Below are 230686 nucleotides of genomic sequence, written 5' to 3' on the forward strand. Positions count from 1 at the left end.
AACGGCGGGAAATCTTTTCGAATTCCGGATCAAAACGCAGCGTCAGGTCGGTGACCAGCATGGTCGGCTTGCGTTTTTTCGACGGGTCGAACGGATCGGGCATGATTTCCGGCGCATCAACGGCTTCAAACTGAATCGCCCCTGCCGGGCTGCGGGTCTGCACCCATTCGTATTTGAATAGGTTCTCGAAGAAGTAGTTGCTCCACTGCGTCGGGGTTTGTGACCAGATGACTTCCAGACCGGAGGTAATGGCATCAGCGCCCACGCCCGTGCCGAGCGTGCTCGCCCAGCCCAGGCCCTGCGCTTCAATTGGTGAGGCTTCCGGGTCGGTACCCACGTGGGTGGCTTCACCCGCGCCGTGAGTCTTGCCGAGGGTGTGGCCGCCTGCAATCAGCGCCACGGTCTCTTCATCGTTCATGCCCATGTTGCCGAAGGTCGCGCGAATCGCTGCCGCCGCTGACAGTGGTTCACCGCTGGCGTTTGGCCCTTCCGGGTTCACGTAGATCAGGCCCATTTCGGTGGCGGCCAGAGGACGCTTCGCCAGCGCTTCCGGATCGCGGTGGGTCAGCCAGGCTTTTTCATCACCCCAGTTCACGTCCAGATCCGGTTCCCAGACGTCTTCACGCCCGGCACCGAAACCAAAGGTGCGGAAGCCCGAATTCTCCAGCGCCACGTTACCCGCGAGGATAAACAGGTCAGCCCAGGAGATTTTTTGTCCGTATTTTTTCTTGATGGGCCACAGCAGACGGCGCGCTTTATCCAGGCTCACGTTATCCGGCCAGGAGTTCAGCGGCGCAAAGCGCTGTTGACCGCGTCCAGCCCCACCGCGCCCGTCAACGGAGCGATAGGTACCCGCGCCGTGCCACGCCATGCGGATAAACAGACCCGCGTAGCTGCCCCAGTCGGCTGGCCACCACGGCTGAGAGTCGGTTAAGAGCGCTTTAAGGTCGCCTTTAAGGGCAGAGTAATCAAGTTTGCTGAATTCTTTGCGGTAGTCGAAGTCTTCACCCAGCGGGTTCGAACGATTGGAATGTTGGTTAAGAAGATCGATGCGGAGTTGTTTTGGCCACCAGTCGCGGCTGCCTGTACCTGCGCCCGCGCTGTGATCGACGCCGCCCTGATGGAACGGGCATTTGCCGACTGATGCCGCTTTATTGGTCTCGTCTGACGTGCTCATCGCTATGCTCCCTTTTACAGTGTTACCGTTACGATATACGCCCTTATTGATAAGGTATAGTTGAGATAACCCACAGATTCGATAGTTAAATCCGTTTAATTTCCCATGGAAAATACATGAGTTTTGTACGTCAAAGGCAGCATTGCTGATATGGCAGGAAAATAAAACCCTTATAAATCAAAAAACCCTCCGAAGAGGGCTCTTTTTTGTTACACGCCTGGTCTAACGCCGAGCGTGTGGCATATGGCGTAACTCATCTCAGCACGGTTCAGCGTGTAGAAGTGGAAATCCTTCACCCCTTCACGACTTAAGATCTTCACCATGTCCATCGCGATGTTTGCGCCCACCAGCTTGCGTGTTTCCGGGTCATCGTCCAGCCCCTCGTACATTTTAGACATCCAAAGCGGAATACGCACATTGGTCATATCAGCAAATTTCTTCGCCTGTTTGAAGTTAGAGACCGGCAAAATACCCGGGATAATTTCAACGTCGATGCCCGCGGAAACGCAGCGGTCACGGAAGCGCAGATAGCTTTCTACATCAAAGAAGAACTGGGTAATGGCGCGGTTCGCGCCGGCATCCACCTTACGCTTGAGGTTAAGCAGATCCGCCTGGGCGCTTTTCGCTTCCGGATGAACTTCAGGATAAGCGGCAACGGAAATATCAAAGTCAGCCACGCCCTTCAACAGCCCGACCAGATCGGCGGCATACATGTCCGGCTTACCGCTGCCCGGCGGCAGATCGCCGCGCAGCGCAACAATATGCCGAATGCCGTTATTCCAGTAATCCTGGGCGATGGCACGCAGCTCGTCGCGGGTGGCGTCGATACAGGTGAGATGCGGCGCCGCTTCCAGACCGGTACGATCTTTGATGCCTTTAATGATGCTGTGGGTACGGTCACGCTCGCCGGAGTTCGCACCGTAGGTCACGGAGACAAACTTCGGTTTCAGGCTGCTGAGACGATCGATAGAACTCCACAGGGTTTGCTCCATTTCACTGGTGCGCGGCGGGAAAAATTCAAAAGAGACGTTAATCTGGCCGTTTACTTCGGCCAGGCTCTGGTTCAGTGCTTCCCGCTGGTTGGCGTGAAAAAAGCTCATACCCTACCCCTATCAATCGCGTGTCATTGTCTGTTGTGTTGTGAACTTCTATACGTTTAGACGTCCAGATGTAAAAATGACGGAAAAGCGGAGGGACGTCAATAGAAATAATCAACAATAACGGTGAGGTTTGCTCAGGGAAGATGAGGGAAATTCATGATAGGGGTGAGTGCATCAGACTGCACTCACCCTAACCCTCTCCCACAGGGAGAGGGAAATTGAGTTTTTACAGCAGCTTAGCCAGACGGTTGATGTCGGACTGGATGGCACCGGCAGTAACGTCGCGCCCGGCGCCCGGGCCGCGGATCACCAGCGGGTTATCGCGGTACCAGCGGCTTTCGATGGCGAAGACGTTATCGCACGGCAGCAGCGCCGCCAGCGGATGTTCAGGACGCACCGCCTCGACACCGACTCGCGCTTTTCCGTTGGCCTCGAAACGCGCCACGTAGCGCAGCACCAGCCCCATCTCGTTTGCGGCTTCCAGACGCTGCACCATCTGCTCGTTAAGTTCTTCGCCATTTTCAAAGAAATGGTCCACAGAACCTTCTTCACAGCCGGCAGGCACCAGCGACTCGACGCGGACGGAATCCGGTTCGATGTCATAACCGGCTTCCCGCGCCAGGATCACCAGCTTGCGCATCACGTCTTTACCGGAGAGGTCAACGCGCGGATCGGGTTCCGTTAAGCCCTGCTGCCACGCCTGATCCACCAGGTCGGTGAACGGTACGGTGCCGTCAAACTGCAGGAACAGCCAGGAGAGCGTGCCGGAGAAGATACCGCTCAGCGCCAGAATGCTGTCGCCGCTTTCAATCAGGTCGCGCACGGTGTGGTTTACCGGCAGGCCCGCACCCACGGTGGCGTTATACAGCCAGTGACGACCGGTTTTTTCAAACGCGTCGTGGATCTGGCGGTATTTGTCGGTGCTGCTTGCCCCCGCCAGCTTGTTGGCGCTGATGACGTGGAAACCATGGCTGGCGAAATCAAGATACTGATCGGCAAGCTGTTCGCTGGCGGTAACGTCCAGCACCACCAGATCGTCATACGGGTGCGCACGCATCCACAGGAACAGCGACTCTTCATCCTGCTCGACGGCTTCATCATTAAAGAAGGCAAGCGCGCGGCTGGCATCGAGTCCTTCGTAGTTCAGCAGGCTGCGGCGGCTATCCACCACGCCTGCGAGAATGAATTCGAACCCGGTACGCGCCGAAAGCGTGACCTGTTCGCGGGCAAACAGCTCCAGCCAGCGGGAACCGATGTTGCCTTTACCAAACAGCACCAGGCCGATGCGTTTTTCCGCGCGGAACAGGGAGGTATGCAGACCCTGAATCAGGCTTTCGGTTGGCCCTTTGCGCAGAACGGCCACCAGGCTAATGCCCTCTTCCGATTGCCAGGTAAATTCCACCGGCTGGCCTTTCAGCTGCTGCCAGAAGCGGTGGCAGTGCAGCGGGTTACGGGTGACGCCCGCGCCCACCATCGCCACCAGCGCCAGCCCCTGACGCAGGCGAAGCTCGCCCGGCAGACCGGCTTCATCCAGAATTTTCAGGGCGCTGTCCGCCACTTCTGCGGTATAGCAGAACTGCAGCAGCTGACGGTCATTGTGAACACCCACGGCCAGCGGACGCACCTGGGCGCGTTTCAGGATCGTGTCGATCTCTTTATGCGCCAGCCTGAAGTCCTGGCCCGCAGGAACCTGGAATTCAATCAGGCAGATGTCGTCGTGGCTGGTAACAATACGCGCCCCGGTACCGGACGCCAGCACGCGCTCAATGCGCGTGGAGCCTTGATCCGGGGTGTAGCTGCAGCGCAGCTGGAGGTCGATATCGCTGCCGGAAACCGGCTGCAGGGTGCGCGCGTGCAGCACCGGTGCGGCCAGACGCGCCAGTTCGCTGGCTTCATCCAGGCGCAGCAGCGGCAGCAGGCAGGCATCTTTTACTTTGCGCGGGTCCGCGCTGTAAACACCGGCCACGTCGCTCCAGATGGTGACGCGGGACACGCCCGCCAGCGCACCGATTTGCGTTGCCGAGTAGTCGGAGCCGTTACGGCCCAGCAGCACGGTTTCACCCGCGTTGCTGCGGCTGATAAAGCCGGTAACCACAATGCGTTTGCCCGGATGCTGCACCAGCAGCTGTTGCAGCAGCGGGTAGGACAGGCCTTCATCCACCTGTGGCTGCGCGGCACGTTCGGCGCGCAGGAAATCACGCGCGTCGAGCCAGGCGGCGTCCACACCCAGGTGTTGCAGAACCGCAGCCATCAGGCGCGCGGACCACACTTCACCGTGCCCCACCACTTCGGCATACACCGCATCGGTAATGCCGCTATCCAGCAGGGCGGCCAGACGCTCAAGGTCATGCGTGAAGGCGCTGATCAGCCCGTCCGCTACGTCCGCAGGCAGCAAGCCAGCAATCAGCTCGCTCTGGTAACGACGTAAGGACTGTTGCACCTGATGCGCAGAAAGGCGATCGGTCTGGCTCAGTTTCAGCCAGCTAATCAACTGGTTGGTGGTGCTGCCCGCCGCCGAGACAACCATCATGTCACCCGGCTGTGAATATTCCGTCATGATCCCTGCGACACGCAGGTAACATTTCACATCAGCAAGACTACTACCACCAAACTTGTGCAGTTGACGACCCTTCGCCCCTGCCTGCGCTATCACACTCATGATTACCCCTTGGCTGCGATCCGGAAGCCATTTTCCAGATCGGCAATTAAATCTTCAGAATCTTCAATACCGGTTGAGATCCGCAGCAGCGTCTCAGAAATACCGGCGGCGGCACGTGCTTCGGGTGCCATTCCTGCGTGCGTCATGGTCGCGGCGTGGGAGATCAAGCTTTCAACCCCACCTAAGGATTCCGCCAGCGTAAACAATGACAGCCCGCTCAGGAAGCGACGCAGCGTTTGCTCGTCACCGTCCAGTTCAAAACTTAACATCGCGCCAAACCCTTTCTGCTGGCGCGCGGCAATCTCGTGCCCCTGATTTTCCGGCAGCGACGGGTGATACAGTTTCTTCACCAGCGGCTGGGTTTTCAGGAAGTCGACAATCGCCTGAGCATTGCGCTGCGCCACGTCCATGCGCGGCGACAGCGTGCGGATGCCGCGCAACAGCAGGTAGCTGTCGAAGGCGCCTGCGGTGACGCCAATATTATTGGCCCACCATGCCAGTTCGGTGACAACATCCGGATCTTTAGCAATCACCACGCCTGCTACCACGTCAGAATGGCCGTTCAGATATTTAGTGCATGAATGCAATACCAGATCGGCACCCAGTGCGAGTGGGTTCTGAAGGGCCGGACTGAGGAACGTATTATCCACTACACTTATCGCTCCCGCATCCCTTGCGAGCTGACAAATTTTCGCAATATCGACAACGCGCAACAATGGATTGCTTGGACTTTCTACCAGAACCAGCTTCGGTTTCTCTGCCAGCGCCTGTTTCAACGCCTGTTCGTCGTTTTGATCGACAAACAATACGCGATAACAGCCGCGTTTCGCCAGGCTATCGAACAGGCGATAGCTGCCGCCGTAGCAATCGTGCGGCGCAACCAGCAGGTCACCTGGTTTCAGGAACACGGTGGTTACCAGGTGAATGGCGGACATCCCCGTGTTGGTTAACACAGCACCTGCGCCACCTTCCAGTTCGGCCAGCGCGCGCTGGGTCACGTCACGCGTAGGGTTGCCACGACGCGAGTAATCATGCGCGCGGGGTTCATTAAATCCGGTGAAGTTGTAAGTACTGGAAAGATGAATGGGCGGGACAACGCAGCCGTACTGCTCGTCATCATTTAATCCGCTACGCACTGCGATAGTGGCCTGTTTACGCGTCATGGTGAGGGCTTCCTGGCGAATGAGGTGAAAAGTCAGGCACCAGAGTAAACACTGAAAGTATGGACGTCAATACATCTGGACATCTAAACTTCTTTGCGTATAGATTGAGCAATGCGCAAATAGCCGTTAAAATTATATGCTTTAGTGCACGCTGCAGCGGCAATATCCGTGCCACGGTATCGTCTCTACGGTAAACTAGGCAAGATTGCGGTTCAAAACGGGTGGTTACCGGTTTTGCACCTTTAAATAAATGACTGAGAGGATTAAAGGTATCTCATGGCTGAATGGAGCGGCGAATATATCAGCCCATACGCTGAGCACGGTAAGAAGAGTGAGCAAGTAAAGAAAATTACGGTTTCCATTCCTCTGAAGGTGTTGAAGATCCTCACCGATGAACGTACGCGTCGTCAGGTGAATAACCTGCGCCACGCAACCAACAGCGAACTGCTGTGCGAAGCGTTTCTGCATGCGTTTACCGGTCAACCGTTGCCGAACGATGACGATCTGCGCAAAGAGCGTAGTGACGAAATCCCGGAAGAGGCGAAAGTAATCATGCGTGAACTGGGTATTGACCCGGAGACGTGGGAATACTAACTGCGGTGTGATCCCGCTGAGGTGACTCAGCGGGATAGTTTTTAGAAGTTGTAGCCTAAACCCACGCGCAGACGCGTCTGGCGATCGTCGCTGGTGGCGGTGTTATAGCCGGAAGGGACATTGCCCACTTCGATAAACGGGATCCACGAGTCGATGTTATACGCCACGCGGAAGTTATATTCGTAATCTTCTTTTTTATTGTTATACAGGTCTTCGTTGTCGGCGAATTTATAAATGCCGTTTAACTCGAACATCCAGCTATCAATATTATAACCCAGCCACACTTCCGGACGATAAACCATACGATCATCTTTACCGTCAGCATTACGGCGAGTGTACTCCGTACGATAACGAAATGCCGTCCACCAACTGTCATTAATATTATACTGTACGCGCAGATAAGGCTTATAGATGGCCATATCATCACCCATTTCAACGGCGACGCCCGGCTGCCAGATAAAACCTTGCCAGGTAAATTGATAGCTTGCGGTATATTCGTTGCTGTTACTTTCCATATTATTAAGCGCGTCGTTAGACTGCTTGTTATCGGAGCGCGATACCGCCTCAACCGCTACGCCAAAGCCTGTGCCAAAGCGGTGTGACATGTATACACGGTCATAGTTACGCCCATCGTCGTAATACTCGTGTCGGTAATCCACATATCCCGCCTGCGCCGCGCACGATATTAACGGAAGCACAAATAAGACTTGCTTCAATTTCATAACAGTTCCCTCGAAGTAAATGCGCCCTGAAAGCCACCTTGTCGTAATGGCGAATAAGAATGTATGACGGGCGAAGTGTAATTTTACGAAACGAGAGAAACCTTTTAATTTTTGACACACTCATTAAAAGGTGGCAAAGAATTAAAGAAATGAGAGATGCAGTTCACTATCCGTTAAAGAATACATCAGACAAATATTTTAATACAATGATGCGTAATTAATTATTTTGGATAGAAATATCCAGGTGTGATTTATTCAGAAGGGATATAACAGGCACAAAAAAACCGCCCGTAGGCGGTTTTTTCTGGATGCTTATTTAGCGCCCGGGATGCTGAAACGCTTGTTGAAGCGGTCAACACGGCCACCGGTTGCAACATCACGCTGCTTACCAGTGTAGAACGGGTGGCATTTGCCGCACACGTCCAGGTTCAGATCGTGACCCACGGTAGAGCGGATCTGGATAGAGTTACCGCAAGAACAGTTTGCAGTAATCATTTCGTATTTCGGGTGAATATCTTTTTTCATGGGAGAACCTCAGTTAAGGCCGCGTCGCTCTTCCAGCCCTAACGCCAGACACCACGCGATGTTGATTGTAAGTTCTTTGGCGTAAAGTACACCAAAGGCGGCGAATCATACAGAATTTGACCAACGTATGCAAACTGATCCGCACGCCACTTTTACTAATGTGTATACTAACGCGCCACTTTTCAAGTCAGGAAGATTCGATGCCCGTCGCTCACGTTGCCCTGCCCGTTCCGCTTCCCCGCACCTTTGACTATCTGCTGCCCGACTGCATGAACGCCAAAGCGGGCTGCCGCGTGAGCGTGCCATTTGGCAAACAGCAGCGCGTGGGGATCGTTGTCTCCGTCAGCGATAAAAGCGAACTGCCGCTTAACGAACTGAAATCGGTCGTTGAGGTGCTGGACAGCGAGCCTGTTTACTCCACCAGCACCTGGCGACTGCTGCTGTGGGCGGCAGATTATTATCATCACCCGATTGGCGACGTCCTGTTCCACGCCCTGCCAATGATGCTGCGTCAGGGCAAAAGCGCCAGCCACGCGCCGATGTGGTACTGGTTTGCCACAGAGGAAGGCCAGGCCGTCGACATCAACAGCCTGAAGCGCTCGCAGAAACAGCAGCAGGCGCTGGCGGCGCTGCGTCAGGGGAAAATCTGGCGGCATCAGGTCGACGAGCTTGAGGTCAGCGAAACGGCGCTACAGGCATTAAGAAAGAAAGGGCTGAGCGACCTGGCAAGCGAAGCGCCTGCCCTTTACGACTGGCGGGAAAATTTCTCCGTGTCAGGGGATCGCCTGCGTCTGAATACCGAGCAGGCCACCGCGGTAGGCGCGATTCATAGCGCCTCCGATCATTTCTCTGCCTGGCTGCTGGCGGGCGTCACCGGTTCCGGCAAGACCGAAGTTTACCTGAGCGTGCTGGAAAACGTGCTCGCTCAGGGCAAACAGGCGCTGGTGATGGTGCCGGAAATTGGCCTGACGCCGCAAACCATCGCCCGATTCCGCGAGCGCTTTAACGCGCCGGTTGAGGTGCTGCACTCCGGCCTGAACGACAGCGAGCGCCTCAGTGCCTGGTTGAAAGCGAAAAACGGCGAAGCGGCGATTGTGATTGGTACCCGTTCGTCGCTGTTCACGCCGTTTAAAAATCTTGGCGTAATCGTGATCGACGAAGAGCACGACAGCTCCTATAAACAGCAGGAAGGCTGGCGCTATCACGCCCGCGATCTGGCCGTCTACCGCGCGCACAGCGAGCAAATTCCTATTGTTTTGGGATCCGCCACGCCTGCGCTGGAAACGCTGCACAACGTGCGCCAGCGTAAATACCACATGCTGCGCCTGACGCGCCGGGCGGGGAATGCCCGTCCGGCCATTCAGCACGTGCTGGATCTGAAAGGCCAGCAGGTCCAGGCGGGGCTAGCGCCTGCGCTGATTACCCGCATGCGCCAGCATTTGCAGGCGGGGAATCAGGTCATTCTGTTCCTCAACCGTCGTGGATTTGCCCCCGCCCTGCTGTGCCACGACTGCGGCTGGATTGCCGAGTGCCCGCGCTGTGATCACTACTACACCTTCCATCAGGCCCAGCGGCATTTGCGCTGCCACCACTGCGACAGCCAGCGTCCGGTGCCGCGCCAGTGCCCGTCATGTGGTTCAACGCATATTGTGCCGGTCGGTCTGGGGACGGAACAGCTGGAACAGGCGCTTGGGCCCTTCTTCCCGGACGTGCCGATTTCGCGTATCGACCGTGACACCACCAGCCGCAAAGGCGCGCTGGAACAACAGCTGGCGGAAGTGCATCGCGGTGGCGCACGCATCCTGATTGGCACCCAGATGCTGGCCAAGGGCCACCACTTCCCGGACGTGACGCTGGTCGCCCTGCTGGACGTGGACGGCGCGCTGTTCTCGGCAGATTTCCGCTCCGCCGAGCGCTTCGCACAGCTTTACACCCAGGTAGCCGGACGCGCAGGACGCGCCGGTAAACAGGGCGAAGTAGTGCTGCAAACACACCACCCGGAGCACCCGCTGCTGCAAACCCTGCTGCACAAAGGCTATGACGCCTTTGCCGAGCAGGCGCTGGCCGAACGCCAGACCATGCAACTGCCGCCGTGGACCAGCCACGTCATCATCCGCGCGGAAGATCATAACAACCAGCAGGCGCCACTTTTCCTGCAACAGTTGAGAAACCTCCTGCAGGCCAGCCCGCTGGTGGATAACCAGCTGTGGATTTTGGGCCCGGTGCCTGCCCTCGCGCCAAAACGCGGCGGCCGTTTCCGCTGGCAGATTTTGCTCCAGCACCCCTCGCGTATTCGTCTTCAGCATATCGTCAGCGGCGCGCTGGTACTGATAAACACCCTGCCCGAAGCGCGAAAAGTGAAGTGGGTCCTGGACGTCGACCCTATCGAAGGCTGAAGCTGGATCGAAAAATTTAACGCTCCTCACACTTTTTATGAAAATTCTGTAACCGATTCCATTAACTATCTGTAAAAATGGTGATGTCAGAAGTTCGGTGTTCAGGCGAGGAGAAGACGTTGAAGTCCAGGAAAGAGGTTGCGACTGCGACCATGAAAGACGTTGCCCAGAAAGCACAGGTCTCTACGGCAACAGTATCCCGCGCATTAATGAACCCGGATAAAGTCTCCCAGGCGACCCGTAACCGGGTGGAGCAGGCTGCGCTTGAAGTGGGCTATTTTCCGCAGGCAATGGGGCGTAACGTCAAACGCAACGAGTCACGCACCATCCTGGTGATTGTGCCGGACATCTGTGACCCTTTCTTTAGCGAGATTATCCGCGGCATTGAAGTCACCGCCGCGGAACAGGGGTATCTGGTGCTGATTGGCGACTGCGCCCACCAGAACCAGCAGGAAAAAACCTTCATCGACCTCATTATCACCAAGCAGATCGACGGCATGCTGCTGCTTGGCTCTCGCCTGCCGTTTGATGCCAGCATCGAAGAGCAGCGTAATTTACCGCCGATGGTCATGGCCAACGAGTTTGCGCCAGAGCTGGAGCTGCCGACGGTCCATATCGATAACCTTACCGCCGCGTTCAACGCCGTAAACTATCTCCAGGAGCTGGGGCATAAGCGTATTGGCTGCATCGCCGGGCCGGAAGAGATGCCGCTGTGTCACTACCGTTTGCAGGGCTACGTTCAGGCGCTGCGCCGGACCGGCGTTACCGTCGATCCGCACTACATTGCGCGCGGTGATTTTACCTTCGCAGCCGGTGGACAGGCGCTGGAGAAACTTCTGGACCTGCCTGAGCCGCCAACCGCCGTATTTTGTCACAGCGACGTGATGGCGCTGGGCGCATTATCGTATGCCAAACGCCGCGGTCTTCGCATACCGAAAGATTTATCCATCATCGGTTTCGATAATATTTCGCTTTCGGAATTTTGCGATCCGCCGCTCTCAACGGTCGCTCAGCCGCGCTACCAAATCGGCCGCGAAGCGATGCTGCTTCTGCTGGATCAGCTTCACGGTCAAACAGTTAGCAGCGGATCACGGTTGCTGGACTGCGAACTGATCGTCCGCGGCACGACCCAGGCATTGACTTAAAGTAAACGTCTTTCGGATACCCTTATCTGGTCAAAGCCCCGCCGCTTAAGTAACATGGCGGACTGACGAACGAATAAATACAGCGAAACGATAGTGGCACAACGAGATTATGTACGTCGCGGCCAGCCGGCACCTTCGCGACGCAAAAAGAGTAGCTCAAGAAAAAAGCAACGTAACCTGCCTGCTGTCTCGCCAGCAATGGTCGCTATTGCTGCGGCTGTAGTCGTCGCCTTTATTGGTGGCCTGTACTTTATCACGCACCATAAAAAAGAAGAGTCCGAGGCGCTTCAGGCCAGTAAAGTCGCCGGAAATGGCCTCCCTCCGAAGCCTGAAGAGCGCTGGCGCTATATCAAAGAGCTGGAGAGCCGTCAGCCTGGGGTGCGTGCGCCAACCGAACCTTCTGCGGGTGGTGAAGTGCAGAATGCGAATCAGCTGACGGATGAACAGCGTCAACTGCTGGCACAAATGCAGGCCGATATGCGCCAGCAGCCTACGCAGCTGAACGAAGTGCCGTGGAATGAGCAGACGCCGGAACAGCGTCAGCAAACGCTGCAGCGTCGCCAGGCACAACAGCAGATTCAGCAGCAACAGCAGTGGGCGCAAACTCAGCCGGTACAGCAGCCTAAGGCACAGCCGCGGGTCACGGAACAGCCGTATCAGCAGCCGACGCGTACGGTGCAGTCTCAACCTGTCCAGCAGCAGCCTAAAACGCAGCCGCAGAAGCAGGCGGCTCAGCCGTATCAGGATCTGCTCCAGACGCCAGCGCATACCACCGCCCAGCAGCCGAAAACGCAGCAGGCCGCGCCGGTAACGAAAGAGACCGAAGCGCCGAAGCAGACGGCGGAGAAAAAAGACGAACGTCGCTGGATGGTACAGTGCGGTTCGTTCAAAGGTGCGGAGCAGGCGGAAACGGTGCGCGCGCAGCTGGCCTTTGAAGGGTTTGATTCGCGTATTACCACCAATAACGGCTGGAATCGCGTGGTGATTGGTCCGGTCAAAGGCAAAGAAAATGCCGATGGCACCCTTTCTCGTTTGAAAATCGCCGGTCACACAAACTGCATTCGACTCGCCTCCGGGGGTTGAAACCCCCAAATTCCCCCCCATCTATCATTTAATTCAGCCCTGAGCACAGGCTCAGGGCTTCTGTTTCCCGATTCTGTAACCAGGGGGTCTGCTCGTGACAACAATAGTAAGTGTACGCCGTAACGGCCATGTGGTAATCGCCGGTGATGGCCAGGCCACGCTGGGTAATACCGTCATGAAAGGCAACGTGAAGAAAGTGCGTCGTCTCTACAACGACAAAGTGATCGCCGGCTTTGCAGGCGGCACGGCGGATGCTTTCACGCTGTTTGAACTGTTTGAACGTAAACTGGAAATGCACCAGGGTCATCTGGTGAAAGCCGCCGTTGAGCTGGCGAAAGACTGGCGTACCGACCGCATGCTGCGCAAGCTCGAAGCGCTGCTGGCGGTCGCCGATGAGACCGCATCGCTTATCATCACCGGTAACGGTGACGTGATTCAGCCGGAAAATGACCTGATTGCCATCGGCTCTGGCGGCCCTTATGCCCAGGCTGCTGCCCGCGCGCTGTTGGAAAATACCGACATGAACGCGCGTGATATCGCGGTGAAGGCGTTGGATATTGCAGGTGATATCTGCATCTATACCAACCACAACCACACCATCGAAGAATTGACCTCCAAAGCGTAAGGATCTCCCATGTCTGAAATGACCCCACGCGAAATTGTCAGCGAACTGAACAAACACATTATCGGCCAGGATAACGCCAAGCGCTCCGTGGCTATCGCCCTGCGTAACCGCTGGCGTCGTATGCAGCTTGACGAAGAGCTGCGCCACGAAGTTACGCCGAAAAACATTCTGATGATCGGCCCGACCGGCGTCGGTAAAACCGAAATCGCCCGTCGTCTGGCGAAGCTGGCTAACGCGCCGTTCATCAAAGTTGAAGCCACCAAGTTCACCGAAGTGGGCTATGTGGGTAAAGAAGTGGACTCCATCATCCGCGATCTGACCGACTCGGCGATCAAAATGGTGCGCGTCCAGGCGATTGAGAAAAACCGCTATCGCGCGGAAGAGATGGCCGAAGAGCGCATTCTCGACGTGCTGATCCCGCCGGCAAAAAACAACTGGGGTCAGGCTGAACAGCAGGCGGAACCGTCTGCTGCACGTCAGGCGTTCCGCAAAAAACTGCGTGAAGGCCAGCTGGATGACAAAGAGATTGAGATCGATCTCGCTGCCGCGCCAATGGGTGTGGAAATCATGGCGCCTCCGGGCATGGAAGAGATGACCAGCCAGCTGCAGTCCATGTTCCAGAACCTGGGCGGTCAGAAGCAAAAAGCGCGTAAGCTGAAAATCAAAGACGCGATGAAGCTGCTGATTGAAGAAGAAGCGGCGAAGCTGGTGAACCCGGAAGAGCTGAAGCAGGACGCTATCGACGCGGTTGAGCAGCACGGTATCGTGTTTATCGACGAAATCGACAAAATTTGTAAGCGCGGCGGCAACAGCTCCGGCCCGGACGTGTCCCGCGAAGGCGTTCAGCGCGACCTGCTGCCGCTGGTTGAAGGCTGTACCGTCTCCACCAAGCACGGCATGGTGAAAACGGACCACATCCTGTTTATCGCATCAGGTGCCTTCCAGGTTGCCAGCCCGTCGGATCTGATCCCGGAACTGCAGGGCCGTCTGCCTATCCGCGTTGAGCTGCAGGCGCTGACCACCGAAGATTTCGAGCGTATCCTGACCGAGCCAAACGCCTCTGCCACCGTACAGTACAAAGCGCTGATGGCGACCGAAGGCGTGAACCTCGAGTTCACCGAAGACGGTATCAAACGTATTGCCCAGGCTGCATGGCAGGTGAACGAAACCACCGAAAACATCGGTGCGCGCCGTCTGCATACCGTGCTGGAACGCCTGGTGGAAGATATCTCTTACGACGCGAGCGACCTGAACGGTCAAACCGTTACCATTGACGCAGAATATGTGAGTAAACATCTGGATGCGTTAGTGGCAGATGAAGATCTGAGCCGTTTTATCCTATAATCGCGGTTACTGGATTCTCATCACGTTTAATGGGGGCTAATGCCCCCATTTTTATTGGCTAAATACTTATGACTGACATCAGCCGTACGCAGGCGTGGCTCGAAAGTCTGCGCCCTAAAACACTCCCTCTGGCCTTCGCCGCGATTATCGTCGGTACGGCGCTTGCATGGTGGCAGGGTTATTTCGATCCGCTGGTCGCCGCGCTGGCATTGATTACCGCCGGCCTGCTGCAAATTCTCTCCAACCTCGCCAACGACTACGGCGACGCGGTGAAAGGCAGCGACAAACCTGACCGTATCGGGCCGCTGCGTGGAATGCAAAAAGGGGTGATTACCCAGGCGCAGATGAAGCGCGCGTTAATCATCACCGTGGTGCTGATCTGTTTATCGGGTCTGGCGCTGGTGACGGTGGCATCTAAGACTCCCAGCGATTTCATTGGTTTTCTGGTGCTGGGCTTATTGGCCATTATCGCGGCCATCACCTACACCGTCGGCACGCGACCTTACGGTTATATTGGGCTCGGTGATATCTCCGTCCTGGTTTTCTTCGGCTGGCTGAGCGTCATGGGAAGCTGGTACTTACAGGCGCATACGGTAATCCCTGCCCTGTTCCTGCCTGCGACCGCCTGCGGCCTGCTGGCGACAGCGGTGCTCAACATCAACAACCTGCGCGACATCGACAGCGATCGCGAGAACGGTAAAAACACCCTGGCGGTCCGTCTGGGGCCAGTGAATGCGCGTCGCTACCATGCCTGCCTGCTGATGGGGGCCCTGGTCTGCCTGGCGTTGTTTAACCTGATTTCCCTGCACAGTCTGTGGGGCTGGCTGTTTGTGCTTGCCGCGCCGCTGCTGATTAAGCAGGCCCGTTTTGTGATGCGTGAACGTAGCCCGGCCGCCATGCCGCCGATGCTGGAGCGCACGGTAAAAGGCGCGCTGCTGACTAACCTGTTGTTCGTCATCGGGATTGTCTTAAGCCAGACGCTCAGTTAGCTGACAAATATCAATTAACAATTGATGATTTTGCCAACAACGCATTTCGCACGATATACTGAACACATTCGCAGCAACTGAGCGTTAAACCTATGAAATACGATACCTCCGAGCTTTGTGACATCTACCAGGAAGATGTCAACGTCGTTGAACCGCTGTTCTCCAACTTTGGTGGGCGGTCGTCGTTTGGCGGACAGATCGTCACGGTGAAATGTTTCGAGGATAACGGGTTGTTGTACGATCTGCTCGAACAGAACGGCCGCGGCCGCGTACTGGTGGTCGATGGCGGCGGTTCCGTGCGGCGCGCATTGATTGATGCTGAGCTGGCCGGTATTGCCGTGCAGAACGAGTGGGAAGGCCTTGTGGTGTACGGTTCCGTGCGTCAGGTGGATGATCTGGAAGACCTCGATATCGGGATTCAGGCCATCGCGGCCATACCGGTAGGAGCAGCGGGTGACGGTATCGGCGAAAGCGACGTGCGCGTCAATTTCGGCGGCGTGACCTTCTTCTCCGGCGACCATCTCTACGCCGATAATACCGGCATTATCCTTTCCGAAGATCCGCTGGATATCGAGTAATAAAACCGTAAGCGTGGACCATAAAAAAAACCGCCAACAGCAATGTGGCGGTTTTTTTGTCCCTCGGGATTCGCGGTCCGTTGGGAAGGTTTGCAACCTTTAACCAGGATTTTTATCTTACCCTGGTTCAAATCTCAGGTAACCCCATCGACCCTTTATAAATTCCTAATTAACTATTAAAACCTTAACTACGCTGCTGCTGCTCATTATGATGCATCGTCCCTTTCCGCCATCTCGCACATGGGCATCGGTCCAGGGAAAGGTGTATTCACAACCGTAAAGCAACCTTTAACCGGGCTTGTGTCCACCGACTTATCACCGGTGGTGAACGGTGGAGCGGTTAGCAGCAGGGACCGCATAATGAAACGCTATTTATGTATCGCGTTCATTGTCGCCAGCGTACTCGTTGTAAAGAGTGATGAACCGAATGTGTTCGTTGCTTTTGCTATGACAGCGCAGGACAAGTAGCGTTAAGGCCGCCTCTGGCGGCCTTTTTAATAACTGGCATAAAAAAAGCCGGGTAGCGGCATCGCCTTACCCGGCCTGTTCAGTTCACCCCAATGGGAATCAGACTTCTTCCATACGTCCCAGCAGCGCCTGCAGGCGATCCTGCCAGCCGTTCTGCTGTTCGCGCAGCTGGTTGTTTTCGCGCTCCAGTTCTTCGCGGCCGTGCTGCGCGTTCTGTACTTCCTGCGCCAGGCTGTTGTTCTTCTCTTTCAGCTCTTCAATTTCCATCTGCAGCAGGGTGATGGTGTCAATCGCCTGCTGTACTTTCGATTCCAGTTTCTCAAACACTTCTAAAGACATGATGCTACCTCTCCTGAATTGCAAGGCGACGCTTTAACATAAACGCGCACGACATATACCGTCGATTGTATGGAGCGCGGCGCTCTGTGTCCAGCGACACACCGCGCAGATCGCGGTTTGCAACACTTTTAGGTCTGGTCCTGGTGCGTTCGCGTCATATCCCCCTAAATTGTTAACTCATTCGTTAATGAAATGATTCAGCTCTCATTCCTGTACCGATCCTGTACTGCTGTAAAAATGTGCTTTATGGCGCGAAAACGCTCATTTTATTGACACAGACCACACATTTTGATTTCGATATTTCTCGTTTTTGCTCGTTAACGATAAATTAACACTATGTCTACAGGGCATCGTGGCTGTCACGGGCGGCCATGCTAACAATAAACATCAATTTCTTCAGGATTCCGATTATGAGTCAGACATCAACCTTAAAAGGCCAGTGCATTGCCGAGTTCCTTGGTACCGGGTTGTTGATATTCTTCGGAGTGGGCTGTGTCGCTGCACTGAAAGTGGCGGGTGCCAGTTTTGGTCAGTGGGAAATCAGTATCATCTGGGGTCTGGGCGTGGCGATGGCCATCTACCTGACTGCAGGGGTTTCTGGTGCACATCTTAACCCGGCGGTGACTATCGCACTGTGGCTGTTCGCGTGCTTCGACGGACGCAAAGTTGTTCCTTTCATTCTTTCTCAGTTTGCCGGCGCGTTTTGCGCAGCGGCGTTAGTTTACGGGCTTTATTACAATCTTTTCATCGACTTCGAACAGACGCATCATATGGTGCGCGGCAGCGTCGAAAGTCTGGATCTGGCAGGCATCTTCTCAACCTATCCAAACCCGCATATCAATTTTGTGCAGGCGTTCGCAGTTGAAATGGTGATTACCGCTATTCTGATGGGCGTTATCCTGGCGCTGACCGACGACGGAAACGGCATTCCGCGCGGCCCGCTGGCCCCACTGCTGATTGGCCTGCTGATCGCGGTGATTGGCGCTTCCATGGGCCCGCTGACCGGCTTCGCGATGAACCCGGCACGTGATATCGGACCTAAAGCGTTCGCCTTTATCGCAGGCTGGGGCGACGTCGCCTTCACCGGCGGCAAAGACATTCCTTACTTCCTGGTACCGCTGTTTGCGCCAGTTGTCGGGGCTGCGTTGGGTGCGTTTAGCTACCGCAAATTAATTGGTCGCCATTTACCGTGCGACACCTGTGTGGAAGAGGAGAAGGAAACGACTTCTACCGCACAACAAAAAGCTTCGCTGTAATCTGACTACGGGACACATACCATGACCGAAAAAAAATATATCGTTGCGCTCGACCAGGGCACTACCAGCTCCCGCGCTGTCGTAATGGATCATGACGCGAACATCGTCAGCGTGTCACAGCGCGAATTTGAGCAAATTTACCCTCGTCCAGGCTGGGTAGAACACGACCCAATGGAGATCTGGGCGTCACAAAGCTCCACGCTGGTCGAAGTGCTGGCGAAAGCCGATATCAGTTCCGACGAGATTGCCGCGATTGGTATCACTAACCAGCGTGAAACGACGATTGTCTGGGAACGTGAAACCGGTAAGCCTATTTACAACGCCATCGTCTGGCAGTGCCGCCGTACCTCTGAGATTTGCGAACAGCTGAAGCGCGACGGCATGGAAGAGTACGTGCGCAGCGCCACCGGCCTGGTGGTTGACCCGTATTTCTCCGGCACCAAAGTGAAATGGATCCTCGACCATGTGGAAGGTTCACGTGAGCGTGCAAAGCGCGGCGAGCTGCTGTTCGGTACCGTTGACACCTGGCTTATCTGGAAGATGACCCAGGGACGCGTTCACGTCACCGACTACACCAACGCCTCGCGTACCATGCTGTTCAACATCAACACCCTGGAGTGGGATGACAAGATGCTGGACGCGCTGGATATCCCACGCGCGATGCTGCCTGAAGTGCGCAAATCTTCTGAGGTATATGGCCAGACCAACATCGGCGGTAAAGGCGGCACCCGTATTCCTATCGCCGGTATCGCCGGTGACCAGCAGGCGGCGCTGTTCGGCCAGCTGTGCGTCAAGGAAGGGATGGCGAAGAACACCTACGGCACCGGCTGCTTTATGCTGATGAACACCGGCGAGAAAGCGGTGAAATCAGAAAACGGCCTGCTGACCACCATTGCCTGCGGCCCGCGCGGCGAAGTGAACTATGCCCTGGAAGGTGCGGTGTTCATGGCCGGCGCGTCTATCCAGTGGCTGCGTGACGAGATGAAGCTGATCAGCGATGCGTTCGACTCCGAGTACTTCGCGACCAAAGTGAAAGACACCAACGGCGTGTACGTGGTGCCTGCGTTCACCGGTCTGGGCGCACCGTACTGGGACCCGTATGCACGCGGCGCGATTTTCGGTCTGACGCGTGGCGTGAATTCTAACCACATTATTCGCGCCACCCTGGAATCCATCGCCTACCAGACGCGCGACGTGCTGGAAGCGATGCAGGCGGACTCTGGCATTCGTCTGCACGCCCTGCGCGTGGACGGCGGTGCGGTCGCGAATAACTTCCTGATGCAGTTCCAGTCCGACATTCTGGGCACCCGCGTTGAGCGTCCTGAAGTGCGTGAAGTGACGGCGCTGGGCGCGGCGTACCTTGCCGGTCTGGCAGTCGGCTTCTGGCAGAACCTGGACGAGCTGCAGGAAAAAGCGGTGATCGAACGCGAATTCCGCCCGGGCATCGAAACCACCGAGCGTAACTTCCGCTATAGCGGCTGGAAGAAAGCGGTCAAACGCGCCCTGGCGTGGGAAGAGCACGACGAATAAGACAAACTTATCCCTCTCCCCTTTGGGGAGAGGGGACTTAAAACCCCCCTCCCCACTCTGTGATAAACTTCGTGCAATTCCTTTTGATTGCACGAGTACCTCATGAAACGTGAACTTGCTATCGAGTTTTCCCGCGTCACCGAAGCGGCCGCCCTTGCAGGCTATAAATGGCTGGGTCGTGGTGACAAAAATACCGCCGACGGCGCAGCCGTCCATGCCATGCGCATTGTGCTTAACCAGGTCAACATCGACGGCACTATCGTGATCGGCGAAGGCGAGATCGACGAAGCGCCAATGCTCTATATCGGTGAAAAAGTCGGTACCGGCAAAGGTGATGCTGTGGATATCGCCGTCGACCCGATCGAAGGTACGCGCATGACGGCGATGGGTCAGGCCAACGCCCTGGCGGTGCTGGCCGTAGGCGATAAGGGCTGCTTCCTTAACGCGCCGGATATGTACATGGAAAAGCTGATTGTCGGTCCTGGCGCAAAAGGCGCAATCGACCTCAGCCTGCCGCTGGAAGAGAACCTGCGTAACGTCGCCAGCGCGCTGAACAAACCGCTGAGCGAACTCACCGTCACCATTCTGGCCAAACCGCGCCACGACGCCACTATCGCGCAGATGCAAAAGCTCGGCGTGCGCGTGTTTGCCATTCCGGATGGTGACGTTGCCGCCTCGATCCTGACCTGCATGCCGGACAGCGAAGTGGACGTACTGTACGGCATCGGCGGCGCACCGGAAGGCGTAGTCTCTGCGGCAGTGATCCGCGCGCTGGACGGCGATATGCAGGCTCGTCTGCTGCCCCGCCACGAGGTGAAAGGCGACAGCGAAGAGAACCGCCGTATCGGGGAAAACGAGCTGGCACGCTGCGAAGCGATGGGTATCGAGGCCAACAAAGTGCTGGCGCTACATGATATGGCCCGAAGCGATAACGTGGTCTTCTCGGCGACCGGTATCACCAAAGGGGATCTGCTGGACGGCATCAGCCGCAAGGGCAATATGGCGACCACCGAAACGCTGCTGATCCGCGGCAAATCGCGCACCATTCGCCGCATCCAGTCTATCCACTATCTCGACCGCAAAGACCCGGACGTACAGACGCACATTCTGTAAAACCGTTTGATCGATAGAGCTTTCCGGCCCAAATGGGCTGGAAATCTCACCGTTAAGTACGGAAGATAGAACAGAGAAACAGCACAGGAGAAGATCATGGCGGACTGGGTAACAGGTAAAGTCACAAAGGTACAGTTCTGGACCGATGCGCTATTTAGTCTCACCGTGCATGCTCCCGTCCACCCGTTTAAAGCCGGGCAATTTGCGAAGCTGGGGCTGGATGTCGACGGCGAGCGCGTGCAGCGCGCCTACTCTTACGTTAACGCGCCTGATAACCCGGATCTCGAGTTCTATCTGGTCACCGTTCCTGACGGTAAACTCAGCCCGCGCCTTGCCGCCCTTAAGCCCGGCGACGAGGTGCAGATCGTGAGTGAAGCAGCAGGCTTCTTTGTGCTCGAAGAGATCCCGGATTGTGACACGCTCTGGATGCTGGCAACCGGCACGGCCATCGGTCCTTATCTCTCTATTTTGCAGTACGGCAAAGACCTCGAGCGCTTTAAAAACATCGTGCTGGTGCATGCCGCGCGCTACGCTGCAGATCTGAGCTACCTGCCGCAGATGCAGGCGCTGGAGCAGCAGTACGGCGGAAAGTTAAAGATTCAGACGGTGGTCAGCCGTGAAACCGTAGCAGGAACGCTGACCGGCCGCGTGCCGGCGCTTATTGAGAGTGGTGCCCTGGAAGAGGCGGTGGGTTTGCCGCTGAACGCTGAAACCAGCCACGTCATGCTGTGTGGCAACCCGCAGATGGTACGGGACACGCAGCAGCTTCTGAAGGATACCCGGCAGATGACGAAACATCTTCGCCGCCGGCCAGGCCATATGACCGCCGAACACTACTGGTGATCAGCGGTATTTCACCTCAACGGTGTCTTTACCGTATTTGTTTTCGCTCTGGGTGCCAATAAATGCGCCCAGATCGACAATCATCATCACGAAGATGACCGACGGCAGCAGCCTGCCCACAACCCACGGCAGGATGGACGGCAGCATCGCCCAGTTTCCCGCCACCAGCATCCACGCCAGAATAATCAGAAATGCCCACGCGCCGGAACGACCGCGATCGTGCAGGCGTTTCACGACGACAGCCGCCGTTGGCCAGAGCAGGCAGACCAGCGCGAAGGCCGCCGTTTGCGTGCTTAGCCATGCGTTATAGGCAACGAAAAACAGAAGCAGCATGGCGACAACCCACGTCACCATCCAGATCCAGAAATCACGGCGTCCAATACGCCCTTTGAATGAAAACAGCCACTGCTGTATGGTCATGTAAGGTTCCTTATTATCATATCGCGCGCATTTTACCCTGGAGTTGTGACCTTTTGACAAGCCGACCAGATATCGTTTTAATCATGAGCACTTACGGCCAGGGGCAATGTTGATGAAAAGTTCGACACATTCTCTTTTCCTGTGTTTAGCGCTGCTCAGCGCGGGCTTTACCCTGCACGCCGCCGAAACCACAGCCCCGACCACCGCACCGTATCTGCTGGCGGGCGCACCGTCGTTCGATCAGTCCATCAGCCAGTTTCGTGAAGCCTTCAATCAGGCCAACCCCACGCTACCGCTGGATGAGTTTCGTGCCATTGATGGCCCCCGCGACACGCCTACCCTGACCCGTGCGGCAAGCAAGATTAACGAGAATTTGTATGCCTCCACGGCGCTCGAACGCGGGACGTTAAAAATCAAAAGCATGCAAATCACCTGGCTGCCAATACAGGGGCCAGAGCAGAAAGCCGCAAAGGCAAAAGCCCTGGAGTACATGAGTGCGGTCCTGCAGGCGTTTACCCCTGCGCTGACGAAAAAGCAAAGCCAGCAAAAGCTGCAAAAACTCCTCACCGCCGGTAAAAACAAGCGTTACTACGCCGATACCGAAGGCGCGATCCGCTATGTTGTGGCGGACAACGGCGAAAAAGGACTGACCTTCGCTGTTGAACCGATTAAGCTGGCACTATCTGACACCCTTGGCGGGGCGAATTAATGACAAAAAGCAAAGCCTTTCGAGGGAAAATCTCTATACTGATTCACAGACCATGCTGCCCGACAGGGTGGCCATATTCCTTAATTCGCTTATTGAGCGTGGAGAATTGAAATGCGACATCCTTTAGTGATGGGTAACTGGAAACTGAACGGCAGCCGCCACATGGTAAACGAACTGGTTGCGAACCTGCGTAAAGAGCTGGCTGGCGTGACCGGCTGCGCGGTTGCTATCGCTCCGCCGGATATGTACCTGGATCTGGCTAAACGTGCCGCAGACGGCAGCCACATCATTCTGGGCGCGCAGAACGTTGACGTTAACCTGTCTGGCGCGTTCACCGGTGAAACCTCCGCTGAAATGCTGAAAGATATCGGCGCGAAATACATCATCATCGGCCACTCCGAGCGTCGCACCTATCACAAAGAATCCGACGAGTTCATCGCGAAGAAATTCGCCGTGCTGAAAGAGCAGGGTCTGATCCCGGTTCTGTGCATCGGTGAAACTGAAGCAGAAAACGAAGCGGGCAAAACTGAAGAAGTGTGCGCACGTCAGATCGACGCAGTGCTGAAAACGCAGGGCGCAGCAGCGTTCGAAGGCGCGGTTATCGCTTACGAGCCAGTCTGGGCGATCGGTACCGGCAAATCAGCCACTCCTGCGCAGGCTCAGGCGGTTCACAAATTCATCCGTGACCACATTGCGAAAGCTGACGCCAAAGTGGCTGAGCAAGTGATCATCCAGTACGGCGGTTCCGTTAACGCGTCTAACGCTGCTGAGCTGTTCACCCAGCCAGACATCGATGGCGCGCTGGTTGGCGGTGCATCCCTGAAAGCGGACGCTTTCGCGGTAATCGTTAAAGCGGCAGAAGCGGCTAAACAGGCGTAATTGCCTTTGTGGCGGGTGGCGCTTGCGCTAACCCGTCCTACAGTTCTGTAGGCCCGGTAAGCGTCAGCGCCACCGGGCTTTTTTACAGCCGTCCCAGCAGGCTAAACCACAGGTAATCCAGCGGCAGCAGCACCAGATACGTCGCTATCGCCAGCGCCAGACAGAGCACCATCCCCGCCCTGGCAGGCACCTTTCCTAGCCCCATCGCCACCACGATCGGCGACGCCTGATACGGCAGCAGCGGCGTGGAATAGCCGAGCACCTGAATCATGATTACCGACAGCAGCGGGAAGCCGGTCGCATCCGAGAAGCTTTGCGCCAGGGTGGTATACAGCGCAGGAACGCCGTTGGCGGTCATAATGAAGTTGAGTGCGGTGGTAATACCGGTCAGCGCCAGGAAACTGGTGAACGGTTGGTCTGCATCCAGCGGCATAATGCGGAGCAACGCCTCGCCCACCACCGTTCCGATACCGGTTTGCGTCACGACGATCGCCAGCCCAAGAATGCCCGCGACGTAAATGCAGGTACGCATATTCACCCCCGCAGAAAACTCCTCCCCGGTGATAAAACCGATACGCGGCAGCATAACGATGACCGACGCCGCCAGCCCGGTCCAGGCGGGCCCAACGCCGTGCCAGCTCTCCGTCACCCACATCCCCAGCACCACCGCCAGCAGCCAGGCAAGACGCTTTTCGTCCCGCCCCATAGGCTCAGACGGCGCCTGTTCCTTCGGCGGTTTTGGGCTGCCGGGAAAAAGCCAGCAGATCAGGCCAATCAGAATCAGGCCTTTGAGAATGCCCAGCACCGGCGTGTGCAGCAGCAGATACGGGACATAGTTCAGATGGATGCCGTACGAGCCTTCCGCCGCACCGCTCATCACAAGGTTAGGCACGTTAGCGGGCAGAATCGTCGCCGAAAGCTGGAACGTCCCAAACCCTACCGCCAGCGCCAGACCAAACCAGGCGCGGGAGCCGTCGGCGATACCGGCGCGTTTCGCCATGGCGGCGACAATCGGCATCAGCAGCGCAATACGTCCCATATTCGACGGCATCACAAACGCCAGCGCATAGCTCAGCAGCACCACGCTTGCCACCATCAACACCCAGGAGTCGGTGAGCTTTGCCGACAGCGCCCGGGCGGCCCGGTCTGCCAGTCCGGTTTTACGGATCGCCACGCCGAGCACGAATCCGCTGAAGACCAGCCAGAAGGCCGACGAAGCAAAACCGCCGAAAATCACCTCCGGCGGGGCAATCTTCGCGGTCATTGCCGCCGTAAAGAACAGCAGTGCGGTGATGAATTCCGGCAACAGCGACGTCGCCCATAGCACGATAGTGACGCCAACGATCAGTGAGGGTACCAGCAGAGGATACGTTGACCAGAGCGACATACCTGTCTCCTGTAGAATTTTTCAGCAAGTCTACGGCGACAGGCAGGGCGAGTAAACGCTATTTATGGTGGGGTCAATTCAGAATAGCGCATTGATGATCCTGCAGTTCCTCAGCGGACGCGCGGTTAAGCATCAGCAAGTTACGTTCGGTTGCCAGCAACACAAACGAACCATCGGACTGCTGCGCCATCGCCAGGGCGAAGCGCCCCATATGGTCGCGCGCTTCCGGCAGCTCTTCAGCCAGCATTATGAACGGGCTGCGCTGCACCAGTTCATTCTCCGTCACCCGACGAGCAAGATACTCATGCCCTTCCAGCCCGCCAGGAAGGGGCAACCACTGGGTGCTGATTTCTCCCTGCGCGGCGTTGAGTTTCTCGCGCACGTCCGGGCGCAGACAGGAGATATGAATATGAAAATGGTTCTGCGTGCGCCCTGTCGGCGAGTTAATCGTCAGCGAAATGGCGCTATCGGGCACCTCGGATCCGCGCTTCAGGGTCATAAAGCTGCGCGACTGCCAGGCCAGCCAGAAAAAGTTCGGCGTGTGCGCTTCGGTCAATAGCGGGCTCTCGGTGCCGTTGATGCGATATGTCGGCATCAGCAGATATTGCAGCGGCCCGTTGCGGTCTTTAAAGACCACATAGCCTGCATCCGTTTTCACCTGCGCACACGGTGCCGGGTTACGATTCTGGATCTGATTCGGCACGCACTGGTCGAGAACGATATGTCGCAACGCATTCGGATTACCCGCTTTCATCCAGTACACGCCGCCAGCGACAAGGGCGATGACAATGAGGATCAATAAGATAATTTTTTTCACAACGCGTTCCCTGTTTTCAATAGAGGCAAAAGAGTAACGCAAAATGATGACCAAATAAAAAACCCGGCGGATTTCTCACGCCGGGTTACCGTGTCATTGGCTAATGGTTAGCGCTGGCTGATCTGGTCGAACGTGCCGCCGTTAGAGAAGTGCTCTTTCTGCGCTTTCGTCCAGCCACCGAACTCGTCATCAATGGTGAAGAGTTTCAGTTTAGGGAAGACGCTTTCGTATTTCTTCGCCACCGCCGGATCGCGTGGACGATAGAAGTTTTTCGCCGCAATTTCCTGGCCTTCTGGCGAGTAGAGATACTTCAGGTAGGCTTCTGCCACCGCTTTGGTGTCTTTCTTCTCAACCACTTTATCGACAACAGAGACGGTCGGCTCTGCCAGAATCGATTCGCTTGGGGTCACAATTTCGAACTTGTCTTTACCCAGCTCGTTAGTGGCCAGCAGGGCTTCGTTTTCCCATGCGATCAGCACGTCGCCAATCCCGCGCTCGACGAAGGTGTTGGTGGCGCCACGCGCGCCGGAGTCCAGCACCTCAACGTTTTTATACAGCGCTTTCACGAATTCCTGCGCTTTGGCCTGGTCGCCATTGTTGTGGTGCAGCGCGTAGCCCCACGCACCCAGGTAGTTCCAGCGAGCGCCGCCAGAGCTTTTCGGGTTAGGGGTGATGACGGACACGCCTGGCTTAATCAGGTCATTCCAGTCATGGATCTGTTTCGGGTTGCCTTTACGGACCAGGAAAACGATGGTTGAGGTGTATGGCGCGGAGTTATCCGGCAGGCGTTTGATCCAGTTTTTGTCGATACGGCCACGCTCGGCGATCGCGTCGACATCGTAGGCCAGCGCCAGGGTCACCACGTCAGCTTCGATACCGTTGATGACGGAGGTCGCCTGCTTGCCAGAACCGCCGTGAGACTGGCGAACCACGACATTGTCGCCGGTTTCCTGTTTCCAGTGTGCCGCAAACGCTTTGTTGTATTGCTCGTACAGTTCACGCGTCGGGTCGTATGACACGTTCAGTAACTGGATGTCCTTAGCCAGAACGCTGGTCGATGCCAGCAATAATGTTAAACCCACGCCCCATTTATTCATCGCCCAGCTCTCTTGTGTAGTGTTTTGATGAATGCAGCGTGCCAGAAAGCGAATCGAGGATTAAAGAATAAAAAAAGATTGGCTATAACGTAGTGGAATAAAAAAGCGTGCACGCATAAAAAAGCCGGGTGGCGGCTACGCCTTACCCGGCCTACGAGTCGTGCTTTTGTAGGCCCGGTAAGCGCAGCGCCACCGGGCAACAGAGCCAATCAGTACAGTTTTTTCGCGCAGTCCAGCCAGTCACCTTTGAACGGACGCTTCATGTTTTCAATCGCGTCGATGATGTCATGGTGAACCAGTTTCTCGTTCTGAATACCGACGCAGCGGCCGCCGTGGCCCTGCAGCAGCAGTTCGATTGCGTACGCGCCCATACGGGACGCCAGAATACGGTCGTACGGGCCAGGGGAACCGCCACGCTGGATGTGCCCCAGTACGGTGGCACGGGTTTCACGTTTGGTTTCGGTTTCGATGTACTTCGCCAGCTCGTCTACGTCACAGATGTGCTCGGTGATAGCCACGATCGCGTGTTTCTTGCCTTTCGCGATGCCCGCTTTGATTTCAGCCACCAGATCTTCACGGCTGAATTCCACTTCCGGAACCACGACAAACTCACAGCCACCCGCAATCGCCGCAGCCAGGGTCAGGTCACCGCAGTAACGTCCCATCACTTCAACGATAGAGATACGCTGGTGAGAAGAAGAGGTGTCACGCAGGCGGTCAATCGCTTCAACAACGGTTCCCAGCGCGGTGAAGTAACCGATGGTGTAGTCGGTGCCTTTGATATCGTTGTCGATAGTGCCTGGCAGACCGATGCACGGGAAGCCCATTTCAGTCAGACGTTTTGCACCCATGTACGAGCCGTCACCACCGATAACCACCAGGGCGTCCAGGCCACGTTTTTTCATGTTCTCGATAGCCACTTCACGAACGTGTTCATCACGGAATTCCGGGAAGCGTGCAGACCCAAGGAAGGTACCGCCACGGTTGATCATGTCAGACACGCTGTAACGGTCGAGCTGAACCATACGGTCTTCATACAGACCCAGGTAACCATCATAGATACCAAAAACTTCCAGACCTTCCGTCAGCGCCGCGCGAACAACCCCACGAATTGCCGCGTTCATGCCCGGCGCATCACCGCCGCTTGTCAACACACCGATTTTCTTAATCATGACTACCTCTGAACTTAGGAATGCAAAATTGAAATCTGTTGCCGGAAGAAACTTATCGACCAACGAATACTGCAAATAGTATATCAATCCCTTCCAGCTGAATTGATTCAGGTCAGACCAAATGGCGGTAATTTATACACAAAATGCTGGCCTGGCTCACTTTTTTACAACGAATTACGAAAGCCCAACATGTCCGGGTACAACCGAGCAGGGATCCTGGTGAATGATGACGTCTGAACCAGGAAAACGCTGCAAAATCGCCTGCTCAACCTGCTCAGCAATCACGTGAGCCTGAACCAGTGGCAGGTTGTCTTCCATTTCAATATGAATCTGAATAAAGCGGGTCGGCCCTGACTGCCGCGTTCGAAGATCGTGCGCACCGCTGACGCCGGGCCAGGCGGTCACGATAGAAAAAATTTCATTGCGTTCTGAGTCCGGGAGGGCGCGGTCAAGCAGTGATTGCACCGCTTCATACCCCATCCGCAGGGCGCTATATAAAATATAGATACCAATCCCTAACGCAAACAACGCATCGGCCCGATGCCAGCCATACCAGGCCAGACCGAGCGCAATAAGAATAGCCCCATTCATCATAACATCAGATTGATAATGAAGCATATCCGCCCGTACGGCCTGACTTTGCGTTTTGCGAACGACCCAGCGCTGGAACGTTACCAGAACAAGTGTGCATATAAGCGCGACAATCGTCACAACGACGCCGACGCCGGGATCGTTCATCGGTGTCGGCGAGACGAGATGCTGAATGCCGGTGAGAAACAGGAACAGCGCAGAACCGGATATAAACATGCTCTGCGCCAGCGCGGCCAGCGACTCCGCTTTGCCGTGCCCAAACGTGTGCTCTTCATCCGCTGGCTGCAGCGAGTAACGCACCACCAGCAGGTTGGTCAGCGAGGCGGCAATATCGACCAGCGAGTCCACCAGCGCCGCCAGAATACTGACCGATCCGGTATACCACCACGCAAAAACCTTAATGACCAGCAAACACGACGCCATGATGGTCGCGGCCATGGCGGCCCGGTTTACCAGTCTTCCATAGGATTGATTCATAAACGCTCCTGTCATGTCATGCCGCTAGTATAACGGAAGCATGTGGAGTCGAAGGATGAATAAACGGTTAACAAATCAGAATGCGGGGCAAAAAAAACCCCCACATCATGTGGGGGAAGACAGGGATGGTGTCTATGGCAAGGAAAACAGGGTTTACTGGTTACTACGGGTACTGCTATTGCTACTGAAAAACGTCGTTTCTGAGCTTCGCTGCATCCGTGCAACCTCACGCAGCTGATCCATACGCTGCTGATGTCTGGTGTTCAAAACCGCTTGCTGCTCGGGCGTTAGCAGGTGGAACATCTGGTTGCGGACCTTCGCCATTTCAACCTGGCGAGCAACCTGTTCCTGTGCCATTTTTTCGGCCTGAGCGCGCACAGCGCTTTCGTCAAAATTTTCTGCGGTGACAAGGCGATGCATTGTCTCCATTTCGCTAACATTAACAGGGGGCTGGTCGTGTCTCGCCCTCTGCATCAGATCTCGCATCTGTTGACGCTGATGTTCGGTTAAACTTATGCCGTCAAACATATGGCTTTGGCTACTGTGCTGCGTTGTGTCCTCTTGTGAGGAACCGTTATCGCTGATGATAGCTACAGCAGCCTGGCTAAACGCACTGAACGCCAGCGTTGAGGCCATGACGGCAGCGGTAACTTTGCGCATCACTTGCTCCCAAAATCTTTCGTGTCGCGATTCAACGAGAGACAGTCTACGATTCAGGCTGCAAACATGCGTCAGGGGGTGTAAAACAACGTAAAGTCATGGATTAGACAGCCTTGATGTCGTAATTTCTGCCTCGGAGGTATTTAAACAATGAATAAAATCCTGTTAGTTGATGATGACCGAGAGCTCACATCCCTTTTAAAGGAGTTGCTCGACATGGAAGGTTTCAACGTCCTGGTTGCCCATGATGGCGAGCAGGCGCTGAGTCTCCTTGACGACAGCATCGATTTACTTTTGCTCGACGTGATGATGCCGAAGAAAAACGGTATTGATACGTTGAAAGAGCTTCGCCAGACACACCAGACTCCCGTTATCATGCTGACCGCTCGCGGCAGCGAACTCGATCGCGTACTCGGCCTTGAACTGGGCGCGGATGACTATTTACCGAAGCCGTTTAACGACCGCGAACTGGTCGCCCGTATTCGCGCGATCCTGCGTCGTTCCCACTGGAGCGAGCAGCAGCAGAATACCGACAACAGCTCGCCTACCCTTGAAGTCGACTCCCTGAGCCTGAACCCGGGCCGTCAGGAAGCGAGCTTTGATGGCCAGACGCTGGAACTGACCGGCACGGAGTTCACCCTGCTGTATCTGCTGGCGCAGCACCTCGGCCAGGTGGTTTCGCGTGAACATTTAAGCCAGGAAGTGCTGGGCAAACGTCTGACCCCGTTTGACCGCGCCATCGACATGCACATCTCTAACCTGCGCCGTAAGCTGCCGGAGCGTAAAGACGGTCATCCATGGTTTAAAACCCTGCGTGGTCGCGGTTATCTGATGGTTTCCGCTTCATGATAGGAAGCTTAACCGCCCGCATCTTCGCCATCTTCTGGCTGACGCTGGCACTGGTTTTAATGCTCGTACTGATGTTGCCAAAACTCGACTCACGCCAGATGACGGAGCTTCTCGACAGCGAGCAACGTCAGGGCGTGATGATCGAGCAGCACGTGGAAGCCGAGCTGGCAAACGATCCGCCAAACGATTTAATGTGGTGGCGCAGGCTGTTTCGCGCTATCGACAAGTGGGCGCCGCCCGGACAACGCCTGCTGCTGGTGACCAGCGAAGGCCGCGTGATTGGCGCCGATCGCAATGAAATGCAGATCATCCGCAACTTCATTGGCCAGGCAGATAACGCCGATCACCCCCAGAAGAAAAAATATGGCCGCGTAGAAATGGTGGGGCCGTTCTCCGTCAGAGATGGCGAGGATAACTATCAGCTCTACCTGATTCGCCCCGCGAGCAGCTCCCAGTCCGACTTCATCAACCTGCTGTTTGACCGCCCTCTCCTGCTGCTGATTGTTACTATGCTGGTCAGCTCGCCGCTGCTGTTATGGCTGGCGTGGAGCCTGGCAAAACCGGCGCGTAAGCTGAAAAATGCGGCTGATGAAGTGGCCCAGGGTAACCTGCGACAACATCCTGAACTGGAAGCCGGACCGCAGGAGTTCCTTGCCGCCGGGACCAGTTTTAACCAGATGGTGAGCGCTCTCGATCGCATGATGACGGCACAACAGCGTCTGCTGTCGGATATCTCGCACGAACTGCGCACCCCGCTTACGCGCTTACAGCTTGGCACCGCGCTGCTGCGCCGCCGCAGCGGGGAGAGCAAAGAGCTGGAGCGTATCGAAACCGAAGCGCATCGTCTGGACAGCATGATCAACGATCTGCTGGTCATGTCGCGCAATCAGCAGAAAAACGCGCTGGTGAGCGAAACGGTGAAAGCCAATCATCTGTGGCATGAAGTGCTGGATAACGCGGCGTTCGAAGCGGAGCAGATGGGCAAATCCTTCACCGTCAACTTCCCGCCGGGTCCATGGCCGCTGTACGGTAACCCCAACACGCTGGAAAGCGCGCTGGAGAATATCGTGCGTAACGCCCTGCGCTACTCGCACACGAAGATTGAGGTGGCGTTCTCGGTGGATAAAGACGGGATCACCGTCATTGTCGACGACGACGGTCCTGGCGTCAGCCCGGAAGACCGCGAGCAGATTTTCCGTCCGTTCTACCGCACCGACGAAGCGCGCGACCGGGAATCGGGCGGTACGGGACTGGGTCTGGCGATTGTGGAAACCGCCATGCAGCAGCACCGTGGATGGGTGAAAGCCGATGACAGTCCGCTGGGTGGGCTGCGGTTAACGCTGTGGCTACCGTTGTATAAGCGTTCGTAGCTGTTAGTGCCGGGTGGCGGCTTCGCCTTACCCGGCCTACTCTTTACGGAGGACTATTTACCCCACAACCTCCGCGAATTATCCTCGATCTTGCTGCTTAAACGCCGCTTCTGCATCGTTCTTGTCCAGCTGGTCGATAACCCCGCCGCCGACAGCAGGCGATGATACTGCTCGTCATCAAACGGCATATGCCAGGCAATGGCGCAGGCGTCGTAAACAGACACTTCACTCAGGCGTGATGCCAGCTCAAGCGGCGCATCCGCTGACACCTGCCCAGCCAGCACCACACGGTACAGCCAGCCGGTTTTACCCGCGCTTTGCATCTGAGCCGACATGTCATGAATACCGAAATGGAAGTTGAGCTTGAAGCACGGCGAGCGCGGCTGCGTCACCTGAATCAGGGCATCGCCCCAGCGGTAGATATCACCTATAAACACGTTCTTTTCGGTGAGCCCTTCGGTTGAGAGATTCTCGCCAAACGCGGGGGCGACGAAGAGGTCCGCCTGCTCGGGGAACTCGGTTTTCCAGTGCTGATAGTGCTCGCGAGGGTAGTGGCACAGTGCGCGCTCGGGCCCACCGTGGATCTTCTTTTCGGCCTGCTCGTCGCCCGCAAGCCCAAGGTCGGTTAACGTCAGCTCACCGTCGACCTGAATTTTGGCGATGGCGCTCGGGCGGCTGCCGTCGTACTCCCTTACCTTGCCTGTAAATACATTCACCGGGTAATGCATCGCTGCCTCCATTACGCAGATACAAAAAAAGCGAGCCATCAGACTCGCTTCTCACAGGCGTCAATGCAACCTTATTTTTTAGCGGCGAAACGCGCTGCTGCTTCGTCCCAGTTCACCACGTCCCAGAACGCTTTGATGTAGTCCGGGCGACGGTTCTGGAATTTCAGGTAGTAAGCGTGTTCCCACACGTCCAGACCCAGGATTGGGAAGCCGGATGCGCCAGAGATCGCTTCACCCATCAGCGGGGAGTCCTGGTTCGCGGTAGAAACCACCGCCAGTTTGTCACCTTTCAGAACCAGCCACGCCCAGCCGGAGCCGAAGCGGGTTGCAGCGGCTTTTTCGAATTCTGCTTTGAAGTTGTCAACAGAACCGAAGTCGCGCTCGATAGCCGCTTTCAGGTCGCCCTGCAGGGTGGTACCAGTTTTCAGGCCTTTCCAGAACAGGCTGTGGTTTGCGTGACCGCCCGCGTTGTTACGCAGCACGGTTTTCTTGTCCGCTGGCAGCTGGTCCAGCTTGGTGATCAGCTCTTCAACAGGCAGGTTAGCGAATTCTGGCAGGCTTTCCAGCGCGGCGTTCGCGTTGTTCACGTAAGTCTGGTGGTGTTTAGTGTGATGGATTTCCATCGTCTGCTTGTCGAAATGCGGTTCCAGTGCGTCGTAGGCATACGGCAGGGATGGCAGTGTATAACTCATAATCCTCTCCATTATTGTCGGGCGGCACAGCTGTTAATGCCGCGTAAGCAGTTGGTTCATTATAGTTAATTAAATGATATTGAAAATGATTATCAATGCCGTAGTTTTTATAAGGTTATTCAGTTTTCGATTAATAGCGGAAATGTGAGTCTGCTCACGCGGTTAACGTGCTGATTGCCATCCAGAACACCTGTGCGGCAACCTTCTGAAGGTTCCCGGGCTGCCTAATTTTTACACTCCTCAAGTCGAAGAGAAGCCACTGACGATAAAAACGATGAGGGTGTAAAAATGAATCATGCGATTACGATGGGTATCTTCTGGCATTTGATAGGCGCTGCCAGTGCAGCCTGTTTCTATGCTCCGTTTAAAAAGGTGAGAGGCTGGTCATGGGAAACCATGTGGTCCGTTGGCGGGGTCGTGTCCTGGCTGATTTTACCCTGGACCATTAGCGCCATGCTGCTGCCCGATTTCTGGGGCTACTTCTCCTCCTTCAGCGCCTCCACTCTGCTGCCGGTGTTCCTGTTCGGCGCGATGTGGGGCGTCGGTAACATCAACTATGGCCTCACCATGCGCTATCTCGGCATGTCGATGGGCATTGGTATCGCGATTGGCATTACGCTGATCGTCGGAACTCTGATGACGCCAGTTCTCAACGGCAACATCGAGGTGCTTATTAATACTCAGGGTGGGCGGATGACGCTCCTGGGCGTGCTGGTGGCGGTCGTTGGCGTAGGAATAGTGACTCGCGCGGGGCAGCTGAAAGAGCGCAAGATGGGCATTAAAGCTGAAGATTTTAACCTGAAGAAAGGTCTGCTGCTGGCGGTGATGTGCGGCATCTTCTCGGCCGGTATGTCGTTCGCGATGAATGCTGCCAGGCCTATGCATGAAGCCGCCGCCGCGCTGGGCGTCGATCCGCTGTATGTTGCGCTGCCAAGCTATGTCGTGATTATGGGTGGCGGCGCGATGGTTAACCTGGGCTTCTGCTTCATTCGTCTCGCAAAAGTGAAAAACCTGTCGATAAAAACCGACTTCTCGCTGGCAACATCGCTTATCATCACCAACGTGTTACTCTCCGCGCTCGGCGGGCTGATGTGGTATTTACAGTTTTTCTTCTACGCCTGGGGCCATGCCAGCATTCCGGTGCAATACGACTACGTAAGCTGGATGCTGCACATGAGTTTCTACGTACTGTGTGGCGGGCTGGTCGGTCTGGCGCTGAAAGAGTGGAAAAACGCCGGACATCGTCCGGTTGGCGTATTGAGCCTCGGCTGCGTGGTGATCATTATCGCTGCCAATATCGTTGGGCTCGGCATGGCAAACTGATCACGACCCCTTTCGACTGCGATGACGCCACTGTACCGGCGTCATCCCCACCTCGCGATTAAACACCACTGAAAAGTAGTTACTGTCTTCAAAGCCGCAGCACATCGCCACATCACTGACCATCCACTCCGTATGCTGCAGGAGATATTGTGCATGGCAGATGCGCAGCTGGCGCAGATAGTGGTTCACCGTCATCCCGGTCAGGGTGCGGAACTGCTGGCGCAACGCGCGCTCGCTGCACTGCTCCTGCTCGCAGAATTTCTCCAGTATAAAGTTTTTATTCAGGCTGCCCGCAAGCGTGGTGATGAGCTTATCCAGCAGCGCTTCCTGCGTCGTGGCGGAGGGGTTATCAGTGGCGTAACGATGACGCTTTAACGTCACCACCAGCTGGGCGAAAAGCAACTCCGCTAGCTGGTTAGAAACGGGGTCGTTCTTCTGGCTCTCCTGCTCCAGTTGAGAAATAACCTGCCGTACCTGAGCCATGCCGTTACTGCTTAAGCGCCAGTGCGGAGAACCCTTAGCATCAAGAAAACCCGGAATGCTTGCGGCCCAGTCTACGTTAAGCCTGAGCCTGTCCGGACAGTAAATAACGTTCTGCAGTACCAGGTCATTAACCGAGGCGTAGGAGTGTTTATCCTCCGCGCGAATATAGAACAGATCTCCGCGCGTGATGCGGTAGGGACGGTCGTTGAGGATGTGCAGGCCGTTACCGCGCCATACCAGCACCAGTTCGCAAAACTCGTGGGTATGTTCGGCAAAGACGTCTTGCGGGTAGCGGTCGGCCACCGTCACGGCCTGGCTCGCGGAGGCATAAAAATCATCTTTGCGAAGGATTAACTGAGCAGCCACACCACGACCTCTACGCCGAATAACCTGACACTATTAGCTTTTTTGCGGAAATAAAACGGTGACTGCCCTCGCGTTACTGAAGCATCGCGTCTTTCCCCTGACGAATATCACGCGGCGACCAGTTAAATTCCCGGCGAAACAGCGTTGAAAAGTGATTGCTGTCGCCAAAACCGCAGCAGTAGGCGATATCCGTGACGCTTTCGTCGGTATGACGTAAAAGATGACGCGCTTTGATCAGGCGCAGACGGTTGAGATATCGCTGCGGCGTCATACCGGTATGCTGCTTAAGCTGGCGATGCAGGGTGCGCAGCGACAGTGAAAAATCATCCGCAAGCGTTTCCCAGCAGACATCCTCAGCGAAATGATCTTCCAGCCAGGCCATCAGATGGTTCAGGCGCGCGTTGTTATCTTCCAGCCCTTCCACCAGGCTGCTGCGGCGCAGCAGCACCAGAAGCTGCATAAACAGCAGTTCGCGCGTGGCAATGGCGTGCGTCTCCCGCCCGTCCTCGCTCTGCTCCATTTGGCCCACCAGCTGACGCACCTGCTGCAGGGTGGACTGATTCACGCGCCAGTGCGACGGATAGTGTCCGTCTTGCTCCTGGGGCAACAGCTGATTCAGGCGCGAAAGAAACTGGAACGCATCCGGGGAACGGTAGAGCACATTCGTCAGATACAGGTTGTCGGTATGCTCATACAGGTGCCGATCGTGGTCGCGCACGAAGCACACCGTACCGCCGCTGATGGTATATGGCTGGCCATTGAAGACATGAATACCTGTCCCGCGCTCAACAATCACAATTTCATGAAAATCATGGTGATGCTCCGGGAACGCGGCCTGAGGAAGCCGTGGCTCAATCGCGACAGGCGCCCCTCCTGAAGGAAAAAAATCCACGCTGTGCAGTACGGTCATAACGGCCTCCACCAATGAAAAATGTTCTCAAAATAGTAATTAAGGCCTTCCGCACTCACCTTCAATTTTTGGCAGTAAACCTCGCAAAAGCTGTCCATTTTTCAAGAAACAGGGGGAAAGATCGGGAAATGCGGTCAGCGTCACACTGCCTGAAAATCCCGCCACCACTGGAAACTGTGAACTCCCTCACATTCACCTTTGCTTTCTTGCCAGCGCGAGATTTGGCCTGTCAGTGGTGAGAAGGTGACTTTTTCTTCCCTTTTTTACACTCACCGCTAATGACTTAAGAAAGGACCCGACTATGACTTTTCGCCATTGTGTGGCTGTCGATTTAGGCGCATCCAGCGGGCGCGTAATGCTCGCGAGCTGGGACCGTGAGCAGCACACGCTTGCGCTTCGCGAAATGCACCGTTTCGCCAACTGCCTGCAAAAGCAGGACGGTTTTGTTGCCTGGGATATCGATGCCCTGGAGGCGGAGATCCGTATCGGACTGAACAACGTCTGCAACGATGGTATTCGCATCGACAGCATCGGCATTGATACCTGGGGCGTGGACTACGTTCTGCTTGATAGCCATGGCGAACGCGTCGGCTTGCCAGTTTCTTATCGCGACAACCGCACCGACGGCCTGATGGCGCACGCTATCGCCCAGCTTGGCAAGGACAACATCTACAGACGCAGCGGCATTCAGTTTCTGCCGTTTAACACGCTTTATCAGCTGCGCGCTTTGGTCGAGCAACAGCCAGAGCTGGTGGCGGACGTGGCCCATGCGCTGCTGATCCCGGACTACCTGAGCTATCGCCTGACCGGCAACATGAACTGGGAATATACCAACGCCACCACCACGCAGTTGGTCAACATCAACTCGGATAACTGGGATGAACATCTGCTGGCCTGGACGGGAGCGTCGCCTTCCTGGTTCGGTACACCAACCCACCCGGGTAATGTGATCGGTCACTGGATTTGCCCACAGGGGAACGCAATTCCTGTCGTTGCCGTCGCCAGCCACGATACCGCCAGCGCGGTGATTGCTTCCCCACTTGCGAGCAAAGACGCGGCTTACCTCTCTTCCGGTACCTGGTCGCTGATGGGCTTTGAGAGCAAAACCCCGTACGCCAGCGATGCTGCCATGGCCGCAAACATTACCAACGAAGGGGGTGCCGAAGGCCGCTACCGCGTACTGAAAAACATCATGGGGCTGTGGCTGCTCCAGCGGGTACTGAAAGAGCAGAACATTACCGACCTGCCTGGGCTTATCGCCGAAACCGAGAAGCTGAAGGCTTGCACGTTCCTGATCAACCCGAACGATGAGCGCTTTATCAATCCGGCGCACATGAGCGCCGAAATTCAGGCCGCCTGCGTCGAGGTCGGGCAGCCTGTGCCGTCCAGCCCTCCCGAACTGGCGCGCTGCATTTTTGACAGCCTCGCCCTGCTGTATGCCGACATCCTCAGCGAGCTGGCGAGCCTTCGAGGAAAACCCTTCAGCCAGCTGCATATCGTGGGCGGCGGCTGCCAGAACCAGCTGCTGAACCAGCTCTGCGCCGATGCCTGCGACGTCACCGTGGTGGCAGGTCCCGTGGAGGCCTCCACGCTCGGCAATATCGGCATTCAGCTGATGACTCTGGACGAACTTTCCAACGTTGACGACTTCCGTTCGGTGGTGACGGCGAACGCCAGTCTGACCACCTTCACACCCAATCCCTGCCATGAAATTGCTCGCTTTCGCGCGCAGTTTCAGCAAAACCGACTGACTAAGGAGCTTTGTGCATGACAACTCAATTAGAACAAGCCTGGGATCTGGCTAAACAGCGTTTCGCCGCCGTCGGCGTGGATGTCGAAGAGGCGCTGCGCCAGCTCGACCGTCTGCCCGTCTCCATGCACTGCTGGCAGGGCGATGACGTCGCTGGCTTCGAGAACCCAGGCGGTTCCCTGACAGGGGGTATTCAGGCCACGGGTAACTATCCAGGCAAAGCGCGCAACGCGACCGAACTGCGCGCCGACCTTGAACTGGCGCTGAGCCTGATCCCGGGGCCAAAGCGCCTGAATCTGCATGCAATCTATCTCGAATCCGATGAGCCGGTGGCGCGCAACGAAATCAAACCGGAACACTTTAAGAACTGGGTAGAGTGGGCCAAAACCAACAGGCTGGGCCTGGACTTTAACCCGTCCTGCTTCTCACATCCGCTGAGTGCGGACGGTTTTACTCTCGCCCACGCGGACAACGACATCCGCCAGTTCTGGATCGATCACGTGAAGGCCAGCCGCCGCGTTTCGGCGTATTTCGGCGAGCAGCTCGGCACGCCGTCGGTGATGAACATCTGGATCCCGGACGGCATGAAGGATATCACCGTCGATCGTCTGGCTCCGCGCCAGCGCCTGCTGGCCGCGCTGGATGAGGCTCTCAGCGAGAAGCTGGACCCGGCGCACCACATCGACGCCGTCGAGAGCAAGCTGTTCGGTATAGGCGCCGAGAGCTATACCGTGGGCTCGAACGAGTTCTATATGGGTTACGCCACCAGCCGCCAGACCGCGCTGTGTCTGGATGCTGGCCACTTCCACCCGACCGAGGTGATCTCCGACAAAATCTCCGCCGCCATGCTCTACGTGCCGCGTCTGCTGCTGCACGTCAGCCGTCCGGTGCGCTGGGACAGCGACCACGTGGTGCTGCTGGATGACGAAACCCAGGCGATTGCCAGCGAAATCATCCGCCACGACCTCTTTGACCGCGTACACATCGGCCTCGACTTCTTCGATGCCTCCATCAACCGCATCGCGGCGTGGGTTATCGGCACCCGCAATATGAAGAAAGCCCTGCTGCGCGCGTTGCTGGAGCCAGTCGCCACGCTGAAGCAGCTGGAGGCTAACGGTGACTACACCGCACGTCTGGCGCTGCTGGAAGAGCAGAAATCCCTGCCGTGGCAGGCAGTGTGGGAGATGTACTGCCAGCGTAACGATGCCCCGGCGGGCAGCCAGTGGCTGAACAACGTGCGGGCGTATGAGAAAGACGTTCTCGCCGCTCGTCAGTAAAAACATCGCCCGGCAGCACGTTGCCTGCCGGGTCTACGGGTAAGAGCAGGCCGGGTAAGCGTAGCGCCACCCGGCATTTTCAAAGGAACCACAGTATGCAGACTATCACCCACTCCTGGTTCGTCCAGGGCATGATCAAAGCCACCTCCGACGCCTGGCTGAAAGGCTGGGACGAGCGCAACGGCGGCAACCTGACGCTGCGCCTGGACGACGCGGATATCGAACCTTTCGCGGCCGATTTCCACGCGAAGCCGCGCTATATCGCGCTGAGCCAGCCGATGCCGCTGCTCGCCAACACGCCGTTTATCGTCACCGGTTCCGGCAAGTTTTTCCGTAACGTCCAGCTCGACCCGGAGGCCAACCTCGGCGTGGTGAAAGTGGACAGCGACGGCGCGGGTTACCACATTCTGTGGGGGCTGACGGATGAAGCGGTGCCCACCTCCGAACTGCCGGCGCACTTCCTCTCCCACTGCGAGCGCATCAAAGCGACCAATGGCAAGGACCGCGTGATCATGCACTGCCACGCCACGAACCTGATCGCCCTGACCTACGTGCTGGAAAACAGCGCCGATGTCATCACCCGCAAGCTCTGGGAAGGCAGTACCGAGTGTCTGGTGGTATTCCCGGATGGCGTGGGCATTCTGCCGTGGATGGTACCGGGTACCGACGAAATCGGCCAGGCAACCGCCGTTGATATGCAAAAACATTCTCTGGTGCTATGGCCGTTCCACGGCGTGTTCGGCAGCGGTCCAACGCTGGATGAAACCTTTGGCCTGATCGACACCGCCGAGAAATCAGCGGAAGTGCTGGTGAAGGTGTACGCCATGGGCGGCATGAAGCAGACCATTCCCCGGGAAGCGCTCATCGCCCTCGGCAAGCGCTTTGGCGTGAGCCCGCTGCAATCCGCGCTGGATTTATACGCATAAGGCCTTTGCAGGACAAACATTGATCGTTAAGGAGAATTATCATGAGCTTTATGTTGGCGCTTCCAAAAATCAGCCTTCACGGCGCGGGCGCAATCGGCGATATGGTCAATCTGGTAGCGAACAAGCAGTGGGGAAAAGCGCTGATTGTCACCGACGGCCAACTGGTGAAGCTGGGTCTGCTCGACAGCCTGTTTACCGCGCTGGACGCCCATCAGATGTCGTATCACCTGTTCGATGAGGTGTTCCCGAACCCAACAGAAGCGCTGGTGCAAAAAGGATTTTCGGCTTACCGGGACGCAGAGTGTGATTACGTCATTGCCTTTGGCGGCGGCAGCCCGATTGATACCGCCAAGGCGATTAAAATCCTCACCGCTAACCCCGGCCCGTCAACCGATTATTCCGGCGTCGGCAAGGTGAAAAATGCGGGGGTGCCGCTGGTAGCGATCAACACCACCGCAGGGACGGCGGCGGAGATGACCAGTAATGCGGTGATCATCGACTCCGCGCGTCAGGTGAAAGAGGTGATCATCGACCCGAACATCATCCCGGATATCGCCGTGGACGATGCCAGCGTCATGCTGGATATTCCGGCCTCCGTGACCGCCGCAACCGGTATGGACGCATTAACCCACGCCATTGAAGCCTATGTGTCCGTTGGCGCGCACCCGCTGACCGATGCCAACGCTCTGGAGGCGATTCGCCTGATCGGCCTCTGGCTGCCGGAAGCGGTTGATAACGGTCATAACCTTGAGGCGCGCGAGCAGATGGCGTTTGGCCAGTATCTGGCGGGTATGGCGTTTAACAGTGCGGGTCTGGGTCTGGTACACGCCCTGGCGCACCAGCCGGGCGCGACGCATAACCTGCCGCACGGCGTGTGCAACGCCATTCTGCTGCCGATCGTCGAAAGCTTTAACCGCCCGAACGCAATCACCCGCTTCGCCCGCGTGGCGCAGGCGATGGGCGTCGATACCCGCGGCATGAGTGATGAAGCCGCCAGCATGTCCGCCATTCAGGCAATTCGCGACCTCAGCGCTCGCGTCGGCATTCCTGCGGGCTTCAGCCAGCTCGGCGTCACTCAAGCCGATATCGAAGGCTGGCTGGATAAAGCCCTCGCGGATCCGTGTGCGCCATGCAATCCGCGCACCGCCAGCCGCGATGAAGTCCGCGAGCTCTATCTGGAGGCATTATGATCCGCAAAGCGTTTGTGATGCAGGTGAACCCGGACGCGCACGAGGAGTACGCGCGTCGCCACAATCCAATTTGGCCCGAGCTTGAAGCGGTGCTGAAAGACCACGGCGCTCACCACTACGCCATTTATCTCGACAAAGCACGTAACCTGCTGTTTGCGACCGTGGAGATTGAATCGGAGGAGCGCTGGAGCGCGGTAGCGAATACCGACGTCTGCCAGCGCTGGTGGAAACATATGGGCGACGTCATGCCGTCGAACCCGGATAACAGCCCGGTGAGTGCGGAGCTTAAAGAGGTCTTTTACCTGGACTGATGTGTTAGCGCTGCCGCCCCCGCGGCGGCGGCAATCTCCTGCCTGCTGCTCAGCGTAAACGCCGACACCACCGTAATCGCCAGCACGAAACAGCCCAGCATCAGATACGTCTCCTGGAAGCCGATCCGGTCATACATATTCCCGGCAAAAGCGGAGAGAATAATCGCCGCCGACTGTTTGGCAAACTGGAAGCCGATCAGATAGATAGTCGCCGACAGTCGGGTATCAAACACCCCGGTGATGTACTTGAAGGCGCCCACCAGCAGGAACGGGACTTCCAGCGCGTGCAGCATCTTGAGGGCAATCACCTCCACGGCAGTGGTGGCGAACGACGAGCCGATAATGCGTGTCGCCATAATCACCCCGGCGATCAGCAGCGTGTTCTTCGCGCCGATGCGGTTAATGATCCACGGCGAACAGAACATAATGATGGCATTACAAATCTCCCCGGCAGTCGTTGCGAAACCAAAGGCGCGGGTCCCCTCCTGCGGCGTGGCGAAGAAGGTTTTAAAGAAGGTGGCAAACTGCTGATCGAAAACGTCATACACGCAGGCCACGCCAATCACGTAGAGGATAAACATCCACATTCTGCGCTGGCGGAACAGGTTGAACACGGTTTTTGCGGTGATTTGCGGCTGGTTCGCGCCCAGGGCATTCATGACCTGCGCCGTCTGGTTGGGCTTCGGCTTCGCGACCACCAGCAGCAGCATCAGCAGCAATGCCGCTCCCGATCCCATCCAGAAAACATACGATGGATCGATGCCGAACAGGATGCCGCCCGTGGAGGCGCACAAGCCCCAGCCGAGACAGCCAAACATCCGCGCCTTGCCGTATTCAAAGAAGCTGTTGCGGCTCACGCGTTCGATGTAGGCCTCAATCGCCCCCGATCCGGCCGAAAATACAAAACCGATATACAGCCCGCCGCTCAGCGCGCCCAGCCAGATATTGGCTTTCAGCAGCGGCGCGAAGACGTACAGGAAGAACGGTGCGAACAGAACCAGCAGCACCGCGATGATCCACAGAAGGTGTTTTTTCAGCCCCAGCTTGTCCGAAATAACGCCCAGTAGCGGCTGGAACGCGATGGCCGACAGCGAGATGCAGGAGAAGACAATCCCGGTATGGGTTTTATTCAGGCCGATGATGTCCGACAGCCAAATCGGCAGGAACGGAAAGCAGGTGGCCATGATGAAGAAGTAGAGAAAGAAGAACAGCCCGAAGATCCAGAAGTTAGGGTTGTCTTTGTGGGTACAGGTTGTTGTGTTCATTATTTTTATCCTCAACGGAGGGCCGGCTGCCCGGCCCGTCACCTTTACACGCGTTCAACGCCAATCAGAACGGCGGTTTCCGGATCCAGAATCGGCAGCGCAATGCCCGCCTGCATCAGCCACTCGCCGCTCACCGTTTGCGGCGTTTCCATCCACGCTGGCAGCTTGCGCATGGTGTGCCCTCCCTCGCCCGTAATCTGAATATTCGGGTGATCGAGCAGCATGACGCGGTACCGCGCGCTAGCCTCCAGCCCCGCCATGCGCAGCGGCATCATCAGGCTGTAATCCGGCATCGCGAGCTGGCTGACCATAAACAGCCCCTGCGCCTTATCTTCGCTCACAATCCCCTGCGCCAGCGTGGTGGCATCCGGCATATCAATACGCCACTGGGTACCATGGTGGATCACCTCTCGCCACTGCTTGTGCAGCGCGGCGTAATGGCGATAGCCTTCGCGCTCCTGTGCGTCCACGGTGAGCGGATCCAGCTCCAGCCCCATATGGCCAAACAGGGCCGTCAAGCCGCGAAACTGGATGCTATGCTGGCGGAAGGTGGCGTGGCATTTATGATGACCGATATGCGCGCCCATCACCTCCGGCGGGAAGAAGTAGCTCATGCCGCGCTGGATGGTGCTGCGCTCCAGCGCGTCGTTGTTGTCAGACGCCCAGAAGCGGTGGCTGCGGGTCAGTACCGCATAATCAATGCGCCCACCGCCGGAGGAGCACGATTCAAACTCAATGTGCGGGAAGCGCTCGCCCAGCACGTCCAGCAGGCGGTAAAACTGGCGGGTCTGCGCGTCGGCAGCGGCTTTACCGTTGTGTCCCGGCTGCACCAGTTCGCGGTTCATGTCCCACTTCACGTAGTCGACCGCATGCTCGCCCAGCAGCCAGCTCATGCGCTCCACCAGGTAATCAAAGGCCTCCGGGATGTTGAGATTGAGCACCAGCTGGTGTCGTCCGGTCGCCTGGGGATAGCCCGGCAGCGCCAGTACCCAGTCAGGATGCGCGCGGTACAAATCGGAATCCGGATTGATCATCTCCGGCTCTACCCAGATGCCAAACTCCATGCCGAGCCGCTTGACGTGGTCGATCACCGGCGTCAGGCCGTTCGGGTATTTCTTCTCATCCAGATACCAGTCGCCCAGCGCGGCATGGTCGTCATTACGGCCTTTGAACCAGCCATCATCAATGATGAAGCGCTCCACGCCCAGCGCGGCAGCCTCGTCGGCCATGCGCATGATGTAGTCCGGATCGTGGTTGAAGTAGATCCCTTCCCAGGTATTGAGGTGCACCGGGCGCGGTTTGTTTTCCGGGAAGCGGATGACGTTGTTGCGCAGGTAGCGATGGAACGGCTGGCTCATGCCGTTCAGGCCCTGCGTGGAGTAGCTGGCATACAGGCGCGGCGTCCAGAGCGTATCGCCCTCCTCAACCGCCATTTCACCCGGCAGGTAGAGCGCTTCGGCCTGCAGGTAGCGACGACCATCGGTTTTCGCTTCCGCGCGCAGGCGGTGATTACCGCTCCAGCCCAGATGCACGCCCCAGACGTCACCCTGCATTTCGCTGAACGACGGCGTACCGGCAATCAGCGCCGGGAAGTGCTCGTGGGAGGTTTTACCCCGGCGGTTTTCAATCACGAAGCTGTCGTGTTCAAGCTTTACGCGGTGCGGCTGGAATTCACGGATCCAGCGTCCGTGGAAGGCCATCACTTCCTGCGCGCGCTCGGCCACCGGCAGCGTGACGGCGAAACGGTCCACCTGCCAGGGGATCGCTTTCAGATTCGTTAAACCGTGACGAACCACCAGCACGCCGCTGGCATCCAGCGCCAGCTCGCTGGTCAGGCGCAGTCCCGCATGCTCATCTTCGGCGGTTATCGTCAGGGTATTTACCCCCTGCTGCACCTGGGTGGTTTTGAACACCGGGGAACCGTCCAGCCCCTGGCGATGCCCCTCAATGCCCGGCGAGCCAAACAGGCCGTGCCCCAGCTCGGCCATCAGCGTGACCGGGGAGTCGACGTCAAGCCTGCCGTTGGCAACAGGACGCGCGAGCAGAGCAACATCTTGCGGCGAAAAGTGCCGAAGGTGAGGCCCCCAGTAGAGAATTTCGGCGAACGGATGGGTTTTAATCACCACGTCTACCGTCGTGGTTTCGAGACGTAAAACGGAATCTTGCATCAGACATCTCCTGTCATCGGGATGATCTGAGTGTTGATCCGAAACGTTTCGGATACAAACCAAAACGTTTCGGTTCTGTGATCGGCTTTAAAATTTTGCGCTATTTAAGCCGTCTGGCCCGGAGAGAATTCTGGCTGCCAGAGCACCTGAAGCTGTTCAATATCGTCGCCGTTAATCAGCTGGCGCACCATATCGGCAATCTGTTTCCCGACGCCCTGGCGGGTAGACTGGATCACCGACGCCACGTCAATATCGACAATGCTGTCCTGGGGTAGTCCGTCATAGACCACCAGTGAGACGGCGTTGTCGCCGGATAAACGCCCCATCTGCGCCAGCGCCATCGCCGCGCCGTCGCCGTGGGTGTTGCAGTCGGTGATGATGGCCGTGGGCGGCTGCGGCAGGGCAAGCAGTTCTTTCGTGGTGGCATACCCAACGCGGCGCGAAGGCGGCATAGCGCGCAGCCATTCGCTGGAAAGCCCGGCTTCCCGCAACGCGTCCAGATAGCCCTGACGGCGCTGGGTGATAAACGCCTGATTGTTGCTTTCGCCAAGTAGCGCGATACGCTGATGGCCTTTCTCGATCAGCCAGCGGGTAGCCTGATGCGTACCGGCGTAGTTGTCGAAATCAAACCACGCGTACGGCTGCGGGAGATGGCTGCGCCCGAGCGCCAGGAATGGAAAACCGGCCGCCTGCAGCTGCTCAAGACGGGGATCGTGATCCAGCGTGTGTGCCACGATCAGCGCATCCACGCGGCGGCTTTGCACCATGCGCATGTAGCTGTGTTTATCGGCCAGATCGTCATCGGCAATCAGCAACAAATCGATTTCATGTCGCGCCAGTTCGTGGCTAATTTCGCCGACCATGTCCATAAATACGCTGTTATTGAGCGGAACAGGATGGACCGGGAACACCAGCCCAACGGCGTCAATTTTGCCCATCTTCAGGCGGCGAGCGAAGGTGTTCGGTCGGTAACCACGGCGCTGGGCCTCTGCTTCCACGCGTGCGCGCGTCTCGGCGGAGACGTCGTCATATCCGTTGAGGGCGCGGCTGACGGTGGTGACTGACAGCCCCAGTTCTTTGGCAATGGCTTTAAGCGACATGAGTTTCCGTATCTCTGTTAGTTTTGTTCCGCCACCAGCAGCGCGTAAGTGTCTGGCTCCAGGGCCTTGAAGATATGCGGCTGGTCGGCGGGATAACAAATGTAATCCCCTGCGCCGAGCTCTTCCGCCGCGTCGAGCAGACCGACCAGCGCCCGCCCCTGCGTCACAATAATATGTTCAACCGAGCCAGGTGGATGCGGCTGTGAAATACGGTCTGCTCCCGGTTGGGTCATCAGAAGATAGACATCGCGGCGCGCGCCTGGGGGGCATGCCGCCAGTAAAATGGCTTCATAGTTAGCCTGTCCAGCCACCACTTTTGTCCCTTCACCACGGCGGATCACCTGCGTGGTCGGCAACTGTGGCTCAAGCAAACGGGCGAAAGGAATATCCAGCGCCACGCAGAGCGACCACAGCGTTTCCAGGCTAGGGTTACCGTTGCCGGACTCCAGCTGGGAAAGCGTGGATTTTGCGATCCCGGCACGGCGAGCAATTTCCGCCAGTGAAAGCCCGGTTCGCAGGCGTTCTCGCACCAGACTTTTGGCGATCAGGCTGATCGGCTGCGTCATATAACGGCCTCGCGTTCTATAAAACGAACAATTCGTTCGTCTTGAAAATCAGTTTCGTTGCGTTCATTATAATGGATACACGTTCGATATGGCTAAAATTGTATGAAGCATCATCTCTCTTGTCTGAAAGGCGACACCATAAAAGCAATCATTCTGGTCTGCCTCGCGGTGGGCGTGGTCGGAATGTCCTACGGCTCGCTGGCGATGGCCTACGGTTTCCCGGTCTGGGTGCCGTTTGTGCTCTCTATTACCGTGCTGGCGGGCGCGTCTGAATTTATGTTTATCGGCATCGTGGCGAGCGGCGGCAATCCGCTGGCAGCTGCGGCGGCAGGTTTGCTGGTCAACGCGCGGCATGTGCCGTTTGGCGTGACGGTGCGTGAGCTGGTGGGCAAGCGCGGTCTGAGCCTGCTGGGCTGCCACATCATGAACGATGAAAGCGTGGTGTTTGGCCTGTCGCAAAAAACCGCCGAACAGCGTAAAGCCGCCTACTGGCTATGCGGCTTAGGCGTTGCCATCATCTGGCCGCTGGGCGCGCTGCTGGGTGCCATGGTGGGCAAACTGTTGCCCGACCCGGAAACCATCGGGCTGGATGCGGTATTTCCGGCCATTCTGCTGGCATTAGTGGTTCCCGCATTTAAAAACCGTACCACGCTGATCCGCGCCTGCAGCGGCGCCGTGTTATCGCTGGCCGCCGTGCCGTTTGCCCCGGTGGGATTACCGGTACTGCTCTCTTTACTTGGTCTTGCCGCGAGGAAAAAATAATGGAAAACATGACGGTCTTTATTCTCGGCATCGCCATTCTTTCTGCCGGAACCTATTTAATGCGCCTTGGCGGCGCCAAACTCGGCAACCGGCTGGCGTTGTCGGAGCGTTCTCAGGCGCTGCTGTCAGATGCGGCAACGGTATTGCTGTTCTCCGTCGCGCTGGCGACCACCTTTTATGAGGGAGAACACTTCGCAGGCATGGCGCGCGTGCTGGGCGTGGCGTTTGCGGTGTTTTTGGCCTGGCGGAAAATGCCGTTAATCGTGGTCATTGTGGCCGCGGCGGTGGTGACGGCATTGCTGCGCGTGGCGGGCATAAACTAAAAAAGCGCCCCGGGGGCGCTCTTTCGACGGTGTGACTCGCTTATTTATTCAGTTCAGCAGTCATGTGTACGCGGTTACCGGAGAATGCCTGGGTAATTTTGTACGATGACGCGCCCGCTTCCTGAGCCTGAGCCGCGATTTTCGCTTCTGCACCATCAATGGTAGAGGCGGTTGCGGTCACAGTCTGCGCAGCGAAAGAACCGAAAGAAGCAGCCAGAGCGATTACAGCGACAAAAGTTTTGATGCTTTTCATGATTTAAACCCTTTCATTAAGTTGTTTAGGTAAGGCACCGTGCCTTGATGAGATAAATACTAGACCTCATCGCGAACAACTAAAAGCGGAAGGATTTGCTAATATCATTCAAAATTACTGATCAACTATTAATCGCTGAGGATGGGTATAAATCGTCGCCCTTCCCGGCTTGCAGAAGCCCACCAGCGTCAGGTTACAGCGCTCCGCTACCTCTACCGCCAGCGTGGTCGCCGCCGACACCGCAAACAAAATTTCCACACCGCACATGGCGGACTTTTGCACCATCTCGTAGCTGGCCCGGCTGGAAACGAGCGCCGCGCCCTGCTGCCAGACCTGACTTTCACGCGCACGACGACCGAGCAGCTTATCCAGCGCCACGTGGCGACCCACGTCTTCATGCCCACCGGCAATTTCTCCCGACGGCAATACCCACGCCGCCGCGTGCGTGCAGCCGCTCAGCTGGCCGATGGGCTGTACGTCGTTGAGATGCTCAAGGGCGGGGTCGAGGTGCGCCAGATTAAAGGTCTGAGTAAACGGCAGTGGCGCAACGGGCTTGCCAATATCATTAAGCTGCTCAACGCCGCACACGCCGCAGCCGGTACGCCCGGCCAGCGCGCGACGACGCTCCTTAAGCCCCATAAAGCGGCGGCTGGAGAGTTCGATTTGCACTTCAAGACCGTTGCAGGCCTGGACCACGTCCATGCCGTAGATCTCTTGCGGATGCTCGATGATGCCTTCCGAGAGGGAAAAACCGATGGCGAACAGCTCAAGATCTTTCGGAGATGCCATCATCACCACATGCGAGATGCCGTTGTAAACGAGCGCAACGGGCACTTCTTCCGCCAGAAAATCGGGCGTGGCATGGGTTATGCGGGGCGGTCGGTGTACCGACAGTTCCACAATGCCGGCAGGCAGGGGTGACGAGTGGGGATCACGGTTTTGTTTAGACACAGCGGTATTCCTGAACAACCACGGAAGCGAGCGTGCTATTGCAGCATAAACCACAGGCTGTACGCATAGTATGGATCAACTTTTCGACAACCATTCTCCTACTCATTTAGCAGGGGTGCAACCTGCCACCGGCTACATCGCTTTAACATGCAGAGCTGTTAATGTGATCGATATCACACTTTATAATCAACATGGTGATAATACGTTCACTTTGTATTAACGCCATTAGAACAGCGGTACCGACAATGTGGTATTCTGATGATATCCCTCGTGGAATTGAGGGATTAACGCAAATTTTTCTCCTTTGCGGTCATTCTTCAACCGCGAAGTCAAAACTACATATGTAAGCAATGTCGAAACAAGGAGTGACCCATGCAGGTCAGCAGAAGGCAGTTCTTTAAGATCTGCGCTGGCGGTATGGCAGGCACCACGGCAGCGGCACTGGGCTTTGCGCCCGGCGTAGCGCTGGCGGAAACGCGGCAGTATAAACTGCTGCGCACCCGTGAAACCCGTAATACCTGTACGTACTGCTCTGTCGGTTGCGGGCTGTTGATGTATAGCCTCGGCGACGGTGCTAAAAACGCCAAAGCGTCTATTTTCCATATCGAAGGCGACCCGGATCACCCGGTTAACCGCGGCGCATTGTGCCCGAAAGGGGCCGGTTTGGTGGACTTTATCCACTCCGAAAGCCGCCTGAAATTCCCTGAATATCGCGCGCCGGGTTCCGACAAATGGCAGCAAATCAGCTGGGAAGAGGCGTTTGACCGCATCGCTAAACTGATTAAAGAAGACCGCGATGCCAACTTTGTTGAGAAGAACGCCGACGGCGTCACGGTCAACCGCTGGCTCTCCACCGGGATGCTGTGTGCCTCTGCTTCCAGCAACGAAACCGGTTATTTAACCCAGAAATTTACGCGTGCACTCGGTATGCTCGCGGTCGACAACCAGGCGCGTGTCTGACACGGACCAACGGTAGCAAGTCTTGCTCCAACATTTGGTCGCGGTGCGATGACCAACCACTGGGTCGACATCAAGAACGCCAACCTCATTGTGGTGATGGGCGGTAACGCCGCTGAAGCGCACCCGGTCGGGTTCCGCTGGGCGATGGAAGCCAAAATCCACAACGGTGCGAAACTGATTGTGATCGATCCCCGCTTTACGCGTACTGCGTCAGTGGCGGATTTCTACACCCCTATTCGTTCAGGTACTGACATCACTTTCCTGTCAGGCGTACTGCTGTACCTGATGACCAACGAAAAATACAACCGCGAATACACCGAAGCCTATACCAACGCCAGCCTGATCGTGCGTGAGGATTACCACTTCGAAGATGGTCTGTTCAGCGGTTACGACGCTGAAAAACGCAAGTACGACAAAACCAGCTGGAACTACGAGCTGGATGAAAAAGGCTTTGCGAAGCGCGACACCACTCTGCAACACCCGCGCTGCGTGTGGAACCTGCTGAAAGAGCACGTCTCCCGCTACACGCCGGACGTTGTCGAAAACATCTGTGGTACACCGAAGGCGGACTTCCTGAAGGTGTGCGAGCTGATCGCCGAAACCAGCGCGAAAGACAAAACCGCGTCGTTCCTGTATGCCCTCGGCTGGACGCAACACTCCATCGGCGCGCAGAACATCCGCACCATGGCGATGGTTCAGCTCCTGCTCGGCAACATGGGAATGGCAGGCGGCGGCGTGAACGCCCTGCGCGGTCACTCCAACATTCAGGGTCTGACCGACCTCGGCCTGCTGTCTCAGAGCCTGCCGGGCTATATGAACCTGCCAAGCGAGAAACAGACCGACCTGCAAACCTACCTGACGGCCAGCACGCCTAAACCGCTGCTTGAAGGCCAGGTGAACTACTGGGGCAACTATCCGAAGTTCTTCGTCTCGATGATGAAAGCGTTCTTCGGGGATAAAGCGACGGCGGAAAACAGCTGGGGCTTTGACTGGCTGCCGAAGTGGGACAAAGGTTACGACGTTCTGCAGTATTTCGAGATGATGCACCAGGGCAAAGTGAACGGCTATCTTTGCCAGGGCTTTAACCCGGTTGCCTCGTTCCCGAACAAGAACAAGGTTGTTGAGTCGCTGTCGAAACTGAAGTTCCTGGTGACAATTGACCCGCTCAATACCGAGACCTCGACCTTCTGGCAGAACCACGGCGAATCGAACGACGTCGATCCGTCGAAGATTCAGACCGAAGTGTTCCGTCTGCCTTCGACCTGCTTTGCGGAAGAGAACGGGTCTATCGTCAACTCCGGACGCTGGCTGCAGTGGCACTGGAAAGGCGCTGACGCCCCGGGCATCGCCATGAACGACGGCGAGATCCTGGCCGGTATCTTCTTGCGCCTGCGTAAGATGTACGCGGCAGAAGGCGGCGCGAACCCGGAACCGGTCCTGAACATGACCTGGAACTACTCGACGCCGGAAAACCCTGCGCCAGAAGAAGTGGCGATGGAGAGCAACGGTAAGGCGCTGGCGGACGTTATCGACCCGGCCACCGGCACCGTGCTGGCGAAGAAAGGCGATCAGCTCAGTACCTTCGCCCACCTGCGCGATGACGGCACCACCTCCAGCGGCTGCTGGATCTTTGCCGGTAGCTGGACGCCGAAAGGCAACCAGATGGCCAACCGCGATAACGCCGACCCGTCAGGCCTTGGCAATACGCTGGGCTGGGCATGGGCGTGGCCGCTCAACCGCCGCATTCTCTATAACCGTGCGTCCGCTGACCCGCAGGGCAACCCGTGGGATCCGAAGCGTCAGCTGCTGAAGTGGGACGGCGCGAAATGGGGCGGCGTGGATATTCCGGACTACAGCACTGCCGCACCGGGCAGCGACGTTGGGCCGTTTATCATGCAGCCTGAAGGGATGGGGCGTCTGTTCGCTATCGATAAGATGGCGGAAGGTCCGTTCCCGGAACATTACGAGCCGTTTGAGACGCCGCTGGGCACCAACCCGCTGCACCCGAACGTGGTCTCTAACCCGGCTGCCCGTATCTTCAAGGGCGACTTTGAAGCGCTGGGTAAAAAAGACAAGTTCCCGTACGTGGGTACCACCTACCGTCTGACCGAGCACTTCCACTACTGGACCAAGCACGCGCTGCTTAACGCCATCGCGCAGCCGGAACAGTTTGTGGAGATCGGCGAGAAGCTGGCGAACAAGCTCGGCATTGCCCATGGCGATACCGTGAAGGTCTCCTCTAACCGCGGCTACATTAAGGCCAAGGCGGTGGTGACCAAGCGTATTCGCACGCTGAACGTTCACGGTCAGCAGGTGGATACCATCGGTATTCCGATTCACTGGGGTTATGAGGGCGTGGCGAAGAAAGGGTTCATTGCGAACACCCTGACGCCGTTCGTCGGTGATGCGAACACGCAGACGCCGGAGTTTAAGGCCTTCCTCGTGAACGTGGAAAAGGTGTAACGGAGACGACTTATGGCTTATCAATCTCAAGACATTATCCGTCGTTCCGCGACTAACGGTTTCACGCCCGCGCCTCAGGCGCGGGACCACCAGCAGGAAGTGGCGAAGCTTATCGACGTGACGACCTGTATCGGCTGTAAAGCTTGTCAGGTGGCCTGCTCTGAGTGGAACGACCTGCGTGACGAAGTGGGTCACAACGTCGGGGTGTACGACAACCCGGCAGACCTGACCGCCAAGTCCTGGACGGTGATGCGTTTCTCGGAAGTGGAGCAGAACGACAAACTGGAATGGCTTATCCGCAAAGACGGCTGTATGCACTGTGCGGATCCTGGCTGCCTGAAGGCATGTCCGTCAGAAGGGGCTATCATTCAGTATGCCAACGGCATCGTCGACTTCCAGTCCGAACAGTGCATCGGCTGCGGCTACTGCATCGCGGGCTGTCCGTTCGACGTACCGCGCCTGAACCCGGAAGACAACCGCGTCTACAAATGCACCCTGTGCGTGGACCGCGTTACCGTCGGCCAGGAGCCTGCATGCGTGAAGACCTGCCCAACCGGCGCAATTCACTTTGGCTCCAAAGAGGATATGAAAACGCTGGCGGCAGAACGCGTGGGCGAGCTGAAAACCCGTGGTTACGACAACGCGGGCCTGTACGATCCGGCCGGGGTTGGCGGTACGCACGTGATGTACGTGCTGCACCACGCCGACAAGCCGAATCTGTATCACGGCCTGCCGGAGAACCCGGAAATCAGCGCCACCGTGAAGTTCTGGAAAGGCATCTGGAAACCGCTGGCAGCGGTGGGCTTTGCTGCCACCTTCGCAGCGAGCATCTTCCACTACGTCGGCGTCGGTCCGAACCGCGCGGAAGAGGAAGACGACAACCTGCATGAAGAGAAAGACGAGGTGCGCAAATGAGAAAACGTGACACCATCGTGCGCTACACCGCGCCGGAACGCATCAACCACTGGGTCACCGCCTTCTGCTTCATGCTGGCGGCGATAAGCGGGCTGGGGTTCTTCTTCCCGTCCTTCAACTGGCTGATGCAGATCATGGGGACACCACAGCTGGCGCGCATCCTGCACCCGTTTGTGGGCGTCATCATGTTCGCGTCGTTCATCATTATGTTTTTCCGCTACTGGCACCATAACCTAATCAATCGGGATGATATCTTTTGGGCGAAGAATATTCGTAAGATCGTCGTCAACGAGGAAGTGGGTGACACCGGGCGTTATAACTTCGGCCAGAAATGCGTATTCTGGGCGGCGATTATCTTCCTGGTCCTGTTGCTGGTGAGCGGCGTGATCATCTGGCGTCCGTACTTTGCGCCTGCTTTCTCAATCCCGGTGATCCGATTCGCGCTGATGCTGCATTCATTTGCCGCAGTGGCGTTAATTGTGGTTATCATGGTGCATATCTACGCCGCCCTTTGGGTGAAAGGCACCATTACCGCGATGGTGGAAGGATGGGTAACCAGTACGTGGGCGAAGAAGCATCACCCGCGCTGGTACCGTGAAGTCCGCCAGAAACAGGAAAAGTCATCTGAATGAGTATTCGCATAATCCCGCAAGATGAGCTGGGGTCGAGCGAGAAACGCACGGCGGATTATATTCCGCCGTTGTTATTCCCCAGACTCAAGAACCTCTATAACCGCCGCGCAGAGCGTCTGCGCGAGCTGGCAGAGAACAACCCGCTGGGCGATTTTCTGCGTTTTGCCGCGCTGGTCGCCCACGCGCAGGAAGTGGTGCTGTACGATCACCCGCTGCAAATGGATCTGACCGCGCGCATCAAAGAAGCCAACACGCAGGGCAAGCCACCGCTGGACATTCACGTCCTGCCGCGCGACAAGCACTGGCAAAAGCTGCTGCATTCGCTCATTGCCGAGCTGAAGCCGGAGATGAGCGGTACCGCGCTGGCGGTCATTGAAAATCTGGAAAAAGCGTCCGAACAAGAGCTGGAAGAGATGGCGAGCGCGCTGTTTGCCTCTGACTTCTCGCTGGTCAGTAGCGATAAAGCGCCGTTTATCTGGGCTGCGCTGTCGCTTTACTGGGCGCAAATGGCGAGCCTGATCCCGGGTAAAGCGCGCGCCGAATACGGCGAGGCGCGCCAGTTCTGCCCGGTCTGCGGCTCTATGCCGGTCTCCAGCATGGTGCAAATCGGCACCACTCAGGGGCTGCGCTACCTGCACTGCAACCTGTGTGAAACCGAGTGGCACGTGGTGCGCATCAAGTGCAGCAACTGCGAACAGACCCGCGATCTGAACTACTGGTCGCTGGAAAATGAAGACGCGGCGGTGAAAGCCGAAAGCTGCGGCGACTGCGGCACTTACCTGAAGATTCTGTATCAGGAAAAAGACCCGAAAGTCGAAGCGGTGGCCGACGATCTCGCCTCGCTGATTCTGGACGCGAAGATGGAGCAGGAGGGCTTTGCCCGTAGCTCGATCAACCCGTTCCTGTTCCCGGGTGAAGGGGAGTAATTCCCTGTGACAGTGCCGGGCGGCGCGTGCTTGCCCGGCCTACAATTGATAAGGTAAAACCACCCCGGCAATCCCCTGAAAGTCTTTGGTATTCCGGGTGATTAACGGGCAATTTCTGCTTTGGGCAGTCGCTAAAATAATGGCATCCGGCAGTTTCATGCCATGCTTCTCACGGAGCACGACGCTTCTTTCTGCGATCTCTCGGGTTACATCGATAACCTCAAATGCGCCCATTACCGCCGCGGTTTTCGCTTCGTGGCCATGTTTGCGCGCCCCTACCATGACTTCCATCCATGTGATTAGACTGATTGACCGGTGCGATGCTGTGTTTTCGATCGTATTTGCTGCCTCGACGCGATTGTTGAAAAGGTCGATCAGGATATTGGTATCAAAAACCGCCATGTGTTCCATCACTACCACTCCTCACGCAGCTTGCGCTCATACTCTAAACCATCTTCTTGCTGGTTCCCCCAAAGACCAAGCGCATCACGGATAACGGACGAGCTTTGCTGATCGAGATACTGCTCAATTGCTTCACGCAGTAATTCGGCACGAGGTTGGTTACGCAACTGTTTGAGGTTATCGAGACGTTGAATAACGTCATCCGACAAATCGATCAGAATTCTGCCCATGCTAAGCTCCGCCAGTAAACTCATATATCACCTCAGTATATCACCATTGTCTATTTTCAAGGCAACATACGCTTTCTCTCAGTAGGGTTAAAGTCCCTGGCAATAGTTATCCTTCCATTTGCGAGGCGCTTTCCAGATTGTTGCCCTCAACACTATTCTTGTTTTCTTTTGAATCAAACCAGGCTATAAAACTGTTCATACATACAGTAAAAGGGAATTTTCATGGCGCTGGAACAAGGTATTGCACAGCTGGTTCAGGGGTTTATCGCTGCAGGTCGGCCCTCGTCACGTCGCCAGAGCATTGAGGTGCGACGAGCAGGCTATATTGCCAGCACAGGGCTTGCCGGGGAGACCGAAACGCGCGTTCAGGTGGAGACGCTTGTTCTTGAGGGTCTTACCATTCGGGTATTTTCACCTCTCAATGCACCTGAACTATTGCCTGCTGCCATCTACTACCACGGCGGATGCTTTATCAGCGGCGGCTTTGATACCCATGACAACCAACTCCGTCAGTTAGCCTGCTACGGCAACTGCCGGGTGATTGCGATTCAGTACAGACTGGCGCCGGAGCATACTTTCCCCGCCGCACATGACGATGCGGAAAGAGGTGCAGATCTGGTCTGGCACTATGCGGACAAACTGGGCGTGGATAAAAACCGGATCACCCTTTGCGGAGACAGCGCAGGGGGACATCTTGCGCTGGTAACGGCGCTGCGGCTTAAGGTTAAAGGGCTGTGGCAACCTGCGCAGCTCATTCTCATCTACCCCATGCTCGACGCCACGGCCAGTTTTGAAAGCTATGCCCTCAATGGCACGGATTACATCATCACCCGCGATACCCTGCTCAGTGGGTATGAAATGTACCTCGCTGACACCGACCGCCAGCACCCCGAAGCAAGTCCGCTGTGGCGCGATGATTTTTACGGTCTTCCGCCTGTGCACATTATTACCGCAGAGTACGATCCGCTCTGCGATGAGGGCGAAATGTTGTTCCAGCATCTGACGGAGCAGGGTGTGAAGTGTACCGCTCAGCGCTGGCTGGGCGTCATCCATGGCTTCTTTCAGCTTGGCGGCGTTAGCCAGTCAGCGCGAGACGTTATGCGGGATGTCGCCGGGCGGATTCAGCACGCCCGGGAAGCGTGAACAGGAGATTACTCCTCCTCGTTCCCACCCTCTTCATACGCGCCAAAAGGCTTCGCCGGAAGAACGATATAGGTGCCTTCAAACACCGCGCCCGGTGTTTTATCGCCAAACAGTTCAACCTGCATTTGTACGCGAGCCTTGCGGCCACGAGCCAGACGGTCCAGATCGCCGCCCAGCGACCCCAGATCGGCCACCGCACTCGGCTTGCCGCTGATTGGTGCGCTATAGCGGATATGAGCATCAGCAAGAATGATGGTGCCACCCAGATGGCGCTCGCGCAGCATCAGCCAGATCAGTCCCCAGCCGGTGAGCGTGGCCAGTGAGAACAGGCTGCCGGCAAACAGCGTGTGGTGCGGGTTCTGATTGCCGGTTTCCGGCATGGTGGTAATAAATTTTTGTCCGGTGTACTGCTGAATGCGCACGCCCATTTTTTCACTGAGCGGGATGTGCTGATACCAGGCCTGCTGGAGCTGTCCGCACCAGTCGGCGCGATGCAGAATATCGTCCAGGGTGGCGATGGGTTTGATCATCAAAAAATGACGAATCGGCGTGGTTTGCGGGGTCGTGATCTCCCCCTGATTCACAAAGCCGAGTTTAGCGAAGAACTCAACGGCATCTTCGCGGGCGCTACAGGTGACACGCTTAACGCCTTCCTGACGGGCGACGGATTCCAGGGTCATCGCCATTAGCGTTCCCAGACCTTTGTCCTGCACGGAGGGATGAACCGCCATAAAGCGAATAGACGCTTCGTTATCGGCGTTGATATACAAACGCCCGACGGCCACGAGGTTGCCCTCTTCGTCCATCACCATCTGATGGTGGGCCATCGCGTCCCAGGCGTCGCGTTCAGAGCCTTTTGGCTGATGCAGTGGCTTGCGCAGCATTTCCCAGCGGAACTGGTAATAAGCGTCTAACTCTTCTTCCGTTTGCGGTACTCGAAGGTGATACATAGCTGTACTCTCTCTTGTTACCCGCGGCCATGCCGTAAGTATGCTCATACCTGGAGCCAGAATGTGACGGGGCCATCGTTCACCAGCGATACCTGCATATCTGCAGCGAATCGTCCGGTTTGCGTATTCATTTCCTGCTGGCGACAACGCTCAACAAAGTACTCGTAAAGTGCTTCTGCACGATCCGGCGCGGCCCCTTTGGAGAAACTCGGGCGCATACCGCGCTCGGTATCCGCTGCCAGCGTAAACTGGGAAACCACCAGCACGCTGCCGCCTGCCTGCTGGACGTTCAGGTTCATTTTGCCTTCCGCATCGCTGAAAATACGGTAGCCCAGCACGCGCTCACACAAGCGGTTGGCTTTTTGTTCGTCATCATCCTTTTCGACACCTAACAACACCAAAAGTCCTGGGCCAATTTCACCCGTCACCTCTCCCTCCACGGTGACGCTGGCACGGGTTACGCGCTGTATCAATGCAATCATGGTTGGTCTGCTTCTTGTTGTTTTTCAGCTGCTGCTGCTTTTTTAAGTTCGCGGTATACACCGAGAGTGACAGTTATTTCAGCACCAAGCAAGACGATACACCAGGTCCAGTAGACCCAGACAAACAAAATGGGGATCACCGCCAGCACGCCGTAAATCAGCTGATAGGACGGAAACATGGTGATGTAGAGGGCAAACCCTTTCTTACCGAGCTCAAAGAGCAATGCCGCCACCAGCGCCCCCACGACCGCATCTCGGTTAGGCACGCGCGTGGTCGGCACGACGCTATAGAGCAGCCAGAACGAGAGCCACGACAGGATCAACGGAAAGATGCGAAGCACATTATCAATAGCGCCGTTTAAATCACTCGCCCAGCGCAGGGAGAGCAGATAAGAACTGATTGCAAGGCTCGCCCCGGCCAGCAGCGGCCCCAGCGTGAGGATCATCCAGTACACGGCAAAGGAATAGACCTTTGGCCGCGCTTTTTTACTCCGCCAGATCGTGTTTAGCGCGTTATCGATGGCATACATCAACAGCAGCGCGGTGACGATAAGACCGCACGCCCCCACTGCCGTCATCTTGCTGGAATTGGCAACAAACTGCTCAATGTAGTTCTGGATAACATCCCCGGTTGCCGGAATGAAATTCGCGAAGACAAAATGACGAAGCTGCACGCTGACGTCCGCAAACATCGGAAAGGCGGAGAACAGGGCAAAGATGACCGCCACCAGCGGCACTAACGAGAGCAATGACACGTAGGCGAGGTTACCCGCCAGCGTGGTCATATTGTCCTCATCAATCCGGTGCCAGAGCAGTTTCAGCCAGGCCCGCAGCGGGCGAGTATGGTGCGTGGCTTTTTGATGAACGGTTTTTAGCATAGCTGCTTCGCAAAGTAGTCAGGTATCGTCTCTTTTCCGGTCACCAGAATTGACGTAATACCCAACTGGTTAGCTCCCTCTATATTATCGGCGTTGTCATCGAAAAAGACCGCATCGGCCGCGGTGAATCCCTCTGCCTGCAGAACAGCCTGATAAATTCGCGCTTCAGGTTTACGCATCCCCATCTCCTGCGAGAGATAGATCTTATCCGCCGCCGCCTTAACTTCAGGGTACTCCTCAGGCCAGAACGTGGTGTGCAGACGGTTGGTGTTTGACAGCACAACGACCCGATGTCCCTGCTCGCGAAGCTTATGCATGATGTCGATCACCTCAGGCCGGATGGCGACAAATACGGCCTGCCAGCCGTGTGAAAACTGCTCGTAGCTTAACGGTAGATCCATCTCCTGACAGAAACGCTCAGCGAATTCTTCATCGCTGATCTCGCCGCGTTCATGCTGATGGAAGGTCTCACCCATCGCGAAATTTTGCTTTAACGTTGCCAGCGGCACGCGGCTAAAGTCGCTCCATGCACCCAACACGCGATTAAAATCGATATCGACGATGACGTTTCCTAAATCAAAGATATAAAGCATGTTTATCTCCTGCTCGCCGTGGAGAAGTAACTGTAGCGGGAATAAAGAGATTTGACTATGCGTGCGCTCTAAGGTGTGCGATCGATTTTTACGGCGCGTTTTTACGACAGTAAAGTGAAGGGACGTTTGACGCGGCAAAAAGCCAGGCCCCCCGGTACTCATCAATCATCAGGCTCAGGTCCCGACCCGGCGTACGGTAAAAGCCCGGTAGCGTTGCGTTGATATCAGCCTCATCCGCATTATCGGCGAAGGTTTTAACAATACGATCGTTATTTAACACGCGCGCATTCTGATGGTAACTGTAGTGAAAATAGATGGTCCGGTTAACTTCAGACACCGTCTGACCAAATAATTTACCGTTAATGATGGTCGCGCCCTCCCGATGCTGCATTCGCCAGGAAACCGTACCCACAAATCGGTTTTTACCAATCGTCCATTCCACATTTCCCGTGCAGCGTATCGGCGTACTCGACAAATTCGAGTAAGCTAGCCAGCCGCTGGTAATAGCCGCCACCAAAATCGCCGCCAGTAAAATAATACGGTTTCGAAGAGTCATCATTGCTCGTGTGCCCAAAAATAATGGGTGGTACAAAACGCTGCCGCGTCGCGACGCGGATCCTTATTACAGGCAAACGCCGCGATTCGCTCCGTTTTACTGTAGCCGATGAGAAAAACATATCGCTTTTCGGCACACAGGCCAGGGTTATTGTTTAACAAGCGCAAGTAATGGTCCTGCATAGGTTCGTTAGGCGCATAAAAAAGCTGGCAGGCACTGCTGCCCGTAGAAAGTGGAATGTAGTGACTAAACGGCATGTTCTGGTGCTGTTTGTATAATATCCCCCCGTTGATAAGCGCGATCAGCAAAAGCGTTGCGGTCGTTATTATCAGCCAGGCCGGACTCTTCACCGCGGTGCTATCGGCAACGACTGCGTCTTTATTGGCTATTATCGGCTCAGCGCCTGGGATAAATCGTTCAACCTGGGTGGCTTCGGAAAGCATAAGCCCACGACGCGAAATCGTTTTTACCGTATCGCGCGGTAACCCCACCTCAGCCAGGGCGTTGCGTAATGTCAAAATAGCCTGATAAAAGGTATTCGGTGTGGTGACGTCATTGCGCTCACCCCATCCCACTATCATTAATTGATTTTGCGAAATTATTTCTCCGGGATGGGTGACGAGATAGAGAAAACAGAGGTTGGCAGGAAGCTGCAATTGTATCGAGCGCCCGGAAATATGATTTACCAGGGTTTTGTTTTCTGGATCATACTCGACCAATTTGTTAATGAGATACAATTTTCCTTTCCTCAGCAATAACAATACTTAACCATACACACCAAAAAGATATACGTATATTTAACAAGAGTATAGGTCAGAAGGATCAGGACGCGATACCATTCCAACTAAGATTAAAAATAACACATTTATTTTCAATAGGTTAAGAGGTGTTTTTCTTAGGTTTTTCTCATCTAAAACGACATAATGAGATTTCATTACACTTCGCCAGACCAAATAATTATATTGAGCCACAACAAGAGAAAAGACGGTCGTTGCGGCAGAGTAAAGAAACGAATCTTTAGCTTTTAGTGCTATTTCGTGAATCTTCCCCTGGGATTTTTTTTGTCGAATAATCTTAAGGGACTGATGAATATTCCTGGAATACGTCGACCTACGTATGTCCTTTCGCGATGGCTATGGCTTGACAGAATAGACATCACCAGGAATTTATATTCTTTATCACTATTTTTCATAAACAAGAGAGGGCCACTGGATATGTTTCAAGATTGACACATTTGCATGGCAGTGAAATATTGACGGTGAAAATAAGACAGGAGTGGACTGGATGATACCATCGTCGCATAAGGTTGTCCGCTGTATAAGCTGTGAATTGTCCTGTCAGTTATATCCAGATAACGCAGTACGTTCACAATATTGTGGAAACGCCTCGTTCGCAGTTTGGCCAGGTGATAACCATTTCCTGCAGATTGCAGTAGAAAATAAAATAGTGCGAGGAAACAAGAATCACTTATTACGCGGATTTATATTTGTAGACTTTTCGATGTACAACCTGCGCGCACTTGCCGATCCGCAATGGATTGAACGTCTGGCGAGAACTAACATGAACATTGTGATTATCTCAGACCGCAAGCTGGAAGCATTGGCCAATTATTTTCTCACTCACCGCAGTGAAATAAAGGGAGTTATTTATTCGGATGACAGTGACATTATATTAAAAGAAAAAATTAGCCATCTATTCACCGGGAGACGAGTGAATAGCAGACGCGGCAGTATCTTAAATGCTGTTGAATTCACGTTGCTTAACAGATTTTTGTCAGGAGCGTGCCTTCAGGAGATTATAAAAACAGACGGTATTGATGTTAAAAAAATTTACGTCCATAAAATACGACTTGAGAGGAAGTTAGGTACCAGCATTCATAAAATTCTCGTTTCTATTTTGTAATTTCAACCTGTTTACCTACCCACATTTAATGGTGTGGAGGATGTTCTACGCCTGAAAGAAAGGGGGCAGTCATGCCATATTTAATGAAACACTCACCAGTCGCCGCTGCGATTTCGCTGGCGTTATCGTCAGCGCTATTTACCGCACATGCAGCGGTAATAGATTTTGCTAATTTACCCGCTTCCGGAGCGGTAACGGATTTGCCTGCAGAAATACAGGCGATGATACCTGCAACGGCAAACACGAACTTTAGCAAAAATACCGGCGATCCTAACTATGTCTACCAGTACAGCGCCGGTAATATCCCGATCTACGGAGATGGGATCACCCTCGAAGGGCCTGGGGCGGAAGCCTTTGAGCATTCCGTTACCGTTATTCAGAACTCCACGTCCGGCAGTCCGGGGGTGATATTTGGTGACGATTTGACGATTCGCACCCAGTCAAAAGTGGCTGCCAATAATGGTAAAGACGTCGACGGTATTCGTACCCACGGTATGAACACGCCGGACAACCCGGTATTTATCATTACCGGCGATCGCACCCACATTTACGTTAATGGCCAAAGCGGTGACGGCATCAATGCCGGCTACAGCTCCTTCAGCCAGGGATCGCTTGGCTCCGCCAATATTTATGTGGGGGACGATCTCTATATCGAAACCACGGGCAGCACAGGACGCGGGATTAGCGCCTATGCATTGAATGATGCGTCGAAGGCAAAAAATAACGTTATCGTCGGCGATCGTGCCCATATTGTGACGCGCGGTACCTACGCCGAAGGGATCCGAACCAACCAGAGCGGCTCTTACGTTCGTCTGGGAGATGAGGCGACCATCGAAACGTACGGCACATCGGCCTATGGCCTGTATGCGGGCTCTGCGTCAAAAATTGAGCTAGGCAAAAGCGCGACGATTACCACCGACGCGGCCAGTGCCTCCGGGGTTTATTCTACCGGCTCGTCAACTATCACCCTTGATGAAGGTGCCACCATCACGACCAACGGTGCCAGCGCGCATGGCGTCTATGCTTACACCGGTGCGGTGAATCTGGGAGATAACGTCACCATTGCGGTAAACAGCAGCGAGAAAACCAGCAGCTCTGCGCAAGCGCCGCACGGGATGTATGCCTGGTCACGCGGCGTGATAGCCCTCGCGGGTGGTGCAACCATTACCACCGCAGGCCATCGCGACAACGGTAGCTATGCCCTGAACGCCAGTAACGGCGGGGTAATTGACGCGTCCGCTGGAGGCAAATTCATCCTCAACGGCGATGTCCTTTCCGCGGGCGGCGTCGCGGCCACCAGCACGCTTCCGGCACAAAACAGTACCATTACGTTGACGATGGATGACAACTCCCTGTGGAATGGGGCGTCCTTCATTGAGGGCAACGCCGCGGGTACCGGTACTATCGCACTGACGATGAATGATGCCGTCTGGAATCTGCGCGACAGCTCCACGCTGACCAGCCTGACGCTGAATGCGGGCGGCACGATTAATTTTCAGCATGCAGAGGACGCGGCGTGGCAAACGCTGACCATCAAGGATGATTTTATCGGCAACGGCGGCAAGCTGGTTTTCAATACCGTGCTGTTTGACGACACTTCGGAAACGGACAAACTGATTGTTGAAGGCAACACGTCCGGTCATACCGGGGTGGAAGTGAACAACATTGGCGGTACTGGCGCGCAAACCGTAGAAGGGATTGAAATTGTCAGCGTTGGTGGCAACTCTGACGGGACGTTTGAGAAGGCCAGCCGTATCGTGGCGGGCGGTTATGACTATAACGTGGTGCAAAAAGGTAAAAACTGGTTTCTGACCAGCCTGGCGGAGCCCGTTGATCCAGTTGACCCACCGGTCGACCCCGTAGACCCGCCTGTTGACCCCGTGGACCCACCAGTCGACCCGGTAGATCCGCCCGTTGACCCGGTGATTCCGCCGCAAGAGCCGGTCCCACCGCCTGCACCACCGAAAAGCGAGCATCAGTATCGCCCGGAATTTGGTAGCTATCTGGCAAACAGCTATGCGGCAAATACGCTGTTTATGACCCGCCTGCACGATCGTCTGGGTGAAACGCAGTACACCGACATGCTCACTGGCGAGCAGAAAGTGACGAGCCTGTGGATGCGTAACGTCGGCGGTCATACGCGTTTCAGAGACGGCAGCGGCCAGTTAAAAACCACCGCCAATCGCTACGTGCTGCAGCTGGGTGGCGATGTCGCTCAGTGGAGCACCGACGGTCTGGACCGTTGGCATCTTGGCCTGATGGCGGGCTACGGCAACAGTCAGAGCCGGAGCGCTTCCAGCCTGACCGGCTACCACTCACGCGGTGAAGTGAATGGCTATAGCGTCGGTCTGTACGGTACCTGGTACGCAAACGACGCGGATAAAAGTGGCACTTATGTTGATAGCTGGGTGCTGTATAACTGGTTCGACAATAAGGTGATGGGACAGGATCAGGCCACTGAAAACTATCGCTCCAGCGGCGTGACCGCCTCTGTAGAAGCAGGCTATAGCGTTAAGGTGGGCGAAAGCGGCCGCAACAGCTACTGGCTCCAGCCGAAAGCGCAGGCCGTTTGGATGGACGTGCAGGCTGACGACCATCGTGAGCGCAACGGCACGCGGGTGAAAGACGAAACCCAGGGGAACCTGATGACGCGCCTCGGCGTGAAGGCCTACATCAGCGGACATAACGCGATTGACGACGGTAAATCACGGACCTTCCAGCCGTTTATCGAAGCGAACTGGATCCACAACACCCAGACCACGCGTATCCGCATGGATGACGTTAGCAATGAGATGCGTGGTACGCGCAATATCGGTGAACTCAAGACAGGCGTAGAGGGGCAGATTACGCCGCAGCTTAGCGTATGGGGCAACGTGGCTCAGCAGATAGGCGACAAAGGCTACAGCGATACGCAGGGGATGCTGGGGGTGAAATACAGCTTTAAATAAAAACAAAAAAGCCGCTGAGAAATCAGCGGCTTTTTTTATTACGGATTAACCGTATTAGTCTTCTTTCGCACCGCGCATTGCACGTTTACGATCGTTCTCGGTCAGGTGACGCTTACGGATACGAATTGACTGTGGAGTCACTTCGACCAGTTCGTCATCATCGATGAATTCCAGAGCCTGCTCCAGAGTCATCTTGATCGGTGGAACCAGAACCGTTGCTTCGTCAGTACCGGACGCACGCATGTTGGTCAGTTTCTTACCGGTCAGGCAGTTTACGGTCAGGTCGTTAGAACGACTGTGAATACCGATGATCTGGCCTTCATAAACCTCAGCACCGTGACCCAGGAACAGTTTACCGCGATCCTGCAGACCGAACAGCGCAAACGCAACCGCTTTACCCTGACCGTTGGAGATCAGCACGCCGTTGTTACGCTGGCCCACTTCACCCGGACGCACGTCGTCGTAGTGGCTGAAGGTGGAGTACAGCAGACCAGTACCTGAAGTCATGGTCATGAACTCAGAACGGAAGCCGATCAGGCCACGGCTTGGGATCACGTAGTCGAGACGTACGCGGCCTTTGCCATCTGGATTCATGTTTTTCAGGTCGCCTTTACGCTCACCCAGCGCCTGCATCACAGAACCCTGGTGCTGCTCTTCAACGTCCAGCGTCACGTTTTCGAACGGCTCTTGTTTACGGCCATCGATTTCGCGGAAGATAACTTTCGGACGGGAAACCGCCATTTCGAAACCTTCACGACGCATGTTTTCGATCAGAACAGACAGGTGCAGCTCACCACGACCCGAAACGCGGAATGCATCAGCGTCTTCGGTTTCTTCAACGCGCAGCGCAACGTTGTGCACCAGCTCTTTGTTCAGGCGGTCAAGGATCTGACGAGAGGTAACGAACTTACCTTCTTTACCACAGAACGGAGAGGTGTTGACGTTGAAGAACATGGATACGGTTGGTTCATCAACGGACAGGGCTGGCAGCGCTTCGACGTTCTGCGGATCGCAGATGGTGTCGGAGATGTTCAGTTCACCCAGACCGGTGATAGCGATGATATCGCCCGCTTCAGCGATGTCGCTCTCGATACGCTCAAGACCCAGGTGAGTCAGTACTTTACCAACTTTACCGTTACGGGTTTTGCCTTCGCTATCGATGATAGTGACCTGCTGGTTCGGCTTCACTTTACCGCGCTTGATACGACCAATGCCGATAACGCCAACGTAGTTGTTGTAATCGAGCTGAGAGATCTGCATCTGCAGGGTACCGTCGAGATCGACGTTTGGCGCAGGAACACGGTCAACAATCGCCTGATACAGCGGGGTCATGTCTTCAGCCATGTCTTCGTGGTCCAGACCTGCGATACCGTTCAGCGCAGAGGCGTAAACGATAGGGAAGTCCAGCTGCTCGTCGGTCGCGTCGAGGTTAACGAACAGGTCGAATACCTGGTCAACAACCCAGTCAGGACGCGCGCCAGGGCGGTCAACTTTGTTGATAACAACGATTGGCTTCAGACCATGGGCAAATGCTTTTTTGGTCACGAAGCGCGTCTGTGGCATTGGGCCATCCATTGCGTCAACGACCAGCAGAACGGAGTCTACCATGGACATTACACGTTCAACTTCACCACCGAAGTCGGCGTGCCCTGGGGTATCAACGATGTTGATACGGTAGTCATTCCATTTAATCGCGGTGTTTTTCGCGAGGATGGTAATCCCACGCTCTTTCTCCAAATCGTTGGAGTCCATCACGCGTTCTTGGGTTTCGGCACGCGCATCAAACGTACCGGATTGCTGCAGCAGCTTATCGACCAGGGTAGTTTTACCATGGTCAACGTGCGCGATGATGGCGATGTTACGCAAATTTTCGATCACAACTTTGCCTCAGGCATTTAGAAATAGCGCGTTATTGTACACGGATTAATCGCACTACAAAACAGGATCACAAACATCCCCCGCAAACAAGTATTGCAGAGATGCTTTGTGATCGCTTTCACGGAGCGGTAAAAGGGCACTTTAACGTAAATTGCACCAATATGGTGCTCAATGTTCACATTGAAGCACTATACTGGTGCAACAAATCCATCGTGGTGCAGCCCTTTTGCACTATGGTGCGCATGATAACGCCTTTTTGGGGTGTTTTAAAAGTTGGCACAGATTTCGCTTTATAAAAAATACATGGCACCAGCCAGTACAAACAGAAATTGAAGACCTCGTTACCACGACGACAATGACCAATCTGGAGAGTTAAGTATGTCCGCTGAACACGTTTTGACGATGCTGAACGAACATGAAGTGAAGTTTGTTGATCTGCGCTTCACCGATACCAAAGGTAAAGAACAGCACGTCACAATCCCTGCTCATCAGGTGAACGCCGAATTCTTTGAAGAAGGCAAAATGTTTGACGGCTCCTCCATTGGTGGCTGGAAAGGCATTAACGAATCCGACATGGTTCTGATGCCAGATGCGACCACTGCGGTCATTGATCCGTTCTTCGAAGAACCTACCCTGATCATCCGTTGCGACATCCTCGAGCCAGGCACGCTGCAGGGCTACGACCGCGACCCACGTTCTATCGCGAAACGCGCTGAAGAGTACCTGCGTTCTACTGGCATCGCAGACACCGTTCTGTTCGGGCCAGAGCCAGAGTTCTTCCTGTTCGATGACATCCGTTTCGGTGCGTCTATTTCTGGCTCCCACGTGGCTATCGACGACATCGAAGGCGCATGGAACTCCTCCACCAAATACGAAGGTGGTAACAAAGGTCACCGTCCAGGCGTGAAAGGCGGTTACTTCCCGGTTCCTCCGGTCGACTCTGCACAGGACATTCGTTCCACCATGTGTCTGGTGATGGAAGAGATGGGCCTGGTTGTTGAAGCGCACCACCACGAAGTGGCGACGGCGGGTCAGAACGAAGTGGCTACCCGCTTCAACACCATGACCAAAAAAGCGGACGAAATTCAGATCTACAAATACGTTGTGCACAACGTTGCGCACCGTTTCGGTAAAACCGCGACCTTCATGCCAAAACCAATGTTTGGCGACAACGGTTCCGGTATGCACTGCCACATGTCTCTGTCCAAGAACGGTACCAACCTGTTCTCTGGTGACAAATATGCCGGTCTGTCCGAGCAGGCACTGTATTACATTGGCGGCGTAATCAAACACGCTAAAGCGATCAACGCCCTGGCGAACCCAACCACCAACTCCTACAAGCGTCTGGTCCCGGGCTACGAAGCGCCAGTGATGCTGGCCTACTCTGCGCGTAACCGTTCTGCTTCTATCCGTATCCCGGTGGTGGCATCTCCTAAAGCGCGTCGTATCGAAGTGCGCTTCCCGGATCCAGCGGCTAACCCATACCTGTGCTTCGCAGCACTGCTGATGGCCGGTCTGGACGGTATCAAGAACAAGATCCACCCAGGCGAAGCGATGGACAAAAACCTGTACGACCTGCCGCCAGAAGAAGCGAAAGAGATCCCACAGGTTGCTGGCTCTCTGGAAGAAGCCCTGCAGGCGCTGGACGCAGACCGCGAGTTCCTGACTGCAGGTGGCGTATTCACTGACGACGCTATCGATGCTTACATCGCGCTGCGCACTGAAGAGAACGACCGCGTGCGTATGACTCCGCATCCGGTTGAGTTCGAACTGTACTACAGCGTTTAATTAAGTTGTTTTACCCGGCGTGACAAGCGCCGGGAGTAGTTGCCGTGGAAACTTTTAGCCCATCTCCGGATGGGCTTTTTTCTCCACCAACAATCTGATCTCACGCGCTTTTGACGCCGAAAACGCTATACTGCACTAAATTAGTGCAAATGACTCCAGGAGACTGCTGAATGGCAACTGGCACGCTGCCCGATGCTGGGCAGATCCTCAATTCTTTGATTAACAGCATTTTGCTGGTCGATGACGAGCTGGCCGTTCATTACGCCAACCCGGCGGCACAGCAGCTGCTCGCCCAAAGCGCACGTAAACTGTTCGGCACCCCACTTCCGGAACTCCTGAGCTATTTTTCGCTGAATATTGGCCTGATGCAGGAAAGTTTACAGGCAGGCCAGGGCTTCACCGATAACGAAGTGACGCTGGTGATCGACGGGCGTTCGCACATTCTGTCGCTGACCGCGCAACGTCTTCCCGAAGGCCTGATCCTGCTGGAAATGGCGCCGATGGATAATCAGCGCCGACTGAGCCAGGAACAGCTTCAGCATGCACAGCAAATTGCCGCCCGAGACCTGGTGCGCGGTCTGGCGCATGAAATCAAAAACCCGCTGGGCGGATTACGCGGTGCGGCGCAGCTTCTGACCAAGGCGCTGCCTGACCCTGCTCTGGCGGAGTACACCAACGTCATCATTGAGCAGGCGGACCGTCTGCGGAATCTGGTTGACCGCCTTCTCGGGCCACAGCAGCCGGGAATGCACGTCACAGAAAGCATCCATAAAGTGGCTGAACGGGTGGTGAAGCTCGTCTCGATGGAGCTGCCAGAGAACGTCACGCTGGTACGTGATTACGACCCAAGCCTGCCGGAACTGGCCCATGACCCGGATCAGATTGAGCAGGTCCTGTTGAACATTGTGCGCAATGCCCTACAGGCGCTGGGGCCTGACGGGGGCGAGATTATTTTACGCACCCGTACCGCCTTCCAGCTCACGTTACACGGCGTGCGCTACCGGCTTGCGGCCCGAATCGACGTCGAGGATAACGGGCCCGGCATTCCATCGCATCTTCAGGACACCCTGTTCTACCCGATGGTCAGCGGTCGCGAAGGCGGAACCGGCCTGGGCTTATCCATTGCCCGCAGTTTGATCGATCAACACTCTGGAAAAATTGAATTTACCAGTTGGCCGGGACATACCGAGTTTTCGGTTTTCCTGCCGATTAAAAAATAAAGGTGACGTTTATGCAACGAGGGATAGTCTGGGTAGTCGATGACGATAGCTCCATCCGTTGGGTGCTTGAACGCGCGCTCACGGGGGCGGGATTAAGCTGCACGACGTTTGAGAGCGGCAGCGAAGTGCTCGACGCACTCACCACCAAAACGCCCGATGTTCTGCTGTCGGATATTCGCATGCCGGGCATGGACGGGCTGGCGCTGTTAAAGCAGATCAAACAACGCCACCCTATGCTTCCGGTCATCATAATGACGGCCCACTCCGATCTGGATGCCGCGGTGAGCGCCTATCAGCAAGGGGCATTCGATTATCTGCCCAAACCGTTTGATATCGACGAAGCGGTGGCGCTGGTTGAGCGCGCGATTAGCCATTATCAGGAGCAGCAACAGCCGCGCCACGCGCCCGATTTTGGGCCAACCACCGACATCATCGGCGAAGCGCCGGCGATGCAGGACGTGTTTCGCATTATTGGCCGTCTGTCCCGCTCCTCCATCAGCGTCTTGATTAACGGCGAATCGGGAACCGGTAAAGAGCTTGTGGCGCATGCGCTGCATCGCCACAGCCCGCGGGCAAAAGCACCGTTCATTGCCCTGAATATGGCGGCGATCCCGAAGGATTTGATTGAATCCGAACTGTTCGGGCACGAAAAAGGGGCGTTTACCGGCGCAAATACCATTCGCCAGGGGCGCTTCGAACAGGCTGATGGCGGCACGCTGTTCCTGGATGAGATCGGCGATATGCCGCTTGACGTTCAGACCCGTCTGCTGCGCGTGCTGGCCGACGGGCAGTTTTACCGCGTGGGCGGCTATGCGCCGGTGAAGGTGGACGTGCGCATTATCGCCGCGACCCACCAGAACCTGGAGCAGCGCGTGCAGGAAGGCAAATTCCGTGAGGATTTATTCCATCGACTGAACGTCATTCGCGTTCATCTGCCGCCGCTGCGTGAACGCCGGGAAGATATTCCCCGCCTGGCGCGCCATTTCCTGCAGGTAGCCGCCCGCGAGCTGGGTGTGGAGGCCAAGCAGCTTCACCCGGAAACCGATGCCGCTCTGACGCGCCTGGCGTGGCCGGGCAACGTGCGTCAGCTGGAAAACACCTGCCGCTGGTTAACCGTGATGGCTGCCGGTCAGGAAGTGCTGATTCAGGATTTACCGGCCGAGCTGTTTGAAGCGACCGCGCCTGAAAGCAGCACCGGGCATGCTTTGCCGGACAGCTGGGCAACGCTGCTGGCGCAGTGGGCCGACCGCGCGCTGCGTTCCGGTCATCAAAACCTGCTGTCTGAAGCGCAGCCTGAGATGGAGCGTACGCTGTTAACTACCGCGCTTCGTCATACGCAGGGCCACAAGCAGGAAGCCGCTCGCCTGTTGGGATGGGGACGTAATACCCTGACGCGCAAGCTGAAAGAGCTGGGAATGGAGTAATATCCGCGCTTGTGTAAAGGTTATTAATTGAGCGCAAATTGCCGTTATTTTGCGCTTTACTGTTCCGATGAGTTTTGTATGATCGTGCCCGGAAATTGGGGGTGAACATCATGCTGGAAACATTCGTGAATATGCTCTCTAGCGGAGCCGCTGAAAGCCACACGCCACAAACCGCCGTTGCGGCGGTGCTGTGCGCGGCGCTGGTTGGGCTGTTTAGCTAGCGAGTTGGCGATGAAAAGCCGGGTGGCGCTTCGCTTACCTTGCCTACATTTCGCACTTTTGTAGGCCGGGTAAGGCGAAGCCGCCACCCGGCATTGCAGTTTAAATCACCCGCGAGAACTGCTGCATACGCGCTTTCTGACGCAGATACGCGTCGAAGCACATGCAGATATTGCGGATCAACAGACGCCCTTTTGGCGTGACCTCAATCGCGCTCTCCGACACATCCACCAGCCCGTCCTTCGCCAGCGGCACCAGCAGCTTCAGGTCTTCCGCGAAATAATCGCTGAAGTTCAGCGTCCACTGCGCTTCCACGTCGCTAAAATCGAGACGGAAGTTGCAGATAAGCGCCTTAATCACATCGCGACGGATACAGTCATCGCGCGTTAATGCGATGCCGCGCCACAGCGCGTTGCCCGTCTCATCAACCTGCTGGTAATACAGCTTCAGTTCTTTCTGGTTTTGCGCGTAGCAGTCGCCGATCATGCTGATGGCGGAGACGCCCATTCCCAGCAAATCGGTATCGCCCTGGGTCGTGTAGCCCTGGAAGTTGCGGTGCAGGACCCCTTCGCGCTGAGCGACCGCCAGTTCGTCGTCCGGACGGGCAAAGTGATCCATGCCGATAAACTGATAGCCGGTGTCGGTCAGCGAGGTGATGGTTTCCTGCAGGATATCCAGCTTCTGCTGGGCAGAAGGCAGATCGGCATCTTTGATTTTACGCTGGGCGGCAAACAGCGTCGGCAGATGCGCGTAGTTAAAGACGCTCAGACGGTCCGGGTTGAGTTCGGCCACGCGCTTCAGCGTGAAGGCGAAGCTTTCCGGCGTTTGCTTTGGCAGGCCGTAAATCAGGTCAATATTGGTCGAGGTGAAGCCAATTTCACGCGCATGGTTGAGTAAGGCAAAGATAAAGTCTTCGTCCTGCTCGCGGTTCACCAGACGCTGAACCTCTTTATTGAAGTCCTGTACGCCCATGCTCAGGCGGTTGAAGCCTTCGGCGCGTAAGTGATCGAGGACATCCAGCTCAATTTCACGCGGATCGACTTCGATCGAGATTTCTGCGTCGTCGTTAAAACTGAAATTACCGCGCAGAAGCGTCATCAGGCGGCTGATTTGCGCTTTATTCAGATAGGTTGGCGTACCACCGCCCCAGTGCAACTGGCTGACGTGACGGCCTTTGAACAGCGGCGCGCGATGCACAATTTCCTGTTCAAGCGCGTCAAGGTACTGGTCGGCTTTATGCTGCTGGCGGGTCACGATTTTATTGCAGCCGCAGAAGTAGCAAAGCTTGTGGCAGAACGGAATATGGACGTAGAGCGACAGCGGACGCTCAGGATAGCGCGCAACAGCCTGCTGAAAATCCCCCTCGCCGAAGGCATCGGAGAACTCCAGCGCGGTGGGGTATGACGTATAACGCGGCCCGGAATAGTTATATTTCTGGATTAGGGCCAAATCCCAGTCGATAGTTGGTGCTGACATGCTCACTCCTTCCGTTGGTGTCGCGTTCGTATACGGCGGCCCGTTCTGACCCCATTGCGGGCCATCATTCGGGTGCGCAGCCACTTCTGTCGCCGCGACAACCGCCGTAGTTTAACGAATAACCACACCAGATAACATATAACCGGAAGGGTTATAAGCAGGACTATCGTGCCTGCCGGGTGCAAATGTTAGTTTCCACCCTTCAGAAGACGCATCATATCTTCCTGCTTCTCGTCTTCTTCTTCATCTTCGTCATCGTCGTATGACAGGCCCAGCTTCTGCATCAGCTCGTCGATGCGATCCAGTTTGGCATCCACCCATGACTGCTCTTCAGCGGTCAGGGTTTCACCCTCTTCAAGACGTTCCAGCAGCGCGTCCAGGCGCTCATCGTTCTCCAGCAAATCCAGCTCAGCCTGCGGTGAAAGCATAGGTTTCTCGCTCTTTGGTTTGTGCTGCTTAGTGACCGGGGTGTCTGTCACGCCCAGTGGAATGGGAGTTTTACTGCCGATACGAGGATCTTTCTGCTGTTTGCTTTTTGCAGAAGCGCCCGCTGCACCACCACCGTTGGCACGGCTACCCGCAGCATGACCGCGATGTTTTTTGTCGCGTTTGCGGTCGCGCGCTTCCTGGTTCAGTTCTTCGCGCGTTTTGCGGCGTGCTTTTGCAGGGCGTTTCGCGCCCGCAGCGGAGGTTGGTTTTTTCATGATGTTTTATCTTTAAGTCGTTTTCTTCAGTATAGAATTGCGGCGAAATCTAGCAGAAAGCAAGCAAAGAAAAAAGGCGACAGAGCAATCTGTCGCCTTTTTTCCTGACTCACAACCCTTAGCGGGTCAGACATTCCATGTTTGCCAACAACAAACCCTGTTTATCCCTTGGCTAATACCGTCCGTGATACGGTTCCATTTCCTGTTAAAACGCCTCCAGGCGCTGGTCGTCCTGACAATCCTGCGTCTTCGCCTCCTGGCGCTCCTGACCCTAATCCTTAAGTCGATTTCCTGTTGGCTTCCTCGCCCTGACGCACACTTTACCTTGTTCCGTTAAACTAACAAGCAACGAAACGGTATAAAAAGAGATTTTCAGACAATTACCCGAAAATAAGCTTATGATTTAAAACAGTTTGCGTTTTTTAACGCCTGCGAATTCTCTGAAATCTCCCATAGCATCACTGGCCGATCTCTCACACCGGTGGGGGCATTCGCCTACAGGGCATAGCAATCAGAAAAGCCTTTTGCCTGCATTCAGGTATAATCCCCCTCAGATTACGATTTTGGAGACGACCACGTGACTACCTGGAACTACCAACAGACGCATTTTGTCACCAGTGCGCCCGATATTCGCCACCTCCCCTCTGATACCGGTATTGAAGTGGCCTTTGCTGGCCGCTCTAATGCGGGGAAATCCAGCGCCCTGAATACGCTGACCAATCAGAAGAACCTGGCGCGTACCTCAAAAACACCTGGCCGTACCCAGCTGATCAACCTGTTTGAAGTCGCAGAGGGCAAACGCTTAGTCGACTTACCGGGGTACGGTTACGCACAGGTACCCGAAGAGATGAAAATCAAGTGGCAGCGTGCGCTGGGTGAATACCTGGAAAAACGCCTGTGCTTGAAAGGTCTGGTGGTGCTGATGGATATTCGCCATCCCCTGAAAGATCTGGATCAGCAGATGATCGACTGGGCGGTAGCAAGCGATATCGCCGTGCTGGTGCTGCTGACGAAAGCCGATAAGCTGGCAAGCGGCGCGCGTAAAGCGCAGGTGAATATGGTTCGCGAAGCGGTGCTGGCGTTCAACGGCGATGTGCAGGTTGAACCGTTCTCCTCGCTGAAAAAGCAGGGCGTGGACAAGCTGCGTCAAAAGCTCGACACCTGGTTTAACGAGCTGGAACCCGCGACGGAAGCGGAAGAAGAGTAATACCGGGCGCGGCGATGGCCGCGCTTTTTTTTGCCCGAAAGTTTCTTTGCCGCAATAAAAAACGCCCCAGTCATTACTGACTGGGGCGGCTAAAATATTCAGCCAAATCCGATTACGTGAAGTAAAAGGTCTGAAAGATAGAACATCTTACCTCTGTACCCTACGCCGATAACTCTACCCCTTTTTGTGCTGCAGAAAAAGCACTTTTTGTAGTTTTTTTTCATTCTTTACATAGGGAATTCTAATGATCGTCACAAAACGCGCGTTCTTATGTTGCAAACTTACATAAACAGCGCGTTATGCGAAGAACCGTTAGTGAGCCTGATCCCAGTTTTCACCACTTCCCACTTCCACCAGCAACGGCACGTCCAGCGTCATGCTGCTTTCCATCAGTTCGTGGATCTTCTTCGACACGGCGTCGAGGTCGTCCTTGTGCACTTCAAATACCAGTTCATCGTGTACCTGCATGATCATTTTCACGCGCGGTTTCTCTTTCTCGAGCCAGGCATCAACGGCGATCATTGCACGCTTAATAATGTCCGCCGCAGTACCCTGCATCGGGGCGTTGATCGCTGCACGCTCTGCACCCGCGCGGCGCGCGGCGTTGCTGGATTTGATGTCCGGTAAATAGAGACGGCGGCCGTCCAGGGTTTCAACGTAGCCTTTCTCTTTCGCCTGCGCGCGGGTACGTTCCATATATTCCAGCACGCCCGGATAACGCTCGAAGTAGAGATCCATATACTTCTGCGACTCTTTACGCGGAATGTTGAGCTGGCGCGAAAGCCCGAATGCACTCATGCCGTAAATCAGCCCGAAGTTGATCGCCTTAGCGCTGCGGCGCTGTTCGTTGGTTACGCTGTCCAGCGGCAGACCGAAGACTTCGGCTGCAGTCGCCCGGTGGATATCCTTCCCTTCGGCAAAAGCGCTCAGCAGGCCTTTGTCGCGGGACAGGTGCGCCATAATGCGCAGTTCGATTTGCGAGTAGTCCGCCGAGACAATCAGATAATCCTCTGGTGCAATGAAAGCCTGGCGAATACGGCGGCCCTCTTCGTTACGTACCGGGATGTTCTGCAGGTTGGGATCGGTTGACGAGAGACGACCGGTCGCCGCGACAGCCTGATGGTATGAGGTATGCACGCGGCCCGTTTTCGGGTTGATCATCAGCGGGAGCTTATCAGTGTAGGTAGACTTCAGCTTCGCGAGACCACGGTACTCCAGAATCACTTTTGGCAGCGGGTAATCCAGCGCCAGCTCTTCCAGCACCTCTTCAGAGGTTGAAGGCGCACCGCCAGGGGTTTTCTTCAGCGGCTTGATGCCCTGCTTTTCAAACAGAATGGTTTGCAGCTGCTTCGGCGAAGAGAGGTTAAACGGCTCGCCTGCAAGCTCATGCGCTTTTTGCTCCAGCTCGGTCAGACGCTGCGCCAGTTCCCCGGAGTGGTTATGCAGCACCGTTGGATCGATTTTCACGCCGTTGCGTTCAATGCGGGACAGCACGGGCACCAGCGGCATCTCAATATGCTGGAACACGTTCAGCGGACCTTCGTGCTTCTGCAGCTTTGGCCACATCTTCAAGTGCAGCTGCAGCGTAACGTCAGCGTCTTCAGCCGCGTAGCGTCCTGCCTCTTCGAGAGCAATCTGGTTAAAGGTGAGCTGATTTTTCCCTTTACCGGCAATCTCTTCAAAGGTGATGGTTTTGTGCTTAAGCCAGCGGTCAGATAAGGAATCCATATCATGGCGGCCCGCGACGCTGTCCAGAATGTAGGATTCGAGCATGGTGTCGAAGGCGATCCCGCGCAGTTCAATGCCGTAGTTTTGCAGAATGCCACGGTCGTACTTGAGGTTTTGCCCAACCTTAAGCGCCTTTTCGTCTTCCAGGATCGGCTTCAGCAGCTCAAGCACGCGCTCACGGGAGATCTGTTCCGGCGCGTCCAGGTAATCGTGCGCCACGGGAACATAGGCCGCATGACCAGGCTCTGTCGCAAATGACAGGCCTACCATATTGGCAGAGATGTTATCGAGACTGTCCGTTTCGGTGTCAAAGGCGAAGACCGGCGCTTTTTTCAGTTTTTCGATCCAGGCAATGAGCTGCGACTCTTCAAGAAGGGTTTCGTAGTTGTCGAAGGTAAGCACCACGGCTTCTTCTTCCGCCTGCTCTTCTGCGTCAACGACAATCGTCTCCTTCGGCTTTGCAGCAGGTTTCGCCCCTTTTGCCTGCAGCCACTTGCCGGCTTCCACGTCAGTGGTCCAGCGCTTGAATTCGTATTTCTTAAACAGGCTTAGAAGCTCGTCCGCAGAAGGCTGCTGCACTTCCAGCTGCTCACAGCCCAGCTCCAGTTCGACATCGGTTTTGATGGTTGCCAGCTTATAGGAGAGATAAGCCACCTCTTTGTTCTCTTCCAGCTTCCCGGCCATGGTTTTTGCACCACGGAAGGAAAGCCCGGCGATTTTGTCTGATTCGGCGTAGAGCGTATCCAGCCCGCCCAGCCCCTGAAGCAGCGCCTGCGCGGTTTTCTCACCGACGCCAGGAACACCAGGGATGTTATCCGAGGAGTCGCCCATCAACGCGAGGAAGTCGATAATCAGCTCAGGCGGCACGCCATACTTAGTGACGACCTCTTCAGGCCCCAGAATGGTGTTGGTCATGGTGTTAATCAGGGTAATACCTGGCGTCACCAGCTGTGCCATATCTTTATCACCGGTGCTGATCAGCACGGGACGACCCATCTTTTCGGCTTCACGCGCCAGCGTACCGATGACGTCATCGGCTTCTACGCCAGAAACGGCCAGCAGCGGTAGCCCCATGGCTTTTACCATGGCATGCAGCGGCTCTATCTGCGCACGCAGATCGTCAGGCATTGGCGGACGGTGGGATTTGTAATGTTCAAACAGCTCGTCGCGGAACGTTTTGCCTTTTGCATCAAAAACGACGGCCGCATGGGTTGGCTGATACTGCAGAATCAGGCTGCGCAGCATATTCAGCACGCCGTACATTGCGCCGGTAGGTTCCCCTGCGCTATTGGTCAGAGGAGGAAACGCATGGTACGCCCGATACAGGTAAGAAGAGCCATCGACGAGAATAAGAGGGTTTTCTGGGATCTGAACCATAATGTCCGTGCCTTTAATCAATTTATGAGTAAAGGATGCCACAGAAGGATGAAAACATCAGTTATTAGCGCCAGATACAGGAAAAGATTTTGCGATCGTGAGGATCGCTCGCAAAAATAAAACTGTGGATAAGTTTGTGAATATTTTCACTTCATATGAATAACAGACGCGAAAAACACATATGAGGTAATATTTAGATCTTAATTATCATGCTGTTATGTTGTTAGATCTTATCTATATGGTCAACTGATGGCAATTTAGTCTATGTGGATATAAGCCTTGCTTCGCGCAGAACCCCAGAGAAATCTGCTGCGACAGGGTAAAAGCCGCCAAATCATCATGTGAAAGCGCCATTCATTCGTCTGTTTTCTGGTAAAATCAGCGCCCAGCGTCGACTAGCCGGTCGCTCACTTACAGCTAACTATTTGAAAAAGCTCATCATGTCGAGATTGCTCGCTGCAATAACATTACTGCTAAGCATCATTTTAACTATCCTGGTGACGATCGCCTGTTCCGTGCCGATCATTCTCGCCGGGATCATTAAACTGCTGCTGCCCGTACCCGTGGTGTGGCGAGCCGTGTCCGCATTTTGTAACTTCATGATGTATTGCTGGTGCGAAGGGCTGGCGATCCTGTTGTGCCTTAACCCGCATCTGAAGTGGGATGTCAAAGGGCTGGAGAGTCTCAACAAAAAGAACTGGTACCTTCTGATCTGCAATCACCACAGCTGGGCGGACATCGTGGTGTTATGCGTGCTTTTTCGCAAACACATCCCGATGAACAAATACTTCCTGAAACAGCAGCTCGCCTGGGTGCCTTTTATCGGACTGGCCTGCTGGGCGCTCGATATGCCGTTTATGAAACGCTATTCGCGCAGCTATTTGATTCGTCATCCGGAACGTCGCGGTAAGGATGTGGAGACCACGCGCCGTTCCTGTGAAAAGTTTCGTGCACATCCTACGACCATCGTGAACTTTGTTGAAGGTTCCCGGTTTACGGAAGAGAAGCGCCAGCAAACTCGCTCTCCTTATCAGCATCTGTTGCCGCCAAAAGCGGCAGGGATTGCGATGGCGCTTAACGTGCTGGGAGCACAGTTCGATAAACTTCTTAACGTCACGCTCTGCTATCCGGAAAACGACAGGACGCCGTTCTTCGATATGCTCAGCGGCAAACTGACGCGCATTGTCGTGCACGTCGACCTGGTTCCGATTGACGCTGAACTGCACGGTGATTACGTAAACGATAAGAACTTCAAACGTCGTTTCCAGCAGTGGCTTAATACGCTCTGGAAAGAGAAAGACGAACAGATAGACAAGATAAAATCTTCATAGAAAAACGCCGGTCAGTGACCGGCGTTTTTACATCAACGAAATTACTTCTTCTCAACCAGGTATTTCACGGTATCTGCATACTGCTGTACGAAAATATCCATGCTGCTGGTGTCCATGCCCTGCATGTTCAGCTGATATTTGCCGTTAACAAACATCGCCGGAACGCCCTGAAGCTGGAGATCAGCAGCCGCTTTTTCCTGCTGGGCAACCAGTGATTTCACCACGAAGCTGTTCCATGCGGCATCGTACTCTTCACCTTTCACGCCCGCATCAACGAACACTTTACGGATATCCGCAGTGGTCTGAACGGTCTGGGTTTTCTGTACGGCTTCAAACATTGGCGAAGTGATCTTATCTTCCACGCCCAGTGCCATCGCCACCGCCCATGCCTGAGTCAGGTCTTTACCCAATGGGCCCAGGAACTCAACGTGGTACTTGGTCATTTTGGTGCCTTCCGGCAGCTTTTTCTTCACGTTGTCAGAAACATGCAGCACCTGCTCGAACTGATAGCAGTGTGGGCAATAGAACGAGAAGAACTCCAGAACCTGTGGCTCGCCAGCGACCGGCTTGTCCAGCGTGATGAACTGTTTGCCGTCGGTAAACTGCGCAGCAGAAGCGCTAAATGCCAGAATCATACCTGCCAGCGCCAGCCAAATTTTTTTCATGATTAACTCTCTCCTGGGTGTGTCCAATTAATACATCGGCGTTAATTGCAGAGGGGGCTCCTGAAGAACCTTAACCTGCTCAGTAAATGTAGATATCTGGCTACGCCAGTAATCCTCTCCGGTAAGCCACGGGAAATTGCGAGGAAATGCCGGATCGTCCCAACGCCTGATTAACCATGCGAGATAATAAACAAAACGCATCGCACGTAAAGGCTCAATCAGGGCAATTTCGTCTGAATTAAACGGGCTAAATTCTTCATAAGCTTCAATAATGGTTTCAAGCTGCATGCGTTGCTCGGCTTTGTCGCCATTGAGCAGCATCCACAGGTCCTGAACCGCTGGCCCCATACGCGCATCATCGAGATCGACAAACAGCGGTCCATCACGCCAGAGAATATTCCCGGCGTGACAATCGCCATGCAGGCGCAGGACGGAAATATCATCGCGCCAGCAGGTTTTCACTGCAGCAATAAGCTTATCGGTGGCGTTGAGGAAATCATCCTTTAGCGCAGCGGGGATCATTGCAGACGTTTCGAATAGTTCGCGCGGTTCAAGAAGGTATTCCTGAATCCCCATCGTCGGGCGGGCAATAAAGGCTTTTTTGCGCCCCGTCTGGTGTATACGCCCAAGATAGCGGGCAACCCACTCCATCTGATCGATATTATCCGCTTCAAACTGACGACCACCCAGGCTTGGGAATACTGCGTAGTAATATCCTTCGTGTGTGAGGAGCGTTTGGTTATTGAATTTCAGGGGCGCGGCAACGGGGACATCGTCATCCAGCAGATCGTGAGCAAACTGATGCTCTTCCTGAATTTGTTCAGCGGACCAGCGTTCAGGACGATAGAATTTTACGACGTAGCGCTGACGATCCTCGTCCTGAAATTGATAGACGCGGTTTTCGTAGCTGTTTAATGGTGTTAGCCCGGAATCCACCCGAATACCCTGTTCAAACAGGGCATCCATAATGGTGTCCGGGTGTAATGTCTGGAAAGTAAAAGCCTGGTCGTTCATCCGATCATCCGGAAATTATACGAATGATTCAGGATATCATCTTGTGGGGATTTCGGTGCCGCCGCTTACAAGCTTTTACTCTTTAATTACGCCTCGGGCGCGCAGCAATGCGGTCTTAAAATCTTCCTCATAATCTTTCTGAATACCAGGAATAACAGCATCTTTGGCGGAGTCGCGCATTTTAAGGTGGTAGATCAGGATGTCGTCAGAAAGGTCTGCCAGATCGCCGTCAGAACCTGACTCTTTCGCCAGTTTCTGTAAAAATTGCATCAGATTTAGCTCTGGCTCTTTTTGCCAGGCGGGCTGGAGGAGTTCAATAACTTCATTCAGACGTTTACATTTCATGGTGGTGCTCCTTTCATTTAGAGTGACACGTTAGCAGGGTCAATCCCACAATAAAAGAGGCGATATTCGTGAATGTTAGCCAGGAAATCATCGGGGTCGTTCTGGCAGGCGGCAGAGCAACGCGAATGGGCGGTAAAGATAAGGGGCTTCAGCTTCTTAATGGAAAACCCTTGTGGCAGCATGTCGCCGATACGCTCGCCGGCCAGGTGACGGCAATGGCCATCAGCGCGAACAGGCATATCGACATTTACCGGCGCAGCGGGTACGCCGTTTATCAGGATAGCCTTGAGAATTACCCGGGCCCGCTTGCCGGTATGCTTTCGGTCATGCAACAGTCGCACGGAGAGTGGTTTATCTTCTGCCCCTGCGATAACCCGTTTATTCCCTCCGATCTCGTCGAGCGTCTGTTCCTGCTTCGTGGTACAGCACCTGTGGTTTGGGTACATGACGGCGAGCGTGACCATCCTGCTATCGCGTTGATGCATCGATCGCTAGTGCCTGCTCTGCAGAGCTATCTGGCTGCGGGAGAGCGCAGGGTGATGGTCTTCATGCGTGAGTCTGGCGGCCATTCCGTTGATTTTAGCGATGTGAAATCAGCGTTTGTGAACGTGAATACGCATGAAGATTTGCAGATGATGCAGGAGAAAAAATGATACCTCTTTTAGCCATTTCCGCATGGAGTGGGACCGGGAAAACCACGCTGCTGAAAAAGCTGATACCCGCGCTGTGTGCCAGAGGCCTTCGTCCGGGATTGATTAAGCATAGTCATCACAACATGGATATCGATACGCCAGGAAAAGACAGCTATGAGCTGCGTAAGGCCGGAGCAGCACAAACGATGGTAGCAAGTCCTCTGCGCTGGGCGTTAATGACAGAAACGTCGGATGAGGCCCCGCTGGATCTCGCTTATCTGGTCAGTCGGATGGATCATTCCACCCTGGATCTGGTGCTGATTGAGGGATTTAAGCATGAGGCAGTGCCTAAGATCCTGCTGTTCAGAAGCGATGCCGGGCATGATTTCAGCGAGTTAACGCTGGATGAGCATGTCATTGCGGTGGCCAGTGATGTGGTATTGCCACTTGAGGTTCCGGTGCTGGACTTAAATGATGTGGATGGGATTGCGGGCTTTATTGTGACGTGGAGTGCGGTCTGACGTGCCGGGTGGCGGCTTTGCCTTACCCGGCCTGCCGTTTTTTTGGCGTATAAACGCAAAAAGGCCATCCTTTCGGATGGCCTCTTCACTTGTTTGATGCCTGGCAGTTCCCTACTCTCACATGGGGAGACCCCACACTACCATCGGCGCTACGGCGTTTCACTTCTGAGTTCGGCATGGGGTCAGGTGGGACCACCGCGCTAAAGCCGCCAGGCAAATTCTGTTAATCTGTATCAAGGCTGAATTTTGATTGTTCGTCTCTTCGCCAAAACATCTTCGGCGTTGTAAGGTTAAGCCTCACGGTTCATTAGTATCGGTTAGCTCAACGCATCGCTGCGCTTACACACCCGACCTATCAACGTCGTCGTCTTCAACGTTCCTTCAGGAGACTTAAAGTCTCAGGGAGAACTCATCTCGGGGCAAGTTTCGTGCTTAGATGCTTTCAGCACTTATCTTTTCCGCATTTAGCTACCGGGCAGTGCCATTGGCATGACAACCCGAACACCAGTGATGCGTCCACTCCGGTCCTCTCGTACTAGGAGCAGCCCCCCTCAATTCTCCAGCGCCCACGGCAGATAGGGACCGAACTGTCTCACGACGTTCTAAACCCAGCTCGCGTACCACTTTAAATGGCGAACAGCCATACCCTTGGGACCTACTTCAGCCCCAGGATGTGATGAGCCGACATCGAGGTGCCAAACACCGCCGTCGATATGAACTCTTGGGCGGTATCAGCCTGTTATCCCCGGAGTACCTTTTATCCGTTGAGCGATGGCCCTTCCATTCAGAACCACCGGATCACTATGACCTGCTTTCGCACCTGCTCGAGCCGTCACTCTCGCAGTCAAGCTAGCTTATGCCATTGCACTAACCTCCTGATGTCCGACCAGGATTAGCTAACCTTCGTGCTCCTCCGTTACTCTTTGGGAGGAGACCGCCCCAGTCAAACTACCCACCAGACACTGTCCGCAACCCGGATTACGGGTCTACGTTAGAACACCAGCCATTAAAGGGTGGTATTTCAAGGACGGCTCCATGCAGACTGGCGTCCACACTTCAAAGCCTCCCACCTATCCTACACATCAAGGACCAGTGTTCAGTGTCAAGCTATAGTAAAGGTTCACGGGGTCTTTCCGTCTTGCCGCGGGTACACTGCATCTTCACAGCGAGTTCAATTTCACTGAGTCTCGGGTGGAGACAGCCTGGCCATCATTACGCCATTCGTGCAGGTCGGAACTTACCCGACAAGGAATTTCGCTACCTTAGGACCGTTATAGTTACGGCCGCCGTTTACCGGGGCTTCGATCAAGAGCTTCGCGTTGCCGCTAACCCCATCAATTAACCTTCCGGCACCGGGCAGGCGTCACACCGTATACGTCCACTTTCGTGTTTGCACAGTGCTGTGTTTTTAATAAACAGTTGCAGCCAGCTGGTATCTTCGACTGATTTCAGCTCCACCCGCAGGGGCTTCACCTACATATCAGCGTGCCTTCTCCCGAAGTTACGGCACCATTTTGCCTAGTTCCTTCACCCGAGTTCTCTCAAGCGCCTTGGTATTCTCTACCTGACCACCTGTGTCGGTTTGGGGTACGATTTCGTGTTACCTGATGCTTAGAGGCTTTTCCTGGAAGCAGGGCATTTGTTACTTCAGCACCGTAGTGCCTCGTCATCACACCTCAGCGTTAAAAGGTACCGGATTTACCTGGAACCTCCGCCTACATGCTTAAACCGGGACAACCGTCGCCCGGCTAACATAGCCTTCTCCGTCCCCCCTTCGCAGTAACACCAAGTACAGGAATATTAACCTGTTTCCCATCGACTACGCCTTTCGGCCTCGCCTTAGGGGTCGACTCACCCTGCCCCGATTAACGTTGGACAGGAACCCTTGGTCTTCCGGCGAGCGGGCTTTTCACCCGCTTTATCGTTACTTATGTCAGCATTCGCACTTCTGATACCTCCAGCATGCCTCACAGCACACCTTCAACGGCTTACAGAACGCTCCCCTACCCAACAACACATAGTGTCGCTGCCGCAGCTTCGGTGCATGGTTTAGCCCCGTTACATCTTCCGCGCAGGCCGACTCGACCAGTGAGCTATTACGCTTTCTTTAAATGATGGCTGCTTCTAAGCCAACATCCTGGCTGTCTGTGCCTTCCCACATCGTTTCCCACTTAACCATGACTTTGGGACCTTAGCTGGCGGTCTGGGTTGTTTCCCTCTTCACGACGGACGTTAGCACCCGCCGTGTGTCTCCCGTGATAACATTCTTCGGTATTCGTAGTTTGCATCGGGTTGGTAAGCCGGGATGGCCCCCTAGCCGAAACAGTGCTCTACCCCCGAAGATGAGTTCACGAGGCGCTACCTAAATAGCTTTCGGGGAGAACCAGCTATCTCCCGGTTTGATTGGCCTTTCACCCCCAGCCACAAGTCATCCGCTAATTTTTCAACATTAGTCGGTTCGGTCCTCCAGTTAGTGTTACCCAACCTTCAACCTGCCCATGGCTAGATCACCGGGTTTCGGGTCTATACCCTGCAACTTAACGCCCAGTTAAGACTCGGTTTCCCTTCGGCTCCCCTATACGGTTAACCTTGCTACAGAATATAAGTCGCTGACCCATTATACAAAAGGTACGCAGTCACACCACGAAGGTGCTCCCACTGCTTGTACGTACACGGTTTCAGGTTCTTTTTCACTCCCCTCGCCGGGGTTCTTTTCGCCTTTCCCTCACGGTACTGGTTCACTATCGGTCAGTCAGGAGTATTTAGCCTTGGAGGATGGTCCCCCCATATTCAGACAGGATACCACGTGTCCCGCCCTACTCTTCGAGTTCACAACCTGTGTGTTTTCGTGTACGGGACTGTCACCCTGTACCGTGCGACTTTCCAGACGCTTCCACTAACACACAAGCTGATTCAGACTCTGGGCTGCTCCCCGTTCGCTCGCCGCTACTGGGGGAATCTCGGTTGATTTCTTTTCCTCGGGGTACTTAGATGTTTCAGTTCCCCCGGTTCGCCTCGTTAACCTATGTATTCAGTTAACGATAGTGCAACGAATTGCACTGGGTTTCCCCATTCGGACATCGCCGGGTCAAAGGTTCATATCACCTCGCCGGCGCTTTTCGCAGATTAGCACGTCCTTCATCGCCTCTGACTGCCAGGGCATCCACCGTGTACGCTTAGTCGCTTAACCTCACAACCCGAAGATGTTTCACTTCTGATTGCGAAAATTTGAGAGACTCGAACACACCATTTAAGATGTGTCGTTTCAATTTTCAGCTTGATCCAGATTTTTAAAGAGCAAATATCTCAAACGTGACTCGCAAGTCAGTTTTGAGATATGACGGCAGGTGACTTTCACTCACGAACCAGCAAGTGGCGTCCCCTAGGGGATTCGAACCCCTGTTACCGCCGTGAAAGGGCGGTGTCCTGGGCCTCTAGACGAAGGGGACACTGAAGTCTCAATCGCAAGACGCCTTGCTATTTACTTTTCATCAGACAATCTGTGTGAGCACTGCAAAGGCAGGTTCTTTAAGGTAAGGAGGTGATCCAACCGCAGGTTCCCCTACGGTTACCTTGTTACGACTTCACCCCAGTCATGAATCACAAAGTGGTAAGCGCCCTCCCGAAGGTTAAGCTACCTACTTCTTTTGCAACCCACTCCCATGGTGTGACGGGCGGTGTGTACAAGGCCCGGGAACGTATTCACCGTAGCATTCTGATCTACGATTACTAGCGATTCCGACTTCATGGAGTCGAGTTGCAGACTCCAATCCGGACTACGACGCACTTTATGAGGTCCGCTTGCTCTCGCGAGGTCGCTTCTCTTTGTATGCGCCATTGTAGCACGTGTGTAGCCCTACTCGTAAGGGCCATGATGACTTGACGTCATCCCCACCTTCCTCCAGTTTATCACTGGCAGTCTCCTTTGAGTTCCCGGCCTAACCGCTGGCAACAAAGGATAAGGGTTGCGCTCGTTGCGGGACTTAACCCAACATTTCACAACACGAGCTGACGACAGCCATGCAGCACCTGTCTCAGAGTTCCCGAAGGCACCAATCCATCTCTGGAAAGTTCTCTGGATGTCAAGAGTAGGTAAGGTTCTTCGCGTTGCATCGAATTAAACCACATGCTCCACCGCTTGTGCGGGCCCCCGTCAATTCATTTGAGTTTTAACCTTGCGGCCGTACTCCCCAGGCGGTCGACTTAACGCGTTAGCTCCGGAAGCCACGCCTCAAGGGCACAACCTCCAAGTCGACATCGTTTACGGCGTGGACTACCAGGGTATCTAATCCTGTTTGCTCCCCACGCTTTCGCACCTGAGCGTCAGTCTTTGTCCAGGGGGCCGCCTTCGCCACCGGTATTCCTCCAGATCTCTACGCATTTCACCGCTACACCTGGAATTCTACCCCCCTCTACAAGACTCTAGCCTGCCAGTTTCGAATGCAGTTCCCAGGTTGAGCCCGGGGATTTCACATCCGACTTGACAGACCGCCTGCGTGCGCTTTACGCCCAGTAATTCCGATTAACGCTTGCACCCTCCGTATTACCGCGGCTGCTGGCACGGAGTTAGCCGGTGCTTCTTCTGCGGGTAACGTCAATTGCTGAGGTTATTAACCTCAACACCTTCCTCCCCGCTGAAAGTACTTTACAACCCGAAGGCCTTCTTCATACACGCGGCATGGCTGCATCAGGCTTGCGCCCATTGTGCAATATTCCCCACTGCTGCCTCCCGTAGGAGTCTGGACCGTGTCTCAGTTCCAGTGTGGCTGGTCATCCTCTCAGACCAGCTAGGGATCGTCGCCTAGGTGAGCCGTTACCCCACCTACTAGCTAATCCCATCTGGGCACATCTGATGGCAAGAGGCCCGAAGGTCCCCCTCTTTGGTCTTGCGACGTTATGCGGTATTAGCTACCGTTTCCAGTAGTTATCCCCCTCCATCAGGCAGTTTCCCAGACATTACTCACCCGTCCGCCGCTCGCCGGCAAAGTAGCAAGCTACTTTCCGCTGCCGCTCGACTTGCATGTGTTAGGCCTGCCGCCAGCGTTCAATCTGAGCCATGATCAAACTCTTCAATTTAAGTTTGATGCTCGTGAATTAAACTTCGTAATGAATTACGTATGTTCACTCAGAGACTTGGTATTCATTTATTGTCCGAAGACATTAAGAATCCATGTCACTTTGAGTGCCCACACAGATTGTCTGATAAATTGTTAAAGAGCAGTGCCGCTTCGTTTTCGCTGCGGCGCGGGGTGTGCATATTACGCTTTCCCGCTTCAGAGTCAAGCGTTTATTTTCGCTTTTCTCTGCTTACCCGGCGGCGTGTGTGCCGTTGTTCCGTGTCAGTGGAGGCGCATTATAGGGAGTTATTCCGGCGTGACAAGAGGAAATTTAAAAAAAGTTTCTATCCGTGTTTTTTTTCACCAGCAGCGGTGAAATCAAGCTACAAATTGTTCTATTTGATGTATCTGCAACCACAATCACATTCGAGGTGGCATAATTATCAGCATGAATCTTTAAGGAATAAAAGCGATGCCATTAAGCGCACAACAGCTGGCCGCCCAAAAAAACCTGTCGTATGTGCTGGCAGAAAAGCTGGCGCAGCGAATTTTAGCGGGTAAATATGCCCCGGGTAGCATCCTGCCGGGTGAAATGGAGCTGGGTGAGCAGTTTGGGGTGAGCCGTACCGCGGTTCGCGAGGCGGTGAAAACCCTGACGGCTAAAGGTATGGTGCTTCCACGCCCGCGTATTGGCACGCGCGTGATGCCACAGAGTAACTGGAATTTTCTCGATCAGGAGCTGCTCTCCTGGTGGATGACGGAAGATAACTTTCATCAGGTTGTCGATCACTTTCTGGTGATGCGCAGCAGTCTTGAACCTCAGGCATGTCTGCTTGCCGCCACGCTTGGCACGGCAGAGCAAAAAGCGCAGCTTAACGCATTGATGGAAGAGATGGTGTTCCTGAAAAAACACTTCAACCGCGAACGCTGGGTTGAAGTCGATATGGCCTGGCATGAACATATCTATATGATGAGCGCCAATCCGTTCCTCACCTCTTTTGCCTCATTATTCCATTCGGTGTACCACACTTACTTTACCTCTATTACACAAAACGACGTGGTAAAACTGGAATTGCATCAGGCGATAGTGGATGCCATTCAGGAAAGCGACGGGCAGCGAGCCCTGAGTGCGTGCCAGGCATTACTGGCTGCGCCAACCCACCAGCAGGTAAATAAATGACAAAGAAAAAAGCGCGCAGCATGGCCGGATTGCCGTGGATTGCAGCCATGGCGTTTTTTATGCAGGCACTGGATGCCACCATCCTCAACACCGCGCTTCCCGCTATTGCGCAAAGCCTTAACCGCTCCCCGCTGGCGATGCAGTCCGCCATCATCAGCTACACCCTGACGGTCGCAATGTTAATTCCGGTTAGCGGCTGGCTGGCCGACCGCTTCGGCACCCGCAGAGTTTTCATGCTGGCCGTAACGCTCTTTACGCTCGGTTCGCTGGCCTGTGCGCTCTCCTCGTCCTTAACGGAGCTGGTTATCTTCCGCGTATTACAGGGCATTGGCGGCGCGATGATGATGCCCGTGGCACGCCTTGCCTTATTACGAGCCTACCCTCGAAGCGAACTGCTTCCCGTGCTTAACTTCGTCACCATGCCGGGACTGGTCGGCCCGATACTTGGCCCGGTACTCGGTGGCGTGTTTGTCACCTGGGCAAGCTGGCACTGGATCTTCCTGATTAATATTCCGATTGGCGTTGCGGGGCTGCTGTATGCCCGCAAATATATGCCGAACTTCACCACACCAAGACGCAGCTTCGACATGGGGGGCTTTTTCCAGTTTGGCCTGAGCCTGGTGCTTTTCTCCAGCGGGATGGAGCTGTTTGGCGAGAAGATCGTCGCGACATGGATGGCGCTCTCCGTTATCCTCGCCGGGATTCTGCTGTTCCTTCTTTATATACGTCACGCGCGCCGTCACCCGACGCCGTTAATCTCTCTTGGGCTCTTCAACACCCGAACCTTTTCCGTCGGGATCGCGGGAAACATTGCCTCGCGTCTGGGAACCGGCTGCGTACCGTTCCTGATGCCACTGATGCTGCAGGTCGGTTTCGGCTATCCGGCCCTGATTGCCGGCTGCATGATGGCCCCTACGGCGATGGGCTCGATTCTGGCAAAATCGACCGTGACGCAGGTGCTACGCTGGTTTGGCTATCGCAAGACGCTGGTTGGCGTGACGGTCTTTATTGGCCTGATGATTGCGCAGTTCTCGCTGCAGTCCGCCTCGCTTCCCGTCTGGATGCTGATACTGCCGCTGTTTGTGCTGGGCATGGCGATGTCGACGCAGTTCACATCAATGAACACCATCACCCTTGCGGATCTGACCGACGAGAACGCCAGTAGCGGCAACAGCGTGCTGGCAGTCACCCAGCAGCTGTCGATCAGTTTAGGGGTGGCCGTGAGCGCGGCGGTACTGCGGTTTTATGAAGGTTTCGACAGCGCGAACACCGTCGAGCAGTTCCACTATACCTTTATCACCATGGGCGCACTCACCGTCGTTTCAGCGCTGGTCTTTATGCTGTTAAAACCGAAAGATGGCCGTAACCTGATAAAAGAACGCCATAAGGCGAAAGCTAAACCGAACCCCGTTCCATCAGAACAGGAGTAAGCTGCAGGCGTTGCTGCTGCAGCGTGGGCTGAGCCATTCGGTGGATCAACACATCGATGGCCAGCTCGCCCAGCTCATCTTTTGGCTGATGGATGGTGGTGAGCGGCGGCGTCATATAGCTGGCCAGCTCAATATCATCGTAGCCGATTACCGCCATATCGTCGGGAACACGCAAACCGGCCTGATATAACGCCTGATAGGCACCAAACGCCATGGCGTCGTTGCCGATAAACACCGCCTGCGGACGCTGCGGCTGCGCCAGCAGCGTCTGCATCGCTTCAAAACCACCGTGAAACTCAAAATCACCGGTAATACGGTACCCTTCCGGCACGGAAAGTCCCGCCCGCGCCATCGCGGCGAGATACCCTTCCAGACGCAAACGCGCCGGGGTTTTGTCCAGCGGACCGGTAATACAGGCGATGCGGGTATAGCCTTTATCGATCAGATACTGGGTGGCCATATCGCCCCCCAGCAGAGAGTTATCCTGAATAAGATCGCTGGTGCCGTCGAACGGCGCCCAGTCCATCATCACCGTGGGAATGGAGGGGTAGCGCTGGATAATTTCTTTCGAGGGCTGGTGCGTTTCGGTACACAGCAGCAGTAACCCGTCGACGCGTTTTTGCATCAGCGTTTCCAGGTTACGGTTCATGCGCTGCTCGTCCCCTTCGGTATTGCACAGCACCAGGCTGTAGCCACGCTCGAAGCAGCTGCGCTCCACGCCGCGAACCAGCTCAGAATAAAAGGGATTGGTACTGGCGGTGATCAGCATACCGATCGTACGCGTCTGATTGAGCTTAAGGCTGCGCGCCAGCGCAGACGGCGCATAGTTGAGATCTTTTACTGCCGCTTCGACTTTTTCCCGAATCGCCTCGCTGACGAAGCGATCGTTATTAATGACGTGAGACACCGTCGAGGTAGAAACGCCCGCCAGGCGAGCGACATCTTTCATTGTGGCCAAGCGTTACCCCTGCTGACTTAAGAATTCATCGATCTCTTTACGCCACGGAACGGAAGGCTGAGCGCCCTTGCGCGTCACCGCAATCGCGGCAGCCGCATGCGCGAAGCGGATCGCATCATCCATACTCTTGCCTTCCAGCAGTGCGGTCACCAGTGCACCATTGAAGGTATCTCCCGCTGCAATGGTATCAATCGCCTTCACCTTAAAGCCCGGCACGCGACGGCCTTCACCGTTTACGCTTGCCCATACCCCACGGCTGCCCAGGGTGATGATCACCGTTCCGATGCCTTTGTCGTGCAGCGCACGCGCGGCTCGCGCGGCATCATCATCGTTTTCAACACGAATGCCCGTCAGCTTTTCGGCTTCGGTTTCGTTCGGCGTGATGATGTCCACCAGCGCCAGCAGCTCGTCAGATAATACACGGGCAGGGGCCGGATTAAGTACGACAGTGGTATGATTTTCATGCGCAATGTTCGCCGCGGCCAGCACGCTTTCAACCGGTGACTCCAGCTGCATGAGCAGGGCTTCCGCTCCGGCGATGAGTGCACGTTGCGCTTCTACGCGCTCCGTCGTCAACGCTGCGTTAGCGCCAGCATGAATACCGATAACATTCTCACCTTCTGCGTTGACGAAAATCAGCGCCACGCCGGTAGACTCCCCTGCAACAACGCTGACCGGTGCGATATCAATGTTATCGCTTGCCAGCTGCTTGCGTACGCGCTCACCGGTATCGTCATCGCCCGTGCAGGCGATAAACGCAATATTCGCTCCGCTGCGGCCAGCGGCAACGGCCTGGTTTGCCCCTTTACCGCCAAAAGCGACCTGATACTGGCTACCCGTGACGGTTTCGCCCGGTGCAGGGAAAGATTCAAGGTTAAGAATGTGATCGGCATTGATACTGCCAAGGACGACGAGGTTGCCTGCGGTTTTCATGGTTGGGTTGTCCATCTGAGAGCGCCACCGGTGTTACCCGGTGGCGTATGCCACACTTTTCTTTATTGGTGTCCCTCAGGCCGCCAGTGACGACCTGATTCGCCTTTTACTGCTTGATAACCAGTTTCAGGTCAACAGGGTATTTAGCCTGAACTTTTTCGCCCTTCAGCACTTTGTCGGCAGTTTCAACGCCAGTGGCGCCAATCTGCTCAGGCAGCTGAGCGATGGTCGCAGCCAGTTTGCCATCGTTTACTGCTTTTTCACCATCCGGCGTGCCGTCAAATCCGACAACCATCACATCAGATTTACCTGCAGTCTGCAGGGCACGCAGCGCGCCCAGCGCCATTTCGTCGTTCTGCGCGAAGACCGCCTGTACGTCAGGATGTGCGGTCAGCAGGTTCTGCATGACGTTCAGACCTTTAGTACGGTCGAAGTCCGCAGGCTGGCTGGCCAGTACGTTGAATTTATGCGCTGCAACCGCCTGCTGGAAGCCTTCGCCACGCTCGCGGGCGGCAGACGTACCGGCAATCCCCTGCAGTTCGATAACTTTCGCGCCTTCGCCGGCTTTCTTCGCAATGTAGTCACCCGCGATTTTGCCACCCAGCACGTTGTCAGACGCGATATGGCTCACCACGTCGCCTTTGGTTGCCTGACGGTCCAGGGTGATCACCGGAATTTTCGCCTGGTTTGCCATCTTCACGGCGTTGCCTACGGCATCAGAATCGGTTGGGTTGATCAGCAGAATCTTGGTGCCACGAACGGTTAAGTCCTGTACGTTAGCCAGCTCTTTCGCCGGGTTGTTCTGTGAATCCAGTACCACCAGGTTGTAGCCCAGTTTATCCGCTTCTTTCTGCGCACCGTCCTTCAGGGAGACGAAGAACGGGTTGTTCAGCGTAGAGACAACCAGCGCGATGGTATCTTTCGCCATGGCGTTAGCACTTACGGTTGCGCTCAGCGCGACAGCGGAAACCAGGGTAGCCAGTTTTTTCATGTTCATATCTAAGATGTCCTGTAGTGTCGTCAGTTACTGTTTTTTGTTGTCTACCAGTACCGCCAGCAAAATCACCACTGCCTTAACGATCATCTGGTAATAGGAGGAAACACCTAACAAATTCAAACCATTATTCAGGAAACCGAGAATCAGTGCGCCGATCAATGTCCCAACAATGCGACCTTTACCGCCCGCCAGACTCGTACCGCCCAGAACCACTGCTGCAATGGCATCCAGCTCATACCCCGTACCCGCCGTCGGCTGCGCGGAAGAGAGGCGCGCCACTTCGATGATGCCCGCCAGTGACGCCAGCAGACCGCACAGGGAATACACGATGACTTTGACTTTATTAACGCTAATCCCGGACAGGCGCGTTGCCGCTTCGTTACCGCCCAGCGCATAGATGTAACGGCCCAGACGGGTATGGTGCAGCATGTACCACGCCGCCAGGAAGACGATAGCCATGATCCAGACCGGGGTCGGGACGCCCAGCGGGCGACCGATACCGAACCAGCCAAACAGATCGGCGTTATCGGTGAAGCCGGTATTGACCGGGCTGCCGTTGGTATAAACCATGGTCACCCCGCGCAGCAGCAGCATCATCACCAGCGTCGCGATGAACGCCTGAACGCGGCCTTTTGCCACAATCACGCCGGTGACGGCACCAATCGCCGCGCCTGCCGCCAGGGCCGCGGCCACGGCCACCAGCGCGTTAACTTCAATCCCGACAAGCGAAGCGGCGATCGCGCCGGTGAGGGCCAGCAGGGAACCGACGGACAGATCGATCCCTGAGGTCAAAATCACCAGCGTCATGCCGACCGCCATAATGGCGTTCACCGACGTCTGCTGCAGAATGTTGAACAGGTTATTTACGGTGAAGAAATTCGGGCTCATGGTCGACACAATCGCGATCAGCACCAGCAGGGCAATCAGCGATTTTTGCTCCATCAGCCACGCCTTTGTGAAATAGCGGCGACCAGAAACAGCCTGGGTAGTCATCTTCTTACTCCTGATTCACGCGATTAAGCTTGCCCACAGCGGCAGCCATCAGAACTTCCTGGGTGGCCTGCTCGCGAGTGAATTCACCGCCGAGATGCCCTTCATGCATGACGATAATACGATCGCTCATGCCTAATACTTCTGGCATCTCGGAAGAGACCAGAATGATGCTCAGACCGTCGGCCTTGAACTGGTTAATCAGCTGATAGATCTCTTTTTTCGCCCCCACGTCCACGCCGCGGGTTGGCTCGTCGAGGATCAACACTTTCGGGCGCGTCATCAGCCCGCGCGCAATCGCCACTTTCTGCTGATTCCCGCCGGACAACAGGCCAATCGCCTGCTCCATCGACGGGGTTTTAACGTTAAAGAGACGGATGAAATCGCTGACCGCCTGCTGTTCATCTTTATGCTTCAGGCTGCCGCCGCTGTGGCTGAAATAGCGCAGCGCAGTCAGGGACATGTTCTCTTTTACCGACATGCCCAGCACTAAGCCGTCGCGTTTGCGGTCTTCGGAGATATAGACAATGCCGTTCGCCAGACCATCCTGCGGGGAGCGGGTGACCACTTCATGGCCGTCGAGGGTGACATAACCGCTGGTGCGCGGCAGTGCGCCGTACAACACTTTCATCAGCTCGGTACGTCCCGCGCCCATCAGGCCCGCCACGCCCAGGATCTCGCCCTGGCGCAGGGTAAAGGTGACGTCGTTCACACCCGGACCGCAGAGGTTGTCCACCTTCAGGCGGATCTCACCCGGCGCTTTATCCAGATGCGGATACTGATCTTCCAGCTTACGTCCTACCATCATTTCGATGAGTGTATCTTCGGTCAGCGTGGCCACTTCGCGCTCGGCAATAAACTGCCCGTCGCGGAAGACGGTGACGTCATCGCAGATTTCAAAGATCTCTTTCATACGGTGAGAGATATAGACAATCCCGCGCCCCTGCGATTTCAGCTCGCGGATAACGCGGAACAGGGATTCGGTTTCGGTATCGGTCAGGGCGTCGGTCGGTTCATCCATAATGATGACCTTCGACTCAAAGCTCAGCACCTTCGCGATTTCCACCATCTGCTGATCGCCGATGGAGAGATCGCCGACCAGGCGGTCGCTCTTAAAGCGCAGGTTCAGCTTCGCCAGCAGCTTGTCGGCTTCGGCATACATGGTTTTCCAGTCGATCTTGCCGAAGCGGTTCACGAACTCACGGCCGAGGAAGATGTTCTCCGCAATGGTGAGCTGTGGGATCAGGTTCAACTCCTGGTGAATAATGCCGATGCCCGCTTCCTGAGAGGATTTCGGGCCGTTAAAGGTGGTCTCTTTACCCAGCCAGAGGAGCGAACCGGCATCGCGTTGATAGATACCGGTCAGCACTTTCATCATGGTGGATTTGCCGGCACCGTTTTCACCCACCAGCGCCATTACGCGCCCGGGGTAGACGTTCAGCGCCGCGCCGGAGAGGGCTTTTACGCCCGGGAACGACTTATCGATCCCTTTGAGTTGCAGTAATGCGTCCATGATGGCCTCAGAAGGTGACGCCAGCACAGAGAATGATATTCGCATACGGGGAACACTCCCCGCTGCGAATCACCGCCTGACTGTCTGCGGTTTGTTGTTTGAATTGTTCGTGCGTTGTGTAACGAATTTCGATGGTGTTTCCCTGGTGTTGTTGCAGCTGCTCAAGATGGCTGAGCAACGTTTCGTGGAGTTGCGGATTATGTTGTTTGATTTCCGCCGCGAGAATGGCCGCCTCAACCTGCATCTCCGCGGTCACCACGTCCAGTACCTGCATAAACGAAGGTACGCCCTGCGTTAACGCCATATCGATACGGGTTGTACTGCGCGGAACCGGTAAGCCTGCATCGCAAACCACCAGCGTATCGGTATGCCCAAGACGGGAAATAACCGATGAGATTTCTGAGTTGAGTACAGTGCCTTTCTTCATTTTCTTGCTCCACTAGCGAAACGTTTCGCTAAAAGAAGTGTAGCCTCAGAAATGTTCAGAAAACCACCATGACGTAACAGATTTGTGATCGACGTCGAAACGTTTCGCTAAGTGAAATATTGATGGGAGAAATTGCCCGCCGGCGCTTCGCTTGCACGGGCCTACGGGTTGGGTAGGCCGGGTAAGCGAAGCGCCACCCGGCATTTTCGAAAGGACTTAAATCTCGACCTGCGTACCCAGCTCTATCACGCGGTTAGGCGGGATCTCAAACTGGTCAGGCGCGCGCAGGGCGTTACGCTGCAGGATCAGGTACAGCTTGCCGCGCAGGCGCAAATACCACGGGCGCTTGCCGATGATCAGCGACTCGTGAGACATAAAGAACGACGTCTCCATCATCCGGCAGCTCAGCCCTTCCAGACCGCAGCGGTGGAACACCTCTTCCACGTTTGGCGTTTCACGCCAGCCGTAGCTCGCCACCACGCGCCAGAATGTCGGGGAGAGCTGCTCGATTTGCACGCGACGCACGTTATGAACGTAAGGCGCATCTTCGGTGCGCAGCGTCAGCAGGATCACACGCTCGTGCAGCACTTTGTTGTGCTTGAGGTTATGCATCAGCGCGAACGGGATGACGTTCAGGGCGCGAGACATATACACCGCAGTGCCCGGCACGCGGACCGGCGGAGATTTCTCCAGCGAAGCGATCATCGCCTCCAGAGAATTCCCGTGCTCATGCATGCGCCGCAGCAGGCGGAAACGCTCGCTTTTCCAGGTGGTCATGACGATGAACATCACCAGACCCAGCGTCAGCGGCAGCCAGCCGCCGGAGACAATCTTGTCGAGGTTCGCAGAGAACAGCGGCACGTCAATACACAGGAAGCCCACCAGAATCATCGCCACGAGGAATTTATTCCAGTGCCAGTTTCGGTACGCCACCGTAGTGGAGAGAAGCGATGTCAGCACCATCGTACCGGTTACTGCAATACCGTACGCCGCCGCCAGGTTGCTGGAGTGCTCGAAGCTGACGATAACAATCACAACCGCAAAATAGAGCAGCCAGTTAACGAACGGGATGTAGATCTGGCCCGACTCCATCTCTGAAGTATGGATGATGCGCATCGGCGAGAGATACCCCAGACGCACGGCCTGGCGCGTCAGAGAAAACACACCGGAAATCACCGCCTGAGAGGCAATGACGGTCGCCAGCGTCGCCAGGATTAGCATCGGCACCAGCGCCCAGTCAGGCGCCAGCAGGAAGAACGGGTTCTTTATCGCTTCCGGATTTTTGAGCAACAGCGCGCCCTGGCCAAAGTAGTTCAGCACCAGCGACGGCAGCACCACAATAAACCAGGCCACGCGGATAGGCAGTTTCCCGAAGTGACCCATGTCAGCATACAATGCTTCAACGCCGGTAATGGAGAGCACGACCGCCCCCAGCGCCACGAAGGAAACCACTTTGTATTCGAGGAAGAAATGCACGGCCCAGTAGGGGTTCAGCGCATGCAGCACTTCCGGGTTAGCGATAATGCTGCGCAAGCCAAGCGCGGCCAGGATCAGGAACCAGGCCAGCATAATTGGTGCAAACAGTTTACCCACCAGCCCGGTACCGTGCTTCTGGATCACAAACAGCAGCGTCAGCACGATTATCGCCAGCGGGACCACCCACGTATCAAGCTGCGGCGCGATGATCTCCAGCCCCTCTATCGCCGAGAGGACCGAAATCGCGGGCGTAATAACCACCTCTCCATAGAAGAAGCTGCCGCCAATCAGGCCGATAATCACCAGCACGGAGGTCATTCTGGCAGAGGTGTTGCGCCCTGCAAGGGACATCAGGGTCAGGATACCGCCTTCGCCCGCGTTATCAGCGCGCATAACGAAGGAGAGATATTTAACAGAAACCACCAGGATCAGCAGCCAGAAGATGAGGGACAGGAAGCCAAATACGGCATCGCGCTCAACACCAAAGCCAAACTGGCCGGACAGACATTCACGAAGCGTATAAAGCGGGCTGGTGCCAATATCACCGTAGACAACCCCGATCGCCGCAAGCGTTATTGCGGGTAATGATTGCTTATTATCAGTGCTCATAGACTAGTCTTTTCGTTTGAATAACAAATGTGTTCCTGGTCCCTTGGCCCACAAAAAGCGCACAGTATGCACGATTCAATGCAAAATCGTACCCCTAAATGCAACCGCATTAATGTAGCGCAAAGAAAATTGCGCCGCACTTCAGTCTATTACCAGCCCTGACTGAAACGTCTATACTCGCTTCAATTGGCCGCCACGACGGCGAAAGGATGCAAAACTATTATGGCTCACTCACATTTATTAGCAGAAAGAATTTCCCGCCTCAGCAGCGCGCTGGAGAAAGGCCTTTTCGAGCGTAGCCACGCGATTCGCCTCTGTTTGCTGGCGGCGCTGAGCGGTGAAAGCGTGTTTCTGCTTGGGCCGCCGGGCATCGCCAAAAGCCTGATTGCCCGCAGGCTTAAGTTTGCTTTTCAGAACGCCCGCGCGTTTGAATACCTGATGACCCGCTTTTCCACCCCAGAAGAGGTGTTTGGCCCCCTTTCCATTCAGGCGCTGAAAGATGAAGGGCGCTACGAACGTTTGACGGCGGGGTATCTGCCTGAGGCAGAAATTGTCTTTCTTGATGAGATCTGGAAAGCGGGACCGGCCATTCTGAACACCCTGCTCACGGCGATAAATGAACGTCGGTTCCGTAACGGCGCCAGTGAAGAGAAAATCCCGATGCGCCTGCTGGTGGCCGCCTCTAACGAACTGCCCGAAGCCGACAGCAGCCTGGAAGCGCTGTATGACCGTATGCTCATCCGCCTGTGGCTGGACAAAGTACAGGATAAATCCAACTTCCGCTCCATGCTGATCAGCCAGCAGGATGAAAGTGAAAACCCGGTATCCGCTTCGCTGCAGGTGACGGATGAAGAGTATTATCAGTGGCAGCAGGATATTGGCAAAATCACATTGCCGGACGCGGTATTCGAGCTGATCTATCTGTTGCGTCAGCAGCTTGATCACCTTCCTTCTGCGCCCTATGTCTCCGATCGCCGCTGGAAAAAAGCGATCCGCCTCCTGCAGGCCAGCGCCCTGTTTAGCGGCCGCGATGCTGTTGCCCCCATCGATCTGATCCTGCTGAAAGATTGCCTCTGGCACGACGCGGAAGGCATGAATCTGATGCAGCAGCAGCTTGACGTTTTGATGACCGGACACGCCTGGGGACAGCAGGCGATGCTCAACCAACTGGGGGCAATTGCCCAGCGGCGCATCCAGCTTCAGCAGCAGCAAAGTGATAAAACCGCGCTGAAAGTGAATCGCCTGGGGGGGATGTTCGCCCGCAAACCGCACTATGAATTACCCGCCGAACTCACCAGCCCGACGCTGACCCTGCTGCTCCAGCAGCCGCTTAAGCTGCATGATATGCAGGTGGTGCACGTGACGATTGAGCGCGAGGCGCTGGCGCAGTGGCTGGATAAGGGCGGAGAGATCCGCGGAAAGCTCAACGGCATCGGTTTCGCGCAGCCGCTGAATATGGAAGTGGACAGCAGCCAGCACCTGGTGATCCGCGACGTCAGCCTGCAGGGCTCGCGTCTCGCGCTTCCGGGAACCGCCTCTGACAGCGTTCCCGAAGAGATTAAGCAGCAGCTGGACGCGCTGGATACCGAATGGCACCAGCAGCACACCCGCTTTAGCGAGCAGCAAAAATGCCTCTTTATTCATAGCGACTGGTTAGGTCGCATTGAAGCCAGCCTGCAGGACGTCAGCGCGCAGATTAAACAGGCGCGTCAATGCTAACTCTGGATACGCTTAACGTCATGCTGGCCGTCAGCGAGGAAGGGTTGATCGAAGAAGTGGTCATAACCCTTCTGGCTTCGCCGCAGCTGGCAGCTTTTTTTGAAAAATTTCCGAAGCTCAAAAAGGCGATGACGGACGATCTTCCGCGCTGGCGCGAAAATTTGCGTCAGCGCTTCAGGGAGACCGAAGTTCCGCCTGAGTTAACGGAAGAGGTGGCCTGCTATCAGCAGTGCCAGCGGCTCTCCACGCCGCAGTTTATCGTCCAGCTTCCGCAAACCCTGACGTTGCTCGACAAGGTCCACTCCCCGTTTGCCAGCCAGGCCCGGGGGCTGGTCACGGACAACGCCACGTTCACTCCCGCACTGCACACCCTCTTTTTACAGCGCTGGCGTCTCAGCCTGGTGGTGCAGGCCACCACGCTAAACCAGCAGCTGCTGGATGAAGAGCGCGAACAGCTGCTCAGTGAAGTTCAGGAACGCATGACCTTAAGCGGCCAGCTTGAGCAGGTGCTGGTGGAAAATGAGAACGCGGCAGGACGTCTCTGGGATATGAGCGCCGGACAGCTCCGGCGCGGGGACTATCAGTTGATCGTCAAATACGGCGATTTTCTGACGCAGCAGCCCGAATTGATGAAGCTAGCAGAACAGCTGGGTCGCTCAAGGGAGGCGAAGTCAGTTCCAAAGAAAGACGCCCCGATGGAAACCTTCCGCACCCTGGTGCGTGAACCGGCCACCGTTCCGGAGCAGGTCGACGGGCTCCAGCAGAGCGATGATATTCTGCGTCTGCTGCCCACGGAGCTGAGCACGCTGGGGATGACCGAGCTGGAGTATGAGTTTTACCGTCGACTGGTGGAAAAACAGCTCCTTACCTACCGGCTGCACGGTGAAGCCTGGCGCGAGAAAATCAGCCAGCGGCCGGTCGTTCATCAGGATTTTGATGAACAGCCGCGCGGACCCTTCATCGTTTGCGTGGATACATCCGGATCGATGGGTGGGTTTAACGAGCAGTGTGCAAAAGCGTTTTGTCTGGCGCTGATGCGCGTGGCGCTCGCCGATCGTCGTCGCTGCTTCATCATGCTGTTCTCCAGCGAAGTCGTAGGCTATGAGCTGACGAACCAGCAGGGGATCGAGCAGGCAATCCGCTTCCTGAGCCAGCGTTTTCGCGGCGGCACCGATCTGGCCAGCTGTTTTCGCAGCATCGTTGAGCGGATGCAGGGCGGCGACTGGTACGACGCAGACGCGGTGGTGATTTCCGATTTTATCGCCCAGCGGCTGCCGGATGACGTGATAAATAAAGTGAAGGAATTACAGCGTGTGCATCAGCACCGTTTTCATGCGGTAGCGATGTCCGCCCATGGAAAACCCGGCATCATGCGCATCTTCGATCATATCTGGCGCTTTGATACCGGGTTGCGTAGCCGCCTGCTCAGACGCTGGCAGCGTTAATTACAGAAGAGAGCCGACGCTTTCGCGAACCTGCTGCGGCCAGACGCCACACTGAACCTGACCAATATGGGGCAGCTGAAGCAGCAGCATGGTCAGACGGGACTGGCCGATACCGCCGCCAATCGTCTGCGGCATCTCCCCACGCAGCAGCGCCTGGTGCCACTCCAGTTTGAGACGATCTTCATCACCGGTCACCGCCAGCTGGCGCTTCAGCGCGTCAGCATCCACGCGGATCCCCATAGAAGAAAGCTCGAATGCGTCTTCCAGTACCGGGTTCCAGACCAGAATATCGCCGTTCAAACCGGCAAATTCACCCTCACCGGTGGTGCTCCAGTCATCATAATCTGGCGCACGAACGTCATGGCGCTTACCGTCAGACAGCTTGCCGCCGATCCCAATAAGGAACACCGCACCCAGCTCTTTAGCAATAGCGCGCTCGCGGCCTTTGGCATCCAGACCCGGGAAACGGGTCAGCAATTCCTGGCTGTGCACAAAGTGGATCGATTCCGGCAGAAACGGTGCCAGACCAAACGCTTTGCTTACGGCCGCTTCGGTTGCTTTGATCCCGGCGTAGATCGCCTCAACGGTGGATTTCAGCGTGCCGACGTGACGCTCGCCATCCCCCATCACGCGCTCCCAGTCCCACTGGTCAACATAAACGGAATGAATCGGAGAAAGGCGGTCTTCATCGGGGCGAAGAGCTTTCATGTGCGTGTAGAGCCCTTCGCCCGCGCTGAAGTCGTGTTGTCCCAGGGTCTGACGCTTCCATTTCGCCAGTGAATGAACCACTTCGAACTGAGCATCTGGCAGTGTTTTCACTTTCACCTGTACAGCTTTTTCGCATCCAGAGAGGTTATCCTGCGTCCCGTCACCCACGCGGCTGAGGATCGGCGCCTGGACTTCAATCAGCCCAAGCTTCTCTTCCAGCTGGCGGGAAAAATGGGATTTTACGAAACTGATCTGGCGTTGTTTTGCGATGTAAGCGGTTTTCATTATTTATACTCCTGCGTCCTGTTGATATTGATTAAGCAACAGAAATGACACCTTATTCAATAACCCATCAACAAAAAGCCGTCTTCACTTTTGATTCGATAAAATAAGGCGCTAGAATAGAGTGATTCATTAATATTCATAAGAAAAAGCTATGGAAAATTATCAGATCGACAATCTCGACCGCGGCATTCTGGAGGCGTTAATGGCCAATGCCCGTACCGCCTACGCCGAACTGGCGAAACAGTTTGGCGTCAGCCCGGGAACCATTCACGTTCGCGTAGAGAAGATGAAGCAGGCAGGGATCATTACCGGTGCTCGCATTGACGTCAGCCCGAAGCAGCTGGGTTACGACGTCTGCTGCTTCATCGGCATCATTCTTAAAAGCGCCAAAGACTACCCTTCCGCCCTGGCGAAACTGAACGCGCTGGATGAAGTCACCGAGGCGTACTACACCACCGGGCACTACAGCATCTTTATTAAAGTCATGTGCCGATCCATCGACGCGCTCCAGCAGGTACTTATCAACAAGATCCAAACAATCGATGAAATTCAGTCCACCGAGACCCTGATCTCCCTGCAAAACCCGATCATGCGTACCATCCGCCCGTGATCGGGCAAATCCATTCCCACATTTTCCACAGGTAGATCCCAGCTCGTTCACAGCGTACAATGACCGTCTCTTTATCTGGGCGAGCGATCAATGGCGGACATTACCCTTATCAGCGGCAGCACCCTGGGTGGTGCAGAATACGTAGCGGAACATCTGGCTGAAAAGCTGGAAGAGGCGGGCTTTTCCACGGAAACCCTGCACGGCCCGTTGCTGGAAGATCTCCCGACTGATGGGGTCTGGCTGCTGATCACCTCCACGCACGGCGCGGGCGATCTGCCGGATAACCTGCAACCTTTATATGACGAACTGCTGGAACAGCAGCCCGATCTGTCAAACGTCCGTTTTGGCGCAGTAGGGATCGGCAGTCGTGAATATGACACTTTTTGCGGGGCAATAGAGAAAGTCGAAGCCGCTGTGACCTCCTGCGGAGCAAAACAGCTGGGTGAAACACTCAAGATCAACATCCTCGATCATGACATTCCGGAGGATCCAGCCGAGATCTGGCTCGCGGAATGGAAAAATTTACTCAAAAACGATTAAAGATCGTGCGAACAGATGTGGATAACTCTGGTTAAAAGCTCGTATTAACCCGTAGTTATCCAAAGAACAACCGTAGCGTCGTTTTTGGCCTGTGTATAAAGTCGCGATCTGATCCCAGCTTATACGGTCCAGGATCACCGATCATTCACAGCAAACGATCCTTTCTAACTGCATGATCTTCTTTATGAGATCGGACTTATCCACATGGGTTCGCGATCCTAATAAGAGATCACAATAGAACAGATCTCTAAATAAAAAGATCTTCTTTTTAATAGCCCAGGATCCCAATGCTTTCTCGAAAGACTAAAGTTGAGTAGAATCCACGGCCCGGGCTTCAATCCATTTTCATACCGCTTTACGCGAGGCAGACCACCATGTTTTATCAGGATCCTTTTGACGTCATCATCATTGGCGGGGGTCACGCAGGCACTGAGGCCGCAATGGCCGCAGCGCGAATGGGTCAGCAGACCCTGCTTTTGACACACAATATCGACACGCTGGGACAAATGTCCTGTAATCCGGCGATTGGCGGCATTGGGAAAGGACACCTGGTAAAAGAAGTGGATGCACTTGGCGGCCTGATGGCGAAAGCGATCGATCATGCCGGCATCCAGTTTAGGATACTAAACGCAAGCAAAGGGCCTGCTGTTCGAGCGACCCGTGCACAGGCAGACCGCGTACTTTACCGTCAGGCGGTACGTACCGCGCTGGAGAACCAGCCGAACCTGATGATCTTCCAGCAGGCGGTTGAAGATCTTATCGTTGAGAACGATCGCGTCGTAGGCGCGGTGACCCAGATGGGCCTCAAATTCCGCGCCAAAGCCGTGGTGTTGACCGTGGGGACATTCCTGGACGGTAAAATTCATATCGGCCTGGATAACTACAGCGGTGGTCGTGCTGGCGATCCGCCGTCTATTCCCTTGTCTCGCCGTCTGCGCGAACTGCCGCTGCGCGTTAGCCGCCTGAAAACCGGTACGCCGCCGCGTATTGATGCGCGTACCATTGATTTCAGCGTGCTGGCGCAACAGCACGGTGATAACCCAATGCCGGTCTTCTCGTTCATGGGCAATGCGGCACAGCATCCGCAGCAGGTGCCGTGCTATATCACGCATACCAACGAGAAAACCCACGACGTGATCCGCAATAACCTCGATCGCAGCCCGATGTACGCCGGCGTGATCGAAGGGATCGGTCCGCGCTACTGCCCGTCGATCGAAGACAAAGTGATGCGCTTCGCCGATCGCAACCAGCACCAGATCTTCCTGGAGCCGGAAGGGCTGACCTCAAACGAAATTTACCCGAACGGCATCTCCACCAGCCTGCCGTTCGATGTGCAGATGCAAATTGTTCGCTCAATGCAGGGTATGGAGAACGCAAAAATCGTTCGCCCTGGCTACGCTATTGAGTACGATTTCTTCGATCCGCGTGACCTGAAGCCGACCCTGGAGAGCAAATTCATCCACGGTCTGTTCTTCGCGGGTCAGATTAACGGCACCACCGGCTACGAAGAAGCGGCTGCACAGGGCCTGCTTGCTGGCCTGAACGCTGCGCGCTTCTCTGCCGAGAAAGAAGGCTGGGCACCCGGCCGTTCTCAGGCGTACCTGGGCGTGCTGGTTGACGATCTCTGCACGCTGGGTACCAAAGAACCGTACCGTATGTTTACCTCTCGCGCAGAATATCGCCTGATGCTGCGTGAAGATAACGCCGACCTTCGTCTGACCGAAATGGGCCGCGAGCTCGGTCTGGTCGATGACGAACGCTGGGCGCGCTTCAACGAGAAGCTGGAGCGCATTGAACAGGAACGTCAGCGTCTGAAAACTACCTGGGTGAATCCGCAGGCGGAAACCGCTGCTGAAGTAAACGCTCACTTAACCGCGCCGTTGTCGCGCGAGGCCAGCGGTGAAGATTTGCTGCGCCGTCCTGAAGTCACCTACGAGAACCTGGTCAAACTGACCGCGTTCGCGCCGGGCCTGGAAGATGCTGAAGCGGCGGAGCAGGTTGAGATCCAGGTGAAGTACGAAGGTTACATCGCGCGTCAGCAGGATGAGATCGAAAAACAGCAGCGTAACGAAAACACGCTGCTGCCGGAAATGCTGGACTACCGCCAGGTGACGGGCCTTTCCAACGAAGTGATCGCTAAGCTGAACGATCACAAACCGGTATCGATCGGCCAGGCGTCCCGCATCTCGGGCGTGACTCCAGCGGCGATTTCGATCCTGCTGGTGTGGCTGAAAAAGCAGGGCATGCTGCGCCGTAGCGCGTAATGCCTTGAAATTGCCCGGTGGCGCTGCGCTTACCGGGCCTACTGAACTCCGTAGGGCGGGTAAGCGAAGCGCCACCCGCCACTTAAGTCTCTCAACAGGTATTCACCGTGCTCAACAAACTCTCTCGTCTGCTGGATCAGGCAGGTATTTCGCTCACCGATCACCAGAAAAATCAACTGGTGGCCTATGTCGATATGCTGAACAAATGGAACAAAGCGTACAACCTGACGTCTGTTCGCGACCCCAACGAGATGCTCGTTCGCCACATTCTCGACAGCATCGTGGTTGCCCCCTGGCTGAAAGGTGAACGCTTTATCGACGTGGGGACGGGCCCTGGTCTGCCGGGTATTCCGCTGTCGATTGTTCGCCCTGAGAGCCATTTCACGCTGCTGGACAGCCTCGGCAAACGCGTGCGCTTTTTACGTCAGGTACAGCATGAGCTGAAGCTTGAGAACATCACGCCCGTGCAGAGCAGGGTAGAGGAGTTCCCGGCAGAGCCGCCGTTTGACGGGGTTATCAGCCGCGCATTTGCGTCGCTCAACGATATGGTGAGCTGGTGCAAACACTTACCTGCGGAGAACGGCCGCTTTTATGCGCTGAAAGGGCAGTTGCCAGGCGATGAGATTGAACAGCTTCCGGACGGTTTTGCTGTCGAGTCTATTGAGAAATTAGAGATTCCTCAGCTCGAAGGTGAACGTCATCTGGTGATAATTAAGCCAAACAATTTTTAAAAAATTAATAAAAAATGTGGAATTCGTGCTGTTCTTATCATGTTAAAAAACAGCACAACTAGCGGGGATTTATCGGGCAGCTTTTAACCTCTGCTTCACTAAGGTTTTTCTTCCGGTTAACGAAGTAACTATTATTCACCGAGAAGATAGTCATCTGTGAAAATATAAGTCTGCTAAAAGTGGAAGGCAGTAACCAGAACGCAATGTTAATTATTTATTAAGAATGTCAATAAAAGGTTTTTATTGTGTACTGGGCTGTTTTGAAAATAGTTACGACGTTTTGCGTTTAATTTCATAAAGATAAATTTCCGCGATTTGCGCCTTTGATAAATACAACCTTATCGCAAATGTGTGTTTTGTGATCTCGTGCACGCTTTATCGTCAACGTTTTCGCGCTGTTTGCAGTTTTGGTCGAAGGTTGACGCTTTCAGCGAAAGTTAAAAAATAGCGGTGGGGAAAAATATTTAAACATTTATTCACCTTTTCGCTACTTAATGTTTGAAATCACGGGTGCGCACCGTATAATTTGACCGCTTTTTGATGCTTGACTCTGAGCCTTAAAGGACGTTTTATACGACACGCGGCATACCTCGAAGGGAGCAGGAGTAAAAACGTGATGTCTGTGTCGCTCTTGAGTAGAAACGTTGCTCGTAAGCTTCTGTTCATTCAGTTTCTGGCTGTGATAGCAAGTGGACTGCTGTTTAGCCTCAAAGACCCCTTCTGGGGCATCTCCGCCGTGTGCGGGGGTTTGGCGGTTGTGCTGCCAAACGTGTTGTTTATGATTTTTGCCTGGCGTCATCAGGCGCATACACCTGCCAAAGGCCGCGTGGCCTGGTCCTTCGCCCTCGGCGAAGTGTGTAAGGTGTTGCTGACCTTTGCTCTACTGGTGATGGCGCTGGCGGTTTTGAAAGTGGTCTTCATGCCGCTGATAGCAACGTGGGTTTTGGTGCTGGTGGTACAAGTTCTGGCTCCAGCTGTAATCAATAACAAAGGGTAAAAGGCATCATGGCTTCAGAAAATATGACGCCGCAGGATTACATAGGTCACCATCTGAATAACCTTCAGCTGGACCTGCGTACATTCTCGCTGGTGGATCCACATAACCCCCCGGCCACCTTCTGGACGATCAACATCGACTCCATGTTCTTCTCGGTGGTTTTGGGTCTTCTGTTCCTGGCCATGTTCCGCGGTGTTGCTAAACGAGCGACCAGCGGTGTACCAGGGAAATTCCAGACCTTCATCGAAATGATCATCGGCTTCGTCCATGGCAGCGTCAAAGACATGTACCATGGCAAGAGCAAGCTGATTGCTCCGCTGGCCCTGACCGTGTTCGTTTGGGTCTTCCTGATGAACCTGATGGACCTGCTGCCAATCGATCTGCTGCCGTTCATCGGCGAGCACATCTTCGGCCTGCCAGCACTGCGTGTGGTACCGTCTGCGGACGTGAACATCACCCTGTCGATGGCGCTGGGCGTGTTTATCCTGATTCTTTTCTACAGCATCAAAATGAAAGGCGTAAGCGGCTTTGTGAAAGAGCTTACCTTGCAGCCGTTCAACCACTGGGCGTTTATTCCGGTCAACCTGATCCTGGAAGGCGTTAGCCTGCTGTCCAAACCTGTTTCACTGGGTCTGCGACTGTTCGGCAACATGTATGCGGGTGAGCTGATTTTCATTCTGATCGCGGGTCTTCTGCCGTGGTGGTCACAGTGGGTTCTGAATGTGCCGTGGGCCATTTTCCACATCCTGATCATTACGCTGCAAGCCTTTATCTTCATGGTTCTGACGATCGTCTATCTGTCGATGGCGTCTGAAGAGCACTGATTTTTTACCAACACTACTACGTTTTAATTGAAACAAACTGGAGACTGTCATGGAAAACCTGAATATGGATCTGCTGTACATGGCTGCCGCTGTGATGATGGGTCTGGCGGCTATCGGTGCTGCGATCGGTATCGGCATCCTCGGGGGCAAATTCCTGGAAGGCGCTGCGCGTCAACCTGATCTGATTCCTCTGCTGCGTACTCAGTTCTTTATCGTTATGGGTCTGGTGGATGCTATCCCAATGATCGCTGTAGGTCTGGGTCTGTACGTGATGTTTGCTGTCGCGTAGTAGTAGTTTTAAAACCCTAAGCCACAGATATTAAAGAGGTATTGTGCTGTGAACATGAACGCAACAATCCTCGGCCAGGCCATCGCGTTTATTCTCTTTGTCTGGTTCTGCATGAAGTATGTATGGCCGCCTTTAATGGCTGCCATCGAAAAACGTCAGAAAGAAATTGCTGACGGTCTGGCTTCTGCAGAACGCGCTAAGAAAGATTTGGACCTTGCACAGGCCAACGCGACAGACCAGCTGAAAAAAGCGAAAGCGGAAGCTCAGGTTATCATCGAACAGGCTAACAAACGCCGTTCGCAGATCCTGGACGAAGCCAAAGCTGAAGCAGAACAGGAACGTACTAAGATCGTGACACAGGCTCAGGCTGAAATTGAAGCTGAGCGTAAACGTGCTCGTGAAGAACTGCGTAAGCAGGTTGCGATTCTGGCTGTTGCTGGCGCCGAGAAGATCATCGAACGTTCCGTGGATGAAGCTGCTAACAGCGACATCGTGGACAAACTTGTCGCTGAACTGTAAGGAGGGAGGGGCTGATGTCTGAATTTGTTACGGTAGCTCGCCCCTACGCCAAAGCAGCTTTTGACTTTGCTATCGAACACCAAAATGTCGATCGCTGGCAGAATATGCTGGCGTTTGCCGCTGAGGTGACGAAAAACGAACAAATGGCCGAGTTGCTTTCCGGTGCGTTAGCACCTGAAACCCTCGCCGCGTCGTTTATCGCCGTGTGCGGAGAGCAACTGGATGCCAACGGCCAGAACCTGATTAAGGTGATGGCAGAGAATGGTCGTCTCCGTGTGCTCCCGGATGTTCTCGAGCAGTTTGAGCACTTACGTGCCCTTAGTGAAGCTACCGCTGAAGTCGAAGTGACTTCTGCGACTGAACTGAGTGACGAACAGCTTGCGAAAATTACCGCCGCGATGGAAAAACGTCTGTCACGCAAAGTTAAGCTGAATTGCAAAATCGATAAGTCTGTAATGGCAGGCGTAATCATCCGCTCGGGTGATATGGTCATTGATGGCAGCGTACGCGGCCGTCTTGAGCGCCTTGCAGACGTCTTGCAGTCTTAAGGGGACTGGAGCATGCAACTGAATTCCACCGAAATCAGCGAACTGATCAAGCAGCGCATTGCTCAGTTCAATGTTGTGAGTGAAGCTCACAACGAAGGTACTATTGTTTCTGTAAGTGACGGTGTTATCCGCATCCACGGCCTGGCCGATTGTATGCAGGGTGAGATGATTTCCCTGCCGGGTAACCGTTACGCTATCGCACTGAACCTGGAGCGCGACTCCGTTGGTGCAGTTGTGATGGGTCCATACGCTGACCTCGCCGAAGGCATGAAGGTTAAGTGTACTGGCCGTATTCTGGAAGTGCCGGTTGGCCGTGGCCTGCTGGGTCGCGTTGTTAACACCCTGGGTGCGCCAATCGACGGTAAAGGTCCGGTTGAGCACGATGGCTTCTCCCCAATCGAAGTTATCGCACCGGGCGTTATCGACCGTCAGTCCGTAGATCAGCCTGTTCAGACAGGTTATAAGTCCGTTGATGCCATGATCCCAATCGGTCGTGGTCAGCGTGAACTGATCATCGGTGACCGTCAGACCGGTAAAACCGCGATGGCTATCGACGCCATCATCAACCAGCGTGACTCCGGCATCAAATGTGTGTACGTGGCCATCGGCCAGAAAGCGTCCACCATTTCCAACGTGGTTCGTAAACTGGAAGAGCACGGCGCACTGTCTAACACCATCGTTGTGGTGGCGACCGCGTCTGAATCTGCTGCACTGCAATACCTGGCGCCATACGCCGGTTGCGCAATGGGCGAATACTTCCGTGACCGCGGTGAAGATGCGCTGATCGTATACGATGACCTGTCTAAACAGGCTGTTGCTTATCGTCAGGTTTCCCTGCTGCTCCGTCGTCCACCTGGACGTGAAGCGTTCCCTGGCGACGTATTCTACCTCCACTCTCGTCTGCTGGAGCGTGCTTCTCGCGTTAACGCGGAATACGTCGAGAACTTCACCAAAGGTGAAGTGAAGGGTAAAACGGGCTCTCTGACCGCTCTGCCGATCATTGAAACCCAGGCGGGTGACGTTTCTGCGTTCGTTCCGACCAACGTAATCTCCATTACCGATGGTCAGATCTTCCTGGAAACCAACCTGTTTAACTCCGGTATTCGTCCGGCAGTTAACCCGGGTATCTCCGTATCCCGTGTTGGTGGTGCTGCTCAGACCAAGATCATCAAGAAACTGTCCGGTGGTATCCGTACCGCGCTGGCACAGTATCGTGAACTGGCTGCGTTCTCTCAGTTCGCATCCGATCTGGACGAAGCAACCCGTAAACAGCTGAGCCACGGTCAGAAAGTGACCGAGCTGCTGAAGCAGAAACAGTACGCACCAATGTCTGTTGCTCAGCAGGGCCTGGTTCTGTTCGCGGCTGAACGCGGTTACCTCGAAGATGTGGAACTGGCGAAAATCGGTAGCTTCGAAGCCGCTCTGCTGGCTTACGTCGACCGTGATCACGCTCCGCTGATGCAAGAGATCAACCAGACCGGTGGCTATAACGACGAAATCGAAGGCAAGCTGAAAGCTATCCTCGATTCCTTCAAAGCAACCCAATCCTGGTAATCGTCCGGCGGCTTGTCTCAGGACAAGCCGCCTGGCATTGAGGAGAAGCTCATGGCCGGCGCAAAAGAGATACGTAGTAAGATCGCAAGCGTCCAGAACACGCAAAAGATCACTAAAGCGATGGAGATGGTCGCCGCTTCCAAAATGCGTAAATCGCAGGATCGCATGGCGGCCAGCCGTCCTTATGCAGAAACCATGCGCAAAGTGATTGGTCACCTTGCAAACGGTAATCTGGAATATAAGCACCCTTACCTGGAAGAACGCGACGTTAAGCGCGTGGGCTACCTGGTGGTGTCGACCGACCGTGGTCTGTGTGGCGGCTTGAACATTAACCTGTTCAAAAAACTGCTGGCGGATATGAAAGCATGGTCTGAAAAAGGCGTTCAGTGCGATATCGCAATGATCGGCTCTAAAGGCGTCTCTTTCTTTAATTCCGTTGGTGGCAACATTGTCGCTCAGGTGACCGGTATGGGTGATAACCCGTCCCTGTCCGAACTGATCGGCCCGGTTAAAGTGATGTTGCAGGCTTATGATGAAGGCCGTCTGGACAGACTGTACGTTGTCAGCAACAAATTCATTAACACCATGTCTCAGGTTCCAACGCTCACTCAGATGCTGCCGTTACCGGCATCAGAAGATGGCGAGCTGAAGCAAAAAACCTGGGATTACCTGTATGAACCCGATCCGAAACCGCTGCTGGATACCCTGCTGCGTCGTTACGTTGAATCTCAGGTTTATCAGGGCGTTGTAGAAAACCTGGCCAGCGAGCAGGCCGCACGAATGGTGGCGATGAAAGCCGCGACCGATAATGGCGGCAGCCTGATTAAAGAGCTGCAGTTGGTTTACAACAAAGCTCGTCAGGCCAGCATTACTCAGGAACTCACCGAGATCGTCTCGGGGGCCGCCGCGGTTTAACCAGGTTTACGAATTACGTAGAGGATTCAAGATGGCTACTGGAAAGATTGTCCAGGTAATCGGCGCCGTGGTGGACGTCGAGTTCCCTCAGGACGCCGTACCACGCGTGTACGACGCGCTTGAGGTACAGAATGGTAACGAGAGCCTGGTGCTGGAAGTTCAGCAGCAGCTCGGCGGCGGTATCGTGCGTACCATCGCGATGGGTTCTTCCGACGGTCTGCGTCGTGGTCTGGAAGTAAAAGACCTTGAGCACCCGATCGAAGTCCCGGTAGGTAAAGCAACACTGGGTCGTATCATGAACGTATTGGGTCAGCCAATCGACATGAAAGGCGACATCGGTGAAGAAGAGCGTTGGGCTATCCACCGCGCGGCACCTTCCTACGAAGAGCTGTCCAGCTCTCAGGAACTGCTGGAAACCGGTATCAAAGTTATCGACCTGATGTGTCCGTTTGCGAAGGGCGGTAAAGTTGGTCTGTTCGGTGGTGCGGGTGTAGGTAAAACCGTAAACATGATGGAGCTGATCCGTAACATCGCGATCGAGCACTCCGGTTACTCTGTGTTTGCGGGCGTAGGTGAACGTACTCGTGAGGGTAACGACTTCTACCACGAAATGACCGACTCCAACGTTCTGGACAAAGTATCCCTGGTTTACGGCCAGATGAACGAGCCACCTGGAAACCGTCTGCGCGTTGCGCTGACCGGCCTGACGATGGCTGAGAAGTTCCGTGACGAAGGCCGTGACGTTCTGCTGTTCGTTGATAACATCTATCGTTACACCCTGGCCGGTACTGAAGTATCTGCACTGCTGGGTCGTATGCCTTCAGCGGTAGGTTATCAGCCTACGCTGGCGGAAGAGATGGGTGTTCTTCAGGAACGTATCACCTCTACCAAAACCGGTTCTATCACCTCCGTTCAGGCGGTATACGTACCTGCGGATGACTTGACTGACCCATCACCAGCCACCACCTTTGCGCACTTAGATGCAACCGTGGTACTGAGCCGTCAGATCGCGTCTCTGGGTATCTACCCGGCCGTTGACCCGCTGGACTCCACCAGCCGTCAGCTGGATCCACTGGTTGTTGGTCAGGAACACTACGACACCGCGCGTGGCGTACAGTCCCTGCTGCAGCGTTACCAGGAACTGAAAGACATCATCGCCATCCTGGGTATGGATGAACTGTCTGAAGAAGACAAACTGGTGGTAGCACGTGCGCGTAAGATCCAGCGCTTCCTGTCCCAGCCGTTCTTCGTTGCGGAAGTATTCACCGGTTCTCCAGGTAAATACGTTTCCCTGAAAGACACCATCCGTGGCTTTAAAGGCATCATGGAAGGCGAATACGATCACCTGCCAGAGCAGGCGTTCTACATGGTTGGTTCCATCGAAGAAGCTGTGGAAAAAGCCAAAAAACTTTAACGCCTTAATCGGAGGGTGATATGGCAATGACTTACCACCTGGACGTCGTCAGCGCAGAGCAACAAATGTTCTCTGGTCTGGTCGAGAAAATCCAGGTAACGGGTAGTGAAGGTGAACTGGGTATTTTCCCGGGTCACGCACCGCTGCTCACCGCCATTAAGCCTGGTATGATCCGCATCGTTAAACAGTTCGGTCACGAAGAGTTTATCTATCTGTCCGGCGGCATTCTTGAAGTGCAGCCTGGCAGTGTGACCGTTCTGGCCGATACCGCTATTCGTGGCCAGGATCTCGACGAAGCGCGAGCCCTGGAGTCGAAGCGTAAGGCTGAAGAGCACATTAACAGCTCTCATGGTGACGTGGATTACGCTCAGGCGTCTGCGGAGCTGGCCAAAGCGATCGCGAAACTGCGCGTTATCGAGTTGACCAAAAAAGCGATGTAACACCGGCTTGAAAAGCACAAAAGCCAGTCTGGATAACAGGCTGGCTTTTTTTTTCGGCCTTAATTCATGCTGAAAAAGATGTAGAATTTTAAGCATCAAACGTTTTTACTTCTCACTCAAACTACCGTCAGGATGCGTATGTCAAACAGTGCGATGAGCGTGGTGATCCTTGCCGCAGGCAAAGGGACCCGCATGTATTCCGACCTGCCTAAAGTGCTTCACACGCTTGCAGGAAAGCCAATGGTGCAGCATGTCATTGATGCAGCGAATGAACTAGGTGCTAATCAGGTTCACCTGGTCTACGGCCACGGCGGCGATCTGCTTAAAAAGACGCTGAGCGACGACAAGCTCAACTGGGTGCTTCAGGCTGAACAGTTGGGTACAGGCCATGCCATGCAGCAGGCAGCGCCCTTCTTTGCGGATGACGAAGACATTTTGATGCTCTACGGCGATGTCCCGCTGATCTCTGTTGAAACACTGACTCGCCTGCGTGAAGCCAAACCGCAGGGCGGCATCGGTTTATTAACCGTCGTGCTGGACGATCCAACCGGTTATGGCCGTATCACCCGTGAAAACGGCAACGTTACGGGTATTGTTGAGCATAAAGATGCCAGTGAGGCGCAGCGTCAGATTCAGGAGATCAACACCGGTATCCTGATTGCCAATGGCGCGGATATGAAGCGCTGGCTGTCGAAGCTCAACAACAACAATGCGCAGGGTGAATACTACATCACCGACATTATTGCGATGGCGTACCACGAAGGGCGCGAGATTGCGGCAGTCCATCCGGCGCGCATCAGCGAAACCGAAGGGGTGAATAACCGTCTTCAACTTTCCCGCCTTGAGCGTGTTTATCAGTCCGAACAGGCTGAAAAACTGCTGCTGGCAGGCGTGATGCTGCGCGATCCGGCGCGTTTCGATCTGCGTGGCTCATTATCTCATGGGCGTGACGTTGAGATTGATACTAACGTTATCCTCGAGGGTAACGTGACGTTGGGCAACCGCGTCAAAATTGGCGCCGGCTGCGTGATCAAAAACAGCATCATCGGTGACGACTGCGAAATCAGCCCGTACAGCGTGGTGGAAGATGCCCGTCTGGACGTGGCCTGTACTATCGGCCCGTTTGCGCGCCTGCGCCCGGGTGCTGAGCTGCTGGAAGGCGCTCACGTGGGTAACTTCGTGGAGATGAAAAAAGCGCGTCTGGGTAAAGGATCTAAAGCCGGCCATCTGACCTATCTGGGCGACGCGGAAATTGGCAATAACGTGAATATTGGTGCAGGGACGATTACCTGTAACTATGACGGCGCCAATAAGTTTAAAACGATCATTGGTGATGACGTGTTCGTTGGCTCCGATACGCAGCTGGTGGCGCCTGTTACTGTGGGTAACGGGGTGACTATTGCCGCTGGAACAACCGTAACGCGCGATGTGGCCGAGAACGAGCTGGTATTAAGCCGCGTTCCGCAGGTCAGCAAGCAGGGCTGGAAACGCCCGGTGAAGAAAAAGTAACAGCAAGGCGGGTAGCGCTACGCTTACCCGCCCTACGATTGAGTAGGCCTGATAAGGCGTAGCCGTCATCAGGCAAACCCGGGAGAGGAGATAAATATATATCTCCCCCCACAAGCAGTACCCATAACAATAACCCCACTCTCTACAAGGCTCGGGGCGCCCGGAAAGGGCAAATACAGGTCAGCGACAACGCAGGCATAATGCCTAAATTCGGAATATAAATTATGTGTGGAATTGTTGGCGCAGTTGCGCAGCGTGATATTGCTGAAATCCTTCTCGAAGGTTTACGTCGTCTGGAATACCGTGGTTACGACTCTGCCGGTCTGGCTGTCGTCGATGCAGAAGGTCATATGACCCGTCTGCGTCGTCTCGGTAAAGTGCAGATGCTGGCCCAGGCCGCGGAAGAACATCCGCTGCACGGGGGAACCGGTATTGCGCATACCCGCTGGGCGACGCACGGCGAACCGTCTGAAGGCAACGCGCACCCGCATGTGTCTGAACACATCGTGGTTGTGCACAACGGCATTATCGAAAACCACGAACCGCTGCGCGAAGCACTGAAAGCGCGCGGCTACACCTTCGTCTCTGAAACGGACACCGAAGTGATTGCTCACCTGGTGCACTGGGAGCTGGAGCAGGGCGGCACACTGCGTGAGGCGGTGCTGCGTGCTATCCCTCAGCTGCGCGGTGCGTACGGTACGGTGATCATGGATTCCCGCGATCCGTCCACGCTGCTGGCCGCGCGTTCCGGTAGCCCGATGGTTATCGGTCTGGGCATGGGTGAAAACTTTATCGCCTCTGACCAGCTGGCGCTCCTGCCGGTCACCCGCCGCTTTATCTTCCTGGAAGAGGGGGATATCGCCGAAGTGACTCGCCGCAGCGTGACCGTGTTCGATACCAAAGGCGAGCAGGTGAAGCGCCAGGAGATCGAATCTAACCTGCAGTACGACGCGGGCGACAAAGGCGCTTACCGTCACTACATGCAGAAAGAGATTTACGAGCAGCCAAACGCCATCAAAAACACCCTGACCGGGCGCATCAGCCACGGTGAAGTGGATCTGAGCGAGCTGGGTGCAAATGCGAATGAACTGCTCAGCAAGGTTGAGCACATTCAGATCGTGGCCTGCGGCACCTCCTACAACTCCGGTATGGTCTCTCGCTACTGGTTTGAATCCCTGGCTGGCGTGCCGTGTGATGTGGAAATTGCGTCTGAATTCCGCTATCGCAAATCTGCGGTGCGTCGTAACAGCCTGATGATCACCCTTTCCCAGTCTGGTGAAACGGCGGATACCCTGGCTGCGCTGCGACTGTCTAAAGAGCTGGGTTACCTGGGCTCTCTGGCCATCTGTAACGTCCCGGGCTCTTCCCTGGTGCGTGAATCCGATCTGGCGCTGATGACCAAAGCGGGTACCGAAATCGGCGTGGCCTCCACTAAAGCGTTTACCACTCAGCTGACCGTTCTGCTGATGCTGGTGGCGAAGCTGGCGCGTCTGAAAGGCGAAGATGCTTCCGTTGAGCATGACATCGTTCATGGTCTGCAGGCGCTGCCGAGCCGTATTGAGCAGATGCTGTCTCAGGACAAACGCATTGAAGCCCTGGCGGAAGATTTCTCTGACAAGCATCACGCCCTGTTCCTGGGTCGTGGCGATCAGTATCCGATTGCGCTGGAAGGCGCGCTGAAGCTGAAAGAGATCTCCTATATTCACGCTGAAGCGTATGCGGCAGGCGAACTGAAACACGGCCCGCTGGCGCTGATTGACGCCGATATGCCGGTCATCGTTGTGGCACCCAACAACGAACTGCTGGAAAAACTGAAATCTAACATCGAAGAAGTGCGCGCCCGCGGCGGTGTCCTGTACGTCTTCGCCGACAAAGATGCCGGTTTCGCCAGCAGCGACAACATGCACATCATCGAGATGCCGCATGTGGAAGAGGTGATTGCACCGATCTTCTACACCGTTCCGCTGCAGCTGCTTGCTTACCACGTGGCGCTGATCAAAGGCACCGACGTCGACCAGCCGCGTAACCTGGCGAAATCGGTCACTGTAGAATAAACCCTTCAGGCTCCACCTTCGGGTGGAGCTTTTTTATCCTGCCTGGTTTGTTTTTCATCAATCCTTTCTCATTTTTAATAATGACAATTTGTCATCTTCAGCTACTTTTTTCAGTGTCACATAAAGAAAATATTTCTGAAAACAACCTGTCATAAAAGTGGCTAACTCGATGAAAATTAAGCTTTGTTTTGTTTAATTTTAAGTTAAATTTTCATTGTCATAAAACTGTCATAATTCGTACATTTATCTGTCACCTGTTTGTCCTATTTTGCTCATCGTAGCCACTAAACAACGATTTACGAAAATCTTGCAGGAGACATTATGAAAGTTATGCGTACCACTGTCGCAACTGTTGTCGCCGCGACCTTATCTCTGAGCGCGTTCTCTGTATTTGCAGAAGCAAGCCTGACTGGCGCTGGTGCAACCTTCCCTGCGCCGGTGTATGCCAAATGGGCGGATACCTACCAGAAAGAAACCGGTAACAAGGTTAACTATCAGGGTATCGGCTCCTCCGGTGGCGTGAAACAAATTACCGCGAACACGGTTGATTTCGGCGCGTCTGACGCTCCGCTGTCAGATGACAAACTGGCTCAGGAAGGCCTGTTCCAGTTCCCTACCGTGATCGGTGGCGTGGTTCTGGCCATCAACCTGCCGGGCGTGAAGTCGGGCGAGCTGGTGCTGGACGGCAAAACGCTGGGTGACATCTACCTGGGCAACATCAAAAAATGGGATGACGAAGCGATCGCTAAGCTCAACCCAGGCCTGAAGCTGCCTTCTCAGAACATCGCCGTGGTTCGCCGCGCGGATGGTTCCGGTACCTCTTTCGTGTTCACCAGCTACCTGGCGAAAGTGAACGAAGAGTGGAAATCTAAAGTCGGCTCCGGCTCTACCGTTAACTGGCCTACCGGTCTGGGCGGTAAAGGTAACGACGGTATCGCCGCGTTCGTACAGCGTCTTCCTGGCTCCATCGGCTACGTAGAGTATGCGTACGCGAAGCAGAACAACCTGTCCTACACCAAACTGGTTTCTGCCGACGGCAAACCGGTTAGCCCGACCGAAGAGAACTTTGCTAACGCCGCCAAAGGCGCTGACTGGAGCAAATCCTTCGCGCAGGATCTGACTAACCAGAAGGGCGAAGGTGCATGGCCAATCACCTCTACCACCTTCATCCTGGTGCACAAAGAGCAGAAGAAACCTGAGCAGGGCGCTGAAGTGCTGAAGTTCTTCGACTGGGCATACAAAAACGGCGGCAAACAGGCTAACGCTCTGGATTACGCCACCCTGCCGGACAACGTGGTTGAGCAGATTCGCGCTGCATGGAAAACCAACGTAAAAGACAGCAGCGGTAAAGCATTGTATTAATTTAGCATTCTGACGAAAATGGCGGGTGGCGCTTGCGCTTACCCGCCCTACGGTTCCGACTGTAGGCCGGCTAAGCGCAAGCGCCACCCGGCGATTTCGTAAACGCGTTTAACAGAAGAGTAATTTATGGCTGCAACCAAGCCTGCATTTAACCCTCCGGGTAAAAAAGGTGACATGATTTTCAGCGCGCTGGTCAAACTGGCTGCGCTGATTGTGCTATTGCTGCTGGGCGGCATTATCGTGTCTCTGATTTTCTCCTCCTGGCCGAGCATCCAGAAATTCGGTTTCTCCTTCCTGTGGACCAAAGAGTGGGACGCGCCGAACGACATCTACGGTGCCCTGGTGCCAATTTACGGCACGCTGGTGACCTCGTTCATCGCCCTGCTGATTGCGGTTCCGGTAAGCTTTGGTATTGCCCTGTTCCTGACGGAGCTGGCGCCGGGCTGGCTCCGTCGTCCGCTGGGGATCGCCATTGAACTGCTGGCAGCTATTCCGAGTATCGTCTACGGCATGTGGGGCCTGTTCATCTTTGCGCCACTGTTCGCCACGTACTTCCAGGAACCGGTGGGTAACGTCCTCTCTGCCATTCCGTTTGTGGGGGCCCTGTTCTCTGGCCCGGCTTTCGGTATCGGCATTCTGGCGGCTGGCGTGATCCTCGCCATCATGATTATTCCGTACATTGCGGCGGTTATGCGCGATGTCTTCGAACAAACGCCGGTGATGATGAAAGAGTCGGCCTACGGTATCGGCTGCACCACCTGGGAAGTGATCTGGCGCATCGTCCTTCCGTTCACCAAAAATGGGGTGATCGGGGGCGTGATGCTGGGCTTAGGTCGCGCGCTGGGTGAAACCATGGCAGTCACCTTTATCATCGGTAACACCTACCAGCTCGACAGCGCGTCGCTCTATATGCCGGGTAACAGTATTACCTCTGCGCTGGCGAATGAATTTGCGGAAGCGGAATCGGGTCTGCACGTCGCGGCGCTGATGGAGCTGGGTCTGATTCTGTTCGTTATTACCTTCATTGTTCTGGCGATTTCCAAGCTGATGATTATGCGTCTCGCTAAAAATGAGGGAGCACGCTAATGGCCACTCTCGAAATGCAAGCAACTGCTGAACTGGCGGAATCCCGCCGCAAAATGCAGGCCAGACGCCGCATGAAAAACCGCATTGCCCTGACGCTCTCTATGGCGACGATGGCATTCGGCCTGTTCTGGCTGGTCTGGATCCTCTTCTCGACGGTCGTTCGCGGGATTGACGGAATGTCACTGTCGCTGTTCACCGAAATGACGCCGCCGCCGAACACGGCGGGTGGTGGCCTGGCGAATGCCCTGGCGGGCAGCGGACTGCTGATCCTCTGGGCGACGGTCTTCGGCACGCCGCTGGGCATCATGGCGGGGATCTACCTGGCAGAATACGGCCGTAAATCCTGGCTGGCGGAAGTGATTCGCTTCATTAACGACATTTTGTTGTCAGCCCCGTCTATCGTCGTGGGTCTGTTCGTTTACACCGTGGTGGTGGCGCAGATGGAACACTTCTCCGGCTGGGCGGGCGTCATTGCGCTGGCGCTGCTGCAGGTGCCGATTGTGATTCGAACCACCGAGAACATGCTGAAACTGGTGCCGGACAGCCTGCGTGAAGCGGCTTACGCGCTGGGTACGCCGAAATGGAAGATGATCTCTGCGATTACGCTGAAGGCGTCGGTCTCCGGGATCATGACCGGTATCCTGCTGGCGGTGGCGCGTATCGCGGGTGAAACGGCACCGCTGCTGTTTACGTCCCTCTCCAACCAGTTCTGGAGCACGGACATGATGCAGCCGATCGCCAACCTGCCGGTGACGATCTTTAAATTTGCGATGAGCCCCTTCGCGGAATGGCAGCAACTGGCCTGGGCCGGGGTGCTGATCATTACCCTTTGCGTACTGTTGCTGAACATTCTGGCGCGCGTCATTTTCGCGAAGAAGAAACACGGTTAATTTTTTACGGCGCGGCAGATCGCGGCGCCGAATGAGGAAATGAGTCAATGAGTATGGTTGATACTGCCCCGGGTAAGATTCAGGTTCGTGATTTGAACTTCTACTACGGCAAATTCCATGCCCTGAAGAACATCAACCTGGATATCGCAAAGAACCAGGTCACGGCATTTATCGGTCCGTCCGGCTGTGGGAAATCCACGCTGCTGCGTACCTTTAACAAAATGTATTCGCTCTATCCGGAGCAGCGCGCTGAAGGGGAAATCATCCTCGATGGTGAAAACATTCTGACCCAGGCTCAGGATATTGCCCTGCTGCGTGCGAAAGTGGGGATGGTGTTCCAGAAACCCACGCCGTTTCCGATGTCTATTTATGACAACATTGCGTTTGGTGTGCGTCTGTTTGAAAAGCTCTCCCGTGCCGATATGGATGAGCGCGTGCAGTGGGCTTTGACCAAGGCCGCATTATGGAACGAAACCAAAGATAAGTTGCACCAGAGCGGGTACTCTCTCTCCGGTGGTCAGCAGCAGCGTCTGTGCATTGCGCGCGGTATTGCGATTCGCCCGGAAGTGTTGCTGCTGGATGAGCCGTGTTCAGCGCTGGACCCGATTTCAACCGGTCGTATTGAAGAACTGATCACCGAGCTGAAGCAGGATTACACCGTGGTTATCGTGACCCACAACATGCAGCAGGCTGCACGTTGCTCCGATCACACGGCGTTTATGTACCTGGGTGAATTGATTGAGTTCAGTAACACGGACGATCTGTTCACTAAGCCCGCGAAGAAACAAACCGAAGATTATATTACTGGCCGCTACGGTTGATTTGCCTTAGTGCATGTGGAGAAACCATGGACAACCTCAATCTTAATAAACACATTTCCGGCCAGTTCAACGCAGAGCTGGAAAGCATTCGCACCCAGGTGATGACCATGGGCGGCATGGTCGAGCAGCAGCTTTCTGATGCGATTACGGCGATGCACAACCAGGACAGCGCTCTGGCGAAGCGCGTCATTGAAGGCGACAAAAACGTCAACATGATGGAAGTCGCTATCGACGAAGCCTGCGTGCGCATTATCGCGAAGCGTCAGCCGACGGCGAGCGACCTGCGTCTGGTGATGGCGATCATCAAAACCATCGCCGAGCTGGAACGTATCGGCGACGTTGCGGATAAAATCTGCCGTACCGCGCTGGAGAAGTTCTCTCAGCAGCATCAGCCGCTGCTGGTCAGCCTGGAGTCGCTGGGCCGCCACACCGTGCAGATGCTGCACGACGTGCTGGATGCCTTTGCACGTATGGATCTGGACGAAGCGGTGCGTATCTACCGCGAAGACAAGAAAGTCGATCAGGAGTATGAAGGCATCGTGCGTCAGCTGATGACCTACATGATGGAAGATTCCCGTACGATCCCAAGCGTACTGACGGCCCTGTTCTGCGCGCGCTCCATCGAGCGTATTGGCGACCGCTGCCAGAACATTTGCGAGTACATTTTCTACTTCGTGAAGGGTCAGGACTTCCGTCACGTGGGCGGCGACGAGCTGGACAAGCTGCTGGCGGGTAAAGATCCGAAAGAGTAATCCTGTCATCTGATAATAACGCCGGTACTTACCGGCGTTATTATTTCTATGGTAATCACAATTCTCCCCTTCATCCGTTGCCTGACGTTCGAAACGCGCTAACGTGAGACGAAAAAAACAGCAAAGGATGGGATATGAAAAATTCATTAGCATGCCTGGCGATGGCTATCAGCATCGGGATCGGTGCTGGAACAAACGTGATTGCCGCACCGTTGCCAGCGACACCCGACCCGGCTACCCCGGTCAGCCGCTATGTGACGCAGGTCAATGCGGATAAAAGCATTACGTTTCGCCTGTTTGCGCCCGGCGCTACGCGAGTCTCCGTGGTGACAGGGTCAATGCCTGAAACCCAGGTTTCCCATGATATGACGAAAGAGAAAAATGGCGTCTGGACATGGAAAAGTGAGCCGATGGCCCCGAATCTCTACGAATATTATTTCGACATCGATGGTTATCGTTCAGTCGACACGGGAAGCCGTTATCAAAAACCTCAGCGGCAGGTGAACACCAGCCTGATTCTGGTTCCGGGCAGCATTCTCGACGATCGTGCCGTACCGCATGGCGATCTCACCACCCTGACCTGGCACTCGCCGTCACTCAAGTCAGAGCGCCGCGTTTATGTATGGACTCCCCCTGGCTACAACGGCAAAGGGGAACCTCTACCGGTGCTCTACTTCTACCATGGCTTTGGGGATACCGGGCTCTCAGCAATCGATCAGGGCCGCCTGCCGCAAATGATGGATAACCTGATGGCCGAGGGAAAAATCAAACCGATGCTGGTGGTCGTTCCCGACACCGAGACGGAGAGCGCTGAGGCCATTCCCGAGAATTTCCCCCCGGCAGAACGACGAAAGTCTTTCTATCCGCTTAATGCGAAAGCCGCAGACCGTGAACTGATGAGCGAGATTATTCCGCTGGTGGATACACGCTTCAACGTGCGTAAAGATGCTGATGGCCGGGCGCTGGCGGGGTTGTCACAGGGCGGCTATCAGGCGCTGGTCTCCGGTATGAACCATCTGGACAGCTTCGGCTGGCTGGGAACGTTCAGCGGCGTTACCACAACAACCGTACCTGACGACGGCGTGGCCGCACGCTTTAAGCAGCCGGAGGCCATTAACCGGCAGTTGCATAACTTCACCGTCGTCGTGGGAGAGCGCGATTCGGTGACCGGCAAAGATATCGCCGGTCTGAAAGCGGAGCTGGAAAAACAGGGCATCAAATTCGACTATAAAATGTACCCCGGTCTGAATCACGAAATGGATGTCTGGCGTCCGGCCTATGCTGAGTTTGTTCAAAAGCTCTTCAGATAAACCTGTCGCCCTCCCTGCGGGAGGGTCTGCTTAACGCGTAATATTCCACCCGCGGGCCTTCCACAGCGCGGGTAGCTGCGCCAGATCGGTGAAGGTCGTGACTTTGGGATGATCGATCGGCTTGTTGTGCGGGTCGGCGCAGAAATAAAACACCTCCATTCCTGCATCAATTCCCGACTGCGCGCCCGCAGACGAGTCATCCACCAGAATGCAGTTCTCTACGTTAACGTTCATCGCCTTTGCCGCATGGAACATCAGTGCCGGGTCCGGCTTCCAGCGCTGGATATCGTAGCCGCTGAACAATTTTTCCGGGAAGTGGTGCAGCATCTCAAGCTTGCCCAGCGAGTGCTGCATTTTGCTGACCGGACCGTTGGAGACCACGCAGATCGGCACCATCATGGCATCCAGCAGCGCGTTTGCGCCCGGAATCACCTCCAGCTCCGAATCGAACAGGCGTGCAACCTCGGCGCGGTACACCGGTTCCAGAGCCGCCTTCTCAAGAACGACGCCGTGTTCTTCGTTAATGATGTCGATGATCTCGTAGAGCTTCACGCCCTTAAAGCGTTTAAACACCTCTTCGAGTTCCAGCGTAATGCCAAATTCCTGGAACATGGCCACATACGCGCGGGAACAAATGACCTCACTGTCGACCAGCGTACCGTCGCAGTCGAAAAATACCGCTTCAATTCCGGACATGCCTTTCCCTTTTAACCAGTTTAACGTTTACGTACGGCAGTTCACCGGAACGCAATCGTTGCCGTATAAGCAAATTCAATGAAAAAAGTATCACGTAACCGCCACTATTGTCGCATTTTGGTATAGGATAGCGACGAATTTTCCCTCCTTGTTCGGAAATTGATGATGAGTCAACAACACACTACCCAGACATCTGGTCAGGGTCTGCTTGAGCGCGTGTTTAAACTGCGCGAGCACGGCACGACGGCACGCACCGAAGTGATCGCCGGTTTCACCACCTTCCTGACGATGGTCTATATCGTTTTTGTTAACCCTCAAATTCTGGGCGTTGCTGGCATGGATACCAGCGCCGTCTTCGTAACAACCTGTCTGATCGCGGCCCTTGGCAGCATTCTGATGGGCGTGTTCGCTAACCTGCCGGTCGCGCTGGCACCGGCGATGGGCCTGAATGCGTTCTTTGCCTTCGTGGTGGTTCAGGCGATGGGTCTGCCGTGGCAGGTGGGTATGGGCGCCATCTTCTGGGGCGCGGTTGGCCTGCTGTTGCTGACCATTTTCCGCGTGCGTTACTGGATGATTGCGAACATCCCCGTGAGCCTGCGCGTGGGCATTACCAGCGGTATCGGTCTGTTTATCGGGATGATGGGGCTGAAAAACGCCGGTGTTATCGTGGCGAACCCGGATACGCTGGTGAGCATCGGTCACCTGACCTCTCATAACGTGCTGCTGGGCGTGCTGGGCTTCTTTATCATCGCGATCCTGGCTTCCCGCAATATTCATGCGGCGGTGCTGGTGTCCATCGTGGTCACCACGCTGCTGGGCTGGATGTTGGGCGACGTTCACTATAACGGCATCGTTTCCGCGCCACCGAGCGTCTCTACCGTTGTTGGCCATGTTGATCTGGCGGGTTCCCTGAACCTGGGCCTGGCGGGCGTGATTTTCTCCTTCATGCTGGTGAACCTGTTTGACTCCTCCGGTACGCTGATTGGCGTGACCGACAAAGCGGGTCTGGCAGATGAGAAAGGCAAATTCCCGCGCATGAAGCAGGCGCTGTTTGTGGACAGTATCTCCTCTGTGACCGGCTCATTTATCGGGACCTCGTCTGTGACCGCTTACATTGAATCCTCTTCCGGGGTTTCTGTGGGCGGCCGTACCGGCCTGACGGCGGTTGTCGTGGGTATTCTGTTCCTGCTGGTGATCTTCCTCTCGCCGCTGGCGGGCATGGTGCCTCCGTACGCTGCGGCCGGCGCGCTGATCTATGTGGGTGTGCTGATGACCTCCAGCCTGTCTCGCGTGAAGTGGGATGATTTAACCGAAGCGGTGCCGGCGTTTATTACCGCCGTGATGATGCCGTTCAGCTTCTCGATTACCGAAGGTATCGCGCTGGGCTTTATCTCTTACTGCGTAATGAAGATCGGTACCGGCCGCTTCCGCGACCTCAGCCCGTGCGTCATCGTTGTGGCGCTGCTGTTTGTACTGAAGATTGTGTTTATTGACGCGCACTAAGGTGCGGTTTGTGGTGTCAGGTGGCGCTTCGCTTACCTGACCTACTGACGAGTGTAGGCCCGGTAAGCGCTAGCGCCACCGGGCTTTTTTATCAGGCTTTGACCCGCTTAATGTAATCCCCGAACGCCGTCAGCTGGCCAGAGAGATGGTCGCGCGTGCTCTGATCCACCACTTCACCCGTTTGCGGGTCGACCTTGTTCTGAATCACTCCGCCCATAAATTCCGGCTTGTTCATCACCATCGCATCGAGGAAGACCAGGATCTGACGCAGGTGATACTGGCAGCGCGCGCCGCCAATCGCGCCCATGGAGCTGGTCTGGATCAGCACCGGTTTGCCTGACAGCGGCTGCTCAGGTAAACGGGACAGCCAGTCGATGGCATTCTTCAGACCACCGGGTACAGAGTAGTTGTACTCTGGCGTGACGATGACCACGCCGTCAGCCTGGCGAATCTGCTCTGCCAGCGCTTCAACGCTCTGCGGGAACCCTTCTTCCTGCTGTACGTCAGCATCATAAAGCGGAATATCGCCAATAGACGGCAGGGCGCTAATTTCCATACCTGCAGGTGCCAGCTGTGGCAGCGTGCGGGCTACCATCCCGTTAAATGAACCTTTGCGCAGGCTTCCCAGTAACGTAACAACTTTCAACGTATCAGACATGATTACTCCTGTTTCATCATGATGACCCTGATTGGATCAGCTAAGGGTGAATGCTTTTTCTGCCGGTAAACTGGTTAATCGCATCAGACGTGCGGCGGGCTCGTTGGCGCGCTCGGGCACATCAGGAAGGCTACGCCATCCCTGTTGACTGTCAAATTCCCAGATTTTCATGCGTTCGATGGCGGGGGTCACCGCGATGGACCAGATAAGCACATCCTCCGCGTCGCAGAGCGCTTCTACCAGCGTGGCCTGGGTGGCGCGCAGACGTCCGGAGCCAGGCAACAGCTGCAGCAGGCTGGTGTCGTCTGAGGCGCATCCGCAGAGCTTACGAATGCTCTGGCGCAGGGTAATGAGTTGCGCTCTGGCTTCGACAGGATCGTTCTGGTTGCGTACCCACAGCTTCTCATTGCTGGAGAGCGGATAGTCTTCATGCGCGTTACCACCGTGGAAGCTGCGCGTCGCGCGCTGAAGCTCCATATCAAGCCCACAGTCCCCTTCGGTGGTCAGCGCGACCCCAATGATATTGCCCGTGTAGGCAATGGAAAAACGAGGGAGATCCGGGTCCGCAAAGACCGGACGGCCTTCTGGCTGGGTAATGATGTCCGGCAGCTCGCTGGTGCCGTACAGCATAAACATCAGTTCCGCGAGAAGCGCCCGGGACGCTAAAAACCGCGACCTGCGGTGCTCTGGAAGCGTGAGTGCTTCACGGTGACAGGCTGAAGAAATTCTTGCCGATACGAGACGTCCTTCTGTAAGTATCCCTCTTGCAAAGTGCGTAGCCATTTTTCGCTCCTTGATAATGGTCGTAATCGGTTAAACGGTTACATGATTATCGCTTAACTTGCCTCCTGTTTTAATCAGTAAATGGAAGTAAGAGAAGCCTTAGGACCGAACTTTACATTTTCTTAGGCAAAAATTGGATCGCTCGCACCGTACAGCGCCTTGATGGTCTCCCGCAGCCAGAGAATTTTGGGATTATGGCTGTTCCGTTTATGCCAGATCAGCGTGAAGGGCACGGTCAATTTATCCGCCTGCTCCTCATCAATCGGAATGGGAAGGGCGATCAGCTTCCGCTGGTGGAGTTCATTGTAGTGGTGACAGTAGTGCGGGGCGGTGGCGATATAGTGATGGCCGGGCTGCGCCGCCATAAACATCGCCTGTTCGAAGCCCGGCAGGCTCATGGCGATCGTGCGCTCGCGTCCCATCTCCTTTAGCACCTCATCCAGCGCCCAGGTATCGCTGCGTTCCCAGAAGATGCTGATATGGGGATAGCGCAGGAAGGTCTCCAGATTCCACTCTTGCTGAAGCGCCGGATGATCCTCGCGCAGATAGACGCAGGGGCGGTCGCTGAACAGGATTTCGTAGTCGATAAACCACGGCATCAGCTTAAGCAGCTCGCGGGATCGCGGATGCGTTTCACGCCCGGTGAAGCCCAAATCCACCTCGCCACGCGTAATCGCGTCCAGCGAGTCGTAATCCCACTGGCGCATTTTCACCGTCGCCTGCGGATAGCGCTGGTTCACCTGCTCCAGCAGGGTATTGAAGCGGATCAGCATCAGCGGCGTTTCCGCGGCCAGCACGAACGTCAGCCCGCCCGGAGAGTCATGGTGGAATTTATCGAGGATCTGGTTGCCGATTTGCATCCAGTCAGCCAGATCCTGCTCCAGGCTCACCGTCAGCGGCGTCGGCAGCAGCCCTAGCGGCGTTTTGACAAACAGCGGATCATCGAACCAGTCGCGCAGCTTAGCCAGCGATTTGCTCACCGCTGACGGCGTCACGTTCATCCGCTTCGCCGCTTTGGTAACGCTGCGCTCCTGCAGCAAAAGCTGCAGGCACAGCAACAGGTTAAGATCGAGACTGCTGATGGGCTTCTTCATAGTGCGCCGCGGGCTGGATGACCATAAGTAAGGTAATGCAGAGTATGCTACAGCCAATCAGAACCCCGATCAGCATATTCAGCGCGTTAAGCCCGATGACCGCCGCCAGCCAAATCCACAGCGACGAGCCGCAGACCTGTGCGATACCCAGCACCGAGCTGGCCACGCCTGCCCGCAGCGAGAAGGGACCAAGCGCCTGGCTCATCGCCACGCCAAAGCCAACCGAGAACCCGGCGCAAATGAGCGTAATGCCCACCAGCATCACCGCATGTGAGCTGGTAGTCGCCAGGATCGCGCCTGCGGCGAGGAATAAAACCTGTGAGGTCAGCATCAGCGTGCGCTGGCGGAAGATATTCAGCGCAAACGGGGTGGAGAACGACACAGCCATACTGACCAGAGCGGTTAATGCCATCACCGTGGAATACTCACCGCGATCGAAGCCCATGGTCTCCATCAGCAACACCGGGGAAACGTTTACATAGGTCAGGATCACCGCCACGCTTAACGTGGTCACGGCCAGACGGCTGAGGAAAAAGCGGTTGAGAAGCTTCTCTGCCGGGTGAATGGTTGCGGTATGGCCGGTATTCTGCGAGCCCGGGTGGGTCTCTTTCAGCACGGCGATCGACAGGATAAACACCAGCGCGCCCATCGCCGCCATGGTCCAGAACAGGCTCTGCCACGGGAATTTCAGCATGATCAGATAGCCCACGACCGGGGCCAGCACCGGGATGATGCAGGTAATGCCGTTCAGCATCGACAGCACTTTGGCGCGACGCTGGGCGCTTAAGGTGTCGCGCAAAATGGCAAACGCCACCACGTAGCAACCGCCCGCCCCGATGCCCTGGATAAAGCGCCCGGTCAGAAACACGGTGCTGTTTTGCGCCTGTGAGCAAAGAAGGGACGCCAGGGCAAAAACGATGGCTCCGGCGATAGCGACAGGCTGACGGCCTGCTTTATCCGCGATCTTCCCGGCAAAGACCATCGACGACGCCATCCCCGCGAGGTAGGCCGAAAACGCAATATGCAGCTGCGCTTCGCTGGCGCCCAGATCGCGGGCGATATGCGGTAATCCCACCAGATACATATCAATACCGGACGGATAAAGCAGAACTAATGCGAAACTACAAAACAGAAAACGCGCCATAAACCCCCCATAGATGCAGGCATGCAGGATAGGGGGTGAAAAGGGAATAGGCGAGTTGCCATTTGGACAATGGTGATTTCCTGAGAGGAAAACCAATCTCTCACTGTTTTATGAATCTGACCTTTGCGAGGAGATACTTCGGATTAACAGGGATACAAGGCTATGAAATTGTCTGTTTCAGTTATTTTGCAACAGTAGTATTTTAATTAATGAACATCTCCTTTTTTGGTAGGAGATATAGATAATCGACTCATTGCAAATTTTATATAAAGTATTAAATAATTCTGTTCTGAAACCGATAACTAAAGAAAACATCTTTTTACTACAAACAGCTCAGCCTCAAGGACATAAAAATGGAAGAAACCGAGTTTTACAGAAATGGGAATGTTAGCATTACTAATGCAAGGTTTATTGTAGGTTCAACAACATATGCAATGAACGGTGTGACATCAGTTAAACGTGGTCAAACAGATCCTTCAAAGGTTGGACCAATCATTTTGGTACTGATTGGTATCACAATGGTATTCATCGCCGCATCTTTATTGACGAAAGCAATTGGTGTGGTCATTGTGGTGGTTGCTATTGCATGGTTTAAAGCAATCAAGCCTGATTATATTGTTTACCTGAATAGTTCCTCTGGAGAGTCACAGGCACTGACCAGTCAAGATAAACAATATATTGACGATGTGATTAATTCCTTGAACAACGCCATAATTCATCGCGGTTAATATAACTACAGGTGACTTATGAATACGTGATTATCATAAGTCGCCTGTAGATATTGAACACCCCCGATAAGTGATTACTTACCAATACAGAAGCTCGAGAAGATCCGTCCCAGCAGATCGTCCGACGTAAACTCCCCGGTGATCTCGCTCAGATTCTGCTGTGCCAGACGCAGCTCTTCCGCCAGCAGTTCGCCCGCCCACGCGCCGATCAGCTGCGCTTTACCCTGAACGAGATGGTTCGCCGCTTCTTCCAGCGCCTGAAGGTGACGGCGACGCGCGAGGAAGCCGCCTTCCATGCTGGTGTCAAAGCCCATGCTCTGCTTGAGATGGTTACGCAGGTCGTCCACGCCTTCACCGGTCCGCGCCGACAGGCGAATCAGTGAGTGACCATTCACATCGCTGATACCGAGCGTTTCGCCGGTCACGTCCGCTTTGTTACGCACCACGGTGATCGGCAGTTTAGCCGGCAGACGGGCGATAAAGTCCGGCCAGATCTCCGCCGGGTCAACGGCGTCGGTCGTGGTGCCGTCCACCATAAACAGCACGCGGTCGGCCTGCTCGATCTCCTGCCAGGCGCGTTCGATACCGATGCGCTCAACCTCGTCGCTGGCATCGCGCAGACCGGCGGTATCGATGATGTGCAGCGGCATGCCGTCGATGTGGATGTGCTCGCGCAGCACGTCGCGAGTGGTACCGGCAATGTCGGTCACGATTGCCGCTTCACGGCCCGCCAGGGCGTTCAGCAGGCTCGATTTCCCGGCGTTAGGGCGTCCGGCAATCACCACCTTCATCCCTTCGCGCAGCAGGCTGCCCTGGCGCGCTTCGGCGCGAACGGCGTCGAGATCGGCCATCACCTGGTTGAGCTGGGCTTCAATTTTACCGTCAGAGAGAAAATCGATCTCCTCATCCGGGAAGTCGATAGCCGCTTCCACGTAGATGCGCAGGTGAGTAAGTGCTTCCACAAGGTGATTCACACGCGCGGAGAATGCCCCCTGCAGCGAGTTCAGGGCGGAGCGGGCCGCCTGCTCGGAGCTGGCGTCGATCAGGTCAGCAATGGCCTCCGCCTGCGCCAGGTCGAGCTTGTCGTTGAGGAAGGCACGTTCGGAGAACTCGCCCGGCTTCGCAATGCGCAGGCCCGGCAGGGTCAGGATCCGTTTTAACAGCAGGTCGAGGATAACCGGGCCGCCGTGGCCCTGCAGCTCCAGCACGTCTTCACCGGTAAAGGAGTTCGGGCCGGGGAACCACAGCGCAATGCCCTGGTCCAGCGGCGTGCCGTCGGTATCTTTAAACGGCAGGTAATCAGCGTAGCGCGGCTTTGGCAGCTTACCCAGTACCGCTTCGGCCACCTCGCGCGCCTTCAGGCCGGAGATGCGCAGAATGCCTACACCACCGCGTCCCGGTGGGGTTGCCTGGGCGACGATAGTGTCGTTATGGCTCATGGTTGCTCTCGTTCAATACAAATAAAAAAGGCGGTCAATCGACCGCCCTTATTTTAGCGTTAACTTATCGGATCAGGACTTTTTCTTTTCGCGGCTATGCAGGCCACGTTTTTCCAGACCACGGTAAATCAGCTGCTGCTGGATAATGGTCACCAGGTTGCTGACGATATAGTACAGCACCAGACCTGACGGGAACCACAGGAAGAACACGGTGAAGATGACCGGCATAAAGGTCATAATCTTCTGCTGCATCGGGTCGGTCACGGTGGTCGGCGACATCTTCTGGATGAAGAACATCGTCACGCCCATCAGGATCGGCAGGATGTAGTACGGGTCCTGTGCGGACAGGTCATGGATCCACAGTGCGAACGGCGCGTGGCGCAGCTCAACGGAACCCATCAGCATGTAGTACAGCGCAAGGAAGATTGGCATCTGAATCAGCAGCGGGAAGCAACCACCCAGTGGGTTCACTTTCTCTGCTTTATACAGGGCCATCATCTCCTGGCTCTGACGCTGTTTGTCATCGCCCAGACGCTCACGCATTGCCTGAATCTTCGGCTGCAGCATGCGCATCTTCGCCATGGAGGTGTACTGCGCTTTTGTCAGCGGGTACATGATGCCACGAACGATGAAGGTGATAACGATGATGGAGAAGCCCCAGTTACCCAGGAAGCTGTGGATGAACTTCAGCAGCTTAAACAGCGGCTGAGAGATGAACCACAACCAACCGTAATCCACGGTCAGATCCAGGTGCGGCGCAACAGCGGCCATTTTGTCCTGAATTTCCGGGCCGACCCACAGGGTGCTTGCCAGCTTACCGGTTTGACCCGGCTGTACCAGAACCGGCTGAGATTTGTAGCCGATGGCTGCAAGACCGTTACCCAGGTTCGCGGTGTAGAAGTTGTTGGTACCGTCGTTATTTGGCACCCATGCCGTTGCGAAATACTGCTGCAGCATCGCCACCCAACCGCCTTTAGCGCTGACGTTCAGGTTTTCGTTATCGGCAATGGTGTCGAATTTGTATTTCTCGTACTTCGCGTCAGGCGTGGAGTACGCCGCGCCACGGAAGGTATGCAGCGCAAAGTTGCTGCTTCCGGTGTCACGGTGTGACGGCAGATTGATGGACTGCTTCAGCTGGCCAAAGGTCGACAGCTCCAGCGGTTTCGCACTGGCGTTCTGTACGCTGTAGCCCACGTTCACCGCATATTCACCGCGCTTCAGGGTGAAGGTTTTGGTGAAGGTGTTGCCTGCGGTATCGGTGTACGTCATCGGGATCACGAGTTCGTTCTGACCATCAGCCAGCACAAAGGTGTCGTTCTCGACGTTATACAGTGGACGCGCACCGTTAGCCGGGTTATCCGGGCCATCACGACCGGTCAGGCCGCTCTGCGCCTGGTAGATAAACTCAGGCGTGGTTTCCAGTAACTGGAACGGTTCGTTAGACTTCAGCTCTTTCGGGTAGGTTAACAGCAGCGCCTGCTCAACATCACCACCACGGGTGTTGATAGTCAGCTCAAGCACATCGGTCTTAACCGTAATCTGTTTCCCCTGGCCACTGGCCGGTACGCCCTGGTCGGCGGCGCTACCCGCTGCGGTGGTCGTTGTCTGCGTGACCTGCTGTTGTGGTTGAGGATTTTTATCCTGCTCCCACGCCTGCCAGATCATGAAAGACACGAACAACAAAGCGATGATAAGAAGATTGCGTTGCGAATCCATCGTTAGTGTTCTCTGGTATCAAAGGGTCCTGGGGGGACGGGGTCGTCTCCACCTGGGTGTAAAGGGTGGCATTTTAATACGCGTTTCACCGTCAACCAACTGCCTTTTATCACTCCAAACCTGCGCAATGCCTCAATTCCGTAGCTTGAGCATGTTGGTGTGAAACGGCAGTGCGGCCCGAGTAGCGGACTAATCAGGCGTTGATAGACCCGAATGAGGGCTATCAGGACCCGTGAGCCAGGCGACAGTGGCGGCGCCATAATTTTTCCAACGCTTCCGAGAGAGCACGGTTATCGAGGTCGGCAACCCCTTTCTTCGCCACCACCACGAAATCCATTGAAGGCAGTTCGTGCTGACGTAAACGGAAGCTTTCACGCGTCAGACGTTTAATCCGATTGCGTTCATGCGCACGCTTAACATTTTTCTTGGCGACTGTGAGACCGATGCGGGGATGCCCCAGCGAATTTTGGCGGCCGAGGATGGTGATTTGCGGCGTGCCAGCCCGTTGTGGCTGCTGGAAGACGAAAGTGAAATGAGCGGGAGTTAACAAACGTAACTCCCTGGGAAATGCTAGCTTAACCACTCAGGGGTTAGCTTTATTACTTGGAAACGGTCAGACGAGCGCGGCCTTTAGCACGACGACGTGCCAGAACCTGACGACCATTTTTAGTAGCCATACGAGCACGGAAGCCGTGAGAACGGTTGCGCTTCAGTACAGACGGTTGAAAAGTGCGTTTCATGGCGATTTCTACCTAAACTTGAATAAATTCACTGACTTTTGCGTATACCCGAACGAGTTTCGAACGACTAACGCCTCAGCGTGGGTGATTAAAGAGGCCGGATTGTAATAATTGTACACTCCGGAGTCAATTCTCTTTCCTTATTTCCCGCGTATTTCCGCACGTTTTCGCGTGGAAAATGAGCAACGGACGACGCAGGAAGATGAGCATCACGCGCCGGGTCGAGGATTATACGGGCTCACCGACAAAGCGCAAGGATCGTCCCGGATCTTCGTTAGATCATTTAAGCAATAAATTGTCTGTGCTCATTAATTTTTCCAATATGCGGGCTAAATCGTGGGGCACTCGCGCCAGGATCGTTTACACTTAACCGGTTTCTGATCTTCCTGTGGATAAATCGGGAAGAATCTGTGAGAAACAGAAGATCTCTGGCTCAGTTTAGGCTATGATCCGCGGTCCCGATCGGGATCCCAGGATCCTGGTCAGGATAAATTGCAGATAGCAATTCGCACGTCCCCCTTTACACAGGGTCATGCCGATGTGCGCCAACAATCATGAATATTCAATAGTTTTCTTTTATTGTTCGAGTGGAGTCCGCCGTGTCACTTTCGCTTTGGCAGCAGTGTCTTGCCCGATTGCAGGATGAGTTACCAGCCACAGAATTCAGTATGTGGATCCGCCCGTTGCAGGCGGAACTGAGCGATAACACGCTGGCTTTGTATGCGCCAAACCGTTTTGTGCTCGATTGGGTAAGGGACAAATACCTTAATAACATCAATGGACTGCTGAACGATTTCTGCGGGTCAGATGCCCCACAGCTGCGCTTTGAAGTGGGTACAAAGCCGGTCACCCAAACCGTTCGTGAAACCGTGAACGTCGCAGCGCCTGCTCAGGCCGCTCCTGTTCCGGCCCCTCGCGTCGCACCCGCTCGTCAGGGCTGGGATAATGTTCCCGCACCGGCTGAGCCAACCTACCGCTCTAACGTAAACGTGAAACACACGTTCGATAACTTCGTTGAAGGTAAGTCGAACCAGCTGGCGCGCGCGGCGGCTCGCCAGGTTGCTGATAACCCCGGTGGGGCCTACAACCCGCTGTTCCTGTATGGCGGCACGGGTCTGGGTAAAACGCACCTTCTTCATGCGGTAGGCAACGGCATTATGGCGCGCAAGCCCAATGCTAAAGTGGTGTATATGCACTCCGAGCGCTTCGTTCAGGACATGGTAAAAGCCCTGCAAAACAATGCGATCGAAGAGTTTAAACGCTACTATCGTTCCGTTGATGCGCTGCTGATCGATGACATTCAGTTCTTTGCCAACAAAGAACGATCGCAGGAAGAATTTTTCCACACCTTCAACGCCCTGCTGGAAGGTAATCAGCAGATCATTTTGACCTCGGATCGTTATCCAAAAGAGATCAACGGCGTTGAAGATCGTCTGAAATCCCGCTTCGGCTGGGGCCTGACCGTGGCGATCGAGCCACCTGAGCTGGAAACCCGCGTCGCGATCCTGATGAAGAAAGCCGATGAAAACGACATTCGCCTGCCGGGTGAAGTGGCATTCTTCATTGCCAAGCGTCTGCGCTCCAACGTGCGTGAGCTGGAGGGGGCACTGAACCGCGTTATCGCTAATGCCAACTTCACCGGTCGTGCGATCACCATCGATTTTGTGCGTGAAGCGCTGCGCGATTTGCTGGCATTGCAGGAAAAACTGGTCACTATCGACAATATTCAAAAGACGGTGGCTGAGTACTACAAGATCAAAGTGGCAGATTTACTGTCTAAACGTCGTTCCCGCTCGGTGGCGCGTCCGCGTCAGATGGCGATGGCGCTGGCAAAGGAGTTAACCAACCACAGTCTGCCGGAAATCGGGGATGCGTTTGGTGGCCGTGACCATACGACCGTGCTGCACGCTTGTCGCAAGATTGAGCAGTTACGCGAAGAAAGCCACGACATAAAAGAAGATTTTTCCAATCTAATCAGAACATTATCATCGTGACGCTATGAAATTTACCGTTGAACGTGAACATTTATTAAAACCGCTGCAACAGGTGAGTGGCCCATTAGGCGGCCGCCCAACGCTGCCTATTCTCGGAAACCTGCTGCTTCAGGTCGCGGACGGTACGCTGTCGCTGACCGGTACAGATCTGGAAATGGAAATGATCGCGCGCGTTACGCTGACGCAGCCGCACGACGCGGGCGCGACCACGGTTCCGGCACGTAAATTCTTTGATATCTGCCGCGGGCTGCCGGAAGGCGCTGAAATCGCCGTGCAGCTGGAAGGCGACCGTATGCTGGTACGCTCTGGCCGCAGCCGTTTCTCGCTCTCCACGCTGCCTGCTGCGGACTTCCCGAACCTGGACGACTGGCAGAGCGAAGTGGAATTTACCCTGCCGCAGGCAACGATGAAGCGTCTGATTGAAGCCACGCAGTTCTCCATGGCGCATCAGGACGTTCGTTACTACTTAAACGGCATGCTGTTCGAAACCGAAGGTGAAGAACTGCGTACCGTGGCGACCGACGGCCACCGTCTGGCTGTCTGTTCCATGCCGATTGGCGACTCACTGCCAAACCATTCGGTGATCGTGCCGCGTAAAGGGGTGATTGAGCTGATGCGTATGCTCGACGGTGGCGACACGCCGCTGCGCGTGCAGATCGGCAGCAATAACATCCGCGCCCACGTGGGCGACTTTGTCTTCACATCGAAGCTGGTTGATGGCCGTTTCCCGGATTATCGCCGCGTATTGCCGAAGAACCCGGACAAAACGCTGGAAGCCGGTTGTGATAGCCTCAAGCAGGCGTTTGCGCGTGCGGCCATTCTCTCTAACGAGAAATTCCGCGGCGTGCGTCTGTACGTGAGTGAAAACCAGATCAAAATCACCGCCAACAACCCGGAGCAGGAAGAGGCAGAAGAGATTCTGGACGTCACCTACGCCGGGGCTGAGATGGAAATCGGCTTCAACGTTAGCTACGTGCTGGATGTGCTGAATGCGCTGAAATGCGAGAACGTGCGCATCCTGCTGACCGACTCCGTTTCGAGCGTACAGATTGAAGATGCCGCATCACAGTCGGCTGCCTATGTTGTCATGCCAATGAGACTGTAATGTCGCTCACCCGTCTGTTGATCCGCGACTTTCGCAATATCGAAAGCGCGGATCTCGCTTTATCCCCTGGCTTTAACTTCCTGGTTGGCGCGAACGGCAGCGGCAAAACCAGCGTGCTGGAAGCCATCTATACGCTCGGCCATGGCCGGGCGTTTCGCAGTTTGCAGATTGGTCGCGTCATTCGCCACGAGCAGGAATCCTTTGTTCTGCACGGGCGTTTGCAGGGCGAGGAGCGGGAAACCGCCATCGGCCTGACCAAAGACAAGCAGGGCGACAGCAAGGTGCGCATCGATGGTACCGACGGTCACAAGGTGGCCGAGCTTGCCCTGCTGATGCCGATGCAGCTGATCACGCCCGAGGGGTTTACTTTACTCAACGGCGGCCCCAAATACAGAAGAGCGTTCCTCGACTGGGGATGCTTTCACAACGAAGCCGGATTCTTTAACGCCTGGAGCAACCTGAAGCGTCTGCTCAAGCAGCGTAACGCCGCGCTGCGTCAGGTGACGCGCTACGCCCAGCTGCGTCCGTGGGACATGGAGTTAATCCCTCTCGCGGAACAGATCAGCCGCTGGCGTGCCGAATACAGCGCAGGTATTGCCGAAGACATGGCCGACACCTGCAAACAGTTTTTACCTGAATTCTCTCTCACCTTCTCCTTCCAGCGCGGCTGGGAGAAAGAGACGGACTATGCCGAGGTGTTAGAGAGAAGCTTCGAGCGCGACCGCATGTTGACCTACACCGCGCACGGCCCGCACAAGGCGGATTTCCGCATTCGTGCTGACGGTGCGCCGGTGGAAGACACGCTGTCGCGCGGGCAGCTCAAGCTCCTGATGTGTGCGCTACGCCTGGCACAGGGGGAGTTTCTCACCCGCGAGAGCGGGCGACGCTGCCTGTACCTGATAGATGATTTTGCCTCGGAACTTGACGACGCGCGGCGCGGGCTGCTTGCCAGCCGCTTAAAAGCCACGCAGTCGCAGGTTTTCGTCAGCGCGATAAGCGCTGAACACGTTATAGACATGTCGGACGAAAATTCGAAGATGTTTACCGTGGAAAAGGGTAAAATAACGGATTAACCCAAGTTGAAATGAGCGAGAAACGTTGATGTCGAATTCTTATGACTCCTCCAGTATCAAAGTCCTGAAAGGGCTGGATGCGGTGCGTAAGCGCCCGGGTATGTATATCGGCGACACGGATGACGGCACCGGTCTGCACCACATGGTATTCGAGGTGGTAGATAACGCTATCGACGAAGCGCTCGCGGGTCACTGTAAAGACATCGTGGTCACCATCCATGCGGATAACTCCGTCTCCGTCACCGATGACGGTCGTGGCATCCCAACCGGTATTCACCCGGAAGAGGGCGTCTCTGCGGCGGAAGTGATCATGACCGTCCTGCACGCAGGCGGTAAGTTCGACGATAACTCCTATAAAGTTTCCGGCGGCCTGCACGGCGTAGGCGTCTCCGTGGTTAACGCCCTGTCGCAGAAGCTGGAGTTGGTTATCCAGCGCGAAGGCAAAATCCACCGTCAGCTTTATACGCACGGCGTGCCGCAGGCACCGCTGGCCGTCACGGGCGATACCGACAAAACCGGTACCATGGTGCGTTTCTGGCCGAGCCTCGAAACCTTCACCAACGTCACCGAGTTTGAGTACGACATCCTGGCGAAACGCCTGCGTGAACTGTCGTTCCTGAACTCCGGCGTCTCGATTCGCCTGCGCGACAAACGCGACAACAAAGAAGACCACTTCCACTATGAAGGCGGTATCAAGGCGTTTGTTGAGTATCTGAACAAGAACAAAACGCCTATTCACCCGAATATCTTCTACTTCTCCACCGAAAAAGACGGTATCGGCGTGGAAGTGGCGCTGCAGTGGAACGACGGTTTCCAGGAAAACATCTACTGCTTCACCAACAACATTCCACAGCGTGACGGTGGTACTCACCTTGCAGGCTTCCGTGCGGCGATGACCCGTACCCTGAACGCCTACATGGACAAAGAAGGCTACAGCAAGAAAGCGAAAGTCAGCGCTACCGGTGACGACGCCCGTGAAGGCCTGATTGCCGTTGTCTCCGTGAAGGTGCCGGATCCGAAGTTCTCCTCACAGACCAAAGACAAGCTGGTCTCTTCTGAGGTGAAATCGGCGGTTGAGCAGCAGATGAACGAACTGCTGAGCGAATACCTGCTGGAAAACCCGTCCGACGCGAAAATCGTGGTGGGCAAAATTATCGATGCGGCGCGTGCCCGTGAAGCGGCGCGTAAAGCCCGTGAAATGACCCGTCGTAAAGGTGCGCTGGACTTAGCCGGCCTGCCGGGCAAGCTGGCTGACTGCCAGGAACGCGACCCGGCGCTGTCCGAACTGTACCTCGTGGAAGGGGACTCCGCGGGCGGCTCTGCGAAGCAGGGCCGTAACCGTAAGAACCAGGCTATCCTGCCGCTGAAGGGTAAAATCCTCAACGTTGAGAAAGCCCGTTTCGACAAGATGCTCTCTTCTCAGGAAGTGGCGACGCTCATCACCGCGCTGGGCTGCGGCATTGGCCGTGACGAGTACAACCCGGACAAACTGCGCTACCACAGCATCATCATCATGACCGATGCGGACGTCGACGGCTCGCACATTCGTACGCTGCTGTTGACCTTCTTCTATCGTCAGATGCCTGAAATCGTTGAACGTGGCCACGTCTACATTGCCCAGCCGCCGCTGTACAAAGTGAAGAAAGGCAAGCAGGAACAGTACATCAAAGATGACGAAGCGATGGATCAGTACCAAATCGCGATCGCACTTGATGGCGCAACCCTGCACGCGAACTCGCACGCTCCTGCACTGGCCGGTGAGCCGCTGGAGCGTCTGGTGTCCGAGTTCAACGCCACGCAGAAAATGATTACGCGTATGGAACGCCGTTATCCGAAAACGCTGCTGAAGGAGCTGGTTTATCAGCCAACCCTGACCGAAGCCGATCTGAGCGACGAGCAGACCGTCACCCGCTGGGTGAACGCCCTGGTGACCGATCTGAACGAGAAAGAGCAGCACGGCAGCCAGTGGAAATGCGATGTTCAGCAGAACGCCGATCATCAGTTCGAGCCGATCGTTCGCGTGCGTACCCACGGCGTCGATACCGACTACCCGCTGGAGCACGAATTTGTGACCGGTCCGGAATACCGTCGCATCTGCACACTCGGCGAGAAGCTGCGCGGTCTGATCGAAGACGATGCGTTCATCGAACGTGGCGAACGTCGTCAGCCGGTAGCCAGCTTCGAGCAGGCGCTGGACTGGCTGGTGAAAGAGTCCCGTCGCGGCCTCGCGATCCAGCGTTATAAAGGTCTGGGCGAAATGAACCCGGAGCAGCTTTGGGAAACCACCATGGATCCGGAAAGCCGTCGCATGCTGCGCGTTACCGTTAAGGACGCGATTGCTGCAGACCAGCTGTTCACCACCCTGATGGGCGATGCGGTTGAACCACGTCGTGCCTTCATCGAAGAGAACGCCCTGAAAGCGGCAAATATCGATATTTAATCGACGTGATACCGCACGATAACTGGCCGCGCTTTTAGCGCGGCTTTTTTATGGGCTCAGGCATATCCAGCGACATCACGGACGGTAAACGGCTCGCCAGCGTGTCTATGGCCATTCTTACCCTCAGCGGCAGGTGCGGCGTCTGCTGCCAGACCGCATGGACGTCAAAATGGACATCCGGCGCCTGCTTCAGGAGCGGGACGAGCTTTCCCTGATGGATTTCTTTAACGGCCATCCAGCAGGGGAGCCAGGCAATGCCGTGCCCGGTCAGCGCCGCGTCGCAGATGGCCTGCAAATCATCCATATTGAGTGATGAACGGGGAGTAAAGCTGTGCGAGATCCCCTCATTATCCATCAGCTGCCAGGAGAGGACTCTGCCTGCGCGCAGATAGTTAATGGCCGTATGATGGGGTAAATCAGCCACGCTTTGCGGCTGGCCTTTCTTCTGCAGATAATCCGGCGCGGCACATAGCACCATGCGGTGTTCCCCCAGCTTTCTGGCGACCAGCACGCTGCTGTCCTGCAGCGTGCCGTTACGCACCGCCATATCAAACCCTTCCTCTACCAGATCTACCACGCGGTCGCTGAACGACATTTCAAGCTCAAGCCCGGGGTGTTCCTGCGCCAGTTCAATCAACAGCGGCGCGACGCACTGGCGACCAAAGAGCACCGGCATGGCAACACGCAGGCGGCCACTGACCTGCTGTTTCCCTGTTTCAAGCAGCGACTCTGCGCCCCGAATCTCCTCCAGCGCGCGCAGACAGCGCTCGTAGAACAGGGCGCCGTTATCGGTGAGCCGCTGGCTGCGTGTGGTGCGCTGAAAGAGCCGTACTCCGAGGCGTTCCTCAAGGCGAGCAATGCTTTTTCCCACCGCCGAGCGCGACAGGTGCAGGCGAACTGCGGCCTGTGCAAAGCTTCCTGCCTCCACGGCAGCGACAAAAACAGGAATATCTTTCAGCGTATCGGTCATGGATTGTATCCATTCAGGCATCAATAAAGCGAAAACTTATCGCCACTGGTAACTAGGAGTCAACGCTAGACTGTCGGTACTGAAGCTTATTTGATCGCAGGAGAGAGAAATGACAGAGACAATGCAACGCTGGACGATGAACGCCCTCGGGCGCGAGAGCCTCACACTCACTCAGGAGCCCATTCCACAGCCAGGCCCGGGTGAAGTACGCGTACGGGTGAATGCCGTTGCGCTCAACTATCGCGATAAAATGGTGATTGAAGGCACGATGCCGATTCCGCTTTCCTTCCCGTTTACTCCGGCGTCTGACATGGCGGGCGTCGTAGACAGCGTTGGTGAAGGCGTCACGCGTTTCCAGCCCGGCGCTCGCGTTATCTCAACCTTCTTCCCGGAGTGGATCGACGGTAATCCGCAGGCGGACGCGCGCAATTTGCCCTATAGAACGTCCGGTGGATACTTCCAGGGAATGCTGGCCGAGTATGTGATTGTGAAGGAAGACGCGCTGGCGGCATCGCCGGAAACCCTGGATGACGCAGAGGCCAGCACCTTACCCTGTGCAGGGCTTACCGCCTGGTTCGCGCTGGTGGAACGCGGCCAGCTGCGCGCCGGGCAATCGGTGCTGGTACAGGGGACGGGCGGCGTGGCGATTTTCGCCCTGCAAATTGCCAAAGCGCACGGCGCAGAGGTATTTGTCACCTCGGGGAGCGATGAAAAGCTGGCGTTGGCCAAAAAACTGGGGGCCAGCCAGGGCATCAACCGCCTGAAAGGCGACTGGGCTGAAAATACGCTGGCACTGACGCAGGATCGCGGCATCGACCATATTATTGAAACCGTGGGCGGGGAGAACCTGAAGCACTCCCTGCGCGCCGTTGCCGTTCATGGACGTATCTCGGTCATTGGCGTGCTGGCCGGCACTGACATTTCGCTCTCTGCTGGCGAACTGTTGCTGAAATCTCCCGTCATTCAGGGGATCGGTGTAGGACACCGCAGGGCGCTGGAAGATTTCGTCCGCGCTGTTGATGTCACCGGCCTGAAACCCGTGATTGAGCATCGCTACCGTTTTAACGAGCTTGAACAGGCACTTGAGCATCTGGATCGCGGTGCGTTTGGTAAAATCGTTCTCACCCGCGAGTAGGTCTTTATTCCCCGGGAGAAGCGTAAAAGGGGGCTTTTGTTGCGCAATATAGCTCTATTTTTGTGTGCTTAATCGCGTTAGCATGAGGCAGCACTCATTTATCCCGGGGAACTCATGGCTATCAAACTTATTGCAATCGATATGGACGGCACGCTGTTGCTGCCAGACCACACTATCTCTCCAGCCGTTAAGAACGCGATCGCCGCGGCACGCGCCAAGGGTGTGAATGTGGTCCTCACCACGGGGCGTCCGTATGCGGGCGTGCACAGCTATCTGAAAGAGCTGCATATGAATCAGCCTGGCGACTACTGCATCACCTATAACGGCGCGCTGGTACAGAAAGCCGCGGATGGCAGTACGGTTGCGCAAACCGCGCTGAGCTACGATGACTACCGGTTCCTGGAAAAACTGTCCCGTGAAGTGGGCTCCCACTTCCACGCCCTCGATCGCAATACGCTTTATACCGCCAACCGTGATATCAGCTACTACACGGTACATGAATCCTACGTGGCGACCATTCCGCTGGTGTTCTGTGAAGCCGAGAAGATGGATCCGGCCACCCAGTTCCTGAAAGTGATGATGATCGACGAGCCGGAGATCCTGGATAAAGCGATTGCGCGCATTCCGGCCGAGGTGAAAGAGAAATACACCGTGCTGAAAAGTGCGCCGTACTTCCTTGAAATCCTCGATAAACGCGTCAATAAAGGCACCGGCGTGAAATCGCTGGCCGACGCGCTGGGCATCAAGCCGGACGAAATCATGGCGCTGGGCGACCAGGAAAACGACATCGCGATGATTGAATTCGCGGGCATGGGCGTGGCGATGGATAACGCCATTCCGTCGGTGAAAGAAGTGGCTAATTTTGTCACCAAATCTAATCTCGAAGACGGCGTGGCTTACGCCATTGAGAAGTTTGTGCTGAACTAAACACCCGCTTGCTATACCCTGATGCGATAACTGCGCATCAGGGTATCCTCATGAAACAAATCACCTTCGCTTCCCGCAACCACCAGCTGACCAACATCAATACCTGGACGCCGGACAGCCAGTGGCTGGTCTATGACGTGCGCCCGTCAGGTGCATCGTTCACCGGAGAAACCATCGAGCGGGTCAACGTCGGCACGGGCGAGGTAGACGTGGTTTATCGCGCCACTGACGGCGCGCACGTTGGCGTGGTGACCGTTCATCCTGCGCAAGAGAAATACGTCTTTATCCACGGTCCGAAAAACCCGGATGCAGACTGGCACTACGATTTTCATCATCGTCAGGGGGTGATTGCGCATCACGGTCAGGTGAGCAACCTGGACGCGATGGATATCACTTCGCCATACACCCCTGGCGCGCTGCGCGGCGGCAGCCACGTCCATGTCTTCAGCCCGAACGGCCAGCTCGTCAGCTTTACCTATAACGACCACGTGCTGCACGTGCGCGATGCGAAGCTTGATTTACGCAACGTCGGCGTGGCGGCGCCTTATGGCCCGGTGAATCCGCCGGGAAACCATCCTCGTGAATACCCGGGGACTTACTGGAGCGTGCTGGTCAGCCGCACGACGCCCAACCCGCAGCCGGGCAGCGACGAGATTAACCGCGCCTATGAAGAGGGCTGGGTGGGCAACACCAGGCTGGCGTTTATCGGCGATACCCTCTCTGCGCAGGGCGAAAAAGTCCCGGAACTGTTTATCGTCGACCTGCCGGAAGAGGAGCAGAGCTGGAAACGCGCGGGCGATGCGCCGCTGCAGGGCACCGAAGAGACCCTGCCAGCTCCGCCTGCTGGGGTGAAGCAGCGTCGTCTGACCTTTACGCATCAGAGGGCCTATCCGGGCCTGGTGAACGTGCCACGTCACTGGGTTCGCAGCAACTCGCAGGGAACGCAGATCGCGTTTCTGATGCGCGACGATAACGGCATTGTGCAGCTGTGGCTGATCTCGCCTGAGGGCGGCGAGCCGCGCCAGCTGACGCAGACCGCGAGCGGTATTCAGTCTGCGTTTAACTGGCATCCGGCGGGTGACCGACTGGGGTTTGTGCTCGAAAACCGGATCGCCTGCTGTGACGCGCAGACTGGAGAGGTGACGTTTTTGACGTCCGATCACGGCAATCCGCCGTCTGCCGATGCCGTCGTGTTTTCCCCGGACGGGCGCTTTATCGCGTGGATGGAAGAGACAGGGGGTTTCCGTCAACTTTGGTTAACGGAAACCGCGCATAACTAGCGTGGAGGCATGTCAGCGGGCGGGATAACGGCGTTAGTCGCCAGATTCTCCTGCTCGCTTTTTTCTACCCGTGAGCGCACGGAGTTGTCCTTACGAAACATATCCCATGGCAGCAAAAGCGTATCCGCCACAGCCGTAAACGGCATATCCAGGATAACCAGGGATTTGGTGCCCCAGTTTGTATCGTCATCGGAGATCATCGCCGCGCTGGCACGCGTCCCCGGATATGTTCCTTCTTTACCGCCGGTGTGAGACATCACGCTCGAACACCCGCAAAGTAAAACAACCCCGCTGAACGTCGTCAGCTTTATCAGAACATTTTTCATCATCACTCAGTCATCGTTAATGGCACTGCATAGACCTGCAACTCAGGGTTATAACGAGCCTTAACCAAAATGGATAGCCCGATAACCCCGCACTGTGGCAGCCATCGCAATTTAACCCTTTGTGCTGTTGTCCCAGTCTAAGCGAGATGCAGGAAAGTGCAAAAAAAAGTGCAGTCGTCGTGCTTGAAAAGCCCGGTTGCAGACCCATTTTAAGAATACGACCCGATAACGAACTCGCCTGATGGGTGTTCGGGGGGCGCAAAGGCCTGTCCATGGTGGAAGGCTTAATTTTCTCGCTGATTTCAGGAGTTTTATTTATGCGTAACTTCGATCTTTCTCCGCTATACCGTTCTGCAATTGGTTTTGACCGCCTGTTTAACCATTTAGAAAATAACCAAAGCCAGAGCAACGGCTACCCTCCATACAATGTTGAGCTGGTTGATGAAAACCACTACCGCATCGCCATTGCCGTCGCTGGTTTTGCAGAAAACGAACTGGAGATCACCGCACAGGACAACCTGCTGGTGGTGAAAGGTTCCCATACGGCCGAGCAGAAAGAACGTACCTACCTTTACCAGGGCATCGCTGAGCGCAACTTTGAACGCAAGTTCCAGTTAGCCGAGAACATTCACGTGAAAGGCGCGAACCTGGTCAACGGCCTGCTGTTTATCGAACTGGAACGTGTGATTCCGGAAGAGAAAAAACCGCGTCGTATCGAAATTAACTAATTATGCGGGTCGCGCGAGCGGCCCACCCAGACTTGCTTGCCGTAACGGGAGCATATGCGAATCCATCCGGATTTGCAGGAACAACTGCGCACAAAATTAAACTGTGCCGAACTCGCTTCTCAGAAGGAGATTTAGTATGCGTAACTATGATTTATCCCCCTTACTTCGTCAGTGGATTGGTTTTGACAAACTGGCTAATGCCCTGCAAAACACCGCTGAGCAACAGACGTTTCCGCCGTACAACATCGAAAAAAGCGACGATAACCACTATCGCATCACCTTGGCGCTGGCCGGCTTCCGTCAGGAGGATCTGGATATCCAGCTCGAAGGCACGCGTCTGACCGTGAAAGGTACGCCGGAGAAACAAGAGACCGAGACCAAATGGCTGCATCAGGGGCTGGTTAATCAGCCGTTTAGCCTGAGCTTTACCCTGGCAGACCATATGGACGTCTCCGGCGCAACGTTTACCAACGGGCTGCTACATATTGACCTGACTCGTAACGTGCCGGAAGCCATCGCGCCACAGCGTATCGCCATTAGCGACCGGCCGGCATTAAACAGTTAACAAGTCCGCCGAACCTGTAGGTCGGGTAAGGCGCAGCCGCCACCCGACACCGCTCACAGACCGCACAAGGCCCTGCCCCGGCAGGGCTTTTTTGTGCGCCATCGCCCATACAACCGCCCACGGCTCTGAGAGAATCCTTAGCATAACTAAGGTTATGCCAAGGAAGTGGATCATGAGTGATATCGCGTTAACCGTCAGCGTGTTGGCCCTGGTCGCTGTTGTTGGCCTGTGGATAGGGAATATCAAAATCCGCGGCGTCGGGTTTGGGATAGGCGGGGTGCTGTTTGGCGGCATTTTTGTCGGCCACTTTGCCGACCAGTTCGGGCTGGTGCTGAGCGCCGAAATGCTCCACTTTACTCAGGAATTCGGCCTGATCCTGTTCGTCTATACCATCGGGATTCAGGTGGGGCCGGGTTTTTTCGCCTCTCTTCGTGTCTCCGGCTTACGGCTCAACCTGTTTGCCCTCGGCATTGTGGTGATGGGCGGGCTGGTCACCGCCATTCTGCATAAAATCTTTGCTATCCCGCTGCCCGTAGTGCTGGGCATTTTCTCCGGGGCGGTCACCAACACGCCTGCGCTCGGTGCCGGGCAGCAAATCCTGCGCGATTTGGGCATCGAACCCGGCATCGTCGACCAGATGGGGATGAGCTACGCCATGGCCTATCCGTTTGGCATTTGCGGCATTCTGCTCTCCATGTGGCTGGTCCGCGTCCTGTTTCGCATTAACGTCGATAAAGAGGCAAAGGACCACGAAACCACGCTTACCAACGGCCATATGCCGATCAAAACCATCAACATTCGGGTTGATAACCCCAACCTGAACAATATGGCGATTCAGGACGTGCCGATTCTGAACAGCGCCAATATTATCTGCTCCCGCCTTAAGCGCGACGATATGCTGATGGTGCCCGCGCCCGGCACCATCATTCAGCAAGGCGATCTGCTGCACCTGGTGGGCCAGCCCGGCGATTTGAACAATGCCCGTCTGGTGATTGGTCAGGAAGTGGATACCTCGCTCTCAACGCGCGGCACCGATATGCGGGTGGAACGCGTTGTGGTAACCAACGAGCACGTCCTTGGCAAAAAAATACGCGATCTGCAGGTAAAAGAGCGTTATGACGTGGTGATCTCCCGCCTTAACCGTGCGGGTGTCGAGCTGGTCGCCAGCCCGGAGGCCAGCCTGCAGTTCGGGGATATCCTCAACCTGGTTGGGCGCCCGTCTTCCATCGACGCCGTCGCGGATATGGTGGGTAACGCCCAGCAGAAACTGCAGCAGGTGCAGATGCTACCGGTATTCATCGGTATCGGGCTCGGCGTGCTGCTCGGCTCCATCCCGCTGTACGTGCCGGGCTTTCCGGTGGCGCTCAAGCTGGGCCTGGCGGGCGGGCCGCTGATTATGGCGCTGATCCTCGGGCGTATCGGCTGCATCGGTAAGCTCTACTGGTTTATGCCGCCGAGCGCCAACCTGGCGCTGCGCGAGCTGGGCATCGTGCTGTTCCTGGCGGTGGTCGGGCTGAAGTCCGGCGGGGATTTCGTCGATACGCTGATCAAGGGCGAAGGGATGAGCTGGGTCGGCTACGGCATCTTTATCACGGCGATTCCGTTGCTGACGGTGGGCATACTGGCGCGGATGTTCGCCAAAATGAACTACCTGACGCTGTGCGGCATGCTGGCGGGCTCCATGACCGATCCGCCCGCGCTGGCCTTTGCCAACAACCTGCACAGCACCAGCGGCGCGGCAGCGCTCTCCTATGCCACCGTCTACCCGCTGGTGATGTTCCTGCGCATCATTACGCCGCAGCTACTGGCGGTGCTGTTCTGGGGGATGGGCTAGCAGGTCGTCCGGGTGGATGCGCCGCAGATGGTAGTCTACCTGGTAATCACTGGTATTTCGGAACATCACGGAATAATTGAGGAACTCGCCGCTGTCGCTGTAGGAAAGGGAGGTGATACGCAGCAGCGGCGTCTGTTCCGGCAGGTTCATATAACCCGCCAGCTGCTTATCGGCCAGCACCGGCGTCAGGCTCTCGTAGTTGCCGCTGATGGTGATCCCGCACTCCTTCTCGATGTAATCAAACTTTGACCCTTCAAGATGCGCCAGCGACAGATTGCGAAACAGCTTCACCGGCATAAAACTGTCCTCCAGCATCAGCGGCTTTCCGTCCACGTAGCGCACCCGTCGGGAAAAGTAGATCCGCTCATCCACCTGAATTCGCAGCTGGCTGGCGATGGCGGGCGGGGCGGGCATCACTTCGAACTGCAGCACCTTGCTCTGCACCTCTTTTCCCTGCTGACGCAGCACTTCCACCAGCCCGGTCAGGTTGGTGGTTTCGTGGTGAACGTCTTTGCGTGACACAAACGTGCCGCTGCCGTGCCGCCGTTCAACCAGCCCCCAGCTCACCAGCAGATCCAGCGCCTTGCGGATGGTCATTCGCGCCACTCCGAACTCCTGCGCCAGCGCTTTCTCGCCCGGCAGCGGACTGCCGATATTGTAGTCCGACGAATTCAGCCGCAGCCGCAATCTGTCAGCAATGGATTTGTAGATCACCAGTAGACCTCTCTGCCCTTATCAGGGCGTGGATGGCGTCCTGACATGTCCATATTTACCGCAAAAAGTAGACCTGATTGGTCAAAATAAAACCATGAATGCGATCACGAATCGCAGCGGCACGCCATGTTCGCGCATCAGTAAGTTCTTATGCTCACCTCAGGCCAGCAAAAAACCATAAAGGCCTCTACCCCTACAGGTTGTTTCATGAGGATTTAAAAATGCTCAGTCAAATACAACGTTTTGGCGGTGCCATGTTTACCCCGGTGTTGCTGTTTCCGTTCGCCGGGATCGTGGTGGGAATCGCCATCATGCTTCGCAACCCGCTGTTTGTCGGCGAAGCCTTAACGGCCCCCGATCATCTTTTCGCGCAGATTGTTCACATCATTGAAGAGGGCGGCTGGGCGGTGTTCCGCAATATGCCGCTGATTTTTGCCGTCGGCCTGCCGATTGGCCTGGCGAAGCAGGCCCAGGGCCGTGCCTGTCTGGCGGTGCTGATTAGCTTCCTGACCTGGAACTACTTCATCAACGCGATGGGGATGACCTGGGGCCACTTCTTTGGCGTCGACTTCTCCGCCGAACCGACGGCCGGTAGCGGGCTGGCGATGATTGCCGGCATCAAAACGCTCGATACCAGCATCATCGGTGCAATCGTGATTTCAGGCATCGTCACCGCCATCCATAACCGCTATTTTGACAAGCCGCTGCCGGTGTTTCTGGGGATTTTCCAGGGCAGCTCGTTTGTCGTTATCCTCGCGTTCTTCGTCATGATCCCCTGCGCCTGGCTGACGCTGCTGGGCTGGCCGAAAGTGCAGATGGGCATTGAGTCTCTGCAGGCGTTCCTGCGCTCTGCCGGGGCGCTGGGCGTGTGGGTTTATACCTTCCTGGAACGCATTCTGATCCCAACCGGATTGCACCACTTCGTCTACGGTCCGTTCATCTTCGGCCCGGCGGCGGTGGAAGGGGGGATTCAGGTCTACTGGGCGCAGCATCTGCAGGAATTCAGCCAGAGCACCCTGCCGCTGAAAACCCTCTTCCCGGAAGGCGGCTTCGCCCTGCACGGTAACTCAAAAGTGTTCGGCTCGGTCGGGATTGCGCTGGCGATCTGGTACACCGCGTCGCCGGAAAACCGCGTCAAGGTCGCGGGGCTGCTGGTCCCGGCCACGCTTACCGCGGTGCTGGTGGGCATTACCGAACCGCTCGAATTCACCTTCCTGTTTATCTCGCCACTGCTGTTTGCCGTTCACGCCGTGCTGGCGGCGACCATGGCGACGGTGATGTACACCTTCGGCGTGGTCGGGAACATGGGCGGCGGCCTGCTGGACCAGTTCCTGCCGCAAAACTGGATCCCGATGTTCCATAACCACGCCGCGACGGTCTTTACCCAGATCGGCATTGGCGTCTGCTTCACCGGAATTTACTTCGTGGTTTTCAAAACGCTGATTGCACGTCTGAACCTGAAAACCCCGGGCCGGGAGGAGAGCGAAATCAAGCTCTACAGCAAGGCCGACTATAAGGCGGCGCGCGGGCAAACCACCGCCCCGGCCGCGGCCAGCCAGCAGGTCGGGCAGGCCGCCGGATTCCTGCAGGCGCTCGGCGGCGCGGCCAACATCGAAAGCATCAACAACTGCGCCACCCGCCTGCGCATCGCCCTGGTCGATATGGCGAAAACGCAAAGCGATGACGTCTTCAAAGCCCTCGGCGCCCACGGCGTGGTGCGACGCGGCAACGGCATTCAGGTGATTGTCGGCCTGCACGTTCCTCAGGTGCGCGACCAGCTGGAATCGCTGATGAAAACCCCCTTAACGAATGAACAAACCACCCTGACAGAGGCTATATCATGAAAAAATTCTCAGTTGTCATTGCAGGCGGCGGCAGCACCTTTACGCCTGGTATCGTCCTGATGCTGTTAGCCAACCGTGACCGTTTCCCGCTGCGCGCGCTGAAGTTCTATGACAACGACGGCGCGCGTCAGGAGACCATCGCCGAAGCGTGCAAAATCATCCTTAAGGAGCAGGCGCCGGAGATTGAATTCAGCTACACCACCGATCCGAAAGCGGCCTTTAGCGATGTCGATTTCGTGATGGCGCATATCCGCGTGGGCAAATACCCGATGCGCGAAAAAGATGAAAAAATCCCGCTGCGCCACGGCGTGCTGGGCCAGGAAACCTGCGGCCCGGGCGGGATTGCCTACGGCATGCGCTCTATCGGCGGCGTGCTGGAGCTGGTGGATTACATGGAGCAGTACTCTCCGAACGCGTGGATGCTGAACTACTCCAACCCGGCGGCGATTGTCGCGGAAGCCACGCGCCGCCTGCGTCCGAACGCCAAAATCCTCAATATCTGCGATATGCCGATCGGCATCGAAGGGCGCATGGCACAGATTGTTGGCCTGAAAGACCGCAAAGAGATGCGCGTGCGCTACTACGGCCTGAACCATTTCGGCTGGTGGACGTCAATTGAAGACCTGAACGGCAACGATCTGATGCCGAAGCTGCGCGAATACGTGGCGAAAAACGGCTATGTTCCGCCTTCTGACAATGCTCACACCGAGGCGAGCTGGAAAGATACGTTCGCTAAAGCAAAAGACGTGCAGGCGCTGGATCCGGATACCATGCCGAACACCTACCTGAAGTATTACCTGTTCCCGGACTACGTGGTCGCACATTCCAACCCGGAACGCACCCGCGCCAATGAGGTCATGGATCACCGTGAGAAGCACGTGTTCAGTTCCTGCCGGGCGATTATCGAGGCGGGAAAATCCTCCGCCGGCGATCTGGAAATCGATGAACACGCGTCGTACATCGTCGATCTGGCGACCGCGATTGCCTTTAATACCCAGGAACGCATGCTGCTGATTGTGCCAAACAACGGGGCCATCCATAACTTTGATGCCGATGCGATGGTGGAGATCCCTTGCCTGGTAGGCCATAACGGACCGGAGCCGCTCACGGTGGGCGATATTCCGCACTTCCAGAAAGGGCTGATGAGCCAGCAGGTAGCGGTGGAAAAACTGGTGGTGGATGCCTGGGAGCAGCGCTCGTACCAGAAACTCTGGCAGGCGATCACCCTGTCGAAAACCGTGCCGAGCGCGTCCGTCGCGAAAGCGATTCTGGATGACCTGATCGAGGCCAACAAGGATTTCTGGCCAGCGCTGCACTGATCGTCCTGACCGGCATCATCCGATGCCGGTCTCCTTGTCCTTGTCGATTTACGCTATGCTGAAGCCTGCCCGTAGCTCGACAAGGAACCTTTATGAAAATTTCCCGCCTCGGCGAAGCGCCGGACTACCGCTTCTCGCTGGCTAATGAACGCACGTTTTTAGCGTGGATCCGCACCGCGCTGGGGTTTCTTGCCGCCGGGGTGGGGCTCGACCAGCTCGCGCCTGATTTCGCCACCCCGCTGATTCGCGAGGTGCTGGCGCTGCTGCTGTGCCTGTTCGCGGGCGTGCTGGCGATTTACGGCTACCTGCGCTGGCTGCGCAATGAAAAAGCGATGCGTTTGAAGCAGGATCTGCCCTATACGCGCGGGTTACTCATCATCAGCGCGATTTTGCTGGCGGTGGCGGGTGTGGTGATGGTGCTGGTGTTCTATGGCGGATAGCCGCAAAGCGCGACGCGAAGCGGACCCCGGCCTGCAGCCGGAGCGGACGTCACTCGCCTGGCTGCGCACGCTGCTGGGGTATGGTGCGCTGATTGCCCTGGCGATTAAGCACAACTGGCACCGCACCGGGGTGCCGTTCTGGATCTCGCTTGTTGTGCTGGCGCTGGTGGCGATCGTTTTATGGCGCTATACCCGCAGTCGTAATCTGATGGACGTGGCAAAAGAGGATGTTGTGCAGCCGAAGGCGGTGCGGGATAAGTTCCTGATCGCCCTGGCCGTGCTGTCTCTGTCTTTACTCTTCGCAGTGACTCACATTCAGCAAATTGTGAGCTTATAAAGCCCGGTGGCGGCTACGCCTTACCGGGCCTACAACTGCCGCGAACCGTAGGCCGGGTAAGGCGCAGCCGCCACCCGGCATAATTACTTCCCTTTCGCCAGATACTTCGCCATCTCGTCTTCCGGCACCATGCCGCCGCCGGTCGCCCACACCAGGTGGGTAACGCTGGCATCTGAAGGCACGCGCAGCGGTCCGGCCATGCCCGCCAGCGCGGACGGTTCCAGCCGAATGCCTTCCTCCTGCGCCAGCCAGCCGAGCATGTCGTACATGCTCTGATCGGAAAGCGTATAGAACCCGTCAAGCAGGCGCTCCATGGCGCGGCCCACGAAGCCAGACGCGCGTCCTACCGCCAGCCCGTCCGCTGCCGTTACGTTATCAATGCCCAGGTCCTGTACGGCAATCTCGTCGTGCAGGCCGGTGTAGACGCCCAGCAGCATGCACGGGGAGTGCGTGGGCTCCGCGAAGAAGCAGTGGACGTTGTCACCAAAGGCCAGCTTCAGGCCAAACGCCACGCCGCCAGGGCCGCCGCCGACGCCGCACGGCAGATAGACGTACAGCGGATGATCGGCATCCACCACGCGGCCCTGTGCGGCAAACTGCGCCTTTAGCCGCTCGCCTGCCACCGCGTAGCCCAGGAACAGGGTGCGGGAGTTTTCATCGTCAATGAAGAAACAGTTCGGATCGCTTTCTGCCGCTTTGCGTCCCTGCTCCACCGCCACGCCGTAATCCTGCTCATATTCCACGACGATGACGCCGTGGCTGCGCAGTTTGGCTTTCTTCCACTCGCGGGCGTCGGCGGACATATGCACCGTCACCTTAAAGCCGATGCGGGCGCTCATGATACCGATGGACATCCCCAGGTTGCCGGTTGAGCCTACCGCAATGCTGTACTGGCTGAAGAAGTCCTTAAAGCGCGGCTCCAGCAGGATGCTGTAGTCATCCTCAACGCTCAGTAATCCGGCGTCCAGAGCCAGTTTTTCCGCGTGGGTCAGCACCTCATAGATACCGCCGCGCGCTTTAATCGAGCCGGAAATCGGCAGATGGCTGTCTTTTTTCAGCAGCAGCGTGCCGGGAATAGACTTAGCAGATTCTTTCTCCAGCCGCGCCTGCATTGCCGGGATCGCGACCAGTTCGGATTCAATAATCCCACCCGTTGCCGCCGTCTCCGGGAAGGCTTTCGCCAGATACGGCGCGAAGCGGTTGAGTCGCGCATGGGCGTCGTCCACGTCGGCTTTGGTCAGCCCGACATAGGGCAGCCCTTCCGCTAGCGTGGTGGTGCGCGGGTTAAGCCAGGTGGTTTCTTTCAGGGCAATCAGATCCTCAACAAGAGGAAACTGTGCGGTTAAAGTGGTGATAGTTGCGTTTTCCATAATACGTCTCTTCGCGCTCAGATAATGAAAGAAAGCAGGAATGTGCCGCCAAGTGCAAGCACCGAGGCGATAAACGTCGCCGTCGTATAGTATTTGAAGGTCTCATTCAGGGTCGCGCCGCAGTACTGCTTCACCAGCCAGAAGAGGGAATCGGTCACGATCGTGCAGCCAATTGCGCCGGAACCGATGGCAATGGTGATGATCTCCGGACTGACGTTCGGGTAGAGCGGCAGCATCGGCGCGACGATGGCCGTGGCGCCCATCATCGCGACCGTCGCGGAGCCAACGGCGGCATGCAGCACCAGCGCCACCAGCCAGGCGAGCAGAATAGGGTGCATGTGCAGGTTCGAGAGAATATGCGCCAGCGAGTCCGCCAGTCCGCTGGTTTTCAGGATGGCGTTGAACGCGCCGCCCGCGCCGATAATCAGCAAAATGTTGGCGATAGAGCCAAAGCCGTGCTCCGTATGGGTCAGCATCGCGCCCATGCCCATGTGCTGGCGGATCCCCAGCAGGTAATAGGCGACAAACACGGCGATAAACATCGCGGTGATCGGGTTGCCGATAAACTCCAGCAGCGTATACAGCGTGCCCTCTTTTGCCATATTCAGTTCGGCGATGGTCTTCACCAGCATCAGGGCAATCGGCAGCAGCACCGTAAACAGCGTGGCGCCCAGCGACGGCAGGGTATGCTCCTCCCGCACCTTCAGATCTGAAAATTCCGCCGGAACCGGTTTAAACGGCAGACGATTGCCGAGCAGTTTCAGGAACAGCGGGCCGCCGACCAGAGAGGCCATCAGGCCCACCAGCAGGCCGTAGACGATCACCGTCCCGACGTCCGCCCCTAATTTATTGGTCACAAACAGCGCAGCCGGATGCGGCGGCACCACGCAGTGCACCGCCATCAGCGCGGTACAGAGCGGAATGGCCAGCTTGAGCAGCGACGTGTGGGTCTTTTTGGCGATGGAAAACGCCAGCGGGATCAGCAGGACCACGCCCACTTCCACGAACAGCGTAATGCCGCAGATCAGGCCGACCAGTACCATAATCACGTCTGCTGACAGCCAGCGGCAGCGCTGCAGGGCGATCCCGATGCGCTCTGCCGCGCCGGAAACCTCCATCATCTTGCCGAGAATGGTCCCAAGACCAATCACGGCCGCCAGGAAGCCCAGCGTGCCGCCAATCCCGCTCTCAATGGCGTTTACCATATCCAGCGGGCTCATTCCCATCATTGCGCCGACGAAAAAGCTCGCCAGCAGCAGCGCGAGGAACGGGTGAAACTTCAGTTTTACGATGGTTAAAACAATCAACACAATGCTGACCAGCAGCGTTGCCACAACCCAGACCTGAGATCCCATATCTCACCTCACCCTTATGTCATCTGGGGGTATTGGACGAAAAAGCGGCGTGGGCTGACAAACGATATAAATTGGCGTTCAGGTGAGCCAGATTGAATCAACTGAGTGACTGCGCTCTAAAAAACGCACTTAACTCGCATTAGGTTCACATAAATTCACCCTTAAACGGTATGCTGAGCGCAGAAACCACGCGTGAGAATTGTGATGACCGATGCAAATGAAGCCAGAAACCGGCTGCTCAACGGCTGGCAACTGTCGAAAATGTACACCTTTGAAGTGGCGGCCCGGCATGAATCCTTCGCGCTGGCGGCGGAGGAACTGTCGCTTAGCCCCAGCGCGGTGAGCCACCGCATTAATCTGCTGGAAGAGGAGCTGGGTATTCAGCTGTTTGTCCGTTCGCACCGTAAAGTTGAGCTGACGCAGGAGGGAAAGCGCGTTTACTGGACGCTAAAATCGTCCCTCGACACCCTGAATCAGGAGATCCTGGACATCAAAAACCAGGCGCTGTCCGGCACGCTGACGGTCTACTCCCGGCCGTCGATCGCCCAGTGCTGGCTGGTACCCATGCTGGGCGACTTTACCCGCCGCTATCCGTCAATTTCGCTCACCATCCTGACCGGTAATGATTACGTCAATATGCAGCGAACAGGTGTCGATCTGGCGCTCTACTTCGACGATACCCCGCCAAACCATCTGTCTCACCACTTCCTGATGGACGAAGAGATTTTGCCCGTCTGCTCGCCGCAGTATGCCCGCGAGCATGAGCTGCTGAAAAAACCCGATAACCTTAGCCACTGCACGCTGCTGCACGACCGTCAGGCCTGGAGCAATGATTCTGGTACGGATGAGTGGCTGAGCTGGGCGCAGCACTTTGCGGCGAATATGCCGCCATCATCGGGCATTGGTTTCGATCGTTCCGATTTGGCGATCATTGCGGCCATCAACCACGTCGGCGTCGCGATGGGCAGAAAGCGGCTGGTGCAAAAACGGCTTGAACGGGGCGAACTCATCGCTCCGTTTGGTGACAAGACCCTGAAATGTCATCAGCACTACTATATTTCGACGCTTTCGGGCCGTCAGTGGCCGAAAATTGACGCCTTTATCGGCTGGCTGAGAGAACTGGCAGGTTGAAGAATTATTACGCTTTCGCGCTACACCAAATGTGAAAAAGCGTGCTAAATACAGGTAATGCTTTCGATTTATCCAGGGTAAACCGTGTTAAAGCCTTTTATTGCCTGTGCATTACTGATCTCTTCCGGCTGGGCCATTGCCGCTGAGCCGCCGCTGACGGCCGCCCTTTATGCGCAGCAGCTGGGCGTCGGGATGGATGTGGACTGGGCGCGCACCGAGCGCGGCATACGTGAATTCGACCCGCTGGTGGTACGCGATTTTCGGGCTAAAGGCATTACCCACGTGCGCATCCGTGTCGCCGATGAGCCGACGGAAGCGCGGCTGATCCACCTGCGCAAGCTGGTGGAAGCCTGCGAGCAGTATGGCGTGATCCCGATAGTCGCGTATCAGGCTGATGAATATAAAAACGACCCGAAAGCCGATAACGAGAAAGAGACGGTCAACTGGTGGATTGCCGTGGCGCACTATTTCGGTCAGAGCTACCCGCTGCTGGGTTTTGATCTCATTTATGAGCCCGCCGACAAGCTTAACCACAATCTGGCGTCGTTAAACCGCGTCTATGAAAAAACCATCAAAGCGATCCACGACATCGACCCACAGCGCATGATCTTCATCGCGCCACGCCTGCGTGCCGCGCCGGAGGAGTTATCCAGCCTGAAGCTGCCCGCGCACAGCCAAAACTATCTGCTGGCGGAGTGGCATATTTTCCCGTGGGGGCCGCTGAAGAATGGCGGCAAATACCCGTGGACGTCCGGCACGGCGGCGGAGAAAGCGGCAATCCGTAACCGCATCAATGCCGCGCTGCACTGGCAGCAAAAAACCGGGCACGTTAGCTGGGTCGGGGGCTGGGGCGTGGGAGAATCAAGCCGCTTTACGCCAACCGCCTCGCAAATAGCGTTCGCTACCTTTATGGCCTGCGAGCTGCAAAAGGCGAAAATCCCGTATGCGCTTAACGCGGATTTCCAGTTTTACGACGGGGAAGAGGGCGCCTGGCGGCCTGCGCCAGAGCCGTTGTTGCAGGCGATGATCGCCCCTGTCTGTGAAAAGCCCGGCGAGAAGCCGGGCCATCATGCGGTTAAACCGGCTGCTCGTGATGCGGGACACGCGACGCCAGCGGCAGCCAGCACAGTAAAATCAGCAGCCCCATCAGCGTCATCAGCAACCCCAGACTAGCCTGCCCGGTCTGCGGCATCATCGCCGAGAGCCAGGCCAGCGCGCCGGAACCGATGTTTTGCAAACCGCCCACCAGCGCGCCCGCCGTACCTGCGAGGAACGGGAACGGCTCCATCGCGCCGCTGGTGGCGAGCGGGAACAGCATCCCCGCGCCGAAGAAGAATAGCGCCGCCGGGATGAGCAGCGTCCAGACGGTCATCACGCCAAACAGCCCCGGGATCCACATCATCAGACCCGCCAGCAGACAGCTGATCACCGACTGCCACATCAGGGTGGAGAAGCGTTTGTTTGGTCGCCCGGCAAACCACGCGCCGAAGAACGCCGCCGGGATCGGCAGAATAAACAGAATGCTCACCACCATACTGCTCAGGCCAAGCCCCGCGCCCAGCAGCACGCCGGAGCAGGCTTCAAACACCGCGATACCCGCCAGGCCGCCAATCAGCATCAGCAGGTAGCAGGTGAACGCGCCGTTGCCGAACAGCGTTTTATAGCTGGCGATAAGCTTCGTGCGCGGCGCGTCCTGCGGGCGCGTTTCCGGCATCCAGCGCGCCATGCTGAAGGTGACAATCATGCAGAGCACCAGCAGGAAGGCGTAACAGGCGCGCCAGGACCACATGGTGTCCAGCAGGCCGCCGATCAGCGGGGCCAGCAGCGGGCTGACCAGAATGCCCATATTCAACAGGCTGTTGGCATGGCGCAGCTGGGTACCCTGATACATATCGCGCGGTAAGGTTCGCGCCATCACCCCGCCGACGCCGGTCCCGACGCCCTGCAGGGCGCTGGCGGCAATCAATACGGTCAGGTTATGGGTGGTCATCGCAATGACGGTCGCCACCATGAAAATGCTCATGCCCACCAGGATCACCGGGCGACGCCCTACGCGGTCGGAGAGCGGGCCGTAGAAGAGCTGCGAAACGCCATAGGTCAGCAGGTAAGCTGCCATTACGCTCTGTACTGCGCCCTCGCGGACGTTTAATTCCTTTGCCATGTCGGCAATCGCCGGAATGTAGATGGTTTGCGCCATCTGACCGACGGCCACCAGTAACACCAGCATCAACAATAAGTTAACGTTCCGTTGCTTTTTCATGTCGCTGAATACTTTTGCCAAAAGAGAAAAATGAAGAATAAGTGACTGCGCATTCCCATAAATGCGCGAGGAATCTACCACAGAGAGATGACAATTTAAGCATTGTTGTGGTGAATGAAAAAACCGGTAAAGGCAGGATTTGTAAACAAGAACGGCAACTAATGTTGCCAGTGCTTTACGCCAGGCGCAGCAGAATGGCGCCGCCAGCAATGCCCAGCGCCGCCGCGATGCGCAGGCCCGCAACCTTTTCTTTTAAAAGCAAAAATGCGATCAGCGCGCCAAAGAGTATGGAAGTTTCCCGCAGCGCCGCAACCACCGCCAGCGGTGCCTGCGTCATTGCCCACAGCGCCAGACCGTACGAGCCCATGGTGCCAACGCCGCCGAGCAGCCCCTTTTTCCAGTGCAGACGCAGGTAGCCGGATGCCTCGCGTCGACGCGCGACCATCGCCCAGCCGAGCAGGCAAAAGCCGTTCATAAAGAAGGTCCACAGCGTATAGCCCAGCGCGGTGTCTGACAGCCGCACGCCGGTGCCGTCCACCAGGGTATACCCGGCGATAAAACAGGCATTCAGCAGCGCCAGCCAGATCCCCTTGCGCGACTGCATGCGCCCGTTCATCGCCATCGCCAGAATCGACAGGCAAATTACCCCAATGCCGGACCAGGCGAGCCAGGAGAGACGATCGCCAAGCGCCAGCACGCTGATCAGCGCCACCAGCAGCGGTGCGGTGCCGCGCATCAGCGGATAGGTCTGGCTCATATCGGAGACCTGATAGGTCTTTGCCACCAGCACGGTGTACACCACCTGTAAGGCGCAGGAGACTAACAAAAACGGCCAGCTTGCGGCAGAGGGCTGTGGAGAGAAGGGGAGCAGCACCAGGGCAATCAGCGTGGCGGAGCCGCTGACGCTAATCGCGGAATAGAGCTTGTCCGTTCCGGCTTTGACAATGGCATTCCAGCTGGCATGCAGCAGGGCGGCGAACAGCAAAATGCAGAATACGGTGATGGTCATGGCGTATCGGGTGATGAATTGTCACTCAACTGTAACATTCACGCCCTGAAGCTGCCAGCCGGTTACACCGCACAAAAAAGGCGGTGCGTCACCCGCGGTTCGTCCGAGACCAGCGTAAAACCTGCCCGGTGATAAAACCCGTAGGCAGCGTCCGGCGCATGGGTATTGAGGAAATCAAACCAGATGCTGGCATCGGCCATCACGACGGTTAAAAGCTGCTTGCCAATCCCCAGCCCGCGGCACTTCTCGCTGACGTAGAGATGGCGAATACGTCCAGCGCGCGGCTGCTGGCTGAACGGATCGCGATTCAGACCGCACACGCCCACCAGCTTGCCGTTAAGAAACGCACCTAACAGCTTTTCGCCCGGCGCGTTAAAGCGGTTCTCACCCCGCTGCCAGCTCTCTTCAAGCCTGCGCAGCATGTTAAAATTCAGTGCAATACTTTCCGCCTTCAGGGCGATATACCCCGGCTCATCAGGCGTAACAGGCTCAATTAACAGACGCGACATAGCATTCCCTCGTTATTAAAGAGGGGCGGTTGCCCGCCCCTCTCAGGTGCGACTTGAACCTGAATTACCGAAGGAATTTCAGGACAGCATCAAGCAGTTGCAGTACAGCAACAATGAGTTTGAGGATAAGTATCACCATATCCACTACGCTCATACGCGTCTCCTTTTGGTTAAAAGGAGCACGATGCTGGCGTACCTTTCCGCCGCCTGTTGCCAGCACCTGGATTGACGTAACACAGTGTGCTCACTTCAGGGGTTAAGGCACTGACGGCACCACCCGTTTCAGCCAGGACTTCGTTGCGCCGGTAGAACTGCGGCCCCCTCGCTCACTGCGAACACCCTCAGTATAGATAAATACTGTATGTATGAACAGTATTTTTTGGACAAAAATCGAAAGGCGATCCATACTCAAAAACGTCAAAATCCGTGCCGGAATTGCGCGTTCGTCTTCGATCGCGTATACTTTTTTGCGTTGACGTAACACAGTGTGTTCTGCGGCGACCAACCGCAAAACCCTGATAAAAACCTCGCTTAGGCGGGGTTTTTTGTTTTCTGTCAGTCTGAATAATTCATATTTTCAACGTAAGACCGTATTGCGGCTCTCTTTTGTTCAAAGGCCATTTCCTCCGCTTTTTGACACTCTGCCAGGGCTGCGGCAGGGTAGTGAACGCAGGGTATTTGCCGGGTTTTATCCTGCAGTACCCCCAGCGGATATCCCGTGCTGGCATCAAGGACAGAAATGCGTTGTTCGACGGCGGCAGATGGCCCCTGCCCGATATTTTGCAATTCAATAAGAAACTGGACCTCGTGCGTTGAGATGGGGTAACCCAGTCCTGCAACATAGCCCAGCATGGAGAGTGGCTTAACCTGTTTACTCGTCGCTTCGCCGAAATAGATCATACGGTAGATAAAATAACTGCCCCAGGGTTCGCGCGAGCCCAACGCGCTGTGCATAAACCAGGCGCGGGAATCATGGATTTGGTCATCAAAAAGCGCTCTTGTTAGTCCTGAGGGTTCATTGGCATTGCTCTGCTCCCCTTGTGGTGGAAACAGTGTTTCCAGGTGTTGTTTCCCCGCCTCTTTGATCTTTTTAAACTCAACGGGAATGTCATCCTGGTTAAAGGCAAAAACAAAACCTTTGAAGTAATCGAGTACGGCGTAGGTTGTGCTTTTTGCCTGAGTACGAGAAACGCCCTGATAGTCCTCTTTGAACTCGAATGCGGCCTGTAAAAGCTGTGTTTGCCCGAGCAAAGCATCAAAGTCTTTTGGGCCTGTCTTAAGCATCACAAACTGACCCTGCGGGTGGCTACCGAGCTGTTTAATTCGCTCTCTTTCTGCATCTTTTTGTAATTTTTCGCGTTCTCTTTCCCGTTCCGCCCTTTTGCCAGGATCGTTATCCTGATTTTGATTATTGGCTGCGGCGTCGTGATAAAAGCGCTGGCTCCGGAATGTTTCCTGGGCGTAGCGATTGATGCGCCAGGCGGTTATCCAGCCGATTTGGTTTTCAAGCGCTTCGATGATATTGACTCGAGCGCGAACGGGGGAGTAGTGGGTTGCCTGTTCGTCGGGAATGCCAGTTTCGGAAAGAGGTAAATCAAGAGTGAGCTGGCGCCAGGCGTTGAAGCGTTGGACTATTGAGGTTTCAACATAAAATTCATCTCTTAAACTGGTAGGCATGATGCGCCATACATCTTTTTTCATCTCATCTGGGAGGGATTCTTCAAGTATTTTTAATGGTGCGCCTGCATTAAAAGCCGCTGAAAACATCTCATTTAATGGTATTTGCGACAGTAAAAAACGATCATCATTACCGGTCGCTTTACCCTGATCCCCTGGTGGATACCCGCCCCCAATATCAGAATGCATCCCAGGATAAACCACCTCTACGGCATATTCAGGATACCGCCCGTCAGCACGACAGATTGAATCGAGTGGGAAGCACAACCGCTGATCGTGAGCCGAAACCAGATGCACGCAGCGCTTAATCAGCGCATTGTCCGGCAATTCCATCGTTCCGTCGGCCCAGCCCATATGACCTTCCGCAACCGGGGCAATATGGGCAATCCCTACGGAAGCGACCGTATCCAGCAGGCCCAGAAATTCAATGCTAATCGGAATTTCACCCTGCTTTGTCGCCAGGCAAAAAGGTTGTAAGGCCCCTTCCCGGGAAGGAGAAAGGAGGGCGTTAAGCCAGTTAACAAAGGCCCGGCCGGAGGCCGCTCCGCGAGAGAAACCGTAAACATAGAGTTTGATTCCCAGCAGCTTAGAGGTGCCCGGCGTTGGCTGCGTTAGCGCGATTTCCAGCGTTTTCCCCAACCCGTTCAGCAGCCGGAAAAGCTCTGTGTGGCGCAGGTATTCTCCATGAGAGTTGGATTGAGAATAGCTGGAGTTCATCGCCTGAATGGAGTGCCAGTTTTCATCATCGCTTAGTTTCCCAAGCCCAAGCGTACGTCGCAGAGCGTCTACCAGCCGAAGCAGACCCCAGATGATGCGCTCCTCGCCGTAAGCTGCGTATTTCAGGCCTGCATCACTGAAGTCGAGATCCAGCACCTCCGGAAAAGGCGTCCCGACGCCGGGAATATAGTATTTGTAATACTGGTTGTGCGCGACGCCGTCCTGATCGACCAGCTCTGCGTTATGCGCGCCGGTGCCCCCTGCATAGCCTTGTCCTATGGTGGCACGGAACAGGCGAGCGATATTGGTCGGATGAGGCGGGGTCGACTCATAGAGGTCATGATTCAGGTTGTTGCCCGTACCGTCAAAGAAAAGGCTGATATGCAGCGTTTTACAGCAGGGAGGTAAGACGCGTCGGTTTGCAGCCGTGCAAAGCTGGTTATGATATGTCGTTTCCAGACTGTCTTGTTTCCTGCAGTTTTGCACAAAGTGTGATTTTTCGGTTGGGAGTCTTCCTTCACCAGGAAAAATCGGTGGAAACCAGACTTTATCAGGGGTTATTTTGGGCATGCTATTGGCTTCTCCATATGCACGGGGTCTTTGACGGGGTAATCCGGGCTGCCGTAGTCGGCGCAGCTGGTGGTGACCTTCACCTGGTCACAGGGCAGGAAGTGAACGGTAATGCCGCAGGTTTTCTGGCCGGTGTAATCGGGGACCGGAACGGTTTGAGTATGTTTTTTATTCAACCTTTTGATTATTGCTCGCCATTCACGGCGTTTATCTGCGTACTCCTGCCATGCTTTGTAATAGGTCTGTTCATCCATTCCTTTAGTATTTGGCCGCTCAGGAGGAGGAATTTGAGGCACATCGCTGGCAAACGCGACGCCCGTTTCCCAGTCAACCTGCACCGTCATTCCGGGCGTCCACGGCCCGCTCACGCCAAAGCAGCATCCCCCACCGCCACCCGAATACGGGCCGATAATATCGAGGCCGGACTGCCCGTTCACGCTGAAGCGGTTGATGGCCCAGCTGGTATGGTTAATGGCTTCAATCGTTCCGCCCACGCCGGGCGGGGCTGGTTCCGTTTTTACGGGCTGGTCACATCCGGCCAGCAGCAGGGCTGCGGCCAGCAAAATGCGGGTACGCCATACTGCACTCACTGGGGACATACTTTCGGCTTCTCCATATGCACGGGGTCTTTGACGGGATAATCCCTGCTGCCGTAATCGGCGCAGCTGGTAGTGACCTTCACCTGGTCACAGGGCAGGAAGTGAACGGTAATGCCGCAGGTTTTCTGGCCGGTGTAATCGGGTATTTGCACCGATTGAGAATGCTGCTGCTTGAAAGACTCTATTTTCTTATACCATTTCTGTTTTTCATCGAAATATGCTTGGGCTACCCTGTATCCTTCTGCATCGCTCAAGCCTGCAAGATCTGGTCTTACAGGCTCAGGGATCTCCGGTACATCGCTGGCAAACGCGACGCCCGTTTCCCAGTCAACCTGCACCGTCATTCCGGGCGCCCACGGCCCGCTCACGCCAAAGCAGCAGCCCCCACCGCCACCCGAATACGGGCCGATAATATCGATGCCGGACTGCCCGTTCACGCTGAAGCGGTTGATGGCCCAGCTGGTGTGGTTAATGGCTTCAATGGTTCCGCCCCCGCCAGGCGGGGCTGGTTCCGTTTTTACGGGCTGGTCGCACCCGGCCAGCAACAGGGCTGCAGCCAGCAAAATGCGGGTACGCCATACTGCATTCACTGGGGACATACTGTCGGCTTCTCCATATGCACGGGGTCTTTGATGGGATAATCCGGGCTGCCATAGTCGGCGCAGCTGGTGGTGACCTTCACCTGGTCACAGGGCAGGAAATGAACGGTAATACCACAGGTTTTTTGTCCGGTATAATTGGGCAAGGGGGCGTTTTGCGAGTGCTTCTTACTAAATGATTTTAATTTCTTATACCACTCCTGTTTTTTATCGAAATATGCCTGTGCTAATTTGTACCTTTCTTCACTGTTTTTACCTGTTAAATCTGGACTCGCTGGCTCGGGGATCTCCGGCACATCGCTGGCAAACGCGACGCCCGTTTCCCAGTCAACCTGCACCGTCATTCCGGGCGCCCACGGCCCGCTCACGCCAAAGCAGCAGCCTCCGCCGCCACCCGAATACGGGCCGATAATATCGAGGCCGGACTGCCCGTTAACGCTGAAGCGGTTGATGGCCCAGCTGGTGTGGTTAATGGCTTCAATGGTTCCGCCCCCGCCGCCGGGCGGGGCTGGTTCCGTTTTTACGGGCTGGTCGCATCCGGCCAGCAGCAGGGCTGCAGCCAGCAAAACGAGAGCGCGCCATGCTGCAATCACTGGGGACATACTGTCGGCTTCTCCATATGCACGGGGTCTTTGATGGGGTAATCCGGGCTGCCGTAATCGGCGCAGCTGGTGGTGACCTTCACCTGGTCACAGGGCAGGAAATGAACGGTAATACCGCAGGTTTTTTGTCCGGTATAATCGGGGACTGGCGCCGTTAGGGAATGTGTTTTACTGATGGCTTTAATTTTTTCGTACCAGTCGTGATATTTATCTGAGTAAGCCTGCCATGCTTTGTAATAATCCTGTTCGTCCATTCCTTTGGTTTTTGGCCGCTCAGGCTGTGGGATCTCCGGCACATCGCTGGCAAACGCGACGCCTGTTTCCCAGTCAACCTTCACCGTCATTCCGGGCTTCCACGGCCCGCTCACGCCAAAGCAGCAGCCTCCACCGCCACCCGAATAAGGGCCGATAATATCGAGGCCGGACTGCCCGTTAACGCTGAAGCGGTTGATGGCCCAGCTGGTGTGGTTAATGGCTTCAATGGTTCCGCCCCCGCCAGGCGGGGCTGGTTCCGTTTTTACGGGCTGGTCGCATCCGGCCAGCAGCAGGGCTGCGGCCAGCAAAATGCGGGTACGCCATACTGCATTCACTGGGGACATACTGTCGGCTTCTCCATATGCACGGGGTCTTTAATGGGGTAATCCGGGCTGCCGTAATCGGCGCAGCTGGTGGTGACCTTCACCTGGTCACAGGGCAGAAAGTGAACGGTAATGCCGCAGGTTTTCTGGCCGGTGTAATCGGGGACCGGAACCGTTCGGGAATGTGTTTTACTGATGGCTTTAATTTTGCCATACCATTCGTGATATTTATCTGAGTAAGCCTGCCATGCCCTATAACGCTCATCCCGGTTCATCCCGGTGGTATCTGGTTCATCAGGCTGCGGGATCTCCGGCACATCGCTGGCAAACGCGACGCCCGTTTCCCAGTCAACCTGCACCGTCATTCCGGGCGTCCACGGCCCGCTCACGCCAAAGCAGCAGCCTCCGCCGCCACCCGAATACGGGCCGATAATATCGAGGCCGGACTGCCCGTTCACGCTGAAGCGGTTGATGGCCCAGCTGGTGTGGTTAATGGCTTCAATGGTTCCGCCCCCGCCAGGCGGGGCTGGTTCCGTTTTTACGGGCTGGTCGCATCCGGCCAGTAAAAGCAAAGCCGCGAAAAGCATTGTGTAAAACTTATTCATGTTGTCTTCCTTAACACCAGCCTGTATCCCTCGGCACGCTCTCGTATTTTTGTAGTTGTTCTTAGGTTCGAAGAAATCATAACCACATAAAGCCTGCGGCAATACCCTCGAGCCGCTATTTTCAGATTTTCATAAGAAATTAATATGTGACTGAACCTAATAGCGTTTCGGGCAAATTTGAGAGGTGAAAACGGAGAGCAAACCCAACAAACGAAACGTGATCCCTGGCGCATTTTTGCGCAGATGAAAAATTTTCCATTGTCACGCCCGAAAACCTGTGTTTGTATAAATTCAATCAATGATTCCAAACACAGGTCCCCAATGACTTCATCCATCTTCACTTCGACCCTACTAAAAACTGCGCAACCAGCCGCAGTGGTCGTCGTGCGTGTGGTGGTGGTCGTCGGCAATGCGCCGTAGGGACTGGATCAACACACGAATCCAAAACCCCGCCGGCGCAAACCGGGCGGGGTTTTTCGTTTAGGACCCTCCCCGGAAAGTCGGCTCAGAAGAAAAGGACTGGAGCATGGCAAGTTCGGGCACAACATCCACCAAGACGCGTTTTACCGGCGCGCAGCTGATCGTTCATCTGCTGGAGCGACAGGGCATCACCACGGTTGCGGGCATCCCCGGCGGCACGGTGCTGCCGCTGTACGATGCGTTAAGCCAAAGCACGCAGATCCGCCACGTGCTGGCGCGTCACGAGCAGGGGGCAGGCTTTATCGCTCAGGGCATGGCGCGCACGCAGGGTAAACCGGCGGTCTGTATGGCCTGCAGCGGCCCGGGCGCAACCAACCTGGTCACTGCCATCGCCGACGCGCGTCTCGACTCCATTCCGCTGATCTGCATTACCGGCCAGGTGCCGTCCTCGATGATCGGTACCGATGCGTTCCAGGAAGTGGATACCTACGGCATCTCTATCCCCATCACCAAACATAACTATTTAGTTCGCGACATCGCCGAGCTTCCTCAGGTTATCAGCGATGCGTTCCGCATTGCGCAGTCCGGCCGCCCGGGCCCGGTGTGGATAGACATTCCTAAGGATGTCCAGACCGCAGAAATTGAGATCGACGTTCTGCCGGAGCCGGGTGAACGTGCCCCTGCGCCGGAGTTCAGCGCTGAGAGCGTGCGCGACGCTGCCGCCATGATTAACGCCGCCAAACGTCCGGTGCTCTATCTGGGCGGCGGGGCGATCAACGCCGCGGATGAAATCCGCCAGTTTGCGGAAAAAGCCAATCTGCCGACCACCATGACCCTGATGGCGCTCGGCATGCTGCCAAAAGCGCACCCGCTGTCCCTGGGGATGCTGGGCATGCACGGCGCGCGCAGCACCAACTACATCCTGCAAGAGGCGGATTTGCTGATTGTTATGGGCGCGCGTTTTGATGACCGGGCGATTGGTAAAACCGAGCAGTTCTGCCCGAATGCCAAAATCATTCACGTGGATATCGACCGCGCCGAGCTGGGTAAAATCAAGCAGCCGCACGTGGCGATTCAGGGGGACGTAGCCGAAGTGCTGGCGCAGCTGATCCCGCAAACCGACGCGACCGATCGCACCGACTGGCGTCAGCTGGTGGCCGATCTGCAGCGCGAGTTCCCGGGCGCGATCCCAACTGAAGGCGACCCGCTGAGCCATTACGGCCTGATCAACGCCGTGGCCGCCTGCGTGGACGACAGCGCGATTATCACCACCGACGTGGGACAGCACCAGATGTGGACCGCCCAGGCCTACCCGCTGAACCGTCCTCGCCAGTGGCTCACCTCCGGCGGTCTGGGCACCATGGGCTTTGGTCTGCCTGCAGCAGTTGGTGCGGCGCTGGCGAATCCGGACCGCAAGGTCATCTGCTTCTCCGGCGACGGCAGCCTGATGATGAACATTCAGGAGATGGCGACCGCAGCCGAAAACCAGTTAGACGTGAAAATCATCCTGATGAACAATGAGGCGCTGGGCCTGGTACACCAGCAGCAGAGCCTGTTCTACAAGCAGGGCGTGTTTGCGGCGACCTATCCGGGGATGATTAACTTTATGCAGATTGCCGCCGGCTTTGGCCTCCACACCTGCGATCTGAACGCGGAAGAGGATGCCCACGCGGCGCTGCAGGCGGCGATCTCGCGTCCGGGCCCGGCGCTGATCCACGTCCGTATCGACCCTGAACAAAAAGTGTATCCGATGGTGCCGCCGGGTGCGGCAAATACTGAGATGGTGGGAGAATAAGCCATGCAGAAACAACATGATAACGTCATTCTGGAACTCACCGTCCGCAACCATCCTGGCGTCATGACTCACGTCTGCGGGCTGTTTGCCCGCCGGGCGTTTAACGTGGAAGGCATTCTCTGTTTGCCGATTCAGGGCAGCGAGCACAGCCGCATCTGGCTACTGGTCAACGATGACCAGCGTCTGGAGCAGATGATGGCGCAGATCGACAAGCTGGAGGACGTCACCAACGTGGCGCGCAACCAGTCCGATCCCACCATGTTTAACAAAATTGCGGTGTTCTTCGAATAGATCGCTTAAGGTAGGCGTCTTTCGCTCTTGTAGGCCGGATAAGCGCAGCGCCATCCGGCTTTTTCAGACCGCAGGAACACACATGACCACCATCGCCCTTATCGACGACCACCTTATCGTCCGCTCTGGCTTTGCCCAGCTTCTCAACCTCGAACCGGATTTCCAGGTCGTGGCCGAGTTTGGCTCCGGTCGCGAAGCGCTGGCGGGCCTGCCGGGGCGCGGGGTGCAGGTCTGTATCTGCGACATTTCGATGCCAGATCTCTCCGGGCTGGAGCTGTTAAGCCAGCTGCCGAAAGGAATGGCGACCATTATGCTCTCGGTCCACGACAGCCCGGCGCTGGTCGAGCAGGCGCTCAACGCGGGCGCGCGCGGGTTCCTCTCCAAACGCTGTAGGCCGGACGAGCTGATTGCCGCCGTGCGCACCGTCTCCACCGGCGGCTGCTACCTGACGCCGGATATCGCCATCAAGCTGGCGGCCGGACGACAGGATCCGCTCACCAGACGTGAGCGTCAGGTGGCTGAGAAGCTCGCGCAGGGGATGTCGGTAAAAGAGATTGCCGCCGAGCTGGATCTGTCGCCGAAGACCGTGCACGTCCATCGCGCCAACCTGATGGAAAAACTCAACGTCAGCAACGACGTCGAGCTGGCGCGCCGCATGTTCGACAGCTGGCAATGAGTCCCGTGTTTTCACGGCTGATCGCCGTCGTTGCCAGCTTTTTTATCTTCTCTGCCGCGTGGTTCTGCCTGTGGAGCATCAGCCTGCATCTGGTGGAACGTCCTGAGCTGGCGGTGCTGCTCTTTCCCTTCGGCCTGCGACTGGGGTTAATGCTCCAGTGCCCGCGCGGCTACTGGCCCGTTTTGCTGGGCGCAGAGTGGCTGCTGCTGGTCTGGCTGGCGCAGGAGGTCGCTCTGGCGCATCTGCCATTATTGATGACCGGAAGCCTGCTTACGCTTCTCCCGGTTGCGCTCATTTCCCGCTACCGTCACCAGCGCGACTGGCGCACGCTGCTGCGCCAGGGGGCGGCGCTGATTGCCGCCGCGCTGCTGCAGTCCCTGCCGTGGGTTGGCGATAAGGAGATGCTCAACGCGCTGCTGCTCACCCTAACCGGTGGCCTGACGCTCGCGCCGACCTGCCTCGTTATCTGGCACTATCTCTCCAGCACCGTCTGGCAACCGCTTGGTCCGGGGCTGGTGTCCCAACCGGTGAACTGGCGCGCCAGGCATCTCATCTGGTATCTGCTGCTGTTCGTGGTGAGCCTCTGGCTTCAGCTCGGTTTACCTGCCGAGCTTTCACGCTTTACGCCGTTTTGCCTGGCGCTGCCGATTATCGCCCTGGCCTGGCACTACGGCTGGCAGGGGGCGCTGATCGCGACCCTGATGAACGCCATCGCGCTGATTGCCAGCCAGACCTGGCACGACCATCCGGTGGATCTGCTGCTCTCGCTGCTGGCCCAGAGCCTGACCGGGCTGCTGCTCGGGGCGGGCATTCAGCGTCTGCGCGAGCTGAACCAGTCCCTGCAAACCGAGCTGGCGCGCAACCGGCGTCTGGCTGAACGCCTGCTGGAGACCGAAGAGAGCGTGCGGCAGGAGGTCGCCCGTGAGCTGCACGATGACATCGGCCAGACGATCACTGCCATCCGCACCCAGGCGGGCATTGTCCAGCGTCTGGCGGCGGAAAACGCGGGCGTGAAGCAGGGCGGAGCGCATATCGAGCAGCTTTCACTGGGCGTGTATGACTCGGTGCGACGCCTGCTCGGCAGGTTGCGTCCGCGCCAGCTCGATGACCTGTCGCTGGAGCAGGCGGTGCGTTCCCTGATGCGCGAGATGGAGCTTGAAAGCCGCGGCATTGTCAGCCATCTCGACTGGCGAATTAACGAATCTGCGCTGAGCGAAGGCCAGCGCGTGACGCTGTTCCGCGTCTGTCAGGAAGGGCTGAACAATATTGTTAAACACGCCAATGCCAGCGCGGTCACGATCCAGGGCTGGCAGCAGGACGAACGCCTGATGCTGATAATTGAAGACGATGGCTGCGGTCTGCCGCCCGGCTCCGGGCAGCAGGGCTTTGGCCTGGCGGGCATGCGCGAGCGCGTCAAGGCGCTGGGCGGCACGCTGAACCTCTCCTGCACCCACGGGACGCGCGTCAGCGTCAGCCTGCCGCTACGGAGTTATCATGTTTAAAACCCCTGCCAGCGTCGCGCCGATTGGCGACAAAGCGGAAATCGACGCCCGCTACCGCTACTGGCGTCGCCATATTCTGATCGCCATCTGGCTCGGCTACGCGCTGTTCTACTTCACCCGCAAAAGCTTCAACGCCGCCGCGCCGGAAATTCTCGCCAGCGGCGTGATGACGCGCACCGACATCGGCCTGCTGGCGACGCTGTTTTACATCACCTACGGCCTGTCGAAGTTCTTCTCCGGCATCGTCAGCGATCGCTCCAACGCGCGATATTTCATGGGCGTAGGGCTGATCGCCACCGGCGTGGTGAACATCCTGTTTGGTTTCTCTACCTCGCTGTGGGCCTTTGCCCTGCTGTGGGCGCTGAACGCCTTCTTCCAGGGCTGGGGCGCGCCGGTCTGCGCCCGCCTGCTCACGACGTGGTACTCGCGCAACGAGCGCGGCGGCTGGTGGGCCGTCTGGAACACCGCGCACAACGTCGGCGGGGCGCTGATCCCGATGGTGGTGGGTGCCGCGGCGCTGCACTACGGCTGGCGCGCGGGGATGATGATTGCCGGCGGTCTCGCGATTGTCGCCGGGCTGTTCCTCTGCTGGCGCCTGCGTGACAGGCCGCAGACCGTGGGCCTGCCTGCGGTGGGCGACTGGCGGCACGACGAGATGGAGATTGCCCAGCAGCAGGAGGGCGCGGGATTGACCCGCAAGGAGATCCTCACCAAATACGTGCTGAAAAACCCCTACATCTGGCTCCTCTCGCTCTGCTACGTGCTGGTCTACGTGGTGCGCGCGGCCATCAACGACTGGGGCAATCTGTACATGTCCGAGACGCTCGGCGTGGACCTGGTCACTGCTAACTCGGCGGTCACGATGTTCGAACTGGGTGGGTTTATCGGCGCGCTGGTGGCGGGCTGGGGCTCGGATAAGCTGTTCAACGGCAACCGCGGCCCGATGAACCTGATTTTCGCCGCCGGCATACTGCTCTCCGTCGGGTCGCTGTGGTTGATGCCGTTCGCCAGCTACGTCATGCAGGCGGCGTGCTTCTTCACCACCGGCTTTTTCGTCTTTGGCCCGCAGATGCTCATCGGCATGGCGGCGGCAGAGTGCTCCCACAAAGAGGCGGCAGGCGCGGCGACGGGCTTTGTCGGGCTGTTTGCCTACCTCGGCGCATCGCTCTCCGGCTGGCCGCTGGCGCGGGTCATCGACATCTGGCACTGGAGCGGTTTCTTCGCGGTGATCGCCATCGCGGCGGGAATTTCCGCCCTGCTGCTGCTGCCGTTTTTACATGCCCAGGCCCCGCGTGAAGCCAGTGTGATGTGATGCGCCTCACCTTTTCACCCCGAGTGGCGCAAAACTAAGAAATTTTCCCGGTTTTACCTGGACGCTGTCTCAGGCATCTCTCCCGGCTGATTTTTACAATGCTGCAAAAATCAGCTCAGGAGTAAACCAACCATGCTGGCCTTCTTAAATCAGGTGCGCAAGCCGACCCTGGATCTGCCGCTCGATGTGCGGCGCAAAATGTGGTTCAAACCGTTCATGCAGTCCTATCTGGTGGTCTTCATCGGCTACCTGACCATGTACCTGATCCGCAAAAACTTTAATATCGCGCAGAACGACATGATCTCCACCTACGGGCTGAGCATGACGCAGCTGGGGATGATTGGCCTGGGCTTCTCCATCACCTACGGCGTGGGGAAAACGGTCGTGTCCTACTACGCGGACGGCAAAAACACCAAGCAGTTCCTGCCGTTTATGCTGATCCTCTCCGCCATCTGTATGCTCGGCTTCAGCGCCAGCATGGGCGCAGGGTCCGTTAGCCTGTTCCTGATGATCGCCTTCTACGCCCTGAGCGGTTTCTTCCAGAGTACCGGCGGGTCGTGCAGCTACTCCACTATCACCAAATGGACGCCGCGCCGCAAGCGAGGGTCGTACCTCGGCATGTGGAACATCTCCCATAACCTCGGCGGGGCGGGTGCGGCAGGCGTGGCGCTGTTTGGCGCAAACTACCTGTTCGACGGCCACGTGATTGGTATGTTTATCTTCCCGTCGATTATCGCCCTGATTGTCGGCTTTATCGGCCTGCGCTTCGGCAGCGACTCCCCCGAATCCTACGGCCTCGGCAAAGCTGAAGAGCTGTTCGGCGAGGAGATCAGCGAAGAGGACAAAGAGACCGAAGAGAACGAGATGACCAAATGGCAGATCTTTGTTGAGTACGTGCTGAAAAACAAAGTGATCTGGCTGCTCTGCTTCTCAAACATCTTCCTCTACGTGGTACGCATCGGCATCGACCAGTGGTCTACCGTGTACGCCTTCCAGGAGCTTAAGCTCTCTAAAGAGGTGGCGATTCAGGGCTTCACCCTGTTCGAAGTGGGCGCGCTGGTCGGCACGCTGCTGTGGGGTTGGCTCTCCGACCTTGCCAACGGCCGTCGCGCGCTGGTGGCCTGTATCGCGCTGGCGCTGATTATCGCCACGCTGGGCGTCTACCAGCATGCCAGCAACCAGTACGTTTACCTCGCATCCCTGTTTGCGCTCGGCTTCCTGGTGTTTGGTCCGCAGCTGCTGATCGGTGTGGCGGCAGTGGGCTTCGTCCCGAAAAAAGCGATCGGCGCCGCCGACGGGATCAAGGGCACCTTCGCCTACCTGATCGGCGACAGCTTCGCCAAGCTGGGTCTGGGAATGATCGCCGACGGCACGCCAATTTTCGGCCTCACCGGCTGGGCGGGCACCTTCGCGGCGCTGGATGCGGCAGCGATCGGCTGTATCGTCCTGATGGCGATGGTTGCGGTGATGGAAGAACGTAAAATTCGCCGTGAGAATCGTGCGCAGAAATTAAAAACAGCCTGAGTGTGCAGGTAACTTCTTTGCCCGGTGTGTGATGCCGGGCTTTTTTATTTCCGCCGACGGCATTAATACCTTATCCCCCGTTCTGCAACGTCTTTTCAGTGCACTATTCTGGTTCTGCCTGCTGTCGACGCGCTGCGTTTCCCGCTATGATGAGCGGCTAGTCAAAGGAGAACGCATGGTCTGGATAATGCTGGCAACGCTTGCCGTGGTGTTTGTGGTGGGATTTCGCGTCCTGACCTCAGATTCCCGCCGCGCCATCAAACGTTTAAGCGAGCGTCTGGGCATCACCCCGATGCCGGTCGAGTCGATGATCGATCAGTTCGGTAAAACGCCGGGCAATGAGTTTATCCGCTACCTTGAGCGCCCCGACGAGGCGCATCTGCAAAACGCCGCACAGGTGCTGTTGATCTGGCAGGTCTGCATTGTCGACGGCAGTGAAGAGAACCTGCACACGTGGCACCGCCTGCTGCGTAAAGCCCGCCTGGCCGCGCCGATCACCGATGCGCAAATTCGTCTGGCGCTCGGCTTTATGCGCGAGATGGAGCCCGATCCGCAGGAGCTGAACGCCTTCCAGCTGCGCTATAACCAGCTCTTCCTGCCGGAAGAGGGCGTGTTTTACCTGCACTGATCCCCTCTAAAAACCACAAAAGTTGTCTAAACGTTAAATTCGTCACACTTTTGATGATAAACTGCGCGACTTTTCCGCACGTTTTCATCTTCAGGTGACGCCATGACAGAACATATTCAGCCCACGACCCGACCACAGACCAGCGAGGTTTCACGCCCCAACTGGTCGGCCGTTTTCGCCGTGGCATTCTGTGTCGCCTGCCTGATTACCGTTGAGTTTCTGCCGGTGAGCCTGTTGACGCCGATGGCGCAGGATCTGGGCATTTCCGAAGGCGTGGCGGGGCAATCCGTTACCGTCACCGCCTTTGTGGCGATGTTTGCCAGCCTGTTTATCACCCAGGTGATTGGCACCATCGACCGCCGCAAAGTGGTCATTCTGTTCAGCGTACTGCTGACGCTCTCCTGCCTGCTGGTCTCCTTCGCGGAAAGCTTTACCCTTCTGCTGCTGGGGCGCGCCTGTCTGGGGCTGGGGCTCGGCGGCTTCTGGGCGATGTCCGCCTCGCTGACCATGCGCCTGGTGCCTGCGCGCACCGTGCCGAAAGCGCTGTCCGTCATCTTTGGCGCGGTCTCTATCGCGCTGGTGATTGCCGCGCCGCTGGGCAGCTTCCTCGGCGGGATTATCGGCTGGCGTAACGTCTTCAACGCGGCGGCAGTGATGGGCCTGCTCTGCGTTATCTGGGTGTGGAAGGCGCTGCCGTCCCTGCCGGGCGAGGCGGCGCACCACAAGCAGAACATGTTCAGCCTGCTGAAGCGCCCCGGCGTGCTGGCGGGGATGACCGCGATCTTTATGTCCTTTGCCGGGCAGTTTGCCTTCTTCACCTATATTCGCCCGGTGTATATGACCATGGCGGGCTTTGACGTCGACGGCCTGACGCTGGTGCTCCTGAGCTTCGGTATTGCCAGCTTTGTCGGCACGTCGCTGTCGTCCCAGTTCCTGAAGCGCTCCCTGAAGGTGGCGCTGGCGGGGGCGCCGCTGGTACTGGCAGTGAGCGCCACGGTGCTGGTGCTGTGGGGCAGCGATAAGTGGGTCGCGTCTGCCATTGCGATTATCTGGGGCTTTGCCTTTGCGCTGGTGCCGGTGGGCTGGTCGACGTGGATCACCCGCTCGCTCGCCGATCAGGCGGAAAAAGCCGGGTCGATTCAGGTGGCGGTGATCCAGCTGGCAAACACCTGCGGCGCGGCGATTGGCGGCGTGGCGCTCGACCACCTGGGGCTGACGTCACCGCTGGTGATTTCCGGCACGCTGATGCTGTTGACCGCGCTGCTGGTGGCAGGGAAGGTTAAAGCCAAGTAGTCAATTTTCCCCTCACCCTAACCCTCTCCCCACAGGGGAGAGGGGACTGCTCGGTGCGGTCTTTTCCCCCTCGCCCCTTTGGGGTGTACGGTCCGGGATGAGGGGACATCAGGCTACGCCGATGTCCTCACCCGTCTTCTTGAATCCATTGAAATCAGCACCACCGACGACACGATCAGCAGCGTCCCCAGCCAGTCCGGCAGGGTAAACGCCACGCCCAGCAACATCACCGACAGCAACGCGCTGCTCAGCGGCTCGGCGCAACTCAGAATGCTCGCCTTCGGCCCGCCGATCATCTGCGCGCCTTTCAGATACAGGCTGAACGTCAGCGCGGTGCCGATCACCACCAGATAGAAAAACGCCAGCAGCAGGCTGCCGTCAATGACGAAGGTCGTCCCGCGCCCGGCGTAGAACGGCGTCAGCATTAACCCGGCAATCAACATACTCCAGCCGACAATCGGCAATGTGCCGTAGCGGGCAATCAGCGTTGACGGATAGGTGGTGTAAAACGCCGCGGCAAACGCCGAGGCGATGCCAAAGAACAGCGCGGCTGGCGAGATGGAGAGCGAGGTTGGATCGCCGTGGGTCACCAGCAGGAACGTCCCGACAAGCGAGGTCACAATCGCGGACAGAACAAACACGCCGGGGCGCGTTTTCCGCGCCAGCGCGAACCACGCCACGATAATGGTTGGCGACAGAAACTGCAGCACGGTGGCGGTAGCGGCGTTGGATTTTTCAATCGTCAGCAGGAAGGTGAGTTGCACGGTGAGCGCGCCGACCAGCGAGAAAAACAGCAGGCTGAGGGCGTCTTTGCGATGTTTGATGACCGAGAAAATCTTGTCGCCGTGAACGAAGGAGAGCGTCAGGAGGATCACGCCGGTAAACAGCAGGCGAACCATGGTCAGGTAAGGCGAAGAAATGTGGCTTTTCTCCATGATGTACTGCGCGCAAACGCCGGAACTGCCCCATAAAACGGCGGCGATCAGGACGTTCAGCATCCCTTTACGTGTGGAACCCATTTTCTCCCCTGCTATGTTGATTTTTTTCTAGCATAACATGGGATCTTGCCGGGTGGCGCTGCGCTTACCCGGCCTACAAAACCTTGTAGGCCCGTGCAAGCGCAGCGCCGCCGGGCGAAACAAACGACGCTCTACTAGAACCACGCCTCCCACATCGCGCCGACGTTGAAGTCGTCGAGCGTCTCGTCTTTGGTGTTGTTCACGCGCGCGGTGCGTGCGTTATCCACTTTGCCGCCGGTCACGTAGAAGCGCAGCATCGGACGGAACTCTGGCCCCATGGCGATAGACATGTTCTGCGACAGGGTCAGCTTCCAGCCCTTGTTGTCGCCGCCGTTATCATAATCAACGTGCTGCCAGCCTGCTTCCAGCCAGGTGGAGTGAACGTCGTTCCACCAGTGCATCGGGCGCACGATGGCGTTGTAGTTCTTACGGTTGTCGGTCTTATCGCGGCTGTTGTCATAATCGTGGAAGGCGAGGATGTACTCCACCTGCGTGGCCTGGGTGAATTTATACAGCCCTTCGAAGCTGGCGTAGACCGTGGTCAGATCCTCGGTTTTGTTGAACACGCTGTTGTCCGCGTTATCGGAGTAGCGGGCAATCACCTTGTTCACGCCGCTGTCGTTGGTGTGGCTCAGCACCACGCCGCCCTGCCAGGCGTTCAGACGCTCGTCGCTCTCCACCGCTTTCGAGTCAAAGCCGTAGTTGGCGTACAGCTCCAGATCCAGCGGACCGAGCTTCATGCCGTGGATTTTAGACGTCGCGGCGTAGTTGCCTTTGTCGCCCGTGCCGGACCCGCCGGTACAGGTGATACGCGACGGGTTCGCTTCGTCTTCCATCACTTCCGGGCTACAGGATTCCACCGCCGCCACGGCGGCGACGTCAAACTGCACGCCGCCGATGTCGAAGTTCTTCACCCCGGCGCCCTGGCCGTCGTGGTTCATCCAGAAGTAATCGTTGATGCCCTGCTGCGGACGCTGGTGGAAGTCACGACCGGCCCAGAAGTAGGCGTTCGGGTTGGAGGCCATAATATTGGTCACCCCGGCGTAGGCCTTTTTCAGGTTAACTTCGTCGCCCCAGTGGTCGATCATCACGTTGATGTCCCAGATGGCGCCGTTTTCGCCCTTGAAGGCTTTAGAGAGCTGGAACTCGCCGCCGTTGCCTTCGTTACCCAGACGACCGATCGCGGACGCGCCGTTGTAGGAGCCATCGACAGCCACGTATTTCTGATCGGCGGCCTGGAAGTGCGCGCCGTAGCGGGCGTAGCCGGTAAATTTAATCCCGAACGGGATCGCCATGTCCGGGGATTGCGCCGCGCTTTGCGGCTCGGTCACCACGTCCGCTTTTTTCGCGACGGCGGCATCCATTTTGGCCTGGCGCTCGGCCAGGGCTTTATCCACCGCTTTCGCCACAATGGCGTCGATTTGCTCCTGGGTGAATTCTTGTGCAAGCACGGAAATTGGGCAAAGCGCGGCGATAACCGCCATGGTTAATGGTAGTTTTTTAATCGTATTCATGGTTATCTCAATATAGTTTAATTTTATTCAGACAATAACCATCCCGCTCCGATCTGACAGAATATGTCGCTATCATCAGAACAAGTGGATTTCTAGTTTTAGGTACAGAGGTATTACATTAATTTATTTCGCCATAGACTATCTCTGATATAAATGAATAATTTCTTCAGACAATTCACGCGCTAATAACGAATTCATTAAATGATCCTGCGCGTGCACCATAATTAAGGTCATCGGCTGGCGGGCTTCGCCTGCGTCCTGCTCGATCAGTTTGGTCTGCATCTTGTGCGCCTGGCGCGCATAGCCGTCGGCTTCGCGCAGCAGGCTTTTGGCTTCGTCAATGTTGCCCTGGCGCGCCGCGTGCAGCGCCTCAAAGCATAGGCTGCGGGACTGGCCAGCATTGACGATAATTTCCATAACGGCTTCTTCTAATTCGATCATTATCATTACTCTTTTTCAAAATTATTATTTAAGGCGGTGGCGGCAAACCACTCTCCGCTTTTCTTAATGGTGCGCTGCTGCGTCTCCAGATCGAGCTGGATAAATCCGTAGCGATTTTTATAGGCATTGCACCACGACCAGTTATCGATAAATGTCCACATATGGTAGCCAAGGCAATTACACCCTTCGCTAATGCCTTTATGCAGCCAGGTTAAATGCTCAGAAATAAACTCAATGCGGTATTGATCGTTAATCTGGCCATTTTCAATAAAGCGCTGCTCGTTTTCGACGCCCATCCCGTTTTCAGAAATAAAGCAGCGGGGGTTACCGTAATTGTCGCGCAGGTTAATCAGAATATCGTAGATACCTGGCGCGTAGATTTCCCAGCCGCGGTAGGGGTTCATCTTGCGTCCCGGCATCTCGTAGCTATCAAAGAACCATTCCGGCATAAACGGCGCCTGCGGGTTCACCGCGCTGTCGCGGCACTTCACGCGACGCGGCTGATAGTAGTTAATGCCGAGCAGGTCGATTTTTCCTTCCGCAATCAGGAAACCGTCTTCCGGCTTGCAGGCGGGCAGCTGGTCGTAAGATTTCAGCAGCGCCACCAGATCCGCTGGGTATTCGCCGCGCAGGACCGGGTCGAGGAAGCTGCGGTTAAACATCAGATCCGCAACGTGCGCCGCCTTCACGTCCGCCGGGTTTTGCGAGCGCGGATACGACGGCGTCAGGTTCAGCACGATGCCGATCTCTCCCGCGTAATGCCCGGCGCGGTAGGCCTGAACTGCCTTCGCATGCGCCAGCACCGTGTGATACGCCACGGTGGCCGCCCGGCGGAAATCCACCACGTTTGGATAGTGGAAGTCGTACAGATAACCGCCTTCCACCGGCACGATCGGCTCGTTGAAGGTAAACCAGTGCAGCACGCGGTCGCCGAACAGCTCGAAGCAAATCTGCGCATAGCGGGCGTACGCGTCCACCACGTCACGGTTTTCCCAGCCGCCTATCTCCTGCATCGCCATCGGCATGTCGAAATGGAACAGGGTGATGAACGGCGTGATGCCCTGTTCATTCAGTTCATCAATGACCTGATTATAAAAATCGACCGCGTCCGGGTTAACTTCACCGATACCGTCGGGGATCAGGCGCGCCCAGCTAATCGAGGTGCGAAAGCTGTTGTGGTTCAGCTGTTTCAACAGCTGAATGTCCGTTTTCCAGTGCTGATAAAACGTGGAGGTCTGCTGCGGCCCCACGCCATTGTGAAAACGGTTCGGCTCGCGGGCAAACCAGTAATCCCACGTGGTTTCACCCTCTCTTGCCCCTTCCGTCTGGAGAGCGGAGCTTGCGCTGCCCCACCAGAAGTTATCGGGAAATGCGTATTTCATGACCCTTCCTCTTTGACTTAATTGCTTGTGGCTTCAGCGGCACTCACGGTTGCAGCCTGGGCTTTCTGCTCTTCGTTTTTAATCAACGTACGCTCATAGGCGCGCAGGAACGGCAGGTACATCAGCGCGGACATCACCATGCAGACCAGGCACATCACCACCGGGCTCAGCGCCCAGTTCGCCGCCCACGAGGCGCCAATCGGTGCAGGGGTAGTCCACGGAGTTAACGAGACGACCTGCGCCAGCCAGCCGAGCTTCGTGGCGCCGTACGCCAGGCAGGCGTTGATCAGCGGAACGCACACGAACGGGATAAACAGCATCGGGTTCATGATGATCGGCGCGCCGAACAGAATCGGCTCGTTGATGTTAAAGAAGCTTGGCACCACGCCCATTTTGCCGATGGTGCGCAGGTGGGTAACGCGGCTGCGCAGAAGCAGGAACGCCAGCGGCAGGGTGGAACCGACGCCGCCAATCAGCAGATAGTGATCCCAGAAGCCCTGCAGGTAAACGTGCGGCAGCGCCGCGCCTGCGGCCAGTGCCGCCTGGTTTGCCGAGAGGTTGGCCATCCAGAACGGGTTCATGATGCCGGTAACAATCAGCGAGCCGTGGATACCGGCAAACCAGAAGATCTGGCACAGCAGCACGGAGAGCAGAATGGCGGGCAGGGAGTCAGACGCGGACACCAGCGGCTCCAGCAGGTGCATGATTGCCTGCGGGATAATCATCCCGGTCTGCGCTTCAATGAACAGGTTCAGCGGATGCAGCGTGCCGATCACCACCATCACCGGGATCAGGATCTCAAACGAACGCGCCACGCCGGTGGGCACTTCCTTCGGCAGGCGGATGGTGACGTTGTTCTGCTTCAGCCAGGCATAGACGCGGGTGGCGTAGATCGCGGTAATCAGCGCGGTGAAGATGCCCTGGCCGGAGAGATACTGGGTCGAGATTTTGCCGTCGGCATATGGCGCGGCGACCAGCAGGAAGGCCATAAAGGCCAGCAGGCCGGACATCACCGGGTCGAGGTTAAACTGACGCCCCAGGCTCGCTCCAATCCCTACCGAGATGAAGAAGGTCATCACGCCCATGCTGAGGTTAAACGGCAGCATCAGCTGTTCGCGGTAGGTCTGGGAGAAATCCAGCCAGCCGCGGGCAAAGCTGTTGGTGGTATCCGCCGAGAACGGCGGGAAGATGAACACCAGCATAAACGAGCCGATGATCATAAACGGCAGCGCGGCGGTAAAGCCGTCGCGGATGGCAATCACGTACTTTTGCTGGCCGAGCTTCGCGGCCAGCGGGGTAATTGACTGCTCAATCACCGCGACCATGGATTGATATAACGAACTCATGTGAACACCTTTTAGTGTGCCGCTTCGATGAGCGACAGAGCAAAGTCCAGTACTTTATCGCCACGCTGCATGCCGTAGTCCATCATGTCGATGGGCTGCACCGGAATGCCATGCGTCGCCGCCTTGTCTGAGAGTGTCTGTAACATGTATTTCACTTGCGGTCCGAGAAGTACCACCTGGTATTGCGGAAACTGCGTATCAAATTCGGAAACACCGTACGCATCAATCTTCACCGGCAAACCACGTTCTTTCGCGACATCGACCATTTTGCTGACCAGCAGGCTGGTGGACATCCCGGCAGAGCAGCACAGCATAATCTTGAACATCGACAACCATCCTCTAAATGTAAAAAGTTATTGCGAGGATGATTGGACATGATACGGAAACCGGTTTCCATTCATAAAAGACAGAACTGTGACAACCATCAAGATCCAATACTTATGAGGCTAATTAACCGGATGCAGGTCACATAATTTGGCTGTTTTGACATCATTTTGAGTGGAAACGGAAAATCGGTTTCCATGGAAAACGGAAACGGATATACTCCGTTCTGGCTATAATGTGAGCCGAAGCGGTCATGGAATTTGCAGGCGCGAGGTAAGCCTGCCAGGGGAAAGAGATGTCGACAATCAATGATGTATCACGTCTTGCCGGGGTGTCAAAAGCCACGGTATCGCGAGTGTTGAGTGGGTCGCGTGGCGTAAAGGAAGCCAGCCGTCAGGCCGTACTGAAAGCGGTGGATGAGCTGAACTACCGGCCTAACGTGATTGCCCAGTCGCTGCTGAGCCAGTCGACGGGCTGTATCGGGGTCATTTGCGCGCAGGAAAATATTAACCAGACCACCGGTTATCTCTACGCGCTGGAAAAACAGCTCAGCCAGCATCAAAAACACCTGCTGCTGCGCTTCGCGCACAGTAAAGCGGAAGTGATGCACGCCCTTGAAGAACTCTCTCGCGGGCTTTGCGATGACATCCTGGTGATTGGCGCGCGTTTCCCGCTGGACGTCGATATGGACAACGTCATCCTGGTCGACTGCATGGAGTCTGATAATTCCAACAGCATTCAGTTCGATCACGCCTTTGCTGCCGAAACCGCCTGTAACTACCTGACCAGCCAGGGGAGACGGCAGATTGCCCTGATCCACCCGCACGGCAGCGGGTTTGCCGACCAGGTTCTGCTCGGCTACAAGCACGCGCTGGAGAAAAATTTCCTGCCCTTTAATCGCAACCTTGTGTTCATGGACGCGACCTCCTCGTCCGTTGCGCTACAGGAGCTGCTGAATAACGCCAGCACGCTGAACTTCAACGCACTGCTGGTGGCGGACGAGCAGGAAGCCCAGCGGGTGATCCCGCAGCTGCAGGCGTTTAATAAATCCGTGCCGGACGACATTATGGTCTTTAGCCTGGCCGGATCGCTGCACCTGCCGGGTATTCCGGTGATCCCGGCGATTGAATATTCAATGGATGCCATGGCGGCGCGTATAGTGAGCTGGCTGACGGAGAAAACGCAGATGCTCGGCTCGTATGTGCTGCGCGGGGATTTAATTATTCCAGACGTGCGTAAGCGTTAAAAATAATGTGTAGGCCGGGTAAGGCGCAGCCGCCACCCGGCAAGCAGCATTCAATAATCTTCCATACAATCCACCTGACCAATCGCCGCCCAGTAGGCGTCCAGGTTGTCGCGCTTCACGGCGGTAACGGCATTTTTGATCAGCAGCTGATTGGCCTCTGACGACAAAATCATCGCCTGCCAGGCCTTATCGCTCTGCTTTTTCTGTGGCGTACAGGTTTTCTTTATATCTTTCATGACCTGCTGCTTAATCTGCGCCTCTTTCGCCGGATCCTCCTTTTCCTGAGCATGGACAAACGCGGCGAAGAGCAGACAAACCAGCAGGCAGACCAGATGCGCAGCTTTCATCAACAACCCCCATTAGAAGTCACAGGCTTCCCATGAAATATATCGTTACATTCAGTGTAGCGACGCCAGCCGAAAGTATGAATTTTCTCCACGATGCGTGTGTGAGATAGTGAAACGGCACAGATAACAAGGAGAAAAAATATGCACCTGAGCATTACTGATAATGTTACGACGCAGGAGAAAGAGGAGTTACTGACGGGGCTGAGGGCTTTTAACGGAAAGTTTCTCGATCTGACAAATTTTAGCGGCGACGTTGGCGTTTACGTACGGGACGAAAACGGCACCATGCTCGGCGGGCTCATTGGGGTGCGCAAAGGCGACTGGCTGAATATCGACTATCTCTGGGTGAGCGACACCGTACGCGGAACCGGCGTGGGCAGCCAGCTCATCAGAACGGCCGAAGAAGAAGCCAGGCGCAAAGGCTGCAAGCACGCGCTGGTCGATACCGCCAGCTTCCAGGCGCGTCCGTTCTATGAAAAGCAGGGGTACCAGCTGCAGATGTCTTTGCAGGATTATCCGTACCCGGGCATGCAGCGACATTACCTGGCGAAAGCACTTTAAGCCCGTTTCTGTCATTATGCATTCTGCTATTTATTGCGAGCCGCTTTCCTAATTTAAAACGTGTTGCTTGTCTTCTTTTCGGGCCCTGGCGCATGCTTTGGCCTGGTCAAGTCATCCATGGAGATAGCAATGGAACGCACAGCAAAACTATTCAAAAAGGGTCAGAATCAGGCCGTTATGCTGCCTGCTGAATTCGCGTTTGATGCGGAGAGCGTCTACATCCGACGGGATGAGGAGGGGAATGTCGTTTTGGCGGCAAAACCTTTTCTAATAAAGAGCTGGGATAATTTTCTCCGCATGCTGGCAGAAACGGACGTACCAGATACGTTTTTGAGCAAGGAGGAACGCAATCAGAGTGTTACGACAAGAGACCCTCTGGATGGAGCATGCTCATGAGACATATGCTGGATACGAATATTGTGAGTCACTTGTTTAAACGACACCCGGAGGTTGTAAGCAGAATGACATGTCTGGCGCCGGGTGACGTTTGTATCTCAAGCATTACCGAAGCGGAATTGCTGTATGGTGCTGACAAGAAGAAAAGCAGTAGATTGAAAGAAACAATCCGGGAGTTTCTCAATACCATCACGATTTGCGACTGGGACAGCGACGCCTCAGCAACGTACGGTGAACTCCGTGCAACCCTGGAAAAGAAAGGGAAAGTGATGGGGGATCTCGATCAACTGATCGCTGCACATGCTATCAGTCGGGGAACAACGATTGTTACTAACGATCGTGCATTCAGAATGGTGCAGGAGCTTGCCGTCGAGGACTGGACGACAACGTTGTGATCCCTGATGCCCGGTGGAGCAGCGTCACCCGGCCATACCCGCATATAACCGATCCTTCTTATTGATTCTTTTTCGGTTTTTATTTCCCCGCCTCGTTGTCGATATAGTCACTACAACATTCAGCAAAAGGAACTGTCTTGTGAAACGTCGATTGGGTGCTCTGGTACTGGCTGGCCTGCTGCTGGCAGGGTGCGATCAAAGTGGCAGCGATGCCAAACACATTAAAGTCGGCGTCATCAACGGCGCCGAACAGGACGTGGCGGAAGTCGCCAAAAAGGTGGCAAAAGAGAAATATGGCCTGAACGTGGAGCTGGTGGGCTTCAGCGGCTCGCTGTTGCCTAACGATGCCACCAACCAGGGGGAACTGGATGCCAACGTCTTCCAGCATCGCCCGTTCCTTGCAGAGGATAACAAGGCGCATGGCTACAAGCTGGTGGCCGTGGCGAACACCTTTGTTTTCCCGATGGCTGGCTATTCCCGCAAAATCAAATCCGTGTCTGACCTGAAGGACGGCGCAACCATTGCCATTCCAAACGACCCGACCAACCTTGGCCGCGCGCTACTGCTGCTGCAAAAAGAGAAGCTCATCACCCTGAAGCCAGGTACCGGGTTGCTGCCGACGGCGCTGGATATTACCGCCAACCCTAAGCAGCTGAAAATCATGGAGCTGGAAGGGGCGCAGCTGCCGCGCGTGCTGGACGACCCGAAAGTGGATGTCGCCATCATCAGCACCACCTATATTCAGCAAACCGGGCTGTCGCCGGTGCATGACAGCGTCTTTATCGAAGACAAAAATTCGCCGTACGTGAACATCGTGGTGACGCGCGAAGACAACAAAGACGCGGAGAACGTGAAGGAATTTATCCAGTCGTATCAGTCCCCTGAAGTAGCGAAAGCAGCGGAGACGATCTTTAACGGCGGGGCGGTGCCGGGCTGGTAAAAGCACCCGCATAAAGCACGGTGACGTAAATTGGCCCGATTTCATCGGTAATCGCTCTTTAACCCACAGCGTGCCGCGCGACGGCTGGCTATCCTCCTTATCACACCAACCGGAGGATAGCCCATGAACATCACCCACATTCGCAACGCCACCCAACTGATTACCTATGCCGGAAAACGTCTTTTAGTCGACCCGATGCTGGCCCCACAGGGCGCTTATCCGGGCTTCCCTGGCACGGCCCATGCCGAACGCCGCAACCCGACGGTCGAACTCCCCGTTGACGTCAACGCGCTGCTGGACGCCGACGCGGTGATCGTCACCCATACCCATGACGATCACTGGGATCGCGCCGCAGCGGAACTGATCGCCAAAGACAAACCGATCTACGTACAAAATGACCGCGACGCCGCGCTGCTGCGCAGCCAGGGGTTTAGCAACCTGACGGTCATGACCGACGAGACCACCTTTGGCGAGATTCGAATTGCGAAGACCCACGGCGGCCAGCACGGTACCGATCGCGCATACGCCGTGCCCGAACTGGCGGAGCGGCTGGGCGAGGCCTGTGGCGTGGTGCTGCGTCATCCTGATGAGAAGACGCTCTATATTGCCGGGGATACCGTCTGGCGTGACGAGGTGGCGGCCGATCTGCAAAAGCACCAGCCGGACGTGGTGGTGCTGAACGCCGGCTATGCCCACGTCATTGGTTTTGGGCCCATTATTATGGGGCAGGAGGATGTGCTCAACGTCCATTTCCTGCTGCCGCAGGCTAAAATTGTGGCGATCCATATGGAAGCCATTAACCACTGTCTGTTAACCCGCAGCGCGCTGCGGGAGTACGTTGAAGCCAACCAGGTGAGTGACGCAGTGAGCATTCCCCAGGATGGCGAAACCGTTATATTCTGAGTGTCTGAAAGGGAAAGGAGAGACAGATGTCGCTAATCAACGTCGCGATTGTCGCGGTAGACGGGTTCAGCCCGTTCCACTACTCCGTTCCCTGCATTCTGTTTGGCGACTCGGTCTCCGGAGAAAAGCGCTTTAACGTGACGATCTGCGCCGAAACGCCAGGATTTCTCACCTCAAAAGACGGATTTGCTCTCAACGCCACGCAGGATTTTACCGCCATTGGGCAGGCCGATATTGTTGTCGTTCCTTACTGGCAGCACGTTCTTGAACGCCCGCCGCAGGCGCTGCTCGACAGCCTGATGCAGGCGAGAGACCACGGTGCGGAAATCGTCGGGCTGTGTCTGGGGGCGTTTGTGCTGGCCTGGGCGGGGATCCTCGACGGCAAACGCGCGGCCACCCACTGGGAGTTCGAACGTCAGTTTCAGTCGCTCTTTCCGAACGTTCAGCTGGATATTAATGCCCTTTATGTGGATGACGGCAATATCATCACCTCCGCCGGTACTGCCGCAGCCCTCGACTGCTGCCTGTATATCATTCGCCAGCGCTTTGGCAGCCTGGTTGCTAACCAGATTGCCCGTCGGATGATTGTTCCGCCCCACCGCGAGGGCGGGCAGGCGCAGTTCATCGCCCAGCCGGTGCCTAAAGATACCCGCGACGGACGCATTAACTGTCTGATCGACTACCTGCAGCAGCACATCACCGAACCGCATAGTCTGGACTCGCTGGCGGAGGTGGTCTCGATGAGCCGCCGCACCCTGACCCGTCATTTTGTTAACGCGACGGGGATGAGCGTCACCGACTGGCTGACCGCCGAACGCCTGCGGCGCAGCCAGATCTTACTGGAAGCCGGAAATATGCCGATTGAACGCGTGGCTGAGCTGGTGGGATTTAATTCCGCCGTCACCTGGCGACAGCAGTTTAAAGCGCGTTTTGGGGTGAGTCCCGCAGAGTGGCGAAAAACTTTCCGTCTTCACAGCTAGTGTATTGGGGCTAACTCAAGATTTAAGGCTTAGTTAAATCCTTTCTTATTTTCTCTTAATACCCTTCTCACTCTTCTGAAATAACTATTAATTTTAGGAGCCCTAATTCAAATTTGATATACTCTCTTTAAGAAAACTCTTATATTACAAAAATAATCATTGCGGACATTTTTGTGGCATGGATGAATAACGCCGAAATAAAAATTAGAATAATTTCATTAGTAAATTATGCTGTTGCTATCTTATTGTTTTCGCTTTTTTCAGCGAGGGTGAGTGCTGCACCTTTATCGCCAGCCGATCGCGATTCCATTCAACAGCAACAGCAGCAGCTTTTATTACAGAACCAGCAACAGCGTGAGGAGCTGGAGCGCAGTATTCCTCGCCCTGCGCCCGCCAGACCGCTGCCTGTTACCGGCTCCGGACCCTGTTTCACCATTCATACCATTACCCTTTCCGGTGCGACCTTAATCTCCCCGAAAAACCGGCAGACCCTTGTCGCGCCGTGGCAGGGCCGCTGTCTGGATATGGCGAAAATAACGGAGCTTCTCGCCCATATTTCTGACTGGTATATCAGCCGGGGATATATCACCAGCCGCGCTTTTCTTACCGAGCAGGATCTCTCCGGCGGCCAGCTGAATATTGTTGTGCTGGAAGGCAGACTGGAAGCGATCCGTCTGGAAGGCGAAACGCCGCGTATGCTGAAAATGGCGTTTCCGGGACGGGTGGGCGGCATCCTTAATTTACGCGACATCGAACAGGGCATGGAGCAAATTAACCGTTTGCGTACCGACCCGGTTCAGATTGAAATTCTTCCGGGAACGCAGGCCGGATATTCCATCGTTAATCTCACGGCAAAACCGGAATTTCCCTTAAGTGTATCCGTAAGCCTGGATAATAGCGGACAGAAGAGTACCGGCGAAGATCAGCTGAGTGGCGTGCTCACCGCCAATAATATGCTGGGGCTGGCGGATAAATGGTTTGTCAGCGGCGGGCGCAGCAGCGATTTTGCCAGCGCGTACGATGCGCAGAATTTCCAGGCGGGCGTCAGCGTGCCGTTTGGCTACGGATTACTGGACTACAGCTACGCCTGGAGTAACTACCGGACCACCATCAATAACCAGGGATTCAACTGGCTCTCCACGGGCGATACCAAAACCCACCGCCTTAACGCGTCCTGGGTGGTCTTCCGCAACGGGGAGGTGAAAACCGGCATTGCGGCAGGCGTGGTTCAACGCTCCAGCCGCAACTGGCTCAACGACGCGCCGCTTCAGAGCAGCACGCGCAACCTCTCCAGCCTGATTCTGGGCATTACGCACACGCAAAAAATGCTGGGCGGCGTGGCGACCTTCAACCCGACCTGGAGCCACGGCATGCCGTGGTTCAATGCCGAAACCGACGAAGATAAGTCCGGGGATGTGCCGCGTGCGGAATTCCGCAAATGGAGTCTGAACGCCAGCTTCCAGCGGCCGATTACCCGTAATGCCTGGTGGCTGACCAGCGCCTACGGCCAGTGGTCGCCCGATCGGCTGTACGGTTCCGAGCGCCTGACGCTCGGCGGCGAAAGCTCCGTGCGCGGTTTTAAAGAGCAATACCTGTCCGGGGATAACGGCGGCTACTGGCGTAACGAGCTGGGGTATTCCCTCTTCACCCTTCCGGTGATTGGCGCAGTGAGCGCAACGGTTGCCGTTGACGGCGGCTGGCTGGAAAAAGACCGTCAGGACCGTTTTGCCTCCGGCACGTTATGGGGAGGCTCGGTGGGGCTGAGCAGCGCAGGGCGCTGGTACAGCAGCCAGATTTCGGTCGGCACGCCCCTGCACTACCCCGACTGGCTCGGCCCGGATCATGTGAGCGTTAACTGGCGCATTGCCTTCATGCTTTAAGAGACTCTACGACTATGGATACCCGTCACCCACCCGTTCGTTTCTCGCAGCGTCTGATCAGCTGGATTGTCTGCGGCTTAATGGTCTGGCAGCCGATGGCACCTGCCGTCGCGGCGGCGCTGACGCCGACCGGGCAGACCACGGTCGATCGGGCGGGGAACGGGGTGCCGGTCGTCAACATCGCCACGCCCAACGGGGCGGGTATCTCGCATAACCAGTTCGGTGAGTATAACGTCGGCAAAGAGGGGCTTATCCTCAATAACGGCACGGACCGTTTAACCCAGACCCAACTGGGCGGGCTTATCCAGAACAACCCCAACCTGCAGGCCGGGCGGGAAGCGAAAGGCATTATCAACGAAGTCACGGGCGCCAGCCGCTCGCAGCTGCAGGGCTACACGGAAGTCGCCGGTAAAGCAGCAAACGTTATGGTGGCCAACCCGTACGGCATCACCTGTAACGGGTGCGGATTTATCAACACCCCGAACGTCACCCTGACCACGGGGAAACCGCAGTTCGACGCCAGCGGTAACCTGCAGGCGCTGGAGGTGACGAAAGGCGCCATCACGGTTGAAGGCCAGGGGCTGGATGCCAGCAAGAGCGACGCGCTGTCGATCATTGCGCGCGCGACGGAAGTGAACGCCGCGATACATGCGAACGACCTGACGGTAACGGCAGGGGCGAACCGCGTGGGCGCAGACGGCAGCGTCAAACCGATTGCCGGTGAGGGCGCCGCGCCCGTGGTGGCCGTGGATACCGGCGCGCTCGGCGGGATGTATGCCAACCGTATCCGCCTGGTCTCCAGCGAGACGGGCGTGGGGGTGAACCTCGGCAACCTCACCGCGCGCCAGGGCGATATTCAGCTGGATGCGGGCGGGAAACTGACGGTCACGAACAGCCTGGCCAGCGGCTCGATTACCGCGAATGGCGCGGGAGTGGTCCTCAACGGCAGCCATCAGGCCGGGGGCGCGCTGAATGTGACCAGCTCGCAGGATGTGGAACTCAATAACAGCACGCTCGCCAGCCAGGGCGATATGCGCCTTTCCGCTGCGGGGAAAGTGCAGACGATGGGCGGCGGGACAAACAGCGCGGGCGCGCTGTCGGTGAGCAGCGGGCAGGGGATGACGCTCAGCAATACCTCCCTGGTCTCCCGCGGCGCGGCGACGCTGGACAGTAAATATACCCTGACCGTAAACGGCGGCGGCGTGTCGGCACAGGGCGGGGCGCTAACCGTCACGAGCAAACAGGGTACAGCGCTTGCGGATGCGACGCTGACAGGCCAGGCCGACACCACGCTGTCCACCGACGGCAGCCTGACGCAGCGCGGCGGCAGCGTCACCAGCAAAGGCGCGCTCAGCGTGGCGGCCGGGAAAGATATCACGCTGACGAATACCCGCAGCGGTAGCGATACCCGCGCGACCCTCAGCAGCGGCGGCACGCTGTCATCCACGGCCAGTGCGGTCTCGGCAGGAGAGAATCTGGCCCTGAGCGGCGGACAGCTGGTGATGGACGGCCAGAGCCGGGCCGATGCCACGGGCGATGTCCGCCTGACGGGCAGCGCCGTCAGTAATCAGGGGCAGGTGAATGCGGGGCGCGACATTGTCCTTTCCGGTAACAGGGTGTCCAACAGCGGCCAGCTGGCGGCGAAAGGCCACCTTGACGTGAACGCAAGTGAGCTGACAAACGGCGGCACGGTGCAGGGTAACGACGTCACCCTGAAGGGGCAGACGATCACTAACAGCGGTACCCTGCAGAGCGCCGGCAACCTGGCGCTAAGCGCCGGTACCCTGGAGCAGCGGGGCACGCTGAGCGCGAAAGGCAATGCAAACGTCACGGCGCAGCAGACCCTGCGTAACAGCGGCAGCCTGCTGGCTGACGGGGCGATGAGCGTGACGGCAGACACGCTTGAACAGAATGGCACCCTGTCCGGCGCGACGGCGCTGACGGTGCAGACCGGCACCCTGACCAGCGGTCAGGCGTCCCGTACCACCAGTCAGGGCAATGTACAGATTACCGCGACCCACAGCGCCAGCCTGAACGGGCAGACGGACGCGGCAGGGGCATTAACCGTCAGTACCGGCGACCTGACCACCGGCCAGGATGCGCATCTGCAGAGCGGGCAGGGGCTTACCCTGCAGGCGCAGAATGCCGCGCTGAACGGCACGCAGGCGGCGAAGGGTGCGCTGTCGGTGACGGCGGGCACAATTACGCACGCCGGGAAATCCACCGGTAACGCGCTGAGTTTTAACGCGACCGGCGACCTGACCAGCGGCGGAGAGCTTACCGCCAGCGCCATCGCGCTCAGTGGACAGAACATCCTCCAGTCTGGCGTCGCAAAAGCGGATCGCCTGACCCTGACGGCTCCTGAACGCATCACCAACAGCGGTACGCTGGTTGCCGGTACGCTGGCGCTGGACGCTGCCTCGGTGGAGAACAGCGGACTGCTGCAGGGGACCACCCTGCTCGGCCTGAAGACCGGGTCACTCACAAACCTCGCGGGCGGATCGGTCTACAGCACGCAGGATTTAACGCTGAACGTTCCGGTGCTGTCTAACAGCGGGCTTATCACTACCGACGGCACACTGCGCCTCCGGGGCGACACGCTGACAAACCAGGGTGAAATCAACGGCCTCAGCCTGAGCAGCGACTACCTCAGCCTGACCAACACCGATACCGGACGCCTGCTGGCGGACGACCGGCTCACCCTGAACGGCACTGCGTTTGCTAACGCGGGCAATATTGCGGCCAGCGACCTGCACATCACGGCGAACAGCCTGCAAAACCAGGGCACCGTCGAGGGGGACTCGGCGCTGACGCTCGGCGTGGCAGACCTCACTAACCGTGGCGCGCTGCGCAGCAGCGGAACGCTGACGCTCGGCGGTGAAACGCTGGCCAACAGCGGCGAGCTCAGCGCCACCGCGCTGCTGCTGAACCTGGCCCGACAAGCCAGCAATGATGCCGACGGGCGGGTAATTGCCCGGGACGGCCTGACGCTGACCACCGCCAGCCTGACGAACAGCGGGCTGATGGCCGGTACCGACGCGCAGTTTAACAGCGCGTCGGTGACCAACGGCGGCACGCTGCAGGGGACACACTCCCTGACGGCGACCGGGGCACAGCTCAGCAACCAGCAGGCGGGCATGCTGCTCTCCGGTGGCGCGCTCGCCCTGCACCACACCACCCTGAACAACGCCGGGCTGCTGCAGGGCAACACCCTAAACCTCGCCACCGGTGAGTGGATGAATACCGGTAACGCGCTGGGGGAAACGGGCGTGACGGCGGCGGTAACCGGCACGCTGACCAACAGCGGTAAGGTGCTCAGCCAGCAGGCGCTGGACGTCCAGGCCGACAGGACCGATAACCGTGGCCAGCTGCTGGCGAAAGTGCTGACTCTGCGGGGCGACCTGCAGAACAGCGGTCTGCTTCAGGGCAGCAGCACGCTGGCCTGGTCCGGGAACACCTTCACGAACCAGTCTCAGGGCCAGGTGACGGGCGGCGAGACCCTGACGTTGAGCGGACAAACCCTCAGCAACGCGGGCAGCCTTCAGGGGCGCAGCGCGACGCTTGACGCCGGGAGCCTGAATAACCAGGGCAACGTTCAGACGCTGGACGCCCTGACGCTTTCCGCGACCGGCAGGCTGGATAACACGGGTGCCCTGCTCAGCCAAAATCTGTTCACGCTGACGGCGGCGCAGCTGTTCAACGACGGCCAACTGGCCGGAAAAGCCCTCGCGGTGAAGGCTGCGCAGCTGAACAACACCGGGATTCTTCAGGGCAACGACACGCTGGCGCTGACCACCCGCGCGCTGAGCAATGGCGCCACCGGGCAGCTGGTGAGCGGCAGTCCTCTGAACTTATCCCTCGACACGCTCGATAACGCCGGCCTGTTGCTGGTGAAGGGTGGGTTTACCCTGCGGGGCAGCGACCTGACGAACCGGGGCGATATTCAGGCACAGAGCCTGGATTTGGGCCTGAGCAATGCCCTGAGCAACACGGGGAACATCGTTGCCACCGACGATGCCGTGCTTAACGCGACGACGCTGACCAGCAGCGGCACGGTGGCGGGTAAAACGCTGACAGCAGGCGGTACTGAGCTGCGCAACAGCGGCCTGATGCAGGGCAGCAACGCGGTTAACGCCACCGCCGACCGCTTTATCAACGAGCTGAACGGTAAATGGCTCTCCGGCGGCGGCTTCACGCTGACGGGCGGACAGTTGACCAACGCCGGTACGCTGCAGGGCGCGACGCTGGGCATGACCGGCACCACTCTCACCAACAGCGGCACGGTGAACGGGCAGACGGGACTCAGCGGCACGCTCAGCGGGGCGTTAACGAATACCGGGCTGCTGCAGAGCGGCGGCACGACCGCCTTCACCGCGGACACCCTGGCGAACCCGGGGCGCATCACGGGCGGTACGCTGTCCCTCACTGCCCGCGATATGAACAACGGCGGGCTGATGCAGGGAACGAACGGCCTGGCGCTCACCGGCACCACGCTGACCACGGGCGCGGCCTCGCGCACCCTCTCCGGCGGCATGCTGACGCTGGATGCAGGCCAGTTGACCACGCAGGGCACGCTGCAGGGGAACGGCGCGGACATCCGCGCCAGCGACTGGACGCACGGCGGGTCTCTGCTCAGCCAGGGAACGCTGACGGCCACGACCGGCGGCACGCTGACCTCAACCGGCTCGCTGATGAGCCAGGGTAGGACGGATATCACCGCACAGACGCTGGATAACCGCGGGCAGCTCCTCAGCGAGGGCGATGTGACGCTCGGCGGCAGCACGCTTAAAAACAGCGGCACCGTGCAGGGGAACACCCTCGCGCTGCATCAGAACAGCATTAACAACCAGGGCACCTTAACCGGTCTGCAGAGCCTGACCGTTCAGGGGCAGCAGCGGCTGATGGCGCGCATGGCGATGGCCGCGCCGCAGCAGGAGCTGATCAACGGCGCAGGCGGCAAGCTTCTTACCCAGGGCGCGCTGACGATTGCGTCCGGGGCAGTGACCAACGCCGGCAGCTGGCAGGCACAGAACATCCTGTTTAACGCCCGGTCGCTCAATAACAGCGGCGCGGTGCAGAGCGCCGACGCGCTGCAGATGACGCTGGCCGATACGCTCACCGGAACCACAGGCAGCAGGATCACCGCGCTGGGTGCGGCGACGCTGCAGGCCGCGACGCTGGCGAACCAGGGCCAGTGGGCGGCGAAAAACCTGACGCTGACAGGCGGTACGCTCAGCAACAGCGGCGCCATCAGCGGCGTGAATGGCCTGACCCTCAGTCAGACCGGCGCGGTCAGCCAGCAGTCTGGCGGCACCCTGCTGTCCGGCGGGGCGCTGAACATCACGGCGGCCTCCGTCACCAGCGACGGCAAAATGCAGGGGGGCACGCTCGGCATCACCACCGGGGCGCTCACCAACAACGGTCGTCTGCAGGGCGATAACGGCGCGACGCTGGCCCTCAGCGGGATGCTGACCAACAACAGCGGGGGCGAAATCGTCAGCCGCGATGCGCTGACGCTGACCACGCCCGCGCTGTTTAACTACGGCCTGATCCAGGGCGGCGGCGAGACGCGCGTGACCGCCTCCTCGCAGGCGCGTAACGACGGCAGGCTGCTTTCCGGCGCGCGCCTGACGCTCGGCACGCCGCAGTTCACCGGCACCGGCTGGCTGCAGGCCACCGACCTGATCCTGAATGCGGCAAACGCCACCAACGGCGGCACGTGGGTGGCCGATCGCGCCACCCTGACCGGCACCAATTTCGCCAGCCAGGGCACCACCCAGGCGGGACAGCTGACGGTTAACTACAGCCAGCTGAACAACAGCGGCACGCTGCTCGGCAACACGCAGCTGAATATTGGCGCGGACCAGGTAACCCAGAGCGCGGGCGGCAAGCTGCTGAGCGGCGGCAACCTGTGGCTGCAAAGCCGGGGGCTGGACCTTTCCGGCCAGCTGGTGTCCCTGGGGGACTTAACGCTGCAGCTGACGAACGCGTTTACCAGCAGAACCGCTGTGGCGGCAGGCAGAACCCTCACCATCAACAGCGGCGGCGACATCGATAACCGCAGCGTGCTGCAGGGGCAGGCGGTCAACCTGAACGCGGGCGGGCAGCTCAGCAACAACGGACAAATCACCACTGGCGGCGGCTCGAGCACGCTCTCCGGCAGCAGCGTGGCGCTGAACGGCGCGGGCTCGGTGCAGGGCGGAGGTGACATCACCGTGGCCAGCCGGAGCAATATTACCGTGGACGGCTTCACCGGCACGCGCGGCTCGCTGACCCTGAGCGCGCCGGGCGCCATCGTCAACACCGCGCTACTGTACGCGGCGAATAATCTGGCGCTGTTTGCCGACAGCATCACCAACCAGCGCGGCGACATCATGGCGGGGAACAACCTGTGGATGCAGCGGGATGCGGCAGGGAATGCGAACAGCCAGGTGGTGAACACGTCGGGGAATATTGAGACGCAGCGCGGGGATATTGCGATCAGGACGGGGCATTTGCTGAACCAAAGGGATGGTCTGCAAGCAACAACTGTGCGTAACGCAGTACCAACAGAAAGCTGGATGACGGGTGAATCGATTATAAATGTTCCTGTCACAGCCTTAGCAGAAGGAAGTTATGGTTATTACTCCCAGTTAGAAAGATGGCAAACAGGTACTTGTGCAGGCGGGCAAAATGGTGGGTGTAATTACCATAAGGCGATGGCTTATTACTATGCACCTTTTAAGAACACTTCGACGCAAAAATTTGTAACTTCAAGTACTGTAACATCGGTTATCGGAGGCAATAATCCTGCTGGTCGTATCAATTCAGGAAAAAACTTAGATCTGTACGCAACGTCTCTGGATAACCAGGCTAGTAACATCCTTGCAGAAGGAAACATCGTTCTTGCAGGCGGGACGCTTAATAACCAAAGTTGGCAAGAAGGTATTCAGAATGAGTATCTGGTTTATGAATATGCTTCTAAATACAAAAATGTTAAGCCTAAGTACGCCACAAATGAGATGTCTTCAGCAAAAAATATTACCTTCAATAATGATTCGGTAACCTTTGCACTAACTGGACATGATTCCTCTTTTGAAGCAGGTTCGTTATACCGCGCCGTCATCCAGGCGGGCGGTAACGTCACCGCAAACTTCACCAGTAACATCAGCAACACCAATACCACTGCGAACGCGGGCGGCGTTAGCAACGTTATCTCCACGCCGTCGCTGAACACCCTCAGCAACCAGAGTGTCGGTAGCGGCGTGCAAAAACAGGGGCTGAGCAATACCGGCACCGTGGCGGTGAACTCGCCGCAGTGGAACGATCAGCTCCAGGGTGCGCTACAGCAGCTTAACGGCGGCGGCGCGCTGGAAAACGGCGGCGCGTCCGGCACGCCTCTCAGCAATATTGGCACCAGGCAGAAAGGCAACGCGAACCTCGGCCAGCTGGGCGCACTGGCAAACGCCGGGGTCACCACCGCCGATCTCCGAACCGCTCAGGGCGGCGCCGTCGGGCATTATCAGGGCCAGCGCGTCGATACCAGCGCTTACCCGCTTCCCTCGGGCAACAACGGCTATTTTGTCTTCTCCGACAACCCGAAAAGCCCGTACCTGATCAGCATCAACCCGAAACTGAACGGTCTCGGACAGCTTGATCCCGCCCTGTTTGCCGATCTGAACGCAATGCTCGGGGTTAAACCGTCGTCCACGGCGCCGCAGGAGACGCGGCTGGCGTTTACCGACGAGAAGCAGTTCCTCGGCTCGTCTTACATGCTCGGCCGTCTCAACCTGAACCCGGATTACGATTACCGCTTCCTCGGTGATGCGGCGTTCGATACCCGTTATGTCTCCAACGTGGTGCTCAACCAGACCGGTAACCGCTACCTGAATGGCATCGGCTCCGATCTGGATCAGATGCGCTATCTGATGGACAACGCGGCGGCGGCGCAGCAGTCGCTGGGCCTGCAGTTTGGCGTCTCGCTGACCGCCGATCAGATTGCCGCGCTCGACCACAGCCTGCTGTGGTGGGAGAAAGCCACCGTCAACGGTGAAACCGTGATGGTGCCGAAACTCTACCTGTCGCCGAAGGACGTCACCGTCAATAACGGCAGCGTAATCGCGGGCAACAACGTCACCCTGAAGGGCGGCGACATCACCAACAGCGGCAGCTCGCTGCTGGCGAAAAACAGCCTGACGCTCGACAGCCAGAACAGCATCAGCAACCTCAACAACGGCCTGATGAAAGCGGGCGGCGACCTGAAACTGAGCGCTATCGGCGATATCAATAACATCAGCTCCACCATCAGCGGCAAAACGGTCGCGCTGGAGAGCCTGGACGGCAGCATCAACAACCTGACCCAGGTTGAGCAGATTGATATCAACGCCGGAGGGAAGTACGGCAAGATCGGCCTGAAAGACACCCTGCTGGGCAACACGGCGTCTATTACCGCGCAGGATGGCCTGTCACTTGAGGCGGGGAAAAACATCACCGTTACCGGGGCGAACCTGGCCTCCGGCGGCGATATGCTGCTGAACGCGTGGGGCGATATTGCCGTCAACGCGAATCAGATCAACGACGCATTCAGCTCCAGCCGGGCGAAAACCAGCCGTTCGTCCGTCACGTATCAGGGCAGTAACGTCACCGCGGGCGGCAACCTGCTGGTGAACGCCGGGCACAACCTTGACGTGACCGCCAGCGACCTGAAGGCGGGCGGCAGCGCGGGGCTGAGCGCGGGCAACGATCTCAATCTGAACGCGGCACAGACCAGCGAAAGCAGCCGTAAAGGGAAAAGCGAGTCCCACAGCACCGGGCTCGACCGCACCACGATTTCCGCAGGCGATAACCTGGTGCTGAAGGCCGGGCAGGATATCAACGCTCAGGCCGCCGCGCTGGCAGCGGAGAAAAGCGTCGGGCTGCAGGCGGGTCGCGACGTGAATCTGGCGGCGGAAGAGACCACGCAGGGCGATAGCTATAAGTCAGGCAAGAAAACCGTCATCAACGAATCGGTACGCCAGCAGGGAACCGAGATCGCCAGCGGGGCGAATACCCAGATCCTCGCCGGGCGCGATGTCACCACCGAAGCCGCGCAGGTAACGGCGAAGGGCGATATCGGCGTGGCGGCGGGCCGCGACGTCAATCTCAATACCGCAACCGAAAGCGATTATCACTACAAAGAGCAGACCAAAACCAAAAAAGGGTTCCTGAGCAAGAAAACCACCCACACCATCGAGGAGAACAGCGCGACGCGTGAATCCGGCTCATTGCTGAGCGGCGATAACGTGCAGGTCGTTGCGGGCAATAACCTGCTGGTGAACGGATCCGCCGTGGCGGGCGACGGCGACGTGAAGCTTAAGGCGGGCAACAACGTCGATATTGTGGCAGCGACGAATAGCGATACCTCCTGGCGCTTTAAGGAAGAGAAAAAATCCGGCCTGATGGGCTCGGGCGGGATTGGTTTCACCATCGGCAGCAGCAAAAGTACCCAGGATCTCCGTGAGAAGGGCACCACCCAGAGCCAGAGTTTCAGTACGGTGGGCTCGACGGGGGGGAGCGTTGATATTGCCGCCGGTAATCAGCTGCATGTCGGCGGCGCGGATCTGGTGGCTGGCAAAAATATGGCGCTCACCGGAGACAGCGTGACGATCGAGCCGGGCCACGACAGGCTCACCAGTGATCAAACCTTCAAGCAGAAAAGCAGTGGCCTGACGATTGCCCTCTCCGGCGCAGTGGGTGACGCGGTGAACACTGCGGCCAGCACGGCAATGGCGGTGAAAGACCAGAGCGATGGCCGTCTCGCCGCACTTCAGGCGACCAAAGCGGCACTGTCGGGTGTTCAGGCCGTGCAGGCCAACCGTCTCGCTGAAGCGGCTAACGGCAGCGATCCCACCAACAATGGCGCGTTCGGCGTGATGGCCTCCATTGGCGGACAGTCCTCTAAATCCACCTCACACTCGGAGCAGGACAAAACGACCGGCAGCACGCTGAATGCCGGGGGTAACCTCGCCATCACGGCGACAGGTCAGGGCAACGCTGCCAACAGCGGTGATATTACCGTGGCGGGCAGTCAGCTGAAGGCTGGCAAGGATCTGACGCTCAATGCGGCTCAGGATATCAACCTGACGAGTGCAGCCGACACCAACAAACTGACGGGCAGTAACTCCAGCAAGGGTGGCTCAATCGGGATCGGTATTACCGCCGGTCCGAATGGCGCGGGCATCACCGTCTCTGCCAGCGTAAACGCCGCCAGAGGCAGCGAAAAAGGCAATGGAACCTCCTGGAACGAAACGACGCTGGATGCCGGACAGAACGTCAACCTGACCAGCGGCCGCGATACGGTACTTAAAGGCGCGCAGGTCAACGGCGATAAGGTCACGGCGGATGTCGGGCGCGACCTGACCCTCAGCAGCCTGCAGGATAGCGACAAATACAACAGCAAACAGCAGAGTATGAATGCGGGTGCAAGCTACACCTGGGGAGCGGGCAGCGGTAGCGGCAGCTTTAGCATCAGCCGCGACAAGATGAAGAGCAACTACGACTCGGTCCAGGAGCAGACCGGGATCTTCGCTGGCAAAGGCGGCTTTGATATTAACGTTGGCAACCATACGCAGCTGGACGGTGCGGTGATTGCCAGCCGTGCTGATGCAGACAAAAATCGCCTTGAGACAGGTACGCTGGGCTTTACGGACATCAACAATAAGGCGGAGTATAAGGTTGAACATCAGGGTGTCGGCTTCAGCAGCGGCGCCGGGGTTGCGGGTAATCTGGTTAGCAACATGGCCAGCACAATGCTGGCAGGAATGGGCGGCAGTGGCCATGCTGAAGGGACCACGCAATCAGCGGTAGCTGACGGTGCTATCATTGTTCGCGACCAGGCTAACCAGAAGCAGGACGTCAGCACGCTCAGCCGTGACACAGACCATGCCAACGGCAGCATCGACCCGATCTTTAACAAAGAGAAAGAGCAGAAACGCCTGCAAACCGCGCAAATGATTGGCGAGATCGGCAATCAGGTTGCGGATATTGCGCGCACCAACGGCAAGATTGCGGCCACGGAAGCGGCCAACGAGAAGATGAAAACCGCGGGCAGCGATGCGCGTAACGCCGCCATCAGCCAGCTGAAAAAAGACGGTAAAGAGGTTACCGATCAGGCGATTCATGACCAGATGTACCAGACCTTCTATAACGAAGCGTTTAACCAGTCTGGCATGGGAACGGGGCAGAGCACCCAGCGCGCCATCACGGCAGCAACGGCGGCCATTCAGGCGCTGGCAGGTGGTGATATTAAAGCTGCGATTGCGGGCGGTGCCGCGCCGTATATCGCCAATGCCATCGCGAATGTCATCCCGGAGAAGGATCTTAAGGGACGCGTGCTGGCCCATGCGGTTGTCAACGCCGCACTTGCAGCCGCTTCCGGCAGAGATGCGGCGTCGGCCGCAGCCGGTGCAGCGGTGGGTGAGCTGGCTGGTAAGATTGCAGTTGACGGTTTTGGCAAACAGGTCAGCGAACTGAGCGAGGAAGAAAAACAGGCGGTATCTGCGCTGGCGACACTGGCTTCTGGTCTGGCTGGCGGGCTGGTGGGAGATAGCAGCGCGAATGCGGTAGCGGCGGCTCAGGCGGGCAAAACGACGGTTGAGAATAACTTTCTCTCTGGTGATATGTATGCGCTCGACAGAAAAGTGAAGGCAGCGAAAGAGAAAGGTGAAGATATAGAACCTATTCTGGAAGATGCCCGGAAACAGTCCCAAAAAGACAGGGATAAAATTAAGGCTTCTTGTAAAGCCAACCCTGATACTTGTGGGTTCTCGCGTGATGCGGCTAATGATGCTCAAAGTGAAATACTGGAGAATGGTCCATTCCTGAATATAGATCCCGATGTAGCAAAACTGGTTGCTCAGGAAACAGCGAAAGACAATGCGGTTATCAGTCAGAATACGAGCGAGTTTGGCAAAGGACTAGTGGTTGCTTCAGAAGGATTGTCAATCATTGCGGGTATGGGCACCAGTGCTGCGTTGAATGTGCTAAAGACCGGCGGGGCAATCAGAGATCCGAAAACAGGTTCTACAGTCACTGTATATCGGGTTGAAGGTGTCCCTAACACACGCGTTCTGATCGGTGAAAAAGGCCAAGTCACAATAACAGGCGAAACAACCTTATATTTGAATTTTGGTGACAAAGCGCGCGCCCAAGAATTTTTGCAAAAACGTATTTCGCAAAACATGGAAGGTGCTACAATAAAAACATTTGAAGTGCCTACATCTGTTCTAAATGATTTAAGAAACTCTGCGGTTAAGGAAAATGTAGCTCGGTTGCCAGAAAATAAAGGTAAACCTGTTATTGCTGATCCGACAAAAGCGGATGATCAATATGGTATAAGGCCTGAAAAATTAAAAGATCTGCAAGATAAAATTATCCGGGGGTCAGGAAAAGATGAGTATAAGCGCTGAAATGGAAAGACAAATCTTACTTGAACGGGAAAGGTTAACTTTTCCTCCATTGCCAACACAAAAAGCAACAGGTGTAGGTATCGCTAGATTTATAGTGTCATGTGATTCTAATGCTTTTTTTGTTTTGCAATTGGCAAAAGAAGTCATATTAATTGTAAATAAACATTCACTTGAAGCATGGCCGTCACTTGAGTATTGGAATAAAATTCTTCCTTCGCAGTTTGTAAGTAACTGCCTTGCAGAATTAACAAAGCAAGAAAAAATAGAAGCCCAGATAAGATGGGAGCAGCTTGCATATAATGAAAAAATAAAAGAAGCAGCGCAAGATGAGCGTTGGACTTTATCAAGCTGGTTATCGTGGTTAGAACCTGAGGAACGGGAATGGTTTTGGTGGAATGCCATTCAGTTTGAACCACCGTTAGAAAACACTCATTTTGTAATAGAAGTAACATCACTTGACTCACCTTTTATGTCCGGCTCATTGAAATGGTTATTTAAAGCCTGTGGAGCTGTAGATGTAATTTCTGAAGATGATTTGTAGTATAGAATAACTCGCTGAGTGTCGTTATACAGGGCGGTAAACTGGCTGCGCAGGGATGTCTGAAAATTTCTACTTGCCGTGATCGGCTGGTTGCCAGTGGTCTGGGGGCCTAACTGGGGATTGGTGCATCCACATCAGCAATGTGTACATTGTCACAACAAGATGAGCAATTGTATCTCATCTATGTGGCCTCGCTCAATGATCTTTCCCAGCTCAGTTAGTTAAACGATGCCCAGAAAGCGGCCTATGAGTCCCTGCGAGGACCAGTACTTGCGGTACGTATATAAACGCAGTAAGGCCAGCGAGGTGGTTTGCTTGGGAAGAACGAGATAGTGTAAGAGTTCGTGTAGTATACGAACCCGCTAGAGGAAAATTGTAACAGCGTTCCCGGAAAGAAATCCTACCCCTCCAACTTTAAAACCTATTAAGAAATAGCGTAGGTAAAATGGATATTAATGACGAAATTAGATATTTTGGCGAAGGGTTAAAAGGTCGTCTTGAACCTTCGTTAGTTGACTTTGCTCTTGATTATCTTGGCTTTTCAGAAATTGTATTGGCTTTCGAAACGTTATGCGATCATATTGCTGATAATGATGTTGCGATCAGTAAAGAGGAATACTTGCAAGTACTTAAAATAAGTAATGACCTTGGTCTAAAGATTGATAGTAGGTATACTTATATCACTCCAGAAAAATAGTTTTAAAAATGTAGAAATGCTTCTAACACCAACGTCGGGAGCATTTTTAAAATACCTCACAATCTGCAAAAAATTCTTAGTAAGTGCAGACGAAAAACGTGTCAGGGAAAAATATTCCCGGACCGACAGTATAGTAGGTGAAAGCAATTATCGCTCACCGAAAGTACAAGGGAAAAGCGGGTAGAGACAAGAATCCGCATAGGAAAGAGTTGTTGTTGAGAATAATTCTCTGGATTATATCGCCGGGCTGTTTGCTTTGGGACTATCTACTTGCTGCGTAAAAATAGCGCATTATGCATGGAACGGCGGAAGTTTTCGCAGCGGGTGGTCGGTTGGCGAGTCGATTATGATTCTGTAAAAGGCACCCATATTAATAGATGGGATTATAGCAAGGGGCAGCAAAGGTGTTAAGAAAGTGATACCATTTGAGGATAATGAAAACGCCTTTAAGACTATATTGAAACAATTGAACAGGTAGATCTTATGACTTTATTTGAAGAGTGTAGAGAAGCTCTTAGTGCTGATTTCACTATTATTGATAAAGAAGAAGATGCGAGAGTAACTGCTATTCTGGAAGGATACCCCTTTGTTAGCGGAAACATTTCTTGGTCTGAAATAAGCTTTAGAGACTTTGAAACCAGTGATGAGTTACTCTGTCAATCCAGGCTAAAAAATGAAGATGTTTATGTCATTGCAGACGATGCAAATATACCTTTATTCAGAACTAATTTGAGATTAGTGCTTGAAAATATTTATGATGTCGCGGCATTGTCACCAAAAATGTTCATTTTTAATGAAAGTATGATTTTGCAACCACTATTTCCAACCGATGCACTTCGGCTCGGGACTAGATAGCGGTGTGGTACCGTAAACCAATTACCAGTAATAGCAGGTGCTACAGTAGGTGGCTATCTATCTGAGAGAGCAGGAAAAGCAGGCGAAGATTTTGCAGGGGAAAACTGAAATAAAAAAATACAAATCAAAGGACTTGGTTGTTGTTGAGAATCGGTTTTTGGGTGATAAGGACATCACAACCTTCACTGCAAAATACGCAAGTAAGAAGGCTGAGGGCGAGATAAATCAGCTTCTGTCTGAACTGAAAAAGCAGGACGCAGATTAGCAAAAACAATCGCTTAGTGGATGTTGGTTAGTATAAAATAGCGCCCCAAGCAGGATTGAAGAAAGTTTTTTACAGTATTTGCTGAGCCATTTCTCTCCAAACTTAACGGCTCTAACAGTCCCGACCTCATATCCTGGCCCTTCAAAAAGGACTAATCAAATGATTTATCTGCTGTTAGGAATTGCGCTGTTCGCATTTTTCGTCGGAACTGTCGTGTTTGTCCGTTTTAGTAAAGTGACGGGAAGAAGCGTTCAGTCACCTCTTACCACGATGTTTTTCTTTGATGCGCTCTTTTTTGGTCTGGGTAGTAAGCGAGACATGAACATTGCAGCATGTTCATTTATCGTCTTCTTAGTCAGTATCTGGGGATTAACTTACTTAAAGTTAAGCACTCATTTTTGGGGAAGTCGCGAAAGTTATTTTGGTTTTGCGATCCTCGGGATTTTATTTCTGATTATGCATTGCCGCTATTGTGCAAAAAATGTCATCATCAAAAATGATGGTCTGGCCCCCATGAGAGAGTTGATTAATATCCGGCGATCCGGCGTTACCAGCCCCTTTATATGGTTAAGCAGGGCCGGGTATCTGGGGTTCTTTATTGGCATGCTTCACTGAAGCGAGATGCGAAAAAACAGCCTCCGTACCCATTGAGACTACCCCAGCCTCTCCACCCGCGTCTCCCCTTCCGTCATCGACAGCTGATACAGCGAAAACGATCGCTGCTTCTCAATCAACTTTGCCAGCTCCGGCGAGTGGCTGGTGAGCCAGATCTGCGAGTAGCGGCTGGCCTCGGCGATTAAGCTCGCCAGGGCGGGCAGCATCTGCGGGTGCAGGCTGTTTTCCGGTTCGTTCAACGCGATAAACGCCGGTGGGCGGGGGCTTAACAGCGCTACCGCCAGGCACAGGAAGCGCAAGGTACCGTCGGAGAACTCTGCTGGTTCCAGCGGTCTGCTCAGCCCCTCGCGCTGCATCATCATGCGAAAACGTCCGCCGGTGTTGTCGCTGTAAAACACGCAGCCGGGGAAGGCCTGGTCAAGGATGCGCATCAGCAGCAGCTCGTCGCCAATCTCGACAATGGTCTGAAACGCGGCCGCCAGGTTAGCGCCGTCGCTGGCCAGCACCGGGGAGCGGAAACCGACCTGCGGGGCGCGCATCGCCGAGCCGATTGATACAGAAAACTCATGATAAAATCGCCAGTTACGCAGGGACTCGCGCATCTGCGACACTTCCGGGTAAAGGTGTGGTTCGCCGAGCTGTCCGAATACCGATTCGTTCTCGTACAGCGTGCCGCTGTGGGTCACCTTCTCGTGATGCACGTTGTTCAGAAACACCGCCTGGTTCTTACGCTTCATCAGCTGTGACGAAGGTCGACGGTGCTGGCCGCTCAGCCAGATGGACTCCTCTTTGATCACCGGGTCGAGCTGAAACTGCGAGGGATAGGGCAGCTTCTCCACAAACCCGACCTGCAGCTCGTATTCGTAGCTCTCTGTTTCCACCGCGAGGTTCATCCGCCGCAGCTGGTCGCTACGGGTTTTACCTGCCCAGAACACCTTCAGAATGCCGCCCTCGTTCGCCAGCGCCTGGGAAAACTGCCCCTGCGCGGCGCTGTGCATCAGGTGTATTGCCTTGTAGATATTGGATTTTCCGGTCCCGTTCGGCCCGAAGACGATATTGAGCTGCTCCAGCTCCAGCGACATCTCGCGGATGGAGCGGTAGTTTTGAATGTGCAGGGTATTGATCACAGGCAGGCCCCCTTTCGCAGAATAAGCCTGTATATAATCACAGTCTTTGAGATGAAATGCAAAAAAGAGACGACAGTGAGGATGTCGTCTAAACGGGGTACTGCTTTGGGCCTCTACGGGTCAATGGGGCCTTCGCATTTTTATGATCACTTGACTGCCAGACGCAGACCCAAATCATCAGGATAGGGATCAAAGTAGTTTTGCGTCATCAGATACCGGTCGGGGTATTCGGCCAGGTAGTGCTTCAGCAGCGTGATCGGGGCGAGGATAGGCAACTGTCCGTTGCGATAATGCAGGATCACGTCGCGCAGCTCGCCGCGCTGGCGGGTGTTCAGCTGGTTACGAAAATAGCCCTGAATATGCATCAGCACGTTGGTGTGATTCTTACGCGAAGCGGGTTTTTTCAGGATGGTCATCAGCTTTTCCCGGTATGCCACGAAGAAAGCGTCCAGGTCTTCCCACTCGTGCAGTGAGGCAACGAACGGGCCGATTTCACGGTAACCCGCCTGATGGTGCGCCAGCAGCTGGAGTTTGTAACGGCTGTGGAAGTCCAGCAGCGCGCGGCGCGTGAGGCCATTTTTACGCAGCGTGTTCAGTTCGTGCAGGGCAAAAACACGTTCGACAAAGTTTTCCCGCAGCACCGGGTCGTGCAGACGTCCATCCTCTTCCACGGGCAGCCACGGCCAGGTTTCAAGGAGGGCGGCGGTGAACAGCCCGACCCCCTCCTTGCGGCCCCGGTTGCCGTTTTCATCATACAGACGCACGCGTTCCATGCCGCAGCTTGGGGATTTAGCGCAGACGATAAAACCAGCGAGATCGCCGATTTTCGGCAAAAAATCTGCCGTAAAGTCCGCCATTTTCTGCGTAACGTCTTCGTGAGGCGCATGGCTAAAACGCATCTGCGTTTCACCGTGTTCCGTCACGATCAGACGCAGCGCCGGGCGAGGGGTCGGCAGGCCGATGGCCATTTCCGGGCAGACGGGTCTGAAATTCACCCACTGGGCCAGCTCATCCATGACGAAGCCCATACGCTTGTGTCCGCCGTCAAAGCGAACGGCGGATCCGGTCAAACATCCGCTAATACCCAGCACTGGTTTCGTCGTCATGGTGTCGTCCTCCCGTTCATATAATTAAAACTTACACAACATGACTAATTTGTCCAAGTATTAGCGGAACTATTTTTTTTATTCCTTTAGAATCAATGCGTCTTAGCTGCCCTTATAGGTCGAGTAACCGTACTGACTCAGCAGAAGCGGGATGTGCAGTTTCTCGTTGGTGCGTGTCACGGTAAACAGCACCGGGATCTCCGGGAAGAAGGAGTCGAGCTTTTTGCCGTGGAAGTACTCTGCGGTTTTGAAGGTCACTTTATACACGCCAGGCTGCATGTCCTGGTCCTGCGGATAGAGCGATTTGATGCGTCCATCCTGGTCAGTTTTACCGCTGGCGATCGGGGTCCATTTGTCCTGCTGCTGCTTTTCCAGCGTGACGGTGACGCCCGGTGGAGGCGTGCCGGTTTGCTGGTCGAGGATGTGTACGCTCAGGGTGCCAGCAGGAGCGGCGCTAAAGGCGGCAGGGGTAAAGGCCATCGCGGCCAGCATCAGCAGAGGGGCAGTTTTTTTCATGGTGTTTTCCTGTGGAGTTATTCGTGACAGGAAAACGTTAGCATCTGCGGCGCGGGAAAATATTCAACTTTTCGTGAAGATTCCCGCAGGAGAAAATGATCAGAGGATAATCACTTCAAGCGATACCTGCTGCTGCCACTGCTCCACCTGCTTTTTCCGCGCCGCGGTGAGCTTGCCGCTGGTGACCAGAAGCCATTTGCGCTCCGGGAGAATTTCCGGGGCCAGCGCGGCCGGAGGCGAGGGCAGAATATCGATTCGGTGTCCCTGCCCGGTGCGCGTTAAGGCTTCGAGCCAGATCTCGCAGGCGTCGTTCAGGTGCCAGCCGCTGAGCAGAATATTATCGCCCGGCGCTTTTTTATCACCCTCGAGACAAAACGAGGTGTAGGCGATGATGATGCCGTCGAGGATTGCGCGCAGGGTCATGGCGGCGGCCACGTTGGCCGAAACCTGACTGCGCAGCGGGCGCAGCACGTTCGCGACCAGCTCGGGTCTTGGGTACTCGCGTCCGGCGTCGTAAATCATCTGGCGCAGGGACTCGACTTTGCCGTCCTGCAGGCGTTGCAGCATGTTCTGCTGCAGGGTTTGCCAGTTGTTAGTCCGGCCCGGCGTCGGGCGTTCCAGCAGCGGCTTGACCTGGCCGATCGGGACGCCTTTTTTTACCCAGTCGAGGATTTTGAGCGCCTGCTGGACGTCCTCATCGCTGTACTGGCGATGGCCGCCTTCCGTGCGCTGTGGCTTGAGTAAACCATAGCGACGCTGCCATGCCCGCAGGGTGGTGGCGGTGATGCCGCTGAGTCTGGCGAATTCGCCGATGGAGTAAGCCATGTCCGTGTCCAGAGTGGAGGAATACTCTCAATATACTACGAATTTTCCCGAACGGGATGAAGCGCCGAAACGGTGCACTACACTTAACATCCAACCGTGCAAATGAAAGGAATTCTCATGAAGCTATGGCCTGTTGTGACCGGTGTTGCGATTGCTTTGACGCTGGTCGCCTGTAAATCCCCCACGCCGCCGAAAGGCGTGCAGCCTATTACCAACTTCGAAGCCAGCCGCTATCTCGGCAAATGGTACGAAGTCGCCCGTCTGGAAAACCGCTTCGAACGCGGCCTGGAGCAGGTGACGGCGACCTACGGCAAGCGCAGCGACGGCGGTATTAGCGTGCTCAACCGGGGCTACGATCCGGTGAAGAACAAGTGGAACGAGAGCGAGGGGAAAGCGTACTTCACCGGCGAGCCGACCACCGCTGCGCTGAAGGTCTCCTTCTTCGGCCCGTTCTACGGCGGCTATAACGTGATCAGACTGGATGACAAGTACCAGTACGCGCTGGTCAGCGGCCCGAACCGCGATTACCTGTGGATCCTGTCGCGCACGCCGACCATCCCGGATGCGGTGAAGCAGGATTACCTGAATACCGCGCGCAGTCTGGGCTTCCGGGTTGACCAACTGGTGTGGGTGAAGCAATAAAAATCGTGCTTTCTTCCTGGGGCATTACTGGCTGGCCTGGATAGACTTCCGTTAAAAGCCTAACGGGGAGAAGACGACATGAACTGGCAGCCTTTTCGCGGCGATGCGCCGGAAAATATGACGATTTTCAGCGCGTCATTTCCCGACGTCAGCGACCAGTGGCCGATGAAAGACGATGCTGCCCGTGAGATCGCCTCCCTTGACCGCGCCCTGAAAGCCGAGCCAGCGCTCCGTCCGCCGCGGGTGGAATACGACGAGGGCGGGCAGGCCGTGCTTGTCACCCAGAACCGCTATTCCGAACAGGCCTTCCGTAACCGCCCGGCCCTCACCGCGTGGCGCACCCGGCTGGTCCCCTCCGCGCTGGCGCTGTTTGTGGTGCAAAACCCGCTGGAAGACCGCCTGCCCGACGGAACAAAAATGGACAGCGACAGCCGCCAGTGGTTTATCCACGCAAATGATGCCATCGGCGTGCGTTCCCGCGCCCGGGTGCTGGCCACGCTGGTGGATAAGTACATTCACAATGAGAGCGAGAACAACTGGGTCAGCCTCGCGAGCGGCGCTGCTATCCCCGTGCTGGAGGCGCTACGTGAAGCAAAGCTTGATGGCCAGCAGGTCTATCTCACGCTGGTGGACAAAGACCCCGTAGCGCTGAGCTGGGCGGAAACCATGGCGGCGCAGGAAGGCATTGTGGTGGGTGAACAGCTTACGCTGCTCAGGCGCAACCTGCTCCATACGCTGGTGCGTAACGAGGATCTGCTGCTGGAGCTGGGCGAGCATCAGGCCGAACTGGTCGACGCGCTGGGGATTTTCGAATACTTCAGCGATACCGATGCGGTGATTTTCCTTCAGCGCGCGCTACGTCTGGTCAAGCCCGGCGGCGCGGTGATTGTGTCGAACATGCTGACCAGCAGCCCGCACATTGACTTTGTGCTGCGCGGTATCGGCTGGGAGGATATTCACCCAAGGACGCTGCAGCAGCTGCAGGACATCCACCTCGCGGCGGGCGTGCCGGTGGAAAACGTCACCGTGGTGGTGCCGAAGGACGGGGTGTATGCGGTGATGGAGATTAGGGTAGGGGATGAAAAACCGCACGGTCAGTTCCCTCTCCCTGAGGGAGAGGGCTAGGGTGAGGGGGAACAGAGCGCAAGGAGTGACTTGAATTAACGTCCTAAACCGCACATGATCCCCCCATGAAAATTGAAACCGCACTCCCCACACACTTCGAACGTCTGGTCGCGATCTGGGAATCCTCCGTCCGAGCCACCCACCACTTTTTACAGGAAAGCGATATCGCGGCGCTGCGCCCGTTATTGCTTAACGCGTATTTGCCTAACCTCACCGTCGTGATGGCCCAGGATGACGCAGGCGTTATTCACGGCTTTTTAGGCGTGGATGAAAACCGCATTGAAATGCTGTTTGTTGATGATGCGAGCCGGGGGAAGGGCGTCGGGAAATTGCTGCTGCAACACGCCATCGCAGCGTTCGGCGCGAACGAAGTGGACGTGAATGAGCAGAACCCGCAGGGCGTTGAATTTTATCGCCATATGGGGTTTGAGCAGGTCGGGCGCTCGGAACAGGACGGGCAGGGGAATCCGTTTCCGTTGCTGCATATGCGGTTGGCTAAGTGAATATTCACTTAACGCAGGAATCACACTTGTTAGATATGAAATGCAACGCGTTTTCCTGTGGGAAGTTCAACGTCGATACAAAGTTTCCCACCCATTGCCTCGATGTAACGCTTAAGCGTGGCAATTTTTAGTTCATTTCCACGTTGCTCTATCTGAGTTACTGCGGGCTGGCTAACCCCCATCAGGTCAGCAACTTTTTTTTGCGAAAGCCTGAGCTCTTCGCGCAAAAGTTGCAGACCCGTTTCGAGGATCATTTCCTCTGCCATCTCTTTAATACGTTGTTGGCTTTCCGATGAACGTGACGCAATCACTTCATTTAAGGTTTTCACTTGGCTGCCTCTTGGCTTGTCAGATGAAGGGAAAATTCGGCATCTGCGATGCGAATCATTTTTTCATAAAAGGTTTTGTCGTTACTCTTATCGCCCGCGCAAAGCACAATGGCCTGACGTACAGGATCAAATGCGAAGAAAGCACGAACAGGACGACCAGCATATTGAATACGTAATTCTTTCATATGCTTATACCGTGAGCCTTTAACCGTATCTGCATAGGGACGAGGAAGACGTGGCCCATAGTGTTGCAGATTTAGCAGGTCTGCCAGTACCTTATCCTGTAATCCTTCTTCTTGTTCAAACAACCACTGCTCGAATACCTTTCCGAACCGAACCGTCCACATGCTTTCGTCCATGATAAGCTGTAGCTTATAAAAAGAATATAAGCTGTAGTTAATAAATGCAATGGCAGTCATCGACAGCCAGGCTGTTAGTGGCAGGAGTATGACAAAGAGGGGATTTCAAACGGATCGTGCAATTAAGAAATTGCGAGGCGCTTTCCAGCGTTTTTACATTCATGCTGGAGAGTGAGGCTGGCGTTCGTTCGTGACGAATTTTTTGATCTGGTATTACTGGGGCGTTTGAGGGTTCCTGGTGGAACTGGGCGCCTCAGGAGAGCGGTACCCGTTATGGTTAACTATCTTTCTGGAAACCTGATGTTTCCCTTCAGGCGAACTATCCGGGATTTCCGGATAGTAGAATATTAATCATTTTCTCCTGCCGGATAATGGATGACATCATTATCAGTAATGCCGCCTCCATATTCTCAACGTTAAGCTCGGTGGTTTGTACTCACGTTTGCGAGCCGCTTTCCAGGACGCGGAGTTTGAATCGCCGCAAGCGCGTCCTCTATCTCAATGAGCTTTGCCTTCGTCCGTTTATAATCGTCCTGCAACCGCTGCTCTTGCTCGTTATACGCCACCAGAACGATGCATCCTTTCATGACCTTTACCGTGACCTGCTGTCCGGTATCAAAACCTGCAGCGCGTAGCCACTTGCCGCACAGGATGATTTTCGGCGTGGATTTGTCGAAAACATTCGGGCGGTATCCCACAATTAACGAACGCTCGGTTCCGGATTGGTCGGTGTCTGGGGTAGAATGTGAATCAGCCATAATCAACTTCTTGATAGTTGCTGAGGTTTGACGCTCCGGTTGTGTTCCCGCACATTGGGGCGTTGCTAATACAGGAGGTTTAGGTGACCTTATGTCAATTATATCGCGCGAAAAAAACAAAAGGCGACGGGCAGTCTCCGCAGTTTAAGATGCGCATTGATCCGGCATTGAAGGAGCAGTTGGATGCTGTGGCGGCTGAGGAAGGGATGAGTCTCGCCAATTGATTGAAGGAAATGGCGAGGGAGGCTTTGCGATTAAGGAAAATTGAACCTAAGGGTTCATATTGAGAGTATAGGATTCAGCTATGCCTAAAGAAATGGATCGATATGGTGCCGTTAAAGTAGTCTCTGGGAAATTTAAAGGGCGTATTGGTTATTACGATGATGATGATTTGATTTTTCCAGATGATTTTGAATGGGATGAAAATGATAGTCTGGAAAACAACGAGAATATTACTCCAGTTGCTATTGTCTATTTTGGTAATTTTTTGTTAGCTACAGAGCACTACGCTATCCCTTATGATGATTTAGACTACCCTTCAATGCATGATCTAATGAAAAGGAAAAATGAACTTACAGAGTTATGCTCACCTTTTAATGTTAAAAACAGAATTCCATATAAAAAATTAAGCAGTTATTTTTCAGAGTTACATTACGTTGAAACTACTCTTCTAGAAAAAATTGTGGAGCAGCGCTACATGAGTAAACCAAGTGGAGCTAAAGTCTTTATCTCTCATTCGTCATTGGATAAACCATTTGCAAAAATGTTATGTATGGATCTTGAAGCAAATGGATATATCCCATGGTTGGATGAATGGGATATTAAAGTTGGTGAAAGTATACCTGAACGAGTTTCTAACGGATTAGAGGAAGCTGATTTTGTAATTGTTATCCTTTCTGAAAATGCTATTTCTTCAAAATGGGTTGAGAGAGAATGGCAAAGTAAGTATTGGAATGAGATTGAGCATGATCGTATTCATGTACTTCCTTTACTTTTGAAAGATTGCAAAATACCTGAGTTATTAAAAACAAAAAAATATGCGGATTTTAGAAAAGATTTCAATACTGGATTAAGAGACTTATTAGCAGCACTCGAAGCTTTGTATAAAAAGAAATGAATTTTTGGCGGAAGATCACAGGAGTCGAACCTGCCCGGGAACGCTGGCGTCCCCAACTGGATTTGAAGTCCAGCCACCTCACCGGAGATGACGATCTTCCGCGCCTGCATTGCTACATGGAGGCGGGGCGCATTATAGCTACTTTCAGGCATTTACCACATACCCCACACCACTTTTTTCACCTCTCTTTTGACCTGTACCCCCCTGTTTCAGTTAATTCCTAAGAAAATCCTCATGTTAGCCCTTTGTGCTCCCCAATATTTACCGCGATCACAAAAAACAAGAAACGTAATCTGCTAACCAGAAAACGCAATACCCGCTCAAGAAACAATGGTTTAAAAACACTGTAACCGGTCTCAGCGCCCCCAATAGCGTGAAGGATAAAAAAAGATGAGCGAAGTATTGTCAGTAAAAGAGAAGATTGGCTACGGCATGGGAGACGCCGCCAGCCACATCATTTTTGATAACGTCATGTTGTACATGATGTTTTTCTATACCGATATTTTCGGCATTCCCGCCGGGTTTGTCGGCACCATGTTCCTGCTGGCGCGTGCGCTGGATGCGATCTCCGACCCGTGCATGGGGCTGATTGCCGACCGTACCCGCAGCCGTTGGGGCAAGTTCCGACCGTGGATTTTGTTCGGCGCGATCCCGTTCGGCATCGTCTGCGTGCTGGCCTACACCACGCCGGACCTCAGCCTCAACGGTAAAATGGTTTATGCCGCCGTGACCTACACGCTGCTGACCCTGCTCTATACCGTGGTCAATATTCCTTACTGCGCGCTGGGCGGCGTGATCACCAGTGACCCGACGCAGCGTATCTCCCTTCAGTCCTGGCGCTTTGTGCTGGCGACGGCGGGCGGCATGCTCTCCACGGTGCTGATGATGCCGCTGGTGAAGCTGATTGGTGGCGACGATAAGGCGTTCGGCTTCCAGGGCGGCATCGCCGTGCTGTCGGTTGTTGCGTTCCTGATGCTGGCGTTCTGCTTCTTCACCACCAAAGAGCGCATCCAGGTGCCGCCGAGCACCACCTCCATGCGCGAAGACCTGCGCGATATCTGGCAAAACGACCAGTGGCGCATCGTGGGCGTGCTGACCATCCTCAACATCCTTGCCGTCTGCGTGCGCGGCGGCGCGATGATGTACTACTGCACCTGGATCATGGGCTCGCCGGAAGTGTTCGTCGCGTTCCTCACCACCTACTGCGTCGGCAACCTGATTGGCTCCGCGCTGGCGAAACCGCTCACCGACTGGAAGTGCAAGGTCAGCATCTTCTGGTGGACCAACGCCGCGCTGGCGGTGGTCAGCGTGGCGATGTTCTTCGTCCCGATGCATGCCACCGTGGTGATGTTCGCCTTTATCTTCGTCATTGGTGTGCTGCACCAGCTGGTGACGCCGATCCAGTGGGTCATGATGTCCGATACCGTCGACTACGGTGAATGGACCAACGGCAAGCGCCTGACCGGCATCAGCTTTGCAGGCACGCTGTTCGTGCTGAAGCTGGGTCTGGCGCTGGGTGGGGCGATGATCGGCTGGATGCTGGCAGGCGGCGGCTACGACGCGGCGGCCAAAACCCAGAACAGCGCGACCATCAGCATCATTATCGGCCTGTTTACCCTGGCCCCGGCGGTCTGCTATGTGCTGAGCGCCATCATCGCCAAACGCTACTACACGCTGAAAACCCCCTTCCTGACCAAAATCCTGGGCGAGCTGGCACAGGGCGCGCGCCGTAATCAGCAGGAATTTGAAACCCTGCCGGTCAGCAAAGAATTACAGAACTAAGAGGACGAAAGCATGAAAATCAGTGATGGAAACTGGCTTATTCAACCGGGCCTGAATGTGACCTATCCGGTTCAGGTGTTCGACGTGGAGCAGCAGGGTAATGACCTGGTGGTGTATGTGGCGCCGCGCGACGTGCGCGAACGCACCTGGCAACTCGACACGTTGATGTTCACGGTGCGCCTGTTTGCTCCACAGGAAGGGATTGTCGGGGTGCGCATCGAGCACTTTCAGGGCGCCCTGAACAACGGTCCACATTATCCGCTGAACGTCCTGAAAGACGTGAAGGTTGAGATCGAAAACAACGCCGAATTTGCTGAGCTGAAAAGCGGCAGCGTCAGCGTGCGCGTCACCAAAGGCGAGTTCTGGGCGCTGGACTTCCTGCGCAACGGCCAGCGTATTACCGGCAGCCAGTTGAAAAATAACGGCTACGTGCAGGACAGCAATACCCACCGCAATTACGTTTTTGAGCGTCTGGATCTGGGCGTGGGGGAAACGGTCTATGGTCTGGGCGAGCGCTTCACCGCGCTGGTGCGCAACGGCCAGATGGTCGAGACCTGGAACCGCGACGGCGGCACCAGCACTGAGCAGTCCTATAAAAATATCCCGTTCTACCTGACCAACCGCGGCTACGGCGTGCTGGTGAATCACCCGGAAAATGTCTCGTTCGAAGTGGGATCTGAGAAAGTCTCTAAGGTACAGTTCAGCGTTGAAGGCGAATATCTCGAGTACTTCGTGATCGACGGCCCGACGCCGAAAGAGGTGCTGAACCGCTATACGCAGTTCACCGGGCGTCCGGCGCTGCCGCCTGCCTGGTCGTTCGGCCTGTGGCTCACCACCTCGTTCACTACCAACTACGACGAAGCGACGGTGAACAGCTTTATCGACGGTATGGCCGAGCGCGACCTGCCGCTGCACGTCTTCCACTTCGACTGCTTCTGGATGAAGGCCTTCCAGTGGTGTGACTTCGAATGGGATCCGGTGACCTTCCCGGACCCTGAAGGAATGATCCGCCGCCTGAAGGAGAAAGGGCTGAAGGTCTGCGTGTGGATTAACCCGTACATTGGCCAGAAGTCGCCGATCTTCCAGGAGCTGAAAGCGAAGGGCTACCTACTCAAGCGCCCTGACGGCTCCCTGTGGCAGTGGGACAAATGGCAGCCGGGGCTGGCGATTTACGACTTCACCAACCCGGACGCGTGCCGGTGGTATGCCGACAAGCTGAAAGGCCTTGTGGACATTGGCGTCGACTGCTTCAAAACCGACTTCGGCGAGCGTATACCGACGGACGTGCAGTGGTTCGACGGGTCCGATCCGCAGAAAATGCACAACCACTACGCCTACATCTATAACGAGCTGGTGTGGAACGTGCTGAAAGAGACGGTGGGGGAAGAAGAGGCGGTGCTGTTTGCTCGCTCGGCGTCAGTGGGTGCGCAGCAGTTCCCGGTGCACTGGGGCGGCGACTGCTACGCCAACTACGAATCAATGGCGGAAAGCCTGCGCGGCGGGCTGTCGATTGGCCTGTCCGGCTTCGGTTTCTGGAGCCACGATATCGGCGGGTTCGAAAACACCGCCCCGGCGCACGTCTACAAGCGCTGGTGCGCGTTCGGGCTGTTCTCCAGCCACAGCCGCCTGCACGGCAGCAAATCCTACCGCGTGCCGTGGGCGTACGATGACGAGTCCTGCGACGTGGTGCGCCACTTCACGCAACTCAAGTGCAAGCTGATGCCGTATCTGTACCGTCAGGCGACGCTGGCGCGCGAGTTCGGCACGCCGATGCTGCGGGCGATGATGCTGGAGTTCCCGGACGATCCGGCGTGCGATTACCTCGACCGTCAGTACATGCTGGGGGATGCCCTGATGGTCGCTCCGGTGTTCTCCGAGGCGGGGGACGTGCAGTTCTACCTGCCGGAAGGCCGCTGGACGCACCTGTGGCACAACGACGAAATCCAGGGCAGCCGCTGGCATAAGCAGCAGCACGATTTCATGAGCCTGCCGGTCTACGTGCGCGACAACACGCTGCTGGCGCTGGGCAATAATAACCAGAAGCCCGACTACGCATGGCACGAGGGGACGGCCTTCCAGCTGTTTAACCTGGATGATGGCGCAACGGCAGTGAGCGAAGTGCCTTCTGCGAACGGCGCGGTGGCGTTTACGCTGAAGGCATCGCGTCAGGGCGACATCGTGACCTTTACCGGCACGGGAGACGCGCAAAACTGGTCGGTGTGTTTGCGCAACGTGCAGACGGTGAGCGGCGTGAAGGGCGGTTCGCAGGCGGGCAGCGAATGGGGCGTGGTGGTGAAAGCCGAAGGGAATGAGGTGGTGGTTCAGCTCTGAGGTGGAAAATGCCCGGTGGCGCTTCGCTTACCGGGCCTACGGTAATTATGCGCTCTGATGCCCTCACCCTGACCCTCTCCCACAGGGAGAGGGAACCAAAACCTCGTAGGCCGGGTAAGGCGAAACCGCCACCCGGCTTTTTACTGTGCCGGCGCCACCGCCGACACCACGCCGCCCGTCATCGTCTGCTCTACCTGCTGCTTATCCATATTCACCGCGCTCAGCTTCCCATTCACCGTTGGCTTCAGCGGCGCACTGGCCTGCACGCTGCCGCTGGCGGTGAGCTGAATATTGCCGTCGCCTGCAATCGGCAGCGCAGGCCAGCCCCACTGTTGCAGCACATTGAGCGGTACGCCGCGCCCGTTCAGGCTCACTGCGGTCTGCCGCTGCGGGAGTTGTGAAACGGTCGCCGTCGCTTCCAGAATGCCTTTTTCGGTAAACGCGCTGAGGTCGGTAATATTCACCGTGGCGGCATTGGCATTCAGCGCCAGCGACGGACGACGTACGTCGACGCGGTTAAAGGTCGCCGCCGCGCCGTTCAGGGTCGCGTTGCCGCCCCAGACGCCCCACTGGCGATCTTTCACCAGCTGCAGGTTTGCGCCATAGCCATCCAGAGAAGTGATCTGCCACGGGAAGGCAGGATCGATGTCGATCACCAGGTTGCGGCTCAGGCCGAATTTTTGCAGCGTGACGCTGTTCAGCCATTCCGGTAGAGGCGCCATCCACAGCGTTTTCCAGTTCTGCGGCAGGGTGTACTCCAGCCCGGCGATGGCGACATCGTCCAGCACCAGCGCTTTGCCGTCGCGCAGCCAGTTGCCGGAGGTGCGCACCATGCCGCCTTCCCAGCGGGAGGTGAACTGACGCAGCGCCATGCCCTGCGGGGAAAACTCCGCATTCAGGATCGGGTCAAACAGATGCAGCGAGCCGTAGATAAACTCGCTGGCGTTCATCGACAGACGGCCCTCCTGGCTCTGCCAGTCGCCTTTGCTTAGCGTCAGGTTGCGCAGGCTTAAATCGAGATCGGTCACCGCCCAGTCCGGGCCCTGAAGCCGGGCGTCGGTCACATCCAGACGACCAATCTGCAGAGAGGGGATAGTGGCCAGCGGCGCGAAGAACGCGGTCAGCGTTTTATCGCTCTGCAGGCGGATTTCGTTCAGGCGCATGGTGTCGATAATCCAGCTCCCGTCGGCGTTGCGCAGGGCGGAGCCGGTGAGTGAGCCGCGGGCCATATCGGCACCAATCGTGTTCAGCACCACCTCCTTGCCGTTAAGCTGGCCCTCGATCAGCACGTTGGTGGCCGGTACGCCGTTCAGAGTCAGCGAGCCTGCGCTCATCTGGATCTGCGCGTGATTACCCAGCACGTTGCCCGCTTCCGGCTGCCATGGGCTGACGCCGCCCGTCACCTTCTGCGCGCTCAGATCCCATTCGGTATTCGGGCTGTTGAACGCCATGTTGTTCAACTGCAGACGATCGGCCTGGAAAGGCAGCGGCGCGGTCTGCGGGGAGAGATTAAGCGTGCCGTCGAACAGGGTGATGGTGTCCACGTGCAGCGGATCGGTTATCTGGCGGCTACTCAGGCCGATATCCACTTTTTTGGCTACCAGGGTGGCGGGTTTTCCGTCCCGACCGAAGGTAACGTTTTCCAGAATGAGGTGGGAAGGCGACGAAAAGCGGTGATTCATCTTGTCGAAACTGAGTTCGTAGTCGGTATTCACCGTTACCCAGCTGCTGACCTGAGCCGCACCCCAGCGGGTCTGGAGCAGAATATAGAGCGCCAGCATCACAATGAGCAGGGCTACCAGAAGATAGACGAGTAGCTTTCCAATAAATTTCATGGTCTTCCATCCCGCAAAACGCACATAAGGGAGTTATGCACGATTTATGCGCAATCCTCAAGGCGGGAATGGTGTAATTAGATGTCACGGCAGGCATTGACTGCCTGCCGTGAGAGAAATCAGTTTTTCTCAGGCGGGAAAACGAGGTTCAGCACGATAGCGGTGATACCGCCTGCGGCAATGCCGGAAGAGAGCAGGTTTTTCACCCAGTCCGGGGCAAACTGCAGGATCAGCGGCTGCTGAGAAACGCCCAGACCGACGGCCAGCGAAAGCGCAATAATCATGATTGCGCGGCGGTTCAGCGGCTCGCGGGAGACGATACGCACGCCGGAGGCCGCGATCGTCCCGAACATCACCAGCGTTGCGCCGCCCAGCACCGGCTCCGGAATGTGCTGTACAAAGCCGCTCACCGCCGGGAACAGGCCGAGGACGATCAGCATCAGCGCCACCACGAAGCCAACGTAGCGGCTGGCCACGCCGGTCAGTTGGATCACGCCGTTGTTCTGACCGAAGCAAGAGTTCGGGAAGGTGTTGAAGACCGCAGAGACAAACGAGTTGAGGCCGTTCGCCAGCACGCCGCCTTTCAGGCGCTTCATGTACAGCGGGCCGGAAACGGGCTGCTCGGAGACGTCGGAGGTGGCGGTGATGTCGCCGATGGTCTCCAGAGAGGTGATCATAAAGACCAGCATCAGCGGCAGGAGCAGGCCCCAGTCAATGCCCAGACCGTAGTACAGCGGCGTGGGGACGGTGATCAGCGCGCTGTTGGTCGGCGCGGTGTTTTCCGGCAGCATACCCAGCGCCCAGGCCAGCAGGTAACCCGCCGCCATAGCGATCACCAGCGAGGCGACGCGCAGGTAAGGGTTACGCTGACGGTTAAGCAGAATAATGATGGCCAGCACGACGCCTGCCAGCAGCAGGTTTTTCGGCGCGCCGAAGGTGTGGTCGCTCATCGCGGCATAGCCGCCACCGATGGAGGTAAGGCCCACCTGAATCAGCGACAGGCCGATAATCATCACGACGACGCCGGAAACCAGCGGGGTGATAACGCGGCGAGCCAGATGCAGAACGCGGGAGATCACCATCTCCGTACAGCTGGCCAGCATCAGCGTGCCGAACAGCGCCGCCATCATGGTCGGGACATCCGCGCCGCCGGTTTTCAGGGCCGTACCGCCCATGATCAGGGGCGCCACGAAGTTAAAGCTGGTGCCCTGAATCGACAATAATCCCGACCCCACCGGACCCCACGCTTTAATTTGAATAATCGAGGCCACGCCGGAGGCGAAGAGAGACATGCTGATAATGTGCTGCGTGTCCTGCGCCGGTAAGCCGAGCGCCTGGCAAATCAGCAGCGCCGGGGTGATCACCGCAACAAACATCGCCAGAAGATGCTGGCAGGCGGCGAAAAGCGTCTGCGGCAGCGGCGGGCGATCTTCAAGGCGGTAAATCAGTTCGCTATTTTGCTTCTGCGCAATCGGTTGCGCATCAGGCGACTCTATGGTGTTAACGGACATCGGCGGCAATCCCACGGTGGAAAAGCGGGCATTTTATCTGACCACCTGGTAAAAGCAAACGATTGCCAGCAAAAAAAGGCAAGAAAATCTGCCGCTGTGAGCAGGTTTTCTACAACGCATCGGGAAAAAAAATTACACTTTTTGCGCCGGGGGCTCATGAAGAGCGCAAACCGGCCCAGGATAACGCCGCGTGTGTAGGGAACACGCGCAAAAAAGGAGCCTTCTATGATTCATCTCGATACGCTGTCGACACTCGTTGCCGCAACGCTGGTTTTACTGCTTGGTCGTAAGCTGGTACATAGCGTTTCCCTTCTGAAGAAATACACTATTCCTGAGCCTGTCGCCGGTGGTCTGCTGGTGGCGCTGGCCCTGCTGGTGCTGAAAAAAAGCCTGGGCTGGGAAATCGATTTTGATATGTCCCTGAAAGACCCGCTGATGCTGGCCTTCTTTGCCACCATCGGCCTGAACGCCAACCTGGCGAGCCTGCGGGCGGGCGGTAAGGTGCTCGGTGTATTTTTGATTGTGGTGGTGGGGCTGCTGCTGATGCAAAACGCCATTGGTATCGGGATGGCGTCGCTGCTGGGACTGGATCCGCTGATGGGGCTGCTGGCAGGGTCGATTACCCTGTCAGGCGGCCACGGTACCGGGGCCGCGTGGAGCAAGTTGTTTATCGAGCGCTACGGGTTTGAAAACGCGACGGAAGTGGCGATGGCCTGCGCGACCTTTGGTCTGGTGCTGGGTGGCCTGATTGGCGGCCCGGTGGCTCGCTATCTGGTGAAGCACTCCACCACGCCGGACGGCAGGCCGGACGATGAGCTGGTGCCGACAGCATTCGAAAAGCCGGACGTCGGGCGCAGTATTACCTCGCTGGTGCTGATTGAAACCATCGCGATGATCGCCATCTGCCTGACCGTGGGCAAAGTGGTTGCGCAATGGCTGGCGGGCTCAGCGTTTGAGCTGCCAACGTTTGTCTGCGTGCTGTTTATCGGGGTGATCCTGAGCAACGGTCTGGCGCTAATGGGCTTCTACCGCGTGTTTGAACGGGCGGTGTCAGTGCTCGGCAACGTCTGCCTGTCGCTGTTCCTGGCGATGGCGCTAATGAGCCTCAAGCTGTGGGAGCTGGCCTCGCTGGCGCTGCCAATGGTGGCGATTCTGGCGGTGCAAACCCTGTTTATGGCGCTGTACGCCATGTTTGTCACCTGGCGGATGATGGGCAAAAACTATGATGCGGCGGTGCTGGCGGCGGGTCACTGCGGGTTTGGTCTGGGGGCCACCCCAACGGCTATCGCCAACATGCAGGCGATCACCGAACGCTTCGGGCCTTCGCACATGGCGTTTCTGGTGGTCCCGATGGTCGGGGCGTTCTTTATTGATATCGTCAACGCGCTGGTGATTAAGCTGTACCTGATGCTGCCGATGTTTGCCTGAATCAGGCGTTGGAATAGCGTTCGGTTTCCGGCATCCAGCGCTCAATTAACGCTGCCGCCTGTTCGGGGTAGCGTTCATGAATGTGGCGGGCGAGGCGCTGAACCTCGGGGATCATGGCCTGATCGCGCAGCAAATCCGCGACTTTGAATTCCGCGTTCCCCGTCTGACGCGTGCCCAGCAGTTCACCGGGGCCGCGGATCTCAAGGTCTTTTTGCGCAATCACAAAACCGTCGTTACTGTCGCGCAGCACCTGCAAACGCATCTGGGCGGTTTTCGAGAGCGGGGCTTTGTAGAGCAGGACGCAGTGGGACGCTACCGCGCCACGGCCAACGCGTCCGCGCAGCTGGTGGAGCTGGGCCAGGCCCAGGCGCTCCGGGTTTTCGATAATCATCAGGCTGGAGTTCGGGACGTCCACGCCCACTTCAATCACCGTCGTGGCGACCAGCAAATGTAACTCGCCCTGCTTAAACGACTGCATCACCGCCTGCTTTTCGGCAGGCTTCATGCGTCCGTGAACCAGGCCCACGTTCAGCTCCGGCAGCGCCAGCTTAAGCTCTTCCCACGTGGCTTCGGCAGCCTGCGCTTCCAGCAGTTCCGACTCTTCAATCAGCGTACAAACCCAGTAGGCCTGACGCCCTTCGTGGGTGCAGGCGTTGCGCACGCGATCGATGATATCGCTGCGACGCGTGTCAGGAATGGCAACCGTTGTGACCGGCGTACGGCCAGGGGGGAGTTCGTCGATGGTGGAGGTATCCAGATCGGCGTAAGCCGTCATCGCCAGGGTGCGCGGGATCGGCGTGGCGGTCATGATCAGCTGATGCGGGTGGAAGCCCTGCTGCAGTCCCTTTTCCCACAGCGCCAGACGTTGATGCACGCCGAAGCGGTGCTGTTCATCGATAATCACCAGCGCAAGGCCGTTGAACTGCACCTGCTCCTGGAAGATAGCGTGCGTGCCGACAATCATCTGCACCTGCCCGCTGGCGATGGCCTCCTGTTGCGCAAGGCGCGCTTTGCCTTTTTGCTTTCCGGCAAGCCAGCCGACTTCAATCCCGAGCGGTGCAAACCATGCGCGGAAATTGTTGGCGTGTTGTTCCGCCAGCAGTTCGGTCGGTGCCATCAGCGCGACCTGTTTGCCATGGGCAATCGCGCGCAGGGCGGCCAGCGCGGCAACCAGCGTTTTACCGGACCCCACGTCGCCTTGCACCAGGCGCATCATCGGCACGTCGAGCGCCATATCACGTTCAATCTCGGCGGTGACGCGCGCCTGTGCGCCGGTGGGTTTAAACGGCAGGGAGGCCAGCAGCTTATCTTTGAGCTCATCACGCGGGCTTAATGGCTGGGCATGGAAACGCTGCGCGCCGGCGCGCAGCGCCAGCATGCTCAGGTTATGGGCCAGTAATTCCTCAAGGATAAGACGCTGTTGAGCGGGGTGTTTGCCGCTTTCTAAGTCGCTGAGCTGCAGCGTTGGCGGCGGGCGGTGCAGGGTACGCAGCGCCTCGGGCAGGCTCATCATGCCCTGTGCCAGCTCGGGCGGCAGCAGCTCGGTAATGGCGCAGGTATCCAGCAGCTCCAGCGCCTGATCGGTGAGCTTACGCAGCGTTGCCTGCTTGATGCCTTCGGTCGTCGGGTAAACCGGGGTGAGCGTCTCCTGCATCTCTGGCGTGCTGAGATCGCCCTGCACGCGGTACTCGGGGTGGATCATCTCTGCGCCATATTTCCCGCGTTTGGCTTCGCCATAGGCCAGCACCCTGCGGCCCGTTGCCAGGCTGTTTTTCATCGCCGCGCTGAAGTTGAAGAAACGCATGGTGAGAATGCCGGTGCCGTCGCTGATCTGGCAGGTCATCATCCGGCGTCCGCCGAAGGTGATGTTGCAGTTCAGGACTTCGCCTTCAACGGTGGCGTAAATGGCGGGAAGGAGATCGCCAATCTTGTAAAGCTGGGTGCGGTCTTCGTAACGCAAGGGGAGGTGAAGCAGGAGATCCTGCACCGTGTGCAGGCCAATTTTAGCCAGCTTATTGCTTTGCGCCGCGCCCACGCCCGTCAGGCTGTTGAGCGGGATGGCATCCAGCAGGCGGCCTTTCATCGCTTACCCGGCGTACTGCATAGTGGCCCACCACTCGGCATCGGCTTCAATTTCGCCCTGCGCGTTGACGTGGGGGTAAGGCAATTTTTTCTGCTTCGCAACGCGAGCCAGCACCGGATAGCCACCTTCAAACAGCAGGCGCTGCTGTTCCTCTTCCGGCAGCATGCTGTTGCTGCGCTCGTACATGCCGGCGTTCTGACGCTGGCGCTGCGCTTCATACAGAATGAGCGCGGAGGCCACGGAGACGTTGAGTGACTGGACCATGCCAATCATCGGAATGATGATGTCCCGATCCGCCAGATCCAGTGCTTCCTGGGTGATCCCGGTTTTCTCCTGACCCATCAAAATGCAGGTCGGGCGGGTGTAGTCGATCTCGCGGAAATCCACGGCCTTAGGGGACAGGTTGGTGGCAAGGATCTGCATCCCGCGCCCTTTCAGGTGTGATACGGCTTCGCCAATTGTCTGGTGAGATTTGACGGAAACCCAGCTGTTACTGCCTGCCGCCGCAGAGACCATGGTTCGCATCCGGTGACCCGGCCAGACGGCGTGCACTTCATGCACACCAACGGCATCGGCGGTACGAACGATAGCAGAGACGTTATGCGGTTTATGGACCTGCTCCATGCAGACCGTCAGGTCAGGCTGACGCCTGGCGAGCATTTCGCATATCCGCGCGTAACGTTGTGAATTCATGCCGCTAGTTTCGGTTACGGGTGACTTTAATCACGTCCGGCATGACGCGGATCTTGCGCATAATATTCGCCAGATGCACGCGGTCTCGGGCGGTCAGACGAATAAAGGCGCTGTATACGCGGCCATCTTTTTCTTCCGTATTCAGGCTTTGAATATTGGAAGACGCCGTGTTGATCGCTGCCGTCAGGTTCGCCAGGGCACCCTGATGGTTGAACATATCCACCTTAATTTCGGTGATAAATTCCTGCGCGGTCTCTTTATCCCATTCGACCGCCATAAACTTCTCGGCCTCTTTCTGGTAGCCGCGGATGTTACGACAGGATTCATGGTGGATAACCAGCCCTTTACCCGGGCTGACGTGCGCAATAATCGGGTCGCCAGGAATTGGACGGCAACATTTTGCGAAGGTGATCAGCACCCCGTCCGCGCCTTTAATCGGCAGATGTCCGTGGCCTGGCGTAGCTGCAGGCACGGCTGTCGTGTCGCCTTGCTGCAGGTTCTTCGCCACCACCACGCTCATGGCGTTGCCGAGGCCGATCTCTGCCAGCAGGTCGTCAAGCGACGCGAGCTTCATGCGCTCCAGCTCACGCTGGACGTTCTCCTGCGGGATTTCAGCCAGCTTGCGACTGCCGCCCAACGCGTGGTTGAGAAGACGACGCCCAAGGCTGACGGAATCATCACGCTTGAGGTTTTTCAGCAGTTGGCGAATTTTGGCGCGTGCTTTAGAACTCACGACAAAGTTCAGCCAGGCCGCGTTCGGACGTGCGCCCGGCGCGGTAATGATTTCCACCGTCTGACCGCTGGAGAGCGGCTGAGACAGCGGGTAAGGCTGTCTGTCGACGCGCGCGCCCACGCAGGCATGGCCGATATCGGTATGCACGGCGTAAGCGAAGTCGACCGGTGTTGCGCCCGCAGGCAGTTCGACAATGCGGCCTTCTGGGGTGAAAACGTAAATCTCATCCGGGAAGAGATCGGATTTCACGCTCTCGATAAATTCAAACGAGCTACCCGCACTCTGCTGAAGTTCCAGCAGGCTCTGCATCCAGCGCTGGGCGCGGATTTGTGCGGTCGTGCTGCTTTCGCCACCGTGCTCTTTATAGGCCCAGTGCGCGGCCACACCCATCTCTGCCATCTGGTCCATGTCTTCGGTACGAATTTGCACCTCAACAGGCACGCCGTGCGGCCCGATCATCGAGGTGTGCAAAGATTGATAGCCGTTCGCTTTTGGAATGGCGATGTAATCTTTCATCCGCCCTGGACGCGGTTTATAGAGGCTGTGCATCTGCCCCAGCACGCGATAACAGGTATCTGAATCGTGGACAATCACGCGGAAGGCGTAGATATCCATGATCGAGTGAAAACGTTGCTCTTTGAGCACCATTTTGCAGTAGATGGAGTACAGGTGTTTTTCGCGACCGCTGACGCGGCACGGGATCCCCGCTTCCTGCAAACGCCCTTCGATTTCAGAGAGGATCTTTTGAATCATCTCTTTACGGTTGCCGCGTGCGGCTTTCACCACCTCTTTAATCACGCGATAGCGGTTCGGGTACAACGCTTCAAAACCCAGCTCTTCCAGCTCGGTTTTAATGTGGTGAATACCTAAACGGTGCGCCAGCGGACTGTAGATTTCGAGAGTTTCACGGGCAATGCGGCGACGTTTATCCGGGCGAAGTGAGCCCAGCGTGCGCATGTTGTGGGTGCGGTCAGCGAGTTTGATGAGAATGACGCGGATATCCTGCACCATCGCCATAATCATCTTGCGGAAGTTTTCGGCTTGCGCCTCTTTCTTGTCGCGGAAATTCAGCTTATCAAGCTTAGAGACCCCTTCCACCAGTTCGGCAACGCTTTTGCCAAACAGCTGTTCCATGTCCTGGTAAGTGGCAGGGGTATCTTCAATCACGTCATGCAGCAGCGCGGCCATCAGCGTTTCGTAGTCGAGTTTCATCTCGGCCAGAATACAGGCCACCGCTACCGGGTGCGTGATGTAGGGTTCACCGCTTGAACGTGTCTGGCCCTCGTGAGCGTCACGTGCAACGAGATACGCCTGCTGAAGACGCTTAATCTGGTCTTCAGGCAGGTAGGTTTGAATCAGTTGATTCAGGCTTTCAAACAGATACAAGGGCGACCCGCAGGTTTAATTAACGACGACCTTCAGCAATAGCGGTTACGGCCTGCAGTTCTGCGGCTTCCTGCTCTTGCTGCTCCTGGCGCTCACGCACGTCGAGGATCTGGTTGTTGATCAGACCTTCTTCGATTTCGCGAAGTGCAATAACGGTGGTTTTATCGTTTTCTTCCGGTACCAGCGGATCTTTACCGCCTACCTGCATCTGACGAGCGCGACGCGCGGCGACCAGCACCAGGTCAAAACGGTTACCAATTTTCTCTACAGCGTCCTGAACAGTTACGCGTGCCATACTTAAAATGCTCCACAGGTGAAGAAATGACTGGGCATGATACTGAAAGTGGGTTCAGTCTGCCAACAGTTTGGTGATTAATGCGTCATGTCGCTGCTTCTGGCGGCTCATACGCAGACGTTCTGCACGAAGAATGGTTTTGAGATCGCTCAGTGCGGCATCAAAATCATCATTCACAATAAGGTAATCATATTCCGCGTAATGGCTCATTTCTGCAACAGCCTGTTCCATACGCTTTGCGATGACTTCTTCGCTGTCCTGACCGCGGCCACGCAGGCGGCGATCCAGCTCATCTTTCGATGGCGGTAAAATAAAGATACTGCGCGAGTCAGGCATTTTCTTGCGAATTTGCTGTGCACCCTGCCAGTCGATATCCAGGAACACATTCACGCCCGTGGCCAGAACCTGCTCAATGGTTTCACGCGAGGTACCGTAGTAATTACCGAATACTTCAGCGTGTTCAAGAAACGCATCTCTGCCGATCATCGCTCTGAACTCGTCGTGATCCACAAAGAAATAGTGTTCACCGTGCACTTCACCCGGACGCGGCGCTCGCGTGGTGTGAGAAACAGAAACCTGTGTGTCGTACAGCGGTTGGGTTTTTAACAGTGCCTGAATAAGGCTGGATTTACCCGCGCCACTAGGGGCAGAAACAATATAAAGCGTGCCTTGAGCCATGAGAGTCTTTTGTATGTGTTAACGAAGAAGTCCTACATACGGGCTTATTATACACGTCACTGCCGTGTGACGTAGCCTTTGTCACACTTTTTCCCCCGGATTATTGAATTTTGCGTGCCGTTTTCAGGTTTTATCCGTGGTTTTCAGCAACCCCAGGAAATACCGGATAGCGTCTCGCAGTGTGAACCGTTGCCGTTAGCGTTGTTTCAGACATCGGGGTATACCTTCTGCAACGCAAAGGAGGGGTAGCGATGTGGCGATGGATAAGCGGGTTAATGCTGTTGTGGTGTGGCTATGGCGCGGCGGTATGTCCGGTCTGGTCGCAGGCAAAAGCAGAGAAAGAGATGGCGTCGTTAAGCGCGCAAATCAAACGCTGGGATGACGCTTACTGGAAGCAGGGCGTGAGCGAAGTTAACGACGAGGTTTACGATCAGCTTAACGGGCGGTTAACGCAGTGGCAGCGCTGTTTTGGCACTGAATTCTCAGGAGAGAAACTTCCTCCGCTGACCGGGAGCGTCAAACATCCTGTTGCCCATACGGGCGTACATAAGGTGGCCAGCAAAGAGGAGCTGAAACAATGGATGCGTGCGCGGCAACATCTGTGGATGCAGCCAAAAGTTGACGGTGTGGCGGTAACGCTGGTCTACCGTGACGGAAAGTTAATCCAGGCCATCAGTCGCGGTGATGGCCTGAAAGGGGAGGACTGGACCGGGAAGGTACGTTTAATCCCGTCTGTTCCGCAAAAGCTCACCGGCAAGCTGGCGAACAGCGTTTTACAGGGCGAGCTTTTTTGGCTAAGCGACAGTCACATTCAGCGGCAGATGGGGGGGATGAACGCTCGCGCAAAGGTGGCGGGTGCGATGATGCGCCAAAAGTATAACGCGCTATTGAATAAGCTCGGCGTATTCATCTGGGCCTGGCCGGATGGGCCGAAAAATATGCAGACATCTTTAGCTGAACTGTCTCAGGCCGGTTTTACGCTGTCGGCACGGTATACGCTACCCGCCGAATCTGTTGACGCCGTCGAGAAACAACGCGCGGCCTGGCTCGTAGCTGCATTACCCTTTGCCACGGATGGCATTGTGGTGCGGTCGGAGGATGCGCCTGCGGGGGAAGGCTGGTTGCCGGGCGAAGGCAACTGGGTGGTTGCGTGGAAATATATGCCAGCAGCCCAGGTGGCCGAGGTGAGTGATATTCATTTTTCCGTGGGGCGAACGGGCAAAATGTCCGTTGTAGCCGCGCTGGAACCCGTGCAATTGGATGATAAACAGGTGCAGCGGGTGAGTCTGGGCTCAGTTGAGCGCTGGCAGCGGCTGGATATTGCCCCGGGGGATCAGATCCAGGTCAGCCTGGCCGGGCAGGGTATTCCCCGGTTTGATAAGGTGGTCTGGCGCGGGACGGACAGACATAAACCTGAGCCTCCCGCCTCGCGTTATCATGCGCTGAGCTGTTTCTATGCTTCGCCGGAGTGTATGGAGCAGTTCTTTGCCCGACTGGCGTGGCTCAGCTCAAAGCAGGTATTTGATATTGAAGGATTAGGTGAGTCAGGCTGGCGGACCCTCTGGCAGGCTCATCATTTTGAACATCTCTTTTCGTGGCTGTTATTAACGCAGGCGCAAATGCAGGCTACGCCTGGATTTTCCTCCGCGCGCGGGCTGGCGCTCTGGCATCGATTTAATCTGGTACGCGAGAAGCCTTTTATTCGCTGGCTCATGGCACTGGGTGTTCCGCTGACGCAGGCTTCGCTGAAGGCGATGGGGGACGTAACGTGGCAAACATTGAGCGGACGTAACGCAAAGGACTGGCAGAGCC

207 protein-coding genes, 2 tRNA genes, 3 rRNA genes and 1 other annotated feature (2 of these 213 running past the window's edge) are annotated in these 230686 nt (G+C 56.0%); of the genes, 114 read left to right on the top strand and 98 right to left on the bottom strand.

The features are described 5' to 3' along the window. From katG to metB, 4 genes are all read right to left on the bottom strand, one after another. A protein-coding gene (gene katG, locus V1572_RS02250) for a catalase/peroxidase HPI (protein WP_395299667.1) crosses the window boundary here: on the bottom strand, window positions 1–1177 show its 5' portion. 1004 nt of this gene lie to the left of the window's left edge; the window shows 1177 of its 2181 coding nt (coding positions 1–1177); the start codon lies at window positions 1175–1177; the stop codon falls past the left edge of the window. A 209-nt stretch (window positions 1178–1386) separates the two neighbouring features. Continuing rightward, window positions 1387–2277 (bottom strand): methylenetetrahydrofolate reductase, encoded by an 891-nt coding sequence (gene metF / locus V1572_RS02255; RefSeq protein ID WP_024909186.1) that lies wholly within the window; start codon window positions 2275–2277, stop codon window positions 1387–1389. Between the two features lie 226 nt (window positions 2278–2503). Next, on the bottom strand, window positions 2504–4936 hold the full coding sequence (locus tag V1572_RS02260; RefSeq protein ID WP_008501797.1) for a bifunctional aspartate kinase/homoserine dehydrogenase II: 2433 nt from the start codon (window positions 4934–4936) through the stop codon (window positions 2504–2506). Window positions 4937–4938: 2 nt separating this feature from the next. Then, the gene (metB, locus tag V1572_RS02265) at window positions 4939–6099 is read right to left on the bottom strand and encodes a cystathionine gamma-synthase (protein WP_045909121.1); all 1161 of its coding nucleotides are present in this window, start codon (window positions 6097–6099) and stop codon (window positions 4939–4941) included. 276 nt (window positions 6100–6375) lie between these two features. Here metB and metJ point away from each other — a divergent pair, with 276 nt between their 5' ends. After that, window positions 6376–6693: a met regulon transcriptional regulator MetJ gene (gene metJ / locus V1572_RS02270; RefSeq protein WP_003862042.1), complete on the top strand. Its 318-nt coding sequence runs from the start codon at window positions 6376–6378 to the stop codon at window positions 6691–6693. A 41-nt stretch (window positions 6694–6734) separates the two neighbouring features. On the opposite strand, the gene V1572_RS02275 is transcribed toward metJ, so the two are convergent. After that, complete coding sequence (locus V1572_RS02275; RefSeq protein WP_395299668.1) at window positions 6735–7415, bottom strand: oligogalacturonate-specific porin KdgM family protein; 681 nt, start codon at window positions 7413–7415, stop codon at window positions 6735–6737. Between the two features lie 312 nt (window positions 7416–7727). Then, window positions 7728–7940: a 50S ribosomal protein L31 gene (rpmE, locus tag V1572_RS02280; protein ID WP_003862040.1), complete on the bottom strand. Its 213-nt coding sequence runs from the start codon at window positions 7938–7940 to the stop codon at window positions 7728–7730. Window positions 7941–8140: 200 nt separating this feature from the next. Here rpmE and priA point away from each other — a divergent pair, with 200 nt between their 5' ends. The 7 genes from priA to rraA all read left to right on the top strand — a co-directional run bounded on the left by priA (window position 8141) and on the right by rraA (window position 16100). Next, a complete protein-coding gene (priA, locus tag V1572_RS02285) occupies window positions 8141–10336 on the top strand; it encodes a primosomal protein N' (RefSeq protein WP_395299669.1) in 2196 nt (731 codons plus the stop codon). Window positions 10337–10455: 119 nt separating this feature from the next. Further along, complete coding sequence (gene cytR, locus V1572_RS02290) at window positions 10456–11481, top strand: DNA-binding transcriptional regulator CytR (protein WP_021242811.1); 1026 nt, start codon at window positions 10456–10458, stop codon at window positions 11479–11481. 93 nt (window positions 11482–11574) lie between these two features. After that, complete coding sequence (ftsN, locus tag V1572_RS02295; RefSeq protein ID WP_032635441.1) at window positions 11575–12564, top strand: cell division protein FtsN; 990 nt, start codon at window positions 11575–11577, stop codon at window positions 12562–12564. Window positions 12565–12658: 94 nt separating this feature from the next. Further along, window positions 12659–13189 carry an ATP-dependent protease subunit HslV gene (hslV, locus tag V1572_RS02300; protein ID WP_008501802.1) on the top strand — a complete coding sequence of 177 codons (531 nt, stop codon included), beginning with the start codon at window positions 12659–12661 and terminating at the stop codon, window positions 13187–13189. Between the two features lie 9 nt (window positions 13190–13198). Next, window positions 13199–14533, top strand: coding sequence for an HslU--HslV peptidase ATPase subunit (gene hslU / locus V1572_RS02305; RefSeq protein WP_023309685.1), 1335 nt, complete (start codon window positions 13199–13201; stop codon window positions 14531–14533). Window positions 14534–14601: 68 nt separating this feature from the next. After that, a complete protein-coding gene (gene menA, locus V1572_RS02310) occupies window positions 14602–15522 on the top strand; it encodes a 1,4-dihydroxy-2-naphthoate polyprenyltransferase (protein ID WP_008501804.1) in 921 nt (306 codons plus the stop codon). A gap of 92 nt (window positions 15523–15614) precedes the next feature. Beyond that, window positions 15615–16100: a ribonuclease E activity regulator RraA gene (rraA, locus tag V1572_RS02315; RefSeq protein ID WP_023309687.1), complete on the top strand. Its 486-nt coding sequence runs from the start codon at window positions 15615–15617 to the stop codon at window positions 16098–16100. Between the two features lie 567 nt (window positions 16101–16667). Here the strand turns inward: rraA and zapB are convergent. Further along, a complete protein-coding gene (gene zapB / locus V1572_RS02320) occupies window positions 16668–16907 on the bottom strand; it encodes a septal ring assembly protein ZapB (RefSeq protein ID WP_010436935.1) in 240 nt (79 codons plus the stop codon). A 410-nt stretch (window positions 16908–17317) separates the two neighbouring features. Between zapB and V1572_RS02325 the strand changes: the two genes are divergently transcribed. The 4 genes from V1572_RS02325 (at window position 17318) to fpr (ending at window position 21649) form a co-directional block, all read left to right on the top strand. Beyond that, the gene (locus tag V1572_RS02325) at window positions 17318–18163 is read left to right on the top strand and encodes an MIP/aquaporin family protein (RefSeq protein WP_014885705.1); all 846 of its coding nucleotides are present in this window, start codon (window positions 17318–17320) and stop codon (window positions 18161–18163) included. Window positions 18164–18184: 21 nt separating this feature from the next. Next, complete coding sequence (gene glpK / locus V1572_RS02330; RefSeq protein ID WP_014885706.1) at window positions 18185–19693, top strand: glycerol kinase GlpK; 1509 nt, start codon at window positions 18185–18187, stop codon at window positions 19691–19693. A gap of 102 nt (window positions 19694–19795) precedes the next feature. Continuing rightward, entirely contained in the window at window positions 19796–20806 is a 1011-nt protein-coding gene (gene glpX, locus V1572_RS02335; protein ID WP_023293599.1) for a class II fructose-bisphosphatase, read from the top strand. A gap of 96 nt (window positions 20807–20902) precedes the next feature. Continuing rightward, window positions 20903–21649, top strand: coding sequence for a ferredoxin--NADP(+) reductase (fpr, locus tag V1572_RS02340; protein WP_045909118.1), 747 nt, complete (start codon window positions 20903–20905; stop codon window positions 21647–21649). On the opposite strand, the gene V1572_RS02345 is transcribed toward fpr, so the two are convergent. Further along, window positions 21650–22069, bottom strand: coding sequence for a DUF805 domain-containing protein (locus V1572_RS02345; RefSeq protein WP_023293600.1), 420 nt, complete (start codon window positions 22067–22069; stop codon window positions 21650–21652). A 112-nt stretch (window positions 22070–22181) separates the two neighbouring features. Here V1572_RS02345 and V1572_RS02350 point away from each other — a divergent pair, with 112 nt between their 5' ends. After that, window positions 22182–22778 (top strand): DUF1454 family protein, encoded by a 597-nt coding sequence (locus V1572_RS02350; RefSeq protein ID WP_045909117.1) that lies wholly within the window; start codon window positions 22182–22184, stop codon window positions 22776–22778. Window positions 22779–22889: 111 nt separating this feature from the next. After that, window positions 22890–23657: a triose-phosphate isomerase gene (gene tpiA, locus V1572_RS02355; protein WP_003862019.1), complete on the top strand. Its 768-nt coding sequence runs from the start codon at window positions 22890–22892 to the stop codon at window positions 23655–23657. Between the two features lie 82 nt (window positions 23658–23739). Here tpiA and V1572_RS02360 read toward each other — a convergent pair whose 3' ends face one another. The 6 genes from V1572_RS02360 to cpxP form a co-directional block, all read right to left on the bottom strand. Next, window positions 23740–25044, bottom strand: coding sequence for an SLC13 family permease (locus V1572_RS02360; protein WP_395299670.1), 1305 nt, complete (start codon window positions 25042–25044; stop codon window positions 23740–23742). Window positions 25045–25117: 73 nt separating this feature from the next. Then, entirely contained in the window at window positions 25118–25861 is a 744-nt protein-coding gene (locus tag V1572_RS02365; RefSeq protein WP_045909115.1) for a CDP-diacylglycerol diphosphatase, read from the bottom strand. 107 nt (window positions 25862–25968) lie between these two features. Continuing rightward, entirely contained in the window at window positions 25969–26958 is a 990-nt protein-coding gene (locus V1572_RS02370; protein WP_024909198.1) for a sulfate ABC transporter substrate-binding protein, read from the bottom strand. Window positions 26959–27167: 209 nt separating this feature from the next. Next, a complete protein-coding gene (pfkA, locus tag V1572_RS02375) occupies window positions 27168–28130 on the bottom strand; it encodes a 6-phosphofructokinase (RefSeq protein ID WP_008501816.1) in 963 nt (320 codons plus the stop codon). Between the two features lie 174 nt (window positions 28131–28304). After that, window positions 28305–29198, bottom strand: a complete 894-nt coding sequence (fieF, locus tag V1572_RS02380; protein ID WP_045909114.1) for a CDF family cation-efflux transporter FieF — start codon at window positions 29196–29198, stop codon at window positions 28305–28307. Window positions 29199–29351: 153 nt separating this feature from the next. Further along, the gene (gene cpxP / locus V1572_RS02385; RefSeq protein ID WP_045909112.1) at window positions 29352–29858 is read right to left on the bottom strand and encodes a cell-envelope stress modulator CpxP; all 507 of its coding nucleotides are present in this window, start codon (window positions 29856–29858) and stop codon (window positions 29352–29354) included. Window positions 29859–30008: 150 nt separating this feature from the next. Between cpxP and cpxR the strand changes: the two genes are divergently transcribed. Next, the gene (gene cpxR, locus V1572_RS02390) at window positions 30009–30707 is read left to right on the top strand and encodes an envelope stress response regulator transcription factor CpxR (protein ID WP_006179159.1); all 699 of its coding nucleotides are present in this window, start codon (window positions 30009–30011) and stop codon (window positions 30705–30707) included. Next, complete coding sequence (gene cpxA / locus V1572_RS02395; RefSeq protein ID WP_014885717.1) at window positions 30704–32077, top strand: envelope stress sensor histidine kinase CpxA; 1374 nt, start codon at window positions 30704–30706, stop codon at window positions 32075–32077. Before cpxR ends, cpxA begins: the two co-directional genes overlap by 4 nt. 53 nt (window positions 32078–32130) lie before the next feature. On the opposite strand, the gene yiiM is transcribed toward cpxA, so the two are convergent. Together yiiM and sodA are read right to left on the bottom strand one after the other, a co-directional pair. Continuing rightward, complete coding sequence (gene yiiM, locus V1572_RS02400; protein ID WP_045909111.1) at window positions 32131–32805, bottom strand: 6-hydroxyaminopurine reductase; 675 nt, start codon at window positions 32803–32805, stop codon at window positions 32131–32133. 71 nt (window positions 32806–32876) lie between these two features. Next, on the bottom strand, window positions 32877–33497 hold the full coding sequence (sodA, locus tag V1572_RS02405; RefSeq protein ID WP_003861999.1) for a superoxide dismutase [Mn]: 621 nt from the start codon (window positions 33495–33497) through the stop codon (window positions 32877–32879). Window positions 33498–33785: 288 nt separating this feature from the next. On the opposite strand from sodA, the gene rhaT reads away from it, so the two are divergent. Beyond that, window positions 33786–34820 (top strand): L-rhamnose/proton symporter RhaT, encoded by a 1035-nt coding sequence (rhaT, locus tag V1572_RS02410; RefSeq protein ID WP_262802626.1) that lies wholly within the window; start codon window positions 33786–33788, stop codon window positions 34818–34820. Here the strand turns inward: rhaT and rhaR are convergent, their stop codons facing one another. After that, the gene (gene rhaR / locus V1572_RS02415) at window positions 34821–35669 is read right to left on the bottom strand and encodes an HTH-type transcriptional activator RhaR (protein WP_045909109.1); all 849 of its coding nucleotides are present in this window, start codon (window positions 35667–35669) and stop codon (window positions 34821–34823) included. A gap of 73 nt (window positions 35670–35742) precedes the next feature. Beyond that, window positions 35743–36579: an HTH-type transcriptional activator RhaS gene (rhaS, locus tag V1572_RS02420; RefSeq protein ID WP_196365673.1), complete on the bottom strand. Its 837-nt coding sequence runs from the start codon at window positions 36577–36579 to the stop codon at window positions 35743–35745. Window positions 36580–36880: 301 nt separating this feature from the next. On the opposite strand from rhaS, the gene rhaB reads away from it, so the two are divergent. From rhaB to rhaM, 5 genes are all read left to right on the top strand, one after another. After that, window positions 36881–38350, top strand: a complete 1470-nt coding sequence (gene rhaB, locus V1572_RS02425) for a rhamnulokinase (RefSeq protein WP_395299671.1) — start codon at window positions 36881–36883, stop codon at window positions 38348–38350. Further along, complete coding sequence (gene rhaA, locus V1572_RS02430) at window positions 38347–39606, top strand: L-rhamnose isomerase (RefSeq protein WP_045909105.1); 1260 nt, start codon at window positions 38347–38349, stop codon at window positions 39604–39606. Before rhaB ends, rhaA begins: the two co-directional genes overlap by 4 nt. A gap of 95 nt (window positions 39607–39701) precedes the next feature. Continuing rightward, on the top strand, window positions 39702–40532 hold the full coding sequence (rhaD, locus tag V1572_RS02435; RefSeq protein WP_048028382.1) for a rhamnulose-1-phosphate aldolase: 831 nt from the start codon (window positions 39702–39704) through the stop codon (window positions 40530–40532). Between the two features lie 41 nt (window positions 40533–40573). After that, entirely contained in the window at window positions 40574–41722 is a 1149-nt protein-coding gene (fucO, locus tag V1572_RS02440) for a lactaldehyde reductase (protein WP_395299672.1), read from the top strand. Then, the gene (rhaM, locus tag V1572_RS02445; protein WP_048226835.1) at window positions 41719–42033 is read left to right on the top strand and encodes an L-rhamnose mutarotase; all 315 of its coding nucleotides are present in this window, start codon (window positions 41719–41721) and stop codon (window positions 42031–42033) included. The genes fucO and rhaM overlap by 4 nt, the downstream gene beginning before the upstream one ends. Here rhaM and V1572_RS02450 read toward each other — a convergent pair. The 4 genes from V1572_RS02450 to V1572_RS02465 all read right to left on the bottom strand — a co-directional run bounded on the left by V1572_RS02450 (window position 42021) and on the right by V1572_RS02465 (window position 47132). Continuing rightward, window positions 42021–43298, bottom strand: a complete 1278-nt coding sequence (locus tag V1572_RS02450; RefSeq protein WP_048226833.1) for an MFS transporter — start codon at window positions 43296–43298, stop codon at window positions 42021–42023. The two genes, rhaM and V1572_RS02450, sit on opposite strands and share 13 nt — an antisense overlap. Window positions 43299–43342: 44 nt before the next feature. Beyond that, on the bottom strand, window positions 43343–45466 hold the full coding sequence (locus tag V1572_RS02455; protein WP_395299673.1) for an alpha-galactosidase: 2124 nt from the start codon (window positions 45464–45466) through the stop codon (window positions 43343–43345). A 104-nt stretch (window positions 45467–45570) separates the two neighbouring features. Further along, window positions 45571–46566: a LacI family DNA-binding transcriptional regulator gene (locus V1572_RS02460; protein ID WP_048226829.1), complete on the bottom strand. Its 996-nt coding sequence runs from the start codon at window positions 46564–46566 to the stop codon at window positions 45571–45573. A 17-nt stretch (window positions 46567–46583) separates the two neighbouring features. Then, window positions 46584–47132: a helix-turn-helix domain-containing protein gene (locus V1572_RS02465; protein ID WP_023309744.1), complete on the bottom strand. Its 549-nt coding sequence runs from the start codon at window positions 47130–47132 to the stop codon at window positions 46584–46586. Between the two features lie 102 nt (window positions 47133–47234). Here V1572_RS02465 and V1572_RS02470 point away from each other — a divergent pair, with 102 nt between their 5' ends. Both V1572_RS02470 and V1572_RS02475 read left to right on the top strand, forming a co-directional pair. Next, window positions 47235–47894, top strand: a complete 660-nt coding sequence (locus V1572_RS02470; protein ID WP_045909098.1) for an AzlC family ABC transporter permease — start codon at window positions 47235–47237, stop codon at window positions 47892–47894. Next, on the top strand, window positions 47894–48217 hold the full coding sequence (locus tag V1572_RS02475; RefSeq protein ID WP_008501826.1) for an AzlD domain-containing protein: 324 nt from the start codon (window positions 47894–47896) through the stop codon (window positions 48215–48217). The genes V1572_RS02470 and V1572_RS02475 overlap by 1 nt, the downstream gene beginning before the upstream one ends. Before the next feature lie 40 nt (window positions 48218–48257). Here the strand turns inward: V1572_RS02475 and V1572_RS02480 are convergent, their stop codons facing one another. Both V1572_RS02480 and fdhD read right to left on the bottom strand, forming a co-directional pair. Further along, window positions 48258–48470: a DUF1471 domain-containing protein gene (locus V1572_RS02480; protein WP_021242795.1), complete on the bottom strand. Its 213-nt coding sequence runs from the start codon at window positions 48468–48470 to the stop codon at window positions 48258–48260. Between the two features lie 114 nt (window positions 48471–48584). Then, entirely contained in the window at window positions 48585–49421 is an 837-nt protein-coding gene (gene fdhD, locus V1572_RS02485; RefSeq protein WP_196347424.1) for a formate dehydrogenase accessory sulfurtransferase FdhD, read from the bottom strand. A 372-nt stretch (window positions 49422–49793) separates the two neighbouring features. Here fdhD and fdnG point away from each other — a divergent pair, with 372 nt between their 5' ends. Genes fdnG through fdhE form a run of 4 tightly spaced genes read left to right on the top strand, consistent with a single transcriptional unit; the run spans window position 49794 to window position 55317 of the window. Further along, window positions 49794–52844 carry a formate dehydrogenase-N subunit alpha gene (fdnG, locus tag V1572_RS02490; RefSeq protein ID WP_090393126.1) on the top strand — a complete coding sequence of 1017 codons (3051 nt, stop codon included), beginning with the start codon at window positions 49794–49796 and terminating at the stop codon, window positions 52842–52844. 12 nt (window positions 52845–52856) lie between these two features. Next, the gene (gene fdxH / locus V1572_RS02495; RefSeq protein ID WP_008501831.1) at window positions 52857–53759 is read left to right on the top strand and encodes a formate dehydrogenase subunit beta; all 903 of its coding nucleotides are present in this window, start codon (window positions 52857–52859) and stop codon (window positions 53757–53759) included. Next, entirely contained in the window at window positions 53756–54391 is a 636-nt protein-coding gene (gene fdoI / locus V1572_RS02500) for a formate dehydrogenase cytochrome b556 subunit (RefSeq protein WP_008501832.1), read from the top strand. The genes fdxH and fdoI overlap by 4 nt, the downstream gene beginning before the upstream one ends. Then, window positions 54388–55317 (top strand): formate dehydrogenase accessory protein FdhE, encoded by a 930-nt coding sequence (fdhE, locus tag V1572_RS02505; RefSeq protein WP_111967919.1) that lies wholly within the window; start codon window positions 54388–54390, stop codon window positions 55315–55317. The genes fdoI and fdhE overlap by 4 nt, the downstream gene beginning before the upstream one ends. A gap of 39 nt (window positions 55318–55356) precedes the next feature. On the opposite strand, the gene V1572_RS02510 is transcribed toward fdhE, so the two are convergent. Together V1572_RS02510 and V1572_RS02515 are read right to left on the bottom strand one after the other, a co-directional pair. Next, complete coding sequence (locus tag V1572_RS02510; protein WP_080347348.1) at window positions 55357–55728, bottom strand: type II toxin-antitoxin system VapC family toxin; 372 nt, start codon at window positions 55726–55728, stop codon at window positions 55357–55359. 2 nt (window positions 55729–55730) lie between these two features. Continuing rightward, on the bottom strand, window positions 55731–55973 hold the full coding sequence (locus V1572_RS02515) for a ribbon-helix-helix protein, CopG family (RefSeq protein WP_048226827.1): 243 nt from the start codon (window positions 55971–55973) through the stop codon (window positions 55731–55733). A gap of 198 nt (window positions 55974–56171) precedes the next feature. Between V1572_RS02515 and V1572_RS02520 the strand changes: the two genes are divergently transcribed. Then, the gene (locus V1572_RS02520; RefSeq protein ID WP_223539710.1) at window positions 56172–57092 is read left to right on the top strand and encodes an alpha/beta hydrolase; all 921 of its coding nucleotides are present in this window, start codon (window positions 56172–56174) and stop codon (window positions 57090–57092) included. Between the two features lie 8 nt (window positions 57093–57100). Here the strand turns inward: V1572_RS02520 and fabY are convergent, their stop codons facing one another. From fabY to V1572_RS02550, 6 genes are all read right to left on the bottom strand, one after another. Continuing rightward, window positions 57101–58042 (bottom strand): fatty acid biosynthesis protein FabY, encoded by a 942-nt coding sequence (fabY, locus tag V1572_RS02525; protein WP_023309755.1) that lies wholly within the window; start codon window positions 58040–58042, stop codon window positions 57101–57103. Between the two features lie 44 nt (window positions 58043–58086). Beyond that, on the bottom strand, window positions 58087–58524 hold the full coding sequence (gene dtd / locus V1572_RS02530; RefSeq protein ID WP_008501836.1) for a D-aminoacyl-tRNA deacylase: 438 nt from the start codon (window positions 58522–58524) through the stop codon (window positions 58087–58089). Beyond that, window positions 58521–59402 carry a virulence factor BrkB family protein gene (locus V1572_RS02535; protein ID WP_045909090.1) on the bottom strand — a complete coding sequence of 294 codons (882 nt, stop codon included), beginning with the start codon at window positions 59400–59402 and terminating at the stop codon, window positions 58521–58523. Before V1572_RS02535 ends, dtd begins: the two co-directional genes overlap by 4 nt. Next, on the bottom strand, window positions 59396–59995 hold the full coding sequence (yihX, locus tag V1572_RS02540) for a glucose-1-phosphatase (protein ID WP_045909089.1): 600 nt from the start codon (window positions 59993–59995) through the stop codon (window positions 59396–59398). The genes V1572_RS02535 and yihX overlap by 7 nt, the downstream gene beginning before the upstream one ends. An 88-nt stretch (window positions 59996–60083) precedes the next feature. Beyond that, a complete protein-coding gene (locus V1572_RS02545) occupies window positions 60084–60554 on the bottom strand; it encodes a hypothetical protein (RefSeq protein WP_048226823.1) in 471 nt (156 codons plus the stop codon). After that, the gene (locus V1572_RS02550; protein WP_045909087.1) at window positions 60551–61288 is read right to left on the bottom strand and encodes a winged helix-turn-helix domain-containing protein; all 738 of its coding nucleotides are present in this window, start codon (window positions 61286–61288) and stop codon (window positions 60551–60553) included. The genes V1572_RS02545 and V1572_RS02550 overlap by 4 nt, the downstream gene beginning before the upstream one ends. Window positions 61289–61835: 547 nt before the next feature. Between V1572_RS02550 and V1572_RS02555 the strand changes: the two genes are divergently transcribed. Beyond that, window positions 61836–62453: a hypothetical protein gene (locus tag V1572_RS02555; RefSeq protein WP_063622908.1), complete on the top strand. Its 618-nt coding sequence runs from the start codon at window positions 61836–61838 to the stop codon at window positions 62451–62453. A gap of 71 nt (window positions 62454–62524) precedes the next feature. Continuing rightward, window positions 62525–65401 carry an autotransporter outer membrane beta-barrel domain-containing protein gene (locus tag V1572_RS02560; protein WP_395299674.1) on the top strand — a complete coding sequence of 959 codons (2877 nt, stop codon included), beginning with the start codon at window positions 62525–62527 and terminating at the stop codon, window positions 65399–65401. A gap of 54 nt (window positions 65402–65455) precedes the next feature. On the opposite strand, the gene typA is transcribed toward V1572_RS02560, so the two are convergent. Further along, complete coding sequence (gene typA, locus V1572_RS02565; RefSeq protein WP_023331638.1) at window positions 65456–67279, bottom strand: ribosome-dependent GTPase TypA; 1824 nt, start codon at window positions 67277–67279, stop codon at window positions 65456–65458. A gap of 378 nt (window positions 67280–67657) precedes the next feature. Here typA and glnA point away from each other — a divergent pair, with 378 nt between their 5' ends. The 4 genes from glnA to V1572_RS02585 all read left to right on the top strand — a co-directional run bounded on the left by glnA (window position 67658) and on the right by V1572_RS02585 (window position 71932). Beyond that, on the top strand, window positions 67658–69067 hold the full coding sequence (gene glnA / locus V1572_RS02570; protein WP_008501856.1) for a glutamate--ammonia ligase: 1410 nt from the start codon (window positions 67658–67660) through the stop codon (window positions 69065–69067). 170 nt (window positions 69068–69237) lie between these two features. Further along, window positions 69238–70287: a nitrogen regulation protein NR(II) gene (glnL, locus tag V1572_RS02575; RefSeq protein WP_032644301.1), complete on the top strand. Its 1050-nt coding sequence runs from the start codon at window positions 69238–69240 to the stop codon at window positions 70285–70287. An 11-nt stretch (window positions 70288–70298) separates the two neighbouring features. After that, window positions 70299–71711: a nitrogen regulation protein NR(I) gene (gene glnG, locus V1572_RS02580; protein WP_023309765.1), complete on the top strand. Its 1413-nt coding sequence runs from the start codon at window positions 70299–70301 to the stop codon at window positions 71709–71711. A 110-nt stretch (window positions 71712–71821) separates the two neighbouring features. Beyond that, the gene (locus V1572_RS02585) at window positions 71822–71932 is read left to right on the top strand and encodes a YshB family small membrane protein (RefSeq protein ID WP_032622955.1); all 111 of its coding nucleotides are present in this window, start codon (window positions 71822–71824) and stop codon (window positions 71930–71932) included. A 100-nt stretch (window positions 71933–72032) separates the two neighbouring features. Here V1572_RS02585 and hemN read toward each other — a convergent pair whose 3' ends face one another. After that, window positions 72033–73406, bottom strand: coding sequence for an oxygen-independent coproporphyrinogen III oxidase (gene hemN / locus V1572_RS02590; protein WP_063622899.1), 1374 nt, complete (start codon window positions 73404–73406; stop codon window positions 72033–72035). Window positions 73407–73594: 188 nt separating this feature from the next. Next, entirely contained in the window at window positions 73595–74110 is a 516-nt protein-coding gene (yihI, locus tag V1572_RS02595; protein WP_063622898.1) for a Der GTPase-activating protein YihI, read from the bottom strand. A gap of 577 nt (window positions 74111–74687) precedes the next feature. Between yihI and yihA the strand changes: the two genes are divergently transcribed. Further along, entirely contained in the window at window positions 74688–75317 is a 630-nt protein-coding gene (yihA, locus tag V1572_RS02600) for a ribosome biogenesis GTP-binding protein YihA/YsxC (protein WP_048226811.1), read from the top strand. A 312-nt stretch (window positions 75318–75629) separates the two neighbouring features. On the opposite strand, the gene polA is transcribed toward yihA, so the two are convergent. Further along, window positions 75630–78422, bottom strand: a complete 2793-nt coding sequence (gene polA, locus V1572_RS02605) for a DNA polymerase I (RefSeq protein ID WP_048028336.1) — start codon at window positions 78420–78422, stop codon at window positions 75630–75632. 440 nt (window positions 78423–78862) lie between these two features. On the opposite strand from polA, the gene V1572_RS02610 reads away from it, so the two are divergent. Next, the gene (locus tag V1572_RS02610; RefSeq protein WP_395299675.1) at window positions 78863–79753 is read left to right on the top strand and encodes an acyltransferase; all 891 of its coding nucleotides are present in this window, start codon (window positions 78863–78865) and stop codon (window positions 79751–79753) included. Between the two features lie 41 nt (window positions 79754–79794). On the opposite strand, the gene dsbA is transcribed toward V1572_RS02610, so the two are convergent. The 3 genes from dsbA to V1572_RS02625 all read right to left on the bottom strand — a co-directional run bounded on the left by dsbA (window position 79795) and on the right by V1572_RS02625 (window position 81777). Further along, window positions 79795–80418: a thiol:disulfide interchange protein DsbA gene (gene dsbA, locus V1572_RS02615; RefSeq protein ID WP_045909081.1), complete on the bottom strand. Its 624-nt coding sequence runs from the start codon at window positions 80416–80418 to the stop codon at window positions 79795–79797. Between the two features lie 27 nt (window positions 80419–80445). Continuing rightward, window positions 80446–81432, bottom strand: a complete 987-nt coding sequence (locus V1572_RS02620; protein WP_045909080.1) for a serine/threonine protein kinase — start codon at window positions 81430–81432, stop codon at window positions 80446–80448. A 75-nt stretch (window positions 81433–81507) separates the two neighbouring features. Next, entirely contained in the window at window positions 81508–81777 is a 270-nt protein-coding gene (locus V1572_RS02625) for a YihD family protein (RefSeq protein ID WP_395299676.1), read from the bottom strand. A 68-nt stretch (window positions 81778–81845) separates the two neighbouring features. Here V1572_RS02625 and mobA point away from each other — a divergent pair, with 68 nt between their 5' ends. Then, window positions 81846–82430, top strand: a complete 585-nt coding sequence (gene mobA, locus V1572_RS02630; RefSeq protein ID WP_063622895.1) for a molybdenum cofactor guanylyltransferase MobA — start codon at window positions 81846–81848, stop codon at window positions 82428–82430. Continuing rightward, window positions 82427–82930 (top strand): molybdopterin-guanine dinucleotide biosynthesis protein MobB, encoded by a 504-nt coding sequence (mobB, locus tag V1572_RS02635; RefSeq protein ID WP_196347435.1) that lies wholly within the window; start codon window positions 82427–82429, stop codon window positions 82928–82930. Before mobA ends, mobB begins: the two co-directional genes overlap by 4 nt. A 98-nt stretch (window positions 82931–83028) precedes the next feature. On the opposite strand, the gene rrf is transcribed toward mobB, so the two are convergent. The 4 genes from rrf to V1572_RS02655 form a co-directional block, all read right to left on the bottom strand. Beyond that, window positions 83029–83144 (bottom strand): 5S ribosomal RNA (gene rrf, locus V1572_RS02640). Between the two features lie 72 nt (window positions 83145–83216). Continuing rightward, window positions 83217–86120, bottom strand: a 23S ribosomal RNA gene (locus tag V1572_RS02645). A gap of 183 nt (window positions 86121–86303) precedes the next feature. Beyond that, window positions 86304–86379, bottom strand: a tRNA-Glu gene (locus V1572_RS02650). A gap of 85 nt (window positions 86380–86464) precedes the next feature. Continuing rightward, a 16S ribosomal RNA gene (locus V1572_RS02655) occupies window positions 86465–88006 on the bottom strand. The 16S, 23S and 5S rRNA genes sit together here with 1 tRNA gene alongside, the layout of an rRNA operon. A 453-nt stretch (window positions 88007–88459) precedes the next feature. Between V1572_RS02655 and V1572_RS02660 the strand changes: the two genes are divergently transcribed. Beyond that, complete coding sequence (locus V1572_RS02660; protein ID WP_024907901.1) at window positions 88460–89167, top strand: FadR/GntR family transcriptional regulator; 708 nt, start codon at window positions 88460–88462, stop codon at window positions 89165–89167. Beyond that, a complete protein-coding gene (gene mdtD, locus V1572_RS02665; protein ID WP_395299677.1) occupies window positions 89164–90597 on the top strand; it encodes a multidrug transporter subunit MdtD in 1434 nt (477 codons plus the stop codon). Before V1572_RS02660 ends, mdtD begins: the two co-directional genes overlap by 4 nt. Here the strand turns inward: mdtD and rbsR are convergent. The 7 genes from rbsR to kup all read right to left on the bottom strand — a co-directional run bounded on the left by rbsR (window position 90563) and on the right by kup (window position 98500). Then, window positions 90563–91555 (bottom strand): ribose operon transcriptional repressor RbsR, encoded by a 993-nt coding sequence (gene rbsR / locus V1572_RS02670; protein ID WP_074180468.1) that lies wholly within the window; start codon window positions 91553–91555, stop codon window positions 90563–90565. The two genes, mdtD and rbsR, sit on opposite strands and share 35 nt — an antisense overlap. 3 nt (window positions 91556–91558) lie before the next feature. Beyond that, window positions 91559–92488, bottom strand: a complete 930-nt coding sequence (gene rbsK, locus V1572_RS02675) for a ribokinase (RefSeq protein WP_196365604.1) — start codon at window positions 92486–92488, stop codon at window positions 91559–91561. Between the two features lie 106 nt (window positions 92489–92594). Beyond that, entirely contained in the window at window positions 92595–93485 is an 891-nt protein-coding gene (gene rbsB, locus V1572_RS02680; RefSeq protein ID WP_008503498.1) for a ribose ABC transporter substrate-binding protein RbsB, read from the bottom strand. A 27-nt stretch (window positions 93486–93512) separates the two neighbouring features. Further along, the gene (rbsC, locus tag V1572_RS02685; protein WP_021242657.1) at window positions 93513–94478 is read right to left on the bottom strand and encodes a ribose ABC transporter permease; all 966 of its coding nucleotides are present in this window, start codon (window positions 94476–94478) and stop codon (window positions 93513–93515) included. A 4-nt stretch (window positions 94479–94482) separates the two neighbouring features. Further along, complete coding sequence (gene rbsA, locus V1572_RS02690; protein WP_024907897.1) at window positions 94483–95988, bottom strand: ribose ABC transporter ATP-binding protein RbsA; 1506 nt, start codon at window positions 95986–95988, stop codon at window positions 94483–94485. A 7-nt stretch (window positions 95989–95995) separates the two neighbouring features. Next, window positions 95996–96415 (bottom strand): D-ribose pyranase, encoded by a 420-nt coding sequence (rbsD, locus tag V1572_RS02695; RefSeq protein ID WP_008503495.1) that lies wholly within the window; start codon window positions 96413–96415, stop codon window positions 95996–95998. A 216-nt stretch (window positions 96416–96631) separates the two neighbouring features. Next, a complete protein-coding gene (gene kup, locus V1572_RS02700) occupies window positions 96632–98500 on the bottom strand; it encodes a low affinity potassium transporter Kup (protein ID WP_008500202.1) in 1869 nt (622 codons plus the stop codon). Between the two features lie 222 nt (window positions 98501–98722). On the opposite strand from kup, the gene ravA reads away from it, so the two are divergent. Together ravA and viaA are read left to right on the top strand one after the other, a co-directional pair. Beyond that, window positions 98723–100219, top strand: a complete 1497-nt coding sequence (ravA, locus tag V1572_RS02705) for an ATPase RavA (RefSeq protein ID WP_032675673.1) — start codon at window positions 98723–98725, stop codon at window positions 100217–100219. After that, window positions 100213–101664, top strand: a complete 1452-nt coding sequence (gene viaA / locus V1572_RS02710; protein WP_032675674.1) for an ATPase RavA stimulator ViaA — start codon at window positions 100213–100215, stop codon at window positions 101662–101664. The genes ravA and viaA overlap by 7 nt, the downstream gene beginning before the upstream one ends. Here the strand turns inward: viaA and asnA are convergent, their stop codons facing one another. Further along, window positions 101665–102657 (bottom strand): aspartate--ammonia ligase, encoded by a 993-nt coding sequence (gene asnA, locus V1572_RS02715; RefSeq protein WP_395299678.1) that lies wholly within the window; start codon window positions 102655–102657, stop codon window positions 101665–101667. Window positions 102658–102808: 151 nt separating this feature from the next. Between asnA and asnC the strand changes: the two genes are divergently transcribed. The 21 genes from asnC to V1572_RS02820 all read left to right on the top strand — a co-directional run bounded on the left by asnC (window position 102809) and on the right by V1572_RS02820 (window position 124086). Next, a complete protein-coding gene (gene asnC, locus V1572_RS02720; RefSeq protein WP_008500198.1) occupies window positions 102809–103267 on the top strand; it encodes a transcriptional regulator AsnC in 459 nt (152 codons plus the stop codon). 90 nt (window positions 103268–103357) lie between these two features. After that, on the top strand, window positions 103358–103807 hold the full coding sequence (gene mioC, locus V1572_RS02725; protein ID WP_008500197.1) for an FMN-binding protein MioC: 450 nt from the start codon (window positions 103358–103360) through the stop codon (window positions 103805–103807). Between the two features lie 374 nt (window positions 103808–104181). Continuing rightward, a complete protein-coding gene (mnmG, locus tag V1572_RS02730; protein WP_014072433.1) occupies window positions 104182–106071 on the top strand; it encodes a tRNA uridine-5-carboxymethylaminomethyl(34) synthesis enzyme MnmG in 1890 nt (629 codons plus the stop codon). A gap of 107 nt (window positions 106072–106178) precedes the next feature. Then, window positions 106179–106802 carry a 16S rRNA (guanine(527)-N(7))-methyltransferase RsmG gene (gene rsmG / locus V1572_RS02735; RefSeq protein ID WP_045909355.1) on the top strand — a complete coding sequence of 208 codons (624 nt, stop codon included), beginning with the start codon at window positions 106179–106181 and terminating at the stop codon, window positions 106800–106802. 616 nt (window positions 106803–107418) lie between these two features. Continuing rightward, window positions 107419–107799 carry a F0F1 ATP synthase subunit I gene (atpI, locus tag V1572_RS02740; RefSeq protein ID WP_008500194.1) on the top strand — a complete coding sequence of 127 codons (381 nt, stop codon included), beginning with the start codon at window positions 107419–107421 and terminating at the stop codon, window positions 107797–107799. Between the two features lie 8 nt (window positions 107800–107807). Continuing rightward, window positions 107808–108623 (top strand): F0F1 ATP synthase subunit A, encoded by an 816-nt coding sequence (atpB, locus tag V1572_RS02745; protein ID WP_008500193.1) that lies wholly within the window; start codon window positions 107808–107810, stop codon window positions 108621–108623. A gap of 49 nt (window positions 108624–108672) precedes the next feature. Further along, window positions 108673–108912, top strand: coding sequence for a F0F1 ATP synthase subunit C (gene atpE, locus V1572_RS02750; RefSeq protein WP_000429386.1), 240 nt, complete (start codon window positions 108673–108675; stop codon window positions 108910–108912). Window positions 108913–108960: 48 nt separating this feature from the next. Further along, window positions 108961–109431 carry a F0F1 ATP synthase subunit B gene (gene atpF, locus V1572_RS02755; RefSeq protein WP_003862370.1) on the top strand — a complete coding sequence of 157 codons (471 nt, stop codon included), beginning with the start codon at window positions 108961–108963 and terminating at the stop codon, window positions 109429–109431. A gap of 14 nt (window positions 109432–109445) precedes the next feature. After that, complete coding sequence (atpH, locus tag V1572_RS02760) at window positions 109446–109979, top strand: F0F1 ATP synthase subunit delta (RefSeq protein WP_008500192.1); 534 nt, start codon at window positions 109446–109448, stop codon at window positions 109977–109979. Between the two features lie 12 nt (window positions 109980–109991). Further along, window positions 109992–111533: a F0F1 ATP synthase subunit alpha gene (gene atpA, locus V1572_RS02765; protein WP_003862367.1), complete on the top strand. Its 1542-nt coding sequence runs from the start codon at window positions 109992–109994 to the stop codon at window positions 111531–111533. 51 nt (window positions 111534–111584) lie between these two features. Continuing rightward, window positions 111585–112448, top strand: coding sequence for a F0F1 ATP synthase subunit gamma (atpG, locus tag V1572_RS02770; RefSeq protein ID WP_024907886.1), 864 nt, complete (start codon window positions 111585–111587; stop codon window positions 112446–112448). A 31-nt stretch (window positions 112449–112479) separates the two neighbouring features. Further along, window positions 112480–113862, top strand: coding sequence for a F0F1 ATP synthase subunit beta (atpD, locus tag V1572_RS02775; RefSeq protein ID WP_003862362.1), 1383 nt, complete (start codon window positions 112480–112482; stop codon window positions 113860–113862). A gap of 20 nt (window positions 113863–113882) precedes the next feature. Next, a complete protein-coding gene (locus V1572_RS02780; protein ID WP_003862360.1) occupies window positions 113883–114302 on the top strand; it encodes a F0F1 ATP synthase subunit epsilon in 420 nt (139 codons plus the stop codon). A gap of 138 nt (window positions 114303–114440) precedes the next feature. Continuing rightward, window positions 114441–115811: a bifunctional UDP-N-acetylglucosamine diphosphorylase/glucosamine-1-phosphate N-acetyltransferase GlmU gene (glmU, locus tag V1572_RS02785; RefSeq protein WP_126535069.1), complete on the top strand. Its 1371-nt coding sequence runs from the start codon at window positions 114441–114443 to the stop codon at window positions 115809–115811. Window positions 115812–116035: 224 nt separating this feature from the next. Continuing rightward, window positions 116036–117865, top strand: coding sequence for a glutamine--fructose-6-phosphate transaminase (isomerizing) (gene glmS, locus V1572_RS02790; RefSeq protein ID WP_395299679.1), 1830 nt, complete (start codon window positions 116036–116038; stop codon window positions 117863–117865). A 321-nt stretch (window positions 117866–118186) separates the two neighbouring features. Beyond that, the gene (gene pstS, locus V1572_RS02795) at window positions 118187–119227 is read left to right on the top strand and encodes a phosphate ABC transporter substrate-binding protein PstS (protein ID WP_032675678.1); all 1041 of its coding nucleotides are present in this window, start codon (window positions 118187–118189) and stop codon (window positions 119225–119227) included. A gap of 126 nt (window positions 119228–119353) precedes the next feature. Then, window positions 119354–120313, top strand: coding sequence for a phosphate ABC transporter permease PstC (gene pstC, locus V1572_RS02800; RefSeq protein WP_023309793.1), 960 nt, complete (start codon window positions 119354–119356; stop codon window positions 120311–120313). Then, complete coding sequence (pstA, locus tag V1572_RS02805; RefSeq protein ID WP_024907882.1) at window positions 120313–121203, top strand: phosphate ABC transporter permease PstA; 891 nt, start codon at window positions 120313–120315, stop codon at window positions 121201–121203. The genes pstC and pstA overlap by 1 nt, the downstream gene beginning before the upstream one ends. A 47-nt stretch (window positions 121204–121250) precedes the next feature. Next, on the top strand, window positions 121251–122024 hold the full coding sequence (pstB, locus tag V1572_RS02810; RefSeq protein WP_008500183.1) for a phosphate ABC transporter ATP-binding protein PstB: 774 nt from the start codon (window positions 121251–121253) through the stop codon (window positions 122022–122024). 26 nt (window positions 122025–122050) lie between these two features. Next, a complete protein-coding gene (phoU, locus tag V1572_RS02815; protein WP_395299680.1) occupies window positions 122051–122776 on the top strand; it encodes a phosphate signaling complex protein PhoU in 726 nt (241 codons plus the stop codon). Window positions 122777–122910: 134 nt separating this feature from the next. After that, a complete protein-coding gene (locus tag V1572_RS02820; protein ID WP_229226573.1) occupies window positions 122911–124086 on the top strand; it encodes an esterase in 1176 nt (391 codons plus the stop codon). Between the two features lie 30 nt (window positions 124087–124116). Here V1572_RS02820 and yieH read toward each other — a convergent pair whose 3' ends face one another. Then, on the bottom strand, window positions 124117–124782 hold the full coding sequence (gene yieH, locus V1572_RS02825; RefSeq protein WP_229226572.1) for a 6-phosphogluconate phosphatase: 666 nt from the start codon (window positions 124780–124782) through the stop codon (window positions 124117–124119). A gap of 165 nt (window positions 124783–124947) precedes the next feature. Here yieH and adeP point away from each other — a divergent pair, with 165 nt between their 5' ends. After that, window positions 124948–126285: an adenine permease AdeP gene (gene adeP / locus V1572_RS02830; RefSeq protein WP_021242668.1), complete on the top strand. Its 1338-nt coding sequence runs from the start codon at window positions 124948–124950 to the stop codon at window positions 126283–126285. Between the two features lie 91 nt (window positions 126286–126376). Here the strand turns inward: adeP and V1572_RS02835 are convergent, their stop codons facing one another. From V1572_RS02835 to V1572_RS02850, 4 genes are all read right to left on the bottom strand, one after another. Continuing rightward, entirely contained in the window at window positions 126377–126943 is a 567-nt protein-coding gene (locus V1572_RS02835) for an NADPH-dependent FMN reductase (RefSeq protein WP_014833835.1), read from the bottom strand. A gap of 36 nt (window positions 126944–126979) precedes the next feature. Next, window positions 126980–127726: a 4'-phosphopantetheinyl transferase superfamily protein gene (locus tag V1572_RS02840; protein ID WP_235400630.1), complete on the bottom strand. Its 747-nt coding sequence runs from the start codon at window positions 127724–127726 to the stop codon at window positions 126980–126982. Between the two features lie 122 nt (window positions 127727–127848). Continuing rightward, entirely contained in the window at window positions 127849–128820 is a 972-nt protein-coding gene (gene yidZ / locus V1572_RS02845; RefSeq protein ID WP_044597420.1) for an HTH-type transcriptional regulator YidZ, read from the bottom strand. Continuing rightward, complete coding sequence (locus V1572_RS02850) at window positions 128789–129964, bottom strand: MFS transporter (protein ID WP_048030314.1); 1176 nt, start codon at window positions 129962–129964, stop codon at window positions 128789–128791. The genes yidZ and V1572_RS02850 overlap by 32 nt, the downstream gene beginning before the upstream one ends. A gap of 353 nt (window positions 129965–130317) precedes the next feature. Between V1572_RS02850 and V1572_RS02855 the strand changes: the two genes are divergently transcribed. Beyond that, the gene (locus V1572_RS02855) at window positions 130318–130692 is read left to right on the top strand and encodes a DUF6232 family protein (protein ID WP_395299681.1); all 375 of its coding nucleotides are present in this window, start codon (window positions 130318–130320) and stop codon (window positions 130690–130692) included. Window positions 130693–130766: 74 nt separating this feature from the next. Here the strand turns inward: V1572_RS02855 and mnmE are convergent, their stop codons facing one another. From mnmE to rpmH, 5 genes are all read right to left on the bottom strand, one after another. Continuing rightward, the gene (mnmE, locus tag V1572_RS02860) at window positions 130767–132131 is read right to left on the bottom strand and encodes a tRNA uridine-5-carboxymethylaminomethyl(34) synthesis GTPase MnmE (protein ID WP_021242672.1); all 1365 of its coding nucleotides are present in this window, start codon (window positions 132129–132131) and stop codon (window positions 130767–130769) included. A 72-nt stretch (window positions 132132–132203) separates the two neighbouring features. Continuing rightward, window positions 132204–133847 (bottom strand): membrane protein insertase YidC, encoded by a 1644-nt coding sequence (gene yidC, locus V1572_RS02865; RefSeq protein ID WP_048030316.1) that lies wholly within the window; start codon window positions 133845–133847, stop codon window positions 132204–132206. Window positions 133848–133849: 2 nt separating this feature from the next. Next, complete coding sequence (gene yidD / locus V1572_RS02870) at window positions 133850–134107, bottom strand: membrane protein insertion efficiency factor YidD (protein ID WP_001307474.1); 258 nt, start codon at window positions 134105–134107, stop codon at window positions 133850–133852. Continuing rightward, window positions 134071–134430: a ribonuclease P protein component gene (gene rnpA, locus V1572_RS02875; protein ID WP_024907873.1), complete on the bottom strand. Its 360-nt coding sequence runs from the start codon at window positions 134428–134430 to the stop codon at window positions 134071–134073. The genes yidD and rnpA overlap by 37 nt, the downstream gene beginning before the upstream one ends. A gap of 16 nt (window positions 134431–134446) precedes the next feature. Then, window positions 134447–134587: a 50S ribosomal protein L34 gene (gene rpmH / locus V1572_RS02880; protein ID WP_000831330.1), complete on the bottom strand. Its 141-nt coding sequence runs from the start codon at window positions 134585–134587 to the stop codon at window positions 134447–134449. A gap of 599 nt (window positions 134588–135186) precedes the next feature. Here rpmH and dnaA point away from each other — a divergent pair. Genes dnaA through gyrB form a run of 4 tightly spaced genes read left to right on the top strand, consistent with a single transcriptional unit; the run spans window position 135187 to window position 141199 of the window. After that, complete coding sequence (gene dnaA / locus V1572_RS02885; protein ID WP_039267117.1) at window positions 135187–136581, top strand: chromosomal replication initiator protein DnaA; 1395 nt, start codon at window positions 135187–135189, stop codon at window positions 136579–136581. A gap of 4 nt (window positions 136582–136585) precedes the next feature. Further along, complete coding sequence (dnaN, locus tag V1572_RS02890) at window positions 136586–137686, top strand: DNA polymerase III subunit beta (RefSeq protein ID WP_008500170.1); 1101 nt, start codon at window positions 136586–136588, stop codon at window positions 137684–137686. Next, window positions 137686–138759, top strand: a complete 1074-nt coding sequence (gene recF / locus V1572_RS02895; protein WP_048030318.1) for a DNA replication/repair protein RecF — start codon at window positions 137686–137688, stop codon at window positions 138757–138759. Before dnaN ends, recF begins: the two co-directional genes overlap by 1 nt. A 28-nt stretch (window positions 138760–138787) precedes the next feature. Further along, window positions 138788–141199: a DNA topoisomerase (ATP-hydrolyzing) subunit B gene (gene gyrB / locus V1572_RS02900; RefSeq protein WP_048030320.1), complete on the top strand. Its 2412-nt coding sequence runs from the start codon at window positions 138788–138790 to the stop codon at window positions 141197–141199. A gap of 34 nt (window positions 141200–141233) precedes the next feature. On the opposite strand, the gene V1572_RS02905 is transcribed toward gyrB, so the two are convergent. Next, window positions 141234–142169, bottom strand: a complete 936-nt coding sequence (locus V1572_RS02905; protein ID WP_262752668.1) for a LysR family transcriptional regulator — start codon at window positions 142167–142169, stop codon at window positions 141234–141236. Window positions 142170–142278: 109 nt separating this feature from the next. On the opposite strand from V1572_RS02905, the gene V1572_RS02910 reads away from it, so the two are divergent. The 3 genes from V1572_RS02910 (at window position 142279) to V1572_RS02920 (ending at window position 145511) form a co-directional block, all read left to right on the top strand. Continuing rightward, the gene (locus V1572_RS02910) at window positions 142279–143304 is read left to right on the top strand and encodes an NAD(P)-dependent alcohol dehydrogenase (protein ID WP_262802341.1); all 1026 of its coding nucleotides are present in this window, start codon (window positions 142279–142281) and stop codon (window positions 143302–143304) included. Window positions 143305–143418: 114 nt separating this feature from the next. Next, entirely contained in the window at window positions 143419–144231 is an 813-nt protein-coding gene (gene yidA, locus V1572_RS02915) for a sugar-phosphatase (RefSeq protein ID WP_008500165.1), read from the top strand. A 50-nt stretch (window positions 144232–144281) separates the two neighbouring features. Further along, a complete protein-coding gene (locus V1572_RS02920) occupies window positions 144282–145511 on the top strand; it encodes a DUF3748 domain-containing protein (protein ID WP_262802342.1) in 1230 nt (409 codons plus the stop codon). Here V1572_RS02920 and V1572_RS02925 read toward each other — a convergent pair. Then, the gene (locus tag V1572_RS02925) at window positions 145508–145840 is read right to left on the bottom strand and encodes a YceK/YidQ family lipoprotein (protein ID WP_032662055.1); all 333 of its coding nucleotides are present in this window, start codon (window positions 145838–145840) and stop codon (window positions 145508–145510) included. The two genes, V1572_RS02920 and V1572_RS02925, sit on opposite strands and share 4 nt — an antisense overlap. A gap of 249 nt (window positions 145841–146089) precedes the next feature. After that, window positions 146090–146161: a sequence feature (ROSE (Repression Of Heat Shock gene Expression) occurs in the 5'-region of heat shock genes and acts as an RNA thermometer to modulate expression.), on the top strand. On the opposite strand from V1572_RS02925, the gene ibpA reads away from it, so the two are divergent. The 3 genes from ibpA (at window position 146155) to V1572_RS02940 (ending at window position 148964) form a co-directional block, all read left to right on the top strand. Further along, window positions 146155–146565, top strand: a complete 411-nt coding sequence (gene ibpA, locus V1572_RS02930) for a small heat shock chaperone IbpA (protein WP_008500162.1) — start codon at window positions 146155–146157, stop codon at window positions 146563–146565. (Overlaps the previous feature by 7 nt.) A 136-nt stretch (window positions 146566–146701) precedes the next feature. Next, window positions 146702–147130, top strand: a complete 429-nt coding sequence (ibpB, locus tag V1572_RS02935; RefSeq protein ID WP_008500161.1) for a small heat shock chaperone IbpB — start codon at window positions 146702–146704, stop codon at window positions 147128–147130. 172 nt (window positions 147131–147302) lie between these two features. Beyond that, window positions 147303–148964, top strand: coding sequence for a putative transporter (locus V1572_RS02940; RefSeq protein ID WP_395299682.1), 1662 nt, complete (start codon window positions 147303–147305; stop codon window positions 148962–148964). On the opposite strand, the gene V1572_RS02945 is transcribed toward V1572_RS02940, so the two are convergent. Continuing rightward, window positions 148932–149678, bottom strand: coding sequence for a GntR family transcriptional regulator (locus tag V1572_RS02945; RefSeq protein ID WP_023618235.1), 747 nt, complete (start codon window positions 149676–149678; stop codon window positions 148932–148934). The genes V1572_RS02940 and V1572_RS02945 overlap by 33 nt on opposite strands. Window positions 149679–149899: 221 nt before the next feature. Between V1572_RS02945 and V1572_RS02950 the strand changes: the two genes are divergently transcribed. From V1572_RS02950 to V1572_RS02965, 4 genes are all read left to right on the top strand, one after another. Further along, entirely contained in the window at window positions 149900–151522 is a 1623-nt protein-coding gene (locus V1572_RS02950) for an alpha-glucoside-specific PTS transporter subunit IIBC (protein ID WP_024907386.1), read from the top strand. Continuing rightward, window positions 151519–152841 (top strand): 6-phospho-alpha-glucosidase, encoded by a 1323-nt coding sequence (locus tag V1572_RS02955; RefSeq protein ID WP_395299683.1) that lies wholly within the window; start codon window positions 151519–151521, stop codon window positions 152839–152841. The genes V1572_RS02950 and V1572_RS02955 overlap by 4 nt, the downstream gene beginning before the upstream one ends. A 92-nt stretch (window positions 152842–152933) precedes the next feature. Next, the gene (locus tag V1572_RS02960) at window positions 152934–153281 is read left to right on the top strand and encodes a YidH family protein (protein WP_024907384.1); all 348 of its coding nucleotides are present in this window, start codon (window positions 152934–152936) and stop codon (window positions 153279–153281) included. Then, entirely contained in the window at window positions 153271–153618 is a 348-nt protein-coding gene (locus tag V1572_RS02965) for a DUF202 domain-containing protein (protein WP_048030328.1), read from the top strand. The genes V1572_RS02960 and V1572_RS02965 overlap by 11 nt, the downstream gene beginning before the upstream one ends. Before the next feature lie 83 nt (window positions 153619–153701). Here the strand turns inward: V1572_RS02965 and dsdA are convergent, their stop codons facing one another. After that, the gene (gene dsdA / locus V1572_RS02970; RefSeq protein WP_048030329.1) at window positions 153702–154988 is read right to left on the bottom strand and encodes a D-serine ammonia-lyase; all 1287 of its coding nucleotides are present in this window, start codon (window positions 154986–154988) and stop codon (window positions 153702–153704) included. Window positions 154989–155005: 17 nt separating this feature from the next. Beyond that, window positions 155006–156343: a D-serine transporter DsdX gene (gene dsdX / locus V1572_RS02975; RefSeq protein WP_048030330.1), complete on the bottom strand. Its 1338-nt coding sequence runs from the start codon at window positions 156341–156343 to the stop codon at window positions 155006–155008. Window positions 156344–156547: 204 nt separating this feature from the next. Between dsdX and dsdC the strand changes: the two genes are divergently transcribed. After that, window positions 156548–157474: a DNA-binding transcriptional regulator DsdC gene (gene dsdC, locus V1572_RS02980; protein ID WP_395299684.1), complete on the top strand. Its 927-nt coding sequence runs from the start codon at window positions 156548–156550 to the stop codon at window positions 157472–157474. 84 nt (window positions 157475–157558) lie between these two features. After that, window positions 157559–158647, top strand: a complete 1089-nt coding sequence (locus V1572_RS02985; protein WP_262766270.1) for a glycoside hydrolase family 5 protein — start codon at window positions 157559–157561, stop codon at window positions 158645–158647. Here the strand turns inward: V1572_RS02985 and emrD are convergent. From emrD to V1572_RS03035, 10 genes are all read right to left on the bottom strand, one after another. Further along, on the bottom strand, window positions 158550–159734 hold the full coding sequence (emrD, locus tag V1572_RS02990; RefSeq protein WP_032676063.1) for a multidrug efflux MFS transporter EmrD: 1185 nt from the start codon (window positions 159732–159734) through the stop codon (window positions 158550–158552). The genes V1572_RS02985 and emrD overlap by 98 nt on opposite strands. Window positions 159735–159909: 175 nt before the next feature. Beyond that, the gene (locus V1572_RS02995) at window positions 159910–160743 is read right to left on the bottom strand and encodes an EamA family transporter (RefSeq protein ID WP_045909373.1); all 834 of its coding nucleotides are present in this window, start codon (window positions 160741–160743) and stop codon (window positions 159910–159912) included. 62 nt (window positions 160744–160805) lie between these two features. After that, window positions 160806–161252: a GNAT family N-acetyltransferase gene (locus tag V1572_RS03000; RefSeq protein WP_395299685.1), complete on the bottom strand. Its 447-nt coding sequence runs from the start codon at window positions 161250–161252 to the stop codon at window positions 160806–160808. Between the two features lie 64 nt (window positions 161253–161316). Beyond that, window positions 161317–161406, bottom strand: a complete 90-nt coding sequence (gene tisB, locus V1572_RS03005; RefSeq protein WP_023309830.1) for a type I toxin-antitoxin system toxin TisB — start codon at window positions 161404–161406, stop codon at window positions 161317–161319. 401 nt (window positions 161407–161807) lie between these two features. Beyond that, window positions 161808–164216 (bottom strand): DUF2235 domain-containing protein, encoded by a 2409-nt coding sequence (locus V1572_RS03010; RefSeq protein ID WP_045909374.1) that lies wholly within the window; start codon window positions 164214–164216, stop codon window positions 161808–161810. Then, on the bottom strand, window positions 164204–164815 hold the full coding sequence (locus V1572_RS03015) for a DUF3304 domain-containing protein (RefSeq protein ID WP_045909375.1): 612 nt from the start codon (window positions 164813–164815) through the stop codon (window positions 164204–164206). Before V1572_RS03015 ends, V1572_RS03010 begins: the two co-directional genes overlap by 13 nt. Continuing rightward, window positions 164803–165414 (bottom strand): DUF3304 domain-containing protein, encoded by a 612-nt coding sequence (locus tag V1572_RS03020; protein ID WP_395299686.1) that lies wholly within the window; start codon window positions 165412–165414, stop codon window positions 164803–164805. The genes V1572_RS03015 and V1572_RS03020 overlap by 13 nt, the downstream gene beginning before the upstream one ends. Further along, on the bottom strand, window positions 165402–166016 hold the full coding sequence (locus V1572_RS03025; RefSeq protein ID WP_395299687.1) for a DUF3304 domain-containing protein: 615 nt from the start codon (window positions 166014–166016) through the stop codon (window positions 165402–165404). The genes V1572_RS03020 and V1572_RS03025 overlap by 13 nt, the downstream gene beginning before the upstream one ends. Continuing rightward, a complete protein-coding gene (locus tag V1572_RS03030; protein WP_395299688.1) occupies window positions 166004–166615 on the bottom strand; it encodes a DUF3304 domain-containing protein in 612 nt (203 codons plus the stop codon). Before V1572_RS03030 ends, V1572_RS03025 begins: the two co-directional genes overlap by 13 nt. Continuing rightward, window positions 166603–167199, bottom strand: coding sequence for a DUF3304 domain-containing protein (locus V1572_RS03035; RefSeq protein WP_045907949.1), 597 nt, complete (start codon window positions 167197–167199; stop codon window positions 166603–166605). Before V1572_RS03035 ends, V1572_RS03030 begins: the two co-directional genes overlap by 13 nt. 321 nt (window positions 167200–167520) lie before the next feature. Between V1572_RS03035 and ivbL the strand changes: the two genes are divergently transcribed. From ivbL to nepI, 9 genes are all read left to right on the top strand, one after another. Beyond that, window positions 167521–167619 carry an ilvB operon leader peptide IvbL gene (gene ivbL, locus V1572_RS03040; RefSeq protein WP_057979964.1) on the top strand — a complete coding sequence of 33 codons (99 nt, stop codon included), beginning with the start codon at window positions 167521–167523 and terminating at the stop codon, window positions 167617–167619. A 106-nt stretch (window positions 167620–167725) separates the two neighbouring features. Beyond that, entirely contained in the window at window positions 167726–169414 is a 1689-nt protein-coding gene (gene ilvB / locus V1572_RS03045) for an acetolactate synthase large subunit (RefSeq protein WP_395299689.1), read from the top strand. A gap of 3 nt (window positions 169415–169417) precedes the next feature. Next, window positions 169418–169705, top strand: a complete 288-nt coding sequence (ilvN, locus tag V1572_RS03050) for an acetolactate synthase small subunit (RefSeq protein ID WP_008500144.1) — start codon at window positions 169418–169420, stop codon at window positions 169703–169705. Window positions 169706–169787: 82 nt separating this feature from the next. Next, a complete protein-coding gene (gene uhpA / locus V1572_RS03055) occupies window positions 169788–170381 on the top strand; it encodes a transcriptional regulator UhpA (protein ID WP_395299690.1) in 594 nt (197 codons plus the stop codon). Continuing rightward, window positions 170378–171883: a signal transduction histidine-protein kinase/phosphatase UhpB gene (uhpB, locus tag V1572_RS03060; RefSeq protein ID WP_196346937.1), complete on the top strand. Its 1506-nt coding sequence runs from the start codon at window positions 170378–170380 to the stop codon at window positions 171881–171883. Before uhpA ends, uhpB begins: the two co-directional genes overlap by 4 nt. Then, window positions 171876–173195 (top strand): MFS transporter, encoded by a 1320-nt coding sequence (locus V1572_RS03065; RefSeq protein WP_252074018.1) that lies wholly within the window; start codon window positions 171876–171878, stop codon window positions 173193–173195. The genes uhpB and V1572_RS03065 overlap by 8 nt, the downstream gene beginning before the upstream one ends. 132 nt (window positions 173196–173327) lie before the next feature. Continuing rightward, window positions 173328–174719, top strand: coding sequence for a hexose-6-phosphate:phosphate antiporter (gene uhpT, locus V1572_RS03070; RefSeq protein ID WP_395299691.1), 1392 nt, complete (start codon window positions 173328–173330; stop codon window positions 174717–174719). Window positions 174720–174894: 175 nt separating this feature from the next. After that, window positions 174895–175347 (top strand): DUF1198 domain-containing protein, encoded by a 453-nt coding sequence (locus V1572_RS03075; RefSeq protein ID WP_008500140.1) that lies wholly within the window; start codon window positions 174895–174897, stop codon window positions 175345–175347. Between the two features lie 102 nt (window positions 175348–175449). Then, the gene (nepI, locus tag V1572_RS03080; RefSeq protein WP_045907945.1) at window positions 175450–176640 is read left to right on the top strand and encodes a purine ribonucleoside efflux pump NepI; all 1191 of its coding nucleotides are present in this window, start codon (window positions 175450–175452) and stop codon (window positions 176638–176640) included. 113 nt (window positions 176641–176753) lie between these two features. Here nepI and V1572_RS03085 read toward each other — a convergent pair whose 3' ends face one another. From V1572_RS03085 to V1572_RS03110, 6 genes are all read right to left on the bottom strand, one after another. After that, a complete protein-coding gene (locus V1572_RS03085; RefSeq protein WP_008500138.1) occupies window positions 176754–177659 on the bottom strand; it encodes an EamA family transporter in 906 nt (301 codons plus the stop codon). A 134-nt stretch (window positions 177660–177793) separates the two neighbouring features. Continuing rightward, entirely contained in the window at window positions 177794–179173 is a 1380-nt protein-coding gene (locus V1572_RS03090; protein ID WP_008500137.1) for a carbohydrate porin, read from the bottom strand. A 138-nt stretch (window positions 179174–179311) separates the two neighbouring features. Further along, entirely contained in the window at window positions 179312–179614 is a 303-nt protein-coding gene (locus V1572_RS03095; RefSeq protein WP_262796986.1) for a PTS lactose/cellobiose transporter subunit IIA, read from the bottom strand. 5 nt (window positions 179615–179619) lie between these two features. Beyond that, window positions 179620–180996, bottom strand: coding sequence for a glycoside hydrolase family 1 protein (locus tag V1572_RS03100; protein WP_262796984.1), 1377 nt, complete (start codon window positions 180994–180996; stop codon window positions 179620–179622). A gap of 17 nt (window positions 180997–181013) precedes the next feature. Then, entirely contained in the window at window positions 181014–182342 is a 1329-nt protein-coding gene (locus V1572_RS03105) for a PTS sugar transporter subunit IIC (RefSeq protein ID WP_262796982.1), read from the bottom strand. Window positions 182343–182353: 11 nt separating this feature from the next. After that, complete coding sequence (locus tag V1572_RS03110; RefSeq protein WP_008500132.1) at window positions 182354–182668, bottom strand: PTS sugar transporter subunit IIB; 315 nt, start codon at window positions 182666–182668, stop codon at window positions 182354–182356. 293 nt (window positions 182669–182961) lie between these two features. On the opposite strand from V1572_RS03110, the gene V1572_RS03115 reads away from it, so the two are divergent. After that, window positions 182962–183912 (top strand): LacI family DNA-binding transcriptional regulator, encoded by a 951-nt coding sequence (locus V1572_RS03115; protein ID WP_008500131.1) that lies wholly within the window; start codon window positions 182962–182964, stop codon window positions 183910–183912. Window positions 183913–183962: 50 nt separating this feature from the next. Here V1572_RS03115 and V1572_RS03120 read toward each other — a convergent pair whose 3' ends face one another. Continuing rightward, a complete protein-coding gene (locus V1572_RS03120) occupies window positions 183963–184259 on the bottom strand; it encodes a YicS family protein (RefSeq protein ID WP_044597403.1) in 297 nt (98 codons plus the stop codon). A 141-nt stretch (window positions 184260–184400) separates the two neighbouring features. On the opposite strand from V1572_RS03120, the gene V1572_RS03125 reads away from it, so the two are divergent. The 13 genes from V1572_RS03125 to V1572_RS03185 all read left to right on the top strand — a co-directional run bounded on the left by V1572_RS03125 (window position 184401) and on the right by V1572_RS03185 (window position 205712). Beyond that, window positions 184401–184820 carry a GNAT family N-acetyltransferase gene (locus V1572_RS03125; RefSeq protein ID WP_048030347.1) on the top strand — a complete coding sequence of 140 codons (420 nt, stop codon included), beginning with the start codon at window positions 184401–184403 and terminating at the stop codon, window positions 184818–184820. A gap of 129 nt (window positions 184821–184949) precedes the next feature. After that, window positions 184950–185216: an antitoxin gene (locus V1572_RS03130; protein ID WP_262796981.1), complete on the top strand. Its 267-nt coding sequence runs from the start codon at window positions 184950–184952 to the stop codon at window positions 185214–185216. After that, entirely contained in the window at window positions 185213–185611 is a 399-nt protein-coding gene (locus V1572_RS03135; protein ID WP_395299692.1) for a type II toxin-antitoxin system VapC family toxin, read from the top strand. Before V1572_RS03130 ends, V1572_RS03135 begins: the two co-directional genes overlap by 4 nt. A gap of 139 nt (window positions 185612–185750) precedes the next feature. Then, window positions 185751–186551: a lipoprotein NlpA gene (gene nlpA, locus V1572_RS03140; protein WP_395299693.1), complete on the top strand. Its 801-nt coding sequence runs from the start codon at window positions 185751–185753 to the stop codon at window positions 186549–186551. A 123-nt stretch (window positions 186552–186674) separates the two neighbouring features. Then, complete coding sequence (locus V1572_RS03145; protein ID WP_045907939.1) at window positions 186675–187454, top strand: MBL fold metallo-hydrolase; 780 nt, start codon at window positions 186675–186677, stop codon at window positions 187452–187454. Window positions 187455–187480: 26 nt separating this feature from the next. Continuing rightward, window positions 187481–188434 (top strand): GlxA family transcriptional regulator, encoded by a 954-nt coding sequence (locus tag V1572_RS03150; RefSeq protein WP_126535090.1) that lies wholly within the window; start codon window positions 187481–187483, stop codon window positions 188432–188434. 182 nt (window positions 188435–188616) lie between these two features. Continuing rightward, entirely contained in the window at window positions 188617–190314 is a 1698-nt protein-coding gene (locus V1572_RS03155) for a ShlB/FhaC/HecB family hemolysin secretion/activation protein (RefSeq protein ID WP_244940638.1), read from the top strand. A gap of 14 nt (window positions 190315–190328) precedes the next feature. Then, window positions 190329–202739, top strand: a complete 12411-nt coding sequence (gene cdiA, locus V1572_RS03160; RefSeq protein WP_395299694.1) for a contact-dependent inhibition toxin CdiA — start codon at window positions 190329–190331, stop codon at window positions 202737–202739. Beyond that, window positions 202723–203280, top strand: a complete 558-nt coding sequence (locus tag V1572_RS03165) for a hypothetical protein (RefSeq protein WP_023326410.1) — start codon at window positions 202723–202725, stop codon at window positions 203278–203280. The genes cdiA and V1572_RS03165 overlap by 17 nt, the downstream gene beginning before the upstream one ends. A gap of 445 nt (window positions 203281–203725) precedes the next feature. Then, the gene (locus V1572_RS03170) at window positions 203726–203977 is read left to right on the top strand and encodes a MafI family immunity protein (protein ID WP_262796977.1); all 252 of its coding nucleotides are present in this window, start codon (window positions 203726–203728) and stop codon (window positions 203975–203977) included. A 483-nt stretch (window positions 203978–204460) separates the two neighbouring features. After that, window positions 204461–204832, top strand: a complete 372-nt coding sequence (locus V1572_RS03175) for a hypothetical protein (RefSeq protein WP_262796976.1) — start codon at window positions 204461–204463, stop codon at window positions 204830–204832. A gap of 49 nt (window positions 204833–204881) precedes the next feature. Next, on the top strand, window positions 204882–205097 hold the full coding sequence (locus V1572_RS03180) for a hypothetical protein (protein WP_262796975.1): 216 nt from the start codon (window positions 204882–204884) through the stop codon (window positions 205095–205097). Between the two features lie 159 nt (window positions 205098–205256). Further along, entirely contained in the window at window positions 205257–205712 is a 456-nt protein-coding gene (locus V1572_RS03185) for a hypothetical protein (protein ID WP_262796974.1), read from the top strand. A 38-nt stretch (window positions 205713–205750) separates the two neighbouring features. Here V1572_RS03185 and V1572_RS03190 read toward each other — a convergent pair whose 3' ends face one another. The 4 genes from V1572_RS03190 to V1572_RS03205 form a co-directional block, all read right to left on the bottom strand. Further along, window positions 205751–206839, bottom strand: a complete 1089-nt coding sequence (locus tag V1572_RS03190) for an AAA family ATPase (protein ID WP_395299695.1) — start codon at window positions 206837–206839, stop codon at window positions 205751–205753. 146 nt (window positions 206840–206985) lie between these two features. Then, window positions 206986–207945, bottom strand: coding sequence for a DUF523 and DUF1722 domain-containing protein (locus V1572_RS03195; RefSeq protein WP_048030819.1), 960 nt, complete (start codon window positions 207943–207945; stop codon window positions 206986–206988). 102 nt (window positions 207946–208047) lie between these two features. Next, entirely contained in the window at window positions 208048–208461 is a 414-nt protein-coding gene (gene uraH / locus V1572_RS03200) for a hydroxyisourate hydrolase (protein ID WP_045907932.1), read from the bottom strand. A 99-nt stretch (window positions 208462–208560) separates the two neighbouring features. After that, a complete protein-coding gene (locus tag V1572_RS03205; RefSeq protein ID WP_196365574.1) occupies window positions 208561–209286 on the bottom strand; it encodes a MerR family transcriptional regulator in 726 nt (241 codons plus the stop codon). Window positions 209287–209403: 117 nt separating this feature from the next. Between V1572_RS03205 and V1572_RS03210 the strand changes: the two genes are divergently transcribed. The 3 genes from V1572_RS03210 (at window position 209404) to V1572_RS03220 (ending at window position 211556) form a co-directional block, all read left to right on the top strand. Further along, window positions 209404–209928 carry a lipocalin family protein gene (locus V1572_RS03210; RefSeq protein ID WP_008500115.1) on the top strand — a complete coding sequence of 175 codons (525 nt, stop codon included), beginning with the start codon at window positions 209404–209406 and terminating at the stop codon, window positions 209926–209928. A gap of 78 nt (window positions 209929–210006) precedes the next feature. Continuing rightward, window positions 210007–211053: a class I SAM-dependent methyltransferase gene (locus V1572_RS03215; protein ID WP_395299696.1), complete on the top strand. Its 1047-nt coding sequence runs from the start codon at window positions 210007–210009 to the stop codon at window positions 211051–211053. 65 nt (window positions 211054–211118) lie between these two features. Continuing rightward, complete coding sequence (locus V1572_RS03220; RefSeq protein ID WP_252077897.1) at window positions 211119–211556, top strand: acetyltransferase; 438 nt, start codon at window positions 211119–211121, stop codon at window positions 211554–211556. A gap of 29 nt (window positions 211557–211585) precedes the next feature. On the opposite strand, the gene V1572_RS03225 is transcribed toward V1572_RS03220, so the two are convergent. From V1572_RS03225 to V1572_RS03235, 3 genes are all read right to left on the bottom strand, one after another. Next, entirely contained in the window at window positions 211586–211885 is a 300-nt protein-coding gene (locus tag V1572_RS03225; RefSeq protein WP_252077896.1) for a helix-turn-helix transcriptional regulator, read from the bottom strand. Then, entirely contained in the window at window positions 211882–212232 is a 351-nt protein-coding gene (locus V1572_RS03230; RefSeq protein WP_045907956.1) for a type II toxin-antitoxin system RelE/ParE family toxin, read from the bottom strand. The genes V1572_RS03225 and V1572_RS03230 overlap by 4 nt, the downstream gene beginning before the upstream one ends. 428 nt (window positions 212233–212660) lie before the next feature. Beyond that, the gene (locus tag V1572_RS03235) at window positions 212661–213002 is read right to left on the bottom strand and encodes a SymE family type I addiction module toxin (protein WP_252077895.1); all 342 of its coding nucleotides are present in this window, start codon (window positions 213000–213002) and stop codon (window positions 212661–212663) included. An 83-nt stretch (window positions 213003–213085) separates the two neighbouring features. On the opposite strand from V1572_RS03235, the gene V1572_RS03240 reads away from it, so the two are divergent. Together V1572_RS03240 and V1572_RS03245 are read left to right on the top strand one after the other, a co-directional pair. Beyond that, on the top strand, window positions 213086–213226 hold the full coding sequence (locus tag V1572_RS03240; protein WP_252077894.1) for a hypothetical protein: 141 nt from the start codon (window positions 213086–213088) through the stop codon (window positions 213224–213226). A gap of 80 nt (window positions 213227–213306) precedes the next feature. After that, on the top strand, window positions 213307–214119 hold the full coding sequence (locus tag V1572_RS03245) for a toll/interleukin-1 receptor domain-containing protein (protein WP_252077893.1): 813 nt from the start codon (window positions 213307–213309) through the stop codon (window positions 214117–214119). A gap of 5 nt (window positions 214120–214124) precedes the next feature. Here the strand turns inward: V1572_RS03245 and V1572_RS03250 are convergent. Next, window positions 214125–214219, bottom strand: a tRNA-Sec gene (locus V1572_RS03250). Window positions 214220–214509: 290 nt separating this feature from the next. Between V1572_RS03250 and V1572_RS03255 the strand changes: the two genes are divergently transcribed. Further along, complete coding sequence (locus tag V1572_RS03255; protein WP_063622793.1) at window positions 214510–215901, top strand: glycoside-pentoside-hexuronide family transporter; 1392 nt, start codon at window positions 214510–214512, stop codon at window positions 215899–215901. 12 nt (window positions 215902–215913) lie between these two features. Next, on the top strand, window positions 215914–218232 hold the full coding sequence (gene yicI, locus V1572_RS03260; protein ID WP_252077892.1) for an alpha-xylosidase: 2319 nt from the start codon (window positions 215914–215916) through the stop codon (window positions 218230–218232). 140 nt (window positions 218233–218372) lie between these two features. Here yicI and V1572_RS03265 read toward each other — a convergent pair whose 3' ends face one another. Then, window positions 218373–220067 (bottom strand): AsmA family protein, encoded by a 1695-nt coding sequence (locus V1572_RS03265; RefSeq protein ID WP_126534976.1) that lies wholly within the window; start codon window positions 220065–220067, stop codon window positions 218373–218375. Window positions 220068–220186: 119 nt separating this feature from the next. Beyond that, entirely contained in the window at window positions 220187–221578 is a 1392-nt protein-coding gene (xanP, locus tag V1572_RS03270) for a xanthine/proton symporter XanP (RefSeq protein WP_014881972.1), read from the bottom strand. 225 nt (window positions 221579–221803) lie between these two features. On the opposite strand from xanP, the gene gltS reads away from it, so the two are divergent. Beyond that, window positions 221804–223006, top strand: coding sequence for a sodium/glutamate symporter (gene gltS, locus V1572_RS03275; protein WP_045907923.1), 1203 nt, complete (start codon window positions 221804–221806; stop codon window positions 223004–223006). A 1-nt stretch (window position 223007) separates the two neighbouring features. Here the strand turns inward: gltS and recG are convergent, their stop codons facing one another. From recG to gmk, 5 genes are read right to left on the bottom strand one after another with little or no spacing between them, the layout of a single operon-like run. Next, on the bottom strand, window positions 223008–225089 hold the full coding sequence (recG, locus tag V1572_RS03280; RefSeq protein ID WP_048028147.1) for an ATP-dependent DNA helicase RecG: 2082 nt from the start codon (window positions 225087–225089) through the stop codon (window positions 223008–223010). A 3-nt stretch (window positions 225090–225092) separates the two neighbouring features. Next, complete coding sequence (gene trmH / locus V1572_RS03285; protein WP_262796967.1) at window positions 225093–225782, bottom strand: tRNA (guanosine(18)-2'-O)-methyltransferase TrmH; 690 nt, start codon at window positions 225780–225782, stop codon at window positions 225093–225095. Between the two features lie 4 nt (window positions 225783–225786). Continuing rightward, window positions 225787–227901: a bifunctional GTP diphosphokinase/guanosine-3',5'-bis pyrophosphate 3'-pyrophosphohydrolase gene (spoT, locus tag V1572_RS03290; protein ID WP_045907920.1), complete on the bottom strand. Its 2115-nt coding sequence runs from the start codon at window positions 227899–227901 to the stop codon at window positions 225787–225789. Window positions 227902–227920: 19 nt separating this feature from the next. After that, a complete protein-coding gene (gene rpoZ / locus V1572_RS03295) occupies window positions 227921–228196 on the bottom strand; it encodes a DNA-directed RNA polymerase subunit omega (protein WP_000135058.1) in 276 nt (91 codons plus the stop codon). A gap of 54 nt (window positions 228197–228250) precedes the next feature. Continuing rightward, window positions 228251–228874: a guanylate kinase gene (gmk, locus tag V1572_RS03300; protein ID WP_010426438.1), complete on the bottom strand. Its 624-nt coding sequence runs from the start codon at window positions 228872–228874 to the stop codon at window positions 228251–228253. Between the two features lie 251 nt (window positions 228875–229125). Between gmk and ligB the strand changes: the two genes are divergently transcribed. Beyond that, window positions 229126–230686: the 5' portion of an NAD-dependent DNA ligase LigB gene (ligB, locus tag V1572_RS03305; protein ID WP_235403319.1), read on the top strand. The gene runs 110 nt beyond the window's last position; only the first 1561 of its 1671 coding nucleotides appear in the window; the start codon lies at window positions 229126–229128; its stop codon lies off the right edge, out of view.

Source organism: Enterobacter quasiroggenkampii, assembly GCF_043972695.1.
Taxonomy (GTDB): Bacteria; Pseudomonadota; Gammaproteobacteria; order Enterobacterales; family Enterobacteriaceae; genus Enterobacter; species Enterobacter quasiroggenkampii.

What these genes read in the sequence shown, in the direction of transcription:
- V1572_RS03120 (WP_044597403.1), bottom strand. Translation starts at nt 184,259, where the DNA reads ATGAAAGCTGCGCATCTGGTCTGCCTGCTGGTTTGTCTGCTCTTCGCC.
- adeP (WP_021242668.1), top strand. Translation starts at nt 124,948, where the DNA reads ATGAGTCAACAACACACTACCCAGACATCTGGTCAGGGTCTGCTTGAG.
- V1572_RS02260 (WP_008501797.1), bottom strand. Translation starts at nt 4,936, where the DNA reads ATGAGTGTGATAGCGCAGGCAGGGGCGAAGGGTCGTCAACTGCACAAG.
- V1572_RS02275 (WP_395299668.1), bottom strand. Translation starts at nt 7,415, where the DNA reads ATGAAATTGAAGCAAGTCTTATTTGTGCTTCCGTTAATATCGTGCGCG.
- V1572_RS03090 (WP_008500137.1), bottom strand. Translation starts at nt 179,173, where the DNA reads ATGAATACGATTAAAAAACTACCATTAACCATGGCGGTTATCGCCGCG.
- pstS (WP_032675678.1), top strand. Translation starts at nt 118,187, where the DNA reads ATGAAAGTTATGCGTACCACTGTCGCAACTGTTGTCGCCGCGACCTTA.
- fucO (WP_395299672.1), top strand. Translation starts at nt 40,574, where the DNA reads ATGAGCTTTATGTTGGCGCTTCCAAAAATCAGCCTTCACGGCGCGGGC.
- yidZ (WP_044597420.1), bottom strand. Translation starts at nt 128,820, where the DNA reads ATGAAGAAGCCCATCAGCAGTCTCGATCTTAACCTGTTGCTGTGCCTG.
- V1572_RS03105 (WP_262796982.1), bottom strand. Translation starts at nt 182,342, where the DNA reads ATGAGTTCGTTATATCAATCCATGGTCGCGGTGATTGAGCAGTCAATT.
- pstB (WP_008500183.1), top strand. Translation starts at nt 121,251, where the DNA reads ATGAGTATGGTTGATACTGCCCCGGGTAAGATTCAGGTTCGTGATTTG.
- recG (WP_048028147.1), bottom strand. Translation starts at nt 225,089, where the DNA reads ATGAAAGGCCGCCTGCTGGATGCCATCCCGCTCAACAGCCTGACGGGC.
- ilvB (WP_395299689.1), top strand. Translation starts at nt 167,726, where the DNA reads ATGGCAAGTTCGGGCACAACATCCACCAAGACGCGTTTTACCGGCGCG.
- dsdC (WP_395299684.1), top strand. Translation starts at nt 156,548, where the DNA reads ATGACCGATGCAAATGAAGCCAGAAACCGGCTGCTCAACGGCTGGCAA.
- mnmE (WP_021242672.1), bottom strand. Translation starts at nt 132,131, where the DNA reads ATGAGCCATAACGACACTATCGTCGCCCAGGCAACCCCACCGGGACGC.
- sodA (WP_003861999.1), bottom strand. Translation starts at nt 33,497, where the DNA reads ATGAGTTATACACTGCCATCCCTGCCGTATGCCTACGACGCACTGGAA.
- dsbA (WP_045909081.1), bottom strand. Translation starts at nt 80,418, where the DNA reads ATGAAAAAAATTTGGCTGGCGCTGGCAGGTATGATTCTGGCATTTAGC.
- pfkA (WP_008501816.1), bottom strand. Translation starts at nt 28,130, where the DNA reads ATGATTAAGAAAATCGGTGTGTTGACAAGCGGCGGTGATGCGCCGGGC.
- V1572_RS02905 (WP_262752668.1), bottom strand. Translation starts at nt 142,169, where the DNA reads ATGACCGATACGCTGAAAGATATTCCTGTTTTTGTCGCTGCCGTGGAG.
- V1572_RS02455 (WP_395299673.1), bottom strand. Translation starts at nt 45,466, where the DNA reads ATGCAAGATTCCGTTTTACGTCTCGAAACCACGACGGTAGACGTGGTG.
- ilvN (WP_008500144.1), top strand. Translation starts at nt 169,418, where the DNA reads ATGCAGAAACAACATGATAACGTCATTCTGGAACTCACCGTCCGCAAC.
- dtd (WP_008501836.1), bottom strand. Translation starts at nt 58,524, where the DNA reads ATGATTGCATTGATACAGCGCGTAACCCGTGCCAGCGTCACCGTGGAG.
- uraH (WP_045907932.1), bottom strand. Translation starts at nt 208,461, where the DNA reads ATGAAAAAAACTGCCCCTCTGCTGATGCTGGCCGCGATGGCCTTTACC.
- pstC (WP_023309793.1), top strand. Translation starts at nt 119,354, where the DNA reads ATGGCTGCAACCAAGCCTGCATTTAACCCTCCGGGTAAAAAAGGTGAC.
- V1572_RS02475 (WP_008501826.1), top strand. Translation starts at nt 47,894, where the DNA reads ATGGAAAACATGACGGTCTTTATTCTCGGCATCGCCATTCTTTCTGCC.
- glnL (WP_032644301.1), top strand. Translation starts at nt 69,238, where the DNA reads ATGGCAACTGGCACGCTGCCCGATGCTGGGCAGATCCTCAATTCTTTG.
- V1572_RS03220 (WP_252077897.1), top strand. Translation starts at nt 211,119, where the DNA reads ATGAAAATTGAAACCGCACTCCCCACACACTTCGAACGTCTGGTCGCG.
- V1572_RS03210 (WP_008500115.1), top strand. Translation starts at nt 209,404, where the DNA reads ATGAAGCTATGGCCTGTTGTGACCGGTGTTGCGATTGCTTTGACGCTG.
- V1572_RS03195 (WP_048030819.1), bottom strand. Translation starts at nt 207,945, where the DNA reads ATGACGACGAAACCAGTGCTGGGTATTAGCGGATGTTTGACCGGATCC.
- xanP (WP_014881972.1), bottom strand. Translation starts at nt 221,578, where the DNA reads ATGTCCGTTAACACCATAGAGTCGCCTGATGCGCAACCGATTGCGCAG.
- viaA (WP_032675674.1), top strand. Translation starts at nt 100,213, where the DNA reads ATGCTAACTCTGGATACGCTTAACGTCATGCTGGCCGTCAGCGAGGAA.
- glpK (WP_014885706.1), top strand. Translation starts at nt 18,185, where the DNA reads ATGACCGAAAAAAAATATATCGTTGCGCTCGACCAGGGCACTACCAGC.
- V1572_RS02835 (WP_014833835.1), bottom strand. Translation starts at nt 126,943, where the DNA reads ATGTCTGATACGTTGAAAGTTGTTACGTTACTGGGAAGCCTGCGCAAA.
- V1572_RS02515 (WP_048226827.1), bottom strand. Translation starts at nt 55,973, where the DNA reads ATGAGTTTACTGGCGGAGCTTAGCATGGGCAGAATTCTGATCGATTTG.
- dsdX (WP_048030330.1), bottom strand. Translation starts at nt 156,343, where the DNA reads ATGGGATCTCAGGTCTGGGTTGTGGCAACGCTGCTGGTCAGCATTGTG.
- yieH (WP_229226572.1), bottom strand. Translation starts at nt 124,782, where the DNA reads ATGTCCGGAATTGAAGCGGTATTTTTCGACTGCGACGGTACGCTGGTC.
- V1572_RS03125 (WP_048030347.1), top strand. Translation starts at nt 184,401, where the DNA reads ATGCACCTGAGCATTACTGATAATGTTACGACGCAGGAGAAAGAGGAG.
- fdoI (WP_008501832.1), top strand. Translation starts at nt 53,756, where the DNA reads ATGAGAAAACGTGACACCATCGTGCGCTACACCGCGCCGGAACGCATC.
- rhaB (WP_395299671.1), top strand. Translation starts at nt 36,881, where the DNA reads ATGACTTTTCGCCATTGTGTGGCTGTCGATTTAGGCGCATCCAGCGGG.
- fpr (WP_045909118.1), top strand. Translation starts at nt 20,903, where the DNA reads ATGGCGGACTGGGTAACAGGTAAAGTCACAAAGGTACAGTTCTGGACC.
- V1572_RS02995 (WP_045909373.1), bottom strand. Translation starts at nt 160,743, where the DNA reads ATGACCATCACCGTATTCTGCATTTTGCTGTTCGCCGCCCTGCTGCAT.
- rpoZ (WP_000135058.1), bottom strand. Translation starts at nt 228,196, where the DNA reads ATGGCACGCGTAACTGTTCAGGACGCTGTAGAGAAAATTGGTAACCGT.
- polA (WP_048028336.1), bottom strand. Translation starts at nt 78,422, where the DNA reads ATGGTTCAGATCCCAGAAAACCCTCTTATTCTCGTCGATGGCTCTTCT.
- rbsB (WP_008503498.1), bottom strand. Translation starts at nt 93,485, where the DNA reads ATGAACATGAAAAAACTGGCTACCCTGGTTTCCGCTGTCGCGCTGAGC.
- V1572_RS02370 (WP_024909198.1), bottom strand. Translation starts at nt 26,958, where the DNA reads ATGAATAAATGGGGCGTGGGTTTAACATTATTGCTGGCATCGACCAGC.
- asnA (WP_395299678.1), bottom strand. Translation starts at nt 102,657, where the DNA reads ATGAAAACCGCTTACATCGCAAAACAACGCCAGATCAGTTTCGTAAAA.
- glmS (WP_395299679.1), top strand. Translation starts at nt 116,036, where the DNA reads ATGTGTGGAATTGTTGGCGCAGTTGCGCAGCGTGATATTGCTGAAATC.
- yidC (WP_048030316.1), bottom strand. Translation starts at nt 133,847, where the DNA reads ATGGATTCGCAACGCAATCTTCTTATCATCGCTTTGTTGTTCGTGTCT.
- rhaM (WP_048226835.1), top strand. Translation starts at nt 41,719, where the DNA reads ATGATCCGCAAAGCGTTTGTGATGCAGGTGAACCCGGACGCGCACGAG.
- V1572_RS02480 (WP_021242795.1), bottom strand. Translation starts at nt 48,470, where the DNA reads ATGAAAAGCATCAAAACTTTTGTCGCTGTAATCGCTCTGGCTGCTTCT.
- V1572_RS03255 (WP_063622793.1), top strand. Translation starts at nt 214,510, where the DNA reads ATGAGCGAAGTATTGTCAGTAAAAGAGAAGATTGGCTACGGCATGGGA.
- V1572_RS03235 (WP_252077895.1), bottom strand. Translation starts at nt 213,002, where the DNA reads ATGGCTGATTCACATTCTACCCCAGACACCGACCAATCCGGAACCGAG.
- V1572_RS02955 (WP_395299683.1), top strand. Translation starts at nt 151,519, where the DNA reads ATGAAAAAATTCTCAGTTGTCATTGCAGGCGGCGGCAGCACCTTTACG.
- V1572_RS02950 (WP_024907386.1), top strand. Translation starts at nt 149,900, where the DNA reads ATGCTCAGTCAAATACAACGTTTTGGCGGTGCCATGTTTACCCCGGTG.
- yidA (WP_008500165.1), top strand. Translation starts at nt 143,419, where the DNA reads ATGGCTATCAAACTTATTGCAATCGATATGGACGGCACGCTGTTGCTG.
- V1572_RS03170 (WP_262796977.1), top strand. Translation starts at nt 203,726, where the DNA reads ATGGATATTAATGACGAAATTAGATATTTTGGCGAAGGGTTAAAAGGT.
- kup (WP_008500202.1), bottom strand. Translation starts at nt 98,500, where the DNA reads ATGAGCACTGATAATAAGCAATCATTACCCGCAATAACGCTTGCGGCG.
- V1572_RS03025 (WP_395299687.1), bottom strand. Translation starts at nt 166,016, where the DNA reads ATGTCCCCAGTGATTGCAGCATGGCGCGCTCTCGTTTTGCTGGCTGCA.
- V1572_RS03035 (WP_045907949.1), bottom strand. Translation starts at nt 167,199, where the DNA reads ATGAATAAGTTTTACACAATGCTTTTCGCGGCTTTGCTTTTACTGGCC.
- V1572_RS02780 (WP_003862360.1), top strand. Translation starts at nt 113,883, where the DNA reads ATGGCAATGACTTACCACCTGGACGTCGTCAGCGCAGAGCAACAAATG.
- metB (WP_045909121.1), bottom strand. Translation starts at nt 6,099, where the DNA reads ATGACGCGTAAACAGGCCACTATCGCAGTGCGTAGCGGATTAAATGAT.
- yihI (WP_063622898.1), bottom strand. Translation starts at nt 74,110, where the DNA reads ATGAAAAAACCAACCTCCGCTGCGGGCGCGAAACGCCCTGCAAAAGCA.
- ibpB (WP_008500161.1), top strand. Translation starts at nt 146,702, where the DNA reads ATGCGTAACTATGATTTATCCCCCTTACTTCGTCAGTGGATTGGTTTT.
- glmU (WP_126535069.1), top strand. Translation starts at nt 114,441, where the DNA reads ATGTCAAACAGTGCGATGAGCGTGGTGATCCTTGCCGCAGGCAAAGGG.
- dsdA (WP_048030329.1), bottom strand. Translation starts at nt 154,988, where the DNA reads ATGGAAAACGCAACTATCACCACTTTAACCGCACAGTTTCCTCTTGTT.
- mobB (WP_196347435.1), top strand. Translation starts at nt 82,427, where the DNA reads ATGATACCTCTTTTAGCCATTTCCGCATGGAGTGGGACCGGGAAAACC.
- V1572_RS03205 (WP_196365574.1), bottom strand. Translation starts at nt 209,286, where the DNA reads ATGGCTTACTCCATCGGCGAATTCGCCAGACTCAGCGGCATCACCGCC.
- metJ (WP_003862042.1), top strand. Translation starts at nt 6,376, where the DNA reads ATGGCTGAATGGAGCGGCGAATATATCAGCCCATACGCTGAGCACGGT.
- uhpT (WP_395299691.1), top strand. Translation starts at nt 173,328, where the DNA reads ATGCTGGCCTTCTTAAATCAGGTGCGCAAGCCGACCCTGGATCTGCCG.
- cpxR (WP_006179159.1), top strand. Translation starts at nt 30,009, where the DNA reads ATGAATAAAATCCTGTTAGTTGATGATGACCGAGAGCTCACATCCCTT.
- fdxH (WP_008501831.1), top strand. Translation starts at nt 52,857, where the DNA reads ATGGCTTATCAATCTCAAGACATTATCCGTCGTTCCGCGACTAACGGT.
- hslU (WP_023309685.1), top strand. Translation starts at nt 13,199, where the DNA reads ATGTCTGAAATGACCCCACGCGAAATTGTCAGCGAACTGAACAAACAC.
- zapB (WP_010436935.1), bottom strand. Translation starts at nt 16,907, where the DNA reads ATGTCTTTAGAAGTGTTTGAGAAACTGGAATCGAAAGTACAGCAGGCG.
- tpiA (WP_003862019.1), top strand. Translation starts at nt 22,890, where the DNA reads ATGCGACATCCTTTAGTGATGGGTAACTGGAAACTGAACGGCAGCCGC.
- fieF (WP_045909114.1), bottom strand. Translation starts at nt 29,198, where the DNA reads ATGAATCAATCCTATGGAAGACTGGTAAACCGGGCCGCCATGGCCGCG.
- dnaN (WP_008500170.1), top strand. Translation starts at nt 136,586, where the DNA reads ATGAAATTTACCGTTGAACGTGAACATTTATTAAAACCGCTGCAACAG.
- menA (WP_008501804.1), top strand. Translation starts at nt 14,602, where the DNA reads ATGACTGACATCAGCCGTACGCAGGCGTGGCTCGAAAGTCTGCGCCCT.
- priA (WP_395299669.1), top strand. Translation starts at nt 8,141, where the DNA reads ATGCCCGTCGCTCACGTTGCCCTGCCCGTTCCGCTTCCCCGCACCTTT.
- V1572_RS02855 (WP_395299681.1), top strand. Translation starts at nt 130,318, where the DNA reads ATGGAAGAAACCGAGTTTTACAGAAATGGGAATGTTAGCATTACTAAT.
- V1572_RS03015 (WP_045909375.1), bottom strand. Translation starts at nt 164,815, where the DNA reads ATGTCCCCAGTGAGTGCAGTATGGCGTACCCGCATTTTGCTGGCCGCA.
- V1572_RS03100 (WP_262796984.1), bottom strand. Translation starts at nt 180,996, where the DNA reads ATGAAATACGCATTTCCCGATAACTTCTGGTGGGGCAGCGCAAGCTCC.
- V1572_RS02850 (WP_048030314.1), bottom strand. Translation starts at nt 129,964, where the DNA reads ATGGCGCGTTTTCTGTTTTGTAGTTTCGCATTAGTTCTGCTTTATCCG.
- V1572_RS02610 (WP_395299675.1), top strand. Translation starts at nt 78,863, where the DNA reads ATGTCGAGATTGCTCGCTGCAATAACATTACTGCTAAGCATCATTTTA.
- V1572_RS03215 (WP_395299696.1), top strand. Translation starts at nt 210,007, where the DNA reads ATGAACTGGCAGCCTTTTCGCGGCGATGCGCCGGAAAATATGACGATT.
- V1572_RS02910 (WP_262802341.1), top strand. Translation starts at nt 142,279, where the DNA reads ATGACAGAGACAATGCAACGCTGGACGATGAACGCCCTCGGGCGCGAG.
- V1572_RS02960 (WP_024907384.1), top strand. Translation starts at nt 152,934, where the DNA reads ATGAAAATTTCCCGCCTCGGCGAAGCGCCGGACTACCGCTTCTCGCTG.
- cdiA (WP_395299694.1), top strand. Translation starts at nt 190,329, where the DNA reads ATGGATACCCGTCACCCACCCGTTCGTTTCTCGCAGCGTCTGATCAGC.
- rpmE (WP_003862040.1), bottom strand. Translation starts at nt 7,940, where the DNA reads ATGAAAAAAGATATTCACCCGAAATACGAAATGATTACTGCAAACTGT.
- mdtD (WP_395299677.1), top strand. Translation starts at nt 89,164, where the DNA reads ATGACAAAGAAAAAAGCGCGCAGCATGGCCGGATTGCCGTGGATTGCA.
- V1572_RS02555 (WP_063622908.1), top strand. Translation starts at nt 61,836, where the DNA reads ATGATACCATCGTCGCATAAGGTTGTCCGCTGTATAAGCTGTGAATTG.
- V1572_RS02345 (WP_023293600.1), bottom strand. Translation starts at nt 22,069, where the DNA reads ATGACCATACAGCAGTGGCTGTTTTCATTCAAAGGGCGTATTGGACGC.
- V1572_RS02545 (WP_048226823.1), bottom strand. Translation starts at nt 60,554, where the DNA reads ATGATGACTCTTCGAAACCGTATTATTTTACTGGCGGCGATTTTGGTG.
- V1572_RS03010 (WP_045909374.1), bottom strand. Translation starts at nt 164,216, where the DNA reads ATGCCCAAAATAACCCCTGATAAAGTCTGGTTTCCACCGATTTTTCCT.
- yicI (WP_252077892.1), top strand. Translation starts at nt 215,914, where the DNA reads ATGAAAATCAGTGATGGAAACTGGCTTATTCAACCGGGCCTGAATGTG.
- uhpB (WP_196346937.1), top strand. Translation starts at nt 170,378, where the DNA reads ATGAGTCCCGTGTTTTCACGGCTGATCGCCGTCGTTGCCAGCTTTTTT.
- gyrB (WP_048030320.1), top strand. Translation starts at nt 138,788, where the DNA reads ATGTCGAATTCTTATGACTCCTCCAGTATCAAAGTCCTGAAAGGGCTG.
- asnC (WP_008500198.1), top strand. Translation starts at nt 102,809, where the DNA reads ATGGAAAATTATCAGATCGACAATCTCGACCGCGGCATTCTGGAGGCG.
- atpA (WP_003862367.1), top strand. Translation starts at nt 109,992, where the DNA reads ATGCAACTGAATTCCACCGAAATCAGCGAACTGATCAAGCAGCGCATT.
- fdhE (WP_111967919.1), top strand. Translation starts at nt 54,388, where the DNA reads ATGAGTATTCGCATAATCCCGCAAGATGAGCTGGGGTCGAGCGAGAAA.
- yihX (WP_045909089.1), bottom strand. Translation starts at nt 59,995, where the DNA reads ATGCTTTATATCTTTGATTTAGGAAACGTCATCGTCGATATCGATTTT.
- glnG (WP_023309765.1), top strand. Translation starts at nt 70,299, where the DNA reads ATGCAACGAGGGATAGTCTGGGTAGTCGATGACGATAGCTCCATCCGT.
- yidD (WP_001307474.1), bottom strand. Translation starts at nt 134,107, where the DNA reads ATGGCGCCGCCACTGTCGCCTGGCTCACGGGTCCTGATAGCCCTCATT.
- V1572_RS03030 (WP_395299688.1), bottom strand. Translation starts at nt 166,615, where the DNA reads ATGTCCCCAGTGAATGCAGTATGGCGTACCCGCATTTTGCTGGCCGCA.
- V1572_RS02820 (WP_229226573.1), top strand. Translation starts at nt 122,911, where the DNA reads ATGAAAAATTCATTAGCATGCCTGGCGATGGCTATCAGCATCGGGATC.
- atpE (WP_000429386.1), top strand. Translation starts at nt 108,673, where the DNA reads ATGGAAAACCTGAATATGGATCTGCTGTACATGGCTGCCGCTGTGATG.
- ivbL (WP_057979964.1), top strand. Translation starts at nt 167,521, where the DNA reads ATGACTTCATCCATCTTCACTTCGACCCTACTAAAAACTGCGCAACCA.
- rpmH (WP_000831330.1), bottom strand. Translation starts at nt 134,587, where the DNA reads ATGAAACGCACTTTTCAACCGTCTGTACTGAAGCGCAACCGTTCTCAC.
- V1572_RS02840 (WP_235400630.1), bottom strand. Translation starts at nt 127,726, where the DNA reads ATGGCTACGCACTTTGCAAGAGGGATACTTACAGAAGGACGTCTCGTA.
- phoU (WP_395299680.1), top strand. Translation starts at nt 122,051, where the DNA reads ATGGACAACCTCAATCTTAATAAACACATTTCCGGCCAGTTCAACGCA.
- V1572_RS03085 (WP_008500138.1), bottom strand. Translation starts at nt 177,659, where the DNA reads ATGGGTTCCACACGTAAAGGGATGCTGAACGTCCTGATCGCCGCCGTT.
- V1572_RS03075 (WP_008500140.1), top strand. Translation starts at nt 174,895, where the DNA reads ATGGTCTGGATAATGCTGGCAACGCTTGCCGTGGTGTTTGTGGTGGGA.
- V1572_RS03095 (WP_262796986.1), bottom strand. Translation starts at nt 179,614, where the DNA reads ATGATCGAATTAGAAGAAGCCGTTATGGAAATTATCGTCAATGCTGGC.
- atpD (WP_003862362.1), top strand. Translation starts at nt 112,480, where the DNA reads ATGGCTACTGGAAAGATTGTCCAGGTAATCGGCGCCGTGGTGGACGTC.
- V1572_RS03145 (WP_045907939.1), top strand. Translation starts at nt 186,675, where the DNA reads ATGAACATCACCCACATTCGCAACGCCACCCAACTGATTACCTATGCC.
- V1572_RS03165 (WP_023326410.1), top strand. Translation starts at nt 202,723, where the DNA reads ATGAGTATAAGCGCTGAAATGGAAAGACAAATCTTACTTGAACGGGAA.
- V1572_RS03155 (WP_244940638.1), top strand. Translation starts at nt 188,617, where the DNA reads ATGAATAACGCCGAAATAAAAATTAGAATAATTTCATTAGTAAATTAT.
- ibpA (WP_008500162.1), top strand. Translation starts at nt 146,155, where the DNA reads ATGCGTAACTTCGATCTTTCTCCGCTATACCGTTCTGCAATTGGTTTT.
- V1572_RS03150 (WP_126535090.1), top strand. Translation starts at nt 187,481, where the DNA reads ATGTCGCTAATCAACGTCGCGATTGTCGCGGTAGACGGGTTCAGCCCG.
- rbsA (WP_024907897.1), bottom strand. Translation starts at nt 95,988, where the DNA reads ATGGACGCATTACTGCAACTCAAAGGGATCGATAAGTCGTTCCCGGGC.
- V1572_RS03185 (WP_262796974.1), top strand. Translation starts at nt 205,257, where the DNA reads ATGATTTATCTGCTGTTAGGAATTGCGCTGTTCGCATTTTTCGTCGGA.
- hemN (WP_063622899.1), bottom strand. Translation starts at nt 73,406, where the DNA reads ATGTCAGCACCAACTATCGACTGGGATTTGGCCCTAATCCAGAAATAT.
- V1572_RS02535 (WP_045909090.1), bottom strand. Translation starts at nt 59,402, where the DNA reads ATGCTAAAAACCGTTCATCAAAAAGCCACGCACCATACTCGCCCGCTG.
- mioC (WP_008500197.1), top strand. Translation starts at nt 103,358, where the DNA reads ATGGCGGACATTACCCTTATCAGCGGCAGCACCCTGGGTGGTGCAGAA.
- V1572_RS03265 (WP_126534976.1), bottom strand. Translation starts at nt 220,067, where the DNA reads ATGAAATTTATTGGAAAGCTACTCGTCTATCTTCTGGTAGCCCTGCTC.
- V1572_RS02585 (WP_032622955.1), top strand. Translation starts at nt 71,822, where the DNA reads ATGCTGGAAACATTCGTGAATATGCTCTCTAGCGGAGCCGCTGAAAGC.
- V1572_RS03130 (WP_262796981.1), top strand. Translation starts at nt 184,950, where the DNA reads ATGGAACGCACAGCAAAACTATTCAAAAAGGGTCAGAATCAGGCCGTT.
- atpB (WP_008500193.1), top strand. Translation starts at nt 107,808, where the DNA reads ATGGCTTCAGAAAATATGACGCCGCAGGATTACATAGGTCACCATCTG.
- rbsC (WP_021242657.1), bottom strand. Translation starts at nt 94,478, where the DNA reads ATGACTACCCAGGCTGTTTCTGGTCGCCGCTATTTCACAAAGGCGTGG.
- emrD (WP_032676063.1), bottom strand. Translation starts at nt 159,734, where the DNA reads ATGAAAAAGCAACGGAACGTTAACTTATTGTTGATGCTGGTGTTACTG.
- V1572_RS02470 (WP_045909098.1), top strand. Translation starts at nt 47,235, where the DNA reads ATGAAGCATCATCTCTCTTGTCTGAAAGGCGACACCATAAAAGCAATC.
- V1572_RS03230 (WP_045907956.1), bottom strand. Translation starts at nt 212,232, where the DNA reads ATGTGGACGGTTCGGTTCGGAAAGGTATTCGAGCAGTGGTTGTTTGAA.
- atpI (WP_008500194.1), top strand. Translation starts at nt 107,419, where the DNA reads ATGTCTGTGTCGCTCTTGAGTAGAAACGTTGCTCGTAAGCTTCTGTTC.
- V1572_RS02965 (WP_048030328.1), top strand. Translation starts at nt 153,271, where the DNA reads ATGGCGGATAGCCGCAAAGCGCGACGCGAAGCGGACCCCGGCCTGCAG.
- rhaA (WP_045909105.1), top strand. Translation starts at nt 38,347, where the DNA reads ATGACAACTCAATTAGAACAAGCCTGGGATCTGGCTAAACAGCGTTTC.
- V1572_RS03175 (WP_262796976.1), top strand. Translation starts at nt 204,461, where the DNA reads ATGACTTTATTTGAAGAGTGTAGAGAAGCTCTTAGTGCTGATTTCACT.
- rhaT (WP_262802626.1), top strand. Translation starts at nt 33,786, where the DNA reads ATGAATCATGCGATTACGATGGGTATCTTCTGGCATTTGATAGGCGCT.
- V1572_RS02510 (WP_080347348.1), bottom strand. Translation starts at nt 55,728, where the DNA reads ATGGAACACATGGCGGTTTTTGATACCAATATCCTGATCGACCTTTTC.
- nepI (WP_045907945.1), top strand. Translation starts at nt 175,450, where the DNA reads ATGACAGAACATATTCAGCCCACGACCCGACCACAGACCAGCGAGGTT.
- pstA (WP_024907882.1), top strand. Translation starts at nt 120,313, where the DNA reads ATGGCCACTCTCGAAATGCAAGCAACTGCTGAACTGGCGGAATCCCGC.
- atpH (WP_008500192.1), top strand. Translation starts at nt 109,446, where the DNA reads ATGTCTGAATTTGTTACGGTAGCTCGCCCCTACGCCAAAGCAGCTTTT.
- V1572_RS02465 (WP_023309744.1), bottom strand. Translation starts at nt 47,132, where the DNA reads ATGACGCAGCCGATCAGCCTGATCGCCAAAAGTCTGGTGCGAGAACGC.
- recF (WP_048030318.1), top strand. Translation starts at nt 137,686, where the DNA reads ATGTCGCTCACCCGTCTGTTGATCCGCGACTTTCGCAATATCGAAAGC.
- V1572_RS02325 (WP_014885705.1), top strand. Translation starts at nt 17,318, where the DNA reads ATGAGTCAGACATCAACCTTAAAAGGCCAGTGCATTGCCGAGTTCCTT.
- V1572_RS02940 (WP_395299682.1), top strand. Translation starts at nt 147,303, where the DNA reads ATGAGTGATATCGCGTTAACCGTCAGCGTGTTGGCCCTGGTCGCTGTT.
- rhaD (WP_048028382.1), top strand. Translation starts at nt 39,702, where the DNA reads ATGCAGACTATCACCCACTCCTGGTTCGTCCAGGGCATGATCAAAGCC.
- V1572_RS02460 (WP_048226829.1), bottom strand. Translation starts at nt 46,566, where the DNA reads ATGTCGCTTAAAGCCATTGCCAAAGAACTGGGGCTGTCAGTCACCACC.
- V1572_RS03020 (WP_395299686.1), bottom strand. Translation starts at nt 165,414, where the DNA reads ATGTCCCCAGTGAATGCAGTATGGCGTACCCGCATTTTGCTGGCTGCA.
- V1572_RS02520 (WP_223539710.1), top strand. Translation starts at nt 56,172, where the DNA reads ATGGCGCTGGAACAAGGTATTGCACAGCTGGTTCAGGGGTTTATCGCT.
- ravA (WP_032675673.1), top strand. Translation starts at nt 98,723, where the DNA reads ATGGCTCACTCACATTTATTAGCAGAAAGAATTTCCCGCCTCAGCAGC.
- V1572_RS03110 (WP_008500132.1), bottom strand. Translation starts at nt 182,668, where the DNA reads ATGTTCAAGATTATGCTGTGCTGCTCTGCCGGGATGTCCACCAGCCTG.
- V1572_RS03000 (WP_395299685.1), bottom strand. Translation starts at nt 161,252, where the DNA reads ATGTCGCGTCTGTTAATTGAGCCTGTTACGCCTGATGAGCCGGGGTAT.
- V1572_RS02925 (WP_032662055.1), bottom strand. Translation starts at nt 145,840, where the DNA reads ATGATGAAAAATGTTCTGATAAAGCTGACGACGTTCAGCGGGGTTGTT.
- V1572_RS02450 (WP_048226833.1), bottom strand. Translation starts at nt 43,298, where the DNA reads ATGAACACAACAACCTGTACCCACAAAGACAACCCTAACTTCTGGATC.
- V1572_RS03065 (WP_252074018.1), top strand. Translation starts at nt 171,876, where the DNA reads ATGTTTAAAACCCCTGCCAGCGTCGCGCCGATTGGCGACAAAGCGGAA.
- metF (WP_024909186.1), bottom strand. Translation starts at nt 2,277, where the DNA reads ATGAGCTTTTTTCACGCCAACCAGCGGGAAGCACTGAACCAGAGCCTG.
- rbsK (WP_196365604.1), bottom strand. Translation starts at nt 92,488, where the DNA reads ATGAAAACCGCAGGCAACCTCGTCGTCCTTGGCAGTATCAATGCCGAT.
- tisB (WP_023309830.1), bottom strand. Translation starts at nt 161,406, where the DNA reads ATGAGCGTAGTGGATATGGTGATACTTATCCTCAAACTCATTGTTGCT.
- trmH (WP_262796967.1), bottom strand. Translation starts at nt 225,782, where the DNA reads ATGAATTCACAACGTTACGCGCGGATATGCGAAATGCTCGCCAGGCGT.
- uhpA (WP_395299690.1), top strand. Translation starts at nt 169,788, where the DNA reads ATGACCACCATCGCCCTTATCGACGACCACCTTATCGTCCGCTCTGGC.
- fabY (WP_023309755.1), bottom strand. Translation starts at nt 58,042, where the DNA reads ATGTATCACCTTCGAGTACCGCAAACGGAAGAAGAGTTAGACGCTTAT.
- rhaS (WP_196365673.1), bottom strand. Translation starts at nt 36,579, where the DNA reads ATGACCGTACTGCACAGCGTGGATTTTTTTCCTTCAGGAGGGGCGCCT.
- V1572_RS02625 (WP_395299676.1), bottom strand. Translation starts at nt 81,777, where the DNA reads ATGAAATGTAAACGTCTGAATGAAGTTATTGAACTCCTCCAGCCCGCC.
- cpxA (WP_014885717.1), top strand. Translation starts at nt 30,704, where the DNA reads ATGATAGGAAGCTTAACCGCCCGCATCTTCGCCATCTTCTGGCTGACG.
- rraA (WP_023309687.1), top strand. Translation starts at nt 15,615, where the DNA reads ATGAAATACGATACCTCCGAGCTTTGTGACATCTACCAGGAAGATGTC.
- V1572_RS02660 (WP_024907901.1), top strand. Translation starts at nt 88,460, where the DNA reads ATGCCATTAAGCGCACAACAGCTGGCCGCCCAAAAAAACCTGTCGTAT.
- cpxP (WP_045909112.1), bottom strand. Translation starts at nt 29,858, where the DNA reads ATGCGCAAAGTTACCGCTGCCGTCATGGCCTCAACGCTGGCGTTCAGT.
- gltS (WP_045907923.1), top strand. Translation starts at nt 221,804, where the DNA reads ATGATTCATCTCGATACGCTGTCGACACTCGTTGCCGCAACGCTGGTT.
- yiiM (WP_045909111.1), bottom strand. Translation starts at nt 32,805, where the DNA reads ATGCATTACCCGGTGAATGTATTTACAGGCAAGGTAAGGGAGTACGAC.
- atpG (WP_024907886.1), top strand. Translation starts at nt 111,585, where the DNA reads ATGGCCGGCGCAAAAGAGATACGTAGTAAGATCGCAAGCGTCCAGAAC.
- V1572_RS02560 (WP_395299674.1), top strand. Translation starts at nt 62,525, where the DNA reads ATGCCATATTTAATGAAACACTCACCAGTCGCCGCTGCGATTTCGCTG.
- gmk (WP_010426438.1), bottom strand. Translation starts at nt 228,874, where the DNA reads ATGGCTCAAGGCACGCTTTATATTGTTTCTGCCCCTAGTGGCGCGGGT.
- V1572_RS02620 (WP_045909080.1), bottom strand. Translation starts at nt 81,432, where the DNA reads ATGAACGACCAGGCTTTTACTTTCCAGACATTACACCCGGACACCATT.
- rbsD (WP_008503495.1), bottom strand. Translation starts at nt 96,415, where the DNA reads ATGAAGAAAGGCACTGTACTCAACTCAGAAATCTCATCGGTTATTTCC.
- V1572_RS03135 (WP_395299692.1), top strand. Translation starts at nt 185,213, where the DNA reads ATGAGACATATGCTGGATACGAATATTGTGAGTCACTTGTTTAAACGA.
- V1572_RS02920 (WP_262802342.1), top strand. Translation starts at nt 144,282, where the DNA reads ATGAAACAAATCACCTTCGCTTCCCGCAACCACCAGCTGACCAACATC.
- V1572_RS03115 (WP_008500131.1), top strand. Translation starts at nt 182,962, where the DNA reads ATGTCGACAATCAATGATGTATCACGTCTTGCCGGGGTGTCAAAAGCC.
- glnA (WP_008501856.1), top strand. Translation starts at nt 67,658, where the DNA reads ATGTCCGCTGAACACGTTTTGACGATGCTGAACGAACATGAAGTGAAG.
- V1572_RS02360 (WP_395299670.1), bottom strand. Translation starts at nt 25,044, where the DNA reads ATGTCGCTCTGGTCAACGTATCCTCTGCTGGTACCCTCACTGATCGTT.
- V1572_RS03245 (WP_252077893.1), top strand. Translation starts at nt 213,307, where the DNA reads ATGCCTAAAGAAATGGATCGATATGGTGCCGTTAAAGTAGTCTCTGGG.
- mnmG (WP_014072433.1), top strand. Translation starts at nt 104,182, where the DNA reads ATGTTTTATCAGGATCCTTTTGACGTCATCATCATTGGCGGGGGTCAC.
- V1572_RS02350 (WP_045909117.1), top strand. Translation starts at nt 22,182, where the DNA reads ATGAAAAGTTCGACACATTCTCTTTTCCTGTGTTTAGCGCTGCTCAGC.
- glpX (WP_023293599.1), top strand. Translation starts at nt 19,796, where the DNA reads ATGAAACGTGAACTTGCTATCGAGTTTTCCCGCGTCACCGAAGCGGCC.